Source organism: Amycolatopsis rubida (assembly GCF_900115345.1).
GTDB classification, from domain to species: domain Bacteria; phylum Actinomycetota; class Actinomycetes; order Mycobacteriales; family Pseudonocardiaceae; genus Amycolatopsis; species Amycolatopsis rubida.
Genome location: NZ_FOWC01000002.1, coordinates 281,434 through 511,382, shown reverse-complemented (window position 1 = coordinate 511,382; position 229,949 = coordinate 281,434). Strand labels below are relative to the sequence as shown.

The 229,949-nt window shown below is 69.9% G+C and carries 203 protein-coding genes, 2 tRNA genes and 3 pseudogenes (2 of these 208 only partly in view); 127 read left to right on the top strand and 81 right to left on the bottom strand.

Annotated features, from left to right (window positions below):
- The 40 genes from BM362_RS11225 to BM362_RS11040 form a co-directional block, all read left to right on the top strand.
- Positions 1-915 carry the 3' portion of a hypothetical protein gene (locus tag BM362_RS11225; RefSeq protein ID WP_093573063.1) on the top strand. Its footprint begins 3 nt before the window's first position, so only the last 915 of its 918 coding nucleotides appear in the window; its start codon lies beyond the left edge, outside the window; the stop codon is at positions 913-915.
- Positions 912-1,136, top strand: a complete 225-nt coding sequence (locus tag BM362_RS11220) for a hypothetical protein (protein WP_093573062.1) — start codon at positions 912-914, stop codon at positions 1,134-1,136. Before BM362_RS11225 ends, BM362_RS11220 begins: the two co-directional genes overlap by 4 nt.
- Positions 1,129-1,365 carry a hypothetical protein gene (locus BM362_RS47365; protein WP_167545266.1) on the top strand — a complete coding sequence of 79 codons (237 nt, stop codon included), beginning with the start codon at positions 1,129-1,131 and terminating at the stop codon, positions 1,363-1,365. Before BM362_RS11220 ends, BM362_RS47365 begins: the two co-directional genes overlap by 8 nt.
- A gap of 11 nt (positions 1,366-1,376) precedes the next feature.
- Entirely contained in the window at positions 1,377-1,655 is a 279-nt protein-coding gene (locus BM362_RS47360) for a hypothetical protein (protein WP_167545265.1), read from the top strand.
- A complete protein-coding gene (locus BM362_RS47355) occupies positions 1,652-1,858 on the top strand; it encodes a helix-turn-helix domain-containing protein (RefSeq protein WP_167545264.1) in 207 nt (68 codons plus the stop codon). Before BM362_RS47360 ends, BM362_RS47355 begins: the two co-directional genes overlap by 4 nt.
- The gene (locus BM362_RS11210) at positions 1,855-2,535 is read left to right on the top strand and encodes a hypothetical protein (RefSeq protein ID WP_093573060.1); all 681 of its coding nucleotides are present in this window, start codon (positions 1,855-1,857) and stop codon (positions 2,533-2,535) included. Before BM362_RS47355 ends, BM362_RS11210 begins: the two co-directional genes overlap by 4 nt.
- Positions 2,532-2,933, top strand: coding sequence for a hypothetical protein (locus BM362_RS11205; protein ID WP_093573059.1), 402 nt, complete (start codon positions 2,532-2,534; stop codon positions 2,931-2,933). The genes BM362_RS11210 and BM362_RS11205 overlap by 4 nt, the downstream gene beginning before the upstream one ends.
- Positions 2,930-3,448: a hypothetical protein gene (locus BM362_RS11200; protein WP_093573058.1), complete on the top strand. Its 519-nt coding sequence runs from the start codon at positions 2,930-2,932 to the stop codon at positions 3,446-3,448. The genes BM362_RS11205 and BM362_RS11200 overlap by 4 nt, the downstream gene beginning before the upstream one ends.
- The gene (locus tag BM362_RS11195; protein ID WP_143132404.1) at positions 3,445-3,948 is read left to right on the top strand and encodes a DUF6221 family protein; all 504 of its coding nucleotides are present in this window, start codon (positions 3,445-3,447) and stop codon (positions 3,946-3,948) included. The genes BM362_RS11200 and BM362_RS11195 overlap by 4 nt, the downstream gene beginning before the upstream one ends.
- Positions 3,945-4,229: a hypothetical protein gene (locus BM362_RS11190; protein ID WP_143132403.1), complete on the top strand. Its 285-nt coding sequence runs from the start codon at positions 3,945-3,947 to the stop codon at positions 4,227-4,229. The genes BM362_RS11195 and BM362_RS11190 overlap by 4 nt, the downstream gene beginning before the upstream one ends.
- Positions 4,230-4,261: 32 nt before the next feature.
- Positions 4,262-4,576 carry a hypothetical protein gene (locus tag BM362_RS11185; protein WP_093573055.1) on the top strand — a complete coding sequence of 105 codons (315 nt, stop codon included), beginning with the start codon at positions 4,262-4,264 and terminating at the stop codon, positions 4,574-4,576.
- On the top strand, positions 4,573-4,776 hold the full coding sequence (locus BM362_RS11180) for a hypothetical protein (RefSeq protein ID WP_093573054.1): 204 nt from the start codon (positions 4,573-4,575) through the stop codon (positions 4,774-4,776). Before BM362_RS11185 ends, BM362_RS11180 begins: the two co-directional genes overlap by 4 nt.
- Positions 4,777-4,979: 203 nt before the next feature.
- Positions 4,980-5,085: transfer RNA gene (locus BM362_RS47350), tRNA-OTHER, on the top strand.
- 725 nt (positions 5,086-5,810) lie between these two features.
- Positions 5,811-6,284 carry a phage terminase small subunit gene (locus tag BM362_RS11170; protein ID WP_093573052.1) on the top strand — a complete coding sequence of 158 codons (474 nt, stop codon included), beginning with the start codon at positions 5,811-5,813 and terminating at the stop codon, positions 6,282-6,284.
- Positions 6,268-7,881, top strand: coding sequence for a hypothetical protein (locus BM362_RS11165; RefSeq protein WP_093573051.1), 1,614 nt, complete (start codon positions 6,268-6,270; stop codon positions 7,879-7,881). Before BM362_RS11170 ends, BM362_RS11165 begins: the two co-directional genes overlap by 17 nt.
- The gene (locus BM362_RS11160; protein WP_143132402.1) at positions 7,878-9,371 is read left to right on the top strand and encodes a phage portal protein; all 1,494 of its coding nucleotides are present in this window, start codon (positions 7,878-7,880) and stop codon (positions 9,369-9,371) included. The genes BM362_RS11165 and BM362_RS11160 overlap by 4 nt, the downstream gene beginning before the upstream one ends.
- Positions 9,355-10,263: a VG15 protein gene (locus BM362_RS11155; RefSeq protein WP_093573049.1), complete on the top strand. Its 909-nt coding sequence runs from the start codon at positions 9,355-9,357 to the stop codon at positions 10,261-10,263. The genes BM362_RS11160 and BM362_RS11155 overlap by 17 nt, the downstream gene beginning before the upstream one ends.
- Before the next feature lie 54 nt (positions 10,264-10,317).
- The gene (locus BM362_RS11150) at positions 10,318-11,034 is read left to right on the top strand and encodes a hypothetical protein (protein WP_093573048.1); all 717 of its coding nucleotides are present in this window, start codon (positions 10,318-10,320) and stop codon (positions 11,032-11,034) included.
- Positions 11,035-11,078: 44 nt separating this feature from the next.
- Positions 11,079-12,272, top strand: a complete 1,194-nt coding sequence (locus BM362_RS11145; protein ID WP_093573047.1) for an SU10 major capsid protein — start codon at positions 11,079-11,081, stop codon at positions 12,270-12,272.
- A 7-nt stretch (positions 12,273-12,279) separates the two neighbouring features.
- The gene (locus BM362_RS11140) at positions 12,280-12,648 is read left to right on the top strand and encodes a hypothetical protein (protein WP_093573046.1); all 369 of its coding nucleotides are present in this window, start codon (positions 12,280-12,282) and stop codon (positions 12,646-12,648) included.
- A 19-nt stretch (positions 12,649-12,667) separates the two neighbouring features.
- Positions 12,668-13,246: a hypothetical protein gene (locus tag BM362_RS11135; RefSeq protein WP_093573045.1), complete on the top strand. Its 579-nt coding sequence runs from the start codon at positions 12,668-12,670 to the stop codon at positions 13,244-13,246.
- The gene (locus tag BM362_RS11130; protein WP_093573044.1) at positions 13,243-13,644 is read left to right on the top strand and encodes a DUF6093 family protein; all 402 of its coding nucleotides are present in this window, start codon (positions 13,243-13,245) and stop codon (positions 13,642-13,644) included. Before BM362_RS11135 ends, BM362_RS11130 begins: the two co-directional genes overlap by 4 nt.
- 15 nt (positions 13,645-13,659) lie before the next feature.
- Positions 13,660-14,031 carry a hypothetical protein gene (locus BM362_RS11125; RefSeq protein ID WP_093573043.1) on the top strand — a complete coding sequence of 124 codons (372 nt, stop codon included), beginning with the start codon at positions 13,660-13,662 and terminating at the stop codon, positions 14,029-14,031.
- Complete coding sequence (locus BM362_RS11120) at positions 14,028-14,447, top strand: gp17 family tail completion protein (protein WP_093573042.1); 420 nt, start codon at positions 14,028-14,030, stop codon at positions 14,445-14,447. The genes BM362_RS11125 and BM362_RS11120 overlap by 4 nt, the downstream gene beginning before the upstream one ends.
- A 3-nt stretch (positions 14,448-14,450) precedes the next feature.
- Positions 14,451-14,789 (top strand): hypothetical protein, encoded by a 339-nt coding sequence (locus BM362_RS11115; RefSeq protein WP_093573041.1) that lies wholly within the window; start codon positions 14,451-14,453, stop codon positions 14,787-14,789.
- A gap of 6 nt (positions 14,790-14,795) precedes the next feature.
- Positions 14,796-15,038: a hypothetical protein gene (locus BM362_RS11110; RefSeq protein ID WP_093573040.1), complete on the top strand. Its 243-nt coding sequence runs from the start codon at positions 14,796-14,798 to the stop codon at positions 15,036-15,038.
- 4 nt (positions 15,039-15,042) lie between these two features.
- Positions 15,043-15,525, top strand: a complete 483-nt coding sequence (locus tag BM362_RS11105) for a phage tail tube protein (protein WP_093573039.1) — start codon at positions 15,043-15,045, stop codon at positions 15,523-15,525.
- An 86-nt stretch (positions 15,526-15,611) separates the two neighbouring features.
- Complete coding sequence (locus BM362_RS11100; protein ID WP_093573038.1) at positions 15,612-16,199, top strand: hypothetical protein; 588 nt, start codon at positions 15,612-15,614, stop codon at positions 16,197-16,199.
- Between the two features lie 29 nt (positions 16,200-16,228).
- Positions 16,229-16,507, top strand: a complete 279-nt coding sequence (locus BM362_RS11095) for a hypothetical protein (protein WP_093573037.1) — start codon at positions 16,229-16,231, stop codon at positions 16,505-16,507.
- Positions 16,500-20,252 (top strand): hypothetical protein, encoded by a 3,753-nt coding sequence (locus BM362_RS11090; RefSeq protein ID WP_093573036.1) that lies wholly within the window; start codon positions 16,500-16,502, stop codon positions 20,250-20,252. The genes BM362_RS11095 and BM362_RS11090 overlap by 8 nt, the downstream gene beginning before the upstream one ends.
- Before the next feature lie 10 nt (positions 20,253-20,262).
- Positions 20,263-21,156 (top strand): phage distal tail protein, encoded by an 894-nt coding sequence (locus tag BM362_RS11085; protein WP_093573035.1) that lies wholly within the window; start codon positions 20,263-20,265, stop codon positions 21,154-21,156.
- An 18-nt stretch (positions 21,157-21,174) separates the two neighbouring features.
- On the top strand, positions 21,175-22,365 hold the full coding sequence (locus tag BM362_RS47345; RefSeq protein WP_093573034.1) for a hypothetical protein: 1,191 nt from the start codon (positions 21,175-21,177) through the stop codon (positions 22,363-22,365).
- Positions 22,362-23,513 (top strand): hypothetical protein, encoded by a 1,152-nt coding sequence (locus BM362_RS11075; protein WP_093573033.1) that lies wholly within the window; start codon positions 22,362-22,364, stop codon positions 23,511-23,513. Before BM362_RS47345 ends, BM362_RS11075 begins: the two co-directional genes overlap by 4 nt.
- 9 nt (positions 23,514-23,522) lie before the next feature.
- Entirely contained in the window at positions 23,523-24,251 is a 729-nt protein-coding gene (locus tag BM362_RS11070; RefSeq protein ID WP_093573032.1) for a hypothetical protein, read from the top strand.
- Positions 24,252-24,290: 39 nt separating this feature from the next.
- Positions 24,291-24,545, top strand: a complete 255-nt coding sequence (locus BM362_RS11065; protein WP_093573031.1) for a hypothetical protein — start codon at positions 24,291-24,293, stop codon at positions 24,543-24,545.
- A gap of 36 nt (positions 24,546-24,581) precedes the next feature.
- A complete protein-coding gene (locus BM362_RS11060; protein WP_093573030.1) occupies positions 24,582-24,827 on the top strand; it encodes a hypothetical protein in 246 nt (81 codons plus the stop codon).
- Positions 24,824-25,555 (top strand): hypothetical protein, encoded by a 732-nt coding sequence (locus BM362_RS11055; protein ID WP_093573029.1) that lies wholly within the window; start codon positions 24,824-24,826, stop codon positions 25,553-25,555. The genes BM362_RS11060 and BM362_RS11055 overlap by 4 nt, the downstream gene beginning before the upstream one ends.
- Before the next feature lie 3 nt (positions 25,556-25,558).
- The gene (locus BM362_RS11050; RefSeq protein ID WP_093573028.1) at positions 25,559-26,485 is read left to right on the top strand and encodes a glycoside hydrolase domain-containing protein; all 927 of its coding nucleotides are present in this window, start codon (positions 25,559-25,561) and stop codon (positions 26,483-26,485) included.
- Positions 26,482-26,793, top strand: coding sequence for a hypothetical protein (locus BM362_RS11045; RefSeq protein ID WP_093573027.1), 312 nt, complete (start codon positions 26,482-26,484; stop codon positions 26,791-26,793). The genes BM362_RS11050 and BM362_RS11045 overlap by 4 nt, the downstream gene beginning before the upstream one ends.
- A 122-nt stretch (positions 26,794-26,915) precedes the next feature.
- Complete coding sequence (locus BM362_RS11040) at positions 26,916-27,590, top strand: BRO-N domain-containing protein (RefSeq protein ID WP_093573026.1); 675 nt, start codon at positions 26,916-26,918, stop codon at positions 27,588-27,590.
- Between the two features lie 74 nt (positions 27,591-27,664).
- Here BM362_RS11040 and BM362_RS11035 read toward each other — a convergent pair whose 3' ends face one another.
- The 5 genes from BM362_RS11035 to BM362_RS46805 all read right to left on the bottom strand — a co-directional run bounded on the left by BM362_RS11035 (position 27,665) and on the right by BM362_RS46805 (position 29,441).
- Positions 27,665-27,916, bottom strand: coding sequence for a hypothetical protein (locus BM362_RS11035; protein ID WP_093573025.1), 252 nt, complete (start codon positions 27,914-27,916; stop codon positions 27,665-27,667).
- Between the two features lie 201 nt (positions 27,917-28,117).
- Positions 28,118-28,507: a helix-turn-helix domain-containing protein gene (locus tag BM362_RS11030; protein WP_093573024.1), complete on the bottom strand. Its 390-nt coding sequence runs from the start codon at positions 28,505-28,507 to the stop codon at positions 28,118-28,120.
- A 135-nt stretch (positions 28,508-28,642) separates the two neighbouring features.
- A complete protein-coding gene (locus BM362_RS11025; protein WP_093573023.1) occupies positions 28,643-28,894 on the bottom strand; it encodes a hypothetical protein in 252 nt (83 codons plus the stop codon).
- Positions 28,891-29,205, bottom strand: a complete 315-nt coding sequence (locus BM362_RS11020) for a hypothetical protein (protein ID WP_093573022.1) — start codon at positions 29,203-29,205, stop codon at positions 28,891-28,893. The genes BM362_RS11025 and BM362_RS11020 overlap by 4 nt, the downstream gene beginning before the upstream one ends.
- The gene (locus BM362_RS46805; RefSeq protein ID WP_143132401.1) at positions 29,205-29,441 is read right to left on the bottom strand and encodes a hypothetical protein; all 237 of its coding nucleotides are present in this window, start codon (positions 29,439-29,441) and stop codon (positions 29,205-29,207) included. The genes BM362_RS11020 and BM362_RS46805 overlap by 1 nt, the downstream gene beginning before the upstream one ends.
- Before the next feature lie 115 nt (positions 29,442-29,556).
- Between BM362_RS46805 and BM362_RS11015 the strand changes: the two genes are divergently transcribed.
- Positions 29,557-30,786: an NsdA family TPR-like regulatory protein gene (locus BM362_RS11015; protein WP_483073382.1), complete on the top strand. Its 1,230-nt coding sequence runs from the start codon at positions 29,557-29,559 to the stop codon at positions 30,784-30,786.
- A gap of 1 nt (position 30,787) precedes the next feature.
- On the opposite strand, the gene cutA is transcribed toward BM362_RS11015, so the two are convergent.
- Together cutA and BM362_RS11005 are read right to left on the bottom strand one after the other, a co-directional pair.
- On the bottom strand, positions 30,788-31,114 hold the full coding sequence (gene cutA, locus BM362_RS11010) for a divalent-cation tolerance protein CutA (RefSeq protein WP_093573020.1): 327 nt from the start codon (positions 31,112-31,114) through the stop codon (positions 30,788-30,790).
- A gap of 117 nt (positions 31,115-31,231) precedes the next feature.
- Positions 31,232-31,305, bottom strand: a tRNA-Leu gene (locus BM362_RS11005).
- Positions 31,306-31,429: 124 nt separating this feature from the next.
- Between BM362_RS11005 and BM362_RS11000 the strand changes: the two genes are divergently transcribed.
- Positions 31,430-31,651: a DUF3618 domain-containing protein gene (locus BM362_RS11000; protein ID WP_037358573.1), complete on the top strand. Its 222-nt coding sequence runs from the start codon at positions 31,430-31,432 to the stop codon at positions 31,649-31,651.
- A gap of 388 nt (positions 31,652-32,039) precedes the next feature.
- Here BM362_RS11000 and BM362_RS10995 read toward each other — a convergent pair whose 3' ends face one another.
- Both BM362_RS10995 and BM362_RS10990 read right to left on the bottom strand, forming a co-directional pair.
- A complete protein-coding gene (locus BM362_RS10995; RefSeq protein ID WP_093573019.1) occupies positions 32,040-32,576 on the bottom strand; it encodes a hypothetical protein in 537 nt (178 codons plus the stop codon).
- 220 nt (positions 32,577-32,796) lie between these two features.
- Positions 32,797-33,396, bottom strand: a complete 600-nt coding sequence (locus BM362_RS10990; protein WP_067580315.1) for a TetR/AcrR family transcriptional regulator — start codon at positions 33,394-33,396, stop codon at positions 32,797-32,799.
- 71 nt (positions 33,397-33,467) lie between these two features.
- Here BM362_RS10990 and BM362_RS10985 point away from each other — a divergent pair, with 71 nt between their 5' ends.
- The gene (locus BM362_RS10985) at positions 33,468-34,928 is read left to right on the top strand and encodes a flavin-containing monooxygenase (protein WP_093573018.1); all 1,461 of its coding nucleotides are present in this window, start codon (positions 33,468-33,470) and stop codon (positions 34,926-34,928) included.
- A 307-nt stretch (positions 34,929-35,235) separates the two neighbouring features.
- On the opposite strand, the gene BM362_RS10980 is transcribed toward BM362_RS10985, so the two are convergent.
- The 5 genes from BM362_RS10980 to BM362_RS10960 all read right to left on the bottom strand — a co-directional run bounded on the left by BM362_RS10980 (position 35,236) and on the right by BM362_RS10960 (position 43,643).
- Entirely contained in the window at positions 35,236-35,817 is a 582-nt protein-coding gene (locus BM362_RS10980) for a helix-turn-helix domain-containing protein (protein ID WP_093573017.1), read from the bottom strand.
- Positions 35,818-35,941: 124 nt separating this feature from the next.
- Positions 35,942-37,615 (bottom strand): LCP family protein, encoded by a 1,674-nt coding sequence (locus BM362_RS10975; RefSeq protein WP_093573016.1) that lies wholly within the window; start codon positions 37,613-37,615, stop codon positions 35,942-35,944.
- Positions 37,616-37,778: 163 nt separating this feature from the next.
- Complete coding sequence (locus tag BM362_RS10970) at positions 37,779-39,950, bottom strand: phospholipase A2 (protein ID WP_093573015.1); 2,172 nt, start codon at positions 39,948-39,950, stop codon at positions 37,779-37,781.
- A 655-nt stretch (positions 39,951-40,605) separates the two neighbouring features.
- Positions 40,606-41,970: a GGDEF domain-containing protein gene (locus BM362_RS10965; RefSeq protein ID WP_093573014.1), complete on the bottom strand. Its 1,365-nt coding sequence runs from the start codon at positions 41,968-41,970 to the stop codon at positions 40,606-40,608.
- 464 nt (positions 41,971-42,434) lie between these two features.
- Positions 42,435-43,643, bottom strand: coding sequence for an MFS transporter (locus tag BM362_RS10960; RefSeq protein WP_093573013.1), 1,209 nt, complete (start codon positions 43,641-43,643; stop codon positions 42,435-42,437).
- Positions 43,644-43,995: 352 nt separating this feature from the next.
- Here BM362_RS10960 and BM362_RS10955 point away from each other — a divergent pair, with 352 nt between their 5' ends.
- Positions 43,996-44,883: an SDR family NAD(P)-dependent oxidoreductase gene (locus BM362_RS10955; protein WP_067581206.1), complete on the top strand. Its 888-nt coding sequence runs from the start codon at positions 43,996-43,998 to the stop codon at positions 44,881-44,883.
- 3 nt (positions 44,884-44,886) lie between these two features.
- Here the strand turns inward: BM362_RS10955 and BM362_RS10950 are convergent, their stop codons facing one another.
- Complete coding sequence (locus BM362_RS10950; protein ID WP_093573012.1) at positions 44,887-46,713, bottom strand: AMP-dependent synthetase/ligase; 1,827 nt, start codon at positions 46,711-46,713, stop codon at positions 44,887-44,889.
- A 145-nt stretch (positions 46,714-46,858) separates the two neighbouring features.
- Between BM362_RS10950 and kynU the strand changes: the two genes are divergently transcribed.
- The 6 genes from kynU to BM362_RS10920 all read left to right on the top strand — a co-directional run bounded on the left by kynU (position 46,859) and on the right by BM362_RS10920 (position 52,779).
- On the top strand, positions 46,859-48,049 hold the full coding sequence (kynU, locus tag BM362_RS10945; protein ID WP_067580327.1) for a kynureninase: 1,191 nt from the start codon (positions 46,859-46,861) through the stop codon (positions 48,047-48,049).
- Positions 48,050-48,260: 211 nt separating this feature from the next.
- A complete protein-coding gene (locus BM362_RS10940; protein ID WP_143132400.1) occupies positions 48,261-48,551 on the top strand; it encodes a hypothetical protein in 291 nt (96 codons plus the stop codon).
- 377 nt (positions 48,552-48,928) lie between these two features.
- A complete protein-coding gene (locus tag BM362_RS10935) occupies positions 48,929-51,412 on the top strand; it encodes a sensor histidine kinase (protein ID WP_093573415.1) in 2,484 nt (827 codons plus the stop codon).
- Positions 51,412-51,828, top strand: a complete 417-nt coding sequence (locus BM362_RS10930) for a roadblock/LC7 domain-containing protein (protein ID WP_067580331.1) — start codon at positions 51,412-51,414, stop codon at positions 51,826-51,828. The genes BM362_RS10935 and BM362_RS10930 overlap by 1 nt, the downstream gene beginning before the upstream one ends.
- The gene (locus tag BM362_RS10925) at positions 51,825-52,199 is read left to right on the top strand and encodes a DUF742 domain-containing protein (protein WP_093573010.1); all 375 of its coding nucleotides are present in this window, start codon (positions 51,825-51,827) and stop codon (positions 52,197-52,199) included. Before BM362_RS10930 ends, BM362_RS10925 begins: the two co-directional genes overlap by 4 nt.
- Positions 52,180-52,779, top strand: coding sequence for a GTP-binding protein (locus BM362_RS10920; RefSeq protein ID WP_093573009.1), 600 nt, complete (start codon positions 52,180-52,182; stop codon positions 52,777-52,779). Before BM362_RS10925 ends, BM362_RS10920 begins: the two co-directional genes overlap by 20 nt.
- A 27-nt stretch (positions 52,780-52,806) precedes the next feature.
- Here the strand turns inward: BM362_RS10920 and BM362_RS10915 are convergent, their stop codons facing one another.
- Positions 52,807-53,253 carry a DoxX family protein gene (locus BM362_RS10915; RefSeq protein ID WP_067580336.1) on the bottom strand — a complete coding sequence of 149 codons (447 nt, stop codon included), beginning with the start codon at positions 53,251-53,253 and terminating at the stop codon, positions 52,807-52,809.
- A 133-nt stretch (positions 53,254-53,386) separates the two neighbouring features.
- Between BM362_RS10915 and BM362_RS10910 the strand changes: the two genes are divergently transcribed.
- Positions 53,387-53,842: an NUDIX hydrolase gene (locus BM362_RS10910; RefSeq protein ID WP_093573008.1), complete on the top strand. Its 456-nt coding sequence runs from the start codon at positions 53,387-53,389 to the stop codon at positions 53,840-53,842.
- Between the two features lie 243 nt (positions 53,843-54,085).
- On the opposite strand, the gene BM362_RS10905 is transcribed toward BM362_RS10910, so the two are convergent.
- The 4 genes from BM362_RS10905 to BM362_RS10890 form a co-directional block, all read right to left on the bottom strand.
- The gene (locus BM362_RS10905; RefSeq protein ID WP_093573007.1) at positions 54,086-54,742 is read right to left on the bottom strand and encodes an HAD family hydrolase; all 657 of its coding nucleotides are present in this window, start codon (positions 54,740-54,742) and stop codon (positions 54,086-54,088) included.
- A 35-nt stretch (positions 54,743-54,777) separates the two neighbouring features.
- Positions 54,778-55,578, bottom strand: coding sequence for an alpha/beta fold hydrolase (locus BM362_RS10900; RefSeq protein ID WP_093573006.1), 801 nt, complete (start codon positions 55,576-55,578; stop codon positions 54,778-54,780).
- Positions 55,579-55,695: 117 nt separating this feature from the next.
- On the bottom strand, positions 55,696-56,826 hold the full coding sequence (locus tag BM362_RS10895) for a metallophosphoesterase (RefSeq protein ID WP_067580344.1): 1,131 nt from the start codon (positions 56,824-56,826) through the stop codon (positions 55,696-55,698).
- 325 nt (positions 56,827-57,151) lie between these two features.
- A complete protein-coding gene (locus BM362_RS10890) occupies positions 57,152-57,568 on the bottom strand; it encodes a DnaJ family domain-containing protein (RefSeq protein ID WP_093573005.1) in 417 nt (138 codons plus the stop codon).
- 118 nt (positions 57,569-57,686) lie between these two features.
- Here BM362_RS10890 and BM362_RS10885 point away from each other — a divergent pair, with 118 nt between their 5' ends.
- A complete protein-coding gene (locus BM362_RS10885) occupies positions 57,687-58,490 on the top strand; it encodes a TetR/AcrR family transcriptional regulator (RefSeq protein WP_067580346.1) in 804 nt (267 codons plus the stop codon).
- A gap of 209 nt (positions 58,491-58,699) precedes the next feature.
- On the opposite strand, the gene BM362_RS10880 is transcribed toward BM362_RS10885, so the two are convergent.
- From BM362_RS10880 to BM362_RS10870, 3 genes are all read right to left on the bottom strand, one after another.
- On the bottom strand, positions 58,700-59,614 hold the full coding sequence (locus BM362_RS10880; RefSeq protein WP_093573003.1) for an SDR family NAD(P)-dependent oxidoreductase: 915 nt from the start codon (positions 59,612-59,614) through the stop codon (positions 58,700-58,702).
- A 50-nt stretch (positions 59,615-59,664) separates the two neighbouring features.
- A complete protein-coding gene (locus tag BM362_RS10875) occupies positions 59,665-60,837 on the bottom strand; it encodes a lytic transglycosylase domain-containing protein (RefSeq protein ID WP_093573002.1) in 1,173 nt (390 codons plus the stop codon).
- 217 nt (positions 60,838-61,054) lie between these two features.
- Positions 61,055-62,020 carry a helix-turn-helix domain-containing protein gene (locus BM362_RS10870; protein ID WP_093573001.1) on the bottom strand — a complete coding sequence of 322 codons (966 nt, stop codon included), beginning with the start codon at positions 62,018-62,020 and terminating at the stop codon, positions 61,055-61,057.
- A 51-nt stretch (positions 62,021-62,071) separates the two neighbouring features.
- Here BM362_RS10870 and BM362_RS10865 point away from each other — a divergent pair, with 51 nt between their 5' ends.
- The 5 genes from BM362_RS10865 to BM362_RS10845 all read left to right on the top strand — a co-directional run bounded on the left by BM362_RS10865 (position 62,072) and on the right by BM362_RS10845 (position 65,272).
- Positions 62,072-62,461, top strand: coding sequence for a cupin domain-containing protein (locus BM362_RS10865; RefSeq protein ID WP_093573000.1), 390 nt, complete (start codon positions 62,072-62,074; stop codon positions 62,459-62,461).
- A 40-nt stretch (positions 62,462-62,501) separates the two neighbouring features.
- On the top strand, positions 62,502-63,005 hold the full coding sequence (locus tag BM362_RS10860; RefSeq protein WP_093573414.1) for a winged helix-turn-helix transcriptional regulator: 504 nt from the start codon (positions 62,502-62,504) through the stop codon (positions 63,003-63,005).
- Positions 63,006-63,090: 85 nt separating this feature from the next.
- Positions 63,091-63,603 (top strand): SRPBCC family protein, encoded by a 513-nt coding sequence (locus BM362_RS10855; protein WP_067580358.1) that lies wholly within the window; start codon positions 63,091-63,093, stop codon positions 63,601-63,603.
- The gene (locus tag BM362_RS10850) at positions 63,603-64,640 is read left to right on the top strand and encodes an LLM class flavin-dependent oxidoreductase (protein ID WP_093573413.1); all 1,038 of its coding nucleotides are present in this window, start codon (positions 63,603-63,605) and stop codon (positions 64,638-64,640) included. The genes BM362_RS10855 and BM362_RS10850 overlap by 1 nt, the downstream gene beginning before the upstream one ends.
- An 86-nt stretch (positions 64,641-64,726) precedes the next feature.
- Complete coding sequence (locus BM362_RS10845; protein ID WP_067580360.1) at positions 64,727-65,272, top strand: dihydrofolate reductase family protein; 546 nt, start codon at positions 64,727-64,729, stop codon at positions 65,270-65,272.
- Between the two features lie 18 nt (positions 65,273-65,290).
- On the opposite strand, the gene BM362_RS10840 is transcribed toward BM362_RS10845, so the two are convergent.
- On the bottom strand, positions 65,291-65,719 hold the full coding sequence (locus BM362_RS10840) for a MarR family winged helix-turn-helix transcriptional regulator (protein WP_093572999.1): 429 nt from the start codon (positions 65,717-65,719) through the stop codon (positions 65,291-65,293).
- A 219-nt stretch (positions 65,720-65,938) separates the two neighbouring features.
- Between BM362_RS10840 and BM362_RS48810 the strand changes: the two are divergent.
- Positions 65,939-66,142: pseudogene (locus BM362_RS48810) on the top strand (SDR family NAD(P)-dependent oxidoreductase); the annotation flags it as partial.
- Positions 66,143-66,315: 173 nt separating this feature from the next.
- Here the strand turns inward: BM362_RS48810 and BM362_RS10830 are convergent.
- From BM362_RS10830 to BM362_RS10820, 3 genes are all read right to left on the bottom strand, one after another.
- Positions 66,316-67,842, bottom strand: a complete 1,527-nt coding sequence (locus BM362_RS10830; RefSeq protein ID WP_093572998.1) for an AMP-binding protein — start codon at positions 67,840-67,842, stop codon at positions 66,316-66,318.
- 106 nt (positions 67,843-67,948) lie between these two features.
- Positions 67,949-68,164 carry a VOC family protein gene (locus BM362_RS10825; RefSeq protein WP_198545292.1) on the bottom strand — a complete coding sequence of 72 codons (216 nt, stop codon included), beginning with the start codon at positions 68,162-68,164 and terminating at the stop codon, positions 67,949-67,951.
- A gap of 25 nt (positions 68,165-68,189) precedes the next feature.
- Entirely contained in the window at positions 68,190-69,014 is an 825-nt protein-coding gene (locus BM362_RS10820) for a response regulator transcription factor (protein ID WP_067580366.1), read from the bottom strand.
- Positions 69,015-69,107: 93 nt separating this feature from the next.
- Between BM362_RS10820 and BM362_RS10815 the strand changes: the two genes are divergently transcribed.
- Both BM362_RS10815 and BM362_RS10810 read left to right on the top strand, forming a co-directional pair.
- Positions 69,108-69,863: a hypothetical protein gene (locus BM362_RS10815; protein ID WP_067580368.1), complete on the top strand. Its 756-nt coding sequence runs from the start codon at positions 69,108-69,110 to the stop codon at positions 69,861-69,863.
- A complete protein-coding gene (locus BM362_RS10810; RefSeq protein WP_067580370.1) occupies positions 69,844-70,347 on the top strand; it encodes a GNAT family N-acetyltransferase in 504 nt (167 codons plus the stop codon). Before BM362_RS10815 ends, BM362_RS10810 begins: the two co-directional genes overlap by 20 nt.
- Here BM362_RS10810 and BM362_RS10805 read toward each other — a convergent pair.
- The 5 genes from BM362_RS10805 to BM362_RS10785 all read right to left on the bottom strand — a co-directional run bounded on the left by BM362_RS10805 (position 70,344) and on the right by BM362_RS10785 (position 75,222).
- Positions 70,344-71,399 carry an amidohydrolase family protein gene (locus BM362_RS10805; protein ID WP_244287118.1) on the bottom strand — a complete coding sequence of 352 codons (1,056 nt, stop codon included), beginning with the start codon at positions 71,397-71,399 and terminating at the stop codon, positions 70,344-70,346. The genes BM362_RS10810 and BM362_RS10805 overlap by 4 nt on opposite strands.
- Before the next feature lie 14 nt (positions 71,400-71,413).
- Complete coding sequence (locus BM362_RS10800; RefSeq protein ID WP_093572996.1) at positions 71,414-72,226, bottom strand: pyrimidine reductase family protein; 813 nt, start codon at positions 72,224-72,226, stop codon at positions 71,414-71,416.
- Positions 72,226-73,095, bottom strand: a complete 870-nt coding sequence (folP, locus tag BM362_RS10795) for a dihydropteroate synthase (protein ID WP_067580373.1) — start codon at positions 73,093-73,095, stop codon at positions 72,226-72,228. Before folP ends, BM362_RS10800 begins: the two co-directional genes overlap by 1 nt.
- A 126-nt stretch (positions 73,096-73,221) precedes the next feature.
- Positions 73,222-73,521 carry a YciI family protein gene (locus BM362_RS10790; protein ID WP_067580375.1) on the bottom strand — a complete coding sequence of 100 codons (300 nt, stop codon included), beginning with the start codon at positions 73,519-73,521 and terminating at the stop codon, positions 73,222-73,224.
- 180 nt (positions 73,522-73,701) lie between these two features.
- Positions 73,702-75,222, bottom strand: a complete 1,521-nt coding sequence (locus BM362_RS10785; protein ID WP_067580377.1) for a PucR family transcriptional regulator — start codon at positions 75,220-75,222, stop codon at positions 73,702-73,704.
- 160 nt (positions 75,223-75,382) lie between these two features.
- On the opposite strand from BM362_RS10785, the gene pucL reads away from it, so the two are divergent.
- The 5 genes from pucL (at position 75,383) to BM362_RS10760 (ending at position 79,901) form a co-directional block, all read left to right on the top strand.
- A complete protein-coding gene (pucL, locus tag BM362_RS10780; RefSeq protein ID WP_067580379.1) occupies positions 75,383-76,264 on the top strand; it encodes a factor-independent urate hydroxylase in 882 nt (293 codons plus the stop codon).
- Positions 76,265-76,301: 37 nt separating this feature from the next.
- Complete coding sequence (locus BM362_RS10775) at positions 76,302-76,790, top strand: nucleoside deaminase (protein ID WP_067580381.1); 489 nt, start codon at positions 76,302-76,304, stop codon at positions 76,788-76,790.
- Between the two features lie 177 nt (positions 76,791-76,967).
- On the top strand, positions 76,968-78,410 hold the full coding sequence (locus BM362_RS10770; protein WP_093572995.1) for an NCS2 family permease: 1,443 nt from the start codon (positions 76,968-76,970) through the stop codon (positions 78,408-78,410).
- Positions 78,411-78,426: 16 nt separating this feature from the next.
- Positions 78,427-78,804, top strand: coding sequence for an allophanate hydrolase-related protein (locus BM362_RS10765; RefSeq protein WP_067580385.1), 378 nt, complete (start codon positions 78,427-78,429; stop codon positions 78,802-78,804).
- Entirely contained in the window at positions 78,801-79,901 is a 1,101-nt protein-coding gene (locus BM362_RS10760; protein ID WP_093572994.1) for a glycerate kinase, read from the top strand. The genes BM362_RS10765 and BM362_RS10760 overlap by 4 nt, the downstream gene beginning before the upstream one ends.
- Here the strand turns inward: BM362_RS10760 and BM362_RS10755 are convergent.
- Genes BM362_RS10755 through BM362_RS10745 form a run of 3 tightly spaced genes read right to left on the bottom strand, consistent with a single transcriptional unit; the run spans position 79,879 to position 81,666 of the window.
- Positions 79,879-80,271: an NUDIX hydrolase gene (locus BM362_RS10755; protein ID WP_093572993.1), complete on the bottom strand. Its 393-nt coding sequence runs from the start codon at positions 80,269-80,271 to the stop codon at positions 79,879-79,881. The genes BM362_RS10760 and BM362_RS10755 overlap by 23 nt on opposite strands.
- Positions 80,268-80,969, bottom strand: coding sequence for an SDR family oxidoreductase (locus BM362_RS10750; RefSeq protein ID WP_067580390.1), 702 nt, complete (start codon positions 80,967-80,969; stop codon positions 80,268-80,270). Before BM362_RS10750 ends, BM362_RS10755 begins: the two co-directional genes overlap by 4 nt.
- Complete coding sequence (locus BM362_RS10745; protein ID WP_093572992.1) at positions 80,959-81,666, bottom strand: RraA family protein; 708 nt, start codon at positions 81,664-81,666, stop codon at positions 80,959-80,961. Before BM362_RS10745 ends, BM362_RS10750 begins: the two co-directional genes overlap by 11 nt.
- 663 nt (positions 81,667-82,329) lie before the next feature.
- Here BM362_RS10745 and BM362_RS10740 point away from each other — a divergent pair.
- The 4 genes from BM362_RS10740 (at position 82,330) to BM362_RS10725 (ending at position 87,052) form a co-directional block, all read left to right on the top strand.
- Entirely contained in the window at positions 82,330-83,487 is a 1,158-nt protein-coding gene (locus BM362_RS10740; protein ID WP_167545263.1) for an EfeM/EfeO family lipoprotein, read from the top strand.
- Positions 83,484-84,680: a Dyp-type peroxidase gene (locus BM362_RS10735; RefSeq protein ID WP_067580394.1), complete on the top strand. Its 1,197-nt coding sequence runs from the start codon at positions 83,484-83,486 to the stop codon at positions 84,678-84,680. Before BM362_RS10740 ends, BM362_RS10735 begins: the two co-directional genes overlap by 4 nt.
- Positions 84,681-84,724: 44 nt before the next feature.
- A complete protein-coding gene (locus tag BM362_RS10730) occupies positions 84,725-86,350 on the top strand; it encodes a phospholipase C (protein ID WP_067580396.1) in 1,626 nt (541 codons plus the stop codon).
- A gap of 300 nt (positions 86,351-86,650) precedes the next feature.
- Complete coding sequence (locus BM362_RS10725; protein ID WP_093572990.1) at positions 86,651-87,052, top strand: histone-like nucleoid-structuring protein Lsr2; 402 nt, start codon at positions 86,651-86,653, stop codon at positions 87,050-87,052.
- A 256-nt stretch (positions 87,053-87,308) separates the two neighbouring features.
- On the opposite strand, the gene BM362_RS10720 is transcribed toward BM362_RS10725, so the two are convergent.
- From BM362_RS10720 to BM362_RS10695, 6 genes are all read right to left on the bottom strand, one after another.
- A complete protein-coding gene (locus BM362_RS10720) occupies positions 87,309-88,253 on the bottom strand; it encodes an MBL fold metallo-hydrolase (protein WP_067580401.1) in 945 nt (314 codons plus the stop codon).
- 226 nt (positions 88,254-88,479) lie between these two features.
- Positions 88,480-89,397 (bottom strand): ROK family protein, encoded by a 918-nt coding sequence (locus tag BM362_RS10715; protein ID WP_093572989.1) that lies wholly within the window; start codon positions 89,395-89,397, stop codon positions 88,480-88,482.
- Positions 89,394-91,019: a dipeptide ABC transporter ATP-binding protein gene (locus tag BM362_RS10710; RefSeq protein ID WP_093572988.1), complete on the bottom strand. Its 1,626-nt coding sequence runs from the start codon at positions 91,017-91,019 to the stop codon at positions 89,394-89,396. Before BM362_RS10710 ends, BM362_RS10715 begins: the two co-directional genes overlap by 4 nt.
- A complete protein-coding gene (locus BM362_RS10705) occupies positions 91,016-91,846 on the bottom strand; it encodes an ABC transporter permease (protein ID WP_093572987.1) in 831 nt (276 codons plus the stop codon). The genes BM362_RS10710 and BM362_RS10705 overlap by 4 nt, the downstream gene beginning before the upstream one ends.
- Positions 91,843-92,802 carry an ABC transporter permease gene (locus tag BM362_RS10700; protein WP_067580410.1) on the bottom strand — a complete coding sequence of 320 codons (960 nt, stop codon included), beginning with the start codon at positions 92,800-92,802 and terminating at the stop codon, positions 91,843-91,845. Before BM362_RS10700 ends, BM362_RS10705 begins: the two co-directional genes overlap by 4 nt.
- Positions 92,803-92,806: 4 nt before the next feature.
- Positions 92,807-94,603: a peptide ABC transporter substrate-binding protein gene (locus BM362_RS10695; protein ID WP_067580412.1), complete on the bottom strand. Its 1,797-nt coding sequence runs from the start codon at positions 94,601-94,603 to the stop codon at positions 92,807-92,809.
- A gap of 150 nt (positions 94,604-94,753) precedes the next feature.
- Between BM362_RS10695 and BM362_RS10690 the strand changes: the two genes are divergently transcribed.
- The 6 genes from BM362_RS10690 (at position 94,754) to BM362_RS10670 (ending at position 100,155) form a co-directional block, all read left to right on the top strand.
- Positions 94,754-95,899: an ROK family transcriptional regulator gene (locus BM362_RS10690; protein ID WP_244287117.1), complete on the top strand. Its 1,146-nt coding sequence runs from the start codon at positions 94,754-94,756 to the stop codon at positions 95,897-95,899.
- Complete coding sequence (locus tag BM362_RS10685; protein WP_093572985.1) at positions 95,896-97,350, top strand: M81 family metallopeptidase; 1,455 nt, start codon at positions 95,896-95,898, stop codon at positions 97,348-97,350. Before BM362_RS10690 ends, BM362_RS10685 begins: the two co-directional genes overlap by 4 nt.
- Before the next feature lie 107 nt (positions 97,351-97,457).
- Positions 97,458-98,222 carry an ArsR/SmtB family transcription factor gene (locus tag BM362_RS10680; RefSeq protein ID WP_093572984.1) on the top strand — a complete coding sequence of 255 codons (765 nt, stop codon included), beginning with the start codon at positions 97,458-97,460 and terminating at the stop codon, positions 98,220-98,222.
- A 309-nt stretch (positions 98,223-98,531) separates the two neighbouring features.
- Complete coding sequence (gene rho, locus BM362_RS10675) at positions 98,532-99,599, top strand: transcription termination factor Rho (protein ID WP_093572983.1); 1,068 nt, start codon at positions 98,532-98,534, stop codon at positions 99,597-99,599.
- Between the two features lie 132 nt (positions 99,600-99,731).
- Complete coding sequence (locus tag BM362_RS48165; RefSeq protein WP_208865167.1) at positions 99,732-99,962, top strand: GNAT family N-acetyltransferase; 231 nt, start codon at positions 99,732-99,734, stop codon at positions 99,960-99,962.
- Positions 99,907-100,155, top strand: coding sequence for a class I SAM-dependent methyltransferase (locus BM362_RS10670; RefSeq protein ID WP_107309529.1), 249 nt, complete (start codon positions 99,907-99,909; stop codon positions 100,153-100,155). The genes BM362_RS48165 and BM362_RS10670 overlap by 56 nt, the downstream gene beginning before the upstream one ends.
- A gap of 204 nt (positions 100,156-100,359) precedes the next feature.
- On the opposite strand, the gene BM362_RS10665 is transcribed toward BM362_RS10670, so the two are convergent.
- Positions 100,360-101,745: an APC family permease gene (locus BM362_RS10665; protein ID WP_093572982.1), complete on the bottom strand. Its 1,386-nt coding sequence runs from the start codon at positions 101,743-101,745 to the stop codon at positions 100,360-100,362.
- A 185-nt stretch (positions 101,746-101,930) separates the two neighbouring features.
- Here BM362_RS10665 and BM362_RS10660 point away from each other — a divergent pair, with 185 nt between their 5' ends.
- The 3 genes from BM362_RS10660 (at position 101,931) to BM362_RS10650 (ending at position 104,446) form a co-directional block, all read left to right on the top strand.
- Positions 101,931-102,416, top strand: coding sequence for an Lrp/AsnC family transcriptional regulator (locus BM362_RS10660; RefSeq protein WP_067580425.1), 486 nt, complete (start codon positions 101,931-101,933; stop codon positions 102,414-102,416).
- A 168-nt stretch (positions 102,417-102,584) separates the two neighbouring features.
- Positions 102,585-103,973 carry an aspartate aminotransferase family protein gene (locus tag BM362_RS10655; protein ID WP_093572981.1) on the top strand — a complete coding sequence of 463 codons (1,389 nt, stop codon included), beginning with the start codon at positions 102,585-102,587 and terminating at the stop codon, positions 103,971-103,973.
- A gap of 65 nt (positions 103,974-104,038) precedes the next feature.
- Positions 104,039-104,446, top strand: coding sequence for a hypothetical protein (locus BM362_RS10650; RefSeq protein WP_067580428.1), 408 nt, complete (start codon positions 104,039-104,041; stop codon positions 104,444-104,446).
- Positions 104,447-104,506: 60 nt separating this feature from the next.
- Here the strand turns inward: BM362_RS10650 and BM362_RS10645 are convergent, their stop codons facing one another.
- Positions 104,507-105,991 (bottom strand): alpha/beta hydrolase, encoded by a 1,485-nt coding sequence (locus BM362_RS10645; RefSeq protein ID WP_093572980.1) that lies wholly within the window; start codon positions 105,989-105,991, stop codon positions 104,507-104,509.
- Between the two features lie 80 nt (positions 105,992-106,071).
- Positions 106,072-106,830 (bottom strand): class I SAM-dependent methyltransferase, encoded by a 759-nt coding sequence (locus BM362_RS10640; RefSeq protein ID WP_244287116.1) that lies wholly within the window; start codon positions 106,828-106,830, stop codon positions 106,072-106,074.
- Between the two features lie 112 nt (positions 106,831-106,942).
- On the opposite strand from BM362_RS10640, the gene BM362_RS10635 reads away from it, so the two are divergent.
- From BM362_RS10635 to BM362_RS10615, 5 genes are all read left to right on the top strand, one after another.
- Complete coding sequence (locus BM362_RS10635) at positions 106,943-107,398, top strand: MarR family winged helix-turn-helix transcriptional regulator (RefSeq protein WP_067580432.1); 456 nt, start codon at positions 106,943-106,945, stop codon at positions 107,396-107,398.
- 84 nt (positions 107,399-107,482) lie between these two features.
- The gene (locus BM362_RS10630) at positions 107,483-108,682 is read left to right on the top strand and encodes an FAD-dependent monooxygenase (protein ID WP_093572979.1); all 1,200 of its coding nucleotides are present in this window, start codon (positions 107,483-107,485) and stop codon (positions 108,680-108,682) included.
- 29 nt (positions 108,683-108,711) lie between these two features.
- On the top strand, positions 108,712-109,104 hold the full coding sequence (locus tag BM362_RS10625) for a MerR family transcriptional regulator (RefSeq protein WP_067580434.1): 393 nt from the start codon (positions 108,712-108,714) through the stop codon (positions 109,102-109,104).
- Positions 109,101-109,409 (top strand): thioredoxin, encoded by a 309-nt coding sequence (gene trxA / locus BM362_RS10620; protein WP_067580436.1) that lies wholly within the window; start codon positions 109,101-109,103, stop codon positions 109,407-109,409. Before BM362_RS10625 ends, trxA begins: the two co-directional genes overlap by 4 nt.
- An 81-nt stretch (positions 109,410-109,490) precedes the next feature.
- Positions 109,491-110,123 (top strand): DUF998 domain-containing protein, encoded by a 633-nt coding sequence (locus BM362_RS10615; RefSeq protein WP_093572978.1) that lies wholly within the window; start codon positions 109,491-109,493, stop codon positions 110,121-110,123.
- On the opposite strand, the gene BM362_RS10610 is transcribed toward BM362_RS10615, so the two are convergent.
- Complete coding sequence (locus BM362_RS10610; protein ID WP_244287115.1) at positions 110,105-111,157, bottom strand: MAB_1171c family putative transporter; 1,053 nt, start codon at positions 111,155-111,157, stop codon at positions 110,105-110,107. The two genes, BM362_RS10615 and BM362_RS10610, sit on opposite strands and share 19 nt — an antisense overlap.
- Before the next feature lie 342 nt (positions 111,158-111,499).
- Here BM362_RS10610 and BM362_RS10605 point away from each other — a divergent pair, with 342 nt between their 5' ends.
- The gene (locus BM362_RS10605; RefSeq protein ID WP_093572976.1) at positions 111,500-112,441 is read left to right on the top strand and encodes an NAD-dependent epimerase/dehydratase family protein; all 942 of its coding nucleotides are present in this window, start codon (positions 111,500-111,502) and stop codon (positions 112,439-112,441) included.
- A 107-nt stretch (positions 112,442-112,548) separates the two neighbouring features.
- A complete protein-coding gene (locus tag BM362_RS10600) occupies positions 112,549-115,938 on the top strand; it encodes an aminotransferase class I/II-fold pyridoxal phosphate-dependent enzyme (RefSeq protein WP_093572975.1) in 3,390 nt (1,129 codons plus the stop codon).
- A 219-nt stretch (positions 115,939-116,157) separates the two neighbouring features.
- On the opposite strand, the gene BM362_RS10595 is transcribed toward BM362_RS10600, so the two are convergent.
- The 4 genes from BM362_RS10595 to BM362_RS10580 all read right to left on the bottom strand — a co-directional run bounded on the left by BM362_RS10595 (position 116,158) and on the right by BM362_RS10580 (position 119,151).
- Positions 116,158-116,700: a toxin gene (locus BM362_RS10595; RefSeq protein WP_208865166.1), complete on the bottom strand. Its 543-nt coding sequence runs from the start codon at positions 116,698-116,700 to the stop codon at positions 116,158-116,160.
- Positions 116,697-117,146: a helix-turn-helix domain-containing protein gene (locus BM362_RS10590; protein ID WP_093572974.1), complete on the bottom strand. Its 450-nt coding sequence runs from the start codon at positions 117,144-117,146 to the stop codon at positions 116,697-116,699. The genes BM362_RS10595 and BM362_RS10590 overlap by 4 nt, the downstream gene beginning before the upstream one ends.
- A gap of 442 nt (positions 117,147-117,588) precedes the next feature.
- Positions 117,589-118,143 carry an Rv1733c family protein gene (locus tag BM362_RS10585; RefSeq protein WP_244287113.1) on the bottom strand — a complete coding sequence of 185 codons (555 nt, stop codon included), beginning with the start codon at positions 118,141-118,143 and terminating at the stop codon, positions 117,589-117,591.
- A gap of 585 nt (positions 118,144-118,728) precedes the next feature.
- On the bottom strand, positions 118,729-119,151 hold the full coding sequence (locus BM362_RS10580) for a hypothetical protein (protein ID WP_093572972.1): 423 nt from the start codon (positions 119,149-119,151) through the stop codon (positions 118,729-118,731).
- A 318-nt stretch (positions 119,152-119,469) separates the two neighbouring features.
- Here BM362_RS10580 and BM362_RS10575 point away from each other — a divergent pair, with 318 nt between their 5' ends.
- Positions 119,470-120,063, top strand: coding sequence for a GNAT family N-acetyltransferase (locus BM362_RS10575; RefSeq protein ID WP_244287112.1), 594 nt, complete (start codon positions 119,470-119,472; stop codon positions 120,061-120,063).
- On the top strand, positions 119,996-120,511 hold the full coding sequence (locus tag BM362_RS10570; RefSeq protein WP_244287111.1) for a TetR/AcrR family transcriptional regulator: 516 nt from the start codon (positions 119,996-119,998) through the stop codon (positions 120,509-120,511). The genes BM362_RS10575 and BM362_RS10570 overlap by 68 nt, the downstream gene beginning before the upstream one ends.
- On the opposite strand, the gene BM362_RS10565 is transcribed toward BM362_RS10570, so the two are convergent.
- Both BM362_RS10565 and BM362_RS10560 read right to left on the bottom strand, forming a co-directional pair.
- Entirely contained in the window at positions 120,508-121,242 is a 735-nt protein-coding gene (locus tag BM362_RS10565; protein ID WP_067580453.1) for an enoyl-CoA hydratase-related protein, read from the bottom strand. The genes BM362_RS10570 and BM362_RS10565 overlap by 4 nt on opposite strands.
- Positions 121,243-122,439: a cysteine desulfurase-like protein gene (locus BM362_RS10560; RefSeq protein ID WP_093573410.1), complete on the bottom strand. Its 1,197-nt coding sequence runs from the start codon at positions 122,437-122,439 to the stop codon at positions 121,243-121,245.
- Between the two features lie 93 nt (positions 122,440-122,532).
- Between BM362_RS10560 and BM362_RS10555 the strand changes: the two genes are divergently transcribed.
- Positions 122,533-123,165: a peptide deformylase gene (locus BM362_RS10555; protein ID WP_198545294.1), complete on the top strand. Its 633-nt coding sequence runs from the start codon at positions 122,533-122,535 to the stop codon at positions 123,163-123,165.
- Positions 123,166-123,252: 87 nt separating this feature from the next.
- Positions 123,253-124,074: an isocitrate lyase/PEP mutase family protein gene (locus tag BM362_RS10550; RefSeq protein ID WP_093572970.1), complete on the top strand. Its 822-nt coding sequence runs from the start codon at positions 123,253-123,255 to the stop codon at positions 124,072-124,074.
- Positions 124,075-124,943: 869 nt separating this feature from the next.
- On the opposite strand, the gene BM362_RS10545 is transcribed toward BM362_RS10550, so the two are convergent.
- The 3 genes from BM362_RS10545 to BM362_RS10535 are packed head-to-tail and all read right to left on the bottom strand — an operon-like array spanning position 124,944 to position 128,037.
- Entirely contained in the window at positions 124,944-125,435 is a 492-nt protein-coding gene (locus BM362_RS10545) for a methylated-DNA--[protein]-cysteine S-methyltransferase (RefSeq protein ID WP_093572969.1), read from the bottom strand.
- The gene (locus tag BM362_RS10540; RefSeq protein ID WP_093573409.1) at positions 125,432-126,913 is read right to left on the bottom strand and encodes an AlkA N-terminal domain-containing protein; all 1,482 of its coding nucleotides are present in this window, start codon (positions 126,911-126,913) and stop codon (positions 125,432-125,434) included. The genes BM362_RS10545 and BM362_RS10540 overlap by 4 nt, the downstream gene beginning before the upstream one ends.
- Before the next feature lie 50 nt (positions 126,914-126,963).
- On the bottom strand, positions 126,964-128,037 hold the full coding sequence (locus tag BM362_RS10535; RefSeq protein WP_093572968.1) for a VanZ family protein: 1,074 nt from the start codon (positions 128,035-128,037) through the stop codon (positions 126,964-126,966).
- Between the two features lie 71 nt (positions 128,038-128,108).
- Between BM362_RS10535 and BM362_RS10530 the strand changes: the two genes are divergently transcribed.
- Positions 128,109-128,528: a DUF5709 domain-containing protein gene (locus BM362_RS10530; protein ID WP_093572967.1), complete on the top strand. Its 420-nt coding sequence runs from the start codon at positions 128,109-128,111 to the stop codon at positions 128,526-128,528.
- A gap of 34 nt (positions 128,529-128,562) precedes the next feature.
- On the opposite strand, the gene BM362_RS10525 is transcribed toward BM362_RS10530, so the two are convergent.
- On the bottom strand, positions 128,563-129,447 hold the full coding sequence (locus BM362_RS10525) for a DUF3800 domain-containing protein (RefSeq protein WP_093572966.1): 885 nt from the start codon (positions 129,445-129,447) through the stop codon (positions 128,563-128,565).
- A gap of 127 nt (positions 129,448-129,574) precedes the next feature.
- On the opposite strand from BM362_RS10525, the gene BM362_RS10520 reads away from it, so the two are divergent.
- The 3 genes from BM362_RS10520 to BM362_RS10510 all read left to right on the top strand — a co-directional run bounded on the left by BM362_RS10520 (position 129,575) and on the right by BM362_RS10510 (position 132,008).
- Positions 129,575-129,811 (top strand): hypothetical protein, encoded by a 237-nt coding sequence (locus BM362_RS10520; RefSeq protein WP_067580462.1) that lies wholly within the window; start codon positions 129,575-129,577, stop codon positions 129,809-129,811.
- Positions 129,812-130,767: 956 nt separating this feature from the next.
- Positions 130,768-131,307, top strand: coding sequence for a sigma-70 family RNA polymerase sigma factor (locus BM362_RS10515; RefSeq protein ID WP_067580464.1), 540 nt, complete (start codon positions 130,768-130,770; stop codon positions 131,305-131,307).
- Positions 131,304-132,008: an anti-sigma factor family protein gene (locus BM362_RS10510; protein WP_093572965.1), complete on the top strand. Its 705-nt coding sequence runs from the start codon at positions 131,304-131,306 to the stop codon at positions 132,006-132,008. The genes BM362_RS10515 and BM362_RS10510 overlap by 4 nt, the downstream gene beginning before the upstream one ends.
- Here the strand turns inward: BM362_RS10510 and BM362_RS10505 are convergent.
- Positions 132,001-132,672 (bottom strand): alpha/beta hydrolase family protein, encoded by a 672-nt coding sequence (locus tag BM362_RS10505; protein WP_244287110.1) that lies wholly within the window; start codon positions 132,670-132,672, stop codon positions 132,001-132,003. The genes BM362_RS10510 and BM362_RS10505 overlap by 8 nt on opposite strands.
- 13 nt (positions 132,673-132,685) lie before the next feature.
- Positions 132,686-134,116, bottom strand: coding sequence for a xylulokinase (locus tag BM362_RS10500; protein WP_093572963.1), 1,431 nt, complete (start codon positions 134,114-134,116; stop codon positions 132,686-132,688).
- 36 nt (positions 134,117-134,152) lie between these two features.
- Here BM362_RS10500 and BM362_RS10495 point away from each other — a divergent pair, with 36 nt between their 5' ends.
- Together BM362_RS10495 and BM362_RS10490 are read left to right on the top strand one after the other, a co-directional pair.
- Entirely contained in the window at positions 134,153-134,974 is an 822-nt protein-coding gene (locus BM362_RS10495) for a class I SAM-dependent methyltransferase (protein WP_067580474.1), read from the top strand.
- A gap of 23 nt (positions 134,975-134,997) precedes the next feature.
- Entirely contained in the window at positions 134,998-135,807 is an 810-nt protein-coding gene (locus BM362_RS10490) for a class I SAM-dependent methyltransferase (RefSeq protein ID WP_093573408.1), read from the top strand.
- Here the strand turns inward: BM362_RS10490 and BM362_RS10485 are convergent.
- From BM362_RS10485 to BM362_RS10475, 3 genes are all read right to left on the bottom strand, one after another.
- A complete protein-coding gene (locus tag BM362_RS10485) occupies positions 135,779-137,314 on the bottom strand; it encodes an FAD-dependent monooxygenase (protein ID WP_093572962.1) in 1,536 nt (511 codons plus the stop codon). The two genes, BM362_RS10490 and BM362_RS10485, sit on opposite strands and share 29 nt — an antisense overlap.
- A gap of 18 nt (positions 137,315-137,332) precedes the next feature.
- On the bottom strand, positions 137,333-137,941 hold the full coding sequence (locus BM362_RS10480) for a TetR/AcrR family transcriptional regulator (RefSeq protein WP_067580478.1): 609 nt from the start codon (positions 137,939-137,941) through the stop codon (positions 137,333-137,335).
- Between the two features lie 111 nt (positions 137,942-138,052).
- Entirely contained in the window at positions 138,053-138,229 is a 177-nt protein-coding gene (locus tag BM362_RS10475) for a CsbD family protein (protein WP_067580480.1), read from the bottom strand.
- A 229-nt stretch (positions 138,230-138,458) separates the two neighbouring features.
- Here BM362_RS10475 and BM362_RS10470 point away from each other — a divergent pair, with 229 nt between their 5' ends.
- Positions 138,459-138,668, top strand: coding sequence for a TOBE domain-containing protein (locus tag BM362_RS10470; RefSeq protein WP_067580482.1), 210 nt, complete (start codon positions 138,459-138,461; stop codon positions 138,666-138,668).
- 1 nt (position 138,669) lies between these two features.
- On the opposite strand, the gene pdxR is transcribed toward BM362_RS10470, so the two are convergent.
- On the bottom strand, positions 138,670-140,067 hold the full coding sequence (gene pdxR, locus BM362_RS10465) for a MocR-like pyridoxine biosynthesis transcription factor PdxR (protein ID WP_093572961.1): 1,398 nt from the start codon (positions 140,065-140,067) through the stop codon (positions 138,670-138,672).
- A gap of 46 nt (positions 140,068-140,113) precedes the next feature.
- Here pdxR and BM362_RS10460 point away from each other — a divergent pair, with 46 nt between their 5' ends.
- The 5 genes from BM362_RS10460 to BM362_RS10445 all read left to right on the top strand — a co-directional run bounded on the left by BM362_RS10460 (position 140,114) and on the right by BM362_RS10445 (position 145,302).
- Positions 140,114-140,599 carry a carboxymuconolactone decarboxylase family protein gene (locus BM362_RS10460; protein WP_067580485.1) on the top strand — a complete coding sequence of 162 codons (486 nt, stop codon included), beginning with the start codon at positions 140,114-140,116 and terminating at the stop codon, positions 140,597-140,599.
- A gap of 369 nt (positions 140,600-140,968) precedes the next feature.
- On the top strand, positions 140,969-142,162 hold the full coding sequence (gene wecB, locus BM362_RS10455; protein WP_167545295.1) for a non-hydrolyzing UDP-N-acetylglucosamine 2-epimerase: 1,194 nt from the start codon (positions 140,969-140,971) through the stop codon (positions 142,160-142,162).
- The gene (locus BM362_RS10450) at positions 142,159-143,841 is read left to right on the top strand and encodes a DUF2334 domain-containing protein (RefSeq protein ID WP_244287109.1); all 1,683 of its coding nucleotides are present in this window, start codon (positions 142,159-142,161) and stop codon (positions 143,839-143,841) included. Before wecB ends, BM362_RS10450 begins: the two co-directional genes overlap by 4 nt.
- A gap of 22 nt (positions 143,842-143,863) precedes the next feature.
- Positions 143,864-144,037: a hypothetical protein gene (locus BM362_RS47340; RefSeq protein WP_157904878.1), complete on the top strand. Its 174-nt coding sequence runs from the start codon at positions 143,864-143,866 to the stop codon at positions 144,035-144,037.
- Positions 144,034-145,302: a glycosyltransferase family 2 protein gene (locus BM362_RS10445; RefSeq protein ID WP_093572960.1), complete on the top strand. Its 1,269-nt coding sequence runs from the start codon at positions 144,034-144,036 to the stop codon at positions 145,300-145,302. The genes BM362_RS47340 and BM362_RS10445 overlap by 4 nt, the downstream gene beginning before the upstream one ends.
- Positions 145,303-145,308: 6 nt before the next feature.
- Here BM362_RS10445 and BM362_RS10440 read toward each other — a convergent pair whose 3' ends face one another.
- The 3 genes from BM362_RS10440 to pdhA are packed head-to-tail and all read right to left on the bottom strand — an operon-like array spanning position 145,309 to position 148,657.
- Entirely contained in the window at positions 145,309-146,544 is a 1,236-nt protein-coding gene (locus BM362_RS10440; RefSeq protein WP_093572959.1) for a dihydrolipoamide acetyltransferase family protein, read from the bottom strand.
- Positions 146,544-147,560 carry an alpha-ketoacid dehydrogenase subunit beta gene (locus tag BM362_RS10435; protein WP_067580492.1) on the bottom strand — a complete coding sequence of 339 codons (1,017 nt, stop codon included), beginning with the start codon at positions 147,558-147,560 and terminating at the stop codon, positions 146,544-146,546. The genes BM362_RS10440 and BM362_RS10435 overlap by 1 nt, the downstream gene beginning before the upstream one ends.
- Positions 147,557-148,657 carry a pyruvate dehydrogenase (acetyl-transferring) E1 component subunit alpha gene (gene pdhA / locus BM362_RS10430; protein ID WP_093572958.1) on the bottom strand — a complete coding sequence of 367 codons (1,101 nt, stop codon included), beginning with the start codon at positions 148,655-148,657 and terminating at the stop codon, positions 147,557-147,559. Before pdhA ends, BM362_RS10435 begins: the two co-directional genes overlap by 4 nt.
- Positions 148,658-148,818: 161 nt before the next feature.
- On the opposite strand from pdhA, the gene BM362_RS10425 reads away from it, so the two are divergent.
- Positions 148,819-149,250: an Lrp/AsnC family transcriptional regulator gene (locus BM362_RS10425; RefSeq protein WP_037715277.1), complete on the top strand. Its 432-nt coding sequence runs from the start codon at positions 148,819-148,821 to the stop codon at positions 149,248-149,250.
- A gap of 7 nt (positions 149,251-149,257) precedes the next feature.
- Here BM362_RS10425 and BM362_RS10420 read toward each other — a convergent pair whose 3' ends face one another.
- Both BM362_RS10420 and BM362_RS10415 read right to left on the bottom strand, forming a co-directional pair.
- Positions 149,258-149,746, bottom strand: a complete 489-nt coding sequence (locus BM362_RS10420) for a GNAT family N-acetyltransferase (RefSeq protein WP_093572957.1) — start codon at positions 149,744-149,746, stop codon at positions 149,258-149,260.
- A gap of 36 nt (positions 149,747-149,782) precedes the next feature.
- Positions 149,783-150,505 (bottom strand): VOC family protein, encoded by a 723-nt coding sequence (locus BM362_RS10415; RefSeq protein WP_093572956.1) that lies wholly within the window; start codon positions 150,503-150,505, stop codon positions 149,783-149,785.
- Positions 150,506-150,655: 150 nt separating this feature from the next.
- On the opposite strand from BM362_RS10415, the gene BM362_RS10410 reads away from it, so the two are divergent.
- Positions 150,656-151,342 (top strand): GNAT family N-acetyltransferase, encoded by a 687-nt coding sequence (locus BM362_RS10410; RefSeq protein WP_067580500.1) that lies wholly within the window; start codon positions 150,656-150,658, stop codon positions 151,340-151,342.
- On the opposite strand, the gene BM362_RS10405 is transcribed toward BM362_RS10410, so the two are convergent.
- On the bottom strand, positions 151,321-152,163 hold the full coding sequence (locus BM362_RS10405; RefSeq protein ID WP_093572955.1) for an alpha/beta hydrolase: 843 nt from the start codon (positions 152,161-152,163) through the stop codon (positions 151,321-151,323). The genes BM362_RS10410 and BM362_RS10405 overlap by 22 nt on opposite strands.
- 163 nt (positions 152,164-152,326) lie before the next feature.
- Here BM362_RS10405 and BM362_RS10400 point away from each other — a divergent pair, with 163 nt between their 5' ends.
- From BM362_RS10400 to BM362_RS49905, 3 genes are read left to right on the top strand one after another with little or no spacing between them, the layout of a single operon-like run.
- On the top strand, positions 152,327-153,097 hold the full coding sequence (locus BM362_RS10400) for a thioesterase II family protein (RefSeq protein ID WP_067580504.1): 771 nt from the start codon (positions 152,327-152,329) through the stop codon (positions 153,095-153,097).
- Positions 153,090-154,658, top strand: coding sequence for an acyl-CoA carboxylase subunit beta (locus BM362_RS10395; protein WP_093572954.1), 1,569 nt, complete (start codon positions 153,090-153,092; stop codon positions 154,656-154,658). Before BM362_RS10400 ends, BM362_RS10395 begins: the two co-directional genes overlap by 8 nt.
- On the top strand, positions 154,658-155,377 hold the full coding sequence (locus tag BM362_RS49905) for an acyl-CoA carboxylase epsilon subunit (RefSeq protein ID WP_342029797.1): 720 nt from the start codon (positions 154,658-154,660) through the stop codon (positions 155,375-155,377). Before BM362_RS10395 ends, BM362_RS49905 begins: the two co-directional genes overlap by 1 nt.
- 327 nt (positions 155,378-155,704) lie before the next feature.
- Here BM362_RS49905 and BM362_RS10385 read toward each other — a convergent pair whose 3' ends face one another.
- Genes BM362_RS10385 through BM362_RS10375 form a run of 3 tightly spaced genes read right to left on the bottom strand, consistent with a single transcriptional unit; the run spans position 155,705 to position 158,750 of the window.
- On the bottom strand, positions 155,705-156,358 hold the full coding sequence (locus BM362_RS10385; protein WP_067580506.1) for a response regulator transcription factor: 654 nt from the start codon (positions 156,356-156,358) through the stop codon (positions 155,705-155,707).
- A gap of 23 nt (positions 156,359-156,381) precedes the next feature.
- Positions 156,382-157,497, bottom strand: coding sequence for a sensor histidine kinase (locus BM362_RS10380; protein WP_067580509.1), 1,116 nt, complete (start codon positions 157,495-157,497; stop codon positions 156,382-156,384).
- Positions 157,488-158,750, bottom strand: a complete 1,263-nt coding sequence (locus BM362_RS10375; RefSeq protein WP_093572951.1) for a nucleotide disphospho-sugar-binding domain-containing protein — start codon at positions 158,748-158,750, stop codon at positions 157,488-157,490. Before BM362_RS10375 ends, BM362_RS10380 begins: the two co-directional genes overlap by 10 nt.
- Before the next feature lie 234 nt (positions 158,751-158,984).
- Between BM362_RS10375 and BM362_RS10370 the strand changes: the two genes are divergently transcribed.
- Both BM362_RS10370 and BM362_RS10365 read left to right on the top strand, forming a co-directional pair.
- On the top strand, positions 158,985-159,917 hold the full coding sequence (locus BM362_RS10370) for a proline iminopeptidase-family hydrolase (RefSeq protein WP_067581231.1): 933 nt from the start codon (positions 158,985-158,987) through the stop codon (positions 159,915-159,917).
- A complete protein-coding gene (locus BM362_RS10365; protein ID WP_093572950.1) occupies positions 159,910-160,869 on the top strand; it encodes an ACP S-malonyltransferase in 960 nt (319 codons plus the stop codon). Before BM362_RS10370 ends, BM362_RS10365 begins: the two co-directional genes overlap by 8 nt.
- Here BM362_RS10365 and BM362_RS10360 read toward each other — a convergent pair.
- A complete protein-coding gene (locus tag BM362_RS10360) occupies positions 160,862-161,107 on the bottom strand; it encodes a phosphopantetheine-binding protein (RefSeq protein WP_037810574.1) in 246 nt (81 codons plus the stop codon). The genes BM362_RS10365 and BM362_RS10360 overlap by 8 nt on opposite strands.
- A 233-nt stretch (positions 161,108-161,340) precedes the next feature.
- Between BM362_RS10360 and BM362_RS10355 the strand changes: the two genes are divergently transcribed.
- From BM362_RS10355 to BM362_RS10320, 8 genes are all read left to right on the top strand, one after another.
- Entirely contained in the window at positions 161,341-162,840 is a 1,500-nt protein-coding gene (locus BM362_RS10355) for an AMP-binding protein (protein ID WP_067580513.1), read from the top strand.
- Positions 162,841-163,030: 190 nt separating this feature from the next.
- Entirely contained in the window at positions 163,031-164,500 is a 1,470-nt protein-coding gene (locus BM362_RS10350; RefSeq protein WP_232791613.1) for an AMP-binding protein, read from the top strand.
- On the top strand, positions 164,497-165,711 hold the full coding sequence (locus BM362_RS10345; protein ID WP_067580516.1) for an alanine racemase: 1,215 nt from the start codon (positions 164,497-164,499) through the stop codon (positions 165,709-165,711). The genes BM362_RS10350 and BM362_RS10345 overlap by 4 nt, the downstream gene beginning before the upstream one ends.
- Entirely contained in the window at positions 165,708-166,184 is a 477-nt protein-coding gene (locus BM362_RS10340) for a cobalamin B12-binding domain-containing protein (protein ID WP_067580518.1), read from the top strand. The genes BM362_RS10345 and BM362_RS10340 overlap by 4 nt, the downstream gene beginning before the upstream one ends.
- Entirely contained in the window at positions 166,181-167,446 is a 1,266-nt protein-coding gene (locus tag BM362_RS10335) for a methylaspartate mutase (RefSeq protein ID WP_093572948.1), read from the top strand. Before BM362_RS10340 ends, BM362_RS10335 begins: the two co-directional genes overlap by 4 nt.
- Entirely contained in the window at positions 167,446-168,642 is a 1,197-nt protein-coding gene (locus tag BM362_RS10330) for a cytochrome P450 (RefSeq protein WP_093572939.1), read from the top strand. The genes BM362_RS10335 and BM362_RS10330 overlap by 1 nt, the downstream gene beginning before the upstream one ends.
- Before the next feature lie 96 nt (positions 168,643-168,738).
- Positions 168,739-184,533, top strand: coding sequence for a type I polyketide synthase (locus BM362_RS10325; protein WP_093572947.1), 15,795 nt, complete (start codon positions 168,739-168,741; stop codon positions 184,531-184,533).
- A gap of 291 nt (positions 184,534-184,824) precedes the next feature.
- Complete coding sequence (locus BM362_RS10320) at positions 184,825-185,100, top strand: TetR/AcrR family transcriptional regulator (RefSeq protein WP_244287108.1); 276 nt, start codon at positions 184,825-184,827, stop codon at positions 185,098-185,100.
- A 164-nt stretch (positions 185,101-185,264) separates the two neighbouring features.
- On the opposite strand, the gene BM362_RS10315 is transcribed toward BM362_RS10320, so the two are convergent.
- Positions 185,265-185,534, bottom strand: a complete 270-nt coding sequence (locus BM362_RS10315; RefSeq protein WP_093572946.1) for a hypothetical protein — start codon at positions 185,532-185,534, stop codon at positions 185,265-185,267.
- Between the two features lie 217 nt (positions 185,535-185,751).
- Positions 185,752-187,071 carry an HNH endonuclease signature motif containing protein gene (locus BM362_RS10310; RefSeq protein ID WP_093572945.1) on the bottom strand — a complete coding sequence of 440 codons (1,320 nt, stop codon included), beginning with the start codon at positions 187,069-187,071 and terminating at the stop codon, positions 185,752-185,754.
- A gap of 287 nt (positions 187,072-187,358) precedes the next feature.
- Here BM362_RS10310 and BM362_RS10305 point away from each other — a divergent pair, with 287 nt between their 5' ends.
- Complete coding sequence (locus BM362_RS10305; protein ID WP_093572944.1) at positions 187,359-189,947, top strand: helix-turn-helix transcriptional regulator; 2,589 nt, start codon at positions 187,359-187,361, stop codon at positions 189,945-189,947.
- Entirely contained in the window at positions 189,944-190,132 is a 189-nt protein-coding gene (locus tag BM362_RS10300; protein ID WP_093572943.1) for a LuxR C-terminal-related transcriptional regulator, read from the top strand. The genes BM362_RS10305 and BM362_RS10300 overlap by 4 nt, the downstream gene beginning before the upstream one ends.
- 53 nt (positions 190,133-190,185) lie before the next feature.
- On the opposite strand, the gene BM362_RS10295 is transcribed toward BM362_RS10300, so the two are convergent.
- The 5 genes from BM362_RS10295 to BM362_RS10275 form a co-directional block, all read right to left on the bottom strand.
- Entirely contained in the window at positions 190,186-191,145 is a 960-nt protein-coding gene (locus BM362_RS10295) for an NAD-dependent epimerase/dehydratase family protein (RefSeq protein ID WP_093572942.1), read from the bottom strand.
- Positions 191,146-191,160: 15 nt separating this feature from the next.
- Positions 191,161-192,453 carry a nucleotide sugar dehydrogenase gene (locus BM362_RS10290; protein ID WP_093572941.1) on the bottom strand — a complete coding sequence of 431 codons (1,293 nt, stop codon included), beginning with the start codon at positions 192,451-192,453 and terminating at the stop codon, positions 191,161-191,163.
- A 64-nt stretch (positions 192,454-192,517) separates the two neighbouring features.
- Entirely contained in the window at positions 192,518-193,201 is a 684-nt protein-coding gene (locus BM362_RS10285; RefSeq protein WP_208865162.1) for a PIG-L deacetylase family protein, read from the bottom strand.
- 261 nt (positions 193,202-193,462) lie between these two features.
- Positions 193,463-194,596 (bottom strand): sensor histidine kinase, encoded by a 1,134-nt coding sequence (locus BM362_RS10280; protein WP_093572940.1) that lies wholly within the window; start codon positions 194,594-194,596, stop codon positions 193,463-193,465.
- A complete protein-coding gene (locus tag BM362_RS10275; protein ID WP_244287146.1) occupies positions 194,587-195,840 on the bottom strand; it encodes a nucleotide disphospho-sugar-binding domain-containing protein in 1,254 nt (417 codons plus the stop codon). The genes BM362_RS10280 and BM362_RS10275 overlap by 10 nt, the downstream gene beginning before the upstream one ends.
- 284 nt (positions 195,841-196,124) lie before the next feature.
- On the opposite strand from BM362_RS10275, the gene BM362_RS10270 reads away from it, so the two are divergent.
- Together BM362_RS10270 and BM362_RS10265 are read left to right on the top strand one after the other, a co-directional pair.
- Complete coding sequence (locus BM362_RS10270; RefSeq protein ID WP_093572939.1) at positions 196,125-197,321, top strand: cytochrome P450; 1,197 nt, start codon at positions 196,125-196,127, stop codon at positions 197,319-197,321.
- Positions 197,322-197,474: 153 nt separating this feature from the next.
- Positions 197,475-202,811 (top strand): type I polyketide synthase, encoded by a 5,337-nt coding sequence (locus BM362_RS10265; protein WP_244287107.1) that lies wholly within the window; start codon positions 197,475-197,477, stop codon positions 202,809-202,811.
- Between the two features lie 65 nt (positions 202,812-202,876).
- On the opposite strand, the gene BM362_RS10260 is transcribed toward BM362_RS10265, so the two are convergent.
- Together BM362_RS10260 and BM362_RS10255 are read right to left on the bottom strand one after the other, a co-directional pair.
- Positions 202,877-203,137 carry a hypothetical protein gene (locus BM362_RS10260; protein ID WP_067581235.1) on the bottom strand — a complete coding sequence of 87 codons (261 nt, stop codon included), beginning with the start codon at positions 203,135-203,137 and terminating at the stop codon, positions 202,877-202,879.
- A 109-nt stretch (positions 203,138-203,246) separates the two neighbouring features.
- On the bottom strand, positions 203,247-204,062 hold the full coding sequence (locus tag BM362_RS10255; protein ID WP_093572936.1) for a thioesterase II family protein: 816 nt from the start codon (positions 204,060-204,062) through the stop codon (positions 203,247-203,249).
- A gap of 302 nt (positions 204,063-204,364) precedes the next feature.
- Between BM362_RS10255 and BM362_RS10250 the strand changes: the two are divergent.
- Both BM362_RS10250 and BM362_RS48805 read left to right on the top strand, forming a co-directional pair.
- Positions 204,365-212,791: pseudogene (locus BM362_RS10250) on the top strand (beta-ketoacyl synthase N-terminal-like domain-containing protein); the annotation flags it as partial.
- Between the two features lie 185 nt (positions 212,792-212,976).
- Positions 212,977-213,159, top strand: a complete 183-nt coding sequence (locus BM362_RS48805) for a hypothetical protein (RefSeq protein ID WP_244287106.1) — start codon at positions 212,977-212,979, stop codon at positions 213,157-213,159.
- 135 nt (positions 213,160-213,294) lie between these two features.
- Here BM362_RS48805 and BM362_RS48800 read toward each other — a convergent pair whose 3' ends face one another.
- Positions 213,295-213,483, bottom strand: coding sequence for a hypothetical protein (locus BM362_RS48800; protein ID WP_067580524.1), 189 nt, complete (start codon positions 213,481-213,483; stop codon positions 213,295-213,297).
- 349 nt (positions 213,484-213,832) lie between these two features.
- Between BM362_RS48800 and BM362_RS10240 the strand changes: the two genes are divergently transcribed.
- The 5 genes and pseudogenes from BM362_RS10240 to BM362_RS10220 all read left to right on the top strand — a co-directional run.
- Complete coding sequence (locus BM362_RS10240; protein WP_067580526.1) at positions 213,833-214,249, top strand: hypothetical protein; 417 nt, start codon at positions 213,833-213,835, stop codon at positions 214,247-214,249.
- Between the two features lie 222 nt (positions 214,250-214,471).
- Positions 214,472-215,368, top strand: a complete 897-nt coding sequence (locus BM362_RS10235; RefSeq protein ID WP_093572934.1) for a nucleotide disphospho-sugar-binding domain-containing protein — start codon at positions 214,472-214,474, stop codon at positions 215,366-215,368.
- A 279-nt stretch (positions 215,369-215,647) separates the two neighbouring features.
- Positions 215,648-220,885: pseudogene (locus BM362_RS10230) on the top strand (type I polyketide synthase); the annotation flags it as partial.
- A complete protein-coding gene (locus BM362_RS10225) occupies positions 220,870-225,645 on the top strand; it encodes a type I polyketide synthase (protein WP_483073383.1) in 4,776 nt (1,591 codons plus the stop codon). The pseudogene BM362_RS10230 and the gene BM362_RS10225, both read left to right, overlap by 16 nt.
- Positions 225,646-225,678: 33 nt before the next feature.
- On the top strand, positions 225,679-229,949 hold the 5' end (the start) of the coding sequence (locus BM362_RS10220; protein ID WP_093572932.1) for a type I polyketide synthase. Its footprint extends 6,106 nt past the window's final position; only the first 4,271 of its 10,377 coding nucleotides appear in the window; its start codon is at positions 225,679-225,681; the stop codon falls past the right edge of the window.

The following is a 229,949-nucleotide window of genomic DNA, read 5'->3' as shown; positions in this document are numbered from 1 at the left end:
ACCGACGCCGACACCCCGCGCGTGCCAGACCTGTGCGGCTTCACGATCGTTCTACCCGACGGTGCCGAGGCCCCGTGCGGCAAAGAGACCACCGGCTGGCGCTGGTATCAGGACGTCGGTCACGAGGACGCGCTGGAGCCCGCCTGCGACTGGCACGCCAACGAAGGCGGCCGTCGCATGCACGAGATGGCCGTGAAGCTCGGGGAGGTCGAGGCCGCGCGCGACGATCTCGCCGCTGCGGAACGGTTCATGAACCTGGATCGTGCTCAAGCAGCGCGGGCGACTGCTGATCGCGACAAGCTGCGCGAGCAACTGCGAGAAGCCGTGGCGCACCACGGGGTCGAGCTGGGCAAGGCATGGCGGCGGACCGAACAGCTGCGCGCGGACATCCGCAATTCGATTAACCGGGTCCGCTGGGGCCGGATCGACGAGCGTGAAGCGTTGGAGGAGATCGGCGAGTTCCTCGACCGCGAGCCGGGCCGCGAGGAGCCGGGCAAGCCTGCTGAACCTGATCACCGCACGTCGCTTCACGAACGGCAGGTCGGCAACGGAATCGAGTTCTGGTGGGCGTGCAGCTGCGATCCGTCATGGTCCAGCGAAAGCTATGACCGCACCACGCGTGCCCAGGTCGACATGCAAGACCATCGGCGCGACCCGGCGGAGTTCCCGCTGGAGCCCGGCCCTGCGCCGCGCGCCCTGTACGACATCGTGTTCCCGGACCACATCGAGGTCGACCAGCTGAACAATCCGCAGACCACGATCGTCCGGCTTCGGTGCCTGCCTCACACTTTCGGCCCGGTGTCGTCCGGCTGGGTCAACCGTGGCGACACGCACCTCATCAAAGAGTTCGTCGAGGCACACGCCGCTCACGGCAACGTGGTGGAGCACCACCCGGACACCGAGGAGCCCAAGTGATCCTCGGCAAGCGCACCGCGAAGCTCGTTCGCGAAGCCATCGTGCTCGGACACGTCCACGGCGTGTTGTGGGGGCAGGCGTTCCCGCGCAACTCCGGCGAGCCATACCCGGGGGACTCCGCTGTCGTGGCCGGTGTTCTCCGCGCCGCGAAGTCCCACCGCGACCTGTACCCGACGCTGGCACAAGTCCAGCCGGACACCGAGGAGGCCGACCGTGGCTGACGACTGGCGAGACGACATCGACGACGAATGGTTCGAGGACTGGGACGACGACCGGCCGCCGCCGAAGCTGGAGCCGGATTGCTATGCCTGCAACGACCACGGCTGCCGCTCGTGTGATCCGCCCCGCTGGCTCGTGTGGTGGTGGCAGAACGTCAGCCGCCGCGTCTCCAACGTCAAGTTCCGCCGCGCTGCCCGCCGCGGCGTCAACCCTGACGAACCGCCGTTTTGAGGAGGCTCACCATGCAGCAACCCTTGTGCGCCAACACCGACGACGGCCCATGCCCGAACTTCGCGCTCAACGGCATCGAGGTCTGCCTCGTGCACACCCCGATCGCCCAGGACAGCTCCGGGTTCACGGTAGACATCGGCTACCGGCCCGGCGGGCTGGCACCCGCCCCGACACCGCTCCAGATGTTCGCCACCGCGCTTGTCGGCTTCCAGCAAGCGGTCCAGTCCGCAACCGAAGCGGTCCGTCAGTTCGATGCCGTCGCGGCACCCCCAGAGGAACAGCAACCGTGAGCCTCGGCAACCATCTCCGCGGTCTGCGGGAGCAGGCCGGGCTCACGCAGCGGGACGTCGCCCGCCGCATGGGCTGCGCCGACAGCACGGTCTCGATGATCGAAACCGACACGCGTGAACCCCGGTTGAAGATGCTCCGCCGCTACTGCGACGCCCTCGGTGCCCGCGTCTACATCGGATTCCCCACGAAGGAGGCCCCGTGACGACCGAACCTGTCGCGCTCGGCAAGTGCCGGGTGTGCCGCCGCGCCGACACGAGCAGTGTCGCCTACTCGTGCAACGACTGCGTGAACCGGCTGATCCGTCTGCTCCGTGAGATCGTCGTGTACGGCACGCTCGTCCTGCCGACGATGGTGGCACCGGTCCGCGGGCAAACCGGCCGCATGTCGCCCGGCTACGGTTCCGCGTCGCCGGCGCGGGACGACGTGATCGCCGCCCTCGACCCTCGATCCCTGCCCGGGGATGTGGACGAGCACGGCGACGCGGTGATGCGCCGCCCGGACGACGCGGGCAGCTGGGTCGCGTCGATCCCCGGCCGTCTCGCGTACCTCGCGAACGCGATCGCCGAGGAACGCGACGAATCTCGACCCGGCGGCACCATCACTGCGGACGCCGATTACATCCGCGCGAACGCGTGGTGGCTCGGCGGGCAGGAATGGGTCGACGACGCCGTCAACGACCTCGCCGAGCTGCACCGCGAGGCACAGGACCTCGCCCACGACAAGCCCGGTAAACCCATCGCGGCCTGTCTCACCGTCACCTGCGACGGCCAGGTGTTCTGGGGCGGTGTCGGCAAAGCCGCTCAATGCCGGGACTGCCGCCGCACTTACGACGGGCTCGACTTGGTCCGTCTCGAAGCAGCGCAAGGAGCAACAGCGTGACCGACTACAAGATCGACTTTCCTGATCGCAGCATCGCCACCGACGTCTTCATGGTCACCACCGTCACCCCGGTGCCGCGCGAAACCATGCTGGCCTTCGTCCAGGCGCACGGCATCGACCCGAACGACGTCCCCGTACCGTCCACGGTCACCGTGGATGACGGGCAGATCACATTCGAGAGGTTCGTCTTCGACGACAACCGCAAGATCCTCTTCGAGGGCGACGAAGGCATCCGGGAGCGCAAGACTGTTCCGCTGCAAGCACCGTGGCCGCCGCGGGTGGACGAGTGCGCGGAACACGGCCACGACTGGCACCGGATCACCCCCGGGACGCCTGGCCTGCCCGAAGCGTTCCGTTGCACACGCTGCCCCGAGCAGGAAGTGCGGGACGCCTCGTGAACGACTACCAGCAGTGGGTGCGCGACGGCCAGCGGGTCGAGGCCCGCTACGCCACCGGAAGCGGCGTGCACGCCACCGGCTTCGTGTACTCCTATGCCGACCGGCCCACCGTCCACATCGTCCAGCCCGACGGGCGAGACCTGTCCTGGATCGCCGACCTGTGCGTCCCGGTCGACGGCGGCTCGAACGACGCCCGCAACGCCGCACTCGCACTGCGCGGCCGCGGCGGTACTTCGACAGTCGCGGCCAGCCAGCTGGAGCAGGAGGCCGCGTACTGGCGCAGCCGCGCCGAAGCCGCCGAGCAGCGGCTCAAGGACGCCGCCGAGTTCTTCCCGGACACCCCGCCGGAGCCGCCAGTCGGCACGCGCTACTTCCATCGAGACGGCACTATCGCCTGGGAACGCCGCGACGACGGCTGGCACTGCGGGCGCACCGGCTGCCGCAACTGCCCGGCCGAGTGGATCGAGGCTTTGGACTTCGGCATCATCGGGCTCCCGGAGAGGAAGCTGCCATGATGGATGACCCGATCGCGTTCCTCCGCGCACGCCTCGACGACGAACAGGCCGAGGTCGAGCAGCGCCTGCGGAACCCGTACCTCGACCCGACTGACGACGAGCTGCACCAACGCAACGCACACCCGGCCTACGAGTACAAGACCCTGGAGGGCCAGCGGAAGGCGTGGCGCGAGGTGGACGACCCGCCGGAGGGCGAGGGCTGGGAGCTGAACACCACCAGCGCCGACCCGGACGCGTTCGAGCGGTTCGACTACACCGAGGAACGCTACTGGCGACGTCGCCGCCCGGACGGCAGCCTTCGGGAGTGGACGCCAGCCGCAGCGGATCGCCGCCGTGCGGCCGAGATCGACGCCAAGCGGCAGATCATCGAGCTCTACAGCGACGGTGCCGAGTTCCCCGACTTCGACGGCGGCTACCAGTCGGCGATGGAGGATGTCCTCGAACTGCTCGCCCTTCCGTACGCCGAGCACCCGGACTACCGCGAGGAGTGGCGGCCGTGAGCAAGTTCGTGAAGCGGCTCGGTCTCCGACCGCCTGCCGCGCCGATCCGGCTGGCGAGGGTCGTCCACCTCAGCGAAGACGGGGTCGGCGACTACTACGCCGTCGCATCCGTCAACGGACGCACCTGGATCATGGATCCGAACGGCCGCGCTGTGGATGACCTGCATGCACGGGTGACCATCGCCTCGGGAGTGATCAAGGATCTGCGCGGGGCAGTCGCCCCGTCGCGTCCGACATGGATCCGCGTCCGGCCATACGGTGCCACCCCGCACCGGGTTTGACCTCGGCTGTCACGCTACCTACAGTCGAACACGTGAGCGAAGAGGTGGACGATGACGATTTCGGAGTGCCGCGCTGGCGCACCCATGCGCCGGAGTATTGGCGGATCAACCTCCGCGACGACATCCTCGTCACGATGATCGGCACCACGAACCCCATGCCGGACTGGGCTGTCGGCGAGGCCGAGCGCGACTGGTACCTCGCCCGCACCCACCGCCCGCGCGAGGACTACGTCGCCGAGCGAGTGCCCGGCCCGTTCACCCGGGCACTCGCCGACGAACAAGCCCGCCGCCAACGCCTCTTAGCCGACCATCAGGCGACGCTCCGCGCCGCGCGAGGCGAGTCGTGACCGGCCGAGCCCGCGCCGCCGACGTCGTCCTCCTCCTCGCCCAAGAGGCCGACCGCACCGGCGACGACCGCTACCGCGTCACCCCGGCCACGCTCCGCCAGTGGGTGCGCCGCGGCCACATCACCCGAGGTGACGGCGGCTACAACCTCCGGGAGATCGTCGCCTACCTCGATCGTCGGGATGCGAAGATCCCGGCATGAGCGAAGACACCCCGACCCCGACATGCTCGAAGTGCGGCACCGCAACGGCCGGTCCCGGCGGCATCCTCTGCCCCGACTGCAGGACCGCGATCGAGGCGCTCATCGTCAAGTAGCAGGGCGACACGGCCACGGTGGACCCCCGGTGATTGCCCAAGGTCAACTGGTGTGTCACGCTTTACCCGGGCGTGAGCTATGCCCACCGTGGTTCGGTAGCTCAGGTGGCAGAGCATGGTGACGGGTGCGGCGAGTGCGCATCAGCCAATCCCAACTGATCCGAGGTCGCTGGTTCGAGTCCAGCCCGATCCTCCACGAACACCACGGCCCCGCCAGGCACAGACCGGCGGGGCCGTTCTCGTACCCGGGGCTGCTCGGCAGAGCCGGGTAGAGCCATCGGCCCACAGCTCGTCCACGAGCACGGACGCGGGTGGCACTTAACCGAGTACTCCCTGCAGATCGGCGGCACTCCGATGCCCCGTGCCATGAAGGTGTGCTCCGTACCCCAGTGCCCCGAGCTGGTACCTCCAGGCACGGGCCGGTGTGTCGAGCACCAGCGCGCAGCAGAGCAGCGTCGAGGCAGCGCACGACAGCGGGGCTACGACCACCGACACGAGACCCGCTTCCGTCGGCAGGTGCTGGCACGCGACCCGATCTGCACGCGGTGCGGCAAGGCGTGGTCGGTGCACGCTGACCATCACCCGCTCGACAGGCGGACGCTGGTACTGCGAGGCATGGACCCGAACGACCCGGCTCACGGTCGCGGCCTGTGCCACAGCTGCCACTCGATCGAGACAGCGAAGCATCAGCCGGGCGGCTGGAACGCACGCTGACGGGCACGCAGGCGATCGCCGTCGATCGGCACCGCGACCCGAAGACGATCACCGCGAGCGCATACCCCCTGGGGGGTACCCCCGGCAGTGGATCGCACCCGGACCGCTGGGGAGGCGTCTGGGAAGTGCGCCAGGTTCAAAAGGTCGTCCGCGCGATGCGGGCGGTCGTCTCTCGACGTCGCGCGATGCGGCTGAGGAGTGATCAACATGCCGAGTGGTGGCGCGCGCAACCGGTCCGGCCCGGCACCGGATCCGAATGCGCTGAACCGGGATCGCCCGTCGGACAAGGCGGGTTGGACGGTGCTGCCCGCGGAGGGGCGGACGGCACCGGCACCGCGGTGGCCGCTGGTCGACCGGAACGGGCGTGAGGCCGAGGTCTGGGAGAGCTTCTGGCGGAAGCCGCAAGCGCTGCTGTGGGAACGGGACGGGCTGGTCGAGTACGTCGCGTTGTTCGTGCGGCAACTTGTCGAGGCCGAGCAGGAGCGGGCGAGCGCGGAGAACCGCAAGACTGTCCGGATGATGTTCGCGGACCTGTACCTGACGCCGGACTCGATGGCGCGGGCCAGGATCCGCATCGTGGCCGACGAGGCTGTCGAGCCGAAGAAGACGCCGGCGAAGGCCGCGCCGCGGAAGTCGGCGCGCAGTCGGTTGACGGTCGTGCCCGATGGCGGCGGGGCCTGACCCGTTCGTCGTCGACTTCCCGACGCTGTGGGTGGTTCCGGACTGGATCGAGGCGCACTGCCCGATCCCGGACGGATTCCGCCAAGGCGCGCCGATGCAGCTGTACCGCTGGCAGCTGTGGTGCACGGTCAACCACTACCGGGTGCGGCCGGAGGCTGAGGTCGGGCAGAAATCGACGGCGTTCCACTACCGCCGGTCGCAGGTGGTGGCTCCGCAGAAGACCGGGAAAGGCCCGTGGTCGGCGACGATCGTCTCGAACGAGGCGGCCGGACCTGCGTTGTTCGCGGGGTGGGCGGGGAAAGACGACGGCTATGCGTGTGCGGATCACGGGTGCGGCTGCGGGTGGGAGTACCCGTACGAGCAGGGCGAGCCGATGGGTATGCCGTGGCCGACACCGCTGATCCAGCTGCTCGCGACGTCCGAGGACCAGGTCGACAACGTGTACCGGCCGCTGCAGTCGATGGTCCGGCTGGGGCCGCTCGGCGACATCATGCGGGTCGGCGAGGCGTTCATCCGGGTCGGCAACAGCGGCCGGATCGACGTGGTCACGTCGTCGGCGCAGTCCCGGTTGGGCAACCCGATCACGTATGCGGGGCAGGACGAAACGGGGCTGTTCACCGCGCAGAACAGGATGATCCGCACCGCGGAAACGCAGCGTCGCGGCCTGGCGGGCATGTCGGGCCGGTCGATGGAGACGACGAACCCGCCGGATCCGTCGGAGGACACGACCGCGAAGCGGACGATGGACAGCCAGCGGCCGGACATCTTCAAGTACTTCCCGCAGGCGCCGGCGAATCTCTCGTACCGGAACAAGGCGGAGCGGCGGAAGATCCACCGCATCGTCTACGCCGGTTCGGACCATGTCGACCTCGACGCGATCGAGGCCGAGGCCGCCGAGCTGATGGAGAAGGACCCCGCGCAGGCGGAACGGTTCTTCGGCAACCGGATGGTGTCCGGTTCGGACGCCTGGATGGGCGTCGCTCCGTGGGCGAAACGGAAGGCTCCTCGCGAGGTGCCGGACGGTACGCGGATCGTGCTCGGTTTCGACGGGTCCGATGTGGACGACTGGACGTTCATCCGCGCAGAGGTGCCGGAGTGGGGATACCAGTTCACGCCGCGCACCACCGGCGGCAAGACGATCTGGAACCCGGCCGACCACGGCGGCCAGGTGCCGCGGCTCGAAGTGAAAGCGGCGATGACGGAGCTGTTCGACCGCTTCGACGTGATCCGCGGCTACTACGACCCGCCGTACTGGGACACCGAGGTCGACGAATGGGCCGACGAGTTCGGCGAGAAACGCGTGATCCGTTGGTACACGCGGCGTCCGGTGCAGATGCACGATGCGTGCGAACGGCTCAAGGGCGACGTCACGAAGGCGGACAGCACGTTCACGCACGACGGGTGCGAGGTGACCGAGGCCCACGTCGGCCACGCCCGCGCGGCCGTGCGGCCGGCCAATCGCTACGTGCTGGTTAAGCCCAGCGCGAACCAGAAGATCGACGGTTGCGTGACGAGCGTGATCACGCACGAGGCCGCTGGAGACGTGATCGCGGCCGGGCTGGCGAAGAAGAAGCGCCGCAAGGTGATCGCGATGTGAGTGCGGAGGGGGTGTTCGCGTTGGCGCTGCCGGACACGCCTGAGGAGTGGGTGCAGTTCCTGTCGGTGCGGCATGATGCCGAGCTGCCGGAGCTGGAGATGCTCAACCGCTACTACGAGGGCACGCAGCCGCTGGCGTACATGCACCCGGAGATTTTCCGCGAGGTCGGCGAGCACATCCGGCCGGTCATCATCGGGTGGCCGCAGCTGGTGGTCGACGCGATCGAGGAACGGTTGGAGCCGGAGGGGTTCCGGCTGCCGGACGAGGACGGCGAAGACACCGACCTGTGGCGGGTGTGGCAGGCCAACGACATGGACGAGCAGTCGCAGATGGGGCGCGTGGACGCCCTGGTGATGAAGCGCTCGTACATCACAGTCGGCACGAACGAGGACGACGAGGACACGCCGCTGGTGACCGCGGAGTCGCCGCTGGAGATGTTCGCCTACGTCGATCCGCGCACCCGCAAGGTGCTGGCCGCGCTGCGGCGGGTGAACGAGGGCGGCACGTACGCGCACGAGCCGGAGCGGTCGGCGGCGCTGTACCTGCCGAACTCGACGATCTGGTACGGGAATGGGGACAACGGCTGGAAGGAAGACCAGCGGGACAACCACGGCCTCGGCATGCCCCCGGTCGTGTCGCTGACCAACGGCGAACGGCTTTCGGGCGCGCGCACGATCACCAGCCAGACGCCGATCTCGCCGCGGTACGGGCGTTCGGAGCTGGCTCCGATCATCCCGATCTCGGACGCAGCGAACAAGATCGCGACGGACATGATGCTCGGCGCGGAGTCCGCGGCGCTGCCTGTGCGCGGGTTCTTCGGCGTGTCCCCGGAGGATCTGGAGGACGCGCAGGGCAACAAGCTGACCGCGATCCAGATGCTGGTGCGGAAGTTCCTCACGGTCCCGAACGGTGTGGACGAGGGGGCGCGGGAGTTCGCGTTCCCGGCGGCGAACCTGGCCGGGTTCCACGAATCGATCAACGCGCTCGCGCGGATCGCATCGTCGCTGTCCGGCCTGCCGCCGGACTACTTCGGATTGACGACGGACAACCCGCCGTCGGCGGAATCCCGGCTCGCCGCCGAGGTCCGGCTGATCAAACGGTCGGAGCGCAAGCACACGCCGTTCGGCGGGAGCTACGAACGCACCGGCCGGTTGATCAAACGGTTCCAGACCGGCGAATGGGACCCGCGGTACCGGATGCTGGAGACCCGGTGGCGGGACCCGTCGACCCCGACGCAGGCGCAGAGCGCGGACGCGGCGATCAAGAAGTACACCGCGCCTCCGGGGCAGAAGCCGATCGTGACGCTTCGACAGACGCGGGAAGACCTCCGCTATAGCGACGCACAGATCCGGCGCATGGAACAGGAAGACGACGAGGCGGACCGCAAGGCGGCGGAACTGGACCCGGTGAGCGTGCTTGCCGGCCGCATCCCGCCGCCGGAGCAGCCGCCGGCGACGGCCCCGGGGTCGGCCGGTGTCGTCGGCACTTGAGCTGGCGCGGCGGCACTACCGCGACCGGCGTTCGCTCGCCGACGCGACGGTCGACGCCGGGCTCGGCATGTGGCGCAGTGTCGACCCGGGCGATCTCTCCCGGTCGTGGGGCCGGTATCTCGCCCGGATGTTGCTGGTGGTGCGCGGCGCGCAGACGGCGGCGGCGTCCACCGCGGACCGTTTCGCCGATGCAGTGCTCGACGCGCAGGGCAGCGCACCGGCCGCGGCGGGCCGGGTGTCGGCGACCGCGCTGGCCGGGATCGCATCCGATGGACGGGACCTGCTCGGGCTGCTGCTGAACCCGGTGATCGCGGCGAAGGTCGCGATCCGGGACGGCGCGACGATCGACCGTGCGCTCGCGACCGGACAGGCGTCGCTGGAGATGGTGCTGCGGACCCAGGTCGCCGACGCGGGCCGGGTCGCGGACGGGGTCGCGGTGGCGGCCCGGCCGCGGACGTCGTGGACGCGGATGGTGGTGGGGGACTCGTGCCCGCGGTGCATCCTCCTCGCGGGCCGGGTCTACCGGTTCAGCGCGGGGTTTCTCCGGCACCCGAACTGCGACTGCGTGCACATCCCGACCGCCGATGCGACGGGGGACGACTTCACCACCGACCCGCGGCGCGCGTTCGAGGAAGGCCGTGTGCGCGGACTGTCCAAAGCGGACGAGCAAGCGGTCCGCGACGGCGCGGACCTCGCGCAGGTCGTCAACGCCCACCGCGGCATGTACACCGCCGCCGGCCAGAAGCTGACCCGCGAAGGAACCACGCGTTCCGGGTTCGCGGGCAGGCGGCTGGGCGGCCAGAGGCGGCTCATGCCGGAACAGATCTACCGCGACGCGACGTCGCGGGACGAAGCCGTGCGGATGCTCCGGCTCCACGGCTACCTGATTTGACTCCCGACCGCGCGATGCGGCCCGGGCAACCCCTCTGCGATGGAGGAAACCCCTGTGAACACCGACCTTCCCGTCCACCCGCGCACCGGGCTCCGCGCCGTCGGAATCGGCAAACGCGGACCGATCTGGCCGATCGCCGGAGCCGAGGACAACCCGCCAGCCCCACCGAATCCGGCCGTACCGGAGCCGCCGAAGCCCGGCCCGACTTCCGGGCCGACTCCGACCCCGACCCCACCCGAACCGCCGGCGGGCGATCCGCCGAAGGAGGCGGCCAAGGAAGAACCGCTCGGCGAGGGCGGCATCAAGGCGTTGCAGGCCGAGCGCGACGCTCGCAAGGCGCTGGAGAAGAAGCTGGAAGGGCTGGCACCGCTGGAGAAACTCGCTGCCGCGCTCGGCGCGACCGGCGGGGCTGAGCAGGGGAAAACGGAGATCGAGCAGATCACCGAACGCCTCGCCAACCACGAGAAGCAGCTGGCCGAGGCCAATGAGGCACGGTGGCGCGCCGAGGTCGCGAACGCGAAGAAGCTCACGCCTGAGCAGGCGGCGGAGCTTCGCGGCTCGACCGCCGAGGAACTGGCCGCGCACGCGGACCGGCTGCTCGCGCTGTTCCCGACTGCCCCGGCGTCGTCCGGCACGCCGCGGCCCGATCCGAGCCAGGGCGGGCAGGGCGGCGCTCCGCCGAACCTCGACGCGTTGATCGCCGAGGCCACCAAAAAGGGCGACATCAAAGCCGTTCTGCGCCTGCAGAACCAGAAGCTCGTCACCTCGTAACCCGGGCGCTCCGTGCGCCCCAGACCTGAGAAGGAGAACCCCAGATGTCTGGGATCACCGCACTGGGCACCACGTACAACCTGCCGAACTACTCCGGGATCCTGTACCAGCTGACCCCGGCCGACGTGCCGTTCTTCTCCGCCATCGGCGGTTTGAGCGGCGGCGGCGGGCAGGCGGCGGACTACGAGTTCGAGTGGGAGACCTTCGACCTCCGCGACGCCGCGCAGAACACGGTTCTGGAGGGCGCGGACGCGCCGACCGAGCAGAACCGGGTCCGCGCGAACGCCACGAACATCCTGCAGATCCACCAGGAAACCGTCGGTGTCTCCTACACCAAGCAGGCTGCGAACCAGCGCAAGTCCGGGCTGAACAACGACCAGTCCAACCCGGTCGCCAACGAGCTGGACTGGCAGACCGAGCAGATGCTCAAGCAGATGGTGCGCGACATCAACTGGTCGTTCATCAACGGCGTCTACCAGAAGCCGTCGGACAACACGACCGCGCGCAAGACCCGCGGCCTGCTGTCCGCGATCGCCAGCAACGTCACCGACGCGGCGGGCGGCGTCACCGCGACCGGCACGGCTGCGGCGTCCACGGACCTGATCACCCTGACCACGCACGGGCTGGCCGCGGGCGACACGGTCACGTTCTCCAGCGTCGGCACCGCCACTCCGCTGATCGCCGGCCAGGCGTACTACGTCCTCGCCGCCGGCCTGACCGCGAACGACTTCAAGGTGTCGCGCACCAAGGGCGGCGTCCCGGTCGACATCACCGCCAACGGCACCGTGATCTGGTCCAAGGGTGTGGCGCTGACCAAGACGATGGTCGACGACACACTGCAGATGGCCTACGACAACGGCGGCCTGACCGAGCAGGCCACCGCGACGCTGCTGTGCGGTTCGGCGCAGAAGCGGGCGATCACCAACGCCTACGTGACCGCCGGGAACTACGTGCGCAAGGAGTTGGTCGGCAACGTCGGCGGCGTCACCGTCGACCGGATCGACACCGATTTCGGGACGCTGAACGTGATGCTGGACCGCGCGATGTCGCAGTCCACCGTCGCGGTCGTGTCGATGGAGCAGTGCTCCCCGGTGTACCTGGACATCCCGGGCAAGGGGCATTTCTTCCAGGAGCCGCTGGCGAAGACCGGCGCGAAGGACCGCAACCAGATCTACGGCGAGGTCGGGCTCAAGTACGGCAACGAGCGCGCCCACGCCAAGATCCTCAACCTGAAGTGAGGCTGGCGTGGCGTACCGAGTGACCGCGGGCCGGGTGTCCGCGGAGACGAAGGTGAACGAGAAGGGCGGTCGCGCGACGGTGGACTTCCACCGCGGCGCGGTCCTCCCGGACGACGTGCCCGACGAGCATCTGCAGTCGCTGCTGCGGCTCGGCCACGTCGAGGACGCCGAGGCCGAATCGACGGTCGACGACAGCGAGCCCGACGAGGAACTCGACCTCGAAGAGCACGTGCCGCTGGACGAGGGGGAGAAGCAGCCGGATCTGTCCGCGATGGACAAGGACGAGCTGCTCGCCTACGCCGACGAGCACGAGATCGCCGTCGACAAGCGGCTCGGCGTGGACAACCTCCGCGCCGCGATCGAAGCCGCCGAATAGCAGGGGGAGGCGGAGGTCCATGACGGACATGCTCGCGACGGCCGCGGACCTCCGCGCCCTGCTCGACGAAGACGACACCTCGCTGCCCGACGCGAAAGCCGAGCTGCTGCTGCAGCTCGCGACCGGTGCCGTGCAGACCGCGGCCGGGCAGCAACTCGTGTTCGTGGCCGACGACACCGTGCAGCTGCTCGGCGACACCGATGCGTGGTTCACGCTGCCGCAACGGCCGGTCACCGCGGTCGCGTCGGTGACGGTCGACGGCGGCACCGCGACGGACTACAAACGGTTCGGCGACAGGCTGTGGCGGCGGTGCGGGTGGGCGGTCCGCGCCTGCGAACCGTCGGTCGTCGAGGTCACCTACTCGCACGGGTACGCCGACGGCGACGGCCATCTCACCCTGGCCCGCTCGGCGGTGCTCGCGCTGGCCGCGCAAATGTTCACCAACCCGGTCGGCGCGGTCGGTATGAGCATCGACGACTACCGGCTGCAGTTCACGCAGACCTCGCAATCGGATCTGGCCGGGCTCGTCCCGGGCAACCTCCGCAAAGCCCTGCGCCGCACCTACGGCGCGCGGGCACGGCTGGTGAAGATCGGATGAAACCGCTGCGCCTGGTCCGCGCCGGCCGCCGCCAGGCCGAGGCGCTGATGCTCGACACCTGCCGGATCCGGGCCGTCACCGGCGACACCACCGACCCCGACACCGGCCAGGTCACCCCGGCGTACGGGGACCCGGTCTACACCGGGAAATGCAAGATCCAGAACCAGAAAGCCGCGTACCCCGGCAACCCGGACGCGGGCGAGCACCAGTGGACGGTGACGCCGGTCGAGCTGCACCTGCCCGTCACCGGCACCGGGTCGGTCGGGTCGGGGCTGGTCGCGGAGATCACCGCGTCCGTCGACCCCGCGAACGTCGGCCGAACCTTCCGGATCCGCTCCGGCGACCGGAAAACGCTGCAGACCGCGTTGCGTTGCCAGGTGGAGGAAATCACCGGCTGAACCAGGAGGTGCCCCGTGGCTGACGTGGACATGTCGCAGGTCGACCAGCTCGCGCGGGACCTCGAAGCGATCCCGGAGAAGACGCTGCCGAAGTTCCGGAAGGTCGTCGAAAAAGGCGCGGTGAACATCAAGAACGGGATGCGGCGCGACGCGCAAGGGCATCCGACGTTCGCGCATTTCCCGCGGTCGATCACCTACGACACCAAAGACGACGGCCTCGCCGCGGAAATCGGGCCAGACAAGGCCCTGATCCAGGGCGCACTGGGCAACATCGTGTACTTCGGGACCAGCAAGAACGCGCCCGTGCTCGACATCAACGGCCCGCTGCGCAAGGAAGAACCCCGGTTCGCCGACGCGATCGCCGACGTCGCCGAGGACATCCTGTGACGGGCGTCGTCACCGCGCACCACGCGGCGATCCTCGGGCTGCTGCAAGCAGGTTCGCCGTCGTTCACCGTCTACGACGGCCAGGTCCCCGACCAACCGAGCTTCCCGTACGCCGTGCTCTACGGCGACACCGGGATCGACGACGGCACGAAACTCTGCGGGAACCCGGATCTCGCGACGTTCCGGTTCCAGGTCACCTCCGTCGGGCTGACCGCCGCCTCCGCGCTCGTGGTGGTCGACCAGACCCGGGAGCGGGTCCTCGGGATCCGGCCCGCAGTGGCCGGCTGGTCGCTCAACCGGATCCGGAAAGAAACCAGCCTCCCGGTCCGGGAGGACCGCGACGTCACCGACACGGCCACCCATCGGCACCCGCTGTACGGCGTCGACACCTACGTATTCGAGTCCCGGAAGGACTGACCCATGGCAACCATCGTGCAGGTGCAGGCGAAGCTCGCCGGGACCGTGCTCACCTCGACCGCCGCCACAGCCGGGCCGGACAAGGTGAAACCGGGCGACGGCGGCGCACCCGTGTACGTGCTCGTCGACAACGCGGGCGCGTCCCCGGTCACCGTCACCGTCGCCGACCCCGGGAAAACCAAGTACGGGCAGGCGAACCCGTCGATCCCGTCCGTGTCCGTGCCCGCCGGCGGCAAAGCGGTCCTCGGGCCGATCCAGCCGGATCTCAAGCAGTCCGACGGGAACGTGAACCTCACCGCGTCGAGCACGACGTCGGTGTCCTTCTACGCATTCCGGGGCTGATCGCCGATGCCCGCAGAGTTCGTGCGCGCCCGCAACGACGACACCGGCGCGGTCGCCGCCCTCCCGAAACCCGCTCTTGAGGCCGGGATGTGCCCCGGCTGGGCCGAAACCGCCGGCCCCGCCCCGGACAAGCCGAAACCCGCCGCGTTCCTCCGCACCACCGACGAGTCGAGCACCGACACCGCGGACGACGACTCCGCGGGAACCGAACAGTCCGCCGACGCCCCGTCGGCCAAGAAAAAGGAGTAACCCGATGGGCGACATGCTCTCCGACGGCCGGAACAAGGTCAGTTTCGTGCCGAGCATCGCGGACATCTCGGCGCCGACCGCGTCCGAACTGGCCGGCGGCACCTCGCTGGAGTGCCTGATCATGGCCGACGGGCTGGACATCTCCACCGACGAGTCCGCGGTGTCGGCGTCGAAGCTCTGCGACACGGTGGACGCGGAACAGCCGGGCCGGTCGAAGACCACGATCCAGCTGACCTGCGTCCGCAAGGACGTCCCGGCCGAGGACGTCGCGTGGACGCTGCTGCAGCGCGACCTCACCGGCTACCTCGTGGTCCGCCGCGGCATCGCGCACGACACCGCGTTCGCGTCCGGCGACAAGGTCGAGGTGTACCCGGTGAAGTTCGGCGCCCGCCGACCGCAGAAACCCGAAGCCAACGGCGTCGAAAAGTTCATGAGCCAGGGCTACAACACCGGCGCACCCGAACTCGACGCCGCCGTCGCCGCCTGAGACCCCGGGCCGCCCGGTCCTCGACTCCCGGGCGGCCCGGCCTACTTCCCGAGTCGAGAAACCCCCTTGAGTCGAGGAGAGCCACTGTGGACATCGACGCCCTGATCGCCAAAGCGACCCTGCCGGAGGAGGTTGTGCCGCTCTGCCTGCGGCCGGACCTTCGGAAAAAGTTTGAGCGCCTCGATGCCGAGCTGGCGGCAGCTCGGCTTGGCCGGGCGACTCTCGCGGCGTCCGCAGAAGAGAAGAAGCTCGCCGATGAGCTGCAGGCCCTGGAATCGGAGATTGCCGAACACACTCTGCAGGTTCGGTTGCGTGGGCTCACGCACGAACCATGGATGAAACTCGTCGCCGAGCATCCGCCACGGGCGGACACTCCCGGAGACCTGGCCATGGGGATGAACCTGGAGACGTTCGTCCCCGCGCTGATTCTCGCGGAGATGGTCGAACCGGAGATGACCGTCGAGCAGTTCGACAAGCTGGTCGAGGTCATCACCGACAACCAGTACGAGAACCTGCAGAACGCCGCGTGGTCACTTAGCCGCGTGGACCGGGACGGCGCGGTTTTCAGCCGAGCCGCATCGCAGGTGACGCCCGGCACCGGCGAGAAGTCGCGGCAGCAATCCGGCTCGGGGTCTCCCCGTCGCGCTTCGCGGGCGAAGAAGCCCAAGAGCTAACGGAATACGAGTACGACAGCACTGGGCGGTTGGCCCGCGCTGTCACCACCCGCACCCCGGAGTGGACGGACACCGATCGGTCGTTGGTGCTGGCGTACCTCGATTACGAGCGTCTCGTCTGCCGCGGTTGCGGCGGCTACCTGCCGGAAACCACGAGCCCGGACAACGAGGGCTCTTACCACGCTGAGCCGCCGCACCGGTGCCATCGCTGCACTGCGATCGAGAAGCAGCGCAAGGACTACGAGGACGCGCCGCAACCATCTGCATTGGTGGTGTGGCCGGCTGATCTGAGGAGGCGGAATGGCTGACCGGACCGTCTCGGTGAAGCTGCGCGCGGACATCGCCGACTATGCGGCGAAGATGCAGGCGGCGGGCAAGAGCACGCGCGAGCTTGAAGCCGCAGGCCGAGACCTCCGGAAAGCCATCGACGAGGAAGCTGCCGCCGCCGGCCGCGCCAAGGTATCCGAGGCGAAGCTCGCCGAGGTCCGCAAAGCCAGCACAGCCAGCGCCGCGCAGCTCACCGCTGCGGAGGAAGAGCACGCCGCGAACCTGCTCAAGGTCGAGGACGCGGCTGGCCGCGCACGAGCGTCCGAGGCGAAGCTGGAAGAAATCCGCAACAACGGCAAGGCCACAGCTGCGCAACTGGCCGCCGCTGAGGAACAGCACGCCGCGAACCTCCGGAAGATCGAGGCTGCGGTCGGTCGTGTGCGGGTATCGGAAGCGAAGCTGGAGGAACTCCGCAAGGGCGGCACCGCCAGCATCGCGCAGATCGCTGCCGCGGAGGAAGAGCATGCCTCGAATCTCCGCAAAGCCGAAGCCGCGACGGACCGAGCGAAGGAAGCCACCAAGCGGTACGCGAAGGCGCAGCGGGACGCCGAGAACGACGTCGACCGGTCCGGGAAGCGTGTCGAGGAAACTGTCTCCCGCGTGGCGGCGCGCGCGAACGCAGCCTTCGATGCCAAACTCTTCCTCGGCCTGTCGGTCGGTTTGCCCGCCGCCGCGGCGATCGGCGCGGCGGGTGTCGCCGTGTCGCTGGCAGCCCTCCCCGCGCTCGTCGCGGGTGTCGGTGCACGATTGCTGTCTGGCAACGAAGACATCAGCGAGTCGTACCGGCGTCTCGCCAACGACGTCCTATCCGACTCGACCAAGATGGCCGCAGTCCTCGAAGGCCCCGTCCTCGGTGCGTCGGATCAGCTGCGGGCGTCGTGGCAGAAGCTGCGCCCGGAAGTCGAAGGCCTATTCAAAGCGAGTGCGCCGGCGGTCAAGGATCTGGTCGGCGCGGTCACGGACTTCGCCGAGAACGCGATGCCTGGCGTCGCGATCTCCGTCGCGCGCTCGTCGTCGGCGATCACCGGATTCCGTTCCCTGATTGGGCAGACCGGCGCCGGACTCTCCGACTTCCTGATCAACGCGTCGTCCGAGTCCGATGCCGCGGGCACCAGCATGGTGAAGCTCGGCGGCATCGTCCGCGACCTGGAAGGGTTCCTGGGTCAGCTGCTCGCCAACCTGGCGGCCGGATCATCCGGGCCGCTGGACCAGTTCCGCGGCGCGCTGAACCAGGTCGAGGGCATCCTGCTCACGCTGACATCGTCCGGGATGCCGTTGCTGCAGAGCACGACCTCCGGGTTCCTCGGCACTGTCTCCGGCGGCCTCGCGATCGTGCAAGGCTTCGCCAGTGCGCTCGGGTCTTGGAGCGCGCCGATCGGCCAGGTCGGAGGGTCGCTGCTGGCCACTAACTCGATCGCGAAAATATTCGGCTCATCGTTGTCGGACACCGGGTTCGGGCTGAAGGCGTTGACTCCGCAACTGGACGCGAGCGGCCAGCGGACGAACGCGCTGAAGCAGGCCATGGCCGACGCGGAAGCCAGCGGCACATCGAAGTTCAAGGCTGGCGTGGGTGCGCTGGTGACGGGCGGGTTCAACCCGCTCGGTGTCGCGCTCGGCCTCGGCGGCCTCCTGCTGTCCGTATGGGGCAAGAAAGCCCAGGACGCCGCGACCCGCGCCGCGGAGCAGAAGCAGGCCGTCACCGACCTGACTAAGGCGTACCTGGAAGACAACAACGCGATCGGCGCGAACGTCCGCGCATCGACTCAGAAAGCACTGACCGACAGCAACGCGTTCCGCAACTCGCAGGTGTTCGGCGCGGGCGTGAAACAGACCAGTGAAGCAGTGCTCAGCGGTGGTGCCGCGCTCGACACCTACAACCAGCAGGCCAAGACTCATATCTCCGCGCTGCTGTCGACGTCCAAGACGAACCGGGACATGATCCCTACCGTTCTGGAAGCGGCGGACACGTTCGCCAAGCAGGGCGGCAACGCGTCGGACCTGGTCAACCAGCTTTCCGCGGTCCGGCTGCACAGCCTGAACCTCACCGACGCGCAGAAGGCGAACCTGATCCAGACGTTGGACGCGATCACCTCGACCAACCAGGAAGCCCGCGCGCTGCAGGACGCAGCGCAGAAGGCAGAAGAGTTCGCCAAGGCACAGAAGGCAGTCGAGTCCGCGGTCGCGCGCGGCACGACGCCGGCGATGTACGCGGCGAACGTCGCGGTCGCCAGCCTTGAGACTGCGTTCGAGACGCTCAATTCAACAGCCGGGGACACGGCGGCCAAGGGGCAGAAGATCATCGAGATTCTGCGGGTCATGGCCGGGCAGACTCCCTCGGTCGAGGAAGCCACGCAGGCGTGGAACGACCAGTTGCGGGACCTCAAGAAGAACTTCGAGGGCTTGAACCTGCGGGGTCACACCAAGGATCTGATCGACAATTCCGGCGCGGTCAACACCACCTCCGAGGCCGGGTCCAAGCTGCAGGACGTTTTGCAGCAGAGCGCTGCGAACATGGCCTCGGTCGCGCAGGCGATGAAGGACGGCGGCGCGTCGGCGGACGACATCACCGGCAAGCTCGGCCCGATGCGCGAAGAGTTCGCCAAGCAGCTGAAGCAGTTGGGGCTCAACGACTCCCAGATACAGAAGCTGCTGCAGCACTACGGGCTGGTCCCGGCGGACATCGTGACCACGCTCGGACTGGAGGGCGACAGCGAGACGCAGGACAAGATCAAGCGGGTCGTGTCGGACCTGACGAAGCTGGGGGCCGGCGCGTCGGTGAAGCTGACCGCGGACGACAAGCAAGCGGTCGATGCGCTCGGAAAGCTGGGCTATCAGATCGTCAGCTTGCCGGACGGCACGTTCCAAGTGTTCGCCAACACTGCCGAGGGCAAGCACTCGGCAGAGGTTTTGGTCTCTCAGATCAACCAGACCAAGGGCACCGTCACGGTCTACGGCGACACGACACCGGCCGGTTCGTCTGTGGCGAACTGGAAAACCGTTACGAACAGCACTGAGGGCAAGACCCGGACTACGACCGACATCGACCCTGCGACAGGGAAGGTGCGGCAGTGGAAGCAGACGACCGACTCGACCGGCGCAGTGACGACCACGTTCGCGACGACCGACCCGGCCACCGGAGCGGTACGGCTGTGGAAGATGAACACCGACGGCACATGGGCCGAGGTGCACGCCAAGGCCGACGTGGCGGCGGCCGAGGCCGCGCTGAACGAGGCAGCCCGCAACCGGTCGATGAGGATCACGGCCACCTACAGCATCCCGGTGCTTCCCCGCGGCGCGAACCACGCCGATTTCGCCAGCGGCGGCGTCGCACGGCCGATGGCAGCGGGCGGGATTCTCGGGATGGCTGCGGGCGGCGGCCTGAGTCCGATGCAGCCGATTGCGGCGAAGATCCCCCCGAACACCTGGCGCGTTGTCGGCGACCGGATGTTCGGTGACGAGTACTACATCCCAGCGAACAACTCGACACGGTCCAAGGCGATCCTCGGCCAAGCCATGACCGATCCGAACCTCGGGAACATGGCGCAGCAGATCCTCGCCGGATCGGCGTCGGTGCAGCAGTTCGCGCCGCGGATCGTGATCCAGCAACCGGCAGCGCCCGCGCGGCGCGGCGGAGCACAGCCGAACGTCACGATCCACACCGCCGAATCGGATCCGCAGCGGATCGCGGCGGCGGTGTCGAGTCAGCTCGCGTGGATGTTGCGGTGAGGGGGCTCGCGTGGCGTTGACCGACACGATGCAGGAGACCTACACGATCGGCGCGTGGGCGGTCGGCGGCACCGACGAGTTCGGGTGCCGCTGGTCGGTTCCGGCCACGGATCTGCGCAACGGCACCGGCCGCAAAACCCATGTCACCGAGCGGCCGTTCGGGGCGGGGGCGTACCGCTCCCGGTCGTACCTGTCCGGGCGGTCGCTGTCGTTGCAGGGCTGGTGCATGCCGACGCTCGCCCCCGGCTGGCCGCTGCTGATCGCCGCGCGCCGCCGGTTCATGGGGCTGTTCCCGGAGGGATCGCAGCAGCTGCTCGTGGTCGACGACGGCGTGCTGCCGCGGCAGATCACGGTCGAGCTGGCCGAGGCGGGGCGGAAATGGGCGTGGTGGGACGCCAACTCGGGCGCTGACTGGCAGCTCGACCTGTACGCGGCGGATCCGCGGTGGCTGTCCACGGTGGAGCGGTCGGCGCAGGCGTCGCTCGCGGCGACAGCCACCGACGGCCTGGACTGGGGCAGCGGCGGCCTGGACTGGGGCAGCGGCGGTCTGGACTGGGGTGCGAGCGCGGCGAACAACGTGCTCGCGCTGCAGAACGACGGCACGGCCACCACCTGGCCGCGGCTGACCATCACCAGCCCGTCGAGTTGCCAGAACCCGACGTTCACCGACCCGTCCACCGGCGGGGTCCTCTCCTACATCGGGTCGATCACGGCCGGGCAGACGCTGCGGATCGACTGCAGCCCGTTCTCGGCGACACCGGTGACGCTCGACGGCATCGACCGCACCGGAGCGCTCGGCTCCGCCCGGTTCATCAGCATTCCGCCCGGCGCGTCCCGGGCGATCCAGTTCACCGGCATCGGCGCGGCGACGGTCACGGCCGTCTGGCGCGACGCCGACGAATAGCGAGAAGGGGGCTGCGACATGGCGGTTGTCAACGCGGACGCGGACGGTTTCTGGAGCGCGATGCCGCGGCAGAACAGCGCCCGCCAAGGCCGGGCACTGGTCCAGTCGCTGTACCTCGGCGGGTCGCAGTCCTCGCCGATGTCGGCGGTGCGGTCCGGCGTGATCCCCACGACGGGGGACGCGTTGATGGCCTACGACCTGCGGGTGACCGTCCAGTCCGGGCGGACGCTGCTGGTGCAGCCGGGCTCGGCGGTCGTGGGACGTACCGGGCAGGGCGGCTACCTCTCGTGGAAGCTGCCCGCGGCGACGACCGTGACCTGCGACAGCCCGCCGGCGACGAACCCGCGCAACGACATCGTGGTCCTGCGCGTGTACGACACGGTGCTGTCGGACACCGTCCAGGGCGGCGGCAGCATCCCGGCCCGCATCGAGATCGTCACCGGCACCCCGGGCGCGACCCCGGTCGACCCGGTCACCTGGGACAGCCTCGGCCTGATCACCTCCGGCCTCGGCGCGGGCGGCGGCACCGCGATCCCGCTCGCCCGCGCGCAGGTCTCCACCGGCGGGGTCGTGACCCTGACCGACCTGCGCCGCTCGACCGGCCTGATCGGCGGCGTCCGCGTGCTCCTGCCGGGCGACTCGCTGTCGGATCCGTCGTGCATGCCCGGGGACATCGCCTGGTACAACGGCCACCGCTACTGGGACGGCACTGCCTGGCAGGAGCTGTCCTCGTCGCTCGGCTACGCCAAAGGGCTGCTGGCCAAGAACGTCTACGCCGGCGAGGGCGTGTTCGGCACGCAGACCGAGATCGTGGGCGACAAGGCCAGCTTCACGTTCGACCCGGCGCGCAGCTACCAGTTCGAGTGGCAGGGCACGATTTCCTCCAGCGCCGACCGGCCGTACATGACCATCGGGTGGCGGGCGGCGAACGGCGCGACGGTGACGTCCTCCTCGCCGCTGGTGTACAGCACGCTGCTCCCGTTGCAGGGCAACGGGAAGTTCCACGGCGCGCACCTGACCTGCCCGGTCAGCGGAGCGGCGCTGGCCGCGCTCGGCCTCTCCGCGGGCACGGTGACCGCGGCGATCACCCACTACATCACCGCGGGCAACGGCGGCAGCGGCTGGCAGGCGCGCGGCGACAACGGGGCGCCGGGAGCCCTGCCGAACAAACGGCACTTCGCCGTGTTCGACACCGGGCTGAGCCGGTGACGAGCGTCGAGCGCGACTACGCGGCCCTCGCCTACGACACGGTCACCGGCCGGGTCGCGCGGGATCTGAAGCTCGCGGCCGAGCCGGAGTGGGCGGCGGTGATCAACGACGCGGGATCGTGGAAGATCACGGTGCCGTTGGACGGCGGCGAGCTGACCCGCCAAGTCCGGGAATGGTGCGTCCCGGACAAGATCAGCGTGGCGGTGCTGCGCGGCGCCGAGGTCCTGCAGGCCGGGCCGATCACCCCCTACCAGCCCGCACAGGACACGACGGACTTCACGGTGTCCGGCAAAGGGATCTGGGACATCTTCGACCGCCGGACGTTGCACAACGCCGCGTTCCGCCCGCAGATCGGGCAGCGGCTGACCGACCCGGTCGCGGACGTGAACCTGCAAGGGACGCTGCCGCTCATCGCCCGCGAGATCGTCAACCACCAGATCAACATGTCCTGGATCTCCGGGTCGAACCTGCCGATCGACCTGCCGGACATCCCGGCCGGGGGCACGAACGTCCGCAACTACCACGGCTACGACATCGTCCCGGGCGGGCAGCGGCTGCGCGAGCTGACCCAGGTCGACGGCGGCCCCGACGTCCTGTTCCAGCCCTACCTCGCCACGGTCGGCGGCGTGCGCTACATCCGGCACCGGATGCTGATCGGCAACCCCTGGCTCACCCAGCCCGGCGTGGACCTCAAATTCTTCTACCGGCGCACGCTGACGAGCCTGGACATCTCCGGCGGCGTCCGGCCCACCGCGACCCGCTCGTTCGTGAAAGGCAGCGGCAACGAGGCCGGGCAGCTGTACGGGACCGCGACCGCGGACCCGCTGATCGCGGCCGGGTGGCCGCTGACCGACGACATCAACACCAACCACACCGACGCCAGCGTGCAATCCACTCTGGACAGCTGGGCGTCCGCGAGCCTCGCGCTCGCCTCGGGCCAGGCCGAGCAGTGGCAGGCGACCGTCCTCGCCGACGCCGACCCCAAGATCGGCAGCTACGTCCCCGGCCATTTCGTCACCTACTCGGTGACCGACCACCACTGGCTCCCGGACGGCGGCTACCGGTGGCGGCTGATCGGCATGTCCCGCGGCGGCAGCACGCCGCGCGACCGCGTCGACCACCAGCTGCAGGCCGTCCGGGCCGGATAGGAGACGCCCGTGGTCGCGAACGACCGGGTCGAACGACCCGACTCGCCGGACTTCCTCAGGAACAAGATCCGCGAACTAGAAGAGAAGATCGACGCGCTCACCCGTCAGAGCAAGTTCCCGTTCTCCATCGGCCACAACGGAATCCCGGATTTCGAGGTGCTGCCGGACCCGGCCGACCCGTCCGGCGGCGCGAAGGTCCGGATCCTCAACGGCAACGGCGTGCCGGTGTTCGAGACGTTCTATTCGACGGTCTACAACGGCAAGACCGCGCGCTTGAACGACCTCGCCGGAAACGCGGTGTGGGGCCAGGACGAAGCGGCCGGGTACGGGATGTCGCATCCCTCCATCACCTATCCCGCCGGTGTCACGTTCCAGGGCACGCCGAGCGCCACGCTCACCGGCGGCACCGCGTACACCATCGCCAAGGGCGGCTTCATGTTCTACCACCCGGTGCTGTGGTTCAAAGGGCTGGTCACCACGCCGCTGAACTGGACGCTGCGCTGCCGGGTGCTCGACGGGAGCGGCACCGAAGCGGCGACGTCCACCTCGACGCCGACGCAATCGGGAAGCCAGTATTTCGAGCGGATGGTGCTGCTGCCCCCGTCGGTCGTGGGCGCGCAGAACTGCTCGGCCGAGATCGTGCTCACCCCGGCTTCCAGCGGGTCGGTGCAACTGTGGCCGCAACCGTTCATGGGCACCACCCTCGGCTACTACAACGTGCGCACCGACGTCCACTGAGCCACAACCCCGTTCGTCCTCAGACAGGAGCGTTCCCGCGTGTCCGCCTTTGCATTCCTGAAGTACCAGTACGCCGTCTGGGACGGCTCGAACGTCGCCGAGATCCGGGAGTTCGTCACCGGCGCGTTCGTCGCCGACGACGGGACGCTCCGGTACCCCACGCCAGGAGGCGACAGCCCGCTCGCCACCCGAACCGGCATCTGCCTCGTCGGCCAGCCAGGCGGGGCCTGGCCATCCAGGATCTTCGAGAGCGAAGCCGCTTTCCTGGCCGCGTACTCGCCGGTCTCCAGCTGACGGCCTGTCCGTCCACTGTGCTCGAAAGGGGGCGGAGTGAGTGATCTCGGGTCGCTGTTTCAGGGGATCGCGGCCGTCATCACCTCGATCGGCGGCATCGTCATCGGCTTCTACGCCATCAAGCGCGGCTCCAAGCGGGAACGTCGCGACGCGGCGGAGAAGGTCATCGACCGTGTCCTCGGCGCCGACGAGGACGCCGACGAAGACGAGGACGACCGGAGCGAGGCGATCGCCGAGCTGCTCGAACAACTGCTCAAGCGCCGAGAAGGTGACGACTCATGACGGGTGAGATCGACCGCACCATCGTGCAGCCCGCCGCCGACAAGAGCCGGGACCGGCGCGCGCACCGGCTGCTGTGGCTCGGCGCGCTGCTCGCGCTCGGCGGGGTCGCGTGGCTGGCGGTGCAGTTGTTCGGCCAGGGCAGCGAGATCGCGTCCCTGCAGCGCACCAGCGATGCGCGCGGTGCGGATGTCTCGCGGCTGGCCGAGCAGGTGAAGGGCCTCGGCGGCACGCCGGTGGTGCAGCCGCCCGCCGCTCCGACTCCGGCCCCGGCGGCTGTTGACGCGACGACGTTGCGCCAGACGGCGCGGCAGGCGGTCGAGGACTATTGCGCCACCCGCAACCAGTGCCGCGGCACGGACGGCGCGAGCCCGGATTTCGATGCGTTGACGAACGCGGTGCTGGCGAAGATCCCGGTCCCGAAGGACGGCACCGACGGGCAGAACGGCCAGAACGGGCGGGATGCGCCGCTGCCGGACTATCCCGCGCTGGTCGCCTCGGCGGTGGCGTCCTACTGCGACGCGCACGACCAGTGCCGCGGCGAGCAGGGAACTCCGGGCGTCAACGGCGCGAACGGCAAGGACGGCCCGGCGTGCCCGGACGGGTTCGAGCTGCGCGACGCCGTGATCACCAGCCCGGACGGCACCACCTACCAAGGGAAGGCGTGCGTCGACCCGAACAGCGGGAGCACGCCGCCTTCCACCGACCCGCCGCCGACGACTGGAGGCTGACTGATGGCTCGATGGGCCGACTATTCCGCCGGGCGACCGTCCGGTGCCGCGTTGCGCAAGGCCGGGTTCTCCGGCGTGATCCGCTACATCGGGCTCGGCAGCGAGGGCAAGCAGCTGGCCGCCGCCGAGTACCGCGACCTGGCCGGCGAGTTCGGCGCGGCGAACGTGCTGCTCGTCGCCGAAGCGGGCACCGGCGACGCGTGGGGCAGCGAGACCGACGACGACTACGCGCGCGGCCTCGCCAACGGCCGGGTCGCGGTGGCCGACGCGCGCGCCACCGGCGTGCCCGACTGGGTGCCGCTGGCCTGCGCGGCCGACGCGCACGCGCAGGCGTTCCAGCTCGACGACGTGGTCCGCTACGCAAGCGGGTTCCGCGACGCGGTCGGGCAGAGCCGCTGCGGGTTCTACGGCTTCTCCGAAACCCTCGCCGCCGTGCACGACGCCGGGATCGGCTCCTGGTACTGGCGGTGCGGATCCGAACCCACGACCGCCGAGAAGCAGTGGGTCAACTTCTGGCAGCGCAACCGCGATCCCCAGCGGATCACCGTCGCCGGAACCCCGTGCGACATCAACGAGGTCTACCGCATTCCCACCACGGAGGACGACATGCCCAGTATCGACGATCTGCTCACCGCGTCCGTCGGCAAGCGCGCCAACGGGACGGATGTGTCGCTGAAGGACGCGATCGTCAACACCTACCTCGCGCAGTTCCAGGGCGGCGGCGACGGCGGCGCGCTCGCGGTCAAGGCCGGTATCAACGCGCTGAACGCGAAGCTGGACGCGCTGACCCAGGCCGTGGCCAAGCTGGCCGCGGACCCGGAGATCACCCCGGACGCGCTCAAGGCGATGCTGAACGACGCCATCGCCAACAACGTCAAGATCACCGGGTCGGTGGCGATCACCGGCACCGGCGGCGAGGCCGGCCAGTGACCGGCCAGCACGCCGACCCGATCGGCGCACCCAGCATCGGCCAGCGGCTCGCCGACTGGGCCGCCCGGTTCCGCAAAGCCCTCGCCGCGGTCCTCGCCGTCGCGGCCGTCCCCGGCGTCCTCGGCCTGATCAACCTGATCCCGGGCGTGCACCTCGACGCCGCCACGTTCGCCACGATCGTGGCCGTCGTCGGCGCGCTCGCCGGCGGCGGCGTCGTCGCCGCGGTGCCGAACAAACCGGCGGCACCCACACCGGTCGTGGACCCGCTGTACGCCGAGGACGTGCCCCGCACACCGCCCGCGGCCTAGCCCGCAACCCCCTCAAGCAGCCCCGGGACCTCTAGAACCCGGGGCTTTGTCGTGCCCGGACCTCGCCGTGGGGACGAGGCCCGGGCACGCCTGTCTCCCCACATCCCCACTGGAGAACACCAATGTCATCGATCCAACTATTCGACAACGGCGAATTCGAGCTGCGCGTCACGCCAGAGGGCGACTCCTTCACCGTGGAGGCTCCCGGTTTGGCTTCCGCGCTGGGCCACCGGTCCGCGTACGAGCTGCTGCGATCCCTGCCTGAGGACGAGAAAGGGTACGCGCCAGTGCGGACCCCTGGTGGCGAGCAGCGGTCGGGCTACGTCACCGAGCCCGGTTTCTACCGAGTGCTGGGGCAGCGACAGCTCGGCCGGATCAAAGCCCCCGCGGTACGGGGCCAGGTGGAGCGGTTCCAGAACTGGATCTACCGCGAGGTGCTTCCGTCGCTCCGTCGCACGGGCCGTTACGAGCGCGCGGTGGACGAGCCGGTCACCTACACCTGGGACGAGGTCACCACGATCATCCGGCAACGTTACGGCGTGGTCGTGTCCGTGCCGGCGTTGACGAGGATGCTTCGGACGGCGGGGATCCTGCGCCAGACCGGGGTGCCGAAGAAAGCCCACCAGCATTTCTTCTGGTTCACCGGCACTGCGTGGGAGATCCACCCGCACGCGATCCCGTTCCTGACCCGTTCGTTCGAGGACACCGCCCGCCAGCTGCAGGAGTTCCGTTTCATCCAGGGACGTCTCGAACTCGACGGGGTCGGTGTCAGCGATCCACCCAGACTCGCGTCCTGACACTTTCCCCCACCACGACACGGGCCCCCGCGCATACCTACGCGCGGGGGCCCGTGATTCGCGTCTGCGATCAGCTACTCGGACGGCGCGTCAGTGATACTGCGATACAACGCGACCAGCTGGGTGACGACGAACGCGATCGCGACGACCGTGGCGATGATGTCGAAGATCGCCCACAGGATCGTGCCGGCGCTGAGGCCCTGGCCATCGGCGTACCAGCTTGCGTGCAGCGCCCAGTAGGTGAGCGTGACAGCGATGGCGATCACGAGCCGAAGCACGATGATCGAGATGGGCGCGGACTTCCTACGCGGCATCGCCTCGGTCATAGGTCCCCTCCTCCGCTCGGTCTGCCTGGTTTGTTCGCGTTGATCACCTCTGGTGTTACAAGGTGCCGGGGTCACCGATAAACGCAGGTGTCCCGGCCGAGGTGCTCGCCGCCCGGCCCGCAGTCCGGCCACGGTTGCCGGAACACGGTCAACGCCAAAACCAGTACCGCGTCGCCCCCTGAAGACGGGCGGCCGGGAGCTTCACTGTTTCCCGCGGGATCGGGGAGTCAGCAGGGGTGAGATCTCGATGGCGTTCTGGCCTCCGTGAGGCCGGATCCGCACCTTGTTCTTGATCAGCAGCCGGCGGACGGTGCCGTAGGACGTAGCGTTCTCGTCCGCCAACGCCTGCATCGACGCCCCCTGCTCGTACTTGCGGATGATCTCCGCGACAGGCAAGTCGTCACGCCTGACGCCCTGACGGATCGGCAGCAGCACCGCGCCTTCCTGCCGCAACAGCCGCCCGGTCCAGCTCAGCGACAGCCCGTGCTCCCGCGCGATCTCGGTGAGCGACACGCCGGCACGCCAGGATTCGAGCATTCGGCGATTCCGCTCGATCCGGTTCGCGCGCGCCTCTTCCGGCGTGTCGGCCATTCGCTGTCCCGTCGTCGCAAGTCTGTGGATGGGGCGGCGGCCTTCGGGAGAGGCCACCGCCCCTGCGCCCCGGCCCGGCGGGGCGCACCCGGTGCCGCGGCGTGTCGGGGGATTACCGTCGCGGCACTCGGGGGGCTATTTGCCGCAGGCCCAGAAGGACTCGCCGCATTCGCCGCACCGGTGATCTTCCAGTGCCGCTGGTGCCCGGCAGGATTTGCAGACGAGCCGTATCCGGATCGGCCGACGGGGCGGCCCGGGACGGGCGAAGCCCGGTTCCCGGCGCAGCCAGTCGGCGAACAGGTAGAGGGGGTTGACGCCGTTTTCGTCGCCGACGTTGTGGCGGCGGGTGTAGCCGCAGCTCCGGCGCGGATGCGCGGCCGCCGTCATCGCGCGTCCAGCCCGGTGCAGCCAGGACACCAGTCGGCATCGGCGAACCCGGTCAGATCGATCTCGCCGCGCTCGTGCCGCTCCGGGTAAGGGGCGTCGCCCGTGCACCAGGGAATCAGCCACCGCACAGACGGGTCGGCCAGCTCCCGCTTCCAGTAGCGATGCACTGTCCGCCGCTTCGCGGCGGTCGGGTCGGAGTGCACCCGCAACGCCAGATCCGACGTGCGCGTCGGCCTCAGGTGGTGGCCCTCGGTCGCCGCGGCCACGTCCTCGGCGGGCAGTTCGCCGGACAGCGTGCCCATCACGCCCATCACGCGCCTCCTGGATGACTCTGCAGATCAGTCAATGCGGCCCGAATGTTCTTGATCAGGGCGTTGCCCTCAGGGCGGGGAAGCGTGCCTGTCGGACCATGCCCGATTGCGAGCGCGACCACTTCCTTGCCGTTGGCGTCGCGCGTGATCCCGGTCGTCACCTCGACTCGACGGCCAGCGGTGTCAGTGGTGGTGATCGTGCGTTGTTGGCGCCAGCCTCGCCCCCGTTCTGTCATAGTGGTCAGGAAAACAACAGAAGATGGTCACTGGGAGTAGCCACAGGGAGTGGCCATTTTCGGAGGTGGCCAGAAACGGGGGCCACAAACAGGTGGCCGGGCGAGGGAGCTGTTGATGGAGCCGACGATCGGCGCATTGCTCCTTCGTCTGCGCGAAGAGTCGGGCCGATCCCAAGGGGATCAAGCTCGTGTCTTGTCCGAGCTGGCCGGTCGCGCGGTCACCCGCAATGAGGTCTCCCGTTGGGAACGCGAGGTGCGAATTGTCACCCCGTTCTGGCAGCACCACTACGCAAAGAGCCATGATGTCGATCTCGGCGATATCCAGGCGGCCGTAGCGGAGGCGCGGGCCGCGCGCCGTCGAGCGGCCAAAGGAGGCGAGGCGGTGCGGAGACGGGACTTCATCGTCGGAGCCGCCTCCCTGGCGGTGCCGCTCGGCGTCGCGGAGGAACCTCGGTCAGGTCAGGTGGGGCATTCGGATCTGGACCGGCTCCGCCGCCGCACGGCAAGGCTCCGGCGGCTCGACGACGTCTTGGGCGGTGGTGACACGGCACCCGTTTACGCCGCCGAGGTCGAGTCGACGGAGCGGCTGCTCCGGGACAGCAGCTACACGACCGAGGTCGGTCGCGGACTGCATGTGCTGCTCGCCGAGCAGATGCAGCAAGCCGGGTGGGCGGCGTTCGACCACGGAGACCACCGACAGGCGCGCAGTTTCTACGACGACAGCCGTCGTGCCGCCGAGGAAGCGGGTGCACGAGACCTAGCCGGGAACGCGCTGGCTTACTCCGCGTATCAGCAGACCACGACAACAAAACGAGGCACCGCTGACGCGGACGCGTCATACGAGGTTGCCCGCGAAGCCGCGTCGCCGCGAGTGTCAGCGCTGCTACTGTCGCGCAAGGCATGGGCGCATGCCGTCGCAGGCGACGCCAAGCAGGCGGACGCAGCGCTAGCGATGGCCCGCGAGGCTATCGAGCAGCCGAACGACCGGGCCGATCCGGACTGGGTGTTCTGGGTCGACGCTGCCGAGATCGACATCATGGCCGGCCGCTGCTGGACCGAACTGGCCCGACCACTCCGCGCGGTCCCGGTCCTGGAGCGAGTGCTCGGCGACTTCGATGACACGTGCGCCCGGGATAAGTCGCTGTACCTGACTTGGTTGGCGACGTCGTACCTGCAGGCGCGCGAAGTCGAGCAGTCCGCCGCCACGCTGACCCGCGCGCACGACCTCGCCGCGGGCGTTGCCTCAACGCGCCCGGCTGCTCGGATCTGCGCGGTCGCCCGCAATCTCGACCGACACCGGGACTTGCCGGAGGTCGCGGCGGTGCTGGATCTGGTTCGCGCTTGACTCAGTTCTCCGGAGCGGTCGCGGTCTCCATCCACCGCAGGTAGTCCGCAGATCCTCGCACCAGTTCGATGCCGGTCACCTCCGGCTTGTCCCACGGATGCTCGGCGCGGATGTGCGCCTCAAGCTCGTCGTACCGGGCACCGGTGGTCTTGAACGTGACGATCCACTCCTCTCCCTCACCGGCCTCGTCGAGGTGCCAGAAGTACGACGCGACAGGACCGCGGACCTGAGCGGTGGCGGCGAGCCTGCTGGCTACGGCGGTCGAGGCGATTCGGGCTGCGGATTCCCTGTCGGGAGTGGTCGTCATGACGAGCAGATGATCAGCCATGCCGTCACCGTAGAGGCGGGGGTGCCTCTACGGTGACAGGATTGTGGCATTCCTGTGGCACGCGGTGGATGCGGATCTTCAACCGCTCTCGCTGCACTGCTGGTCAGACCGTGAGGGTGGGGCCGGAGAGACTCGAACTCTCACTGGCACGGACCTAAACCGTGTGCCTCTGCCAATTGGGCTACGGCCCCCAGGAACCAGGTGTGATCGTAGCGCGCACCACGTTCGGGTTCGCTCGGCGTGGCCAGTCGCCGTCGCGCGGGGGTTGTCCTCTACCGTGGACCGCCTACAGTCCGACTGCGGCGAGGAGGGCACGTGGCTCGCGATCCCGAGACCATCGAGCGTGAGATCGAGCAGGCGAGGACCGCTTTGGCGGCGACCCTCGACCAGCTGGGCACGAAAGCCAATCCGCAGAAACTCGCTGAGCAGGCGAAGGACGGCGTGCGCGCGAAGCTCGACAACCCGAAGGTCAAGTACCCGCTGATCGGGGCCGGCGTGCTGGTGGCCGTGCTGCTGGTGCGGAAACTGTTCCGCTGACGGGCGGGCCTCGGTTACGCGGGGTGCTGATGCACTAGCGCGCGGCGGGGTTTGCCGGAGACTGGCTGTTCCGACCTGGATGGCGGATGGACAGCGGTGATCGCTACGCCGGGTGAACTTCGTGAGAAGTGCCACTGAACCAGGGGTCACCTGTTTGGCGGTCGCTCACCTGGGTCGGTTGGCGGCAGGACGTTCGCCGAATTGGGCTACCCCTTGGGGGTGACGGGGCGGTTTTGCCCCGTTGCGCTGGACGTCGCCCACTGTTTGCGGGTGTGAACAGGCGAGCCTGCTCGGTGGACGGGCACCGCCCTCAAGACGCGGGCCAACGTGGAGACGCGCGCAGGCGAATCAGCCCGCGAAAACGCGAGCTGAAGAACCGGCCGCGGGATCAGGCGCGTGCGACCGGAGGCGTGGCCGACGCGCCCGCTGTCACGCCGGGGCGGCTCGCCTCGTCCGGCTTGCGGTCTTCGACCTCTTTCGGGAGCTGCTTGCTCGGCGGCAGCGCCGGCTTGGCGGCCTTGTCCTTCTCGGCGGCCGCCGGTGGAGGCGGTGCGGGAGCCTCGGCCTTGTCGGCGGCCGCCGGGGCAGCCGGTGCGGGAGCCTCAGCCGTGTCGGAGCCGGAAGGCGCCGCAGCGTCCTTGGCCGCCTTGGCACCGCCCGACGGCGGGATTTCCAGCGGCTCGATCTCCGGCAGCGTCAGGCGGGCGGCCATGTACGCGCTGGTGAACTCCAGCGCGTTGCCGTTCAGCAGGTGCACGACCGTGGGACGCTCGTTCGGGGCGAGCTGCTCCACGAGCTGGTCGGCCCGGTCGCGGGCGGCGATGATGCCGGGCGCCTTGCCGGTCAGCTCCTTGCCGCGGCCGCTGACGGTGATCGTCCAGTCGTCGTTGTCGTGCTTGTACGTCGCCGTGATCGTTTCCACCACTGCCTCACCCCTCTCGTCATCAGCATGCGTCACAGGTCGAGACCCGGCCACCGCAAACTCATGACGCGATTCCTGCTTGCCGGCCGCTGGCGCGACACTCAGTGTGTCTTTCTACCGTGTTATCGATACCGCAAGAAAACTCTGTGTCACAAGTAACGGGACGAGATGTGCGCTGAGTGACGACCGAATGGCCTAATGCACGGTCATCTTCACGTGCACATCAGATCGCTCGCTGTGACAACCCGGCCCACAGCAGATCCATGGCGTACTCGGTGGCCTTCTCCGGGGTCACCTCCGGGAAGCGCTCGCACCAGATGGCCAGCCGCTCGCAGGCTCCGACGACGAACTCGGCCGAGGCTTCGGCGCGCAGGGTGTCCTCGCTGTCGAAGTAACCGCTCATCAACGCGGTGATCAGGTCGGTCTGCTGCCGGCGGGTCTCTTCGATCTCGTCCGCGGCGGGCGTGCCGATCAGGGCCATCTCGTGCCGCAGCAGCGACCAGGCCTGGCGGCGCTCGCGGATGAAGACGAAGAACGCCAGCAGTCCGCGCCGCAGCGCCTCCTGTGCCGAATCCGCGCCGATGATCGACTGCTCGGTGGCCTCTTGCAGGGCTGATCGCGACTGCCGGATGCACGCCAGCAGCAGGCCCTCTTTCGAGTTGAAGTACTCGTACAGCATCGGCTTGGACACACCGACCAGCTCGGCGATCTCGTCCATCGACGCCATCGCGTAGCCGCGCTCGCCGAAGACCTGCTCGGCGACCTCGATCATCTGCCGTTCCCGCTCGGCTCGGGGCATGCGCTTGCGCTTGGCGGTGGTCATGGCGCACACTCTACCGCCAGTAACCTACTCCGAGTAAGCTGGACTTCGGGTAACAGTTAACGGGAGGACGCATGGGCAACCGCACCGAGACCGGCGTGATCGTGGTCGGCACCGGGTTCTCCGGGCTCGGCATGGCGATTCAGCTGCGCAAGGACGGCCGAGACGACTTCGTGGTGCTTGAGAAGGCCCAGGATGTCGGCGGAACCTGGCGGGACAACAGCTACCCCGGTTGCGCGTGCGACATCCCGTCGCACATGTACTCCTTCTCCTTCGAGCAGAACCCCGGCTGGTCGCGCGCGTATTCGCCGCAGCCGGAGATCTACGAGTACATGCGCGGGGTCGCGGACAAGTACGACCTGCGCCGCTTCATCCGCTTCGGCCAGGAGATGACCGGCGCGCGCTGGGACGCCGAGGAGAACCGCTGGCACGTCAGCACCCGCGGCGGCGACGAGTTCGTGGCGCCGGCGCTGGTCGCGGGCGTCGGCGCGCTGCACCGGCCGATGATCCCCGACCTGCCCGGCATCGAGCGGTTCAAGGGCCGCGCGTTCCATTCCGCCGAGTGGGAGCACGACTTCGACTTCTCCGGCAAACGCGTCGCCGTCGTCGGCACCGGGGCCAGTGCGGTCCAGTTCGTGCCGAAGATAGCGCCGGAGGTCGCCGAGCTGACGCTGTTCCAGCGCACGCCGCCGTGGGTGATGCCGAAGGCCGACCGCGACATGCCGGGCTGGCTGCGCGGGCTGTTCCGCGCGGTGCCGCCGGTGCAGCGGCTGTACCGGAATGTCCTTTACTGGACCCTGGAAGCGCGCGCGATCGGCTTCAACGGCCAGCCGTGGATCATGAAGATCGGGCAGCGGCTCGCGAAGAGCAACATCGACCGCGCGGTGTCGGATCCGGAGCTGCGCGCGAAGCTGACCCCGGACTACACCATGGGCTGCAAACGCGTGCTCATCTCGAACGACTACTACCCGGCGCTGGCCCGCGACAACGTCGACGTGGTCACCGACGGCGTCGCCGAGGTGCGCGAGCACAGCATCGTCGACCAGGCGGGCGTCGAGCACGAGGTGGACGCGATCGTCTACGGCACCGGATTCCATGTCACCGACGCGTTCGACAGCCTGGAGATCGTCGGCCGGGACGGGCGGAACCTCGCGAAGGAGTGGGCGAGCGAAGGGATGCGGACGCATCTCGGGATCACGGTCAACGGCTTCCCGAACCTGTTCTTCCTTCTCGGGCCGAACACCGGGCTTGGCCACAACTCGGTGGTCTTCATGATCGAGGCGCAGATTTCCTATATCGCGCAGGCGTTGCGGCTGGCCGGCGACCGGGCGCTGGACCCGCGCGAGGACGTGCAGGAGCGGTTCAACGCGCAGGTGCAGCACAAACTCGAGAAGGGCATCTGGACCAAGGGCGGCTGCAAGAGCTGGTATCTCGACGCGAAGGGCGTGAACCGGACGCTGTGGCCGGGCTTCACCTGGCGGTACTGGCTCGACACCCGGACGGTCCGGCGGGAGGACTACGAACTGCTCGGCTGAGGGGGCACGAAGGGGACGTTCGCGGCGGGGGATGGAGCCGCGAAGGTCCCCCTCGTGGTCTCTGTGGTAGTCCACAGTGGACTGCGGAGTACGAGGGGAAGCTTTCGCGGCAGGGGAGGAGTCGCGAAAGTTCCCCTCGTAGTAGGTGGGCCCCAGCGGGCAGCGTTCAGCAGGGAGCGGACGCTCCACAGTGGACTCTGGCCGGACGCGGGCAGCATTGTCGGCGAGCGGAAAAGGAAAGCTGAGGAGTACGAGGGGGACGTTCGCGGCAGGGGAGGAGTCGCGAAGGCCCCCTCGCGGTCTGTGGTCAGGCGGGAGCGAGCTTGCGCAGGTGCGAAACCAGCTCGGCCGTCGGAAGGCCGCACAGTTCGGCCATCCGCTCCAGCGCGGCGAAATCGAACGACACCTCGTCGGTCGAGGCGCTCGCCGAAGCGGGCTGGCCCGAGGCCGCGGGAGCGGAAGGGCTTGGCGCGGCGGGAGATCCGGATACGGGAACGGAGGGCCGGGCGGCGGCGCCCGCGCGGGCAGGCAACGCGACTCCGTTCTGCCGCAACCGTCCTTCGGCCCAACGTCGCAACGGAGTCAGCTCCGGACCGGCCTCCGCGACGACCCGGCGCAGGTCCACGCGGACCCGGCCCGGTTCCTCGGTGAAGACCCGGCTGTGCACCTTCGCCAGCAAATCCTGCGGAAGCTCGTCCATCGCCACGCACAGTTCGACCAGGCGCACCACGGAACACTGCCGCGTGCCCAGTTCGTATGTCGCCAGCGTCTGCAGCGAGATTTCGCTCTGCAGATGCGCGTTCAGCTCCTTGCGCGTCCATCCCCGGCCACGCCTGAGCTTGCGCAGCTCGTCTCCCAGCACTCGCTGGTAGTGCTCAGCGTCGATCACGGCCCCTGCCCCTCAACCAACTTCACGGACGCGGGCTTGCGTCCCGATGGTGAAAGTGCCGAAGCGGCCGCTCATTACGCGGGTTTCGGGAGAAATTTCTACTTGCCCCGAATGGAGCAACGCGTCAGTTGACGCAGGGCACGCCGTCGGCGGTGATCGGCTGGTCGTCGCTTCCCGGACCGGTGGGCGTCGACGGAGGTGCGGCCTGCTGCTGCGCCGGAGGCGCTTGCGCCGCACCGGTTCCGCTCGACGCGCCGGCGGAGGGCTCGTAGTCCGAACCGAGGAACACCTTCACGTGGCCCTTGGGCACACTCTTGTCTTCCTGCACCGTCGCCTTGGTGCCCAGCGTGTCGGCGACCGTTTGCCCGGCCGCTTCGCCGCCGGTGGGGACCCAGATCACAGTCGTCTTGCGCGAGGACGCGTTGTCCGTGTCGCCCGCGGTGAATCCCTTGTCCACCAGCTGCTTGGACACGCTCGCCGCGAGACCGGTGCGGCCCGAGGCATTGCGCACGTCGACCGTCGTGTCCTTATGCGACTCGTCCGGCTTCTGCGGTTGCTGCTGCGCCGGGGCGCCGTCGGCTCCGGCCTGCGGACCGGCGAGGCCCTGTACGAACGTCTTCACCTTCTCCGGGTCGACCTTCACCGCGACGCCGTCGTCCGGCGTGCGGTACTCGACGTTGTCGACCGGGATGGTGCGGAACTCCAATTGCCCGCCGGTGAGGCCCTTCATCTGCTGGGCGAAGTTGAAGATGTCCCAGTTCTGGTTCAGCACCACGGACTTCTTGATGGCGTCGACCAGTGCGTTGAGCTTGCCTGGGTCGGTCAGCGTCCCCGCGGACAGCACCTTGCGCGCCATGCCCGCCATGAACACCTGCTGGCGTACCACGCGGTCGAGGTCGCCGCGCGGCAGTCCGTGCCGCTGCCGGACGAACTCCAGCGCCTCCACCCCGGAGATGGTGTGCTGGCCCTTGGTGAACTTCGCGCCGGAGTATTCGTCGTCGACGTTGTTCTTCAGGCAGACGTCCACGCCGCCGATGGCCTTCGTGATGTCGCTGAAGCCGAGCAGGTTGATCGCCGCGTAGTTGTCGATGGTGGACCCGGTCAGCTCCTGGATCGTCGAGATCAGCAGCCGCGCCCCGGCCTGGTTGGCCTTGACGTCGAGTTCCTTCGGATCGGTGACGCCTTGGGCCTGCAGGTCCTTGCGCGCCTGCAGCATCGCCCTGGCGTACGCCGAGTTGATCTTGTGCTTGCCGTAGCCGGGGATGTTCACGTACGAGTCGCGCGGCAGCGAGAGCGCGACGGCTTTGCTGCCGTCGTTCGGGATGTGGACCAGGATCAGCGTGTCGGTGTTCAGCTCGCCGTCCGATTCGCCCGCGCGCAGCTGGGCGAGCAGTTCCGGGGAGAGCGGGTTGCCCTGCATGTCGGTGCGGCTGTCGAGGCCGACCAGGAGGATGTCGCGGGCGCCGTCGGCGGGCTTGTCACCGCCGCCGCCGTTGCCGATGACGTCGGAGTAGTTCAGCCCGTTGACCAGCCCCTGCAGCGACGCCCACGCGTACCCGGTGAGCCCCATGACCAGCAACGACACCACGGTGAGGGCGATTTTCACCCCGCGCAGCCCGTTGCGGCGGGAACCCCGGTACGGACGGCGCGGGGGCGGTCCGGGACGCCGGGACGGGCCGGAGTCCCGCGGTTCGCGTCGCGGTGGCCCGGACCGCCGTGCCGGTCCCCGGCCGGGCTGGTCCTGCCACGAGCGGGCGGGGCGGCGATCGCCTTGCCCGTTCCGAGGCGGGTCGTCCACGGGCCGGCTCCTTCTCGTCGTTCTGGTCGTCCGCTTCTGGAGACGCATGGTGCCGGGCGGGGGTTGCGACGGATTCGCACCTCCCCCGGGCGGTGTGGTGTGCACCACCTATGTTCCGGTATCCGAAGCATTTTCGCCCGGTCGGCGGTACGCGTGTCGCGGGTCAGGGCGCCGCGGGAGCCGTCCGTCTCGTCGGCACCAGGCACGAACCCGCTCCGACCAGCGCGAACACCGCGGTCAGGAGGTGCAGGACGACGACCGTCGAGCCGTGCGTTTCGCCGCCGGCGGCCGCCACGAGCGACGGCACACAGGTCAGTGCGGCGGCGAACCACGTCGCGGGGGAGGTCGCCGCCCCGCCGGTCCGGACGGCGTGCAGCAGCAGGACGCCGAGGAGAAGGTGCACGAGGCTCTGGACCGGGTCCAGCCGCAAGCCGAGTACATCGGCGTCGGCGGCCTCGGCTCCGAAGCGGGCCAGTGCGAGACCGAACACGCCGAGCATCGCGTAGCCGATGCCCAGCGCGGCGGCCGCGCGAGTGAGCAGCACCGGACGGCGGCCGGTCGGCGTGTACGAACGCGGTGCGACGGGTGCCTCGGTACCGGGTTTGCCGGAGTGGCGTTCGAACCACCAGAAGACCAGGGCTGCGGGGACGAGCAGCAGAGCCACCGCGGCGAGCATGCGTGGCTGCAGGAGCCAGTTCAGGCCGTTCGCGATCGGGCCGGGCAGGTAGACGACGGCGACGAGCAGCAGCATCGCGGCAAGGAACGCCAGGTACAGGCTCATCGGGGCACGCAGCATCAGCGCGGCGGTGCGGGAGACGCGGTCGCGCGCGGCCCAGCGACGCAGTGGTGTCGCGAGGAGCCCGACGAGGCCGAGCTGCGACACACCCAGCAGCAGCACGGTCCACGGTCGCGCGGACAACGCGGCAGGCGCGCCCGGGTTGCCGAGCAGTACCGGCGAAGCGTCGAAGGCGAACACTGCGACCGCGAGAGCCGCGACGCCGCTTATGGCCGCGACGGCGAGCACTGGGCGGCGAAGCCGGACACCATCCGCGTACGCGAACGCCACCTGCTGCGCGAGGAGCGCTAAGGCGAGCGTGGCGGCGTAACGCGGCCAGGACACGTCCGTCCAGCTAGCGGCGAGTTCTCCGGCCACGACGACAGCCGTCAGCAACGCGACCGACCACAGCCGCGTACGGCGGTAGAGCGCGAGCAGCATCGGCGCGCCTACGACGGTCAGCAGGTAGACGCCCAGTAGCCACAGCGGGTGCAGCGCGATCCGCATGACGGTGGCGTTGGTTCCGGCCGGGATGCCGAGCAGTTCCAAGGCCAGCGGCACGATCAAGGCGACCACGGCGAAGATCAACGCCGGGCGCAGCAGCGGACTGGACCGTTCGGCGAGGTAATGCCGGTAGCCGCGGTCGCGTTCGGCTCGCCAGCCCGCCGCGTTGGCGAGCCCGCCCGCGAAGAAGAGCAGCGGCGTGAGCTGCGCGAGCCAGGTCAGCGGCCACCAGGTGGCCTGCGGCGCGCCCGCCCAGCCGGCCAGCGCGGTCGCCGACTCGCCGACCATCAGCCCCACGGCCCCGGCGATGCCGAGCACCGCCCACGGCCGGGGGATGCCGCGGGGCGGGCGCGGCCGCGGGGTCGTGCGGCGGGCGGTGTGCCAGCCGCGCAGGCGCATCACGAGCAGGCAGCCGATCACCAGCACGCCGGCGACCATCGGGCCGATCGGGTCGCCGACCGGCGGGCCCCAGCGCTGATGCCACGAGTTGACCACCAGCCCGCCGGTGAACACCGACGCGACCAGCTGGCAGGTGCGCTCGGAGTTCATCGGGTTCAGCTCGCAGGTGCGGTGCATGTCCTGCTCAAGCCGGTCGTCGAGCGCGGCGCGGGCGGACTGGCCGAGCGGGTGGCCCTTGTCGTTGGCGTAGCGGAGCAGGTCGTAGCCGAGGTCATGCGCCTTGCACGGGACGGAGAAGTCCCACTTCGTGTTGTCGTCGCCCCACGGGGCCGAGCAGCCGCCGTCGAGGTGCGCCGCGCGGACGGTGCCGTCGCGGGCGGGCAGCGCGCCGGGCCGCACGCCGGTGACCGCGGTGAAGTCCTTGGGCAGGAGAGCCAGGGCTGTGGCCTCCCCGCCGGGGTGGGCGAGCGCGGCGACCGCGTTCTGCGCCGCGAGCACGCCGCCGGTCGGCGGTCCCTGGTCGGGCGGGGACGCGGGTCGCGAGGCGATCAGGCCGAACCCGAACACCACGAGCAGGACGAGCAGCAGCCAGCCGGACGTCGCCCAAGGTCGGCGAACACGAACGGCGGCCGGGGCACGGTCGTCGGTGGCTGGCATGCGCACCAGGGTGCCAGCCCGGCGCGCGCCGCGGGAGGCGGCTGTCCCCCTCACCCGAGTGGGGGCAGCCCCCGGGCCGGGCCGAGGCGGCGTTGGTCGCGCTGGGCGCATCGGGAGCTACCTGGGGTGCTCCACCCTGTCTCGGTTGCCGCTCTCGGCGGAGGTGCGGTGCGCCGCTGGCCCTGCTCAACGCACCCAATGTGGCGGTGGGGGTTTCTCCGCGGCGGGCGAAGCCCTGGCGGTCCGGCGGGCGCTTGGGGATGTCCGTGAGGGAATCAGATTCCCTCAGGTTCCCCTCACGGACCTCTGCTGGAGCAGGGTGCCCAAGCGGCCCGGCGGGGTGCTCCGCGTCGCCGTGGCACGGGGGCGTGGGCCGGGAGGGTTCGGTCCGGGATGGACGGAACGCGGTCGAGCCTGGCCGAGCCGTCGTCGAGGCCGGGGGAGCCGCGGCGGATTTCCGGTCTCGGCCATCCGGGTCAGGCAATCCCGGGCGATCCGATCCGGCCCGAAAAACCGGCCGGCGCGGTGAGCGGTCCCGCCGACAATTAACCCGGCGGTTCAATCCGGCGGAGGAACGGGGCGCGGGCCGTCGCGGACAGTTGCTGAATCGGTTTCGCGATTAATCGCAAACGGTGCCGGTGAGCGGAATTGTGGATCACTCGGACGGCAGATTCGCATCCGCGAAGCGCACCTGGTTCCGGCCGCCTTCCTTCGCGGTGTAGACGGCCGCGTCGGCGGCTTGCAGCAACTGTTCCAGTGTCGTTCCGTTCACCCCGAGCAATGCGACGCCGATCGACGCGGTGCGGCCGCTGATCAATGCGGAACCGCCGCGTTTGTCGGTCGTCACGATGCGCTGATCGGCGATTGCGGTACGGATGCGTTCCGCGGTCACCTTCGCCGCCGTGGTGTCCGCATCGGGCAGCAGGATGAGGAACTCCTCGCCGCCGAAGCGGCCGATGATGTCCTTGGGGCGCGTTATCTCGTCGAGAGTTTGCGCGACCGTGCGGAGCACGTCGTCGCCCGCCGGATGGCCGTACGTGTCGTTGATCCACTTGAAGTGATCGAGGTCGATCATCAGCAGCGCCAGGGTTTCCCCGCCGCGCGCGGCCCTCGCCAGCGCGCGCTCCGCGGACTCCGACCACCCGCGCACGTTGAAGATCCCGGTTTTCGGATCGGTGCGCGCTTCGGACTGCAGTTGGTTGATTTCCGCCAGCCGGTTGCCCAGCACCGTGATGAGCACGAGGATCACGATCGCGGGCGGGATGTTCACGAGCAGGATCGTCGCGATGGTGCCGAGGCTGATCGTCGACAGCTCCAGCAGGTTGTCGTCCTTGGTGCCCAATACGTTGCGCAGCGTGGGCGCGGACGTGCCGCCGAGGGCGAGCAGGCCGCCGATCACGATGGCCTGCAAAGCCGCGTAGCTGAAGCCGACGAGCATCAGGATCCCGAAGACCTGCAACGAGTTCGCGGGCGAAAGCCGGGCCAGTTCGGCGGACGCGAAGGTCTGGTACAGCAGATGCGCCAGCAATGCCGACACCGCATGCGTGAACGAGGTGAACACGAACTTGTGCGGCGGTCGCCGGGAGTTGAACCACCGCTGGATTCGCAGGAGCGCGATCAGCAGCAGGGTCAGCGGGATCGGCAGCAGCAGCGCGGCCGGGAACACCCAGATGCCGGTCAGGTCGATGTGGACCGCGGTGACCCGGTTGCGCCGCCGTTCCTCCTGCCGCCGGGTGAGCTGGATGTGCACGGTCGCGCAGCCGGCGAGGATCGCGAACCGGCCCCAGTCCACGAAGTCCGGGCTCGGCGACGCGACCACTCCGACGGTCAGCAGCGCCACCGCGATCGCGTCCCAGGCGAGCAGGAACGCGACCATCCGGCGCGGTTTCGTCCAGAGATCCCAGGAGGAAACGGGATTCGCGGCGATCAGCGCGCGCAGCCGTCCCGCGAAGCCCGTCGCGGCGGGCGGTTCCTCCCCGGGGCCGCGGCGGTCACCGCGCGCCGGTTCGGTTCCGGGCATCGGGCCGTGCCTCCTCCGGTGTCGGATGCGGTTGCCGGACGGTTCCCGGTTCTGCGCCGTTATCAGTTGCCGGTATCATCTCACTCACCGACTTCGAACGCTGTATTCGGTCGTAGTCTCCGAACCCGGAGATGCCTTCCGCGACAACTGCTGTATCCATGAAGTAAATTGCGGAGGAGCGTCCCCGCCGTCCCCCCGAGTGAGGTGTTTTCCCGTGCGTGACCGCGAAGCGTGAATCGAGCTGTTGTCATTTTCCGGTGAATTGTCAGCGAGTGGAGGTGGACAGCTGTGCGTGACCGTGAAGCGTGAGTTCCGTGACCGATCCACGACGGATTCGTGACCATGCGAACGGAGGTGTGTTCCGTGCGTGACCGTGAAGCGTGAATCGACTTCCCGTCCGGCGTATCCGGACCCATTCGGCCGGTGCCTCGGCCCCGGCCGCGGTTTCGTCCCGTAGCCCACGATCAGGCCCCGGCCGCGACCGCGTGCCGCACCCGGGTCCACGAGAACGCGGTGGGGATCGCCAGAGCCACGCCGGCCAGCCCGGCCAGCGCGATGGCGGTCATGGCGGACCCGGTCGCCTGTGCGACCACCCCGCCGAGAGCCACCCCGATGCCCTGCGCCACGCGCAGCCCCGTGCGGTAGAGCCCGCCGGCGCCGCCGCGCAGTTCGTTCGGCACCCAGGTGGAGAACGTCGCGGTCACGGTGATGATGTAGGCGCCCATCGCACCGGCGAGCGCGAGCAGTACCAGCGCGATCACCAGATTCGGCCGCAGCAGGAACAGCGCTAGCAGAGCCAGCGACGTCGTCGCCAGCACGCCGAGCAGCCGCTGCCGGACCTCGGCGGACGCGAATTTCGACAGCAGATAGGCCCCGGCGACGAAGCCGAGCGGGTCGGCGGCGAGCAGCCAGCCGACCGCCGCGGACGGCGCGTTCAGCTGCTGGGCCAGCGGCGCGGCCAGCCCTTCGGGCACCACGGCCAGCCCCACGAGCCACGACAACGCGATCAGCACGCGCAGTTTGCGCTGCCCGAAGACCCAGCGTGTCGCGGAGAACCAGGTGCTGTGGTCGCCTCCGGCGGCGGGCCGGTCGCGCACCCACACCCGCACGATCACCGCGGCCACCGCGAAACTCACCGCGTCGATCGCCAGCGCCCACGACGTGCCCACCGCCGTCACCAGCACGCCGCCGCCGGCCAGGCCGAGCAACTGCACCGTGTTGGTGGTGATCCCGCGCAGGTCTTGGCTGCGCAGGTACAACTGGTCGTCGGTGAAGACCTCTCGGGTGATCGCGTTCTGCGCCGCGTTCGCCGGCGACGCGGCCAGCTGCACCGCGACGAGCAGCAAACACAGCGCGACCAGCGGCATCCCGGGCAGGCTCATCAGCCCGACCAGCACCGCCTGCGCCGCGGCGCTCGCGCTCAGCACGGCGCGGCGCGGGTAGCGGTCGGCGAGGAAGGACAACCCGAGCCCGCCGGCGAGCGCGGGCAGGAAGGTCAGCGCGTAGACGACGGCAGCCCAGAGCGCGGAACCGGTGCGGTGGTAGACGAGGATGGACAACGCCACCTTCGCCAGCTGGTCGCCCGCGCTTGAGATGGCCTCGGCCGCCCAGAGCACGCGGTATTCGACATTCCGCAGCGGTGCCGTCAGCCGAGAGGTCGCTTCGGTCGTCACGAGATGACCACTGCCCCCTCCCCGATCGAGTGAATGCCGGTTGCTCGCATTCTGCCTTTGCCGATGACACTCCTGGCCAGGAGTGTCACTGCTCCGGCCAGGGCGTGCACCCTCAGTATGCCGCCGATCACACCAGGGTGAACAGCCGGGAAGAATCCGGTGGCCGGCAGGCGGAGCTGTTCCGACTGACCTGCCGCGGGGTATCCGTGGCACTGATCAGCTTTCCTCGTTCGGCGCAGCGCGACCACCGTTCGTCGCCATCGACCGGTGCGACTGGGCCGAACGGTCCAACACTGGGAGAGACCCGGCGGAGCGGCCGTCCTCGCGCCGGGCGCACCAGCGGGGAGTGAGCGTGGACAGACTGTTGCAGGACAAGGCCGTGGTCGTGACCGGGGCCGGACGCGGGCTCGGGGAGGCGTTCGCCGTGCACGTCGCCAGGGCGGGCGGCGCGGTGGTGGTCAACGACGTGGACGCCGACCTGGCCGAGCGCACTGCAGAGACCATCCGCGGCCACGGCGGGCGCGCGGTCGCGAACGGGTACAGCGTGGCCGACCCGGCGCAGGCGCAGGCGATCGTCGACCAGTGCGTCGCCGAGTTCGGCCGGATCGACGGGCTGGTCAACAACGCGGGGCTCAACTACGAGGCGCTGCCCTGGGAGGACGACGCGGAGCAGGCCCGCCAGCTGGTCGAGGTGAACGTGCTCGGCGTGATGTACACCGGGCTGGCCGCGATCCGGGCGATGGTCGGCGCGGGCGGCGGCGGGTCGATCGTGAACATCTCCTCCGGCGCGTCGCTCGGGCAGCGCAAGCTCGGGGTGTACTCGGCGAGCAAGGGCGCGGTCGCGTCGCTGACCTATTCGTGGGCACTGGACCTCGACGACTCCGGGATCCGGGTGAACGCGGTGTGCCCGGTGGCGCACACCCGGATGGTCTGGAAATCCGAACGCGCGCTGCGGGCCTGCCCGCCGGAGCGCACGCCGGCGAAGATCGCGCCCCTCGTGCTTTTCCTGCTCGGCGAGGGATCGCACGGCATCACCGGGCAGATGATCCGGTGCAACGGGCCGCAGCTGCACGTGATGGGACAGCCGTATTTGAAGCAGCCGATCCTGGAACGGCCGGACTGGGACACCGAGACCGTGCAGCAGGCGTTCGACGAGGTGTTTTCCGCTCACCTGGAGAACTACGGACTGGAGAAGCGCGTGCCGCCGCGGCTGCGCAAGTGGTCCCGGCAGGCCTCGTGAACCTTACGAGGAATAGAGCGCGGCGATGTCGGTGCCGTAGCGGTCGTTGATCACCCGGCGCTTGAGCTTGAGCGTCGGGGTCAGCTCGCCCGTCTCCGGCGTCCACGCGGTGGTGATGACGTGGTAGCGCTTGATCTGCTCGGCCCGCGCGAGCCTGCTGTTGGCGGACTCGACGGCCCGCGCGATCTCCGCCTGGACCGCCTCGTGCGCGGCGAGCGCGTCGATCCCGGCCGCTTCGACGCCGTTGGCCGCTGCCCAGCCGGGCGCGATCTCGTCGTCGAGCACGATCAGCGCGGTCAGGTACGGCCGCGCGTCGCCGATCGCGACCGCCTGGCCGATCAGCGGATGTTCCTTCAGCAAGCCCTCGATCCGGGTCGGCGCGATGTTCTTGCCGCTTGAGGTGATGATCAGTTCCTTCTTGCGGTCGGTGATCGTGACGTAGCCGTCGTCGTCGATCGTGCCGATGTCGCCGGTGGCGAACCAGCCGTCGGCGTCGGTGGCCGGTTCGATCGTGCCGTCCGGCTGAAGGTAGCCGAGGAACACGATCGGACCGCGGACGAGCAGTTCGCCGTCCTCGCCGGTCTTCACCTCGACGCCGTCGATCGGACGGCCGACGGTGCCCGCACGGAACGCGTCGGCGCTGTTCGCGGTCGCCGCGCCGGTGGTCTCCGACAGGCCCCAGACCTCGCGGATCTCGACGCCCAGCCCGGCGAGGAAGTACAGCACTTCCAGCGGCAACGCGGCCGCGCCGCTGGACGCGACGTGCAGCTGGTCGAGTCCGAGCAGCCCGCGCACCGGGGCGAGCACGGTCTCGTCGGTCTTCGCGATGCGCTCGGCGAGGTCAGCGGGCAGTTCCTCGCCCGCGCTGCGCAGTTTGTAGCCCTCTTGCAGGAGTTCGTTCGCCGAAATGAGCGCCTCGCGCCGGTCCTCGGGCACGCCGGCGAGCATGTTCTTCAAGCCCGCCACCATCTTCTCCCACACCCGCGGCACGCCGAAGAAGCTCTGCGGATGCACCTGGCCGAGCGCCGCGACCACACCGGAGGGATCGCCGACCGTGTGCACGTGGCCCGCCGCGACGATCGGCAGGTAGATCGACAGCTCGCGTTCGGCGATGTGCGCCAGCGGCAGGTACGCGATGTTCGTGGGGTGCATCGGGGCCTTGTGCAGCGTGTGCACGGCGATGCCCTCGTGGATCGCGTTGCGGTGGGAGAGCACGACGCCCTTGGGGTCGCCGGTGGTGCCGGAGGTGTAGATCATCGCGAGCGGGTCGTCCGGGCGGATCGCCTGCCACGCTTGGTCGAACGCTTCGGGGTCGGCGGCGAGCGCGGCGCGGCCGGTTTCGCGCACCGCGGAGTACGCGACGAACCGGTCGTCGCCGTCCGGGATCGCGGATTCGTCCATGACCACCACGCGGCGCAGCGCGGGCAGGTCGTCGAGCACCGGCAGCCAGCGGGACAGCTCGTCGGCGCCGGCGAGGACGACGACCGGGGCGGCGCTGTGCCGGGCGACGTAGCGGATCTGCTCCGGGCTGAGCGTCGCGTACGCCGTGCACGGGATGGCCGCCAGGTGCACCGCGGCGAGGTCGGCGACCAGGTGGTCCGGCGAACTCGGGGCCATGATCAGCATCCGGTCGCCCGCGGCGAGGCCGAGCCCGGCGAGCCCTCGGGACACCTCGGCGACCGCGGTCCGGAACTCGCTCCAGGTGAGCGTCGGACGGCCTTCGAGATCGAGCGAGGTGAGCGCGGGCCGGTCCCCGTACTCGACGGCATTGCGCCGCAGCAGCGACGGAATGGTGCGGCCCTCGGCTTGTTCGGCGATCGACTGGGTCAACGCTGACCTCCTCCGGTGGTGCCTGGTCAGGTCACTGTAGGTCGTCGGCGCGGCGGCCGATAGAGAATCCCGGCCAGCCTCGGCGCTCGATAGACAGGGCCTGCTCCTGTTATGAATGGGGCGAACCGGAGCCTGAGGAGCGTCGATGACCGAATCCGCCGTGCGCGGCGAGAGCCTTGCCGACGAGGCCGCCGCACTCGACGCCGCCGACCCGCTCGCCGCGAAACGCGCGGAGTTCGACCTTGACCCGGAAGTCGCCTACTTTGACGGGAATTCCCTTGGCGCACCGCCGAAACACGTCGCGGAGCGGGTGCGCCAGGTGGTGCGCGAGCAGTGGGGGCGGCGGCTGATCCGGTCGTGGACCGAGGGCTGGTGGGAAGCCCCGCAGCGGGTCGGGGAGCGGATCGCGCCGCTGGTCGGGGCCGCTGCCGGACAGGTCGTGGTGGCGGACTCGACGAGTGTGGACCTGTTCAAGGTGCTCGTCGCGGCGGTGCGGGCGAACCCCGGTCGCGACGAGGTCCTGGTCGACGCGGCGACCTTCCCGACCGATGGCTACGTGGCCGACCAGGCGGCTCGGCTCACCGGGCACACCGTGCGACGCGTGCCGGTGGCGGAACTGCCGGGCGCGGTGAGCGAGCGGACCGCCGCGGTGCTCGTCAATCACGTCGATTACGTCAGCGGGCGGCTGCACGACATGCCGTCGGTCACTGACGCCGTACACGCGGTGGGCGCACTCGCGGTGTGGGATCTCTGCCACAGCGTCGGCGCGATTCCGGTTCAGCTGGACGCGTGCGACGTCGACTTCGCGGTGGGCTGTACGTACAAATTCCTCAACGGCGGACCTGGTTCGCCCGCGTTCGTCTATGTGGCACGGCGGCATCAGGCGGACTTCGATCAGCCGCTCGCCGGATGGGCCGGGCACGCGGATCCGTTCGGAATGGAACCGGGATACCGCGGCGGCGCGGGGATCGCACGCGCCCGGGCAGGCACGCCGGACATCCTGTCGATGCTGGCGCTCGACGCCGCGCTGGACGTCTGGGAGGGCGTCGACCTTTCCGTGCTGCGCGCGAAAGGCTTGGCGCTGGGCGATTTCTTTTTCCGGTGCGCGGACGAACTGCTGCCGGGAGCCGACATTCCGACGCCGCGCGAGCACGCGCGCGGGCACCAGGTTTCGGTGCGGGACGCGGGCGGGCAGCAGACGATGAACGCGCTGCACGAACACGGGGTGCTCGGGGATTTCCGGCCGCCGGACGTGCTGCGGTTCGGGCTGGCCCCGCTGTACACGACCTACGCCGAGGTGCTGCGGGCGGTGACTGTGCTGCGCGAGGTGCGCTGAAAAGAATTCGCGCGATATCCGCGCGGATTCGCGCGGATCCGGCCGGATTCGCGGGTCCTGGGTGAACAATCGGTGTCGTGCTCGCCCCTTTGGGTGATCGACGGGGGTGCCGCGCGCCGCCCGGCGGGTATGCTTGGTGCTTGTTTTTTCGTGGGCGGAAGCTGATCGGGAAGCGATGCCGCCGCGCGGATCCGGGGCGGAAGGGGCCGAAATGATCGAGACCCGCGGTCGGGAAGTGCCGCTCTCGTATGTCGTGACCCTGCTCGTCGGCGTGGCTCTCGGCTTCCTGCTCGCGCGTTTCGGCGACTTCATCGGGCGTTATCCGGTCGAATCGACGCTGGTAGCGGTGCTGATCGCGGCGGTGGCGGTGCTGGCGTGGGCGTGCCGCGAGATGCTGCAGGATCTGCTCCGCCGCGATCGCCCGGACGGGGCGGAGGAAGCCGACCCGGCACCGGTGCCGCGGCTTTCCGCGCACCGGCCGCCGAATGGTGTCCGGCGCTGAATTCCGGAAATCGATCTCGGTTTTCCGTTCTATTCCGCTGTTGCTGCGAAAATGCGCGTAAGTTTCCGGTTGGTTTTCGCGGGCGAGTGGTCGTGACGGACCTCACGCGCCGGAGCCCGGCGGGCGGGCGGCGGAGCCGATGCGACCAAGGTCACGTCCGGTGGTGATCAGTTTTCCAAGCACCACAGCGGGTTACTAGCAGGTAACAAGAGGATGACGGCAACGCGGGCCCGGACTTGACTCGCCCGTCCGGGTTGCTTACCGTCGTCGCGGGCAACGCAGACCACGGTGAACTGTGATCCGGCTGGTCGGACCGGTGCAAGGAAAACACCGCGGACCCGAATACCATGGCAGGGCCGGAAGGAAAACGGATCACGGTGAAGCAGAATTCCGGGCGAAACGGCCGCGGGTCGTCTATTCGCTCTCGTGTGCTGGCGATCGCGTTGATTCCGAGCGTGGCGTTGCTGGTGGTCGGTATCGCGCTCGCCGGGTACCTGATTTTCGACGCGGCGCAGGCGCGTGGTTACGCGCGGAAGATTCGCGGTTCGGAAGGCCCCGGAATTCCGTTCCTGCTCGCCGCGGAACAGGAACGGCAGCTGTCGATGAGCGTGCTCGCCGGACAGGACGCCGCGCGCGCCGCCCTGCTGGCGACCCGGCCGAAGACGGACGCGTCCGTCGCGCAGATCACCTCCGTGCTGCAGGGCAACTTCGCGAGCGACTCGAACGTGCCCGCGAGCGTCAAGCAGAACATCGCCACGTTCGCCGGGCTGGAAGCGAAACTGCCGCAGCTGCGCCAGCGGGTCGACTCCGGGCAGGTGCCGCGGCTGGAGGTTTTTTCCTTCTACAACCAGATCATCGACCAGTTCACCCAGGGCGTCGCGGGCCTCGCGCAGGCCGCGCGCGGCGCGGACAACGCCTACGCCCGGCTGTCCGCCATCCCGATTTTCACCGCGGCCGAGGAAATGCAGCGCAGCGACGCACTGGCCTCGGCCGGGCTCGCCGCGGGCGGACTGTCCGGCGACGAGCAGCGCGCGTACCTCGGCCAGATCGGCGCGTACCACGCGCAGCTCGAACAGTCGGTGCCGCAGATGGTGCCCGAAGTGCGGGCGAACTACGACAAGCTCGTCTCCAGTCCCGCGTGGACGACCGTGACGCAGGTCGAGAACGCCTTGCTGTCCGGCGCGAAACAGCTTCCGGTGCCGATCGAGCAGTGGCGCACCGACGCCAAGCAGGTCGCCACCACGCTGATGACGATGTTCGCCGCGCAGAGCGCGCACGCGACCAACGCGGCGATCACCGACGCGGACGGCACGCTGCGGAACTCGATCATCGCGGGCGCGGCGGCGGTGCTCTTCGCGCTCGCCGTGGTGCTGGTCGCGCTGCGGCTGTCGAAGCGCTTCATCTCCCGGCTCGCCCGGCTGCGCGAGGACACCCTCGACGCGGCCGAGGTGCGGCTGCCGGAACTCGTCGGCCGCGTGCGCGCGGGCGAACCGGTCGACCTCGACGAGGGCGGGCATCTGCTCGACCACGGCACGGACGAGATCGGCGAGGTGGCCGAGGCATTCAACCTGGCGCAGCAGTCCGCGCTCGCCGCCGCGGTCGAAGAGGCCAAGACCCGGCAGGGCACGAAGGCGGTGTTCCTCAACATCGCGCACCGCAGCCAGGTCATCGTGCACCGGCAGCTGAAAGTGCTGGACGCCGCCGAGCGCAAGCAGGAGGACCCGGACCAGCTCGACACGCTGTTCCGCCTCGACCACCTCTCCACTCGCGCGCGGCGCAACGCGGAGAACCTGATCATCCTCGGCGGCGGTCAGCCCGGACGGCAGTGGCGCAATCCGGTGTCGCTGGTGGAACTCGTCCGCGGCGCGGCGGCGGAAACCGAGCACTTCGCGCGCGTGAAGACGGCGAAGCTGCCGGAGGTCGCGGTGCGCGGGCCGGTCGTCGGCGACCTCGTGCACCTGCTCGCCGAGCTGATCGACAACGCGACGTCGTTCTCGCCGCCGGAAGCGCGCGTCGAACTGCGCGGCAACGTGGTCGGCAAGGGCGTCGTGATCGAGGTCGAGGACCAGGGGCTGGGCATCGAGCAGGAACAGGCCGACGAGTTCAACGCGATGCTCGCCGACCCGCCGGACTTCGGGATCATGGCGCTGTCCGACGAACCGCGGCTGGGCCTGTTCGTGGTCGCGCGGCTGGCGTCGCGGCACGGGATCTCGGTGCACCTGCGCGAATCCGCGTACGGCGGGACCCGGGCGATCGTGTTGGTGCGCAAGGATTTGCTCGCGCCGATCAGCGAAACGGAGCCTTCGGCCGCCGAGACGGAATCCGCCGCGGACTCGGACGGGGTGCCGGAGCTTTCCCGGCTCGCGGCGGAGCCGTCGCGGGCTGACCCGCGGCGACCGGAATCGCCGCAACGGAAGCAGGCGCCTCCGGAACCGCAGCAGGCGGAACTGCCGCAGCCGTCGCGGGTCGCACCGGAACCGCGGGTCGCGCCGGAGCAGCAGCGGCCGGAGTTGCCGACCCGCCGCGCGATGCGTCCGGCCGCCGAGGCGCCGCCGGTCCGTCCGCCGCAAAACCGCGAGCAGCGCCCGCCCGCGGACAACGGCCGGGTGCCGCGTCCGGCGGCCGAAAACGGCCGGGCCGCGCCGCCGCGTCCGCCCGGACGTCCTCCGCTGCCGCAGCGGCGCCGGCAGCAGAACCTCGTTCCGCAGCTGCGCAGTGACCGGCCGGCGGCGGAATCCGACGACGTCCGCGAGGATTCGCCGGAGCAGGCCCGCGCCCGGCTCAGCGCCTTCCAACAGGGCACCCGGCGGGCCCGCGAGGCCGATCCCGGGCACGACAACAGGTACGGAGATCGCGACTGATGGCGAACAACGGCGTCAACGAGCTCGACTGGCTGCTCGACGACCTCGTGCAGCGGGTCGCCGGCGCGGACCGCGCGGTGGTGCTGTCCGCGGACGGGTTGCTGATCGGCCGGTCGGGCACTTTGTCCGAGGCGGACGCGGAGCACCTGTCCGCGGTCGCGTCGGCGTTCCAGAGCCTCGCCCGCGGCACCGGACGGCACTTCGGCGGCGGCAACGTGCGCCAGACGATGGTCGAGATGGACCACGCGTTCCTGTTCGTGACCGCGGCCGGCCGGGGCGCCTGCCTCGCGCTGCTGGCCGGGGTCGACGCGGACATGGGGCTCGTGGCCTACGAGATGAACCTGATGGTCAAGCGGGTCGGCGCGGTGCTCACCGCGGCGCCGCGGGCCGGAGCGGTCCAGCGGACCTCGCCATGACGGCGAAGGGCCGCGAGTCCTGGTACGAGGACGAGGCCGGTCCGCTGGTGCGGTCCTACGCCGTCACCGGCGGGCGGACCCGGTCCGACACCCGCGGGCTCGACCTCATCACGCTCGTCGTCGCGCTGCGCGCCGCGAGCGAGACGCCCGGCCTCGAACCGGAGTACTCGCGCATTCTTTCCCTGTGCCAGCGCCCGGTTTCGGTCGCCGAGGTGGCCGCGCGGGTCGGCCTCCCGCTGCCGGTGGTGAAGGTGCTGCTGAGCGATTTGATAGAACGCAACCTCGTGCTGTTCCGCACCGCGACGCCGGTGACCGACGCCCCCAGCCCCCACGTACTCCAGGCGGTTCTCGATGGCATCCGGAAACTCTGAGCCCCGCCGGTCGCTCACCGCGCAAGCGGTGAAGGTGCTCGTCGCGGGCGGGTTCGGGGTCGGCAAGACGACCCTGGTCGGCTCGGTCAGCGAGGTGCCGCCGCTGCGCACCGAAGAGGTGATCACCGCCGCGTCCGAGGGCGTGGACGACCTGTCCGGCGTCGAAGGCAAAACCACCACGACGGTCGCGCTCGACTTCGGCCGGATCACCATCAGCCCCGAACTGATCCTGTACCTGTTCGGCACGCCGGGGCAGGACCGGTTCTGGTTCATGTGGGACGAACTGGCCGACGGCGCGCTCGGCGCGGTGGTGCTGGCGGATACGCGACGGCTTGAATCCTGTTTCCCCGCAGTGGATTTCTTCGAGCAACGCGGGTTGCCGTTCGTGGTCGGGGTGAACTGCTTCGACGACGCTTACCGGTACGGGACCGAGGAAGTCCGCGGGGCGTTGGATCTGGATCCGCAGGTGCCGTTGCTGCTGTGTGACGCGCGGGAGCGGGATTCGACCAAGCAGGTGCTGACTGTGGTGATGGAGCATGCGCTCGGGCGGGCGATGCTCGTGAGTGGCAATCCCGGTTAGCACCGGGATTGCCACTCACGACGTCTTTCAGCGCCGCCGCAGCCCGTCCAGCGCTGCCGCCCCCGGCCCCACCACCGCGATGACCAGGAACACCCACGCGTAGAGCGCGGCGGGTTCGCCCATGTTGTGCAGGGGGAGCAGGCCTTCCGGGGCGTGGACGGTGAAGTAGGCGTAGGCCATGACGCCGGAGAGCACGGTCGCGAAGACGCGGGTGAAGAGGCCGGCGAAGACGAAGAGCGCGCCGACGACCTCGATCAGGGTGGCCCAGTAGCCGGGCCATTGACCGAAGGGAACCGCGCCGCCCGCGTTGTCGATGCCGCCGAAGAGGCCGAAGCCCATCAGGCCGTGACAGAGGAAGAGGAACGACACGACGGCGCGGAAGAGGGCCAGGACGATCGGGCGGGCTCGGTCTGCCAGGGACTTCGTGGCCTCGGTCGTGGTGGCGGCCGCGGTCTTGGGGGCGGTGGTGGTCATTTCGGGTCCCTCCCGGGTGGCTGTGGGGTGCCTTCTGCCTACGCGTCGAACGCGGCCGGCTGGGATCGACACCTCGCCGGGAATTTTCTGAGGCGGTGTTTGGGCTGGTCAGTGCGGCTGGCAGGGTGGGGGGATGGTGGTCAGGCGTAGTGCTGGGGTGTTGGTTTATCGGCGGGGCGCGGGCGGGATCGAGGTGCTGCTCGCGCATATGGGCGGGCCGTTCTGGGCCAAGAAGGATGCGGCCGCTTGGTCGTTGCCCAAAGGGGAGATCGAGGAGGGGGAGGCGGCTGAGGTCGCTGCCCGGCGGGAGTTTGCCGAGGAGCTGGGGGTCTCGGTGCCTCCCGGAGAATGGGTTGCGCTGGGGGAGATTCGGCAGTCCGGGAAGGTCGTGACCGCTTGGGCGGTGGAGGGGGAGCTTGATCCTGAGGCGGTGGTTCCCGGGGTGTTCGAGATGGAGTGGCCGCCTCGGTCCGGGGTGCTGCGGGAGTTTCCCGAGGTGGATCGGGTGGAGTGGTTTTCGCTGGAGGTGGCTCGGGAGAAGCTGGTCAAGGGGCAGCGGGGGTTTGTGGATCGGCTTGCTGAGTGGTGAGTCGGCTCGTCGCCTGGGGGCGACATTGCCTTTGGGGGGTGCGTGGGGCACCCCGAAGGTTGAGTGTGCTGACAGTTCGGGGGTGCTTGTCAAGGCGGGAAAGATGCCTTGACAAGCACCCCCGAACCGCAGGGAGGCTTCGGATCGGGGTGCGGGGGAGGGGCTGGGTGCCTCGATGGTGGGGTGCAGCGGCTGCGGTTCGGTTGTTGGTCGTGAGGGAATCTGAGTCTGTGAGGGTTCCCCTCACGTACCGAACTGCTGCAGCAGGGTGCTGAGGGGGGTGGTGGTGAAGGAGGGGAGGACCAGGTCTGCTTTGGCGAAGTCCAGCGTTGCCGTGATGGGGTTTGGTACTGCGATGATGGTGATTCCGGCTGCTTTCGCCGCGCTGACGCCGTGGGGCGAGTCTTCGAAGGCGAGCGCTTCTTCTGCGGTTACCCCTAGGGTGCGCAGGGCTGCCAGGTAGGTGTCCGGGTCGGGTTTTGGTTTGTGGCGGTCGCCGGTTTCTACTGCGGTGAAGCGGGCGGCTAGGCCTAGCCGCGCCAATTGGCCGTGTACCCAGGTGCCGGAGGAGCTTGAGGCGACGCCCAGGGACAGGCCTCTGGTGGCGGCCTCGTCCAGGTAGTCGAGTACGCCTTCGCGTGGGCCGTCTTCGGCTAGGAGTTCGTGTACTCGTGCGCACATTGCCGGGTGCAGGGTTTCCGGGTCGACGTCTTCTGCTTGTTCGGCCAGGAGTTTGACCATCGTCGCCGCGGTGTTCTGGGTGCCGATGACTGTGTGCCAGACGTCCAGGGGCAGTTCGAGCCCGTGTCCGGTGAACATTTCCTGCCAGGATCGCAGTACTGCTGCCTCGGTGTCGGCGAGAGTGCCGTCGAAGTCGAAGATCAATGCTCGCGTGGCCACGTCTCGCAGCTTGCCTCACCAGGGCTGGCGGCGGGTCAGGTCGTGGCGAAAAACTCCGCCAGCACCGGGGCCAGCGCGGCGGTTTTCACCAGGTGGGTCTGACCGGGCAGGGTGCGGTAGGCGGCGTGGGGCAGTTGGGCCGCCGCTGCGGCGACGCCGTTGCGCATCCAGGCGGGGCTCTTGCCGCCGTCGAGGATCAGAGCGGGGGCGGTGATCCCGGACCAGCGTCGGTCGGGGAGTGGGCGGCCGGCCTGGTTGTCGTCCATCACCTGGGCGTCGTAGGCCAGGGTGTGGGCTACTCGCTTCATCCGCGGCCACGCGGGCATCAAGCGCATCATCAGGACCATCAGGGCGGGCAGCCCGACGCCTTCGACCATGAACGTCTTGATCGCGCCGCCCGGTTTTCCGGCGGCGATGGCTGCTTCGAGCTTCGCCTGGTAGCCGGCCGGGACGCGCTTGCGGGTGCTGTCGACGACGAACGGCGGTTCGTACACCGCGAGCTTCTTGACTGGCACGCCGCGATGGACCGCTTCCAGGACCAGGGCGGCGCCGGACGAGATGCCGTACACGCTGATCTCTCCGCCTGCTTCCTTGGCCAGCGCGGCGATGTCTTCGATCTCACGTTCCACTTCGTACGGGCCGGTGTCGCCGCTTTCGCCTCTGCCTCGGCGGTCGAACGTGTAGACGGTGAAGCGGTCCGACAGGGCTTTGGCGAGATCGTCGTTGGGGGTCGAGGTGCGATAGCAGAGCGCGCCGTCGACGAGGACGAGTGCGGGGCCGGAGCCGGTGCGGGAGTAGGCGATCTGGGTGCCGTCGGCGGACGTGACGGTGGGCATGGGGTTCCTCCTCGGTGGTGCCGTGGGGAGAACCCTCGCATCCGATTGTTTGAGTTGTCAAGACAAAAAAATTAGTCGGTTGGATCTGGGGTGCCGCGAGGGCGGAGGGGCGGGGGGTCAGGCGCTGCGCAGGGTCAGCAGGGCGATCTCGTTCGGCGCGAAGACCCGGAACGGCGGGCCCCAGAAGCCGGAGCCGCGGCTGTTGTACAGCTGGGTCGGGCCGTGCCGGGTGAGGCCGGACAGGGTGGGCTGGTCGAGGCGGACGAGGAGGTGGAACGGCCAGATCTGGCCGCCGTGGGTGTGGCCGGAGATCTGCAGGTCGACGTTTTCCTCGCGGGCCTGGGCGACCTGTTTCGGCTGGTGGGCGAGCAGGACGACGGGGACGTCGGGATCGGAGCCGTCGAGGGCGGCGGCCAGGTCGGGACCGTGGCCGGGCAGGCCGGAGGCGGCTCCGGTGGGGTCGTCGATGCCGGCGAAGAGCAGACGGGCTCCGTCGCGTTCGATGAGGGTCGAGCGGTTGTGCAGGGTGTCCCAGCCGAGGCTCGCCATGTGGTCCAGCCAGGCTTGGGCCTCGCCGAAGTACTCGTGGTTGCCGGTGATGTAGAACCGGCCGAGCGGGGCTTGCACGCCGCCGAGCGGGTCGACCTGCTTGCGCCGCTTGGCGACCGATCCGTCGGCGAGGTCCCCCGCGTGGCAGACGACGTCGGGCCGCAGCCGGTTCAGTTCCGCGACCAGGCGTTCGGACCAGCGGGTGCGGTCGAGCGGGCCGTAATGGGTGTCGGTGACGACCGCGACGCGCAACCCGTCGAGCCCGGGACCGAGCTTCGGCAGCACGACGTCGACCGCCTTCACCGGCGGCACCCGCATGGCGATCCGGTTCCCGCTGACGAGCAGCACCGCCGCGACCGCGAGCGTGACCGCGGCTACGATCCGTGGCCGCGCGGGATCGTCCACTCCGGACACCAGCAGGATCAGCCGCAGCACGTGCGTGAGGACGCTCCAGGTGAACAGCACCCACACCGTGCCGAGCGTGACGTCCCCGATCCGCGCGGCGGCGTCGTTCTGCTTCGGACCGTGCCCGAGCACCATGAGCACCGGAAAACTCAGCGCGGCGACGGCGAAAACGACCGTGCCGGAGACGGTGGCCGCGACCGGCCAATCCGGCAGCAGCACGAGCACCGACCACGGCTCGCCGAACAACAAGAGCACCGCGGCGACCACGAAGGCAGCCCGACGAACTCCAACCACGGTTCTCTTCCCTTCGCCCGCGTACTACCCAGCGTAGCCGCACCTTGTGGGCGGGGTTCGCCGAGACGGGCGCGCGGGGTGACCTCGGGCTGTAGAGAAACGCGGCTGCTGGTCCGAATCAATGGCAGCGGGGCGGTGACCAAGCGGGCGTCTCCGGCGCGCGACCTGGAATCACGTCGCGCAGACCGGAACGTCCGCTGTTTCACGCGCTGGTCAGCCGCTTGCGGGTAGGGAACTCCCGCGTGCGGCGGTGGCCGGGCGAGGCGGGTTTGGCTTGCGCGTCCTGGGGCCGCCTTCGGAGAAACGGCGGCCGGGCGAAGCGGGGTCAGCTCGCGTCTTCCCGGCCCGCGCGCCAGCTGGCCACCGTTTCCTCCACGTCCAGCGGCCGGGCTCGCAGCACGGGACCGTCCTGCGGCATCGCGTGCGCCCTGCGGATGCGGGCGTTCAGATCCTCGACGATTTCCCGCACCTTGCCCTCGGCGTGGACTTTCGCCAGTTTCCGCGGCAGGTCTTGGATTTCGCGCGGCAAGGCGAGTGCCGGCGGCAGGAACGCGGCTACGTCGAGGTCGCCTTCGCGGGCGCGCCGGATCGCCCAGTCGGTCGCGGCGTCGCGGCCGGTCGGGGGCGGCAGCGGTTTTCCCGCTCCGGGAAGGTCTTCGAAGTCGCCGCGAGCTTCGGCGGCGGCGATTTGCCGGTCGACCCAGGAACCGTACGACACGCCCGGCGGTTTGCGTTCCGTCACCGGAACCACCTCCCTCGCTGCCCAGCGTAGCGGCCAAGGCGCCGTCGCGGAGGGGACGAAGGTCCTGAAACGGCAGGTAAGATCCCACGCTGACCGTACGAGGCCGGGAGGGGACGCGATGATCGTCGAGCACGAGGGCGACGGTCCCGGGGCCGCGCGCGAGGAGGTCGCGCGCACGCTCGCGCTGCTGTGGCGCGACTGCGCGGGAGCCCCGGAACCCTCGGCCCGCGGCAGGCGGCCGACGCTCACCATCGAACGGATCATCGTGGCGGCCATCGCGGTCGCCGACGCCGAGGGACTCGTCGCGACGTCCATGCACCGCGTCGCGAAGGAACTCGGGGCGGGCACGATGACGCTCTATACCTACGTTCCCGGCAAAACCGAGCTGATCGATCTCATGGTCGACACCGTTCTCCTCGAACGAAATCTCCCCGGACCCGGCGAGTCGCGGCCGGAGGACTGGCGTGCGCGGGTGCGCGTTTACGCGGACCGCACGCGCGAGATCTACCGTCGGCATCCGTGGCTGCGGGAGCGGTCCAGGGTCCGGCCCGCGCTCGGTCCAGGGCAGCTGGCCGGTCAGGAATACCTGCTGTCCATTATGGAGAGTCTGGGCCTGCCCGCGCGCGAAATCGTGGCGGCGGCCAATTCGGTCGCGGGCTATGTGGACGCGAACGCGGCGGCCGAGGCGGAGAGTGTCCACTTGGAACGGACCACGGGGCAGTCCAATGACGCGTGGTGGGGACAGCGTTCTTCGTTCTGGCGCACGTATTTCGACGTCGAGTCCCATCCGGCGATGAACCGGACCTGGCTTTCCGGTGGTTTCGACAAGCCGTCGGCGGAGCAGGCGTCGGACGCGTCGGAGTTCGGTTTGGACCGGCTTCTCGACGGGATCGCCGCCCGGATCGACCGGGCTGGCGAATAGGCTCATCCGCCTGCGATGGGTGCCGGGAATGGCGTCGGCGGTCGCTCGGCCGGTGCTGCCCGGGGCCGGCCAGCGCCGGGCTCCGGGTCTCGCGGCCGTTTCCGGTGCACTGCGGCGAGTTTGACGAGTGTGCGGACCTCCATCGCTGGCGGTGGTCCGGCGCGGAGGACAACGAGGTGCGGCTCGGGACGCGGTCCGCTGCGGGCGGGTCAGGAATCCCCGAGCGAGAACCGAACCCCGGTCGCTTCCTCGGAAAGCTCCCACAACCGACGGCCCCGCTCTGGATCCCGAGACGCGCCCAGCACCTTGCCCAACCGGGGCCGGCCCACCCCGCCGAACGCCGGACCGTAGTAAGCACCGCCGGTTACGGCGGGGTCGGCGGCGGCCCGAACCGCTGGCCAGGCACCGTGGTCCTTCCCGTGCGTATAGGGCGCGAGCAGCCGCATCACCGGCACTGGCTGGGTGATTCCCGGCCGCGCGGGGCTGGTCCGCTCCAGGCTGAACCCCGGATGCGCGAGGATCGCCCGCACCGGCGAACCGGCCGCACGGAGGCGTCGGTCGAGTTCCATCGCGAACGACTGCACCGCATGCTTCGACAGCGCATACGCGCGGAAGTCCGAATACTTGCGCGAACTCTGCAGGTCATCGATGTCGTACGGATACATCCGGGTGATCAGGCTGCCCGCCAGCACTACGCGCGCGGACGACGCGGTCAGCACCGGCATCGCCAGCGCGGTGAGGGCGAAGTGGCCGAAATGGTTGGTGCCGACCGCCAGTTCCAGGCCCTGTTTCGTGGTCCGGCGCACCGGTCCGGGGGCGGTGCTGCCAGCGTTCTCGATCAACGCGTCCAAGCGGTCCAGCCTGCCCAGCGCTTCGACAGCGGCCGGGACGGAGTCGAGGTCCGCGAGGTCCAGCGGGATTGTGCTCAGCGAAGCCGAACCGACCCGGGTGCGCACCATCTCGACTGCCGCGCGCAGGCGTGAAGGGTCACGGCCCAGCAGGGCGACGCGGGCTCCGGCGGCGGCCAGCTGCTCGGTGATGAAGTAGCCGATCCCGGCGTTGCCGCCGGTCACCGCGTAGACCCGGCCAGTCAGGTCAGGCAGGTTCCGAGGATTCCACGCCACGATCGCTCCCCCGTAGTCCGGTTTCGGCCCGGACTATACGAACGCCGCGGTCAGTGCGTCGGCGCGGCCTCGGTGGTCGTGCTGGAAGTCGTGGTGCTGGACGTCGTCGGGTTCGCCGGGGCGGAGCTGGACGGCGTCGTGCTCGTCGTCGGCGTGGTGCTGGTGGGCGTAGTGCTGGTGGGGGTCGAGGGCGTGGTCGGCGTCGTGCTGGTCGGCTTCGCCGGGGAGGAGCTGCTGCTCGGCGCGGTGCTGCTGCCGGGAAGCTGCGTCGGGGTGCCGGGCTGCTGGCTCGGCGGGGCCGGGGTCACCGGTGGCGGGGCGGGCGGGGCGACGTCGCCTGCCGGGCTGCCCGCGGCGGCTTCGACCGCTCCGGGGCCGGGCGGGGCTCCGATCGGGACCTGGCTGTCCGGCAGCTTCGAGACGCCGTTGCGGTAGCCGTACGCGTACGCCATTACGGTGTCCACGTAGGACTGCGAATTGTTGTACCGGCGCACCGCGAGGCGCTGGTTGGCGTCGCTGGAGAGATCCAGGCCTCCCGAGCACAGGTAGCGCGCCGTGGCGAGGGTCTCGTCGTAGATGTTGTTCGGGTCGGAGACGCCGTCGCCGTTGCCGTCGGAGGCGTAGGACGCCCAGGTCGACGGGATGAACTGGGTCGCGCCGACCGCACGGTCCCAGACCGGGTCGCCGTCGTAGCGGCCGTGGTCGGTGTCGCGGATCGCGGCGAACCCGCCGGAACCGTCGAGTACCGGGCCGAGGATGCGTTCGAGGGTGTTGCCGCGCGCGTCGACGTAACCGCCGCGGGCGTGGTTCGACTCGACCCGTCCGATGGCCGCGATCAGCGCCCAGTCGACGTGGCAGCCGGGCTGTTCGCGGGCCATGATGTCGGCCGCGTTGCGGTAGGCGCGCAGCATGCTGTCCGGGATGCCCAGAGGGCCTGCGGTGGTCGCCGAGCCGGGGCCGTTCGGGTAGCCAGGGACGCCGAGTGCCTGCGGGACCGGCGGCTGCGGGAGGCTGCCGTCGACGCCGATCGGCGGGAGCGTGACGCCCGGCGGCATCCCGGGGACGCTCGGCGCGGCCTGGGTGGCCGGCGGCGGTTCAGCGGCGCGCAACGCCACCGGGATGCCGGACGAGGTCACCGTCGGCAGCACCACGAGCGCGCCGCCGGCGAGGGCGGCGAAAGCCCGGCTCCGGGCGTTCCGACCCTGCGGGCGGCGTCTGGCCATGCGCGTCTCCCCGTTCGTTCTGCCGTGTGCGGCCAAGCTAGCGGATCTGTCCGCGATCCGGTGAGGGGTCGACGGAATTCTGTCCGTTCCGGCCAACTTTCGTTCGTCTGGCATAAAACCTTTGGCGGGTTCCGGTCACCGGGGCTTAACCGGAATTTCACTGAATAGGCCGAATGGAGCAATCCGTTCGGCGGATCCACTGTGGACCCCGGGTGGATCAGGCCGCCGGGCCGAATCGTTTGCGGTATTCCGACGGCGACAGGCCGGTGTGCCTGCGCAGTTGCAGCCGGAGATTCGCGCCGGTGCCGAGCCCGGTGCGGGCGGCGATGGGATCCAGGCCGTGCTCGCCGCGTTCGAGGAGCCGGCGGGCCAGCGTCACGCGTTCGGCGGTGAGCCAGGCGAGCGGCGTCGTGCCGAGTTCGGCGCGGAACCGGCGGTGCAGCGTGGCGGCGCTGGTCGACGCGCGGGCGGCGAGGTCGGTGACCGCGAGCGGCTGGTCGAGATGCCGGCGAGCCCATTCCAGCACCGGGGCGAGCGAGGCGTCCGGAATCTCCGGCATCGGACGTTCCACGAACTGTTGCTGGCCGCCTTCGCGATGTCCGGTGAAAACGAGGCGGCGGCTCACCGTGGTGGCGATTTCCGCGCCGTGGTCGCGTTGGATCACGTACAGCGACAAGTCGAGTGCGGCCGCGCTTCCGGCGGCGGTAAGAATGGTCCCGTCGTCGACGAAGAGGACGTCCGGCTCCAGCCGGACTCGCGGGTAGCGCGCGGTGAACGCTTCGGCCCACTTCCAGTGTGTGGTGGCTCGGCGATCGTCCAGTACCCCGGCCTCGGCCAGGGTGAACGCGCCGGTGCAGAAGCTCATCAACCGTGCGCCGCGGGCGTTCGCCCGCTGGATCGCGGCGAGGATTTCCGGGTCGGCGGGGGTGTCTGGATCCGGCCGGTTCGGGACGATCACCGTGTCCGCGCTCTCGACCGCATCGAGGCCCGCGACGTCGGCGAGGGTGAAGAAGCCGAGGTGCATCCGGGCTTGCCCGCCGGGAGCCGCGAGCGCGAAGTCGTACCACGGCCGGCGCAGTTCCGGCCGGCGCAGGCCGAACAGTTCCGTCGCGACGCCCATCTCGAACGGGTTCGAGCCGTCGCCGACGACCATCACGACGCGGTGCGAGGATCCTTTCGACATTTGCGATTCCTAGCACTCCCGGTCGCGCGAGGCCAGGCCCAGGATCGAACTATGCCAACCCAGCCCCTCGATCTGCGGGCCGTGCTCGCCGGATTCGACGCCCCGTGGAGCCCTCGGATCGTCGCCAACGTCAACGACTACGACATCCGCCTCGCCCGGTTCGCCGGCGAGCATGTGTGGCACAAGCACGACGACACCGACGAGTTCTTTCTCGTTCTCGACGGCAGCATCGAGATCGGCCTGCGCGAAGCGGGCGTCGAACGCACCGTGATTTTGACCCGCGAACAGGCGTTCGTGGTCCCGCGCGGCACGTTCCACAAGCCGTCGTCGAAGGGGGGCGCGGTGGTGCTGCTCGTCGAGCCGTCCGGGACGCTTTCGGTCGGCGACGAGCACGAAGAAGTGCCCGGCACGGTTGACGTGACCGTTGGGCATCGCGTCTGACCTGCTGGGTTGCACTGTGGGACGGCGTATCCTCGCCGTCATGAAACGCACTTCCTTCGCGCAGTGGCCGTGCTCGATCGCCCGGACCATGGACCTGCTCGGGGACTGGTGGACGCCGCTGGTGCTGCGGGACGCCTTCTACGGCGTCCGCCGCTTCGACGAGTTCCAGCAGGCGCTCGGCATCGCACGCAACACCCTCGCCGACCGGCTGCGCAGGCTGGTCGACGAGGGCTTGCTGGAAAAGCGGGCCTACCAGGCCGAACCGGTGCGCTACGACTACGTGCTCACCGAGAAGGGACGCGATTTCTGGAGCGTGCTGGCCGCGATGACGGCCTGGGGCGACCGGTGGCTGGCCACCGAAGCGGGCCCGCCGATCGTGCTGCACCACGACGCCTGCGGGCACGACACGACCGCGACCGTCGTCTGCGCGGATTGCGGCGAGCCGTTGTCCGCTGACGACACCCGGATGCGGCGCGGGCCCGGCTTCCCGGAGCGCCTCTCGCAGCGGCCGGACGTCCAGGCGAGGTTCGCGCCGCAGGAGTAGCGGCTGCCGGCCTCCGGTGCGATTGACAGGGTCAGTCTAGTTGCGCAACTATGCTGGTCGAGACGTCAATGGAGGAGGACTCGGCATGGAGTGGACCGGCGCGCGGTACGCGGACGCCCCGACTGTGCAGGTGGACGCGTGGATCGACGGCTCGCCCGAGCAGGTGTGGCGGTTCGCCTCGGACGTCGCGCTGATGCCGGAGCTGAGCGGCGAACTGCAGTCGGTCCAGTGGCGCGACGAGGGTTCGGCGCCGGCGCTCGGACGGTCCTTCGTCGGGCGCAACCACCACAAGATGCGCGGCGACTGGGAAACCACGTCCTACATCGTCGAATGCGAGCCGCCGCGCGTCTTCGCCTGGGCGGTCAGCGATCCGGCCAATCCGACCGCGGTCTGGCGGTTCACCCTCGCCCCGGAGAACGGCGGCACGCGGCTCACGCAGTGGGCGCAGATGGGGCCGGGGCCCTCCGGGGTGACCGAGGTGATCGCGCGGATGCCGGAGAAGGAGCAGAAGATCGTGCACGTCCGGCTGAGCGAGTTCGAGGCCTCGATGACCGCCACGCTCGGCGCGATCAAGGACCGCGTGGAAGCCGCCGGATGATGCGCACGGCCACCACCGTCGAGGCGTCGTCCGGTTGGCCGGAAACCCGGGATTTCGTGCTGGAGGCGGAAAAACTGGGTCTCGGCGAATGCTGGGTGGCCGAGGCCTGGGGTTCGGACGGGCCGTCGGTGCTCGGCTACCTCGCCGCGCGCACGGACCGGATCCGGCTCGGCTCCGGGATCATGCAGCTCGGCGTGCGCACGCCGGTCGCGCTCGCGCAGGCCGCGCTCACCCTGGCCGAGATGTCCGGCGGGCGGTTCGCGCTGGGGCTCGGGCCGTCGGGTCCGCAGGTGATCGAGGGGTTGCACGGGGTGCCGTTCGCGCGGCCGCTGACCCGGATGCGCGAGACGGTGCAGATCATCCGCAGTGCCTTCGCCGGGGAGAAGATCTCCTTCGCGGGCAGGGCTTTTCAGATCCCGCTGCCGGGAGAGTCCCGCCCGATGCGGCTGTCGACGACGCCGAACGAGGACATCCCGATCTACCTGGCCACGCTGTCCCCGCGAATGCTGGAGCTCACCGGCGAACTCGCCGACGGCTGGCTGGGCACGAGCTTCGTCCCCGAGGGTGCCGACGCCTACTTCCGCTACCTCGACGCCGGGCTCGCGAAAGCAGGTCGGAGCCGAGGCGATCTCGTGGTGTGCCAAGGCGCGGAGGTCGCGTTCGCGTCCGATGAGGACGAACTGCGCACCATGGTCGCCGGGCGCAAGAAGGAACTGGCCTTTTCGCTGGGCGGCATGGGTTCGGCGAGCACGAACTTCTACCACGACGCCTACAGCAGGCAGGGCTGGGCCGAGGTCGCCGCTGAAGTGCGGGAACGCTGGCAGTCCGGCGATCGCGACGGCGCGGCCGAGCTGGTGACCGACGAGATGGTGCTCGCGACGACCCTGATCGGCACCGAGGACATGGTCCGCGCGCGGCTGAAGGTGTGGCGCGCCGCCGGTGTCGACACGGTCCGGCTGTATCCGGCCGGCGACACCCTGGAAAACCGGCTGGCGACGCTGGGCCGGGCACTCGAGTTGGTAACGGAAGTGCCCTGACAGACCAAGCATTGAGCCAATCGGCTGCGTCGGCGGGTCCGGCTGCGCCATAGTGTCGGCGATCCCGGACCCCAAGGAGCCGCTCGATGCGCAAGATCGTGTCCACCCTGTTCGTCTCGCTCGACGGCGTGGTCGAGGCGCCGGACCAGTGGTCGCTCTCGTACTGGAACGACGAGCTCGAACACGCGGTGGGCGACGGCATGGCGGACGCCGACGCGATGTTGCTCGGCCGCGTGACCTACGAGGGCTTCGCCGAGGCGTGGCCCGGCCGCACGGACGACCCGGGCGCGGAGTTCATGAACAGCGTGCCGAAGTACGTCGCGTCCACCACCCTGACCGCGGCGGACTGGAACAACACGACCCTCCTGCGCGGCGACCTCGGCGAGGCGATCGCGGACCTCAAGTCCGGCGCGGGCGGCGACATCATGACCAGCGGAAGCACGACACTCGTGCGCTGGCTCCTGTCGCACGGGCTGGTGGACGAGCTGACCCTGCTGCAGTACCCGGTGGTGGTCGGCAAGGGGCGGCGGTTGTTCCCCGCGGAGGGGCCGCGGCTGGACTTCCGGCTGGAGGACACGACGGCTTTCCGCAACGGGGTGCTGCGGCTGGTTTACCGGCCGTCCGACGACTAGGTCTCGCGGGCCGCGCCGTCATCCCTTTCGGACTTCCGGTTCGGCCGGTTCCGCGAGCGTCTCCAGCGCGGAAAGCAGGCGCGGGCGGTCCTTTGCCGGAATCTTGGCGAGGAGATGCCGCCTGACCGCTGCGGCGTGGACCGGACGGGCGGCGCTGATCGCGGCACGTCCGGCGCCGGTTGTTTCCACCAGGACGCCGGATCGTGTCGTGTCCGTCCCGCGCACGAGCGGGCCGCGTTCCGGCATCCGCGTGAGCTGATGCGACATCCGGCTCCGATGCCAGCCCATCGATTCGGCGAGCAGACTCTGGCGCAGCCCGCCGCCGAGGTCTTCGAGGGCCGAACTCGGGGTCGGACAATCCGGCCGCGTCGGCGATCTCGTCGCCGATCCGCGCGCACCACTTCGGCGGCGGCCTTCCACGCCGTCGATCTCCGGGCAGCCCCGCATCGCAATGGTGACCGGCGGTACCAAGGGAATCGGGCTCGCGGCTGAGGGTTTTACTGCCCTGCTCGGCGCACGCGACCTCGAAGCCGGACGCCGCGTCGATCGGCGGCGACGTGCGCGCGCTGCGGCTGGACGTCCTGGTCAACAACGCCGGGGTGAACACGATGACGTTTCGTGCTCTCGACCGGCTGCCTCGTCCCACCGAGGAAAACCGTTGACAACATGCGCCGGGTTTACGAGGTGAACGTGTACGCGGTCGTGCGCATGATGCGTGCGTTCCTGCCGCTGCTGCACGAGTCGGACGCGCCCCGCGTGGTCAACGTGACCAGCAAACGAGGCTCGCTCGGCGAGGAAGGCGCCTACGTCGGCCAACTGTCGATGGTCTATTCGAGTTCCAAGACCGCCTTGAATGCCGTCACCGTCCACTACGCGCGCGAGTTCGCCGGTGCGGCGGTGAAGATCAACGGAGCGGCACCCGCAGTCCTGACGAAGGGGCCGCCGTCGTCATTCGCCTCGCCACGCTCGGGCCGGGCGGGCCGACCGGGAGGTCTGCGAGGACGACGTGCGCCTCGCCTGGTGAACACGCATCGCCGCGCGGTTCAGTTCACCTGCCGCCCGCGCCCGTCCCAGAACGGCTGGCGCAGCTTGAACTTCTGGATCTTCCCGGTAGCCGTCCGCGGCAGCTCCGCGAGGAATTCCACCCGCTTGGGGCATTTGTATCCGGCCAGGTGCTGGCGGCAGTGCGTGATCAGTTCGGCCGCGGTCACCTCGGCCCCGTCCGGCACCACCAGCGCCGTGACCAGTTCGCCCCATTTTTCGTCCGGGATGCCGATCACCGCGACCTCCCGGACGGCCGGGTGCGAGTTCAGCGCGTCCTCCACCTCGATCGACGACACGTTCTCGCCGCCGGTGATGATGACGTCCTTCTTGCGGTCGGCGATGGTCAGGTAGCCGTCGGTGAAGGTGCCGCCGTCGCCGGTGTGGAACCAGTTGCCTTCTTGCACTCGGGCAGTCTCGTCCGGGTTTTCCCAGTAGCCGTCGAGGTTGTGGTTGCTTTGGGTGAGGACCTCGCCGTCGGCGTCGATCGCGACGCGGACGCCCAGTGCCGGCGCGCCTGCCCGGCCGAGGAGCTTCGCCTGCTCGTGCGAGTCAAGGCCGGCCCATTCGCTGCGGAAGCGGTTGACGGTGACCAGCGGCGACGTCTCGGTCAGGCCGTAGATCTGGATGAACTCCCAGCCGAGTTCGGCGCGCACGCGTTCGATGGTGCGGGTCGGTGGCGGCGCGCCGGCCACGACGATGCGGACTCGGTCGCGGCCGGGGATTTCGCCGTCCCAGGCGGCGGCGCCGTCCAGGGCCGCGGTGACGACGGCGGGGGCGGCGCACATGATCGTCACGCCATGTTCCTGCACGCGGCGCAGGATTTCGGTTCCGTCCACCTTGCGCAGCACGATGTGCCGCCCGCCGACACCGGTGACCGCGTACGGCATGCCCCAGCCGTTCGCGTGGAACATCGGCAGCGTGTGCAGCAGGACGTCGTTGTCGCTGAGCGTGGTGTGCAGGCCGAAAGTCGTTGCGTTGAGCCACAAATTGCGGTGCGTGAGCTGGACGCCCTTCGGTCGCGCGGTGGTGCCCGAGGTGTAGTTGATCGTCGCGGTCGCGGATTCGTCGGCGGACCACGGCCGCGGTTCGCCGTCGCCGCCCCAGATCTTGTCGTCGTCCTCGCCGAGGACGAACACGTGTTTCGCGGTTACGCTGTCCAGCAACGGTTTCAGCTCGGGGTCGATCATCAGGACCTCGGCACCGGAATGCTCGACGATGTAGCGCACCTCGGCGGGCGCGAGGCGGAAGTTCACCGGCACCAGGACGCGGCCCCAGCCGGAGACGCCGAAGAACGACGTCAGCAGCCGCGCGGAGTTGTGCGAGACGACGGCGACCCGGCCGCCAGCGGGAACGCCGAGCGCGTCGAGGTTCGCCGCCTGCGCGCGGGCGCGGCGGGCGAGCTCGCGGTAGGTCACCGAGCCCCAGGACGGCGCGGGCTGCGCCGGTTCGTCCACCACCGCGACCCGGTCCGGATACACCGTTTCGGCGCGGTCGAGGAAATCGCGGACACTCAGGCTGTAGAACACGTGCCGATCCCTTCGCGTCAGCGGGCCGCACTGCCCGCGCGGGTGATTTTCGCTCGCCGCACTGAATCCGGCCACCCCACATGGAGGGTGTCCGGCCAACGGGACTTCAGAGGTAGCCGACGATGCAGAATTCGTGCCCCTCGGGGTCGGTCAGCACCAGCGCGACGTCCTCTCCGGGGTAGTCGTGGCGCACGCCGGTCCACTGCCCGCCCAGCTGTTCGATCCGCGCTCGCGCTTGCTGTCCACCTTGCCGCGCTTCGGTTCGGGGACGCGCTGGAACGTCGGGCGAGAAGCGCGTTGCAGAAGCCGGCCAGCGGCGCAATCGATCGTGACGCCGCTCAGTCGACTCACGGGGCCCGCAGCAGCCCGGCGGCACGTGCCCGGTTCACCGCCTGCACCCGGTTGGACACAGCCAGCTTCCGCATCGCGTGCTTCAGATACGACTTGACCGTGTTGGGCAGCAGGCCGAGCCGGTCGGAGATCTCGTCGTTCGTGCAGCCCTCGCTGACCAGCCGCAGTACGTCGACCTCGCGCGGGGTCAGCGCGACGCCCGGCAGGTCCAGCTCCGGACGCAGCCGTTCGCAGACCGCCAGCAGCCGCTGCCGGGCGGTTTCGTCGGTGATCGACCCGGCGATCGCGGTGAGTTCGGCATGCAGGTCGCCGCGTTCGGCAGCGGGAACGGCCGTCGGCGTGGCCAGCCGGCGCTGCACTTCCTCTTCGACCTCGATGTCGCGTCCCAGCCGCGTCGCCACCGCGGTCGCCGCGTGCAGCAACCGATCGCCGAACGTGATCGAGTCCCGGGAGGCCGCGTACAGCACCGCGCGCGTGGTCTCGCCGACACGCACCGGCAGCGCCACCATCGCGCGCAGCCGTTCGGGTTCCACCGCGTGGTCGTATTTGTGCGTGATGCCCTGTGCGCTGAGGTAGTCGACCACCGTCGACGGCCGGGCCAGTGCCACCGCCTTGCCGCCGAGCCCGGCTCCGGTGTCCACCTGCACGTGCTGCAACGACCGGGTCGTGGTGCCGCGCAGCTGGTCGATGACATGCGAACGGGAAGCCGCCGACACCGGCCCGCCCATCGCGACCGGCAGTTCGGTGGCGATTTGCAGTGCTTTGAGCGCACCGGCGACCAGGGGGCTGGCCGTCAGCGCGAGCCGGCCCGGAGGCGTCATGGGCACCGTCCCGCTTCACTCGACCTTGCTGGGTGGACGTCCACGTTACGCGTTGCGTCGCGTTCGGACTACTCGTGTGGTTCGGTGGCACACGTGGCAACCTCGGATTTCGATACCGTCGCCGACCGGCTCTACGCGGGTGAACCGGCCGACTTCGTCGCGGAGCGCACCGCGGCCGCCCGCGCGGCGAAGGAAGCGGGCGACGTCGAGCTGGCGCGCCGGATCCGCGCGCTGCGCAAGCCGACCGCGGCGGCGGCGTACGTCAACCGCCTGGCGCGCGACGGTTCCGCTCCGCTGTCCGAGCTGGCGTCGCTTGGCGACAAGCTGCGCGACGCGCACGAGCAGCTCGACGGCTCCCGGCTGCGCGAGCTGGCGCACCAGCGCGCGGAGCTGGTGCAGCGGATCGTGCGGGACGCGACCGGTCTGAGCGATTCCGTCGAACGCGAGGTGGAGGAAACGCTGGAGGCGATCGTCGCGGACGCCGACGTGGCCCGGCTGGCCCTGGCCGGACGGCTGACGTCGAAGGCCCGCCAGGACGCCGACCGCTGGCTGTCGCTGCCGACGAATCCCGCGCCCGCCAAGAAGACCCGGCAGTCCGAAAAGGACCGGAAGGCCGAGGAGGAAGCCCGCGTCCGCGCCTTGGAACGGCGGCAGGCGGTGCGGGCGCGAGCGGAAGCCGAGCGGAATCTGCAGCGCGCGGAGCGGACCGCGGAACAGGCCGACGACCGGGTGACCGAATTGCGGGAACGGCTCGCCGAGGCGGAGCAACGCGCCGCCCGGGCGGCCGGCGAACTGGCCAAGGCGCAGAAGACCTTCGAGGAAGCCGACGATGCCGTTCAGCGGTCTTGACGGCGAACTCGCGTTGTCGCCGCTGCGTCCCGACGACGCCGAGGCGCATTTCGCGGGCGAGGACCCGGAGCTGATCCGCTGGCTCAACGGCGGGCCGGGGACGCTGGCCGGGACCCGGGAGTACTTCCGGCACTGCCAGCAGGAGTGGGCTACCGGCGGGTCGTTGCGGGCGTTCGGCATCCGGGTGCACGGTGTGCTTGCCGGGACGGCCGACCTGCGGTTCTCCGGCGAGTATCTCGCGCCGGGCGAGGTGAATGCGGCGTATGGCTTGTATCCGGAGTGGCGAGGTCGCGGGTTCGCGACGCGGGCGGTGCTGCTGGCCCTCCGGTACGCGGCTGGCGAGGGGGCGAGACGGGCGGTGATCAAGGCGGAGCCGGAGAACGCGAACTCCGCTGCGGTGGCGCGGCGGGCCGGATTCGAGCTGAGCGGCCGGGTCACCGAGGGCGGCGAAGTGTTCGAGAGGTACTTCCTGGACCTCGGCTAGCGGTCGATTTCCTTCCCGGCGCACCACACCGCGCGAATCGATCGCGTCGCCGACAGGTCCGCCAGCGGGTCGCCTTCGACGAGGACCAGGTCGGCTCGCAACCCGGGCCGGATTTCGCCGCGATCGGTCAGCCCGAACGCTTGTGCCGTGGCCACGGTGGCGGCCCGCAGGATCTCCAGCGTGCTCAACCCCGCTTCGGCCAGCAGTTCGAACTCGTGGTGCAGGCTCGGCCCGTGCGCGATCTCGGCCGGGGCTCCGGGATTCCCGTTGGCGTCGGTACCAGCGAGGATCTCGATTCGGGCAGCGTGCAAGGCGGCCGCGTTGGCGACGAAATCCCCCGTGGTGCCAGCGAAACGGGGGAGTGCCGCTTCCATCATGGTGAGCGTCGGGATCGCCGTCTGCCCGGCGGCTTTCATCGCTGCGACGTCCCCGGCGGCGATCCGGCCGGCCAGGGGCACATGTGTCACGAATCGCGCGCCGGTCGCCACGGCCAGGTGGTAAGCGCCCGGGGTCGCCGCGTGCACCACTGTGGCCAACCCCCGCCGCCGCGCCGTATCGACCAGCGCCTGCAGAGCTTCCGCGGGCGGTCCGCCGTCACCGGGAGCTTCGGCGACGCCTTTGACGTAGTCGACGCCTTCGGCCACCCGCGCTTCGACGAACTCGGCAGCGGCTTCCGCGGTCGTCACGATCGAGGAATCGGGCATCCCCGGGATCCGGACGTGCATGCCGCCGGGGCCGATCGCGGGAGGACCGGCGCTGCGGAATTCCGCCGGGCCCGCCGCGCGCAAGGCAGCCACGCGATCGGCTGGCCAGCACGCCATGTCCAGCCCGGTCGTGACGCCCCACGCCGCGAGATCGGCCAGCTGCTCCGGCCGCTCCAGGTGGACGTGCGCGTCGATGAACCCGGGCAGCAGCGTCGCCCCGGCGACGTCGATTTCCCGTGCCCCAGCGGGATCCGTGCCCAGCACCGGCCCGTCGATCACCACGGTGCGCGGTTCGGTGAGCCCTAGGCCGTCGAAGACGCGCGCGTTGCGCAGAGCGGTTTTGGCCACAGTCCCTCCCCGGGTCAGTGCACGCGATACCGCAAGAGTACTGAGTTGTCGTCCACCAGGGCAGAAAGAAGTTCGAGCTGCTGTGGGTCGATGGCCGCGCCCATCGCGACGCGCGGTGCGTCCCCGGCGATCAGCATCGGCGCGACGGTCAGGCGCAGTTCGTCCACGGCGCCCGCGGCCAGCAGCGACGCGAACAGGTGCGGTCCGCCCTCGCAGTCGATGCGGCGGAGTCCTCGGCGGGCCAGTTCGTCCACCGCGGCCCGCAGATCGACGTCACCGTGCCGGGGGCGCGGGCGCTGGTCGTCCGGGTCCGCTCGCAGGGCCGGGTCGCCGGTGGCCTCGTGCAGGGTTGGGTCGCCTGTCCCAGCGACCAGGACGTCCGCCCCAGCCGACGCCCAGGCCGCGCGCAGGTCCGGATCGGTCGCCGCGCTCGTGATGACGATCGTCGGCACCAGTGCCCTGGTGAGCACCGGGGCGTCCGGCGGCAGCGAACGGCCGGTGCTGACCACGGCGATCGGCGCGATCGGAGCCAGCCCGTGCCTGCGCCGCCGTTCCGCGGTCTTCTCGTCCGGGCGCAGGCCCTCGAACCCCTCGGCCTGTGCGGTGCCCGCGCCGACCAGCACGACGTCGGCGAGGTCGTTGCCCAGCCGGTAGACGATCCGGTCCGCGGGCGTCGACAGCCCGCCCGAGCGGCCGTCGATGGTGATCCCGCCGTCGGCGCTCGACACGAAGTTCACCGCGAGCCATTTCGGCACGTCCGGATAGACGTACAGCCGCTCGACGTCAGCCTCGGTGCGGTCCTGGTTGCCGGGAAAGATCTCGCGCATCAGACCGACCGTACAACGTTCGCCGGCGGCCGGGTGCCGATGATGCTCGCCACCATTTCCGCGACCTGCCGCGTCTCGCGGACCTGGTGCGCGCGGAACATCGCCGCGCCGTGCAGCGCGGACACCGCCGTGGCGGCGAGCGTGCCGATGACCCGTTCGCCGACCGGGAGGTCGAGCGTTTCGCCGATCACGTCCTTGTTCGACAGCGCCATCAGCACCGGCCAGCCGGTCGCGACCAGCGCGTCGACGTGCCGCAGCAGTTCGAGCGATTGGTAGGAGTTCTTCCCGAAGTCGATGCAGGGGTCGATCATGATGCCCTCGCGCGGCACGCCCGCGGCGAGCGCGCGTTCGGCCAGCGCGGTGGTGCCTTCGACCACCGCGGCCACCACGTCGTCGTACACCGGCCGGAGCGCTTCGGTGCGCGGCACCAGACCGTTGGTGTGCGAGCAGATGTAGCCCGCACCGTGTTCGGCGGCGACGTCGAGGATTTCCGGCTCGATCGCGGCCCAGTTGTCGTTGACCAGGTCCGCGCCCGCGCGGCAGACGGCGTCGGCGACCTCGGCGCGGTAGGTGTCCACGCTGATGACCAGGTCGGGGAAGTGCTCGCGGGCCCATTCGACGGTCGGCACGACCCGGCGGATCTCCTCGGCCGCGCTGACCTCGGGGCCCTTGCCCGCGGGCACGCCGCCGATGTCGATCAGGTCGGCGCCTTCGGCGTGCGCGCGGCGGATGGCAGCCTGCGCGGGTGCTTCTTCGAAGGTCGCACCGTTGTCGTAGAAGGAGTCGGGAGTGCGGTTGATGATGGCCATCACCAGGGCGCGGTCACTGGTGAGGCGGCGGCCTCGGAACACGAGGTCGGGCGTGTGCATGCGGTCTCCCGGGCCGGAACGAAAGATCTCGCGTGATCATAGGCGAGTTCGCGGCGGGAGTACGTCCGGCAGGTGGCGGGCGGAGCGGTCCGGAGGCCACCTGCGTCCGGGCGTTCAGCGGTGCGATCAGGAGGCGAGCGCCTCGTTGACGGTCAGGAACTCGCCCGCGGTGCGGGTGGCGGAGAATTCGATCACGCGGTAATGCGCGAGCCGTTGCAGCACGAGCGGATCGGTGGCGAGCACGGCGTCCAGCTTGCCGCGCTGGCACGGGCGGGAGATGATGACCTGGTCCGCGTCCTCGTTTCCTTTTCCGGAAACGAGGAACAATCCGTGCGCGAAGTGGCTTCGCAGCCACTCGGCGTGTTCTGCCAGCGCGTAGTCGACTTCGTTTCGAGGTGCTGTGTAGGACAGCAATGCGATGTACATGACCTCAGCGTAGGACGCTTCCCCGGATGGTGCATCCTCCTCCCGAGTGCCGTCGTGTGTCATCGAATGGTCAAGTATTCCCAATAACTCTTTACGGATGCGCGTACTGTTTGGATTCCCGTTACGGAGTAAGGAAAATTCCGCGTCCCGGCGTTTCCGCTGGACAATTCGGACGGATGGTCAAGACCACCCCCAGTTCTGTGTGAAGCAGCCCGCCAGATAAAGATCCACGCGGTCGGCGAAGCGGCTCGGATCGCGTCCGGTGAGTTCGCCGATCCGGGTGATCCGGTATCGCAGGGTGTTCACGTGCAAGTGCAGAGTGGCCGACGTCTGTGTCCAAGATCCCGAATGTTCCAGGAACGTCTTGAGCGTCGTTATCAATTCGGAACCGTGTGCGGCGTCGTACGCGAGTACCGGCCCCAGTACTTTTTCGCCGAATGTCCGCCGCAAGTCCTCCGGCACAGCCGCGAGCAGCAGCAGATGCGACGCCACTTCGTCGCCGGACAACACCGTCGCGCGGCCCGGCGTCAGGGCGGCCAGCGTGCGCGCGTGCCGGGCCTCCTGCACCCCGGCACGGAGACCGGCGGCGTCCGCGGCCCGGCTGAGGCCGAGCGTCAGCCGCGCGGACCCGAGCGCGGGTTCGATCGTGTGCACCGCCTCCCGCACCGTCTCGGTGTCGCGCGAGGAGCAAAGTCCGAACGTCTCGCCGTCGACGGTCGCCACCAGCACCGGCTGTCCGGTGGTCGAAAGCAGTTCCTCCACCAGCACCTGCGCCAGACCCGGCCCGCCGCCGCGGACCTCGGCCGACAGCGTCGTCACCGGTTCCTGCGGCGCGAATCCGGCGGCGGACAGCCGGGAGGTCAGCTCGCCAGGCGCGGCGTCGTCCGAGAGCACCAGCCGCAGCAGCGGTTCGGCCGCCCGGTTCTCGATCCGCCTGGCCTCGTCCACCCGGGACCGTTCGAGCCCGACCAGCGCCGCCAGTTCCAGCGCCAGCTCCCGGCGGGCGGGCGGCCACTGCGCCGGATCGCCGTCCACCACGAGGAACCAGCTCGCGATCCGATGGCCCGAGCGCCCGGCCGCGCCGAGCAGCGTGACCGGACCGTCCTGGCACGGCAGCCGTTCGGCGCGCAAGAACCGGCGGGCCAGCGCCGTGCGGCGCGCGGCGGGCAACTCGGGGCCGCCCGCCAGCTGCCGCCCGGTCGCGCTCAGCACCACACAGCCGGTGCCCAGCTCCTCCGCACCGGCCTTGACCAGCGCGGGCAGCCCATGGCCGGAGGTCACCGCGGCCACCAGCCGCCGGTGCGAATCGCGAGCTGGCGCCGAGCGTTCCGCCGCCAGGCCCAGGATCACCCGCTCGGCCACGGTCGCGAACGAAACCGACACCGGCACCTCGAACAACGGCAGGCCGACGCGCTCGCAGGCGGTCACGAGGTAGTCCGGCACCGGGCCGCCGACCTCCGCGGTGCCCGCCCCGAGCGCGGTCACCCCCGCGGCGGCGAGTTTGCCGACGAACGCGTCCGCGTCCGAGGGCCCCGGCAGCCAGCGCATTCCGCACAGCACGATCTCGCCGCCGTCGAGGTAGCGCGTCGGATCTTGCAGGGTCGCCTGGAAGACGCGGCCGAACTCGCGGTCGCGCGCCTTCTCGCCCGCCAGCAGCCGCAACCCCAGCTCCGGGGTGTCGAGCAATGCACCCAGCCGCATGCGCGCCTCCTTCCGCCCATCAGTACCGCACACCAGAGGGGTTTGGCGGAAACTACGAAAAACCGGCCGCCGCATGTCCCCGCTTTCGGCGGATCTGCCGTGGCCCGGGCCACGCCGCGGCAGGTGTACTCACTCGGCGAGCGAAGGAGAGGGATGACCAATGGCGATCGTTCTTGGCGACAACCGCTACGGGAAGGCCGAAAACCGGCTGGTCCGCATCGACCGTGAAGGCAGTGCCGGCGGTGAACACCGGATCACCGACCTCACCGTCAGCGTGTCGTTGTCGGGCGACATGAGCGACACCCACCTGACCGGGGCCAACGACAAGGTGCTGGCCACCGACACGCAGAAGAACACCGTGTTCGCCTTCGCCCGCGACGGCATCGGCGAGATCGAGGACTTCGCGCTGCGGCTGGCGCGGCATTTCGTGTCCACGCAGGAGAGCATCCACGCGGCCCGGGTCGGGGTCGTGGCTCACCCGTGGGAACGGCTGCGGGTCGGCGGCCGGCCGGCGCATCACTCGTTCGCCCGTTCCGGGGCGGGCACCCGCACCACGCGCGTCACCTACGACGGCGAGCGGGCCTGGGTGCTCGGCGGGGTCGAAGACCTGACCGTGCTCAACTCGACCGGATCCGAATTCTGGGGCTTCCCGCGCGACGAATACACCACGCTGGCCGAGGTCAAGGACCGGATTCTCGCCACCGCGGTGTCCGCGACCTGGCGGTACTCGGTCGAGGAGACCGACTGGGCGCACGCGCACGAGACCGCGCTCGCCACCCTGCTCGACGCGTTCGGCGGCACGCACAGCCAGTCCCTCCAGCAGACGCTGTACGCGATGGGCCAGGCGGTGCTGGAGGCCGTTCCGGAGATCGCGGAGATCCGGTTCGCGCTGCCGAACAAACACCACTTCCTCGTCGACCTCCAGCCGTTCGGCCTCGACAACCCCGGCGAGGTGTTCTACGCCGCCGACCGGCCCTACGGCCTGATCGAGGGCACCGTCCTGCGCGACGACGCCCCGCCCGCCGGTCCGGCCTGGTCCTGAGCACACCGAAACGCGAGCTGTTGGGAGCAGTACTGTCATGACCGTGTCCATCGATGCCGACGTCGAACGCGCCTGGCTCGCCGAATGCGTGCGGATCGCCGAGAAGAACGTCGCCGACGGCGGCGGCCCGTTCGGCGCGCTCGTGGTGAAGGACGGCGAGATCGTCGCGACCGGCGTCAACCGCGTCACCCCGTCGCTCGACCCGACCGCGCACGCCGAGGTGGTCGCGATCCGCGCGGCCTGCCAGGCGCTCGGCACGTTCACCCTGGCCGGCTGCGTGCTCGTCTCCTCGTGCGAGCCGTGCCCGATGTGCCTCGCGTCGTCGCTGTGGGCGCGCGTGGACCGCGTGCTGTACACGGCCGACCGCGACGACGCCGCCCGCGCCGGTTTCGACGACCGGGCCTTCTACGAGCTGTTCGAGCACCCGCGCGAAACTTGGCAGACCCCGGTTTCGCGAGTGTCCACACCGGAGGCTTTCGCCCCGTTCTCCGCCTGGCTCAACCGTTCCGACCGGATCGAGTACTGAGCCGTCGTGAGGCCGATCCCGGTGAGAACCGGGATCGGCACTCACGAGCCCCCACCCCACCGGGCCACCCTCCCGGTGCTGACCGGAGCACCAGAAAAACGCAACCGTCCCGCCGCCCCGCCCCTTGCCTGCTGCCAGGGGCGTCGTTCGGCACACCCACCGGCAAGGGGAGGACGCATGACCCAGGTACGCCTCGACGAAGCGGTGACCTCGGCTCCCGGACCGCACCGCAAGTCCATTGTGGAGCGTCTCTTTGAACTACGCGCCCGCGAAACCACGGTAGGCCGGGAAGTACGCGGTGGCTTGACCACCTTCGTCGCGATGGCCTACATCGTTTTGCTCAACCCGCTCATCCTCGGCGCTTCCGCCGACATCACCGGCGCGAAACTCAGCGCCACGCAAGTGACCACGGCGACCGCACTCGCCGCCGCCGTGATGACTGTCCTCATGGGACTCGTCGGCAACGCGCCGCTCGCGCTCGCCGCCGGTCTCGGCATCAACGGCATCGTCGCCTTCCAGATGGCCCCGGCGATGACGTGGCCACAGGCTTTCGGGCTGGTAGTGCTCGAAGGTGTCTGCATTGTGCTGTTGGCGGTCAGCGGGCTCCGGGAACGCATTATGAACGCGATTCCCGGGCCGCTGAAAACCGCGATCACCGTCGGCATCGGCTTGTACATCGCGCTGGTCGGCCTGGTGAGCGCCGGGTTCGTGACGCGGACCCCGGACGCGGCGCATTCGACCGTCCCGGTGCGGCTCGGGCTCGACGGGCATCTCGACGGCTGGCCGATCGCGGTGTTCTGCTTCGGCCTGCTGCTGATGACCGTGCTGATGTCGCGGAAGGTGCCTGGCGCGGTGCTGATCAGCATCGCCGCCGCCACCGTGCTCGCGGTGGTGCTGCACGACGGATTCGGTGTCGGCGAATGGGGTTTGACGACTCCGACGCTGCCGCATTCCGTCGTCGCCGCTCCCGACTTCGGCCTGCTCGGGCACGTCGACCTGTTCGGCGGATTCGCCAAGGCGGGCGCGCTGACCGCGACGATTTTCCTGTTCACCCTGGTGCTGTCCGGCTTCTTCGACGCGATGGGCACCATCACCAGCGTGTCGGCCGAGGCCGGGCTGTCGAAGAACGGCCGGGTGCCGCGGATGGGCCGGATCCTGTTCGTGGACGGGGCCGGGGCGATCGCGGGCGGGATGTCCGGCTCGTCGCCGAACACCGTGTTCCTGGAGTCCGCGGCCGGTGTCGGGGAGGGCGCGCGGACCGGGTTGGCGAGTGTCGTGACCGGACTCTTGTTCGGGGCGACGCTGCTGTTCACGCCGATCGCGGGCATCGTCCCGGCGCAGGCCGCCGCGCCCGCGCTCGTGGTGATCGGCGGGATGATGGTGGCGCAGTGCCGCACTATCCCGTGGCACGACCCGGACTACACGATCCCGGTGTTCCTGACGGTCGCACTCATTCCGTTCACCTACTCCATCACCAACGGCATCGGCGCGGGGCTCATCGCGTTCGTGCTGATCAAGACCTTCCGCGGGAAGTGGCGTGAAGCGGGGTGGATCCTCACTGTGCTCGCGCTCGTGTTCACCGTCTATTTCGGAATCGACGTGGTGAAGGCGATCCTCTAACCAGAAAGGGACCACCATGCCTCTGATGTTCCTCAACGGCGGCGCGATGCGCGGCGAACCTCTGCACCATTTGCTCGACGGCGCGCCGCTGGTGGCCGAAACGACGACGGCCGCGAAGTACCGGTTCTATTCGGTAGGCGGGCAATGCCCGGCGCTGGTCCCGGTAGCGCACGGCGGCGCGGCGATCTCCGGCGAGGTTTACGACCTGACGCTGGACCAGCTGCGCGACCGCGTGCTCCCGTCCGAACCGCCGGAGCTGGAACTGGGCGTGATCGAGCTGGCCGACGGCAGTTCGGCGTTCGCGATGCTGCTGCGGCGGCCGCAGACCTCGCACGTGCAGCTGCGGGACATCACGGAAATCGGCGACTGGCGAGCGTTCAAGGCCACGGCGTGACTGTTCTGGTCGCTCCGGACAAGTTCAAGGGCTCGCTCACCGCGGCGGAGGTCGCGGAGGTGGTGGCCTCCGCGTTCGCTGAAGTCGCACCGGGCGAGCCAGTACGGCAGCTGCCGGTGGCGGACGGCGGCGACGGGACAGTCGCCGCTGCGGTCGCCGCCGGGTTCCAGCGGATTCCGGTGCGGGTTTCCGGCCCGACCGGCCGCCGGACCACCGCGTACTACGCGCTGCGCGAGACGGTCGCCGTGATCGAGCTGGCGGAGGCATCCGGGCTGCACCGGCTGCCCGGCGGCAGGCTGGAACCGCTGAGCGCGTCCAGCTACGGCACGGGCGAGCTGATCGCGGCCGCCTGTGCTGCCGGGGCGACGCAGATCGTGCTCGGGGCCGGCGGCAGTGCCTGCACCGACGGCGGAGCCGGATTGCTGACCGCCTTGGGTGCGCGATTGCTCGACGCTTCCGGTGCGCCGCTTGCCCCGGGCGGTGCGGCGTTGACGGAGTTGTCCACAGTGGATCTGTCTGGACTGCCCGAAGTGGACATGGTTCTGGCGTCCGATGTGGACAACCCGCTGCTGGGTGTGGATGGCGCCGCCGCGGTTTACGGACCGCAGAAGGGTGCTGGTCCTGCCGAGATCGCGGCGCTGGAACGCGGGCTGACTCGGTGGGCCGAAGTTGTGGGCTCCGCGCACGCCACCACCCCGGGCGCTGGCGCGGCAGGCGGCGTCGGGTTCGGTGTGCTCACCGGACTCGGCGCTCGCATCCGGCCCGGGATCGAGTTGCTGCTGGAGCTGCTGGGTTTCCCGGCCGCGGCCCGCGATGCCCGGCTCGTCGTCACCGGCGAAGGATCGCTGGACACCCAGTCGCTGCATGGAAAAGCGCCAGTGGGCGTTCTCCGGGCAGCGGGCGGCACACCGGTCGTCGCCGTGGCCGGGCGGTGTCTGCTGTCCGCGCCGGAATGGCGGGAAGCGGGCTTCGCCGGGGTTTACGCGCTGACGGACGTGGAGCCGGACGAGTACCGGTGTGTGGCCGAGGCCCGGTCGTTGCTGGCCGACCGGGCCGCACAGCTGGCTCGGGATTTCAGCCGAGCAATACCTGCCTGACGTGGTCGGACAGGGGGAGTCCGGCCGCGTCGGCGGGGGTCAGCCAGCGGTGGTCGTCGTGTTCGGCCGGGTTGAGCTGAAGGTCGCCGAGGAACTCCGGGTGCGCGTCGTAGTAGGCGGCGTGCACGGTGAACGGTTTGCCGGTGCGGCCCGGCCAGGATTGGCGGGCCCGTTCGCCCGCGAGCCGTACGCGCAGCCCGGTTTCCTCGGCGGCTTCCCGCACCGCGGTCGTCTCCGAGGCTTCGCCGGGTTCGACGGTCCCGCCGGGGAATTCCCAGTGCCCGCCCAGGAAAGTCCCTGGCGCGCGGCGGATCAGCAGCACGGTTTCGCCGCGGGGGAGCAGGACGTACGCGAGATGTTTGTCGTTCACTGCGCACCTCCGTTGGAGACGAGGACCTGACCGTTCACCCAGCCGCCTTCCGGACCGCACAGGAACGCGACGAGACTCGCGCAGTCGCGTGGGGTGCCGATCCGGCCCAGCGGGTTGTGCTGTGCGAACGCGTCGCGGTGGGCTTCGGGGATCCAGCCGGTGTCGGTCGGGCCGGGGTTTACCGCGTTCGCTGTGATGCCGAGGTGGCCGAGTTCCCCGGCCGCGGCGAGAGTAATCCGGTCGAGCGCGCCCTTGCTTGCCCCGTACGGCAGGTTGTGCACCACGTGATCGCTGGTCAGCGTGACGATCCGGCCCGCGCCGTGCGGTCCGCGGTAGCGTTGGGCGAACTCTCGGATCAACAGCCAGCTTGCGCGGGCGTTCACCGCGAAGTGCCGGTCGAAACTGTCCACTGTGGTGTCGAGCAGGCTGGAATTCACCGACTCGCAGTGGGCCAGCACCAGTGCTTGGACGTCGTCGTCGATCTGGTCGAACAGCCTCGCCGGGGTTGCCGGATCGGCTAGGTCGGCTTCGATGCCCTGGACGTTTTCGTCGGCACCCCAGGGCATCCGGCGGTCGTAGCCGGACCAGTAGGTGGTGATGACGGTCCAGCCGTCCTCCCGCAGCCGGCTGGCGATTGCGGCGCCGATTCCGGCTTTCCTGCCGACTCCGGTGACCAGGGCGGTTTTCTTATTCTTCAATGGCGCTGTCTTTCACGCGGAGGTGCCGACGGAACGTGTAGGACGGGTCGGTTTCCCGGTGGGACAGGAATTCGCTGAAGCGGACCTGTTCGCGGAGGGTGACGCCGTCGCGGATCTTCGCCGCTTGCCGGTGTTCGGTGTCGCGGATGGATTCGGCTAGCCGGAATACGTCGTCGGCTTGGGCCGCCGGGACGAAGAGGACGCCGTCGTCGTCGCCGAACACCAGGTCGTCGGTGGTCACGGTCCATTCGCCGACGGTGGCGGACTCGAGCGCGCTGGCGGCGCGGTCGTGGAGGTGCAGAGGGCCGGTGGGGAGCGATCCGAGGCTGTAGACGGGGAGACCGATTTCGCGGAGTTCGGCGGTGTCCCGGTGCAGGCCCCAGATGACGATGCCGCTGAGTCCGGCTGACGCGACTTCGGCGGTGATGAGGTCGCCTACGCAGCTCTCGTCCTGGCGGCCTTGGTTGTCCGCTACCAGGACGTCGCCTGGGCGGGCTGCGGTGATCGCTTCCAGGAAGACGTCGACGCTGCCGGAGTGTCTGGCTGGGCGGACTCTTCCGCCTAGCTTGAGTCCTGGGATAACGCCCCTGGTCCCGGCCGGTGCGCATCGCACGGTCAGGCGGGCGCGCAGGCAGGCATCGGCCAGGTGGGCGGTGGTCAGGGTGGCGAAACGCTTCGTTAGTTCGGTGTGGTCCATGGTACCCGCCCTTCTTGCGTAGTTGGTTCACGCTAGCGGGGATTCGGGGGGTTGGTCGCCGGTTTTTGGTGGTTGCGTGGGGCACCCCGAAGCTTGAGTGTGTTGACGGGCGGTGAGTGCTTGTCAAGGCGGGAAAGATGCCTTGACAAGCACTCGCCGCCCGCAGGGAGGCTTCGTATCGGGGTGCGGGGGAGGGGCTGGGTGCCTCGATCGTTGGGTGCGTTGGCGGGTGGGTGCGTCGGTGGGTGGGTGCCTCGATGGGTGGGTGCCTCGATGGGTGGGTGCCTCGATGGGTGGATGCGTCTGCTGCGGTGGGTGTTGGGGTGCGCGGGTTCTCGCACGCGGAGCGTGCTTGGGGCTGGCGGCGGTGGGTTCGCGGCGTGGGCTTGCGGGCAGCGGCGGGGCGCGGTGGCGGGTCGCGAGGGGAACCCTGAGGGAATCAGATTTCCCCTCACGTACTGCGGAAAGTGTCATATGCGGCGAAACGGGCGAGGGGTTACTGCGCGCTTTGGCGGCTATATCCGGTTTCTTCCGTTGCCTGGTTGAAGTCCTGGTGAATTCCCGGCTAGGCGATGTTCTCGACCAGGGTTTCTTCACTTTCCGCACGCATAATTCCCTCCCGGTAGCCCGAACGTGTGAGTGGAGGAAAGAGTGCCGGGGTCTGTGCGTGCCCGCTGGATGGGCGGCGGGGTCGCGATTGCGGTCGTGGCGGCGGGCATCGTGGTCGCGGTGTGGCCGGAGCGGGCTTCTGCGCGGGATCCGGAGATTCAGATCTCGCGGTCTGCCTGCGGGCAGGGCTGGGCGGATCCGCGGGCTGGGGTCCAGACCTTTCATCTGCACAACACCGGATCCGTGACCGCCGAGGTGGATTTGATCGACCCGGCCACCGGTGTGGTTTACGGCGAGGTCGAGGGGCTCGGCAGTGGGACTGTCCGGCCGATGCAGGTGACGCTTGGCAACGGGGCTTACGCATTCCGTTGTCTCCCTGAGGATTCGTCGGCGATTGTCGGGCCGGTCGTCACCGTGAGCGGCGGTGCGGAACGCGGTCCGGGCGTCGCGCCGGTGACGCAGAACGATCTGCTCGGTCCGTTGAAGGCCTATCAGGCGCAGGTGACGCAAGGGCTCGACCAGTTGGCGGCCGATGTCGGCAAGGTGGAGGACGCCATTCGCGGCAACGATCGCGGTGCGAGCCAGGCTGCTTGGCTGGTGGCACATCTCGACTACGAACGGCTCGGTGCGGCTTACAACGCCTTTGGCGACTCGGACAAGGCCATCAACGGCACGGCTGACGGTGTGCCGGACGGAGTCAAGAGTCCGGACTTCACTGGGTTCCATCGGCTCGAATCCGGTTTGTGGCACAACGAAGACCTCGCCGGCCTTGTTCCGGTGGCTGAGCAGTTGGACAGCGACGTGCAGAAGCTCCGCAAGTCCTTTGCGGACAGCCAGGTCGACCCGAACGACCTCGGTCTGCGCGCGCACGAGATCGTGGAGAATACCCTGCAATTCGAACTGACTGCCCGCACCGATTACGGCAGCGGCACCAACCTTGCCACCGCTCGGGCGAATCTTGACGGGACGCAAGCTGTCCTCGATGTACTGCGTCCGGTTCTCGCTCCGCGCTATCCAGCACTGTCCAAGGTGGACAACTGGATGAAGCGCACCAAAGCCACGCTCGACAGCGCCAGGAAGCCGGACGGTTCGTGGACGCCGGTGAGTCAGTTGTCCGCGTCGCAGCGGCGAAAACTCAATGCCGACGTGAGTGAGTTGACTGAGTTGCTCGCTCCGATCGCTGCGATCGCGGAGCCGAGGAGGATCTCGTGACGACGGAATCCTCTCGCCGGTCCTTCCTGCGTCGTACCGTCGTGGGCGCGGGAATCACTGCGGCAGCCGGAATAGGGGTAACAGCCAGTGCGAGTGAAGGGACGAACACCGTTTCCTTCCATGGTCCCAGGCAGGCGGCGATTCTCCGCCAGCCGCCGGCTCAGAGTGTGATCGCTTCCTTCGACGTGGTCGCTGAGAATCGCGCCGAATTGACTCAGCTGTTTCAGGAAATAACCGGACGCGCGCGGTTTCTCACGAACGGCGGTGCTCCGGCTGCGCTCGGGATTACCGCCCCGCCCGCTGACTCCGGGGTGCTCGGTCCGGTCGTTCCGCAGAGCGACCTTGGCGTGATCGTCGGTGTCGGATCGTCTCTTTTCGACGGACGGTACGGGTTGGCCGATCGCAAGCCCAAAAAGCTCAAGCCGATGACCATGTTCCCCAACGACGCGCTCGACACGCCGCAATGCCACGGCGACCTGTCGCTCACGCTGTCCGCGAGCGAGACCGACACCGTGCTGCACGCGCTGCGCGACCTGACCCGCGCGACGCGTGGCGGAATGCAGTTGCGCTGGAAGATCAACGGGTTCAGTTCGCCGTCCAGGCCGGCTGGCACGCCGCGCAATCTGATGGGGTTCAAGGACGGCACCGCGAATCCGGGAGAGTCCGAAATGGACCGGCTGGTGTGGGTGTCGGGGGCGGGCGAGCCCGGGTGGACGGCTGGCGGCAGTTACCAGGTGATCCGGCTGATCCGGATGCTGGTCGAGTTCTGGGACCGGGTCTCGATCACCGAGCAGGAGAACATGTTCGGCCGCCGCCGGGACACCGGCGCGCCGCTGGACGGGGCGTCCGAACAGGACGAACCACGCTACGCCGACGATCCGATCGGTACCGTCATCCCGCTGACCAGCCACATCCGCAAGGCGAATCCGCGCACGCCGCAGACCGACGGGCAGCGGATCCTGCGCCGCGCGGTCAACTACGACCGCGGTGTCGACGCCAACGGAAACCTCGACATGGGCCTCGTCTTCACCTGCTACCAGCAGGATCTTGAGCGTCAGTTCGAGGCGGTGCAGAAGCGGCTGATCGACGAACCGCTGGTCGACTACATCTCCCCGTTCGGCGGCGGCTATTTCTTCGCGCTGCCCGGCGTCACCGGTCCCAGCGACCACTTCGGCCGGGCGCTCCTCGCCTGAGGCGCGCCCCGATCCCCACCCCGCGAAACCAGGAGGAATCCTCAGTGGACACAGCATTCGGCAGGCGGCGCCGTCGCCTGCTCGGTGCGGGCGCGCTCGTCTCGGCGGCCGTGCTCGCGATCGTCACCGGGTCCGCGGCGTCGTCCGCGCAGGCCCAGCCGCTGCACCCGCTGCCGGCGTCGTGGCTGCCCACGCTCACCCCGATCAAGCACGTCGTGGTGATCTTCGGCGAGAACATTTCGTTCGACCACTACTTCGGCACCTACCCGGAGGCCACCAACGAGAACGGCACCCCGTTCCAGGCCGCGAAGCACACGCCGAAGGTCAACGGCCTCGACGACAAGCTGCTCACCCGGAACCCGAACGCCTACAACCCGAAGCGGCTCGGGCCGGACCAGGCGCTCACCTGCGACCAGAACCACAGCTACGGCGCCGAGCAGGCCGCGTTCAACGGCGGCAAGATGGACAAGTTCGTCGAGAAGACCGAGACCGACAAGTGCACCGGCCAGCCGGTCCTGTTCGGCGAGCCGGGTCTGGTGATGGACTACTACGACGGCAACACCGTCACCGGCATGTGGAACTACGCGCAGCACTACTCGCTGAGCGACAACTCGTTCAACACCGTCTTCGGCCCGTCCACCCCCGGTGCGATCAACCTGATCTCCGGGCAGACGCACGGGATCCAGGCGGTCGACCCGGTGACGCACGAGCCGAAGAGCGACCCGTACGTCACCGCGTCGCCGGACGGCGACGGTGTCGGCACCGTGATCAACGACCCGGACCCGGCGTGGGACGACTGTTCGGACAAGAACCACACCGCGAAGGACAACCTCGGCGCGATGCGGGGCCGCAACGTCGGCGACCTGCTGAACGACCGGCACGTCACGTGGGGCTGGTTCCAGGGCGGCTTCAAGCCGACCGGCACGCAGAACGGCTACGCGGTCTGCGGACAGAAGCACGCGAACGTCGGCAATCAGTCCTCCGTGGACTACAGCCCGCACCACCAGCCGTTCCAGTACTACAAGTCCACTTCGAACCCGCACCACCTGCCGCCGTCCTCGGTGCAGGCGATCGGGCAGACCGACCAGGCCAACCACCAGTACGACACGAGCGACTTCAACGACGCGCTCAAGGCCGGTTCGATGCCCGCGGTGAGCTTCCTGAAGGCGCCGGAGTACCAGGACGGGCACGCGGGCTATTCCGACCCGCTCGACGAACAGCATTTCGTCGTGGACGAGATCAACAAGATCCAGCAGTCGCCGGAGTGGCGTTCGACCGCGGTCGTGCTCGCCTATGACGACTCCGACGGCTGGTACGACCACGAGAACTCGAAGATCGTCAACGGTTCGCAGGACGCTTCGCAGGACCAGGCCGTGTGCACCGGGAAGCCGTCCGGTCTCGGCGGGCACGCCGACCGCTGCGGCTACGGTCCGCGCCTGCCGCTGCTGGTCATCTCGCCCTACAGCAAGGTGAACTACGTCGACCACACCCGGACCGACCAGACCTCGGTGCTGAAGTTCATCGAGGACAACTGGTTCTCCGGCCGGGTCGGGAACGGCTCGTTCGACACTCGCGCGGGCGGACTCTGGAACATGTTCAACTTCTGGTGGCCGCAGGCGGGCAAGCTCCCGCTCGACCCGGAGACGGGTGCGCCCGCCGGGGCGAACTAGCTCGCGTTTCTCCGCACCGCACCGAAGGCCATCGGGTTTCGACCCGGTGGCCTTCGGCCGTTTCGAGGCCGGTCTCCCAGTCCGCTCAGCGGGAAACCGCGTGCGAATACCGCCGCACTGGAAAATTTCCAGTGCGGCGGAACTGTGCGCGCAGTCGCGGATTGGGCGCCGAAGGTGTTCGGGAACCGGCCGGGAAAGCGCGGGCGGCGCAACCGGAATGGAGTCGCGCTGCGCGCACCGTCACTCGACACGATAGGGTAATCGCAGGCACATCCTGTAGAAGGTGAAGGAACGCGAATCATGGCGCAAAAAGTCCATGTCGAGATGGTGGACGACATCGACGGCAGCATCGCCGAACAGACCGTCCCGTTCAGTCTTGACGGCGTGAGCTACGAGATCGATCTGTCCGAAGACAACGCTGCCGCACTTCGGGACGAGCTGGCCCGTTACGTCGCCGCCTCGCGCCGGGTCGGCGGCCGCAAGGTCCGGATGGCCGCCGGGCAGTCCCCGCGGCCCGCTTCGACCGCCGCGGACCGCGAGCGCAACAAGGCGATGCGCGAGTGGGCCGAGAACAACGGTTTCACCGTTTCCGACCGGGGCCGGCTCCCGGCGGAGATCGTGAAGGCGTACGAAGAGCGCGACACCGAGGCTCCGGCCAAGCCGGCTCGCAAGCGCGCGACGCGCAAGAAGACCAGCGCCTGACGTTTTCTTCGGCAGCTGTGCCGCGGGGGCCGCGGCTAGTGATCAGCGGTAAGGGCGCCGCCGGGAATCCCGGCGGCGCCCTTCTGGCTGTCCGGGGGAAATAGCGCCTTCCCGCATCGAGGCGATGTGGACGTCCGTGAAGGGCTCCTCGCGGGAACCGGATTCCCGCAAGGAGCCCTTCACGGACCTCTTCGGGAGCGGAGCCGATGCCGGGAAAGATCCGTGTCCGCCGTTTCGGGGAATCGATTTCCCGGTGTTAAGACTTGCCGAGTCCGAGCAGCGTGTCCAGGTCGATCTTGCCGCCCGCGGCATCGCGGATCGCGCGCATCGCTTCGGCGGACGCGAGCTGCTCCCCGTGCTGGTCGGCGTGCGCGCGCAGCAGATTCCCGATGTGCCGTTCCGGGACTGTCCACGTGGGCCAGCGGCGGCGGGCGATCGTGGCGAGTTCGGAAAAGTCCGGCGTGCCCGCGCCCGCGGTCGCGTCGAGCAGCCAGTGCAGATAAGTGCGCAGCACCGCGACCGGGAAACTGCCCGGATGGCTGAGCCCGCCGTGCCCTGGCACGAAGGTGCGGACGTCCGGGAACATTTTGTCGAGCCAGTCCAATGCGGTCAGCCAGCCAGGGATCGAACCGTGCACGGCGAACGGCGTCGACCCGACCGACAGCAGATCGCCGGTGAAGAGCGTCCCGGTGCGCGGTTCGAACAGCACCAGGTCGCCGTCGGTGTGCGCGGTCCCGGGAAACGGGACGACCTCCACGACCACGCCGCCGAGGTCCACCTCGACCGGTTCGATCACCGCGTGCACCGCCTCGGGCCGCGGCGCTTCGAGCTTGCCCCAGTTCGCGCAGGCGAAGATTTCCTCGTGGCACTGCGGGCCGGACCGGATGATCGGCACCGCGGTGGGCGCGGCGAGGATCCGGCCGCCGTTGCGCAGCGCGACCCCGGCCCCGTTGTGGTGGGTGCCGTGCGCGTGGGTCAGCACGAGCGTGAGCGGCATTTCGACGGTCGAGTACTTGCGGACGTCGCTGACCAGGTCGAGCGTGTCGCGTTCGGTGCCGCAGGTGTCGACGAGCAGAACGCCTTCCCGGCCCCGGATCCAGCCGCAGTTGGACACCATCCAGTCGCTCGGGCTGCGCACGTACGCGACGACGCTCGGGTCGGAGTACCGGAGCGGGACGATGTTGCGCCTGATGACGGGCATGGGATCCCCTCGTTGGCCACCGGACGGGAATTGATCACCGGGATGGTATAGACCAAGTCACCTGCTGTCAGCGGGGTCGAGACCACGCTCACGCGCATGGCCCGCCGCAGTTCTCGCCCGTCCCGTTCCGCCCAGTTTCGCGCGCATCGTTGCCCCCGGCTCCGTCGGTGCCCGACAGCGTATACCCCGAGGCCACGGTTTTCTCGATGGTCCACAGAGGACTGGTTCAGGGGTTGCTCACGTCCGGTGATCGCTGAATACCGGCAGTGAGACTGGCCGCGCCGAGCGCCACGGATTTCGCCCCGTGCCGGGAGAGCCGGATCGACACCGGTTCCCCGGACAGCAGCGGCCGTTCCGCCAGCGCTTCCCGCACCGGTTTCTCCAGCAGTGCCCAGGACCGGACCACCGAGCCGCCGAGCACGCAGGTCGCGAGGCCGAGCAGTCCGGCCGCGTGCGCGACCGCCTGGCCGAGGAACCGGCCCGCGTCCGTGAACACCGCCTGAGCGGCTCGGTCCCCGGCGAGCGCTTCCTCGGCGACCGCCTCCGCGGTGCGGGTCCGGCCGGTCGCTTCGGCATAACGGCGGGCCAGGGCGCGTCCGGCCGCGTACGCCTCAAGATGTCCGATCTGCCCGCAACTGCAGCGTTCCTCCCCGTAGCGGCCGACGTGCCCGATCTCGCCGGCCCCGGTCGCACCGCCGTAGAGCAGCCGCCCGTCGACGAACAGCGCACCGCCGACCCCGGTCCCGACCGCGACGCCGAGCACGTTCCGCTCGCCCGGCAGCAGTTCGCCGAGCAGGAATCCGTCCACGTCGTTGACGGTGCGCACCGGCACTCCGCCCAGCCGTGCGGACAGCTCGGCGTTGACCGGCGTGCCCGCCCATCCGGTGAACGAATCCCCGGTGACCAGCACTGTTCCGGTCACCGGATCAACGACGCCCGCCGCCCCGACGCCGACGCCGGCGAGCGCCGCGTGGTCCGGCACCAGTGAGCTGACCAGCTCGGCCGCGCGGTCGAGGATCGCCGCGCCGCCCCGGTGCGACTGCGACGGCGCGGACGCCGAGCCCAGCTCCCTGCCTTCCTCGTCGCACACCACCACCAGGGTTTTCGTCCCGCCGATGTCGACTCCGGCCCGCAACCCCGTCACGCCGCGGGGTCCGCGCCGGCCAGCGCCTCGCGCCGGCTCCGCTGCAACTGCGGATCCGGCACCGGCGAGGACAGCAGCAACGCTTGGGTGTAGGAGTGTTCCGGAGTGCGCAACACCGTTTCCGCCGGGCCTTCCTCCACGAGTTCGCCCGCGCGCAGCACGGCCACCCGGTCGCACAGGCTGTCCACCACCGCGAGGTCGTGGCTCACGAACAGGCAGCCGAAACCGAACTGGCGATGCAGTCGCCGGAACACCTCCAGCACCGCTGCCTGCACGGATACGTCCAGTGCGCTCGTCGGTTCGTCGGCGATCAGCAGCTTCGGGCCCAGCACCAGCGCGCGGGCGAGGCTCACTCGCTGCCGTTGCCCGCCGGACAGCTCGTGCCCGTACCGGTCCAGCACGCTTTTCGGCAGCTCCACCGCGTCGAGGAGTTCCCGCACCCGCCGCTGCCGCTCGCCGCGGCCGGTCGAGGTGTGGACGACCAGCGGTTCGGCGACAGTCTGCGCGACCGTCATCCGCGGGTCGAGTGACGACGCCGGGTCCTGGAACACCGCGCCGATCTGCCGCCGGACCGCCCGCGCCGAGCGGCCGGTGCCGTTCGGCAGCGGCCCGCCGAGCACTTCGACGGTGCCGGATTTCGGCGTGACCAGGCCCAGCGCACAGTTCCCGAGCGTCGTTTTCCCGGAACCGGATTCGCCGACCAGCCCGACGATCTCACCGGGTGAGACGGAGAGGGAAACGTCGTTGACCACCTGTCGCCCGCCGTACTCGACCACCACATTCGACAGCGCGAGCACCGGCTTCCGGGTTTCCCCGGCGGCCGCTTCGTGCGCGAACGAACCCAGTCGCGGAACCGCGGCCAGCAGTTCCCGGGTGTAATCCGCCTTCGGCGACGCGAACAGTTCCGCCGCCGGAGCTTGTTCGACGAGCCTGCCGTTCCGCAGCACCGCGACGCGATCCGCGACATCCGCGACGACACCCATGTTATGCGTGATCAGCAGTGTCGCGGTGCCCTCGTGTTCGCGGATGTCGCGAAGCAGGTCGAGAATCTGCTGCTGCACCGTGACGTCGAGCGCGGTGGTCGGCTCGTCCGCGATGATCAGCTTGGGTCCGGCCGCGATCGCGATCGCGATCATCACGCGCTGCCGCAGCCCGCCGGACAGCTCGTGCGGATACTGCTTCAGCCGTGCCGCCGGTTCCGGAACGCCGACGCGGTCGAGCAGTTCGGCGCAGCGGTCGTAGTAGCGGCGGTGGCGCAGTTTCTCCGGGTCGTGGTTGCGGATCGCCTCGGCGAGCTGGAAACCGATGGTCCGCAACGGGTTCAGCGCGGTCATCGGTTCCTGGAACACCATCCCGGCGGCCGGGCCGCGCAGCTTCCGCAGGTCCTCGCCGCGCAGGTCGAGGATGTTCTGCCCGGCCAGCTCGATCGACCCGGTGACCCGCGCGGAGCCCGGCAGCAGCCCCAGCACCGCGAGCGCGGCCGTGCTCTTGCCGGAGCCGGACTCGCCGACCACCGCCACGATCTCGCCGGGCGCGACCGACAGGCTCAGCCCGTCGACGGCCGCCGAACCGTCCGTATAGGACACCCGCAGGTCGCGGATGTCCAGCACTGCTTCGCTCATCGTCGCCCCTTCACCGCGAACGCGTCGCGCAGCCCGTCGCCGAGGAAGTTGATCGCGCACACCACCAGGACGATCGCGATGCCCGGCGGCAGGATCAGCCACCACGCGCCGTCGAAGGTGTAGGTAATTCCTTTGGAGAGCATCGCGCCCCAGTCGGTGTCGGGCGCGGGCACACCGAGGCCGAGGAAGCTGACGTACGCCACGAGCAGGATCGCGTCGGCGATCTGGAACGTCGCGTTCACCACCACGGTGCCGATCGCGTTCGGGATGATGTGCCGGAACACCACGCGCGTGCGGCTCGCGCCGAGCACGGTGATCGCGCGGATGTAGTCGCGTTCGCGCAGGCTCACCGTCTCCGCGCGCATCAGCCGCGCGGGCACCAGCCACGACACCGCGCCGATCAGCAGCGCCAGCACGCCGACGCTCGGCGTCACCAGCGTAGCCGCCACCAGCAGCAGGAACAGCGCGGGGATCGCGACGCCGGTGTCGACGATCCGCATCAGCACAGTGTCCAGCCAGCCGCCGGTGTACCCGGCGACCGCGCCCCACACCGCGCCGATCGCGGTCGCGATGAGCCCGGCGAGCACGCCGATGATCAGCGACGTCCGGCCGGCGACCATGAGCCTGCCGAGCACGTCGTAGCCGAGGTCGTCGGTGCCGAGCGGATGCCCGCCGCCCGGCCCGAGGCGGGCCGAGGCGAGGTCGGTGTGCGATTGGTCGGTGCCGTAGAACACCGGCCCGAGGAAACAGAACGCCACGACCAGCAGCAGCAGGACCGCGCCCGCGACCGCGGATTTGCGGGCAACCAGCCGCGAAAGGACAGTCACGACCGTGCTCCCTTCACCCGCACCCGCGGGTCGATCGCCAGCTGGACCAGGTCCGCGAGCAGGGAGCCGAGCACGGTCGCCACGGCGATCACGAGCACGACGCCCAGCAGCACCGGGAAATCGGCGGTGCGGGTCGCGGTCCAGAACAGCAGGCCGATGCCGGGGTAGTTGAACATCGATTCGACGACCAGCGAACCGCCGAACACCACCGGCACGTAGTAGCCGAGCATGGAGACCACCGAGGTCAGCGAGTTCGGCCAGACGTGCCGCCAGATGATCGTGCGCTCCGGCGTTCCCTTCGCGCGCGCGGTGCGCACGAAATCCTCGGACAGGCTGTCCAGAGTGGACGCCCGCATGTACCGGCTGAACGCGGCGAGCGCGGCTCCGGTCCCGGCGAGCACCGGCAGCACCAGCGCACCCGGTTGGGACAGCAGTTCGCCGATCGTTTCGCCCTGCGCGGCTTGCGCTGGGAACCACGGCAGGACCTGCGCGAACAGGATGATCAGCACCAGCGACAGGAAGAACACCGGCGTCGCGTAGAGCACGAAGGTGATCGCTGTGGTGAGCACGTCCGCGGTACGGCCGCGGCGGACCGCTTGCCACACGCCGAGCGGCAGCGCGACGAGGATCGCGAGCGCCGTGGACACCACGGTGAGCAGCAAGGTCTTCGGCATCCGCTCGGCCAGCAGGGTGCTCACCGGCGAGTTCTGGGTGTAGGAGTCGCCGAGGTCGCCTTGGAGCAGCCGCAGCAGGTAATCCCAGTACTGCACCGGAAGCGGCTGGTCGAAACCCTGCGCGTGGTTGAACGCGGCGATCTGTGCCTCGGTGGCCTTCACGCCGAGGACGCCGCGAGCCGGTCCGCCGGGCAGCAAATGCAGCAGCACGAACGTCACCACGGTGACCAGCAGCACGACCACCACGGCCAGCACGATCCGGCGAAGGATGTAGCGCGTCATGTCCTCACCTCGTCCAGAACCAGCGTTGCGGAAGCAGCCCGGCCATCGGGTCCTGGGTCACGCCGTGCAGCGCGGTGTCGATCGCCGACACCTGGTACGGCGGATTCGGCAGCCACAGCACCGGAAGCTGCTCGGCCAGATAGGCGCTGTACTCGAGCATCGCCCGGTTGTCCGACGCCAGGTTGGTGGCGGCGATCAGCTTGTCCGCCTTCGGATCGGTGTAGCCGCCGAAGTTCGTGCCCGCCCCGGTCGCGAACAGTTCCTCGCCGCTCGGGTTCGCCGAGAAGTACCAGCTGCCTTGCGTGCCGAAGTAGGACAGCTGCCAGCCGCACGCGGGGTCCCGCGGTTCGCACGTGGTTCCGTTGGCCAGCACGGTGTTCAGCGGCTGCGCGTTGATCTTCATCTCAATGCCGACCCTCGACAGCTCCGAGCGCAGCTCCTGCATCGTGCCGTCGGTCTCGTCGGAACCGGATTCGGTCAGCATGGTCAGCGACAGGCGGGTGCCTTCGGCGATGCCCTCGCCGCATTTCGCCGGGTCCGCGCAGAGGAGGACGCCGTCGGAGCCGGGCTTCCAGCCGTGGTCGGCGAGCAGCTGCTTCGATTTGTTCAGGTCGAACGGGTACGGATTGGTCTTTTGCTCAGGCGACAGGTACTTCGTGTCGTTGTCCTGCGGGACCGGGCCGTAGCCGACACGCGCGGCGCCGCGCCAGATCACCGAGGTGATGGCGTCCTGGTCGACCGCGTGCTGGATCGCCTGCCGCACGTACAGCTGGGAGAACACCTTGCCCAGCTTGGGATTGTTGAAGTTGTACGGCGAATACGTGATGGACCAGCCGTTCCACGGTTCGACCCGGTAGCCCTGCTCCGCCAGCTTCGAGCGCTGGCCGAGGTTCGACGTCGGCAGGTAGCCGTAGTCGACGCCGCCCGCGCGCAGCACGTTGTACTCCGCCGACGACCCGGTGAAGGTCAGGAACCGGACGGTGTCGAGCTTTGCCGGGTCCGGTCCGGTGTACTTCGGGTTCTTCCGCAGCGTCACCTCGCCGGACGTGGTGAACCCGGCCAGTGTGAACGGTCCGTTCACGACTTTCCACAGTGGATTAGTCGCGTACGTGCCGAGCTGTTTCCCTTGGCTGACCAGGAAGTCGAAGACCTGTTTCGCGCCGTCCGGAGTGCGGTCGTGGTCGCCGACCGGGCCTGCGGCGCTCGTGCGGTCCCACACGTGCGGCATCGGGACGATCAGGCTGAGCTGGTTGGCGGTGAACCAGTCCGGGTTGTACGCCTTGTCCAGGGTGAAGGTGAAGGTGCGGTCGTCCACGGCGTGGAACCCGGTGATGCTGTCCGGGATCAGGCCCTTCGAGTACTTGCCCCAGTTGTCCTTGCCCGCGCGGGCGAGGTTGAGCCAGAACTCGACGTCGCGGCTGGTCAGCGGCTCGCCGGTGGACCAGGTCAGCGGCTTGAGCGTGATCGTCACGGTCTTGCCGTCGGGGGAGTAGCTCGGCAGGTTCGCGGCGCTCGCGGCGTCGTCGAGGTTGACCGAACCGGAACTGCCGTCGTAGCTGTAGAGCGGCACGTACATGGTCGACCGGATCATGCCGTTGTACGACCCGCCGTAGCCGGGGATCGAGAACGGCATGATCCAGTTCGGCGTCGCCGACGGGGGCATCGCGAACCGCACGGTCCCGCCGGTTTTCGGGGTGCCGGAACCGCCGCCGTGCTGTTCCCGGCTCGCCGCGCAGCCGGACAGCGCCAGCGCGGCGGCGAGCGTGACCCCGAGCGCGGTGCGCCACGGGCGTCGAGCCATTCGCATCACTTCCAACAACTCTGATGAAAGACCAGTGCCAGGTGGTATGCCGCGTCCCGGCTGTCGGGTAATCTTGCACGCGAGACGGGAATTGCCAAGAGTCCTTTCGAACAGTTTAGTTACATCAGCTTTGATGAAAGAGGTGACGCGGTGGATCCGGCCGGACCGCTGCGGCTGTTGTGGCTGGTCGCGCACGGCCACGCGACGTCGCGCATGGACCTGGCGCGAGCACTCGGGCTGCCGCAGTCGACGGTGTCGGTGCGCACGCAGGCGCTGATGTCCGCCGGGGTGCTGAGCGAGTCCGGCGAGGGCCGGTCCGCGGGCGGGCGGCGGCCGAAGCTGCTGTCGGTCAACGCGGAGTTCGGCCACGTCTGGGCCGCCGACGTCGGCTCCCGGCACGTGCGGATCGGCGCGCTCGACATCGCGGGCAACCTGCTGGAAGCGCACGAGCGGCCGCTGGACATCAGCCAGGAGCCTCGCGAACTGGTCGCCGGGCTCGCGGCGGCGGTGCGCGATGTGATGGCAGGCGCGGATTGTCCCGGCCGCGCGCTCGGTCTCGGCGTCGCTTTCCCGGGCCCGGTGGACGTCAACGCGGGCACCATCACGCTGCCGTCGCGGATGCCCGGCTGGCGCGGTTTCGCGGTGCGGGAAGCGCTGGCGGAGCACTTCGAGCTGCCGGTCGTCGTGGACAACGACGCGAACATGCTGGCGTTGGGCGAATCCGTGGCCGGCGCGCCCGGCCGGACGTTGCTGGTGGTGAAGGCCGGTACCGGCATCGGGTCCGGAATCGTGCTGGGCGGCGAGCTTTATCGCGGCCGGGCCGGAGTCGCGGGCGATATCAGCCACGTGCGCGTGCCTGCCGCCGAGGATCAGCCGTGCACCTGCGGGAACCGTGGCTGCCTGGAAGTGGTGGCCAGCGGCGCGGCGCTCGTCGGACAGCTGCGGGCGCAGGGGCTGAAGCTGGAGACGACCGCACAGGTGATGGCCACTGCGGAAGACGGACACCCCGAAGCGACCACGGCCGTCCGGCGCGCCGGGCTGCGGCTCGGCGAGGTGCTGGCCACGGTGGTCAACTTCAGCAACCCGGACGAGGTGCTGCTCGGCGGCGCACTGTCCGGTTCGGAGGCGTTCGTCGCGGCCGTGCGCGGTGCGCTGTACGAACGGTGCCTTCCCTTGGCTACCAGGGAACTGCGGATCGACCGGGTGCGCTTCGGTGCGGACGCGGGACTTTACGGCGCGGGCGCGCTCGCGCTGGACGCGGTGTTCGAGCAAGCGATCAAACGGAGTGGACGATGAAGAAGCTGCGGGTCGGGATCACCGGAATCGCCATCGAATCGAGTACCTTCTCGCCGCATCGGTCCACAGTGGACGACTTCCGGGTGCTGCGCGGGGACGAGCTGCTTGGCCGCTACGACTTTCTCGACGCGGACTGGGCCGCCGAGGTGGAATGGGTTCCGCTGGTCGACGCGCGATCGCTCCCCGGCGGCGCGGTCACCGAAGAGGCGTACGCGGAGCTGTCCGGGGAAATCCTGGACCGGTTGCGTTCGGCGGGCGAGCTGGACGGGCTGTTCTTCGACATCCACGGCGCGATGAGTGTCGTCGGACGGTCCGATGTGGAGGCTTCGCTCGCGCAGGAGATCCGTTCGATCGTCGGTCCGGAGGTCCTGGTGTCGGCATCGATGGACTTGCACGGCAACGTTTCCCGGGAACTGGTCACCGCGCTGGACCTGATCACCTGCTATCGGATGGCCCCGCACGAGGACGCGTGGGAGACCCGTGAGCGGGCCGCGCGGAATCTGGTGTCGCGGTTGCGGTCCGGCGGTCGGCCGAAGAAGGCGTGGGTGCAGGTTCCGGTCCTGTTGCCGGGGGAGAAGACCAGCACCCGGCTCGAACCGGCGAAGAGCGTTTACGCGGCAGTGGATTCCGTCGAAGCGCTGGACGGAGTTCTGGACGCGGCGATGTGGGTCGGTTACGCCTGGGCGGACGAACCGCGCTGCCAGGCCGCGGTGGTAGTGATGGGTGACGACGTTTCGCTGATCACCAAGGAAGCCGAGCGGCTGGCCCAGTCCTATTGGGACGCTCGCCACGACTTCGCTTTCGTTGCCCCGACCGGCACCCTCCCGGAATGCCTTGAGCAGGCGTTCGCTTCTCCGTCGCGACCGTTCTTCATCAGCGATTCCGGCGACAACCCGACCGCTGGCGGTGCTGGGGACACATCGTGGAGTCTCGACGTCCTGCTGAACACTCCGGCCATTGTGGATTCTTCGCTGACCACTTTGTACGCGGCCATTGTGGACCCGGAAGCCGTCGCAATGGCGGTCGCGGCTGGCGTCGGCGCGAAGATTTCGGTTGAACTGGGCGGGAAAGTCGATTCCGGCCCGCACGGCCCGGTCGCACTCACCGCACAGGTCGCCGCGATCGACGCCGACGACCCGGTGGCCGGAACCGCGGTGGCGCTCGCCGCCGGCGGCCTGCGGGTGATCGTGACCGCACGCCGCAAGCCGTATCACCTCGAATCCGACTTCCGCGCGCTCGGCCTGCACCCGCGCGAGGCGGACGTGGTGATCGTGAAGATCGGTTACCTCGAACCGGAGCTGTACGACATGGCCGCGGACTGGCTGCTGGCCCTCACCCCCGGCGGCGTCGACCAGGACCTGCTCCGGCTCGGCCACTCCGGCATCGTCCGCCCGATGTTCCCGTTCGACGCCGACATGGCGGCTCCTTCGCTCACCCCGGAGGTCTTCTAAGCACTCTCAGTAGTCAGCGCCGAGGCGGTCACCAACTCGCCTCGGCGCTGACCTGTTTCTATCCCGGCCGCCTTGACAGGCAGCCATTTGCCTGCCTTACTGTAAGTGTGTCACCTGACCTGGACAAAGTGTTCAAGGCGCTGGCGGATCCGACTCGCCGGTACCTGCTCGACCAGTTGCGCGAGGACAACGGGCAAACGCTGGGCGAACTGTGCCGCCGGCTGGAGATGACGCGGCAGTCCGCGACCCAGCACCTCGCCGTGCTGGAGGCGGCGAACCTGGTGAGCAGCGTGCGCCGCGGCCGGGAAAAGCTGCACTACCTCAATCCGGTGCCGCTGCACGAGATGCGGGAGCGGTGGGTGAACCGGTTCGAGCAGCCGCGGCTGCGGATGCTCAGTGCCGTCAAACGTCGAGCAGAGGAAGCCATGAAGCCGAGTTTCGTGTATGTGACCTACATCCATGCCACGCCGGAGCAGGTGTGGCACGCGCTCACCGACCCCGAGCTGACCGGGCAGTACTGGGGCCACCGCAACGAATCCGACTGGAACAAGGGTTCGCGCTGGGCGCACGTGCGGACCGACGGGTCCGGGATCGCCGACGTCGAGGGCGAGGTGATCGAGGCGGTCCCGCCGAAACGCCTGGTCACCACCTGGTTCGACCCGAACGGTCCGAAGGATCAGGAGCCGTCCCGCGCGACGTTCGACATCGAAGCGCACGAGGGCATCGTCCGGCTGACGGTGACGCACGAGGACCTGCCCGACGAGAAGGCGCACCAGGACGTGTCCGGCGGCTGGGCGGCTGTGCTGTCGAATCTCAAGTCGTTGCTGGAGACCGGGCACGTGCTGCCGCGGGCTCCGTGGGAGATGCCGTGACCGGCGCGGGCCGCCGGGAATAAATCAGCGACCGGGTGCGTTGGGGCCTGGTGAGTGGCGATGCCGGTTCTCACCGGCGTAACCACTCACCAGGCCCCTCTCGCTTGTGCGGCCGGAACCGATGCGTTACTCTCGCCGCATACCCCAGGAAGTCGGCCCCGCCGCCCAGGGGTTCCGCCCTCTCGGCCAGCGTGAGTCAACGCGACGAGGATCGGCGTCTTTCCCGAAGCCCGTCACCTGACCCGCTTCGTCTCATCCGGCGGTCCGTGTTTTTCGCGTCGACTGTCACTGCTCAAGGAGCCACAAACCATGACACAGCAAGGAATTCTCGATATCCACGGCAAGACCGCCACACTGGGCTACACCCCCGGCGGCCCGCCCGTTCCGCTATCCCTGGTCCGCGCCCACGGCCTGCGCCGCGGCGACGAACTCGTCCTCGGCAACGGCGAACTCGTCTCGGTCAACGGCCGCCCGCCCGGGCAACGGCGTCCCGATTTCGACAAACTCACCCCCATTCACCCCAACCAGCGACTGGTCCTCGAAACCAGCAGGCACCAGCTCACCACGCGCGTCCTGGATCTGGTCGCGCCGCTGGGCAAAGGCCAGCGCGCGTTGATCGTCGCGCCGCCGCGCACCGGCAAAACCACTGTGCTGCAAGCGATCGCGCAAGCGGTGGCGGTCAACCATCCCGAGGCGCACCTCATGGTACTACTCGCCGACGAACGCCCCGAAGAAGTCACGGACATGACCCGCTCGGTGCACGGCGAGGTCGTAGCGTCCACTTTCGACCGCAAACCAGCCGAGCACACCGCCGTCGCCGAACTGGCGCTGGAACGCGCGAAACGCCTGGTCGAAACCGGCCGCGACGTCGTACTGCTGCTGGATTCCCTGACCCGCCTCGGCCGCGCGTACAACCTGGCGGCCCGCACCTCGGGCCGGATCCTGTCCGGCGGTGTCGACGCCAGCGCACTGCACCCGATGAAGAAAATCCTAGGCGCGGCAAGGAACATCGAGGAAGGCGGCTCGCTCACCATCATCGCCACCGCACTGGTCGGCACGGGTTCGCTGGCGGACACGGTATTCTTCGAGGAACTGAAAAGCACCGGCAACTCGGAACTCCGCCTGGACCGAGTGCTCGCCGACCACCGCGTTTTCCCCGCGGTAGATTTCTTCGGCTCCGGCACCCGCCGCGACGAGCTGATCGTCCCGCCACAGGAACTCGCCGTGCTGAACGAGGTCCGCCGCGCGCTGTCCACGCAGGATCCGAAGCGGGCCGCGGAACAGTTTCTGGAACAGGTCCGCACGACGAAGTCCAATGCGGAATTCATCGCCCGGGTAAACGCCTCGCTGGCAGTTCCGACCGCTGCGGCCGCCTGAGTTGGAAACCGAACGCCTGCGCCTCACCCCGATCGGTCCGGACCTCGCCGACGAGTTGTACCGGCTGCATCTGGACCCCGGCATCGCCCGCTGGTACGGCGAATGGACCCGCGCCGACGCGGAAGCTCGACCGTGTCGGCAAATGGCTGGCCCGGCACCGGGAATCCGGAGAACTCCTCGCCACCGAAATCGGCCTCGCTGGCCCGGGCACGAGAACTCGGCGCGGCGGAAGTCGTCGCCTTCACCGAGGTGCACAACGTCCGTTCCCGTGCGGTGATGGAGCGGCTCGGCTTCACCTACCGCGACGATGTCCCGCACCGAGGCGAACCGTTCGCTCTCTACACAATCGCCCTCGCCAGTTGATCCCTCCGTTGCCGAAGCGGAACCGCTGAGCTACACGGAAATGGGCGTCGAGCAATACGTGATTCTCGGCGCAGAACTCGATTTCTACGCCTACCGCGGAGCCAGCCACGCCCGCGTGTTCGAAGTGGACAAACCCGCCACCCGGCGCTGCAAGCAAAGACTGCTAGCCGATACCGGCAAGAGCAGTCGCTGACCGGCCACCTCGGCCAAGGCGGATTCGACCCCGACCGCCCGGCGCTGGTCAGCTGGCTCGGCGTCACGATGGACCGCACCGAGGAAACGATCAGCCAAACTCGCCACGCGATCAGCGGGTAAGCCCCCGGAACTTATCGATGGCCGCCCTCCTGCGCGCCAGAGGGGATCGCGGCGGCACTGCGCCCGACCGAGCTGTCCGTCCTCACCCGGGTACGGGTGAGGGAATCGTCACCAGCCACCGATCCGGCCGCCGCCGCAGGTAGCCCCACCAGTACCCGGCCGAAACCACCAGCACCCCGGCGGTAATCGCCAGGTCCAGCAGGCTCTGCGACACCAGTACGTAGCCGAGCGCCAGCACCGCCGCAACGGGCACCACCGGCCATCCCGGCATCCGCCATACCTGCGGACGCCGGTGTGCTGGCCGCCGCGCCCACAGCACGCTCACCGAAATCGCCAGGTACAGCGCGACCACGGCCACCCCGGTCACACCGCTCAGCGTTTCCACCGGCACAAAGCACAGCACCGCTTCCGAGACGCCGACTACGAGCGTCGCCACCCAGGGCGCGCCAAACCGCGGACTCACCACGCTCAACGCGCGATTCACCGGCTCCGGCCAAGCGCGATCCCGCCCCGACGCGTACAGCACGCGCGAGTTCTGGATCACCATCACGATCACCGCGTTCACGATCGCCGCCGCGATGCACAGGCTCACGACGGTGCCGAAGGCCGAACTGCTCCAGCTCACCACGAGCGCGGTCAGGTCGAGGTTCTGCAGGATCGCGAGGTCCGGCACGCCCAGCGTGATCGCGACGACCGGCACCAGGATCACGACCGCGCTGATACCGAGCGTCCAGAACACGGTCCGCGAGACCGTCTTGTGCGGCTCGCGCATCTCCTCCGCCAGGTACACCGCGGTCGAGAACCCCTGCACCACGAACAACGCGACCGCCAGCCCGGCGACCACCGAGACCAGCGCGATCGGATGCACGCCGTCCATGCTGGGTCGCCCGAGCACCGCGGCCGGGCGGTCGGTGTGGGCGAACCCGAGCACGGACACCACGACGATCGCGAGGATCTCGATCACCAGGAAGATCCCGGTCAGCCACGCATTCGACCGCAGGTTCACCAGGCCCATCCCGGTGGCCGCCAGCATCACCAGCGCACCCGCCACGGACGGATCGACGTGCCCGAGCACCGCCAGGTAGCCGGCGACTCCGAGCGCGATGATCGGCGGCACCACCAGGATCACGATGAACGACAGCATGAACGTGATCCACCCGGCGAACCGGCTGACCACGGTGGACACCATGGCGTACTCGCCGCCCGAGCTCGGCACCAGCGTGCCGAGCTCGGAATAGCAGAACGCGATCCCCACGCACAGCAGCACGGCGAGCCCGATGGCCAGCGCGGTGCCGGTGCCGAGCGAACCGAACAGCGGCGGGACGAGAACGAACAACGACGACGCGGGAGTCACACAGCTCAGCGTCAGCAGGGTGCCGCCGCCGACCCCGATCGATCTGGTCAGCGAGCGGGGCGCGGGCGAACCGACGGCAGGGTCGGTCTGGACGGGGACTGGATGAGGCGGCATGGGGCTCCCTCCGTCGGCGCTGGAATTCGACGGAGGGAACAGGACGGGTTTGCCGTTGTCAACGCCGGAAAGACGACGAAATCCGTTGCTCGGAACCCCGGCAGACGGTCCATCTGGACACTCAGGGCGACCGCTTGCCACGCCCACGGTTGCCTGCGACAGGGTCGACCCGCGATGATCCCGGGATGCAGAGCCAGGACCCGAACCGGCCGGCGCCGCCGGTGGTCGACGACATTTCGAAGCAGATCATCGCGCAGTTGCAAGAGGACGGACGGCGGCCGTACGCCACGATCGGCAAGGCGGTCGGATTGTCCGAGGCGGCGGTCCGCCAGCGGGTGCAGCGACTGTCCGATTCGGGCGTCATCCAGATCGTCGCGGTGTCGGATCCCTTGCAGGTCGGGCTTTTCCGCCAGGCGATGGTCGCGATCACCGTCGACGGCCCGCTCGATCCGGTCGCCGACGCACTGGCCGAAATGGACGAGATCGACTACGTCGTGCTCTGCGCCGGCCGCTTCGACGTGCTGTGCGAGGTGCTCTGCGCCGACGATGAGGCACTGCTCGACGTGATCTCCAACCGCATCCGGACGCTGCCCGGAGTGCGCACCGCGGAGACGCTCGTGTACCTCAAGCTGCGGAAGCAGTCGTACGAGTGGGGCACGCACCGCCGGTGACGACGAAATCCGAAGGTCTGTCCGGATGAGACAGCCTAAATTAGTCGTTGTGTGTGGTATCAACGACTGATCCGCTTGCCAATCGGCGTCGGCTCGTGCGATAACCGAGAGGTCCGGCCGGTGCGCCACAGTGCGCGCCGGCAGCTTCGAGGCCCGTTTCGAGGAGCCATGACCACGACCGCCGAACCCGCCGGGATCACCACCGGCTCGGGCACTGCCGCACGCGACAACCTCTGGCTGCACTTCACGCGCCACAGCCGCGCCGACACCGCCGACATCCCGGTGATCGTGCGCGGCGAGGGCACCTACATCTGGGACGACACCGGCAAGCGCTACCTCGACGGCCTCGCGGGGCTGTTCGCGGTGCAGGTCGGCCACGGTCGCGAGGAACTGGCCGAAGCCGCTGCGCGCCAAACGAAGCAGCTCGCGTACTTCCCGCTTTGGGGCCACGCGCATCCACCCGCGCTCGAACTGGCCGAACGCCTTGCCGCCGCGTCGCCGGGCGACCTTAACCGCGTTTTCTTCACCGTGAGCGGCGGCGAATCCGTGGAAACGGCGTGGAAGCTCGCGAAGCAGTATTTCAAGCTGACCGGAAAACCCGCCAAACACAAGGTGATCAGCCGCGCGCTGGCGTATCACGGCACGTCGCAGGGCGCACTTTCGATCACCGGAATTCCTGGGGCGAAGGCAGATTTCGAGCCGCTCGTGCCGAGTACGCTGCGCGTGCCGAACACGAACTTCTATCGGGCACCCGAACATGCCGACGATTACCAGGCTTACGGCCGGTGGGCTGCTGACCAAATCGAGCAAGCGATCGAATTCGAGGGCGCGGACACTGTCGCCGCGGTATTCCTCGAACCCGTGCAAAACACCGGTGGCTGCTTTGTCCCGCCGCCGGGTTATTTCGAGCGGGTTCGCGAGATTTGCGACAAACACGACGTGCTGCTGGTGTCCGACGAGGTGATTTGCGCCTTCGGCCGGGTCGGCTACGACTTCGCGGCCAAACGGTACGGCTACCAGCCGGACATCATCACCACCGCCAAGGGGCTGACCTCGGGCTACGCCCCGCTCGGCGCGGTGCTCGCGAGCGACCGGCTGATGGAGCCGTTCGCCGGCGGCGAGGCGACCTTCATGCACGGCTCGACCTACGGCGGGCACCCGGTTTCGTGCGCGGTCGCGCTGGCCAACCTCGACCTCATCGAGCGCGAGAACCTTTACGGCCATGTACTGGACAAGGAAACCGCCTTCCGGGCGACCCTCGACCGGCTGACCGATCTGCCGATCGTCGGCGACGTGCGCGGCACCGGTTTCTTCTACGGCATCGAACTCGTCAAGGACAAAGCGACCAAGGAGACCTTCACCGCCGGGGAATCGGAACGCATTTTGCGCGGTTATCTCTCGAACGCACTGTTCGAAGGCGGTCTCTACTGCCGCGCCGACGACCGCGCCGAGCCGGTGGTCCAGCTGTCGCCGCCGCTGATCTGCGACCAGCCGCAGTTCGACGAGATGGAGCAGATCCTGCGCGAGGCGCTCACCGGAGCGTGGAAGTTGCTCTGACGCCCGCTGCCGCACTGGTTGTCCCGCTACGCTGATCTTCGTTGCCTACCAACGGGAGGAAGCGCGTGGCGCAGTGGAATGACCTGGTCGCCTACATCAGGCAGACCTACCGGGTGATCCGGGACGACCCGGGCGAGATCCGGATCCGGGTCCTGTTCGGCGACGACGCGGAGACGACCGGGCGGGCGCAGGTCGTGGTGATCGCCAGGGAGATCTTCGACCAGCGCGAGGACTGGGTGCAGATCGCGACCCCGTTCGCCCGCGTGGACGAGGTCGATCTGCTCACCGTGCTGAGCGAGGTAGGCCAGACGCTGGTGGTCGGCGGGCTCGTGGTGATGGGCGAGCACCTCGTGCTGCGCCATTCGCTGCCGCTGCTGAACCTCGACCTCAACGAGTTCACCGATCCGCTCGAACTCGTCGCCGGTTCGGCCGAGCTGCTGGAACAGCAGTTCACCGGGCGTGACGACTACTGAGCGGCCGCAGCCACGAAAAAGCGGGGCACTGATCCGATCAGGGCCCCGCTTTTTCGTTGCTCAGTACAGCTGGGTAGCCGGTGGCCGCACACCGTCCATCCTGGACTGAACACTCGGCTCGACCGCCGGGCAGTGCTTGCCGCGACCCGGGCTCGTGCCGTCGATCAGGAAGGCGTCCGCGGCGTCGGTGACGCACTGGCTCTTCTTGAAGTACGCGCCGTGGCCCCAGCCCTCGTAGGTGAGCAGCGGAGCACCGGACTGCTGCGACGCGCGCACCGCCCAGCCGTACGGCGTGGCCGGGTCGTAACGGCTGTTCAGCATCAACATCGGCACGCCCGGCCGGACCGACAGCGGATGCTGCGGGTTGCGCACCGGGCTCGGCCAGCCGGCGCAGCCCGCCGCCGCGCTCCAGCCCAGCGGCGAGAAGTGCAGGTCAGGCGACACCCTGGCGAGCGCGCGCCGGTAGCTGTCGAGTTGCGGATAGCTGGTGACCGGCAGCCGCCAGTCGGAGCAGAAGATGCTGTTGAACGGGTTCGGAATGGGGATGTCGTCCTTGCCGAAGGACGCCTCGGCCGGTTTCCCGTCGCGCAGGTCGACCAGGCTCTTCGCGAGCTTGCCCCAGGTGGGGCCGTAGAAGTTCTGCGAGATCAGGCCGACGAACGCCATCGGGTCGAGCCGGTCGTCCGGGGTGCCGAGTTCGCCGCGTTCGGCGCGGGCGTACAGGCCGGCCACCACCGCGCTGACGTCCTGGTCGTGCAGCGCGCACGACGGCGTCCGGTCGCACCAGCCGGTGAACTGCTCGAACAGCTCCTGCGTGGCCTGGGTTTCCGTCTTCAGGAACTCCCAGGTGCTGCGGATCGAGTGGTCCATGTTGCTGTCCAGCACGAGCGCGCGCACCCGGTCCGGGTACGCCTCGGCGTACTGCTGGCCCATCAGCGTGCCGTAGGAAACGCCGTAGTAGGTGAGCTTCTTGTCGCCGAGCGCGGCACGGATCGCGTCCATGTCGCGCACGACGCCGCGGGTGTCCGAACGGCTGGCGAGCGGCCCGGTGATCCGGTCGCAGCTGCGCCCGAGCGCGCGGTTGTACGCGAGCAGCTGCCGGAATTCGCCGGAATCCTTCGGCAGCACCGGGTTTTTCGCGGTGAGCTCGTCGAGCCCGCACTTGATCGCGGTGCTTTCCCCGACCCCGCGCGGATCGAACCCGACCGTGTCGAACCGCGCGGCGACCTTCGGCGACAGCGTCCAGCCGCTCTGCACCTCGCCCGCGCCCGCACCACCCGGCCCGCCGGGATCCATGAGCACCGAGCCGATCCGGTGCGCGGGATCGGTGGCCTTGCGCCGCGCGAGCGCGAGCTGAATCGTGCCGTCGCCGGGACGGTCCCAGTCGAGCGGCACGGTGAGCTTGCCGCATTCGGCTCCCTGCCCGGTAGGACACGGTTTCCAGTCGATGGCCGCGGGAGCGGCGTTCGCCGGTGCCGCGGTGAACAACGCCGTCGCCGCGGTGACCGCGGTGGCGGCGACGGCCAGTTTCCTGCCCAGACCCAATGCCCTGCCCCTTCGGCGTGAACTGGAGACGTCAGAGCCTTCGATCTTGCCAGAAGGTGCCGGGTGCCACTAGTGCGGGTTTACTGTCCTTTGTGGACAGTGTGGGTGCTGGCCAGCTGTACTGGGAAGACAAGCGGAATCAGCCCGTCGGGCCGGGTCAGTGCCGGAGCCTGGGAGAGAAAAGCGGTTTTCAGCGCCTGGCAAGCGGGTTCGCCGAGAGGGAAGAGGTTGTAGAAGGTCGACACGAACTCCCAGACCTGATCGAGCGGACCGCTGACGTCGATCGTCTCGACGCGCCACTGAACGGGAGCGAATCCGGCCGGAACGAGAATTTCGTCCAGCCCGGCCCGGGTCCGGGTGCGCTTGTCGCCGAGCGGAGGCAACCGCTGTTCGGCCGGGACGTCGGCGAGGATTTCCCGCAGCAGCTTGCCGAACAGGGCACGAGCCCCGTCTCCGGCCGCCCCGCCGCCGAGGACGAGAGAGAGCTGCCCGCCCGTCCGGAGCACGCGGGCCAGCTCCGCGGACACCTCGTCGATGTCAGTCATCAGCATGAACGCCATGTGCGACACGCAGGCATCGAACGCGTGGTCCGCGAACGGCAGTCGCTGTGCCCGGCCTTCCGCCACTGTCGTCGAACGCTTCTTGGCCAGAGCCAGATCCGTGCTCGACACATCGACCCCGACCGCCTGATGTCCCGCCGAGGAAAGGAGTTCGAGCAGAAATCCGTCGCCGCAGGCCAGATCGAGCACACGTCCCGGAGCGGTGATCTCGTCCCGGAGAAGCTCGTAACTCGACCGTCCGTCGGCGCTTCGGCCGTCGCCGAACGCGCGCGACGTCACCGCCGGATGGCTTGCGTGGAAGGCACGAAAGAAGGTTTCTTGCGCGGACCTGGTCACTCTCCCCACTTACGCACCGGCGCGAAATCCCGCCTTGTCTTTGTAGAATCACCGGATGGCGGACGTGGCGACCGACCGGCGCGAGGCCGAGGTCTGGTGTTCCTACCAGCGCGTGCAGCGGGCGCTCGGCAGCGCGCTCGACCGGCAGCTGGAGCGCGACGCCGGGATCTCCGGAGCCGACTACGCCCTCCTCGTCCCGCTCGCGAACGAACCGGACGGCGTGCTGCGGATGCGCGAACTCGGCGCGACCGTCGAATGGGACCGCAGCCGGCTGTCGCATCACGTGAGCCGGATGTGCAAGCGCGGGCTGGTCACGCGGGAGAACTGCACCGAGGACGCGCGCGGGGCGAACGTCCGGCTCACCGAAGCCGGGCGCGCGGCGGTCGCGGCGGCCAGGCAGCAGCACGGCGAACTCGTGCGCCGGTATTTCTTCGACCAGGTCAGCGGCCCCGAGCTGGAGCTGCTCGGCCGCGTTTTCTCCCGGATGCTCACCCGGCTGGCGCAGGACTGACCAAGATCGTCAGCGCTCCGTGCGGGCGCGGTAAGCGGTGCGCCGCAGTCTTGCCGCATCGCCTACCGACCCAGGGGAGCAGAGATGACCAGCAAGACCGTTCTCGTGTCCGGTGCCAGCGTCGCGGGTCCGTCCGCCGCCTACTGGCTGCACCGTTACGGCTATTCGGTGACCGTCGTCGAGGCCGCGCCGCGGCTGCGGCCGGGCGGGCAGGCCGTCGACTTCCGCGGCGAGCAGATGAAACTCGTCGAAGCGATGGGCCTGCTCGACGACCTGCGGGAGCACGAGACCGCGCTGCGCGAGCAGGTGCAGCTCGACCCGGCCGGACAACCCGCGTTCACCTTGCCGAGCGGGTTCACCAACGGCGAGCTGGAGGTCCTGCGCGGCGACCTCGCCCGCGTCCTCTACGACCACACCAAGGACTACACCGAGTACGTCTTCGGCGACCGTGTCACCTCGCTCGCCGAGACCTCCGACGGCGTCGACGTCACCTTCCGCCACGGCGCCCCGCGGCGGTTCGACCTGGTGGCCGGCGCGGACGGGATCCACTCCGGCGTGCGCACGGCAGCCTTCGGTCCGGAGGCGAAATTCCGCACCGACCTCGGTTACCACGTCGCCGGGTTCACCGCGCCCAACCACCTCCGCCTCGACCGCGCGGGCCTGCTTTACAACGAACCCGGCCTCGGCGCGATCGTCACCAGCCACCGAGACCCGGAGACAGTCACCGTCGGCCTCACCTTCCGCGGCGACACGGACGGGTACGGCCGTCCCGGCCTGGCCCGGCAGAAGGACATTGTCACCGAGGTCTTCGCCAACGCCGGATGGGAACTCCCGCAGCTGCTCACCGCCGTCGCCGACGCGCCTGACCTGTACTTCGACACCGTCGGCCAGATCAAGCTCGACAGCTGGTCGCGCGGCCGGATCGTGCTGCTGGGCGACGCCGCCTGGTGCGCCGGGCCGGGCGGATCCGGCACCGGCCTCGCGATGATGGGGGCGCAGGTCCTGGCCGGGGAACTCGCCGCGGCCGGCGGCGACCACGTGACCGCGTTCGCCCGCTACGAGCAGCGGCTGCGCAAACCCGCCCGCGTCGGGCAGCGCAACGGAGCCGGTTCGGGCGGCTTCCTGGTCCCGGCCACCGAGGAGAAGCTGCGCAAGCGCAACCGGATGTACCGCTCGCTGACCGGTCCGCTCGGCCGCCGCGTCTTCGAGTACATGGGCAGCCGCGCGGCGAACTCGGTCAAGTTCCGCGAATATCCGCAGCCTCGCGTGCAGGCCTTGCCTTGACGCTGAGGGCAAGGTTTAGCGTCGGAAAAATGCGGATCGGCGAACTGGCCCAGCGGACCGGGACCACCACGCGGGCGCTGCGCTTCTACGAGGCACAGGGTCTGCTCCCGGCGGCGCGCGCGGCGAACGGCTATCGCGAGTACGACGAGGACCACCTGCGGCTCGTCAAGGAAATCCAGACCCTGCGCACGGTCGGGTTCAGCCTCGACGACACCCGCCCGTTCGTCGACTGCCTCCGCACCGGCCACGACGCGGGCGACGCGTGCCCGGCGTCGGTCGAGGTGTACCGGCGGAAGCTGGACGAGGTCGAGGCCTGCATGCGCGACCTCGCGGCGGTCCGCTCCGCGCTGCTCGACAAGCTCGCCGCCGCCACCGGGCACGCGGTTGACCCGTGCACTGCCGAACCCGAGGAGTCCCGATGACCACCGACGCCACCTTCGCCGCCGACGTCCTGGACCACGACCAGCCCGTCCTGGTCGACTTCACCGCAGGCTGGTGCCCGCCGTGCCGGATGCTCGCCCCGGTGCTCGCCGAGATCTCCGCGGAACGGCCCGGCCTCACCGTGCGCGAACTCAACACCGACGAGAACCCCGAAACCATGCGCGCCTACCAGGTGATGGCGCTGCCGACGCTGATGCTGTTTCGCGACGGAGCCCCGGTCGCGTCGTTCGTCGGTGCCCGGCCGAAGGCGAAACTGCTCGCGGAACTGGACGGTCTGCTGGGCTGAACCGGTGGCCTTCCCGGTCTGCCCGGTGGGCGGGTGACGAAGCAGGTACAAAGAGTGCACGACTTTCGGGGAGGCCGTGCCATGACCGCTTTCGTGCGCTCTTACCTGTTCCTTCGCCGCGCCATCGGGGTGCTCGGGATCCTGCTGCCGATCGTGGTGATCATCGGCAAGGAACTGCTCGAAGGCGGTGGCTTGCTCGGTTCGCTGAGCGGCTATTACTACAGCGATCTCCGGAACGTCTTCGTCGGCACGTTGTGCGCGATCGGCGTCTTCCTGATCGCCTATCGCGGTTACGGACGCGTCGACGACATCGCGGCCAATGTCGCGGCGATCGCCGGCATCGGCGTCGCGCTGTTCCCGGCCCAGCCGGTAACGCCGACCCCGACCGAACACACGATCGGCGTCGCGCACCTGGTGTTCGCCGCGATCTTCTTCCTCACCCTCGCGTTCTTCTGCCTCTTCCTGTTCACCAAGGACGACGGGGCGCCGACCAAGCGCAAACGTTCGCGCAATGCCGTCTACCGGACGTGCGGCATCGTGATGCTCGCGTGCCTGGTGCTGATCGTGGTCAACGGCCTGTTCTTCAGCGCCGCCACCGCGGACCTGCATCCGACGCTCTGGCTGGAGTCGCTCGCGGTGTTCGCGTTCGGTTTCGCGTGGCTGACGAAAGGCGAGACGTTGCTGGGCGACCAGCCTCAGACCAGCTTGCCGTAAGCCGCCGACACCTGGGTGAGCCAGGCGACCTCGGCCTCGAACGTCTTCGCGTCGTGGTCGTCGAACGCGCCGTTGTCCTGGCTTTCCGCCGGGGTCAGCCCGGAGGTCTTCGCCTCCAGCGCCTGGCGGATCTTGCGAGCCTCGGCCATCGCCTGGTCGCCGTCCGGGGTGTCGGCGCGGTCCATGTACGGCCGCAGCGCGCGCCAGCCGTCACGGATCTCGATCACCCGGCGATGCAGCCGGTAGTGCAGGTCCGACCAGCGCCGATCGGTGTCTCCCTCGGCAGGCGGTTCCAGCGCGATGCCCGGCGAGGATTCGTACAGCGAATGCCACAGCGGGTAGAGCGCGCGGTAGGAACGGTAATTGCGCTGCCAGCGCGCGACCGACGAGACGTGCTCGCCCCACGACGGCATGGTCAGCCCGAACGACACGATCACGATGCCCAGCGCACTGAACACAGAGGGCACGATCGCCCACGCGCCGAGGCGCCAGCCGAGTGCCGGGCTCACGATGTTCACCGCGCGCGTGGCGCAGTAGCAGAACAGCACGACCGCACCGACCGCGAGCGTCTTCAGGGTCCGGCGCAGCCACACCCGCGACGTGCTTCGCGCGTACGGCAGGCATTGCAGGTAGATCGTCACGCACGGCACGGCCTGCGAAACGATGAACAGCAGCAGGTAGGTGAGGATCACCGGGTCGCCGCTGCCCACCGCGAAGGCGGTGCCCGGGGTGCCCGGTTTGTTGCCGATGAAGAACAGCACGGTCAGCACGACGAACAGCACCGCGCCGGAGACGATCCACGCCCGGATCCGCGTGCGGATTTCCGCCGGGGGATTCGCCCACAGCATCAGCAGGAGCTGCGCGCTGATGCAGTACGCGACCGCGGCCAGGTGCAAGATCAAGATCGCCAGATTGGGGATCCCGAACAGCGAGCCGATGCTGAGCGAGAGGGCGCCGAGGGTGAAGGTGACGCACTGCAGGATCAGCGTCGTCATCAGCACGATGTAGGCCGGGTCGCGCCACGAGCGGCGCATCGAGAAAAGCTTGTACAGCAAGGCCGCGTACGAGGATACCGCCGACAGAGAGAATAAGATGATCTTCAGAGTGTTCACTCGCGCCCCCGGAACGGCCTCAGCGCCCGGCGGGCGGAACGGTGTGCGCGGCAACCTTGGCGGAATTGTTCACGATCGGCGACCATACACCACCGCAAGTGCCGGAACTAGGGCCGGAAAACTGGTTCTGGCCTGGGCGAATTCCGAGTGGATGCCAGGTGTCGGCGGCCTGCTCGAGAACCGCTGGGGTGATCTTCCGGTGAACGGCGGGCGACCGGCTCGTGCACGGCCGCGACGGGATGCGCCCGTCGCTAGGGTGTCGCCATGAGTCTTCAGGTGGTGATCGGGCACGGACCGGCGGGGGCGGCCACCGCCGCGCTGCTGGCTGAACAAGGAGAGCGGGTCCGGGTGATCGGCCGTTCGCCCCGGGAACCCGAGCCGGGGCTGGAGCACGTCTCGCTCGACGCCGCCGACCAGGCCGCGCTCGTCGAAGCGACCGAGGGGGCGACAGCGATCTACAGCTGCGCCAGCCCGCCATATCATCGGTGGGCGACCGATTGGCCGCCGTTGCAGGCCTCGATGTGCGCCGCGGCCGAAGCGAACGGCGCGCTGCTGGTGTCGCTGGGGAATTTGTACGGCTACGGCCCGGTCGATGGTCCGCTCACTGAGAATCTGCCGCTCGCGGCCACCGGGACAAAGGGCCGGATCCGGGCTTTGCTGTCCGAACAACTGCACGCATTGCACGACGAGGGCCGCATCCGCGTGGTCGAGGTGCGTGCCTCCGATTTCTTCGGTCCCGGAGTGACCGACGGCGGCCATCTCGCCGCCCGAGTGGTGCCGAACGTGCTGCACGGGCGGAAGGTCCAGGTACTCGGCGATCCGGACGCCGCGCACAGCTGGACCTACATTTCCGATGTCGCGCGCACGCTGGTCGCGGCCGCGCGGGAAGAAAAGGCGTGGGGCAGGACGTGGCATGTGCCGACTGGTCCGCCGCGGTCCGCTCGGGTGATGGTCGCGCTGTTGTGCGAGGCGGCCGGAGTGGCCCCGGTGCCGGTGCAACGCCTTTCCCCGATGTTACTGAAGGCGGGCGCACTCGTTTCGCCGATGTTGCGCGAGCTGCGGGAGGTCCGCTACCAGTTTGACCGTCCGTACGTGCTCGATTCCCATGCGGCACAGGAATTCTTCGATATTACGCCGACGGGAGAGAAAGATCAATTTGCCAGTACCGTGGCCTGGTGGCGTGATCGCTTGGCTACCGTGAGTTGAGTTGCCTGTGCATTCCTCCGCACCTTGCCCAATGCCCTTGAAAAACTGGGTAAGAACGGGCAATCTCGGTGTCGACTGGGTGGGGATCGGCACGAGGAAGTCATGCCATGGGGTCTGCAAGATCTGAGTGGGAAGAATCCGAAAATAGCCAGGACATCGCCGTTGTCGGAATGGGATGCCGTTTTCCGGGGGCGCGCAACGTCAACGAGTACTGGGATCTGCTGAGCGAGCCCAAGCCGCAGTTTCGGCGAGTGCCGGATTCGCGGTGGCGGCGCGAAGCGTTCTACAACGACGATTTCCGGGACAGCGGAGCGGTCTACTCCGACCGCATGGCGCTGCTGGAGGACGTCGGCGACTTCGACGCCGGGCACTACAAGATCCCGCCGCGGCGGGCCAAATCGCTCGACCCGCAGCACCGGCTGCTGGTCGACCTGACCCGCGAAGCGCTGCAGGACGCGGGATGGGAGGCCGAGGGCTTCGACCGCGACGACACATCGGTGATCATGTCGCTCAGCGACAGCGGCTACCGCGACATGAGCACACTGCACCTGCGGCTGAAACAGCTGATCGGCGGCGAATTCGGCCGGGCGGGCGATCCGGCGATGGCCGAGGCGGCATCCGCGGTCAGCGGCCTGCACGCCACCGCGATGGCCGGGCTGCTGCTCAACATGGGGCCGAGTTCGATCAGCAGCGTCTTCGACCTGCACGGAGAGAGCTACGCGCTCGATTCGGCCTGCTCCGGCGGGCTGACCGCGGTGGCGAACGCGGTGTTCGCCCTGCGGGCGGGCCGCTGCCGGATCGCCGTCGCCGGCGGCGCACAGCTCGTGCTGTCTCCGGACCTGTTCGTGGGCCTGTGCCGGATCGGCGCGATCTCGCGCACCGGCGAATGCCGGCCGTTCGACCGCCGGGCCGACGGGTTCGTGCTCGGCGAGGGGGCCGGCGTCCTGGTGCTGCGCCCGCTCGCGGACGCACGGGCGGCGGGCGACCGGGTGTACGCGGTGATCCGCGGCGTCGGGCTGTCCAACGACGGCACGGTCAAGGGCGGCATGATGCCGCAGGAGTCCGGTCAGCTGCGAGCGTTGCGGCGGGCGTACCGGGACGCGGGGGTCGACCCGGCGTCGGTCGGGTTCCTGGAAGCGCACGGCACCGCGACCGCGGTCGGCGACGACGTGGAGATCAGCGCGCTGACCGAGCTGCGTCGCGGCGCGGAGAACCCGGCGTATCTCGGCGCGGCGAAGTCGGTGGTCGGGCATTCCCTTGGCACCGCGGGAATCGCCGGGCTGATCAAGTCCATTTTGTCTGTCCACAAGGGACAAATTCTGCCGCAGCCGGATTTCGAACCGGCCGAGCAGCTGCCGCTGCGGGACGCCGGGCTTCAGATAGCGGGCCAGGTCACGCCGTGGAACAGCGACGGGCCGCGCCGGGCCGGGGTGAGCGCGTTCGGCTTCGGCGGCTCGAACGTGCACGTGGTGGTCGAGGAAACGGCGCAGGAAACGCCGCCAGCCGAGACGCCGCGGTTGCTGCTGCTCACCGCACGGGACCGGGCCGGGCTGGCCAGGCACGCCCGCGAAGTGGCCGAGGCGCTCGGCAGCGAGAACCCGCCGCTGGCCGCCGTCGCGGGCACACTCGCCCGCCGAACGCTCTTCCCGGAGCGGCTCGCGGTGGCCGCGAACGACATCGCTGACGCGGTTTCCAAGCTCGTCGCCGCGTCGGTCGCGCTCGAATCCGGCCAAGGCGGCGAGCTTGGTCCTGGCGTCTTCGCTGGTGTTGTGTCACCGGGAGAGGAGCCGGTCGAGGACGGTCTGCCAGCCGAGCTGGCTCCGCGCGCGGTGACCGGGTCCGGGCTGCGCCCGGTGGCGGACGGCCTGCCGCGCTGCACGCTGCCGCCGAGCCCGCTCAGCCCGCGTCGGCACTGGGTGGTCGACGACGCGAAGCTCGCCAAGGCACACACGCTGGAGCCGCTCGGGGCTGCTGCGGCATCGGTCGAGGAGGCGGAGGAGACGACTTCCGCGCGGGACGTGTTGGCGGTCGTGCTCGAAGAAGTCGCGCGGACGACGGCGTTTCCGGTCAGCGAGTTGTATGCCGGGCAGTTGCTGGTGGACGACCTCGGGTTCGATTCGTTGATGCTCACCGAGTTGGAGGGGCGGCTGCGTAAGCGGTTCCCGGGGTCGCCGGTGGAGGTCGAGCAGTCAGCGGCGCTGACAGTCGGGGCGGTGGCCGGGATGCTCGCTCCGGCAACGGCTTTGGTCCCGGCTGCTCCGGCCCAGCCTGCTCCGGCTCCGTCGTGGGATCCGGCCAGTGCGGCGATCGAGGAGTTTCCGGAGGCGGCGGCCATCGAGGCGCGGCTGAAGGAGTTTGACGATCTTGGCGTGCCCAATCCGTACTTCCGCAAGCATCAGGGACGGATGGACGCCACGACGTCGGTCTCCGGGCGGGAGTACCTGTCCTTTTCCAGCTACAACTATCTTGGGCTGGCTGGGCATCCGGCGGTGACCGCGGCGGTGCACGATGCCGTCGAGCGGTACGGGACTTCCGTGTCCGGCAGCCGATTGCTCGCTGGGGACCGGGATCTGTCGCGTGACCTGGAGACGGAGCTCGCGGCGTTCCTGGGGGTCGAGGACAGTCTCGTCCTGGTGAGCGGGCACGCGACGAATGTGGGCGCGATCGGCCATCTGGTCGGGCCCGGTGACCTGATCGTGCACGATTCGCTGGCGCACGACAGCATTCTGCAAGGGTGTGCGCTGTCCGGGGCTACGCGGCAGCCGTTTCCGCACAACGACACGGCACGGCTGGAGGACGTGCTGCGCCGGTCGCGGTCCCGGTTCCGGCGGGTGCTGATCGTGGTCGAAGGCGTGTACAGCATGGACGGTGATGTCGCCGATCTGCCTGCGTTGATTGAGCTCAAGCGGCGCTATGGGGCGTTGCTGATGGTTGACGAGGCGCACAGTATCGGGACGATGGGGCCTCGGGGAGCTGGGATCGGCGACCACTTCGCGGTGGATCGGTCCGGGGTTGATCTTTGGATGGGGACCCTGTCGAAGTCGTTGGCCGGGTGCGGGGGGTATCTGGCCGGGTCGGCCCGGACGGTGCGGTGGTTGCGGTATTCGCTGCCTGGGTTTGTTTACAGCGTGGGGATTACTCCGGCTAATGCCGCTGCTTCGCTTGCGGCGTTGAAGATTGTGCAGGAGGAGCCGGAGAGGTTGGTACGGCTGCGGGAGAACTCCCGGTTGTTCCTGGAACTGGCTACTTCGGCGGGGTTGCCGACGGGGTCGGCTGGGGATACGCCGATTGTGCCTTGCGTGGTGGGGAGTTCGGATGTCGCGCTGAGACTGGCGACGACGCTGTACGAGCGGGGGGTGGTGGTGGATCCGATTCTGTACCCGGCGGTGGATGAGGAGTTGGCTCGGTTGCGGTTCTTCATCACCAGTGAGCATCGGGAGGATCAGTTGCGGTATGCGGTGGGGGTGGTGGGGGCTGAGTTGGGCGGGTTGAGGTAGGGGTGGCTCGTCGCCTGGGGGCGACCTTGCCTTTGGGCTGGCGTGGGGCACCCCGAAGGTTGAGTGTGCTGACGGGCAGGGGGGCGCGGAGGAGGGGCTGGGTGCCTCGACTGTGGGTGCATCGGCGGCGGTTGGGTGCGTCGCATGCACCCGGTGCCACATTGGGGAACCCTGAGGGAATCAGAGTCCATGAGGGTGGCCCTCACGGACTTGGTGGGGCTAGAGGAGCGAGCGCTCGATTCGGTCCATCGGTTTCTCCCCTGCTTTGGGGGTTTGGGCGATGGGTTTCGCTGGCGTGCCCATGCGTTCCGAGAGCAGGAAGGCGATGATCTCCGCTTCCTGCTCCTGTGCGTCGTCGTAGGTGGCACGCATCAGCATGTCCCGGACGATGTCCGGGTCCAGGTTGGGGAACAGCGAGCGGGCGCTCTCGTCGTCCAGGAGACCCGAGCCGCGATGACAGCAGATGATGTGACCCAGCTCGTGCAAGATGATGTGCTCCTGGTGCGCCCCGGTGGTGTTGGCGTCGAAGAAGATCAGGTCCTCGCCCCGTGCGGCTACCCACATGCCGCACGGGTGCGACGCGGGCATCGGCAGCGGCACGAGGGTGATCGGCCGTTCGCGAATCTCGCCAAGGCGGGCGCAAAGGGTGGCCAGGTCGTACTTCGGCGGAAGATCGAGTTCGCCGATCCGCTGGGCGCCTTCGTCGCGCATCCGCCGCAGCTGCTCGCGCCGCTGCGGGGCTTCGGACGGGGTGCCGGTCACCGCGCCGCTTCGTCCGTGATCGGGGGCAGCCCCTGCATTTTGCGGTACTGGTCCATGATCGTGGTGATCGCCTGGAGGTTCTCCTCGCGCATGCCCGCCGCGCGCATGGCGACCGCGCGGACGCCTGCCTGGCGCATCGCCTCCACGGCCGCCAGCTCCGACAGTACCGACCCGGCGACCTCGTCGTCGAAGAAATAGGCGACCGAGACCCCGAAGAACTTCGCCAGTGCGGCCAGCAGCTCCTGAGACGGATTGGTCCGTTTGCCCGTGCGTAGCTGAGAGAGGTATACCGCGCCGACCTTCAGCTCCGGCGTGGCCCGCTTCAGTTCGGCTGCCACCTCGGCGTTCGTCCAGTGCCTCCCCTGCGGGCGCACTGTGCGGAACAGATCGTCGAGTCTGGAGGCCAGGGTGGGCCGGTCATCCGCCGGCTGGGTGTCTTCGGACATGCTGCTACGCCCCTCCAGTTGCAGCTGATTGCTCTCAGCTAAGGCGACTATCTCAGATTAGCTCACAGTTGACAATCGCCGGAGGGCTCCACAAGACTGTCCCTCAACGAGATAGCTGGTGGCTAACTCGCCACATATTCCGGGCAGGGCGGCAGGCGTAGTACCGGCCCGGGGCGACGCTGGGGGTGTCGCCCCGCTCGGTCCGCCGAGGCCGGGTCCGGAGGCAGCAGACGTGTCAGCGAACTGCCTCCGGACCCGGCGCACCACGCTGCTGGCCGGGCTGTCGAGAACGCGTGTACCAGTGCCAGGGGACTTGCTGCGCGGAACTTCGGTGGGCACCAAGCCCGTGCACGGCGTGCCTAGGTGCCAGCGATCGGCCGCCGGATTGGCGGATCGCACCCGTCCGGCAGCCGAGAGGGGAGCACCACGGCTGGCGGGGCTGTCAGCGAACCGCTTCCGGGCCGGCGAACTGCGCCCATTCGTCAGCCCACCGCGCCGCACGCCGGTGGTCGAGCACTCGCCGCGCGATCCAGAACGCGCCGCCCAGCACGCCGACCGCGCACAGCCAGCAGAAGGCCGCGACGAGCACGCCGTTGGTGACCGCGTCCGCGTGCGTCAGCGGGGCGGTGGTCTGCTTGCCGCTGTCGTCCAGCCAGATGTCGGTGGTCGAGCCCTCGGTCGCGGAAGCGGCGGGCACCGTGATGACGCCGGTGCGCTGCACGCCGTGCGGCGGCTTCCAGACCGCGTTCACGCGCGCGGTGTTGGCGATCGGCGCGCTGTCGCCGACGGAAGCGGCCGGCTGCGCGGCCGTCGTCAGCACCGTGGCGGTGACCTGATGCCGCGACTGCAGTTGCGCGTCCGACGCGGCGGTCTCCGCGGCGACGTCCTCGCTGCCGATCATCATGGCGAAGGGAATCGCGATGAGCGCCAGCAGTGTGACGATGCCGGCGAGCACGCCTTCGATCCGGTCCGACCGTCGCACGAGCGGGTTGCGCACGGCGCCGAGCCGTCGGAGCAATCGTTTACCAGGGTGTGGTGGTCTGCCTGCCCGAGTCCTGTTCCGCATGCCTCTCATGGTCCTCTTTCGCGCGCGCGAGCGCTGTGTCCCGCACAACGTTTTTCGTGTTTTTCCTGGGGATCCGGTGTGTTTTCGCTTACCTCCAGGCCAGCGATTACCCGTGTGGGTGACGACGAGCGGAGGTTGCGGCTGCGCGGGCACGGGTTCGCGGTGTGCGCCGAGTGGTCCAGGCCAATGTCTCGCGGGTTCAGTGCGTTGCCCGGGTTGACCTTTCGCCGGGTTCGGCCCTGGATGGGTTGCGGCACCGGCGGTTCGGCGCCGCGGTCGCTCGGCGGATCGTCTGATTCGCGCGGTTCGCGTTGGCGGGCAAGCGATCTTGCGGCAGCGGTGGGCACGACTGTGCGCCGGAAGTTCGCCGGCGGGCAACCGGGGGTTTCCGTCGCGGACAGCCCGGGCGGACGCGTCTGCCCGGGGCCGCTCGCGAAAAGTTCACTGCCGTCCGGCCTGGAATCGGGTCATTGCCGAGCGCAAACCGAGGGTGCGCTCCCGATATCCGGGAACCATTCAGTCAACCAGGCGAATGGTCGCCGTCGGGCTGTGCGAACGACGCCGGATGACCCCGTGTTCGGCGACGATTCCGAGTTGGATACTGCGATCGGCGGGTGCCCAGTAGCCCGTCCGCACGAAATAACCGTCCATTGTGCAGAGCCGGTTCGCGCTCTTGCGGGAACTGATCGCTTCCCAGCCCCATTGCCGTCCGGTCTCCTCGACGCCGTTGCGCCGCACGTGCAGCCGCGGGTTCCCGATCTCCCGGCAGTACGCGCTGCCGTCGGCGATGTACAGCACGCCGTCGACCTTGTAGAACCGCTTGCCGTCCAACAGGCTCACCTGGCCGGACAGGGTGAAGTGCACCCTGCCGCCATTGGCCCCGTCCATCGTCCAGTCGAGACAGAATTCCTTCGTCGGAACCTCGAGCGACTGGGTCATGGCCGTGTCTCCTTTGCTCGCCTGCCGGAGCGTCCAGGAAAATATAAGGAAGAAACGCGTTCCCGGCAGGTATCGGGAACCGTTTTCACCCGAAGAGGCCCAGCGGACACGCATCGTGGTCAAGTCCCGATTAATCGGTGGAATTACCGCCGATGGGGTATCGCGGATACGATCAGTGAATTCTCCTTGCCCGAAACCGGTGGCGGCCCGCCGGTCCCGGTACCGGCGGGCCGCGCGGGTCGTGTCGGCAGCGTGACATCTCCCATGACGCTTGTCATAGCCGCAGCCGCGTGCCACCCTCGGGTTATGACGACTGTCATGACCGCCGTGCGACCGGCCACCGCCGGTTCCGTGGCCGATCTCGTCCGCGCCTGCTCGCCGGCATCGCTGAGCCGCCGGTTCACCCTCGGCGGCCCGATCGAGCCGGCCGCGGTCCTGTCCAGGTATCAGCGATTCCTCCTGGTCGGCACGGCCCTTGTCGCCGAGGTTTCGGAGGTGCCCGCCGGGCTGCTGAACGCGGTCCCGGAGGACGATCGCCGCGTCGAACTGGGGCTGCTCGTCGCCGACCGATGGCAGCGGCTGGGCATCGGCAGCGGCTTGGTCCGGCTGGCCGCGGAGCGGTGGCGCGGCTGGAAGCTGCACGCCACCGTGCAGGAGGGCAATGTCGCTGCGGAAGGATTGCTGCGGGCGTGCGGGTTCCGCTTCGTGCCCGGGTACGGCGGCGAGAACGAGTACGAGCTGACGGTCACGGAGGAGACGCTCGATGACGGAACGGCCGGCGCGCGAGCGGATGGTCTTCAGCGCTGCGCAGTTGCTGCGTACGCAGGGTTTGAGCGGAACCGGAATGCGCGAGGTGGTAGCGCATGCCGAGGCACCGCGGGGGTCGCTGCAGCACTACTTCCCGGGCGGTAAGGAACAGCTGTTCGGCGAAGCGATCGACTGGGCGGGCCGCTACGCCGCACGTCGCGTGACGCGCGCGATGGACTCTCTGACAGACCCGACGCCGTCCGCGCTCTTCGCTGAGGTAGTCGAGTACTGGCGCGCAGAGTTCCTAGAGATCGGCTACGACTACGGCTGTCCGTTGGTGGCCACCGTCACCGACACGGCGGCGTCGAGCGAGCCGTTGCGTGAGCGCGCAAACGACGCTTTCGCGCAGTGGCGAAAGCCCATCGTGTCCGCGCTGCAGCAGATGGGCGTACCGGCGGCGCGCGCTGCTTCGTTGGCAGTGTTGATGATCAGCGCGCTTGAAGGAGCCTTAGTGCTGGCCCGGGTCGAGCACGCGGTGACGGCGCTCGACAGCGTTGTCGAGGAGCTAGGTCCAGTTCTCGACGCCGCCGTGGACAAGCGCCGCCGTCGCTAACGCCTGTCGAGCTTCGCGCGCAACGTGGCGACTGTGACCGGGTCGTGCAGCAGTTCGGCGAAGTGCTTGGACTCCGAGTCCATTCGCTCTTCGACGCTCTCGTCGGTGCGGTCATGCAACAGTGCGCGCGTCGTCGTCACCGCGCGTACCGACCGTTCGGCGAGTGTCGCGACGCGTTCTGAGACGCGCTTACCGAGCGCTGTCTCGTCAGGGAGCACTTCATTGACCAACCCGAGTTGCGCCGCTTCGACCGCAGGCAGGCGTTCTCCGAACAGCAGCAGCTCCGTCGCGCGTTGCGGACCGACTCGACGCGGCAGCGCGTAACTGCTGCCGAACTCCGGCACCAGTCCCAACGGTACGAACGGGAACTGCAGGTAGCTGCGTTCGGTGGCGTAGACGAGGTCGCAGTGCAGCAGCAGAGTTGCGCCGATGCCGACAGCGGGGCCGTCGACTGATGCGACGACTACTGCCTGCGTCGCGAGTAGCGCCTCCTGGAAGACCCGTGCGGGCGTCTTCGCGCTGTCACCGGCTTCGTGCGCGAGGAAGTCGCCGAGGTCGTTACCCGCAGTGAACGCACCGCTGGCTCCGCTCAATACAGCGATAGGCGTGCGGACAGCGTCGAAGGCGTCCGCGAGGGCGACGTACATCGCCTTCGTGAGCGCGTTCCGCTTCTCCGGCCGGTTGATGGTGATGGTGGTGACCTGTCCGTCGACAGTCGTCTCAATGCTCATTCACAGCTCCGCAACAGCAGCGAGCAGCAGATCGACTTCCGCTGGAGTCGTGTACGGCGCGATGCCAGCGCGTACGGCACCAGTGTCGCCAAGACCGAGGTGCCGCGCGCACTCGATGGCGTAGAACGTCGAAGCAGGCGCGTTGACCCCGCGCGCGCCGAGACGCTCGTACACCGCTTGCGGCGTCAGCCCGGCGACCGAGAACAACACTGTCGGCGTACGGCGACGCGTCGGCGAGCCATACCGAACGACGCGCGGCAGAGCGGCGAGCCCGTCTTCCAATCGCTGTAACAGCGCGTCTTCGTGCTCTTCAAGCGCCGTCATCGACGTACGCAAACGTTCCCGACGGCTGCCTTCACTTGGCACGAGTTCGGCGAGGAAGTCGATAGCTGCGGTAGTGCCCGCGAGAAGCTCGTACGGCAACGTACCCAGCTCGAAACGCTCCGGAACCGCGTTGCTCGACGGCAACAGCTTGTCCGGCTGCAACGTCTCCAGAAGACCCGGTGCGGCGGCGAGAAGGCCGAGGTGCGGTCCGAGGAACTTGTACGGCGAGCAGGCGTAGAAGTCCGCGCCCAGTGCGGCGATGTCGACCAGCGCGTGCGGCGTCAGGTGCACGCCGTCCACGTAACTCAGCGCACCTGCTTCGCGGACCGCGTCGGCAATCGCGGGAATGTCCGGACGCGTGCCCAGCAGGTTTGAAGCAGCAGTGACCGCTACCAGCCGCGTCCGGTCAGTAAGCAGTTCCGCGACCGATGACGTCGGCAACTCGCCCGTCTCGGGATCGAAGTCCGCCCAGCGAACAGTCGCGCCGCGCGCTTCGGCCGCCTGCACCCACGGCCGGACGTTGGCGTCGTGGTCCAGGCGGGTGACCACGACCTCGTCGCCTAGGCCCCAGTTCTTCGCGAGCGTGCGGGAGAAGTCGTAGGTCACCTGGGTCATGCTGCGCCCGAACACGACGCCCTCCGCACGCGCGCCGAGCAGGTCAGCGACCGCTTGCCGGGCTTCGCGCACGACGCCGTCCGCGCGGCGCTCCGCCGCCGTGACGGTGCCGCGGTTCGCGATGGCGGCGCAGAGGGTCGAGGACACTGCTTCGCCGACCATGTCCGGGACCTGGGAGCCACCGGGACCGTCGAAGTGGGCAGCGCCGTTCTCGAGCGCGGGGAAGTGCTTGCGGATCGCGTTCACGTCGTAGGCCACGGCTGCCAGCTTGCCTGATCCCCGGGCGAGTGTCGTGCTCCGCGCGGGTGCGATCATGCCGCTGTCCCGTTGCCCTTGGAGAGGGGTTCGCTGGTGCTTGCCGAACAGGTCGAGAAACTGCTCGCCCAGCCGTTGCCGTGGCCGATCGTGCAGGCAGGCGACCCCGTGCTGCGCGCTGCCGCCCGCCCGTACGAGGGCGAACTGAGCGACGAACTGCTTTCCGCGCTGATCGAGGGCATGAAGGAGACCATGCACGCGGCACCCGGCGTCGGCCTCGCCGCGCCGCAGATCGGCTTGTCGGTCCGGATCGCGGTCGTCGAGGACGGTGCCCGAGAACGCCCCGGCGTCGCCGAATCCACCCTCGCCACCCGCGGGATCGTCCCGTTGCCGTTCCGCGTGCTGGTGAACCCCGAGTACACCCGAGTGGGCGACGAAACCGCCGCGTTCTTCGAGGGCTGCCTCAGCGTGCGCGGATGGCAGGCCGTCGTCGCGCGGCCCCTGCGGATCCGGCTTCGCGGCACCAGCGAAACCGGCGCGGCGCTGGACGCGGAATTGTCCGGCTGGCCAGCACGAATCGTCCAGCACGAGACGGACCATCTGCACGGCGTCCTGTACCTGGACCGAGCCGAACCGCGCTCGCTGTCCACCCACGAAGCCGTCGCCCGCCGCTGGACCCAGCCGACCCCCGCCGAGGCCGCTCGCGAACTGGGCTTCGACCTCCCCTGATTCTTTCCGCACCGGTTTTTGTCGGTGCCCGCTGATACGTTCCTCCGCAGTTGCCCCGCCTGGGGCTCGCCACTGGGGAGGAACCTCGTGAACTCGTTGCAAGACAAGGCAAATCTCTTCCGCGAACTGCACGCGACTGATGTCCTGGTGCTGCCGAACGCGTGGGACGCAGGCAGTGCGGTCGCTATCGAACGCGCAGGCGCCCCCGCGATCGCCACCACCAGCGGAGGCGTCTCCTGGGCCCTGGCCCGAGGCGACGGCCAGCATCTTTCTCGCGCGGAAATGCTGACGGTGATCGCCCAAATCGCCGCAGCCGTAGAAGTCCCGGTAACCGCCGACGTAGAAGGCGGCTACGGCCTAGCCCCTTCAGCCGTCGCCGAAACCGTGCGAGGCGTCATCGAGGCGGGCGCAGTAGGCGTGAACCTGGAAGACTCCCGTGCCGGAACTGCCACTCTCTTCACTCCCGACGAACAGGCAGAACGCTTCACCGCGGCCCGCGCCGCCGCGACAGCCGGTCTCTCGGAGTTGTGGATCAACGCCCGGACGGACGTGTACCTCTTCGGAGTCGGCGAACCCGCCGGTCGCTTCGACGATGTACTGACCCGAGCCCGTGTCTACGCCGACGCCGGAGCGGACAGCATCTTCGTCCCGGGCCTGGTGGACGTCGAGGTACTGGCGGAACTGGCAACGTCCTCGCCGATCCCGGTAAGCGCCATGGCTGGACCCGGCGCACCCCCGGTGTCAGACCTGGCCGCGGCTGGCGTGCGCCGGGTGAGTGTCGGCACGTCGATCGCCCAGGCGGCCTACTCCCTGGCCCACCACGCGGCGGCAGAGGTGCTGAAGCAAGGGACTTATGGGGAGGTGACCGGCGCCCTGGACTTCGGAACGGTGAACGGCTGGTTCAGCTGAGCCTCGGTCACGGCTGGCGCGAAACGGCCGAACCCCATGGTGGAAGACGAGCCGGAACCGCACCGCATGAGCGGTGAAGGCAAGCGGCCGAGACAACCTGAAACGGGCCCATACCCGAGCCGGGCCCGACCTTCGGGCGAGCTGAGCGAAGCGAACCGCGCAGGTGGGACGAAATCAGGTGACGGCTCGGTCCAATCCCAGCCATCCTCGCTCCGTCCGGCCAGAGTCAAGCGAGTCCGGCTTGAGCCATGCCAGCCCGGTTCGTCGCACCGATCCGAGCCAGTCTGGCCCCGGCTCGATAGTGGACGCGAAGCTGCGCCACGCGCGCGCCGATTCGGCGAGCCGTGCCCGGCCCCGCGGTGCCGGCCGCCAGCCGCGGAACCCGCCGCGGGTTGGCGAGTGCTGCGCCGAGCCGCGCCAGTGCTGCGCCGAGCTGGAGGGAGTGTTGCACCGAGCTGAGCCAGCCCTGCGCCGAGCTGAGCGAGTGCTGCGCCGAATCGAGCCAGTCCTGTGCCGAGCTGAGCGAGCGCTGTGCCGAATCGAGCGAGCGCTGTGCCGAGCTGAGCGAGCGCTGTGCCGAGCCGAGCCAGCGCTGTGCCGAATCGAGCGAGCGCTGTGCCGAGCCGAGCGAGCGCTGCGCCGAATCGAGCCAGTCCTGTGCCGAGCCGAGCCAGCGCTGTGCCGAATCGAGCGAGCGCTGCGCCGAATCGAGCCAGTCCTGCGCCGAGCCGAGCCAGTCCTGCGCCGAGCCGAGTCAGCCTCGCGCCGAACCGAGCGAGCCCCGCTCGGACCCAAGCCAATCCGGTGCCGCCCTGAGCCGACCCGAACCAACTCACCCGAGCCACGGCCAGCCGCTCGGCCCCCCGAACTCACCCCGCAACCACCCGCCCGCCCCGCTCCAGTTCCAGCAACCTCCGCTTGCACTCCACCCCAGCCGCGTAGCCGGTCAGCGATCCGTTGCTGCCCAGCACCCGGTGGCACGGCACCACGATGCCGATGGGGTTCCGGCCGTTCGCCAGGCCGACCGCACGGGACGCCGTCGGGCGGCCGATCGACTCCGCCAGCTCTCGGTAGGTCGTCGTCGCGCCGTACGGGATCTGCAGGAGCGCCCGCCACACCGTCTCTTGGAAAGGAGTGCCGCTGAAAGCTAACGGAAGGTCGAACTCAACCCGGTCACCGGCGAAGTACTCGTTCAGCTGACGGGCCGCCGCGGCGAACGGGCGGTCGTCCCGGTCGCCGAAGGCGGCGCGTGGTGGGCGGTACTGCTCGTCGCCGATGTACAGGCCGGCCAGTCCGCCGTCGCGGGCCATGAGGGTCAGCGGGCCCTCAGGGCTGTCGATGACGGTGTGCACCACGGTCATGCCGATTCCTCCGCGGGGATACGGTTGATCGGGTGGTCACCGGTCGCCCAGAGGTGCTGGACCGCGTACGCGCGCCACGGCTGCCACCGGCTGGCGTGCGCGATCAAGGCGGCTGGACTTGGTGGCAGGCCTAGGGTTTCGGCGGCGACTTTCACACCCAAGTCACTCGCGACGAAGGCGTCCGGGTCGCCGAGGGCGCGCATGGCGATGCTCTCCACCGTCCACGGGCCGAAGCCGGGCAGCGCGGCCAACTGCGCGCGGGCGTGGACCCAATCGCCGCCTGCGGTCAGATCGACGTCGCCGGAGACCAGGGCTGACACGAGACCCAGCAGGGTCGCTCGGCGGGACTTCGGCATGGCCAGCGTTTCCGGGTCCAGTTCCGCCAGCGACTCGGGCGACGGGAACAGGTGCGTCAGGCCGCCTTCGCGGTCCTCGATCGGGGCGCCGTGTGCCAGGACCAGGCGCGCGGCGTGGGTGCGGGCGGCCGCGGTCGAGACCTGCTGGCCGAGGACGGCACGCACGGCGAACTCGGCCGAGTCGGTCGTGCGCGGGACGCGTCTGCCGGGTGCGGCGGCCACCAGGGGAGCGAGGGTCGGGTCCGTGGCGAGTTGTTCGTCGACGGCGACCGGGTCGGCGTCCAGATCCAGGAGCCAGCGGCAACGGCTGATCGCGGCGGCCAGGTCGCGCTGGTCGGTCAGGCTCAGGCGGCATGCGACGTGGTCCGGCTCCGGGCGGAGCGACACCACGCCGTGGCCGTGCGGCAGTCGCAGGGTGCGGCGGTACGCGCCGTCGCGCCATTCCTCGACGCCCGGGACCGCGGTGGCGATCAGGTGCCCGAACAGGTTGTCCGGGCACAGCGGCCGGCGGAACGGGAGCCGCACCGACAGCACTCCCTGCGACTTGGTCCGCTTGCCGCCGCGGACTCGGGAGCGCAGTTCGCTCGGCGTCAGGGCGAAGACCGCACGCACGGTTTCGTTGAACGTCCGGATGCTCGAAAACCCCGCCGCGTGCGCGATATCGCTCATCGGCATCGTCGTGGTTTCGATCAGCAACCGGGCGGTCTCGGCGCGCTGGGCCCGAGCCAGCGCGAGCGGGCCCGCGCCCAGTTCGGCCCGCACCTGGCGTTCCACCTGCCGGACGCTGTACCCCAGTCGCGTAGCCAACCCCTGCACTCCTTCGCGGTCGACGACGCCGTCGCCGATCAGGCGCATCGCGCGTGCCACGACGTCGGCGCGTTCGTTCCACAGCGGCGAACCGGGCGACGCGTCGGGCCGGCAGCGTTTGCAGGCGCGGAATCCGGCGGCCTGCGCGGCTGCTGCGCTCGGGTAGAAGCGCATGTTCTCGACCTTGGGCGGCACCACCGGACAACTCGGCCGACAGTAAATCCCCGTGGTCAGCACCGCGGTGAAAAACCACCCGTCGAACCGGTCGTCCTTCGACTGCACCGCGCGGATACAGCGTTCGGTCTCCTCGTACACGCCGACCAGTCTGCCCCGCCCCGCGCACGAAACCTCGCGAAAAAACGACATCACCCTGGCGGGGCGACCGGCTCCCGGTCCACCGCCCGCGTGTCGACGACGGACAGCCCGCACACCAGCCCGGTCAGGCCACGATGTCCCCGGGTGAAGATCATGAACACCAGATGCGCCAGCAGCCACAGCGAGGTCCACCCGGAGTCCAAGCCGACCAGGATGAAGTAGCCGCCTGAACCGATCAGGAACCGGACGATCGACTGCAGCATCGACGGTGGCCGTCCGTCCGCGCGCACCACCGTCAGCAGAACCGCGCGCTGACCAGGCGTCGCGCCGTTGCCCGCCAGTGGCACGAGCAGCAACAGGACCGCGGTGGGCACCCAGCGGCCGAGGACGTCGTCGATCAGCGTGTTGTTCTGCAGCGTGCCCTTGGTGACGTACTGCACGGCGAGCGCGATCATGCTCAGCACGACGCCCGCCAGCGTCACCGAAATCAGGTCGAGCACCATGCCCAGCAGTCGTCGCCGGGCAAGGACCGGGCGTGGTTCGTCGGCGGGACGCAGCCGTCCGGAGCGCCGCAGCACGGGCGCGAGAAGCGCGCCGGCCCCCGCGCCGACGGTGTTGGACAGCAGGTCGCCGGTGTCGAACAGCCGGTACGGGCACTCCATCAGGAACCACACGCCGGTCAGCTGGGTCGTCTCGATGGCAAGCGACACGAAGAACCCGCTGACGACGGCGAAACCGATGCTCCGCACGAACAATCGCCGCACGAACACGCCCCACGGCACGAAGAACGCGACGTTGAACAACACCTGGCGCAGCGCGGGATTGTCCAGCAATCCGGTGTTGAACTGCCGCATGTCTTCGAGGAACTGGAGCGGGTTCCACACCGGGTGCCGCAGCGCTTCGTGCGTCGCGCAGTACGCCGCGTCGACGTCCGGCAGCGGCAGCAGCGTGTAGGTGACCAGCGCGAAGCAATACACGAGGAAAGTCGGCGCGGCGATCGCGCGCAGCAGGCCGAGTTCACCGCGTTTGCGATAGCTGATCGCGACATACGGGACCACCAAAACTAACGCCAGCCCGAATCCGGCGAACACGGCGATCAGCGTGGGACCGCTCCACTGAGTCATCGTTCCTCCACCCGGCGTGAGCGCACAGGCTAGCGGGCGGCAGTAGCCTGGGCACGCGGAAAGGAGGAGCAGTGGACGACGACATCGAAGACAACGCCGACACCGGCGTGCTGGATCCCGAAGACACCCTGGAGGACGGCGACCCCTACGACGAGGGTTATTCGCCGCCGGAACGTCCGCTCGCGACTCGCGACTGGGGCACTACCGCCGCCGAAGAAGCCGCCGGGGAGAGCTGGGCGGGCAGGCTGGCCCGCGAACTCCCGGAGATCCGCGCGACCGGCGGCGACGGCCTTGGCGACACCGACGACACCGACGGCGAGCTCGTCGACGACGAGGTCGGCGACTTCCGCGCGGGCCGCCTGGTGGCCGCCAACGCGGGCTTCGGCCCAGACGCCGAGGCCGAGCTGTACGCCTCGGACATCGGCATCGACGGCGGCGCGGCCTCGGCGGAGGAAGCCGCGGTGCACGTCGTCAACCCGCGGGATTTGTGACCGCGTCAAGCCACCGCTGCGATGGCGCGGGCAGCTAGTCCGCCGGATCCCCGATCCAGACCGATGCCGGAAGCACATACGGCCGCAGTAGCTTGACCAGCTCCGGGTCCCCGTCGCCGTGCAGGGTGTCCTCGGTCAGCCGCCGCGCGACTCCCGCCAGGAAATCAGCTATCTGGACCCGCGGTTCGGCCCTCGAGTCGACGAATCGCCATCGCGGCACCGGATCGAGCAGCTGGGCGAGCCGGGCCGAGGTGAGAGACGGCTGCTCGTCGTGGATGACCTCTTCCGGCCGCCAGAACGCGATCGTGTCGGCGAGTGCGGGCATCAACGGGTCGATCGGCGAGACGAGACCGGGGCCGGCGAGGAGTTCGGCGCGCAACGCGGTCACCCGCGGGCGAGCCGCGGCCAGTTCGCCGAGGACGTCCGTCTGGGCGAAGAACTCGGCCGGAGTGGTCGCGGGGAGGCGGCGGTTCGAGGTACGCAGCAGCCCGGTGAACGAGCGCAGGAATTCGTTCCAGCGCTGGGTGCCGTGCAGGCGCGGGCCGTCTTGGTGCAAGGCGCGGGCGCGGGCGTCCGGACGGTGTCGCAGGCATTCCGGGTAGGGGGCCTGGTCGACGAGCAGGTCGACGATTTTGCCGGCGAGGAACAGGGCTTTGTCGACGAGCAGCACGCTGGCGGCATCGGCGAGGGGCTCGGTGAGCAGCCACTCCAGGGCAGCGCGGTTTTTGGCGCGCAGGAGGTGGTTGGCTTTGTACTCGAGCGCGGGCGAACCGATGAGTTCCCGCAGCCGCGCAACGCATTCCGCGGCGGCCGCGGGTTCCATCCGGACGGCGGCGTGCGCGAATACCGCGGTGTTCGCGCCGATCAGGTTCACGCCTTCGGAGCCGGACTCGTCGCACGCGATCGTCGGCGGCCGCACAATGCCCGATCCTGCCAGGTCCGCGAGGCGAGGGCGACCCCATTTCTCCAGGGACCCCTGAGGTGGATTCCCGGATGTGCCGGCGGCCCCGGACGTTTCACCATGAAGGGGACGGAGGGAGCCGGTCATGGTGCTCGTCGCGGAGGACGTACACGCACTGGACGACGTCCGGCGCGGGCTGGTGGTGGTCCACAACGGATTCGCCGGGGAGTGTTACCTGTGGTCGGTCGGCGGACGGGTTCCGCTGTGGGAGACGCAGGCGATGGACCGCCTGCGCCGCCGGGGCCTGGTGCGAATCGCCCGCCGCCGAGGAGCGCCGGCGAGCCCGGTTGTGCTGACGGACCTCGGCGCGGCTGCCGCTTGAGTCCTTTGTGGACCGACAGGCTCGCGGGCGATGGGCCGGCGTGGCTGGACGTTGAACGGCGGCCTGCGGAGAAGCTGGCAAGCCGAGGATGACCGCCCGCGTTCGTGGGCGGCCGGCGGACGTTTGCTGGGGGCATCGCTACGTTCCGGTGTGGCCGCAGCACAGCCTTGCCGGAGTTTCGGGGATGCGAGGGTACCGGATCGCGGGGTTGGCGAGGGCTGCTCGGACGCGATGGTTGCTTGCTGCGGTGCCAGTGAGAGTTGCCCGTTCCGGATCGCGGTGGTGACGAGAGTTGCTCGGCCGCGATGGGGATGGGCCGCTCTTTCCGCGAGCGTTGCTGTGGTCGGGCAGTCTCGAATGTGCTGGAGCGGGCGGCGGTGAGCGTTGCCGTGGCCGGGCAGTCTCGAATGTGCTGGAGCGAGCGGCGGGGAGAGTTGCCGTGGTGGCGCAACCCCGAACTCCCCCGGAACGAACTGCAGCAGAGCCCGCCCGGACGCGGAAACTCGGTGCCGTCGGAGCCGAAAACAGCCGCGAAGGCCGGGAGCGGAACAGGCCCAAGATTCCCCGGAGCCGCCGGGAGGGCGGTGTGCGCAGCGCTCCCGGCGGCTCCAGGGCGGTCGGGCGGCCGGGACGGTGATCCCAGTGCACGGCACCGGCGTGCGCCGACCTGGTGAGCAAGCCTTCCGGCTGGATCAGGTGCGAACTTAGCCCACGTCCGGGGCCCGCAGGCGGTGTGTTCCCCGATCGTGTCGGCGGAACCACGCTGGTGGGCGGGTATCGATCGGGGAGCCGCCGCCCGGTCCGGAACAGGTCCGGCGTCCGGCCGGGGAACTGCACCAGCGATCACCGGAGGTGAACCGTCCGGAGCGCCCGGACAAAGAGCCAGCGGTACCGGGCGGGAAGCAACACCCGTCGGCCGCGCGACAATCGGCCCTGCCCGGGAGGATGATCGGGGCATGGCCGGGTTCAGGGCCCGTCACCGGCGGGCGGTTGCGGACGAGGCGCTGGTCCGCACGCTTTTCGAGGAGCACGGGCGGGCGATGCTCGCCTACGCCGCCCGGCTGCTCGGCGACCGCGCGGCGGCGGAGGACGTGGTGCAGGAGGCGCTCGTCCGCGCGTGGCGGAGTCCGGACAGCCTGGTCAACGGGCGTGGGTCGGTGCGCGGGTGGTTGCTCACTGTCGTGCGGAACCTGGTGATCGACCGGGTCCGGGCGAAGGAGGCGCGGCCGCAGGAGGTGGCCGAGTCGCCGTCGGGCGGGCCGGTCGAGCGGGATCATGCCGATCAGGTCGTGGACTCGATGGTGGTGCTCGCCGCGCTCGACGGGCTTTCTCCGGAGCATCGCGAGGTGCTTGAGCAGATGTATCTGCAGGGGCGCAGTGTCGCGGAAGCGGCGGAGCGGCTCGGGATTCCGCCGGGCACGGTCAAGTCCCGCTCGTATTACGGGTTGCGGGCGTTGCGGGAAGAGTTCCGGCGAGCGGAAGGGGTGGCCGGATGAACACCGCCGACGAACACGTCGACCTGGCGGGATACCTGTCCGGTCAGCTCGCGGCGGGCGAGCAGCGCGAGGTCGAGGCGCATCTGGACGGCTGCGAGCGGTGCCGCGCGGAGGCCGCGTCTCTGCGGGAGGTGCAGAGTTTCCTCGGCGAGCTGCCGCCGGAGGCGTTGCTGGAAGGTCCGCCGGTGGGGGCGGACCTGGTGATGCAGCGGACCGTGGACCGGGTTCGCGCGGAGTCGCGCGCGCGGGCTGGACGGGGACGGGCGATGGCGATCCTGGCCGCGGTCGTGGTGGCCGCGGTCGCGTTGGGGGCCGGGGTGATGGTGGGGCGCAGTTCTTCCGGGCCCGCGGTGGCGGTGCCGACTACGCCGCCGCTGACCAGCGCGGTTCCTGGCACGAAGGTCGTTTCCGGCGCGGATGCCAGCGGGAGGACCCGGCTCACCGCGAACATCGTGCCGCAACCCGGCTGGGTGCGCGTGGACGGCTCGGTGACGGGGATTCCGGCCGGGGAGAAATGCCTGCTCGTCGTCCTCGGCAAGGACGGCCAGCGCCAGGTCGCGGGCGGCTGGATGGTCTCGGAGCGGGCGGCCCGGGACGGTGCGTACCTCTACGGCACGGCGGTCGTCGACCCGGCGCAGGTGGTGGCGGTGGTCGTCGAGAACACCGCCGGGCGCCGGTTCGTCGAGGCGGACGTCAGCTGAACCGCCGGTCGAGCCATGCGCGGGCGGGCTGCCACGGCTGGTCCGCCGGGTCGATCAGGCGGAAGTGGTCGACGCCGGGAAGTTCGACGTAGTCCACGTCGTCGCCGGCCGCCTTCGCCGCGGCCGCGTAGTCGCGGCTGTGCGCCGCCGGGACCCGGACGTCGGCGTCGCCCTGCACGACGAGCTGCGGGCACCCGATCGGGAGGCGCCGGATCGGCGAGGCCGCGGGGTCGTCGCCGGTCAGGAACAGCCCGGCGGCGCCTTCGCCCAGTTCCTCGGCCCGGGCGCGCGGGACGTCGGTGATCGGGGCCAACGCGACGACCCCGGAAAGTCCGCCAGCCAGCAGCGCCAGATGCCCGCCCGCGGAGTGTCCGATCGCGACCGTCGGCAGCGCGGCCGGACGTTCGACGGCGGCGATCGCGGCTCGTACGTCGTCCAGGGTTTGCGGCCAGCCGCCGGTGTCGCCGTCGATGCGGCGGTACTCGACGTTCGCCACGTACCAGCCCGCGGCGACCAGGTCGGCCGCCATCGGGTCGAGCTGGTGCAGGTCATGCCGGGCGCGCCACCATCCGCCGTGCAGCAGGATCGCGGTGCCCCGCCCGCCAGGGTCCCCGTGGAGTTCGACGAACTGGCTGGGCTCGCTGCCGTAGCGGAGGGTCTCCATGCCGGCCATTAGATCACCATCGCGCCAGCCGTTCGTGCACTCTTGCGAGCCCTTCGTGCGCCGCGCGATACGCCTCGTACAGGCCGGTCAGGTCTGTCTCGGGGGTGAAGGTGCGCTCGACGGCGACGGTCGCGGCCGCGGCGGTTTCGACGTCCGGGTACCGGCCTGCGCCGACTGCGCCGAGCAGGGCGGCTCCGAGCGCGGCGCTGTCGTGCACGCGGAGGCGTTCGACGGGGAGGGACAGCACGTCGGCGTGGAGTTGGGTCCAGAGGTCGCTGCGTGCGCCGCCGCCGGAGAACGTCACTGACGGAAGGGGTTCGCCGCAGGCTTCCTCGACGGTTTCCAGCACGTGCCGCGCGGAGAACGCGACTCCGGTGAGGACGGCTCGCGACAGGTCCGCGGTGGTGGTGGACGAGGTCAGCCCGAGGAAACTGCCGCGAAGATCCGGATCCCATAGCGGAGCGCGTTCGCCTTGCAGGTGCGGCAGGAATACGACACCGGACGTGCCTTCCGCGGCGGAAGCGAACACGTCCGGTACGGACAGTCCGGACGCTCGGCTCCACCAGCGCACCGCGTCGCCCGCGGCTTGAGTGGGTCCGGCGTGCACGACGAGTTCGCCGCGGGGCGGGAAGGTGACCAGGCCGCGGACCGATTCGTGCCGGTGCGAGGCGGCCGCGACGACCAGCGACGTCCCGCAGGCGACCATCGCGCGGCCCGGTTCTGTTGTGCGGGTACCGAAAACGGTGCCGAACGCGTCCATGGTCCCTACGACGACCGGAGCGTCGCCCAGTACGGCAGCGTGACCGAGGGGTTCCTCGGGCGCGAGCAGTTCCGGCAGCCGGTCGCCGAGTCCGTCCACGAGCGCGACCGCTTCGGGCAGATAGCCGGACGCACCCGCGATGCGCACGCCGGACAGCAGGTCGGTCGCGACGCGTCCGGTGAGCCGCGCGCCGATGAAGTCCTTGGGGCTCAGCATCCATCGCGCACGGGACCACAGCTCCGGATGCTCGCGTGCGAACCACGCTGCTCGGGCCCCGGCGAACGACGCATCGAGCACGATCGGCCCGCCCCAGATGCGTTTTTTGTCGTCGTCAGTGAAGCGTGCGTCGAGTTCCGCGGCGAGCTCCGCGCAACGCTGGTCCTGCCAGATCACCGCCGGGGTGAGCGGCCGCAGGTCTCGGCCGGCGAGGAGATGGGTGTTGACCTGGCTGACGATCCCGGCCGCGCGCACCGCGCCGGCGGGGAGTCCGGAAAGGACCGCGTGCAGCGCGGTTTCCGTTGCGTGCCACCAGTCTTCCGGGTCCTGTTCGGCCCAGCCGGGACGCGGCCGCGCGATCGGGCAGGGCACCGAGTGCGCCGCGAGCTCCCGGCCGTCCGGCGCGAACGCCGCGACTTTCACCGCGGTCGTGCCGACATCGATGCCGAGCAGAGCTTCTTCGTCCATGCCACAGGGGTACCAGGAATTCGCTACCGTCGGAGCATGACCTCTGCCGCGGAGAGTTACCTGCGCGAGTACCACGATCGCAAACCGGACGCGATGTCCGTGCTGATCGAGTCCGGCCGGGTGACCGGGGACGGCCGGACGAGTTACGAGGTGCTGGCCGATCGGGTCGCGCCCGCGCGGCGGGTGCTCGATCTCGGTTGCGGCGACGGTGCGCTGCTGGCCGTTTTAGCCCGCCGTGGTGCGGAAAAGCTCGCTGGCGTCGATCTGTCTTCCGGCCAGCTCGACCTTGCCCGGCAACGGCCCGAGCTGGCCGGTGCGGAGCTGCATCACGGACGGGCGCAGGAACTGCCGTTCGAGGACGACAGCTACGACGCGGTCGTGTCGCACATGGCCTTCATGCTCATGGACAATCCGGAGGCGGTCGCTGCCGAGATCGCGCGGGTGCTGGTTGCGCGCGGGGCCTTCGCGGCCGTCGTCGGTGGTCCCGAATCGACTGGTGCGACGCCGGTGTTTCTCGAATTGGCCCGGCCGCTGTTCCGCGAGGTGCCGGAAGAACGGCAGGCCACCTACACCGCCGAGCGGCGCACGTCGAACCGCGAGGGGATTGACGAGGTGCTCGCTCCTGCCGGGTTCGCGCCGGTTTCCTGGGAGCCGTACGAGATCGACCTGACCGGCGAGCCGGAAGAGGTGTGGACGTTGTGCTGTGAATCGTATTACTCGACCGACACCCTCGACGACGCTCAGCTGGCCCGGCTGCGCTCGGCCTTCCTCGCCGAAACCGAGCACCTGCGCACCGCGGACGGACGGCTTCCGGCGGGGCTGTGCGTCGACCTGGCCCAAACCGAACTGCTGAAGTGATGGTTCGCGCTACCGTCTCGGGCATGATGACGCCCGCCGAAGAGTTCCTCCGCGATTTTCACGACCGGAACCCGGCAGCCGCGTCCGAACTGGCCGGGCGGGGCCGGGTCGACGGCCGCTCGGTGTACGAGGCGTTCGCCGACCACGTCGGCCGTCCCGGCAGCGTGCTCGACCTCGGCTGCGGGGACGGCGCGCTGCTGGCGGTGCTCGCCGGTCGCGGTACCGGGAAGCTCGCCGGCATCGACCTTTCCGCCAAGCAACTGGAGCTCGCGCGCGGCCGGGCCGGGCTCGCCGACGCAGACCTTCGGCCAGGCCGTGCGCAGGAGCTGCCGTTCGAGGACGACAGCTACGACACGGTCGTGTCGCACATGGCGCTGATGCTCATGTCCGACGTCGAGAAGGTGATCGCCGAAACCGCCCGCGTGCTGCGGCCCGGCGGCGCCTTCGTGATCGGTGTGGGCGGTGGCGGGACCGACGCCCTTGAGGTGTTCCTGAAGGTCGCCCGGCCGCTTTTCGCGGTGGTGGCCGAGGACCGGCAGGTACCGGTCTCCGGCGATCCGCGCAGCCGTACCCGCGAAGGCCTCGACGCGCTGCTCGGCCCGGCCGGGTTCGCACCGGTCGGATGGCACCAGCTGCTGGTGGACCTCTCCGGTGCGCCGGATTCGGTCTGGCAGGTCTGCCACGACACCTACTACCAGGTCGAAGCCCTGGACGAGACGCAGCTGATGGGGCTGCGGACCGCGTTCAAGGTGGCGTCCCGGTCGCTGGTGGCCCCGGACGGCACGCTCCCGGCCGGGGCGCTCGTCAACGTGGCGACGACACGGCTGACCTGACCGGTGCGCCGAACCACTGCGTGAGCGCGGCCCGAAGCGCTTCGACGTCTGGCTCGGCGTCGGTGGAGGACCAGGCGACGTACCCGTCCGGGCGGATGAGCAGCGCGCTGGGTGCCTCGTCAGTTGCCGCGGCGGACACGGTGGTCACGCGGTCGTCCCATGGCGCGGCCACGTCGGCGAGCACAGCGCCCGGCGTCAGATCCAGCAGCACCGGGCGCGCCGCTTGGTAGGCGGCGGTGAGCGGGCCCGGGTCGGCAAGCGGCAAGTCGGGAGCCCAGCGGCCGCTGTTCGGGTCGGTGCCGTAGTGGATGTCCGCGCCGGACATCAGGTCGGCGATGTGCTGCCGCGTGTCCGGAGAGGCGAGCAGTTCGACGAAGAACTCGCGCAGCGCGGTGACTTCCGGGCCGGGCGCGACGAGTGCGCTCTGTGCCTGGGTGTGCATCACGACGCGCTCGCTCACCGGGCGGCGTTCGGCCTGGTAGCTGTCGAGCAGCCCAGGCGGAGCCCAGCCCCGCACCTCCGCGGCGAGCTTCCACGCGAGGTTCGCCGCGTCCTGGAGACCGAGGTTGAGCCCGGGGCCGCCGAGCGCGGAGTGCACGTGGGCCGCGTCGCCGACCAGCAGCACCCGGCCCCGCCGGTACGTCTCGGCGATCCGGGTGTTGCCGCCGGACAGCCTGCGCAGCAGGAACGGGCCGGGACCGGACGGCGGTTCGAGCGGCAGCTCGACCCCGAGCACCCGCCGCACGCTCCCGCGCAGTTCTTCCATGGTCAGCGGATCGTCCTCGGCGAAATCGGCGGCACCGCTGTGTTCGGTGACCGACAGCACCGGGTTCGCCGGGTCGAACGGCGCGAACACGAACAACCCGGTTTCCATCCGGTGGTGCTGGAACGGCGGGAGGACGCCGGTCGCCAGCTTCAGCCCGCCGGTCACCGGATCGGCGAAGGATCGCGGGAGCCGGACATTCGCGCTGCGGGACACGGTTTCGTCCCAGGTGACGCCGGGGAAATCGATTCCGGCGAGCTTGCGCACCGTGCTGCGTCCACCGTCCGCGCCGACCAGGTACTCGGCGGCGATCTCGTAGGGCCCGTCCGGTCCCCGCACCTGCGCGGTCACCGAGTTCTCGTCTTGGGTGAAGCCGGTGATTTCGTGGCCGCGGCGGATTTCGGCGCCGAGCGAGGCGGCGTGTCCGGCCAGGATCTGCTCCATCTCGTGCTGCGGCCGCGACACGAGATACATCGGATTTCTGGGCAGGTCGGCGAATTCGATCGGGAAAGCGCCGAAGACGAACCGCGGCGCCGGCGTGGGTTCGCCGGCCCCGGCGAGCTTCTCGAACAGCCCGCGACGGTGCAGCAGCGGCACCACCTGGCCGACGAGACCGTTGGCGCGGCGGAGCCCGTCAGGTTCGGCGAGCCGCTCCAGGACGACGGGGCGGACCCCGGCGAGGCAGAGTTCGGCGGCGAGCATCAGGCCGTTCGGCCCGGCGCCCGCGATGACGATGTCGGACATGGAGATCTCCTTGCGGGATCAGGGAAGCACCTCGGCGAGCGCGTCGAACGCCCGGTGCACGATGGCGGTCAAGTCCGCGGACGGGGCGGTGCGCAGCCACTCCTGGATGACTGCCCGCAGCACGCCGCCCGCGGTGGTGGCGATGAGCTGGACGCGGAGATCGTGGACGTCCGCGCCGAGGCGTTCCGCGATCGCCTCGGCCAGTGCTTCTTCGGCCGCGACATTGGCTTTGAGGAATTCGCCCGCCAGTGCGGGTTCGGCGATCATGACCTGGACCCCGGCTGTCCATTGCGGATCGTTCCCGCCGCCGGGGGAGGTGCCGCGGTCGGCGTCGAGCTGCGCTAGCGACGCTTCCCGCAGCGCGGTCCACAGCGGCTCCGACGCCGGGCGCGCGCGGAGGTGATCAGCGATCCCGCGAGCCCGGTCCTGGTGCCGCGCGACGATCGCTTCGGCTTTGCTGGAGAAGTAGTTGTTGACGGTGCGCGGCGAAACACCCGCTTCGCGGGCGATGTCCTCGATTGTCACGTTCGACAGACCGCGCTCGACGGTGAGCCGGACTGCCGCCCAGGAGATGTCGACCCGGGTCTCTTGGCGGCGGCGGTCTCGCAGGCTCGGTCGCTCGGTCATGGGGCCACTGTAGCGCGTTACTTGCGTATCGCGCAAAGTTTGCCTGTCACGCAAGTTTGCGGGCAAGAAGAAGCCCGGGGCATGGATGCCCCGGGCTTCGCTGGCGTCGCGTCAGTCCTTGCTGCTCTTGAACGCGTCCTTCACCTTCTCGGCGGCCTGCTTCAGGTTGCTCTTGCCCTGCTCCGCCTTGCCTTCGGCCTGCCATTGCTCGTTGTCCGTGGCGTTGCCCACGGCTTCCTTGGCGCGACCCTTGAGTTCTTCGGCCTTGTTCTCGGCTTTGTCGTTCACGACGGGTCCTCCCTTTCGTGCCCCTCGCACTTCGGCTACCCGCTCCGCGGCGCGGCAAACTTGTGAAAACGCGGAATCGGCACGCCCCCGGCAGGCGGGCAGCACCTGCGGGCACGGTCGGGTGACTGCCTCCGCACCTGCTGCGGACCGCCAGGGACGGTGCCAGCGAAACCGGATATTTCCCTTTACTGTGGCCGTGTTCTGTCCAGTTTCGAAGGAGTTCCCAGCCATGCGTCTGTCCACACGCAACCAGCTCACCGGCACCGTGTCCGCGGTCCAGCCCGGTGCGGTCATGACCGTGGTCACAGTTCAGCTCGACGGCGGACAGTCCGTCGTCGCGTCGATCACCAAGGACGCCGCCGAGGAACTCGAACTCGAAGTCGGCAAGCCGGTCACCGCGCTGGTGAAGTCGACCGAGGTCATGCTCGGCGTCGAGTGAGCTAAGGCAGCACCCGGCACAACGCGGCCAGCGCGCCCGCCCACGCGCTGGCCGACGGGGTGCTGTAGCCGATCACCAGCGCGTCGCGGTCCGCGGGCGCGTCGGGGTGGCGGAACGCGCCGAGCCCGTGCATGGCCAGCCCCTGCCATGCGGACCCCTGCACCACCGCGTCCTCCTCGCCGGACGGGACGTTCAGCAGTACCTGCAAACCGGCGGCCAGCCCGGTCACCCGGGTGTTTGGTGCCTGCTCGGCCAGCGCCGCGACGAGCTGGTCGCGTCGGCGGCGGTAGTGCAGCCGCATCGCCCGGATGTGCCGGTCGTAGCTGCCCGAAGTGATGAATTCGGCCATGGCGAGCTGGTCGAGCACGCCGGAGAACGGGTCGCGTTCGCCCTTGATCTCAGCGGCGGCGCTGGCGATCCGCGGCGGCAGCGCCATCCAGCCCAGCCGCAGCCCCGGGGCGAGCGCTTTGCTTGTGGTGCCCAGGTAAATCACGTGCTCCGGATCGAGTCCCTGCATCGCGCCGACCGGGCCGCGGTCGTAGCGGAACTCGCCGTCGTAGTCGTCCTCCAGCACCAGGCCGCCAGTCCGGCGCGCCCAGTCCACCACTGCGGCGCGGCGGTCCGGATGCAGGGCGACGCCAGTGGGGAACTGGTGCGACGGCGTCAGCAGAACCGCGCCGACGCCGGGCAGGTCGTTGAGGCGTTCGACCATCGCACCGTCGGCGTCCACCGGCAACTGCGGAGTGTCGAGGCCGACCTTGGCGAGATGCGCGCGATGTACCTGCAGGCCGTACGACTCTACGGCGACCGCTTGAGTTTCACGTTGCTTCAGTACTTCGGCGAGCACGATGAGACTGTGCGACGTACCTGTGCAGATCATGATCTGGTCCGGGTGCGCGCGTACGCCACGCGTACGGGCGAGGTACGCGGCTACGGCTTCGCGTAGCTCTGGACGGCCATACGGACCGCCGTAGCCGAATGCGTCGTCTGGCGCGTCGGCCAGTGCGCGGCGCGCGGCTTTAAGCCAGTCTGCGCGGGGAAACGCGGACAGGTCGGGTTGGCCGGGGCGTAGATCGTGCTCGATGCGGTGTCGCGACGCGGGCTTCGGCACAGTCGGTGCGGGCGCGATCTCGGCGCGCGGGGCAACCCGGGTTGCGGCGCCTTGCCGAGCGGTGAGCCAGCCTTCGGCGACGAGTTCCGCATACGCTTGCGCCACGGTGTTCCGGGCGATGCCGAGATCCGTGCCGAGCGTGCGGCTGGACGGCAGTTTCGCTCCTGGGGCCAGTCGTCCGGTGCGGATGGCGTCGCGCAGGGCCTCCATCAGACCGTCGCGCAGGCGAGGCCCGCGCAGGTCGAGATGGAGGTCTTCACTCAGCGAACTGGCCCACTCCGCACGCACGGAAATGGACCATAACAGAGTGCCAATCGCTCGTAGGGTCGAAGCTATGACGACTACAGAACGACTTCCGGTGCCACCGCCCCGCCTCAAGATGGCGGAACTGGCGCCCGAGGCCTACAAGGCGATGATCCGGCTCGACGCCGCGACCCGCCACGGCCTCGACCCGGCGTTGCGGCAGCTGGTGCTGATCCGAGCCTCGCAGATCAACCACTGCGCCTTCTGCATCGACATGCACTCGAAGGACGCGTTGGCCGCCGGCGAAACGAGCGAGCGCGTCATCCAGCTCTCCGCCTGGCAGGAGTCGAAGCACTTCTACACGGCGAAGGAGGTCGCCGCGCTGGAGCTGACCGAAGCGGTCACCGTGCTCACCGACGGCTTCGTGCCTGATGACGTCTTCGCCCGCGCCGCCGAGCATTTCGAAGAGGCCGAGCTGGCTCAGCTGATCGCGACGATCACGGTGATCAACGCGTGGAACCGGTTCGCGGTCACGACGCGGATGGTGCCCGGTGAATACGTTCCGGGGAAGCACTGACCTGGTGGTCTGGACCACTAGGTGAGCAGGATCGCGGGTCGGGCATACCGCCGGTTTGACCGCGGAACAGAAAAGGGCATCCGAGGACTCGGGTGCCCTTTTCCGGGACTGGTTGCTTAACCGATCCAGCAAGATTACGGAGTGTGCTTGCCGTGTCTGGTGCGACCGTGTTCGGCTAAGTAAGCAGATGCTTAGAAGCAAGGTGAGCAGTGTTCTGGTGTCTTCTTGACGACTTGTGACGGCGACTACTGACGGTGATTTTGACCCGCGCGGGTGAGGTCGATTCCGGATGCCGCAATTAGCGTGGTCGGCGCGATCCAGGGACTGTTTCCCGGATCGCGTCCGCTCTCGCTGAAATGGAGTTCCGTGATGACCCGGGGTGACGCACCGGTGGTCTGGCTGATTGCCGGGACCCGGCCGGAGGCCATCAAAATGGCGCCGGTCGTGCAGGAGATGCGCCGGTCCGGACGGCTGGACCCGGTGCTCGTCGCGACCGGGCAGCATCCCGAACTGGTCGATCAGGTGCTCGCCGCGTTCTCGCTGACCCCGGACCTGCGGCTCACCCTGAACCGGGTCGAGGGCGGTCAGCCCGAGTTGTTCTCGCAGCTGGTGACCGGTCTCGACGCGCTCGCCGCGCAGCGCCCGCCCGCGGCGGTGCTCGTGCAGGGCGACACGACGTCCACAGTGGCCGGTGCGCTGGTCGCGTTCTGGCGCAAGATTCCTGTGGTGCACCTGGAAGCCGGGCTGCGCTCGTTCGATCTGCGGTCGCCGTTCCCGGAGGAGCTGAACCGGCGGCTGGTCACGCAGACCGCGAGCCTGCACCTGGCCCCGACCCCGGCGGCCGCGCGGAACCTGCGTACCGAGAGCATTGACGACAGCGTTCTCCTGGTCACGGGAAACACTGTGGTGGACGCGATTTCCCGGGTCACGGATCGGGGAGTGTCCTTTGCCGACAGTGCGGTTTCCGAGGTGGTCGAGTCGGCGACGCGGGGCGAGTGCCGGTTGGTTCTGGTGACTGCACATCGCCGGGAGTCGTGGGGCGCGCCGCTGACGCGCATTCTGTCCGCTGTGGACACTCTGCTGGCGCGGCATCCGGACGTTCGCGTGTTGCTGCCGGTACATCCGAACCCGGCTGTGCAAGAGGCAGTGCTTGAGGCGCTGGCTGGTCACCCGCGCGTGGTGCTTACCCCGGCGTTGCCGTATGAACAGACCGCGGCGGCGATCGCGGCGAGTTCGCTCGTGCTGTCGGATTCCGGTGGTATTCAAGAGGAAGCGCCGACATTCAAGGTGCCGGTGCTGGTGCTGAGGGACACGACGGAACGGATGGAAGCAGTCAACGCCGGTTGTGTGATACTCGTCGGTACGGATGCCGAGCTGATCGTGGACACCGCGTCGAGGCTGTTGGCCGATCCGGCGCAGCGGGCGGCGATGAGCACGCGCGCCAATCCGTTCGGCGACGGCCGGGCCGCGGAGCGCACTGAGCAGGCGGTGGCCTGGCTGCTCGGCCTGACCGCTGAAGCGCCGGAACCGTTCGTCCCGGAGCAGGCTGAGGTCGTGCAGTGAGCCAACGGTTCCCGGCGTGGTTACGGCTCGGGATCATGGTCGTCGCGGTGGCGAGCTTGGTGGGCGGGATCGTCGTGGTGGTCTCGGACGACGGTTCCGGTTCGGAAGCGGCCTCGCCGATCGACCCGGTTCTGCGGCAGCCGAAAATCGGCCTGGCCGGTCCCGGCGGGCGCGCCGACCGGCGCACGTTGGTGCTCTTCGACGACGGGCGGCGGTTGCGGCCGAGTCCGCCCGCGACGCAGGTCGCCGAGGAGGCGCAGGCCAACGCGATTCAGACGGCGAACCTGGTTTCCCGTTCTACTGCTTGGCGAATGCTGCCTGCGGCTGACTACCGCCGCGGCGAGCTGAACGAGTACCAGGCGGTCGTCTACGTCGGCACGGTCTACGACGCGCAGCTCCCGCCCGCGTTGCTGGACGACCTGAGCCGGACCCGGCTGCCGGTGGTGTGGATGGGCAGCAACATCTGGCAGTTGTTCGAGCACGCGCCCGCACTCGCCGAAAAGTGGGGTTGGACGTGGGCTCCGTTCCGGGAGGACAAAGTCACGACCGTGTCCTATCGGGACACTGACCTGCGGCGTGACCCCAATGCCGGCGTCGATGTCGTGGGAGTGCGGGTGACCTCGCCAAAGGCGAACGTGCTGGCGCGGGCGAAGTCTGCGGAGAGAGTGGTGTCGCCGTGGGCGGTCCACAGTGGATCCTTCACCTATCTCGCCGAAGTGCCGTATTCGTACGTCAGCGCGGGCGATCGTTATCTGGCGGCTGCGGACATCCTCCTTGGCGTGCTCGCGCCGGAGGCTCCGGCACGTCGACGTGCGCTCGTGCGGATCGAGGACATCGGTCCGCGTACGCCGCCTGCCGAAGTCCGGGCGATCACCGACTACCTCAGCGGGCGCGGTGTGCCGTTCTCGTTGGCGGTGTACCCGTACTACGCGGATCCGCGTGGTGCGGCGAATGGCGGTAAGCCGACGTTCACGCGTCTGGTGGACAGTCCGGAACTCGTTGCGGCACTGCGTGATGCGCTCGCGCGGGGCGGAACCTTGGTGATGCACGGCTACAGTCACCAGTACGACGAGACGGACAACCCGTACTCAGGGACCAGCGCCGCGGACTACGAGTTCTATCGTGCGACGGTCGACCACCGGGACAACGTGCGCCTCAGCGGACCGGTCCCGGAGGATTCGCCGGAGTGGTTCCGCGGTCGCGTCGCGACCGGGCTCGCCGAGTTCGACCGGGTCGGGCTGCCGCGGCCGGACGCGTTCGAGTTCCCGCATTACGGCGGGTCCGTTGTGGACTATCAGGAGGCGGGCCGGGTCTTCCCGATGCGGTACGACCGGGGCAGTTACTACGCCGGTCAGTGCGACGGCGGCCAATGTGGACGGACCGACGTGTCCTATCGCGAGGTATACGGCCAGTTCTTCCCGTATCCGGTCCGCGACGTATACGGGACTGTCGTGGTGCCGGAGAACGTCGGGAACGTGGCTCCGGCCAAGTTCAACCAGCATGCCGCCCGCACCGCCGACGACATCCTGGCCGACGCGAAAACCCATCGCGTGGTGACCGACAGCGTCGTCGGTTTTTACTATCACCCGTTTCTCGGCATCGGCGACCTTCGGAAGGTGGTCGAAGGGATCGAGGGGCTCGGCTATCGCTTCGTTTCCCCGGCCGCTGCCGCTGCTTGAGTTTCTTCTGGAAGGAAAAGAAATGTCTGTCACCCGGGTCGCTCCCGCGGTCGTGTCCGCCGCCGCGATCGGTTTCGTGCCGTTCCACGGGGTGCTGTGGGTGGTCCTGTCAGTGGCCGGATTCGTCGCGATGGCGTTCACGGTCCGTTCGGTCCGGCTGCATGCCAGCAGTTCCCGGGGGCGGCACGCGGCATGACGCAGCCGTGGTGGTTCGTGCTGTTGCTGTGCTGGTGGCCGGTCCACAACCTGGTACTGGCGGCTTTCGCCTGGCGCGCGCCCCGGCCCGCGACTGAACGTGCTTCGCGTCCATTGTTGTTCTGGATTGTCATTCCGGCGCTGAACGAAGAACGCGTTATCGCCAACACAGTGCGGAACGCGTTGCGCCTGGGCAGTCCGGAAACTCCGGTGCGAGTGCTGGTGATCGATGATGGATCTGATGACGCCACGCCGGAGATTGTCGCGGGCATCGCTGATGATCGGCTGCATGTGCTGCGGCGTGACCTGCCCCAGGCACGACAGGGAAAGGGCGAGGCGCTCAACGCGGGTTACCGCTACGTCGACGCTATCGCTGAGCGGGAGGGCACTGGTTCCCAGACGGTCGTGGGCATCATCGACGGTGACGGGCGCGGTAGCACGGGATTGCTCACGGAGGTGGCGGCGATGCTGCGCAGCCGCGGCGTTGGTGCGGTGCAGTGCCGGGTGCGGATCCACAATAGACACCGGTTGCTGGCGTTGTTGCAGGACTTGGAGTTCGGCGCGATCGCGGACGCTGCGCAGTCGTTGCGGGACGTGCTCGGCAGCGTCGGGATGGGCGGCAACGGGCAGTTCACGCGACTGTCGGTGTTGCGGAAGTTCGGGCCGTCGCCGTGGAGCGACTGCCTGGTCGAGGATCTTGAACTGGGCCTGCGGTTGCATCTGGCCGGGGTGCGGATCCGGTACACGCAACGGGCTTGGGTGACTCAGCAGGGACTGGAGGACGCGCGCCGCCTGCTGCGGCAGCGGACCCGGTGGGCACAGGGAAACCTCCAGTGCTCACGGCATTTGCGCAGTCTCGCGACCTCTCGATTCATTGCCGGGACCGGCTTGTTCGACTTCCTGGTCTACTTGGTCGTGCCGTGGCTGACTGTTCCGCTGTCGTTGATCGCCGCGGCGCTGCTGGTGATTGTGCCGGCGGCATTGCTGACCGGGAACACACTCGGCGGTCTGGTCGCGGAGACCGGAAACCTGGCACAGGCAGTGGCATGGTGGCTGGCCGCGTTGCTGCTGCCCGGTATCATGTGGGCGATCGTCTACTTTGCCCGGTTGCGCGACGAACCCCCGCACCGGGCGTTGCTGGCCGGATTGTGTTACCCGGCGTTCCTGTTGCTCGGCGTGCTGGCGACGTGGCGGGCGGTGTTCCGGATCGTCTTGAAGCGGAATGTGTGGGCGAAAACGGAAAGGCTGGCAGAGCTGCCAGCCTGACCGTCCTCAGAGAGTGCGCAGCAGCCGTACGGGGTTTTCGATGCAGTCGGCGACGAAACGGAGGAATCCACCCGCGGTGGCGCCATCGCAGACGCGGTGGTCGAACGCCAGCGTCAGCTCGGTGATCTTGCGGGCGGTGACCTGACTGTCCACAATCCACGGCCGGTCGATGATCCGGCCGACGCCGAGGATCGCCACCTCGGGGTAATTGATGATGGCGGCCGAACCGTCCACTCCGAACACGCCGTAGTTGTTCACGGTGAACGTGCCGCCGGTGAGATCGGCCGGAGCGAGGCGTCCGGCGCGGGCCTGTTCGGTGCGATCGGCGAGCGCGGCGGAAAGGTCTTCCAGGGTGTGCTGGTGCGCGTTCTGGACCACCGGGACGACCAGGCCGCGGTCGGTCTGCGCGGCGAAGCCGAGGTGCACGGCGGACGGGATGACGATCTCGTCGCCTTCCAGATGCGCGTTCAGTTCGGGGAACCGGCGCAGGCCCGCGACGGCGAATCGGCCGACGAGCGCGAGCAGGCTGATCTTCGAGGCGTGCGGATCGCTGTTGAGCGCGGTGCGCAGCTGCAGCAGTTCGGTCGCGTCGACGTCCACCCAGACGGTCGCCTCGGGGATCTCGCGACGGGAGCGGGCGAGCTTGTCGGCGACGGTTTTGCGCAGGCCGCGCAGGGGGATTCGCTGCTCGTCCGATGCCGGGACCGCTGGGGTCTCGGCAGCGGCGATCGCGCGCTCGACGTCGGCGCGGCTCACGATGCCGCCGGTGCCGGTTCCGGTGAGCGCGTGAAGGTCTACTCCGGACTCGCGGGCGAGACGGCGGACCAGCGGGGACACTACGCGGATGCGGTCCGAAGCGGACTTCGGCGCTGGAGCGGGGGCGGTCGCTGGCGCCTTGCTGCCGCGCGACCGCCGCGCGCGCCGAGTGCGGGTTTGGCTGGTGCCGTATCCGATCAGGACGTTCCCGCTGCCCTCCGGCGTCACGACGCCGGGTTCCGTGAAGTCCGCGGCACTGTCCACAGTGATCAACGGACTGCCGACGGCCAGCACTTCGCCCGCTGCTCCGTGCAGCGTCGCGACTCGGCCCGCGAACGGTACTGGGACCTCGACGCTCGCCTTCGCGGTCTCGACCTCCACGACGGTCTGGTCCACGGTCACGGTGTCTCCGACCGCGACGTGCCACGCGACGATTTCCGCCTCGGTGAGGCCTTCGCCGAGGTCCGGCAGCTTGAAGACGGCCATCACTTCTCCCCGTCGAGCGGTGCCGCGTCGTCCCACTGGAGGCGTTCGATCGCGTCCAGGATCCGGTCGACACCCGGCAGGTGGTGCTGTTCCAGATTCGGTGCGGGATAAGGAATGTCGAATCCGGCGACGCGCAAGACCGGCGCTTCCAGGTAATGGAAGCAGTGCTCGGACAGCTGTGCGGCGACCTCGGCGCCGTAACCGCAGAATCGGCTCGCCTCGTGCACGACGACCGCGCGACCGGTGCGCCGCACCGACGCGGCGACCGTTTCCAGGTCGAATGGCGCGAGGCTGCGCAGATCGATCACTTCGGCGCGGTAGCCCTCTTCGGCGGCCGCTTCGGCAGCTTCGAGAGTTGTGCCGAGAGCGCCGCCATAGGAAATGAGGGTGACGTCGCTGCCTTCGCGTCGAACTACCGCTTTGTCGAGACCGGGTGAACGGCGTTGCGGGTCAACGGTGCCCTTTTCCCAATACCGGCGCTTGGGTTCCAGGAAAATGACCGGGTCCGGGCTGTCGATCGCTTCGCGCAGCAGGGTGTAGGCGTCATCCGGTGTGGCCGGGGTGACGACGCGCAGGCCGGCCGTGTGCGTGTAGTAGACCTCGGACGAGTCGCAGTGGTGCTCGACGCCGCCGATGCCGCCGCCGTAGGGCACGCGGATCACCACGGGCAGTTCGACCTGGCCCTTGGTGCGGTTGCGGAGTTTGGCGAGGTGGCTGGTGATCTGCTCGAACGCGGGGTAGGCGAACGCGTCGAACTGCATCTCGATCACCGGGCGGAGGCCGTTCATCGCCATCCCGATCGCGGTGCCGACGATGCCCGATTCGGCGAGCGGCGAGTCGAAGACGCGAGCGTCGCCGAAACGCGCGGCGAGCCCGTCGGTGACGCGGAAAACGCCGCCGAGCGTGCCGACGTCTTCGCCGAAGACGAGCACGCGCTCGTCCTCGGCGAGTGCGTCGGCGAGAGCGCGGTTGAGCGCCCCGGCGAGGGACAGCGTCGTGTCCAGAGTGGCGGTCATGCCTGGTCCTCGGTGCTCTCGTGCGCCAGTTCGGCGGCCTGCTGGCGCAACGCGGCGGTCGGTTCGGCGTAGACGTGCCGGAAGAGATCCGCCGGGTCGAGCTTGGTGTCGACGTTCATCCGCTCGCGCAACGCCGCTGCTTCCTCTTCGGCGCGCGCGTCGATCTCCTGCTGCGCCTTGTCGTCGAGGAGGCCACGGTCGGTGAGGTACTGCTTGAGGCGGCTGATCGGGTCGCGCGTGCGCCACTGCTCCACTTCGGCCTTTTCGCGGTAGCGCGTCGCGTCGTCGGCATTGGTGTGCGACTCCATACGGTAGGTGACAGCTTCGATGAGTGTCGGCCCTTCGCCAGCTGCAGCGCGTGCGACAGCCTGCTCAACGACAGCGTGTACGGCGGCAGCGTCGTTGCCGTCAACGAGTACGGAGGGCATGCCGTAGCCGACGCCCTTGTACGCGAGCGAAGGTGCAGCGGTCTGCTTCGCGAGCGGGACGCTGATGGCGTAGCCGTTGTTCTGCACGAGGAAGACCACCGGTGCCTTCCAGACGGCGGCGAAGTTCAGCGCTTCGTGCGTGTCGCCTTCACTGGTGGCGCCGTCACCGACGAGAACGAGCGAGACCGTGTCCTCGCCCTTCACACGCGCAGCGTGCGCGAAGCCGACCGCGTGCAGCGTGTTGGTCGCGAGCGGCGTGCACTGCGGGGCGACGTTGGCGCGGTACGGGTCGTAGCCGCAGTGCCAGTCGCCGCGCAACAGCGTGAGGACCTCGACCGGGTCGACGCCGCGCGCGACGACGGCCATGGAGTCGCGGTAGGTGGGGAAGAGCCAGTCCTGCGGGCGAAGCGCGAGGATCGAGCCGATCTCGGCGGCCTCCTGCCCGCGCGCCGACGGGTACACCGCGAGCCGGCCCTGTTTGGTGAGCGCGGTGGCTTGGGTGTCGAAGCGGCGTCCGGAAACCATGCCGCGGTACAGGCGGAGGAGGACGTCGTCCGCGGGCATCGCGAGCGCCGGGTCGGGCGCAGGCGTGCCGTCTGCGGTCACGAGGCCGAGCGGCTCGTCGCTGGGCAGGAAACAGGACGCGGCAGTGCGTTCCGTAGTGGTCACCGACAGCTCCCATCGACGAAGACGAGTAGGCCCTGATACTCGCTGTCGGGCGATCAAGGATCCAGACTTGACGGATAACTGTGGAATGATGGCCTGGTTGACGGGCTATGGTTGGACGATTGGCTTGCGAGGTGACGCGGATGTCCCAGCCGGGTGGACAAATGGCAGCGGCGCTGGACGAGGTCGATCTGAAACTGATCGCCGAGCTGAAGAAAGACGGCCGTGCCTCGATGCGCGCCCTCGCCGAACGCGCGCACATTTCGCGGGCCGGTTGCTACACGCGGGTGGAGCGGCTGCACCGCGAGGGAGTGATCACGGGATACGCGGCGGTCACCGATCCACGCCGGATGGGGCAGGGCCTGGCGGCGTACGTGTACTTGAAGGTCACGCAGAACTCGTGGCGCACGGTGAGCGCGGAACTCAAGCACATCCCGGAAATCGAACACGGCGGGCTGGTGTCCGGGGACAACGACCTGATCCTGTTCGTGCGGACCCGCGACGCGGACAGCCTGCGGGACTTGGTGTTCGAGCGGCTGCAGAACATGCCGGACGTGCTCTCGACGCACACCGTCCTGGTCTTCGACGAGCTGTGAGCCTCCGTCAGGCCGCTTTGACCAGGTAGACCGCGAGCTGGTAGACCCCGGTCGCTTCGAACGGCAGCGGCGCGCGGCGGTACCCGGCCCGTTCGTAGAGGGCGATGTTGCGTTCGCTGGACGCACCGGTGAAGAGGACGAACTGCTTCGTCTCCGGCGGCGCGTGCCGCTCGGCGTGCGCCAGCAGGAGCCGCCCGAGGCCGTGTCCCGCCAGATCCGGCGCGACCATCAAGCGGCCGATTTCCCAGCCGCCGTCCTCGACTGTGCGGGCGCGGACCGCGCCGACGAGCCGGTGTCCTTGCCGGACGACCCAGCTGCGCCAGGTCGTGATCGCCTCGCGGACCTCGGCGAGGTCTTCGGTCAGTGCGGGATGCTCCAGGGTGTTGTTGAGCAGGGCTTCCTGTACCCAGCAACACCGCTGGAGCACCATCAGTTCGGCGGCGTCGTCGGGGGTCGCGGGGAGCAGCGTCGCGCCGGGGAGGGTTTCGAGGTCCACCTGTCCTGTTCTAGCACCGGTTCAGCAGGGCCGGGTTCAGGAGCCAAGGACGAACTCCGCGCCGAACGGATCTTTGATAGTCACCATGCGTCCGTACGGGCTGTCCTGTGCCTCGACGATCTCACCGCCGTGCTCGACCGCCCGCGCGCCTGCCGCGTCGGCATCGGTGGCGAGGAACAGGGTGCCCCACGCCGGTGCCGCGGCCGACGGGTCGCCGATGATGCCGCCGATTTCGTGGCCGTCCGGGCGACGGAGGAAGGTGAAGTCGACGCCGGACAGGTCGTCGTTGCCGTCGAGGGCGAAGGCGAAGACCTCGCAGTAGAAGTCACGTGCTGGCTTGGGCGCTGGGGTGACGAGGTCGTTGCGCAGCAGGGTGCTGGGTTCGTTGACGAGCCGGGCACCGGGGAGCTTGCGGCCTTGCCAGAGCCCGAACCGCGCGCCGGTCGGGTCTTCCGCGACGGCGACGCGGGCGTGCTCTCCGTCGTCGTGCGGCTGGTCGAGGAGCTTGCCGCCCGCGGCGGCGACGGCTTTCGCGGTGCCGTCGCAATCGTCGGTCGCGAAGCAGACGGTCCAGGCTGGCCGGGGGTCGGCTGCTGGGCGCAGGCCCGCGACGGGGAGGTCGCGCAGCAGGCAGTGGCCGCCGTCGAAGGTCCAGCCGAGGACGGCGCCGTAGAAGCGCTGCGCGCGGTCCAGATCCGGCACGGCGAGGTCGATCCAGGTCGGGGTGCCGAGCGGCTGGTTGCGGTCGACGGTGCTCATCGAGGTCCCTTCGTCGGTGATGGCGGTGACGTTATGGCGGATTGCGGACAGCTGCGGTCCTCGGCCGCTCACCATGTGGGAGGCAGTGGCCGGGCCCCGGCCGGGGCACGCATTCTGGTTGAGCACCCCGGATTGGAATGGCAGGCGAGAATGAGCACGTCCCCGCTCGAAAACCCCGCTTGGGCCGCGCTGAGCGGCCCGCACGCGTCGTTCGCGGAGCAGAAGGGCCAGGTGCTGCGGTATCCGGTGGATGTCTCTCCGTTCCTCGCCGTGCCGGACCAGCCGGACGAACACGTGTGGCACGACATCGCCGACCTCGCCGGGCCGGGCGCGTCGACAGTCGTGGTCGGCCGCGTCGGGACGCCGCCGCCCGCGGACTGGACGGTGGAGGCCGAGCTCGCCGGTGTGCAGATGGACGGTTCGGCCGCCCCGGCTGCCGCCGATCCGAAAGCGGTGCGGCTGACCGACGCGGATGTGCCGGAGATGCTCGATCTGGTGTCGCGGACGAAGCCTGGCCCGTTCCTGCCCCGGACGATCGCTCTGGGCGCCTACTTGGGCATCCGCCGCGACGGAGCGCTGGTGGCGATGGCAGGCGAGCGGATGCACCTGCCGGGATGGACGGAGATCAGCGCGGTGTGCACGGACCCGGCGTTCCAAGGGCAGGGCCTGGCGGCCCGGCTGGTCCTGGCGGTGGCCGCGGGGATCCGGGAGCGCGGGGAGCGGCCGTTTCTCCACGCGGCCGAGACGAACACCGGCGCGATCCGGCTGTACGAGAAGCTGGGGTTCCGGCTCGCCCGCGAGATGCAGTTCGGTGTCTACCGGGCCCCCTCGCTGTAGTCGGCGGTTCCGGCGAGGATTTCGGCGAGGCCCGTCGAGCGGAGCAGCGGGTCGATGTGGCCGACCGGCAGCGAGTGGACGTCGAAGGGGTTGTCGGAGGTCAGAGCGTCGGCTTCTTCGATGAAGTGGTCCTGCAGCGCGAGGGGCATGCTCGCGTCCTCGGTCAGCCGGACGTAGGTGTGCGGGACCCTGCCCCAGGCAGCTGGGTCGACGAGGTCGGTACCGGCGTCCCGCGATTCGTCGGGGTCGAGGGCCGAGGTGAAAGCGACGACCTCTGCGTCGGTGCCGTCGGCGGTCCAGTCCCGGTTGAGCGCGGTCAGGTGCGCGGGATCGGTGGTGCGCCAGTTCATCCGGACGGCGCCCAGGCGTTCCGGGCCGACGACGGGGACCAGCCCGGTGTCGGGTGCGCTGAAGGCTGGGGTGGCGAGGTAGTCGGCCGCGGTGCCGGTGACGCAACACCAGGCAGCGATATAGACGGTTCGGGCCAGCAGATCTGGCACCGCGTTGGCGACGCTCGTGACGGTGAAGCCGCCCCGGCTGTGGCCGACGAGGACGACGGGACCGTGTTCGCGTACGCGGCGGACGAGGTCGATGACGTGCGCGACGTTGTCGGCGTGCGTGATGCCAGCCATCGGTGACGGTTCTTCGGCGAAGGCTGCGTGGTCTTGCGCCTGGTAGGCGACGGAGAAGCCAGCACTGCCGTGGCCGGGGAGGTCGACGGCCAGGCTGCGGTGGCCGCGCAGGGCCAGTTCGCGCTGGAGCGCGGTGAAGCAGCGTCCGGTGGCGTGGGAGCCGGGGACGAGGACGAACGTCGGCTGCATCGAAAGGATCCTTCCGGGCTGGGGAGCGGGTGGGACTGTCCATTGTGGATCTAGGGGGAGCTAGGGGTCGTTGCGCGCGGTGGGCGCGGTTACCGTGGGTCGGCGAAGAAGGATCCGTGGCCGGGTCGTCCCGGCGCAGACGTCGGAAAGGCGGTGGGACGACATGACGGGTAGTGCGAATTCTGACGAGGACAGCTGGTTTCGCCGCTTCCACACGTCGCCCGAGGCGAAGGCAAGGCTGGTGTGCCTGCCGCACGCCGGAGGTTCGGCTCCGTTCTACTTCCCGGTTTCGCGGGCGCTGACGCCGGACATCGAGGTACTGGCGGTGCAGTACCCGGGGCGCCAGGACCGGCGGCACGAACCGTTCCTGACCACCATCGATGCGCTGGCCGACCGGATCGCCGAGCTGCTGCGCGGCCGCGACGACCGGCCGCTCGCGCTCTTCGGGCACAGCATGGGCGGAATGATCGCCTTCGAGGTGACCCGGCGGCTGGAGGCCGCGGGCACCGAAGTGCACACGCTCTTCGTCTCCGGCCGCCGGGCCCCGTCGCGGCATCGCAACGAGAACGTGCACACCCGCACCGACGACGGCGTGATCGACGAACTGCGCCGGTTGAGCGGCACCGAAATGGACCTGCTCGGCGACGACGACGTCGTGCGGATGATCCTTCCCGTGGTGCGCAACGACTATCGTGCCGTGGAGACCTACCGGTATCAGCCGGGCCCGCCGCTGGCCGCCCCGGTGGTCGCGTTCACCGGTACCGCCGACCCGGTCGCCTCGGTCGACGAGGTCCGGTCGTGGAGCGAGCACACCTCGGCGGGCTTCGAGCTGGTTCCGCTCGCCGGCGGGCATTTCTTCCTGACCCGCCACCAGGACGTGATTCTCCGGCACTTGACCGATCGGCTTGTCGACAAGGGGCGCGCGCATGTCTGAGGCACTGGCGGTCGGATTCGACAGCAAACTCGAGGAACTGCGGGAGATCAAGGAAGCCGCACGCCGCGGTCCCGACGACGCCGCGACCGCCCGGCAGCACGATCGCGGCAAGCTGACCGCGCACGAGCGCGTCGAACTGCTTCTCGACCCGGGTTCGTTCACCGAGATCGAGTCCTTGCGTCGGCATCGCGCGACGGGTTTCGGCCTCGAACACCGCAAGCCGTACTCGGACGGCGTGGTGTGCGGCTGGGGAACGGTGTACGGACGCACGGTTTTCGTGTACGCCCACGACTTCCGCATTTTCGGCGGCGCGCTCGGCGAGGCGCACGCACAGAAGATCCACAAGGTGATGGATCTCGCCGCGGCGGCCGGTGCTCCGCTGGTGTCGCTCAACGACGGTGCCGGTGCGCGGATTCAAGAGGGCGTGACGGCGCTCGCCGGGTACGGCGGCATTTTCCAGCGCAACACCCGGTCTTCGGGGGTCATTCCGCAGATCTCGGTGATGCTCGGCCCGTGCGCGGGCGGCGCCGCCTATTCGCCCGCGTTGACGGATTTCGTGTTCATGGTGCGCGAAACCTCGCAGATGTTCATCACCGGCCCGGACGTGGTGCACGCGGTGACCGGCGAGGAGATCACCCAGAACGGTCTTGGCGGCGCGGACGTGCACGCCTCGACATCGGGGGTCGCCGCGTTCGTCTATGACGACGAACCCAGCTGTCTTGAGGATGTGCGGTACCTGATTTCGTTGCTGCCGTCCAACAACAACGAGGTGCCGCCGGTGGAGCCGACGGCCGATCCGGCGGACCGCCGCACGGACGAACTGCTTGAGGTGGTGCCGACCGACGCGGCCCGCGCGTACGACATGTGTGCGGTGATCGAGAAAATCGTCGATGACGGCGAGTTTCTTCAGGTACACGCCGGGTGGGCGACGAACGTGGTGTGCGCACTGGCCCGGCTCGACGGGCACGTGGCCGGGATCGTGGCGAACCAGCCTGCGACGCTCGCCGGCGTGCTCGACATCGAGGCGAGCGAGAAGGCCGCGCGGTTCGTGCAAACCTGCGACGCGTTCAACATCCCGCTGGTGACGCTGGTCGACGTGCCCGGCTTCCTGCCCGGGGTGGACCAGGAACACGGCGGTATCATCCGGCACGGTGCGAAGCTGCTGTACTCCTACTGCAACGCGACAGTGCCGCGGGTGCAGGTGATCCTGCGGAAGGCCTACGGCGGCGCGTACATCGTGATGGATTCGCGGTCGATCGGCGCGGACGTTTCGCTCGCCTGGCCGACGAACGAGATCGCGGTGATGGGTGCCGAGGGTGCGGCGAATGTGATCTTCCGTCGCGAGATCAACGCGGCCGACGACCCGGAGGCGGTGCGGCGGCAGAAGATCAAGGAGTACAAGACCGAGCTGATGCATCCGTACTACGCGGCTGAACGCGGACTGGTCGACGACGTGATCGAGCCCGGCCGGACGCGGGAGATGCTGATCCGGTCGCTGGCGATGTTGCGGGCCAAGCACGCCGAGGTTCCGGCGCGCAAGCACGGGAACCCGCCGATGTGATGGGGGTCCGGGTCGCGCGTCTAGGTACGGGGGATGTGATGGAGGCGGCGGATCTGGGGGCGGGATCGGAGGTTCTTGCCTCGGTTGGCGAGTCGGGTGCGCGGGGCGAGCCCGGCGGGGTGCCGGGTGGTTTGGGCCGGGCTGCCGGGACGCGCGGTGACCGGTGCGAGGCGGCAAGGGGCGCAGGTGCGGCCAGGACGAAGCTTCCTGCGGCGTCGCGGGAAGCTGTTGGCCTGGAGGTTGCTTCTGCGCGTGAGGAACGGTGTGATTCGCTGGCGGCGTCTGTGGGTGTGGCTGGTGGGGAAGCTGTTGGGGTGCGTGGCGAACGGGGTGATTCGCTGGCGGCGTCTGCGGGTGTGGCTGGTGGGGAAGCTGTTGGGGGGCGAGGCGAGCGGGGTGATTCGCTGGCGGCGTCTGCGGGTGTGGCTGGTGGGGAAGCTGTTGGGGGGCGAGGTGAACGGCGTGACGCGGTGACAGCGTCTGCGGGTGTGGTTGGTGCGGAAGCTGTTGGGGCGTGCGGTGAACAGCGCGCTGCAGTGGTAGCGCCCGCAGTACGTGTGGTGCGCGGGAACCCGGACGACGTTGAAGTGGCTGCGCTGCTGGTGGCATTGGCGGCTGTCGGTCAGGCAGCGGGGGCTGGGCGCGAGGAAACTGCTGTGCCGTCACCTCGGCAACCGTTGGCAAGGTTTGTTCCGGCGACGAGCTGGCGGGCGCGGTAGCTTGCCCCGTCCATAGTGTGAGGGAGCGGGGCCCGCATCGACGCAGTGCGATGCGGGCTTTTCGCAGCACCGCGGTTCCGGTTTCGGCAGCTGCGCGGAATGCGCGTCTTCGGAACAGCCGGCTCGGGCGAAGGGCTGAGCTGGAAGGCAGGAGCGATCGGCGGCGGGTGGCAGAGGTGCGAGTGGCGGCAGCGCGAGTGACAGAAGTCTTGCGCCACAAGAGAACGACTACTTCGTCCACAACGGACGACAGGGGAACAGGTCCAAGATCCATATCCCCAAGCTACCGCCGCCGCTCGAACATTTGCACGGTATCGATCCGGTGAATCAGGCGTGGACCGCGGTGCTGTCCAGGTAGGTCAGGACGGCGCGGATGCGGCGGTTCTGGTCCCGGCTGGCCTCCAGGCCCAGCTTCGCGAAGATGTTGCTGATGTGGTTTTCCACCGCTCCCTGCGTCACCACCAAAGCCTTGGCGATGGCCGTGTTCGACAGGCCTTGCGCCATCTGGGCGAGCACCTCGGTTTCCCGTGCGGTCAACGCCTCCAGCGGATCCCGGCTGCGGGACAGCATCTGTGCCACGACGTCCGGGTCGATGGCTGAACCGCCGCCGGCGACGCGGCGGACTGCTTCCAGGAAGTCGGCGACGTCGGCGACTCGTTCCTTCAGCAGATAGCCGACGCCGGACGTGCCTTCCGCGATCAGGTCCACCGCATAGCTTCCTTCGACGTACTGCGACACCACCAGCACCGGCAGGCCGGGGATTTCCTTGCGGGCGGCCAAAGCCGCGCGCAGGCCCTCGTCGGTGAACGTCGGCGGCATGCGGACGTCGGCGATGACCAGGTCGGGGCGGTGGTCTCGGATGGCCACCAGCAGATCGTCGCCGTTGTCGACCGCGGCGGCGGTTTCGATGCCGACGTCCGCGAGCAGGCTTTGCACCCCGGCGCGCAACAGCACCGAGTCTTCCGCGATCACGACGCGCATTTCTCTTGCCTCCACAACAGGATTCACCAGCGGACGGGCAGATCGGCCCGCACGACGGTGGGGCCGCCGGCGGGGCTGACGACGGTGAGCACGCCGTCGATCGTGGCGGCGCGGTCGGCCAATCCGGCCAGGCCGCCGCCGGGGCGCATCGAGGCGCCGCCGTGGCCGTTGTCGGTGATCTCGACGACTACGGTGTCGTCGTCACGGGTCACTCGCACGGACGCGCGGTCGGCGCCGGAATGTTTGGTCACGTTGGTGAGCGTTTCGCTCACGATGAAATAAGTCGTCGTCTCGACAGGTGCGGGCGGCCGGGGTTGTACGGTAACCTCGACCTCAACAGGGATAGGCATTCTTGCGGTAAGAGAAGACAACGCTGCGTCCAGGCCGCGATCCTGGAGCACCGGCGGGTAGATGCCGCGCGCGAGGTCACGCAACTCCGAGACAGCGAGTTTGGCGTCAGCGTGCGCGGCTCCGATGAGTTCGCGGACCGCGGTCGGGTCGTCGAGATCGAGTTTGAGCTGGGCGCGGCCCAGGCTCATCGCGACGGACACCAGCCGCTGCTGCGCGCCGTCGTGCAGGTCTCGTTCGATCCGGCGCCGTTCGGCCTCCACCGCGTCGACTCCGCGTGCTCGGGAGTTCCGCAGCTGCTGCGTGCGCGCTTCCAGTTGCGCGGTGCGGTTCGGGCCGAGGAACGACGTCGCCAGCTCGCCGTGCACCGCCCCGATGCGCGGTGCCACGAAAATCCCGAAAGGAGGTGCTGCGATGGACACGACGCCCGCCACGAATTCCACGATGCCCAACGGAAAAGCGATGAGCACGAAGGCGAACTCGTGCCACGTGGCGGCGTCGAGCAACCGCGCCTGCCACACCGCGAGCATGCCCGGTCCGGCCGGTGGCCGGCGGGCCGGTTCGGCGATCGCGACGCCGAGCATCTGGCGTGCCCAGCGTCGTTCGAAGGCGCAATACGAACGCATCAGCGAGGTCGCGACCAGCAGGACCGGGATGCCGATCCACAGCATCGTCGTCGCGACGCCGACCAGCATGGTCACCAGGATCAGCACGAACGCGACGAGCCGGATCGGGAGGCTCAGCACGAGAAACCCGATCGCCCGCATGGTCGGCGGCCGCGTCACGGGCATCGCGCCATCCGTTCCAGTTCCGGTACGAGGTCGTCGAGTGTGGGCGTCGCCAGCATTTCGTCGCGCACTTCGAGCGCGCATTCGCGAAAGGACGGTTCTTCCAGCAAGCGGCACACTCCCGCGCGGACCCTGGAGGGCGTCACGTCCCCGAGGTCCACCAGCAAACCGTTGCCGCGCTTCGCCTGAGCCACCGCCGAGCAGCGTTCGCTCCACGTGGCGTCCGGGATGACCAGCTGCGGGACGCCGTGCACGACCGCGCTGCCGATCGTCGCGCCGTCGCCCTGGTGCACGATCGCGGAGCACGAGGCGAGGAGTTCGTTCATCGGCACGGGATCGACCGCGCGGACGTTGTCCGGGATCGCGCGCACGGACGCGAGCCGGCTCGCGTCCGCCGTGGCGATCACCTCGATGTCGAGGCCGGCGAGGCCGTCCAGCAGGTCCCCGGCGGCGGTCTCCGCGATGCCGGGCACCTGCCGGTCCGAGCTGCCGAGGGCGAGCATCACCCGCGGCCGCTCCGGCTGCTCCAGCACCCACGAGGGGATCGCCGCCGGCTTGTCCTGCGGCACGAACCGGGCCGGGACGTAGTCGACGTCCACGCCGTCGTACCGCAGATACGACGGATGGCAGTCGATGGTCCGCACGCCGTAGCGCAGGGTTTCGTCGTAGTCGGCGCCGAACCGGCCGACCGCGGCGGACATCCACGTCACGAACGGGTCCGGCGAGGTGTCCTCAGGACGGCTGGCTCTGCGGTCGCGGTACTGCGCGCCGATGCGGGCGGTCTGGTCGGCGGCGTCGATCATCCGCAGGTGCGGCACCCCGAGGGCGTGCGCGACGATCGGCGCGGCGTAGATCACCGGGTCCCACACCACGAGGTCCGGCTGCCATTGGCGGGCGAAGACGACGAGTTCGTCGAGCAGCGAATCCGGAGTGGTCCAGCGGAACACGTCGACCCAGTGCTCGTACACGTTGCGCACGTACTCGTCGGTGTAGCGCTCGGGACGGCTTTCGGAGATCCGGAAGTCGCCCTGCCTCGCGTTGTTGCGATCGACCTGGAGCCTGCGGTGCCGGGCGAGGTCGAGTTCGTCGCCGAACCACATGGCGTCCAGCCCGGTCTCGGCGAACGACGCGACCTCGCGCGGGTTGCGTTGCCCGACGAAGCGCACCTCGTGCCCTGCCGCGGCCAGCGCCCAGCCCACCGGAGCCATGCTGTAAACGTGCGTCCTCGTCGGGAGGACCATCAGCATCACGCGCATCGCGGCAGCTCCGGGATTCGTAGGTGCGGCGGGACAACGGAAACGGTAGGGCCGGGCCACCGCCTCGCCCACCCGGTAGGGGACCCCTGAATCGGTCGCGGGGAAAGTTGATTTGGCTCGGCTTTAGACGCCCCTTAGGGGCTGGTGGCGCGCGGGCGCCGACGGATAGACAGGTAACCGGATCCGGCCGCGCTGCGCCGGAGAAGGACGAGGGAGGCGAACGAGGTGATGAGCATGGCCGTGGCGCCCACCGCGAAAGGCTGGGTCCCGTTCGGCGAGCACCGCACCTGGTACCGGGTCACCGGGCAACCGGGAGGGGCGGCGCCCGCCGTGGTCGTGGTGCACGGCGGGCCGGGCAGCACGCACGACTACCTGCTGAGCCTGACCGAACTCGCCGAGCACGGATTCCCGGTCGTGCACTACGACCAGCTCGGCAGCGGCGGATCGAGCAGGCTGCCGGACGCCGGCCCCGGGTTCTGGAACCCGGAGCTGTTCGGCGACGAGCTGGACAACCTGGTGCACCGGCTCGGCATCGAGGACAACTACGTCCTTTATGGACAATCCTGGGGCGGGCTGGTCGTCGCGCGGCACGCCGCCGAACGCCCGGACGGCCTGCGCGGGCTGGTGATCGCCAACTCGCCCGCCTCGTACGAGCTGTGGCGCAGCGAGATGGACCGGCTGCGCGCGCTGCTCCCGCCCGGCGTCGACGAGGGACTGCGGGCGCACGAAGCCGCCGGCACGACGGACACGCAGGAGTACTTCGACCTCATGCGCGTCTTCTACGACCGGCACGTCTGCCGGGTGCTGCCGTGGCCCGCCGACTATCTCGCGTCGTTCATGGAGATGGCCGACAACAACACCGTCTACTCGGTGATGAACGGGCCCAGCGAGTTCACCGTCTCCGGCACGCTCGCGGACTACTCGGTGATCGACCGTCTCGACGACATCGAGGTGCCGACCCTGCTCATTTCCGGCGCGCACGACGAGGCCACCCCGGCCACTGTGCAGCCGTACTACGACCGGATCCACGACGTGCGCTGGGAGATCCTCCCGGAATCGAGCCACGTTCCCCATCTCGAGGAACCGCAGCGGTTCCGCGAAATCCTGCTGGGATTCCTGCAGGAAGTCCATTCTCCCGCCGAAAGAGAGGTCGCCAGTCATGGATGAGGCCAGCCAGGCCGGATCGGCGGTCGTGTTCCCCGGGATGAGCCCGTGCCGGTTCGCCGACTTCGGCAAGTTCCTGCTCATCAACCCGTTCGCGCGCAGGCTCATCAAGGACGCCGACGACCGGCTGGGCTACTCGCTGGTCGACCGCTTCCGCGAGGCCGAGGGCGACTACTCCGAGTACGCCCAGGTCGGGTTCATGCTCACCTGCGTCGCGCTCGCCGAGTGGGCCGAACAGGAGTACGGGATGAGCCCGGACTACTGCACCGGCCCGAGTTTCGGCGAGAAGCCGGCCAGTGTGTACGCCGGTTCGCTGACTTTCCCGGACGCGGTGTGGATGACCGCGAAGCTCGCGCAGTGCCTCGACGAGTTCTTCGCGACCGAGCACACCGACGTCGTCACGCACTCGTTCGTCCGCACGCCGGAGGAGAAACTGCGCGACGCGCTGGCCGAACTGGACGGGCGCGGCGAATGGTCGGACATCTCCTGCTATATCGACCACGACTTCTACATGGTCTCGGTGCGGGAGCGGAACCTCGACTGGCTCAAGCAGACCGTGCGGAGCATGGGCGGGCTGTCGCTGTACACGATGCGTCCTCCGCTGCACTCGCGCGCGTTCGGCGCGTTGCGGCGCAAGGCCGAGGACGAGGTGCTCGGCGGCCTCGACTTCCATGATCCCCTCCTTCCGATCATCGCTGACCAGGACGGTTCGGTGCTGCGGTCCGGCGAGCAGGTCCGCACGATGCTGCTGGACAGCATCGTCGAGCCGCTGCGCTGGCCGGACGTCGTCTCGTCGCTCGAACAGCTCGGCGTGCGCAAGCTGTGGGTGGCCGGGCCGGACACGCTGTTCGGCCGCGTCCGAGCCACCACCAGCCGGTTCGAGGTGACCACGGTGAACCCGCGGCTCGCGCTGCAGCCGCGGCGGCGCGGCGCGGGTCCCTCGCGGGTCAGCTAGCCGGCTGCAGCTTCGACAGCGTCGTCCAGAGGCGTCCGGGGTTCTCGAACGTCTCCAGGTTCAGCGCGTCGTCGGAGAACCGGACGTTGTACTTCTCCTCCAGCACGGCCAGCAGTTCCACCGTGGCGAGCGAGTCGAGGCCGTACTCCTTGAGCGGGGTCTCGGCGGTCAGCGCCTCGTCGGCGGGCAGGAACGGAAGGTACGGGCGGAGGGCTTCGTCGAAAGAGCTGTCCCACATGGCTACTCCGGTGGCTGGGTCGGGCACTTCACCGGGCAGGGAAACCGACCGCCCGGTTCGGTTTTGAACCTTACCCCGGGCCGCCGCTTCCGAGCGACGCGCCGGCACCCCTATTGCTGATCCGGCCAAATGCAGGCCGACCCCGACCCGGCAGGTAACCGTTGCCACGAAGCCACTAGGCCGTGACTGTGGTCGGGTCAGCAGCGATCGGCACAGTAACGCGGAGGACCACGATGGACACGACGACCACCTCGGGACTGCACGCGCGGTTTCTGCGCGGGCTGGCCCGTTCCGAGTCCCGGCCGGCGGTCAGCGTCGGCGGGCAGACGCTGACCTACGGCGAACTGCACGAGCGGGCGTTGCTGTGGGGCGGCGCGCTGGCGGAGTCCGGCGCCCGCACGGTAGGGGTGCTGGCCGGCAAGGGCGTGACCGCCTACGCCGGGATTCTGGCCGGGTTGTACGCGGGGGCGACGGTCGTCCCGCTGCGGCCGGACTTCCCGGCGGCCCGGACTGCGCAGATGGTCGAGGCGGCGGAGGCGGACGCGATCATCGCCGACGAACGCGGCCTGACCGTGGCTCCGCCGGTCAAGACCCTCCTGGCCCCGGAGGTTGGCCAGCCAGGGCTGTGGCAACCGAAAACCGCGCTCAGCGAGCCCGTGGACGTGCGACCTGAGGACTCCGCGTACATCCTGTTCACCTCGGGCTCCACGGGACGGCCGAAGGGAGTCCGGATCGGCCACGGCTCCACCGAGCACTACTTCGGCCTGCTCGACGCGCGGTACGACTTCACCCCGGACGACGTCTTCTCCCAGACGTTCGACCTGAACTTCGACTGCGCGATGTTCGACCTCTTCTGCGCGTGGGGCGCGGGTGCGGAAGCGGTGGTCCTGCCGGGAGCGGCCTACCGGAACGTGCCGGCGTTCGTGGAGGAGCGCGGCCTCACCGTGTGGTTTTCCACGCCGAGCGCGATCGACCTGGTGCGCCGCACCGGACGGCTCACCCCAGATGCGATGCCCGGCCTGCGGTGGAGCTTCTTCGCCGGGGAAGCACTGACTGTCCGCGACACCGCGGACTGGCGGGCGGCGGCGGGCAATTCCGTGACTGAGAACCTCTACGGCCCGACGGAGCTGACCATCACCGTTGCCGGGTACCGCTGGGACGACGAGGAAACCCCGCGGATCGCGGTGAACGGCGTGGTGCCGATCGGCGCGGTGCACCAGGGACACGAGTACCTGCTCATCGACGAGAACGAGGCGGGAGAGGGCGAACTCGCCATCGCCGGACCGCAGCTGACGCCGGGGTATCTCGACCCGGCTGACGAGAAGGGCCGGTTCCTGGACCGCGACGGTCGGCGGTTCTACCGCACGGGCGACCGGGTGCGGCGGCTCGGCGGCGACGACCTCGCGTACCTGGGGCGGCTCGATTCGCAGGTGCAGGTGCTCGGCTGGCGTGTGGAGCTCACCGAGGTGGAGCACGCGTTGCAGGCGTGCGGGGTGCAGGCGGTAGCGCTCGGTGTCCAAGGGGACGGCGGCACTGAGCTGTTCGTCTTCTACACCGGGCCGCGGCGGCCGGTGATCGAGCTGGTGCGGGCGTTGCGGGCGGTGCTGCCCGAGGGCGTGATCCCGCGGCGGTACGAGCACGTCGAGGAGTTCCCGCTGAATTCGAACCGCAAGATCGACCGGAAAACGCTGGCGGCGCGGGCCGTGGAGCTGCTGAGCCCGGTCCCCGCCTAGTCGTCGGTGAAGGGCTCCTTGCGGGAATCTGATTCCCGCAAGGAGCCCTTCACGGTGTTCGGGCCGGACCGGCAGAGTGCCAGCTAGGGGCCGTTAGGGGTGTGGATCACCGGCTGCGCGCGGATAGCTTTTCTCCGACGTCGGGGAGCTATCCCGCGCAGGCACGGTGATTCTACGAATCCTTTCGGGAGTGGCAGTCGTGAACGAATCCGGTTCTCTCGTCCATGCCCTGCTCGACGCGGCGGCGGCCGGTGCGCCGGACGCCGCCGCGGTGCGCGACCGGGCGGGGGTGTGGACGTATGCCGAGCTGGCCGCTTGGAGTCACGCGGTGGAGGCGGTCCTCGCGCGGCGCGGGATCGGGCGCGGCGATCGCGTAGTAGTGCAGTTGCCGACGGACCGGGCGCTGGTCGCGCTCTTCCACGGCACTTCCCGCCGGGGCGCGGTGTTCGTGCCGATCAACCCGGCGATGAAGCAGTTCCACTTCGATTCCGTCGTCGAGAACGCCGAACCGGTGCTGATCGTGCAACCCGGAGAGTTTGCTCCACTGTGGACGGAAGTCGAGGAAGCCTACCGCGATGGCACTCGCGCAGAGCCGGCCGAAGTCGAGCTGGACGACGTCGCCGTTCTCGTTTACACCTCCGGCAGCACGGCCGCGCCCAAGGGCGTCATCGGGCCGCACCGGCAGGTCACCTTCGCCGCGAGCGCGATCCAGGCGGTGCTCGGCTACCGCCAGGACGACGTCGTTTTCTGCCGGTTCCCGATGTCCTGGGACTACGGTCTGTACAAAGTCCTCCTCTCGACGCTCGGCCGCAGCGAGATTGTGCTCGCCGACGCCGAATCCGATCTTCGCCTGCTGCGGCGGATGCGCGAGGTCGGCGCGACGGTCGTTCCGATCGTGCCTTCGCTCGCGACGATGATCGCGACCCTTGCCGAGCGGGAACAGGGCGAACCGGCTCCGGTGCGGCTGTTCACCAACACCGGCGCGGCGCTGCCGGATTCGACCATCGCGAAGCTCCGCGACGCTTTCCCCGGCGTCCGCGTCGTCCGCCAGTTCGGGCAGACCGAGTGCAAGCGGATCACCGTCATGCCGCCCGAGGAGGACACCGAGCGTCCGGGTTCGTCGGGGCTTCCGCTGCCCGGCACGACCGTGCACATCCTCGCCGCCGACGGAACTCCGTTGCCCGCTGGGGAAATCGGCGAGATCGTGGCCGCCGGACCGCACGTGATGCCCGGCTACTGGCGTGCCCCGGAGCTGTCCGCGCGAGCGTTCCGCCGGGACGAGGCCACCGGCGAGCTTCGCCTGCACACCGGTGACTACGGCCGGCTCGACGAGGACGGCTACCTCTACTTCGAGGGCCGTCGCGACGACATGTTCAAGCGCAAGGGAATCCGGATGTCCACTTTGGAGATCGAGGCGGCCGCGATGGACATCCCCGGCGTGCGCGCGGCGGGGGCGATCCCGCCGAGCGAGACTCGTGACCTGGCGATCTGCGTGGAAAGCGACTTGCCGCCGACCACGGTGCTCAAGGAACTGGCGCAGCGGCTGGAGCCGCAGAAAGTGCCCGCGCTGTGCCACGTCGTGGACGAGTTCCCGCTCACCGCGCACGGCAAGAACGCGACGAAGGAACTCGCCCTGCTGGTGGAAGGTGCCCGCAAATGAGCAAGTACGACGAGCTGGCCGCACGGTTCGGCACGCCGGCTTACGTGTACGACCTTGACGTGACCGCCCAGTCGCGCGATCAGCTGTTCGGCCTGCTCCCGGAGGGGTTCGCGGTCTACTACGCGCTGAAGGCCAACCCGCATCCGGAGATCGCCCGCGAACTCCGCGAAGGCGGATGCCGCGCGGAGATCAGCTCGACCGGTGAGCTGGCCAACGCGCTGACCGCCGGGTTCGCGCCCGGGGACATCCTCTACACCGGCCCGGGCAAAACCGACGGCGAGCTGGCCGCGGCGATCACCGCCGGCGTCCGGTTGTTCTCCGTGGAATCGCTGACTGACCTGCAACACGTTGGTGCCGCGGCGGAACGGCAGGACACCGTCGCACGCTGCCTGCTGCGGGTGAACACCACACAGGGCAGCGCGTCGACCGGGATCCGGATGATGGGCCGGCCGTCGCAGTTCGGCGTCGACGCTGAGACGCTGCCCGAGCTGATGCCGTTGTTCAAGGCGGTGCCCGGGGCGAAGATCGTCGGCGCGCACTTCTTCACCATGAGCAACGCGCAGGACGAGGACGCGCTGCTCGGCGAATACGAGTTCGTGCTGCAGTCGGCCGCGCAGCTGCGTCAGGAGACGGGGCTGCCGCTGGAACTGCTCGACATCGGCGGCGGATTCTCGTCGCCGTACGCGGTTCCCGGCGAGCGCACCGACTATCCGAAGCTGCGCAACGGTTTGGAGCAGCTTCTCGACCTGTACCTGCCCGAATGGCGCAGCGGCGAGGTCGAGCTGGCCTGCGAATCCGGCCGCTACCTGTCCGGCACGTGCGGGACGTTGCTGGCCGGTGTCGTGAACGTGAAGGAGAGCCGGGGTCACCGGTTCGTCATTCTCGACGCCGGGATCAACGTGGTCGGCGGCCTTTCCGGGATCGGACGGCTGCTGCCCGCCGCGGTCGGTGTCGAGCAGATCGGGGACAACCCGGGACAGCTCGTCGGTCCACTGTGTACTCCCGGTGACTCGCTTTCGAAGGCGGCGAAGCTGCCTGAGCTGTCCGCTGGAGACCTGCTGACCGTGCCGAACGTCGGTGCGTACGGCGTCACCGCGAGTCTGATCAGCTTTCTCGGCCGCCCGGCGCCCACCGAAGTCGTGGTCCGCGGCGATGAGGTCATCTCAGTGTCGCGATTGGACTATCAGCGAGCTTATGAGGTGTCGCCATGAGCGAGGAGGTCCGCGCGTACGGCAGCAGCATCGTCGAAGAGCCCAGCGGACGCACGGTGATCGTCAGCAGCATGGCGTCCGACTCGCACACCTGGAACCTCGTCTACCTCGAACTTCTGGTGGGAGAACTCGGTTTCGACGTGGTGAACCTGGGTGCGTGCGTGCCGGACGAGCTGCTGGAGTCCGAATGCGTCAGCCGCCGTCCGGCGATGCTGGTGCTGAGCAGCGTCAACGGGCACGGCTACCAAGACGGGCTCCGGGTCGTGCAGCGGCTGCGGGGAATCCCGGAGCTGCGTCGGCTGCCGATGGTGATCGGCGGCAAGCTCGGCACTGGCGGACCGCTGTCGGACGAGCAGACCGCGGAGCTGCTGTTCGCCGGGTTCGACGGGGTGTTCGACGAGAAGAACGCCGCCGCCTTCCGGCATTTCGCGGCCACGCTTCCCGGCGGGGTCAGCCAGCTGGAGGAGGCGTGAGCTTCGAGCGGTTCGTCGCGCAGCGGCACGCGGCCGGGGAACTGGTCGTGCAACCGCGCATGGGCTTCGACAGTCCGGCCGCGATGCGCGCCGGTCTGGTCGCGACCAAACACGCGAACGCCGCGACCGTCGGCACGCTTACGCTCGACAGCTACACCCGGGTCCGCGACACCGAATCCGCGGCACATGCGTTGCGCAACGGGATTCCGCTCAACGGCTACCCGATCGTCAACCATCCGCCCGAGGTGACCCGGGCCATGCTCGACGGCCTCGAAGGCCCGGACTTCCCGGTGCAGGTCCGGCACGGTTCGGCGCGGCCGGTGGACATCTTCCGCGCGATGATCGCCGCCGGTCTGCACGCCACTGAGGGCGGCCCGGTTTCCTACTGCCTGCCCTACAGCCGCACGCCGCTCGACGAAGCCGTGCGGAATTGGGCGTCCTGCTGCGATCTGCTCGTCGAGGCCGAACATCCGGGCGGCCGTCCGCATCTGGAGACGTTCGGCGGCTGCATGCTGGGGCAGCTGTGCCCGCCGAGCGAGCTGGTCGCGATCAGCTTTCTGGAGGCGTTGTTCTTCTACCGCAAAGGCGTACGCAGTATCTCGGTGAGCTATGCGCAGCAGACGAACCTTCAGCAGGATCGCGAAGCGGTTGCCGCGCTGCGCCGGTTGTGCGCCGAGTTCCTGCCGGAAGCGACCTGGCACGTGGTGATCTACGCCTATATGGGCCTCTTCCCGCGCACGCCCGACGGCGCGATGTTGTTGCTGGGCAAGGCCGCTGAACTGGCGATGAGCACAGATTCGGAGCGGTTGATCGTCAAGACCGCCGCCGAAGCGCACCGCATCCCGACCGTCGCGGAGAACGTGACCGCGCTCGAACACGCGGCGGCGTCGGCTAAGGGCATCAAGGCCGTTGTGGACTCCGACAACCAGGTTTACCGCGAGGCCCACGCCCTGGTCGACGCGGTCCTCAACAGCCACGCCGATCTCGACCGCGCGCTCGTGGTCGCCTTCAAACGCGGTCTGCTCGACGTGCCGTACTGCCTGCATCCGGACAACGCGGGCCAGGCGCGCAGCACGCTCGACGCGGACGGCAGGCTCGGCTGGTCCGAGCTCGGTTCGCTGCCGTTGCGCGGGATCGCCGAGCGCGCGCCGAGCGGCCGGATCACCTCGTCGACGCTGATGTCGGCGCTTTCCTATGTCCAGCACACCCATGACACCCAGGCATTGGAGCAGCCGATGGCTGTGATCGGAGGGGAATTGTGATGAGCATTCGTCGGACTGTGCGGGCGTATCCGTTCGATATGTGTGAGACGTCTGTTTCTGAGACGTATCGTCGGTTGCAGTGTGACGAGCCGGTGAGTCGGGTGCAGTTGCCGTTTGGTGAGCCGGCGTGGTTGGCGACGAGGTATGCCGACGTCAAGTTGGTGTTGACTGATTCGCGGTTCAGTCGTGAGTTGGCGCAGGGGCTTGATCAGCCGAGGATGCGTCGTCAGCAGATGGGTGATGGCATTATGGGGATGGATCCGCCGGATCACTCCCGGTTGCGTCGTTTGGTGAGCAAGGCGTTTACCGCGCGTCGGCTGGAGGCGATGCGGGAGAGTGTCCGTGTGTTGGTGCATGAGCTGATCGACGGGATGGTCGAGAGCGGCGGGCCTGGCGATCTCGTGGAGGGGCTTGCGCGGCCGTTGCCGGTGACGGTGATCTGTGAGTTGCTTGGTGTGCCGGAGGAGGATCACAGGATTTTCAGCGAGTGGACTCAGGCCCTCGTCAGCGACGCGACGGCGAAGGGTGATGTGCTGGATGTCTACGGCGATCGGTTGGATGGGTATGTGGCGGGGTTGGTTGCGCGGCGTCGTGAGGAGCCGACTGATGATTTGCTTGGTGCGCTTGTTTATGCGCGTGATGCTGGTGAGAAGCTGAGTGAGAGCGAGTTGATCGCGATCGCTGGTGCGGGGTTGTTGACTGGTGGGGTGGAGACGGTTTCGTCGGCGTTGCCGAGTTTTGTTTTCACGTTGTTGACGCGGCCGGACCTGGTGGCGCAGTTGCGGGAGAACCTGGAGTTGGTGCCGGCGGCGGTGGAGGAGTTGTTGCGGTGGGTGCCGGTCAACACGGCGGCGATGTTCGCGCGTTATGCGGTCGAGGATGTTCGCTTGGGTGATGTGGTGGTGCGGGCGGGTGATCCGGTGTTGCCTGCGTTGCATGCGGCTAACCGTGATCCGGAGGTGTTCGCGGATCCGGATGTGGTGGACTTGACGCGGAGTCCGAATCCGCATGTGGCGTTCGGGCATGGGCCGCATCATTGCATTGGTGCGCAGTTGGCCCGTCTTGAGTTGCAGGAGGCGTTGAAGGCGATCCTGGTGCGGTTTCCGGAATTGCGGTTCGCGGACGGCCGCGATGGCGTGAAGTGGGAGTACGGCGTCATCGTGCGGGGTCCGTCGCTCCTGCGCATCGCCTGGTGATTTCCCGCCCCTAACGACGTTTTCTGGGGATCCGGCGCGGCCCGAGTCCGCCCTACGATCCGATCGACGACCCATGAATGCTGCCTGGCTACCGCGGTGGAGTGCGCAATGCGTGAGAGTGAGAAGAATCGGGAATCCGGCTTCGCGGAGCGGCTGACGCTTCTGCCGCCGGCGGACCGCGCGGGGTTCCTCGCCGGCGTGGTCCACGACGCGACGCGGGCGGCGCTGCAGGCCGCGCTGCCCGAGGTTCCGGCCGTCCTCGACCCGGAGAAAGCGTTCTCCGACCACGGTTTCGACTCGCTCGCGGCGGTGGAGCTGCACGCGCAGCTGACCGACGCGACCGGGCTGGAGCTGCCGGTGACGCTGGCCTTCGACTATCCGACCCCGGCCGCGGTCACCCGCTTCCTGCACGCCGAGGTGTTCGGCGTCCAGGAGTCCGTCGCGGCGCTGGCCGCCGGTGCGGCGAACGACGAGCCGGTCGCCATCGTCGGCATCGGCTGCCGCTACCCGGGCGGCGCGGTGTCGCCGGAAGCGTTGTGGCAGCTGGTCGCCGAGGGGGTGCACACCATCTCCGGTTTCCCGGAGGACCGCGGCTGGGACCTCGACAGCCTGTATGACCCGGACCCCGACAAGCCGGGCAGCAGCTACGTGACCTCGGGCGGATTCCTGCCCGGCGCCGGGGAATTCGATGCCGGGTTCTTCGGCATCGCGCCGCGCGAAGCGTCCGCGATGGACCCGCAGCAGCGGCTCGTGCTGGAGACCGCGTGGGAAGCGTTGGAGCGGGCCAAGATCGACCCGTCCACGCTGCGCGGCACTCCGGCAGGCGTGTACATCGGCGCGGAGGCGCAGGAGTACGGCCCGCGGCTGCACGAAGCTCCCGACGGTCTCGACGGGTACATGCTCACCGGCAACGCGCCCAGCGTCGTCTCCGGTCGCGTCGCTTACGCGCTCGGTCTGGAGGGGCCGACGCTGACCGTCGACACCGCTTGCTCCGGTTCGCTGGTCGCGCTGCACTTGGCGGTGCAGGCGTTGCGGCGCGGCGAAACTCAGCTCGCGCTGGCCGGTGGCGTCGCGGTGATGGGTGCGCCGGGCACGTTCACCGCTTTCAGCCGTCAGCGTGGTCTGGCGGAAGACGGCCGGTGCAAGGCTTTCGCGGCCGCCGCGGACGGCACTGGCTTCGCTGAGGGTGTTGGCGTGCTGGTGTTGGAACGGCTTTCCGACGCAGTCGCGAATGGACACGCGGTGCTAGCCGTGGTCCGCGGCTCGGCGATCAACTCCGATGGCGCGTCGAACGGCCTTACCGCGCCAAACGGCCCGTCGCAGCAGCGTGTGATCAAGCGTGCGCTGGCCGACGCTGGCTTGGAAGCGTCCGATGTGGACGCCGTCGAGGCACACGGCACCGGCACCCGGCTTGGCGACCCGATCGAGGCGCAGGCGCTGCTGTCCGCCTACGGGCAGGACCGCGAGACGCCGTTGCTGCTCGGGTCGATCAAGTCGAACATCGGCCACACGCAGGCCGCGGCAGGTGTCGCGGGTGTGATCAAGATGGTCGAGGCGATGCGGCACGGCGTGCTGCCGAAGACGCTGCACGTGGACGAGCCGACGCCGCACGTCGACTGGACCACGGGCTCCGTCGAGCTGCTGACCGAGCAGCGGGAATGGCCGGCGATCGAACGTCCGCGCCGCGCTGGCGTTTCGTCGTTCGGCGTCAGCGGGACCAACGCGCACGTCATCATCGAGCAGGCTCCGGCCGTCGAGACCGTGGAAACCACCAGTGCCGAGCTGCCGGTCGTGCCGCTCGTTGTCTCGGCGCGCAGTGCGGAAGCGCTGAAGGCGCAGGCCGCCGCACTGGTGTCCACTGTGGAAAGCGGCAACCTGACTGACCTCGGCTTCTCGCTCGCCACCACCCGTGCCGCGCACGACCAGCGCGCCGTGGTGGTCGCGGAGAACGTCGCCGACGCCGCGCGCGGGTTGCAGGCGCTGGCGGCGGGGGAGCAGGACCCGAATGTCGTCATCGGCGAGCGCACCCCGGGCAAGCTCGCGATGCTGTTCACCGGACAGGGTTCGCAGCGCCTCGCGATGGGGCGCGAGCTGTACCTGGAATACCCGAAGTTCGCCGAGGTCTTCGACGAGGCCGTCGACCACCTCGACGTGCAGATGGAGACCCCGCTGCGCGACGTCCTCTTCGGCGACAACGCCGAGGAACTGAACGAGACGCAGTACACGCAGTGCGCGCTGTTCGCGGTCGAGGTCGCGCTGGCGCGGCTGCTCGAATCGTGGGGCGTGCGGCCGGACATCCTGCTCGGCCACTCGATCGGCGAACTGGCCGCCGCGCACGTCGCGGGCGTGTGGTCGCTCGCCGACGCGTGCCTGGTCGTCGCTGCTCGCGGACGGCTCATGCAGGCGCTTCCGGAAGGAGGTTCGATGGTCGCCATCGCGGCGACCGAGGACGAGGTCCAGCCGCTGCTGGGCGACCAGGTCAGCCTGGCCGCGGTGAACGGCCCGACGTCGGTCGTCGTCTCCGGCGAGCGCGAGGCGGTGGAAGCCGTCGTGTCGGTGTTCCGCATGCAGGGCCGCAAGATCAGCGAGCTGCGTGTGTCGCACGCGTTCCACTCGCCGCTGATGGAGCCGATGCTGACCGAGTTCCGCGAGATCCTCGAGGTGGTCGACTACGCGGCCCCGGCGATCCCGGTCGTCTCCAACGTGACCGGCCGGATCGCGACCGCCGAAGAACTGTGCTCGCCGGGGTACTGGCTGTGGCACGTCCGTCGCGCGGTGCGGTTCGCCGACGGGGTCCAGGCCCTGGTCGACGCTGGTGTGACCACCGCGATCGAGGTCGGCCCGGACGCCGTGCTCTCGGCGATGGCCGCCGGCACGAGCGACGCCATCGCGTTCACCCCCGCGCAGCGCCGCGATCGGCCCGAGGCCACCACCCTCGCGACCGCACTCGGCCGCCTGCACACCCGCGGCGTGGCGATCGACTGGGCGGCCGTCTTCGGCTCGGCGCGGATTGTCGACTTGCCGACGTATGCCTTCCAGCACCAGCACTACTGGCTCACCGCGCCGACCGGCCACGGCGACGCGGCGGACCTCGGCCAGCTGGCTTCCGGGCACCCGTTGCTTGCCGCTGAAATCGGTCTGGCAGGCGACGACGGTCTGGTCCTCACCGGTCGCGTCGCGCTCCGGACGCACCCGTGGCTGGCTGACCACGCGATCGCGGGCAGCCCGGTCCTGCCGGGCACCGCGTTCGTCGAGATGGCGTTGCACGCCGCCGCGCAGGTCGGCTTTGGCGTGGTCGACGAGCTGACGCTGCAGGCCCCGCTCGCGCTGCCGGAGACCGGTGGTGTCGCGCTGCAGACGCTGGTCGGCCCGGACGTCGACGGCCGCCGCACGATCGAGTTCCACTCCCGTCCCGACCACGACGCCGACGCGGCCTGGACCCGGCACGCCGTCGGCGTCCTCGCCGCCGGCCCGGTGGTCGAGCCCGCGCCGCGCGGCGAATGGCCGCCCGCTGGTGCGGAGGTCGTGGCCACGTCGGAGCTGTACTCCGAACTGGCCGAGCAGGGTTACGGCTACGGCCCGCTGTTCCAGGGCCTGCGCACCGCGTGGAAGCGTGACGACGTAGCCGGCACTGTGTTCGCCGAGGTCGCGTTGCCCGCGACCGGTCGCGACGCGGCGTTCGGCGTCCACCCGGCGCTGCTGGACGCGGTCCTGCACGCCACCGACTTCGCGCCGGGCGAGGCACGCGAGCCGGACGAGATCCGGCTGCCGTTCGCGTGGACCGGCGTGCGGCTGCATGCTTCCGGCGCGACCGAGGTCCGGGTGCGGATCACGTCCCCTGCCACCGGCGGCGTCTCGATCGACGTGACGGACGTGGCCGGTATGCCGGTGCTGTCAGTCGAGTCGTTCCGCTCGCGGCCGGTCCGCGAGGCCGACCTCGGCACCCAGGCGCGTGACCTGCTGTACACCGTCGAATGGACGCCGGTCACCGGCTCGGCCGAGCTGCCGACGCTGGCTTCGCTGGGCTCGATCAGCGGTTTCGACGTTCCGGTGGTCGACTCGCTGGTGTCGCTGGTCGAAGTGCCCGACGTCGTGCTGCTGCCGGTTTCCGTGCCGGGCAATAACATCGCCGCCGCTGCCAAGCAGACCGCGCACCGCGTGCGGACTGTGCTGCAGCAGTGGCTGGAAGGCGACCGCTACGCCGGCGCGCGCCTGGTCGTGCTGACGCGCGGCTCGCTGGCCGACTCCGCGGTCCGCGGGCTGGTGCGTTCGGCGCAGGCCGAACACCCTGGTCGCGTGGTCCTGGTCGAGGGCACGGTCACGGCGGCGACCCTGGCCACCGCGCTCGGCTCGGGCGAACCGGAGCTGCGCATCGACGGTGACACGGTCTCGACCGGCCGGATGGTCCGGTTGGCCGCCGAAGGCGGGGAGCCGACCTGGCGCGCCGACGGCACCGTGCTGATCACCGGCGGCACCGGCGGTCTCGGTGCCCAGGTCGCGAAGCACCTCGTCACGAAACACGGCGTCCGCAGCCTGTTGCTGCTCAGCCGTCGCGGCCTCAACGCACCGGGCGCGGCCGAACTGGTCGAAGAGCTGGCGGAGCTGGGTGCGACCGCGAAGGTGGTCGCCTCGGACGTCAGCAAGAAGCGTTCGCTGGCGGCGGCGATCAAGAAGGCCGAGCACCCGCTGTCCGCCGTCGTGCACACCGCTGGCGTGCTCGACAACGCGATGATCGGCTCGCTGACCGCCGAGCAGCTCGACGCGGTGCTGGCCCCGAAGCTCGACGCGGCGTGGGCGCTGCACGAGCTGACCGCGGAGCTGGACTTGTCGGCGTTCGTGCTGTTCTCCTCCTCGGCGGGGCTCGCCGACGGTGCCGGACAGGCGAACTACGCCGCAGGCAACACCTTCCTCGACGCACTGGCCGAGCACCGGCACGCCGCCGGCTTGCCCGCGACGTCGCTGGCCTGGGGGCTGTGGGCACCCGACGCCGGTCAAGCGATCGGCATGGGCGCGACACTGTCCGAAGTGGACCGAAATCGGATCACGCGGCTGGGGCTGGCTCCGCTCACCGTGCCGGAAAGCCTTGCCGCTCTTGACGCTGCGCTCGGCACCGGTGTTCCGACGGTCGTCCCGACCCGCGTTGACCGCGCTGCCCTGCGGTCGCGCGGCGAGGATGTCCCGGCGGTGCTGCGCGGGCTCATTCCCGCAGGCCGTCGCCGGATCGCCGTCGCCAGCGGGGAAGTGACGCCCGAGCGGCAGTTCGCCGAGCGGTTCGCGCACCTCGCCGAGGCCGACCGGGACCGAGCGTTGCTCGACCTGGTGCGCACGCACGTCGCGGCCGTTCTCGGCCACGACAGCGCGGACGCGATCAGCCCGGCCCGCCCGTTCGGCGAGATCGGGTTCGACTCGCTGGCCGCGGTGGAACTGCGCAACATCCTCGATTCGGTCACCGGCATGCGGTTGCCCGCGACGCTGGTGTTCGACTACCCGACGCCGCGTGCGCTCGCCGAGTACCTGGCGTCGCGGCTGGCTGGTCTCACTCCGGTGCAGACGGTCACTCCGGTGACCACTGTGGACCCGGAGGAACCGATCGCCATCGTCGGCATCGCCTGCCGCTACCCGGGTGGCGTCGAGACGCCGGAAGACCTGTGGCGGCTCGTTTCCGAGGGCGAGGAAGCGCTGTCCGGCTTCCCGGTCGACCGTGGCTGGAACGTCGACTCCCTCTACGACCCGGAGCCCGGCAAGCCCGGCCGCTCCTACGTCAAGCACGGTGCCTTCCTGCACGACGCGGCCGAGTTCGACGCGGACTTCTTCGAGATCAGCCCGCGCGAGGCGGCGGCGATGGACCCGCAGCAGCGGCTGCTGCTGGAGGTCTCCTGGGAAGCCTTCGAGCGGGCCGGAATCGACCCGGTCGGCCTGCGCGGCAGCGCGACCGGGGTGTTCGCCGGCGTGATGTACCACGACTGGGGGACCCGCCTCGGCACGGTTTCCGACGACATCGCGGGCTACCTCGGCAACGGCAGCCTCGCCAGCGTCGTGTCCGGCCGGGTGTCGTACGCGCTCGGGCTGGAAGGCCCGACCGTCACGGTGGACACCGCGTGCTCGTCGTCGCTGGTCGCACTGCACTGGGCGGTGCAGGCACTGCGTCGCGGCGAGTGCACGCTGGCGCTGGCCGGCGGTGTCACCGTGATGTCCACTCCGGACACTTTCATCGACTTCAGCCGTCAGCGCGGGCTTTCCGCCGACGGCCGGTGCAAGGCGTTCGCCGAAGCGGCGGACGGCACCGGCTGGGGCGAGGGCGCGGGCATGCTGCTCGTCGAGCGGCTGTCTGACGCACGTCGCAACGGCCACCCGGTGCTCGCGGTCCTCCGGGGCTCCGCGGTGAACCACGACGGCGCGTCGAACGGCCTTACCGCGCCGAATGGTCCTTCGCAGCAGCGGGTGATCGCCAAGGCGCTGGCTGATGCTGGTCTGCAGCCGTCCGAAGTGGACGCTGTGGAGGGCCACGGCACCGGCACCACGCTGGGCGACCCGATCGAGGCACAGGCACTGCTGGCCACCTACGGCCAGGGCCGAGAAGAGCCGTTGTGGCTCGGGTCGATCAAGTCCAACATCGGGCACACACAGGCCGCAGCGGGTGTCGCGGGCATCATCAAGATGGTCATGGCGATGCAGCACGGCCAGTTGCCGCAGACGCTGCACGTGGACCGTCCGTCCACTGTGGTCGATTGGGAGACTGGTGCGGTCCGGCTGCTGACCGAGTCGCGGGAGTGGCAGGTCGGCCGGCCGCGGCGCGCCGCGGTGTCGTCGTTCGGCATCAGCGGCACGAACGCGCACGTGATCCTGGAGCAGGCACCGGCGATTCCGGTCGAGCGGCCGTCGGAGACGCAGACGATCGCGCCGGTCGCGCTGTCCGGCCGGTCCGCCGCAGCGGTGCGGGGACAGGCGGCGCGACTGCGTTCTTGGCTCGCTGAAGGTGTTTCCGTCGCGGAGGTCGCGCGTTCGCTGGCTGCGACGCGTGCCTCGCTGGAACACCGCGCGGTGGTTGTCGCCGAGACCGCGGGAGAACTCGCTGACGGACTCGACGCGCTGGCTGGCGGAGACGCGCCGACCGGGCAGGTCGTGGACGGGAAGCTCGCCTTCCTGTTCTCCGGTCAGGGCGCGCAGCGGGTCGGCATGGGACGCCAGCTGTACGACGCGTACCCGGCCTTCGCGACCGCGTTCGACGCGGTGTGTGCGGCGATCGACCCGCTCGTCGACGTTCCGTTGCGAGACGTCGTGTTCGGCACCACCGAACTCGCCGACCGCGGTCTGCTGGACCAGACTCAGTACACCCAGACCGGGCTTTTCGCGGTCGAGGTCGCGCTGTTCCGGCTCGCCGAGTCGTGGGGCTTCCGGCCCGACGCGCTCGCCGGGCACTCGATCGGCGAGCTGGCCGCGGCCCACGTCGCGGGTGTGCTTTCCCTTGAGGACGCGGCAAAACTGGTCGCCGCGCGCGGCCGGCTGATGGGCGCGCTGAACGACCGTCGCGGCGCGATGGTCTCGCTCGCCGCGACCGAAGACGCGGTCCGGGAACTGCTGCGAGGCCACGAGGACGCGGTCAGCATCGCAGCGGTGAACGGCCCGGCCGCCGTGGTCGTCTCGGGCGAGGCGGACGTGGTCGCCGAGATCGAGCGGGCTGCCGGCGATGTCCAAACGCGACGGTTGCGCGTGAGCCACGCGTTCCATTCGCCGCTGATGACGCCGATGCTCGACGAGTTCCGCGAGATCGCCTCGGGGCTGACATACGAGGCGCCGAGGATCCCGATTGTCTCGACGGTCACTGGGAAACTCGCCACCGACGACGAACTGCGGTCCCCGGAGTACTGGGTCACCCATGTCCGCGAGACCGTCCGATTCGGCGCTGCGGTCACGACCCTGGCGGAGAGCGGCGTCCGGACTTTCCTGGAGATCGGGCCGGACAGCGTGCTGTCCGCGCTCGGCCAGCAGAGCGCCGAAGCCGAGTTCGTTCCGTTCGGACGGCGCGACCAGGACGAGGTGCGCACCGCGCTCACCGCGGCCGGCCGCCTGCACATCCGCGGCGCGGTGAAGCTCGGCCCGCTGCTCGGCGACGGTCCGGTCCGGCTGGACCTGCCGACGTATGCCTTCCAGCACAAGCGTTACTGGCTCGACGCGACTCCGTCCGGCGACGTCACTTCAGTCGGTCAGCAGCCGCTGGCGCACCCGATGCTGGGCGCGGTCGTGGCACTGTCCGGTTCGGACACCACTGTCCTCACCGGACGGTTGTCCGCGGCTTCGGTGCCGTGGGTCGCCGACCACGTGGTGAAGGGCGCGATCCTGGTGCCCGGCACCGGGTTCGTCGAACTGGCCGTCGCCGCCGGTGACCAGGTGGGCCACCCGACGGTGGAGGAGCTGACGCTGCAAGCGCCGCTCGTCCTGCCGCCGGACGGCGCGGTCGCGCTGCAGGTCGTGGTTGGCCCCGCGAACGGCGAGCGTCGCCCAGTCACCGTGTTCTCGCGCCCGGTCGAATCGGACGGCGACTGGACCCAGCACGCGCTGGGCACGCTGTCCGCGACTGCCCGGCCGGAACCCGCTGGCCTCACCGAATGGCCGCCGGCGGGCGCGACCCCGATCCCGGTCGAGGGTGCGTACGAGCGGCTCAACGAGCGTGGCTACGGCTACGGCCCGGCATTCCAGGGGCTCACGGCCGCGTGGCGACGGGGCAACGAGGTGTTCGCCGAGGTCGCGCTGCCGGAACCGGCCGCGTCCACGGCGGGCTCGTACGGCCTGCACCCGGCGCTGCTCGACACCGCGATGCACGCCGACCTCCTCGGCGACCCGAGCGGTTCGACGCTGCTTCCGTTCGTCTGGAACGGCGTCACCCTGCACGCGGTCGGCGCTTCGGTGCTGCGGGTGCGGATCGTGCGGCTGGACGGCGACGAGCTGTCCTCGATCGAGGTCGCCGACAGCGAAGGCAACCCGGTCGCGTCGGTCGAGTCGCTGGTCTCGCGGCCGGTGCGGACCGAACTGGCCGCACCGGCGGAGACCACCGACGGTTCACTGCTCAAGATCGGCTGGCAGTCCGTGCCGGTCCCGGCCGCGGAGCCGGGCGACGTCGTCGCGATCGGCCGTGGCCGGGTCGGCGTGGCCGCGACCTACAGCGGGTTCGCGGACCTGCTCGGGGCCGTCGATCGCGGCGAGCCGGTGCCCGGTCTCGTGACGCTCTCGGTGCCTGCCTCGGCGGGCGCGGTGCCGGAAGCGGCTCGGGCGAACGCGACGTGGCTGCTCGCCGAGATCCAGGCGTGGCTGGCCGAAACGCGGCTGACCGACACGAAACTCGCGATCGTCACGCAGGCGGCGGTTCCGGCGGGCGAGTCCACGGCGTCGACGGCGTCCACGGTGGACGTCACGCAGGGTCTGCTGTGGGGCCTCGCCCGGGCGGCGCAAGCCGAACACCCCGGACGCGTGTTCCTGATCGACGCGGACGCGGACACGAAGGTCGAGACGATCGCCGCGGTGGTCGCTTCGGGCGAGCCGGAAGCCGCGATCCGCGCCGGTTCGGTGCTCGCTCCGCGCTACACCCGCACCGAATCGACCGGCACCGCGTCGTGGGACGGCACGGTCCTGATCACCGGTGGCACCGGCGGTCTCGGCAGTCTGCTGGCGCGTTACCTGGTGGCCGAGCACGGCGTGCGGAGTCTCGTGCTCACCAGCCGTCGCGGGCTTGCCGCACCGGGTGCCGCGCAGCTGGCCGAAGAGCTGACTGACCTGGGCGCGACGGTCCAGGTGGCGGCCTGCGACGTTGCTGACCGCGCGGCGGTCGAGCAGCTGATCAACGGCCTGCCGGACCTCGGCGCGGTCGTGCACGCCGCCGGTACCGCCGACAGCGGCGTCTTCGATTCGCTCACCGCTGAGCAGCTAGCCGCAGTGCTGCGGCCGAAGGCCGACGCGGCCTGGCACTTGCACGAGCTGACCGCCGACCGGCAGCTGTCGGCGTTCGTCATGTTCTCCTCGGCGGGCGGCCAGGTACTTCCGGCCGGGCAGGCGAACTACGCGGCGGCCAACGCCTTCCTTGACGGGCTCGCCGAACACCGGCGTGCGGCCGGGCTTCCGGCTACCGCGCTGGCCTGGGGTCTGTGGGCGGAGAACACCGGACTCGGCGGCGACCTCGCCGAAGCCGACCTCGCCCGGATGGCCCGCCTCGGCCTGCCCGCGGTGACCGCCGAGCAGGGTCTCGCCCTGTTCGACGCCGCCGTGGCCACCGAAGACGCGGTCATCGCGCCGCTTCGCGTGGACGTCCCGGCACTGCGGGCGCGCACCGACGAACTGCCCGCGCTGCTGCGTGGTTTCGTGCCGCCGAAGGCACGTCGCGTGGCGAAGGCGGCCAAGGCGGCGGACAACGCGCTCGCCGGCGAACTGGCCGCGCTGGTCGAAAGCGAACGGGACCGGGTGCTGCTCGACCTCGTCCGCACGCAGGTGGCCACCGTGCTCGGCTATGCCGACAAGTCCGAAGTGGACGGAACCCGGGCGTTCAAGGAACTGGGCTTCGACTCGCTCGCCGCGGTCGAACTCCGCAACCTCCTCGGCACCGCGACCGGCCTCACCCTGCCCGCGACGCTGATCTTCGACCACCCGACCGCCAAGGCCGTCGCGGACTTCGTCAAGGGCAAGCTGCTCGGCGCGGTCGCGAAGACCCCGGCGACGACGGCCCGGACGAACGCGTCGATGCAGGAACCGATCGCGATCGTCGGCATGGCGTGTCGCTACCCCGGCGGCGTCCGGTCGCCGGAGGACCTGTGGCAGCTGCTGGTCGGCGAGGTCGACGCGGTCTCCGGCTTCCCGACCAACCGCGGCTGGGACACCGAAGGCATCTACGACCCGGAGCGGGGCAAGCGCGGCAAGACCTATGCCAACGAGGGCGGCTTCCTGCACGACGCGGCGGAGTTCGACCCGGCGTTCTTCGGCATCGGCCCGCGCGAGGCGATGGCGATGGACCCGCAGCAGCGGCTCCTGCTGGAAACCGCGTGGGAGGCCATCGAACGCGCCGGGATCGACCCGACCGCGTTGCGTGGCAGCCTGACCGGTGTCTTCACCGGCGCGATGTACGACGACTACGGCAGCCGCGCCCCGGGCGCTCCGCTCGACGTCGCCGCCTACATCCCGAACGGCAGCTCGGGCGCGGTCGTCTCCGGCCGCATCTCCTACCTGCTCGGTCTTGAGGGCCCGTGCATGACGGTCGACACCGCGTGCTCGTCCTCCCTGGTCACGCTGCACCTCGCGGTGCAGGCGCTGCGGGCGGGCGAGTGCGGACTGGCGCTCGCCGGCGGTGTCACGGTGCTGTCGCAGTCGGACCTGTTCGTCGACTCCAGCCGTCAGGGCGTGCTTTCGCCCAACGGCCGGTCGAAGTCGTTCTCCGCGGCTTCCGACGGCGTCGGCTGGGCCGAGGGTGCGGGTCTGCTCCTGCTGGAACGGTTGTCCGACGCGCAGCGCAACGGGCACGAAGTGCTCGCGGTGGTCCGCTCCAGCGCGGTCAACCAGGACGGTGCGTCCAACGGCCTGACCGCCCCGAACGGCCCCTCGCAGGAACGCGTGATCCACGCAGCGCTCGCCGCTGGTGGATTGAATCCGTCCGATGTGGACGCTGTCGAGGCACACGGCTCGGGTACCAAGCTGGGCGACCCGATCGAGGCGCAGGCGCTGCTGGCCACCTACGGCCAGGACCGCGACCGGCCGCTCTACCTGGGTTCGGTGAAGTCGAACATCGGGCACGCACAGGCCTCCGGTGGCGCGGCCGGCGTGATGAAGGTCGTGCAAGCGTTGCGGCACAACATGTTGCCGAAGACGATGCACGTCGACGCGCCGTCGCCGGTCGTCGACTGGACCACGGGCAACATCGAGCTGCTCACCGAACCTCGGCCGTGGGTGCGCAACGGTCACCCGCGTCGTGCTGGCGTCTCGTCGTTCGGCATCAGCGGCACCAACGCGCACATCATCATCGAGGAGGCCCCGCCCGCTCCGGCCAAGGAAACCCGGCGCACCGCACCGGAACTCCCGGCGATCCCGTTGCCGCTGGCCGGTTCGGTCGCCCCGGCGCTCGCCGACCAGGCCGCCCGGCTGGCCGCACACCTGCGGGCCAACCCGGACGTCAGCCTGACCGACATCGGCTACTCGCTGGCCACCGGACGCGCCGCGCTCGACCACCGCGCGGTGGTCCTGGCGGCCGACCGCGAAGCGGCGCTGAAGGCGCTCGACGGACTGGCCGACGGCAGGACCCCGGCGGGCACCGTGGCCGGCACGGTCAGCGCGGCCGACCTGACGGCGTTCCTGTTCACCGGACAGGGCGCGCAGCAGCCGGGCATGGGACGCGGGCTGTACGAGGCGTTCCCGGCCTTCGCCGGAGCGTTCGACGAGATCTGCGGACTCTTCGACGTCGAGCTGGACACCCCGCTCAAGCAGGTGATCTGGGAAGACTCGCCGCTGCTCAACCAGACCGCGTACACGCAATGCGCGCTGTTCGCGATCGAGGTCGCGCTGTACCGGCTGGTCGAATCGTGGGGCGTCAGGCCGGATTACCTCGCCGGGCACTCGATCGGCGAACTCGCCGCGGCGCACGTCTCCGGAGTGTTCTCGCTGGCCGACGCCTGCTCGCTGGTCGCCGCTCGCGGCCGGCTCATGCAGGCGCTGCCGGCCGGAGGCGCGATGGCGGCGATCGCGGCCACCGAGGACGAGGTGCGAGCCTCGCTGCCTTCCGGCGTCGACGTCGCGGCGGTGAACGGGCCGCGGTCGGTGGTCATCTCCGGTCCGGAAGAGAACGTGAAGGCCGCGATGGCGACCTTCTCCGACGCCGGCCGCCGCACGAAGCAGCTGGTCGTGTCGCACGCGTTCCACTCGTCGCTGATGGAGCCGATGCTGGCCGAGTTCTCGGTGGTGGCGGAGAAGCTCACCTACTCCGCGCCGTCGATCCCGGTGGTGTCGAACGTGACCGGCAAGATCGCGACCGCCGCCGAGCTGTGCTCGCCGCAGTACTGGGTGGGCCACGTGCGGGAGGCCGTCCGGTTCGCCGACGGGGTCAGCACTTTGCTGGCCGCTGGGGTGACCCGGTTCGTGGAGCTGGGTCCGGACGCGGTGCTCACCGGGATGGCTCGCGAATGCGACACCGCGGTCGCCGACCGGCCGGACCGGGTTGTCCAGGTGCCCGCGATGCGCCGAGGCCGGGCCGAGGTGCCGACCGTGTTCACCGCACTGGCCACGCTGTACTCCCGGGGCGCGAAGATCGACTGGAAGGCGCTGTTCGCCGGCCAAGGTGCGTCCACTGTGGACCTGCCGACCTACGCGTTCCAGAACAAGTCGTACTGGCTCGACGCGACGAAGCCGACCGGCGACGTCAGCACTTTGGGCGCACAGTCCGCCGGACACCCGCTGCTGGGCGCCCTGGTGGAACTGCCGGACGGCGGCGTGGTGCTGACCGGACGGCTGTCGGTCGCGACGCAGCCGTGGCTCGCTGACCACGTGGTGATGGGGCGGACGATGCTGCCCGGCACCGCGTACGTCGAGCTGGCGGTGCACGCCGGGGAGCAGGTCGGTTGCCATCTCCTGGAGGAGCTGACCCAGCAGGCGCCCTTGCTGCTGGCCGACGACGGGGTCGACCTGCGCGTAGTCATCAGCGCGCCGGACGGCAGCGGTCGCCGGGAACTGTCGGTGCACTCGCGGACGGAGGCGGGCTGGGTTCAGCACGCCGCGGGCACGCTGGCCAATGGCGCGGCCGCGGAATTCTCGCTGAGCGAGTGGCCGCCGTCCGGTGCCGAATCGGTTGACCTGACCGGGTTGTACGACGACCTGGCCGGCCTCGGCTTCGGCTACGGGCCGACGTTCCGCAACCTGCGGGCGATCTGGCTGCGCGAAGGCGAGGTGTACGCCGAGGTCGCGCTGCCGGAAGGCACCGCGGCGAACGAATTCGGCCTGCACCCGGGCCTGCTCGACTCGGCACTCGGCGCGACGGATTTCCTGATCCCGGGCGGTCCGAAGGCGCTGACCGAAACGACGATCCCGTTCGCGTGGAACTCGGTGTCGCTGCAGGCCAGCGGTGCGACCGCGCTGCGAGTGCGGGTCCGCGAGACCGAGAGCGGTTCGTCGCTCGACCTGGCGGACGCTGCTGGTGCTCCGGTGGCCCAGATCGCTTCGCTGGTCACGCGGCCGGTGTCGGAAGGCCAGCTCGGCACGAAGGTGCCGGACTCGCTGTACCGGATCGAATGGCAGCCCGCTTCGGGCGTCCGGCTGGTGCCTTCGCTGGACGGCTGGGCGGTGCTCGGCACCGATGACCTCGGTCTCGGGGTGCCGCTGAAGGCCGAGCCGGTCGATGCGGATGTCCTGGTGCTGCCGGTCGGTTCCGGCACCGGAGCGGTGCCTTCGCAGGTGCACCAGGTGGTGCAGGAAACATTGCGGCACTTGCAGAATTGGCTGTCGGCCGGGGACGGAAAGCTGGTCGTGGTCACTCGCGGCGAGCTGGCGCAGGCTCCGGTCTGGGGTCTGGTGCGGGCCGCGCAGGCGGAGAACCCCGGCCGGATCCAGGTCGTGGACCTCGACGCCGCGGCGGAGTCGGCTCGAGCGCTGCCCGCGGTCGTCGCGTCCGGCGAGCCGGAGGCCCGAGTGCGGAACGGCGAGGTGCGCGTGCCGCGGCTGACCCGGGTCACCGAGGTCGGCGAGACGGTCGAATGGGACCCGGACGGCACGGTGCTGATCACCGGCGGCGCGGGCTTGCTCGGCGGGCTGCTGGCCCGGCACCTGGTCGCTCGCGGTGCCCGTGACCTGGTCCTGACCAGCCGTCGCGGTCTCGACGCGGCGGGGGCGCGGGAACTGGTCGACGAACTGGCCGGCGAGGGCGCGAAGGTGACGGTGGCCGCGTGCGACGTCACCGACCGGGACGCGCTGGCGAAGCTGCTCGACACGCTGCCGCGGCTGACCGCCGTGGTGCACGCGGCCGGGCAGATGGACAGTGCGGTGCTGAGTGCCTTGACACCGGAGCAGGTCGAGAACGTGTTGCAGCCCAAGGTCGACGCGGCCTGGAACCTGCACGAGCTGACGGCTGGCCGGGATCTCGCGGCGTTCGTCCTTTACTCCTCGGCGGGCGGCCTGCTGCTCGCCGCGGGACAGGCGAACTACGCGGCTGGCAACGTGTTCCTGGACGCGCTGGCCGAGCACCGCTCTTCTCTCGGCCTCCCCGCGACCTCGCTCGCGTGGGGTCCGTGGGAAGGCACCGACGGCGAGGTGGACCTGGCGCATATCGCCCGGTCCGGGGTCGCGGAACTGTCCGCGGCTGAGGGGCTGGAGCTGTTCGACGCCGCGCTGGCTGCTTCGTCGGCGGCGTTGGTGCCGGTGAAGCTCCACCTCAAGGACGCCGACCGGGCATCGGCACTGCTGAAGGGCCTCGTCACTGTCGCACCGCGGCGGGCGGCCGTCGCCTCGTCGGCAGAGCCGGAAGCCGGGTTCGCCGACAAGCTCGCCACTCTCCCGGCGGACGAGCGGGACTCGGCCGCGCTGAACCTGGTGCGCGAGCACACGGCGGCAGTCCTCGGATACGACGACGCATCAGCGGTCGGGGTCGAAAAGGGCTTCACCGACCTGGGCATCGACTCACTCGCCGCGCTGGAGCTGCGCAACCGGCTCGGCGCCGCGACCGGGCTGCGGCTGCCCGCGACGCTGATCTTCGACTACCCGAGCCCGCTGCCGCTGGCCCGGCACCTGCTGGCCGAACTGGCTCCTGCTGCTTCGGAGGAGACGGTCGAGGAATTGAACGGCACCGACGACGCGGCGGCCGCGGTCGCCTCGATGGACCTGGCCGACCTGGTCCGCTCCGCGATGGGCGGCACCGACGAACGGGACGAATCCGAGTGACCGAGTCCGCTCTTTCGACCGAGCAGATCGTCGCCGCGCTGCGGCAGTCCAGGACGGACAACGAACGGCTCGGTGCGGACAACTAGCGCTGGTCATCTGGCAGCCCGTGCCGATCACGATCATCGGCACGGGCTGCTGGTGTCTCCGGCGGGGTGCGCAACGGTGGTATCTGGTGGTGATCGGCGAGTTCCCGGGCGACTGCGGCTGGGGCACTGGAAAACGTGTTGTCCATCGGCCTCGACCGCCCAGTTCGGCTGCGGGTCGCCCAATCTGTCGACCGCGGGGACCGCGGTGACCCGGAATGGTCCGGTTTCGCGGGTCGACCGGGCGTCCACGACCTCGGCGGCCAGCCGGGGCGAGGTCACCTCCGAAGAGGGGCTGGACGGCGTCACGATCGGACGGCTCGCCGACGAGCTGGAGATGAGCAAGTCCGGGGTGCACAAGCACTTCGGCACCAAGGAGACCTTGCGGATCTCCACACTGGACAAGGCGTGGACTTCTGGCATCGGGTGGTCGGGCCGGCGCTGCCGGAGCCGTCCGGATTGCGGCGGCTGCGCGCGGACCTGACTGCGGCGGTGGCGGGCGGGGCGCGCCGCGCGATCGAGCGGACTCTCGACCAGTCCTGACGCCTGGGGCTGGGCAGGCAGGTTGTTGTGTCCGGGGGCGTGCTGGGGCGCTTCGGCCGAGTGCGTCGCGTGGTGCGTTGTGCAGGCGGGCTCAGGCGGTGCCGGTCACGACTCGGTGGCCATGCCCAAGGAGCACAGGGAACCGGCCAGGGCGATCAGGTCGTAGCGGGTGTCGTCTTCGTTCGTGTGCCACAGGGCGGACAGGGTGCTTGCGGCCCGGTCGACGTCGCCGTTGTGCTGCTTCAGGGCGATCCACATCGCGGCGGCCACTGGTTCGCACTCGATGTGCCGGTTGGACGTGCGGCAGGTCAGCTCCAGGTGGCCGTTCGAGAGCATCCGCTGGGTGACGCCGGGGGCGGTGGTGATCGTCATCATGATGGCCTCCTGGTTGAGGGGGTGTTTCGTTGATGTACCTAGTTTCTCGGAATGGGGCCGCCGGAGCCATGGGGTGTGCTCCTGAAGCTTCCCTGGGGTTTACCCACCCTTATCCCCGGTGGATCCCTGGTTGTCAGCGGCTCAGGGTTGTGGTGAGTGTGCTCGCAAAACCACCACCGCGGTCGCGAAAGCAGGAGTGCGCGGCGCTGGACGACCCCTAGCTGCCTTGGCGCGGCGGGGGAGGGGTGCTCATGGTCGCGGTTCGCAAGGGGGTGGGCGGTGGGTTGTGGGCGGTGTTGCGCAGCGGTTTCCGCTCCGGATCGAGGATGGAAGGCGGGATCCAGTGCACGGCACCTTCGCGGATGACGATCTTCCAGCCGCTGTGGTGCAGCAGGCGGTGGTGGCGTTCGCAGCAGGAGGCGAGGTTGTCCAGGTCGGTGGGACCGCCATGGGCCCAGTGGATGATGTGGTGCGGGGTGGTCCACTTTGGACTGCGGTCGCAGCCGGGGAAGGTGCAGCCGCGGTCGCGGATCGCCAGGGCCCGGCGCTGGGCGTTCGTGGCGGTGCGGGTGGAGCGGCCCAGGTCAAGGACCTGGCCCTCGGTGCCCAGGACCGCGGGGTAGACCTTGGCGTCGCACAGGATTCGGCGCAGATCAGCCGCGGTCAGCACGGATTCGTCTTCTGTGACGAGGGTTTTCGCCGTGCCTCGCAGGGTCTCCAAGTCGACCGTCACCGTCGCGACTGCTCGTTCGCCGGCTTTGGCGGGCAGGTCCGGGGTGCGGGCGGCCAGGTCGACGATCGCGGCGATGGCGTCGCCGTGGCGTTCGGCCGGGGTGCGGGGGTCGGGGGTGCCGGGCGTGATCGCGGGGTCCGGTGCGGCCAGGGGGACCAGCAGTTGTTCGATCAGGGTGCCGGTTTCGTGGTCTACGTTGCCGCTGAAGCGGAAACGGCCGCCCTGGGTCCACTGCCAGCGGAACTCCCGCCGGGGGCGGGCGGCTTCCTCGGGACGCGAGCCCGAGTCCGAGCCGGGAACCGAGTCGGGGTCCAAGCCGTGGTCCAGGTCGGGCGAGCCGGGTGCGTCGGCGGGATCGCTGTCCCAGTAGATCTTCAGCCGGGTCGCGGCGCGGCGGACGATGCTGGGGTTGGCCTGCGCCGCGAGGGTCACCAGGGTGTCTTCGGCGACGGTGTAGTCCTCGGGAGTCAGCCACCGCGGGGCGGCAGCGAGGAATTCGGCGATCACCGCTGCGTGCTGGGCGGTGATTTCGCCCGCGGACAGGGCTTTCCAGGTCAGCGGCAGCGTGCCGGTGGCCTGGGCGAGCCGGGAGCGGGCCTCGCGCAGGGTCACGTGCAGGATCGTCGCCAGGTAGGCCGAGGTCGAGGTGTAGCCCTCCGGCAAGGCGCCGCGCGATTCCAGTTCCCGGATGGTCTCCAGTTGTGCGGCGTAAGCGACGTTCTGCTGTCGTTGAGTGGTCAGGAGTCTGGTGGTCAGGTCCCGGTCTGGCAATTGCCAGGCGGGGAGCGTCGTAGTCGTGCTCACGCCTTCATTGAATCGAACGGGCGTTCGATTACGCTATAGCTCGAAGTGGTCAACCCGTACTGTCGAAGCGAGGCAGCCAAGATCACTTTCCGGAGCCAAAACCCGTCCCCGTGGAGGAAATCTGCCTCTCGCCCTCAGGCGGCCGCCGGTGAAAGCCGGGGCAGCCGCGACGCTTGGTAATCGTGATCACCAGATTGAGTGACTTTAGATCGCGGTTGGCTGGGCTTAGGGGGCGGCTGCGACTGTGGCACACGCAGGAAGATGACCGTTGGGTCGAGGAGCTTGCGATGGGCGTGAACTGGGGGCAGAACCGCCGCACCGAGCCGAACGAAGCAGTGTCCCTCCTGGAGGGCCTGCTGATCGAATGCGATGCGGGGGCAGGAGACACGGTATTGGTCGGCGGAGGACCGGCCAGCGGGAAAACGCAGGTACAGAACCAAGTGGTGGCGCGAGCCCGCGAGCTGGGCGTTCTGACGCTCACCGCGGCGGGAGCGGCCGACGAGTGCGACGTCGACGGAGGTGTGCTGGACCAGTTGCTGGCGAGCCCGGCGTTGCCGCGCGAAATGCTGGCCGCGGCGGACGGCGAGGACCGGATCGCCGCCTTGTGCAGCGCGTTGCACCGGTTGGCGCGGGAGCGGTCGCTGCTGATCGCGGTCGACGATGTGCAGCACGTTGACGAGACGTCGGCGCGGTTGTTGCTGCGGTTGCAGCGGCGGGCGCGGTCGGCGGGGATGCTGCTGGTGCTGACGCAGCCGGACGGGTGGTATTCCGGCGAGGGCATGAACTTCGCCGCGCAGCCGCACCGGTACGTGCATCTCACGCCGTTCACGGTGGAGGCGATCGCGCAGCTGGTCCCGGACCACGGCGAAGCCGAGCGGATCCACGGGCTGAGCGCGGGAAATCCGTTGCTGGTCAGCGCTTTGGTCGACGCACGTCGCAGCTCGGTTGACGACGGACCGGTATATTCCGACGCGGTGCAACGGCTTCTGCATCGCTACGGTTCGCCGTTGCGGGAAGTGGCGACGGCGATCGCGGTGCTGGACACCGACGTGACGACGGACGCGGTCGCGGCAGTCGCGGGCGTGGACCCGGTCGAGGCGGAGGCGTCCGCGGGGTTGCTTGTGGAGACTGGGCTGGTCGACGGCGTGCGGTTCCGCCAGCAGCCGGCCGCGGCGGCGGTCGTCGGCGGGTTGCGCGGGTCCGAGAAAGTGCAGTTGCACATCCGGGCTGCTGAGGTGAAGCACGCACGAGGGTTGCCGGCACCGGAGGTCGCCCGGCATCTCGTGGCGGCGGGCGAAGCTCAGGCGGAGTGGGCGTTGCCGGTGCTGGTCGCGGCGGCGGAGCAGGTGATGCTCGGCGACGACGTCGACTTCGCTACCCGTTGCCTGCAGCTGGCGGCGTCGACGACTGCCGCGTCGTGGGAGCAGCAGATGATTTCGCAGCTGCTGGCCAAGATCACGTGGCGGGTCAATCCGGCGGCGGCCGCTCCGCATCTCGCGGCGTTGCGCGAAGCCGAATCGCTCGACCAGTCCGACCGGATCGCGGTGGTGCGCCAGTCGTTGTGGTTCGGCGACCGGGAAACCTTCGAGTCCGCGCTGGTCAGGCTGGGCGACGACCTCGAGCCGCTGCACCCGCGGACGGCTGCCGAGCTGACGCTTGCCGCGCATTGGCATTACGGCACGGTACCGGCGTTGTCGGTCGACGCATCGGATCCCTGGATGCGCACGGCGACCACGCTCGCGTCCGTCTGGCAGGTCGGTGGCAGCGAAGAGACTTCGGTGTGTGCGGAACGGATTCTCCAGAACTGCCGGCTGTCCGACACGTCGCTGGAAGCGCTGGCCACCGCGATTCTCGCACTGGCTTACGACGGCAAGGCGGACCGCGCGGAAGGCTGGTGCACGTCGCTGGCCGAGGAAGCGGAGTATCGCGGTGCGGTGACGTGGAAGGCGATGCTCGACGCTATCGGCGCGAGTCTCCTGCTGCGTCGCGGCGAGCCGGCCACCGCGGCGGAGGCGGCGAGCCGAGCGCTCGCGCTGCTTGACGAACCGAACTGGGGCGTCGCGATCACGTATCCGCTCGCCACGATGCTGACCGCGTACACCGCGGCAGGAGCGTTCAAGGCCGCGGCTGGGGTATTGCGCCACGCACTGCCGGAATCGGTGTTCACGACGCTCGGCGGGGTGCGGTTCCTCCGCGCGCGCGGACAGTTCCATCTCGCCACGAACCGAGGGCTCTCCGCGGTGAGCGATTTTCAGCAATGCCAGCGGATTCTCCGGGACAGCGACCTCGACCTGCCCGCCGTGGCGCCGTGGCGGACCGACCTCGCCGAGGCGAACCTCCGGCTGCGCAACCCGACCTTGGCGGTCGAGCTGGCGAAACAGCAGCTGGCGGACACGACGGACTCGTTCTCTCAGGCGGTGGCGCTGCGGGTGCTGGCGTTCGCGGGAGACACCGGCGCGCGGTCCGGTTTGCTGAACCGGGCGGCGGAGGCGTTCAAGGAATCCGGCGACCGGCTCGAACTGGCTCGCACCGTCCGCGCGATCAACCAGCTCGGCCAGCGCGCGGAACGCTCGGCAGGCCTGGTGAAGCCGGTTCAGGTACCACGACAGCCGTTGCGTCCGCTCACGCCTCGTCCGGTGGCATCGAGACCGGAGCCGCCGCGCGCGGATCCGGACGGGCCGGCCGCGATCGCGCTGAGCGACGCCGAACTGCGGGTCGCGGAACTCGCGGCACACGGGCGGACCAACCGCCAGATCGCGGAGACGCTGTACATCACAGTGTCCACTGTGGAACAACATCTGACCAGAGTGTACCGGAAACTCGGCGTGGCCGGACGGAGCGCGCTGGCGGGCGAACTGGCCGGTGCCGGGCAGTGACGGAGAAGCTGACGGAAAGCCTGACCGAATGCGGGGCGAGAGTGCTGACCGACGTAGAGCTGCGGGTCGCGGAACTCGCCGCGCAGGGCACGCCGGTCGCGGTGATCGCGGAGGTACTGGGAGTGTCCGCGAACACCGCCGCCAGCCACCTTGCCGCCGTTTACGTCAAGCTCCGGAACGCGTGAAGGGCCTCTCGCGCGAGATCCGCGAGAGGCCCTTCACCGGAACCGGGAACAGGTCAGGATCGGCGGTCGGCGACGACCGCGGCGATGATGTCGTCCAGCGAGCGCGTCGGCACGAAGCCGATCTGGTTGTACGCGCGGGTGCAGTCGGGGATGCGGCGCTGCATGTCCTCGTACCCGTCGCCGTATGCCTCTTCGTAGGGCACCTTCGCGATGGTGCTGCTTGAACCGGTCGCGCCGATCACGCGCTCGGCGAGCTGGGAGATGGTGGTCTGTTCGTTGCTGCCGAGGTTGAAGACCTTGCCGTAGGCGGTGTCGTCGGCGAGCAGCTCCGCCAGTGCGGGTACGACGTCGTGCACGTGGCAGAAGCAGCGCGTCTGTTGCCCGTCGCCGAAGACGGTGATGGGTTCGCCTGCCAGGGCTTGGGTGACGAACCGGGGGATGACCATGCCGTAGCGTCCGGTTTGGCGGGGGCCGACGGTGTTGAACGGCCGCACGATCACCGTGCGCAGGCCGTGCTCTACCGCGTACAGGTGGGCGAACGTCTCGTCCAGCGCCTTCGCCTCGGCGTAGGACCAGCGGTTCTTCAACGGCGAGCCGATGATCCGGTCGTCGTCTTCGCGCAGGCCGTCCGCGGTGTTCTTGCCGTAGATTTCGCTGGTGGACGCGACGAGGATCGGCACGTCGTGCCGCAGCGCCGCGTCGAGCATGTTTTCGGTGCCGTGCAGGTTGGTGCGGAGGCTGTCCATGGTCTTGTCGAGGATGGTGAACACGCCGACCGCGGCGGCGAGGTGGAAGATCGCGTCGATGCCCGCCATGCACGATTCGACTGCGTTCGGGTCGGTGATGGAGCCGCGCACGAAGCGGAAACCCGGGTGCCCGGCGACGCTGGCGAGGTTGTCGAGGGTGCCGGTGCTGAGGTTGTCGAGTGCGACGACCTCGTCGCCGCGGGCCAGGAGGTGCTCGGTGAGGTGGGAGCCGATGAACCCGGCGCCTCCGGTGATGAGGTAACGCACGTTAGTGTCCCTTTCTCAGTTCGCGAAGAGTGCGCGGTCGAGGCGGTAGGTGGCGTCGATGACGGTCGGGCAGTCGGCGAGCCAGTCGTAGTCGTGGCCGGGTTGGACGGTGTGGATGAGCGCGACGTCCCAGTCCTGGCCCTCCGGCTCAGAGGCGGTGTCGAGGGAACCGCCGGTCACTCGGACGTTCGGGACCAGCGGGTCGTAGTAGCCGACCTTCGCGCCCTTCGCGGCGAGCAAGTCGATGATGTCGAGCGCGGACGACGAACGCACGTCCTGGACACCGGGCTTGTAAGTCACGCCGACCACCAGCACGCGCGTACCCGCCATGCCCTTGCCTTCGCGGGACAGTGTGTTCAGTACGCGGTCGACAACCTGCTTCGGGCGCTCCGCGATGGCGTGCATCGCCTGGGTCACCAATGGCGCGTTGCTCTGCGTCGCGCGCAGCTGCCAGAGCAGGTAGTGCGGGTCGCAGGGGATGCAGTGGCCGCCGACGCCGGGGCCGGGATGGAACGCCATGAAGCCGTATGGCTTGCTGGCTGCCGCGTCGATGACTTCGATGGGGTCGATCGCGAAGCCGTCGCTGATTTCGGCGAACTCGTTGGCCAGTGCGATGTTCACGGCGCGAAAGGTGTTCTCATACAGTTTGGTCATCTCGGCTGCTTCCGGCGAGCTGACGCAGTGCACGGCCGGGGTGAGCACGTTGATCACGCGCTGCGCCATCGCCGTGCACACCGGGGTCACGCCGCCGAGCACCCGCGGCGTCTCCGCCTGGGTGTGCGTGACGTTGCCCGGGTCGATCCGCTCTGGGCTGGACGCCACGAACAGGTCGCGTCCGATGGTGAATCCCTTGGCCACCAGCGGTTTCACCAGCAGCCGGTTCGAGGTGCCGACGTAGCTGGTCGAGGTGAGGATGAACGTCTGGCCGCGGCGGGCGTTCGCGACCAGCGCCGCGCACGCCGCCTCCAGCGGGCCGAGGTCGGGCATGAGGTATTCGTCGAGCCCGGTCGGGACGCACACCAGCACCGCGTCCGCTTCGGCCATCCGCGCCGAGTCCGCGGTGAGCTGGAAGTCCTCTTGGTGCACGGCTTTCTCAAGCCGGCGGTGGTCGGCTTCGATGAGGTCGACCTCGCCCGAGCGGATCGAGTCGAGGCGGTTCTGCGACAGGTCGATGCCGATCACGCCCACGCCGCCGGCGTGCAGGCCGAGCGCGGTCGGCAGGCCGACGTAGCCCATCCCGATCACCGCGACCGACGTCAGCTCGTTCCGTTCGGCGATGGTCTCGAATTCAGCGACAGTACTGGTCATTCCTGGTCACCCGTTTCTGGATGGGCAGTGGAAAAAGCGAGCGGAAAAGCGGAGGAAAAGCCGGTCATCGGACCGAACGGACGATTTCGAAGGCCTCGGCGAGTCCGGCGCTGACCTGGGAGCCGCGGTATTCGGCGAGGGCGCGGACGCCGCGTTCGCTGCGTGGGTTCGGCCACGGTTCGAGTTCCTTGCCGTAGGCGCGCAGGGCTTCGATTTTGCGTTCGACGTGTGATTCGTCGAGAATCTGCCAGCAGTTCGGCCGGAAGGTGACGGGCAGTCCGGAGGCCTCTCCGACGTCGGTGGCGGAGCGGATCTCGAAGGTGCGCACTTCGCGGACCGGGCCTTTGCCGGGCCGTCCCGCGACTCGTGCGGCGCGGCTGACGAGCGCGTGGTCGGTGCTGAGGTCGCACATGCTGGTGGCGAAGATGGTGTCGGGTTCGAATTCGCGGACTTCGTGTTCGACGACCTGGTTGAGTGCGAGGTGGCTGACGGTGTCGAGGCGGTTGTCGCCGAATTCGTGTACTCGGACGCGTTCGATGCCGAGTGTTTTGGCGGCGAGTTCGATCGCGTCGGTGCGGTTGGTGACTTCGGTGCCGGCGGCCGAGCGCGAACCGTCGTCGTTGGTGAGGATGCAAAGCGAAATGGTGACGCCTTCGTCGGCGAGCCGGGCGATGGTGCCGCCCGCGCCGAGCGTTTCGTCGTCGCCGTGGGCTCCCACCACCAGCAGCCTGCGTGTCAACGTGTGCATACGATTCCCCAGTCCTTGTCCGGGCGGTGAAACCCCCAGCGGAAACGAGCCGTGCGAAATGGCTTGGAACGCAAGAAAAATTTGACATCCGCCGAGGTCTGCGACAACCCCTAAAGACCGTCTAAAGCGGACCTTGGCCGAGCGGGCGGGCCGGTGCGCAGGGCCATTAGGGGGTCGGTTCGCGCTCGTGCCGTCCGGACGCCGGACGGGCATGCGACGCGGAAGGAACCCGGGCAGCTCCGACGAGCAGCTGGTCGCGCTTCACCAGCGGACGGGAAGGTCGGCGCGCACGACCGTCGGCCCGCCCGCCGGGCTGACCACGGTGAGCACGCCGTCGATGGTGCCTGCCCGGTCGGCGAGGCCGGCCAGCCCGCCTCCGGGACGCACGGACGCGCCGCCGTGACCGTTGTCGATGATCTCGACGACCACCGTGTCGTCGTCGCGGGTCACGCGCACCGACGCGCGGTCCGCGCCCGCGTGCTTGGCGATATTGGCGAGGGTTTCGCTGACGATGAAGTACGTCGTGGTCTCCACGGGCGCGGGCGGCCGCGGTTCCACCGTCACCTTGACGTCCACGTGAATCGGCATCCGCGCGGTCAGCGCCGACAGCGCGGCGTCAAGACCGCGGTCCTGCAGCACCGGGGAGTAGATCCCCCGGGCGAGGTCGCGCAGCTCGGACACGGCGAGTTTCGCGTCGGCGTGGGCCGCGCCGACCAGTTCGCGCACGGCGGCGGTGGCGGCGGGATCGGCAGGATCGTCGACGTCAAGCTTCAGCTGCGCCCGGCCCAGGCTCATCGCCACGGCGACCAGCCGCTGCTGCGCCCCGTCGTGCAGGTCGCGTTCGATGCGTTTGCGCTCGCTCTCCACGGCGTCGACGCCGCGGGCACGCGAATCCTTGAGCTGCCGGGTGCGGGCCTCCAGCCGCGCCGTCCGGTCCGGCCCGAGCATCGACAGCGCCAACGCGCCGTGCATCGCCCCGATCCGCGGTGCCACGAAGATGCCGAACGGCGGCACGGCCGCGGACACGATCCCGGCCACGAATTCCACGATGCCCAGCGGGAACGCGAGCAAGGCGTAGATCAGTTCGCGCCACGTGGCCGGGTCCACGAGCCGGGTCTGCCACGTCAGCAGCAGCCCGGCGCCGTGCGGCAGCCTGCGGGGCGGCGGGACGTCGACGCCGAGCATGGTGCGCACCCAGCGGCGTTCCACGCCGGCCAAGCCGCGGGCCGTCGAAGTCGCGGTGATCAGGATCGGGATGCCGATCCACAGCATGGTGGTGGCGATGCCGAGCACGGTCGTGGCGAGCACGAGCACGAACGCGACGATCCGGAGGGGAAAGCTCGCGAGGAGGAAGCCGATGGTGCGGACGACGCGGGGCGGCTGCGTCACCGGCATCGAGCGATCCGCTCCAGTTCCGGTACGAGGTCGTTAAGGGTCGGCGCGGCCAGCATCTCGTCCCGGACTTCCAGCGAGCACTCCCGGAAGGACGGTTCCTCCAGCAACCGCTGAAGTCCGCTTCGGACGGTGCTCGGAGTGACGTCCTCGAGGTCCACCATCAGGCCGTTGCCGCGCTTCACCTGTGCGAGCGCGGAGATCCGCTCGCTCCACGTGGTGCCGGGGATCACCAGCTGAGGGACCCCGTTGACCACCGCGTTGCCGATCGTCGCGCCGCCGCCCTGGTGCACGATGGCCGAGCAGCTCGCGAGAAGCTCGTACATCGGCACGAAGTCCACCGCGCGCACGTTGTCCGGGACCTTGTCCACCGACGCGAGCTGCTCCGCGTTGAGCGTCGCGATCACTTCGACGTCGAGGTCGGAAAGGCCGTCGAGCAGCGCAGAGACCGAGGTCTCCTCTTCGCCGAGCGTCTGCCGGTTGGAAATGCCGAGGGTCAGCATGACGCGCGGGCGCGACGGGGGTTCGACCACCCAGCGCGGCAGCGCCATCGGTTTGTTCAACGGCACGAACCGCGCCGGGAGGTAGTCGACGTCGACGCCGTCGTACCGGAGGTAGGACGGGTGGCAGTCGATGGTTTTGACGCCGTAGCGCAGGTTCTCGTCGTAGTCCGCGCCGTAGCGGCCCACCGCGGCAGACATCCATTCCACGAACGGGTCCGGGCTGGTGTCCTCGGGCTTGCTCGCGCGCAGGTCCCGGTACTGCGCGCCGATTCGCGCCGTCTGGTCGGCCGCGTACATCATCCGCAGGTGCGGGACGCCGACCGCCTGCGCGACGATCGGCGCGGTGTAGACCAGCGGGTCCCATACGACGAGGTCCGGCTGCCAGTGCCGGGCGAACCGGACGAGTTCGTTGAGCAGCGGTTCCGGCGTGTTCCAGCGGAAAACGTCGACCCAGCCGTCGTAGACGGTGCGCACGTACTCCTCGGTGTAGCGCTCCGGGCGGCTTTCCGAAAGCTGGTGCTCGCTGTGCGCGGTGTCGTCGCCGCCGGCGCTGAGCCGCCGGTGCTCCGCGATGTCGAGGTCCTCGCCGAACCACATCGCGTCGAGGCCGGTCTCGGCGAAGGGCAGGACCTCGCGGGGATTGCGCTGGCCGACGAACCGCACCTCGTGCCCGGCGGCGGCCAGCGCCCAGCCGACCGGGGCCATGCTGTAGACGTGCGTCCTCGTCGGGAAGACCATCAACATGACTCGCACAACGCACTCTCCGATGCCGGGGTCCGGGAAACACTGCTGGGGAAACGGTAATCGCGGCGGGCCCCGCGGCAGACCCGGCAATACGGCGTAGGGGTCCCGAACCCCTGTCCCCGCGCGGAAATCTTCCTCGCTCGCCCCGGTGCGGACCGGGGTTAGGGGCCGTTAGGGGTGGGGATCCGGGGGCCGGCGCGCATAGCTTTTCGTCGGCATTCCGGGGACTCGCTCGCCAAGGCGGCGCTGGAGCAGCCGATGGCTGTGATCGGAGGGGAATTGTGATGAGCATTCGTCGGACTGTGCGGGCGTATCCGTTCGATATGTGTGAGACGTCTGTTTCTGAGACGTATCGTCGGTTGCAGTGTGACGAGCCGGTGAGTCGGGTGCAGTTGCCGTTTGGTGAGCCGGCGTGGTTGGCGACGAGGTATGCCGACGTCAAGTTGGTGTTGACTGATTCGCGGTTCAGTCGTGAGTTGGCGCAGGGGCTTGATCAGCCGAGGATGCGTCGTCAGCAGATGGGTGATGGCATTATGGGGATGGATCCGCCGGATCACTCCCGGTTGCGTCGTTTGGTGAGCAAGGCGTTTACCGCGCGTCGGCTGGAGGCGATGCGGGAGAGTGTCCGTGTGCTGGTGCATGAGCTGATCGACGGGATGGTCGAGAGCGGCGGGCCTGGCGATCTCGTGGAGGGGCTTGCGCGGCCGTTGCCGGTGACGGTGATCTGTGAGTTGCTTGGTGTGCCGGAGGAGGATCACAGGATTTTCAGCGAGTGGACTCAGGCCCTCGTCAGCGACGCGACGGCGAAGGGTGATGTGCTGGATGTCTACGGCGATCGGTTGGATGGGTATGTGGCGGGGTTGGTTGCGCGGCGTCGTGAGGAGCCGACTGATGATTTGCTTGGTGCGCTTGTTTATGCGCGTGATGCTGGTGAGAAGCTGAGTGAGAGCGAGTTGATCGCGATCGCTGGTGCGGGGTTGTTGACTGGTGGGGTGGAGACGGTTTCGTCGGCGTTGCCGAGTTTTGTTTTCACGTTGTTGACGCGGCCGGACCTGGTGGCGCAGTTGCGGGAGAACCTGGAGTTGGTGCCGGCGGCGGTGGAGGAGTTGTTGCGGTGGGTGCCGGTCAACACGGCGGCGATGTTCGCGCGTTATGCGGTCGAGGATGTTCGCTTGGGTGATGTGGTGGTGCGGGCGGGTGATCCGGTGTTGCCTGCGTTGCATGCGGCTAACCGTGATCCGGAGGTGTTCGCGGATCCGGATGTGGTGGACTTGACGCGGAGTCCGAATCCGCATGTGGCGTTCGGGCATGGGCCGCATCATTGCATTGGTGCGCAGTTGGCCCGTCTTGAGTTGCAGGAGGCGTTGAAGGCGATCCTGGTGCGGTTTCCGGAATTGCGGTTCGCGGACGGCCGCGATGGCGTGAAGTGGGAGTACGGCGTCATCGTGCGGGGTCCGTCGCTCCTGCGCATCGCCTGGTGACGGAGCACCGATTTTCCTTCCCCTAGAAGGGTTTTCAGGGGATCCGGCTGTGCTGCGCGCCGACCTACCATCCGGACAAGACGACCATGAGTGCTGGTTTGCTTCACGCCCGCGATGGCAGGCAGAGAGACCGACGAACGAGGGGACTTCCCAGTGACCGGCCACGAGCAGAACACCGCACCGTCCACCGAACAGATCGTCGCCGCGCTGCGTCAGTCCATGGTGGACAATGAGCGGCTCAAGGCGGACAACCAGAAGCTCGTCGCGGCGATGAGCGAGCCGATCGCCGTCATCGGGATGGGCTGCCGGTACCCCGGCGGGGTCGCCACGCCCGCACAGCTCTGGGATCTCGTCGCGGGCGGTGTCGACGCAGTCGGCGAGTTCCCCGGGGACCGCGGCTGGGACACCGAGTCGATCTTCGACCCCACGGGCCGCCCCGGCACGACGTACTCGAAGGAAGGCGGCTTCCTCTACGACGCCGCCGACTTCGAGCCGGAGTTCTTCGGCATCTCCCCGCGGGAGGCCCGCACGCTCGACCCGCAGCAGCGGGTCGTGCTGGAGACCGCGTGGGAGGCCGTGGAGCGCGCCGGGATCGTGCCGTCGACGTTGCGGGGCAGCAAGACCGGCGTCTTCGCCGGCGTGATGTACCACGACTACGGCGCGGGCAGCAGCGACGGCAGCCTGATTTCCGGCCGCATCTCCTACACCCTCGGGCTGGAAGGCCCGTCGGTGTCGGTCGACACGGCGTGCTCGTCGTCACTGGTCGCCCTGCACTGGGCAGCCCAGGCGCTGCGCCGCGGCGAGTGCTCGCTGGCACTGGCCGGCGGGGTCACCGTGATGGTTACTCCGGACATGTTCGTCTACTTCAGCGAACAGCAGGGCCTCTCCCCGGACGGCCGCTGCAAGGCGTTCGGCAGCGGTGCCGACGGTGTCGGCTGCTCCGAAGGTGCCGGAATGCTTCTGCTGGAACGGCTTTCCGACGCGCGCCGCAACGGCCATCACGTCCTCGCGGTGCTGCGCGGCAGCGCGGTCAACTCCGACGGCGCGTCCAGCGGCATCACGGTTCCGAACGGGCCCGCGCAGCAGCGCGTGATCCGCGCGGCGCTGGCCGACGCCGGACTGAAACTGTCCGATGTGGACGCCGTTGAAGCGCACGGCACCGGCACGAAGCTCGGCGACCCGATCGAGGCGCAGGCGCTGATCGCCACCTACGGCAAGGCGGCGACGGCCGACCGGCCGCTGCACGTCGGGTCGTTCAAGTCGAACGTCGGCCACACGCAGGCCGCGGCGGGCGTCGGCGGCGTGATCAAGATGGTGGAGGCGCTGCGGCGCGGCGTGCTCCCGCGCACGCTGCACGCCGACGAGCCGTCGCCGCACGTCGAATGGACCGACACCGTCTCGCTGCTGAACGAGCCGAAGCCGTGGCCGGAGACCGGGCGGCCGCGTCGCGCGGGCGTGTCGTCGTTCGGCATCAGCGGGACCAACGCGCACGTGATCGTCGAGCAGGGCGACCCGGTGACTCGTTCTTCGGACGACGGGCCGGTGACCTGGCTGCTGTCGGCCAACGACTCCGGCGCCCTTCGGGCCCAGGCGGGCAAGCTCGCGTCCTCCGCCGCCGAAGCGTCCACTATGGACATCGGATTCTCGCTGGCGACCACCCGGACCCATTCCGAGTACCGCGCCGGGATCGTCGTGGCCGACCGGGCCGCCGCGATCCGGGCGCTGACCGAGTACGCGGCGGGCCGCACGCCGGCGGGTGTGGTTGAAGGCGTGGCGGGCACCGGGCGCACAGCGTTCCTGTTCACCGGCCAGGGCGCCCAGCGTGCCGGGATGGGCCTGGAGCTGGCCGCGGCCCACCCGGCGTTCGCCGAGGCCTTCGACGCGGTGGCCACCGAACTGGACAAACACCTCGACGTGCCGGTGCGGTCCGTGCTGGGTTCCGACGAGACCGGGTACACGCAGCCGGCGTTGTTCGCCGTCGAGGTCGCGGTGTTCCGGCTGCTTGAGTCGTGGGGCGTCAGCCCGGACTACCTGCTGGGGCATTCGATCGGCGAGCTGGCCGCGGCGCACGTCGCCGGGGTGCTCTCGCTCGAAGACGCGTGCACGCTCGTGACGGCCCGGGCGCGGCTGATGCAGGCCCTTCCCGCCGGCGGGGCGATGGTCGCCGTCGCGGCCGCCGAAGCCGATGTCGTGCCGCTGCTGACCGAGGGCGTGTCGATCGCCGCCGTCAACGGACCGGCGTCGGTGGTGCTCTCCGGCGACGAGGACGCGGTCCTCGCCGTGGCATCGAACTTCGAGAAGACTTCGCGACTGAAGGTGTCGCACGCGTTCCACTCGGCGCTGATGGAGCCGATGCTCGCCGATTTCGCTCTCATCGCCAGGAACCTGACCTATTCCGAGCCGGTGATCCCGATCGTCTCCACGGTTTCGCCGGACGCCGATCTGACTTCGCCGCAGTACTGGGTGAACCAGGTGCGCGACGCCGTCCGGTTCGCCGACGGTGTCCGCACGTTGCTCGACGCCGGCGTCACGACGTTCGTCGAGGTCGGCCCGTCGGCCGTGCTCACCGCGATGGGTCAGCTGTGCCTTGGCGCCGACGACCGGGCGACGTTCGTTCCGGTGCTGCGCAAGGACCGGAACGAAGGCGAGTCGGCGGCCGCCGCCGTGGCCGCGCTGTTCACCACCGGGTCCACTGTGGACTTTTCCGCGTTCTACGCCGGCGGGGCACCGGTCGAGCTGCCGACGTACGCCTTCCAGCGCAAGCGTTACTGGCTGGAGAACCCGACCGGGGCCCGCGGCCGCGGGGTCGCCGAGGTCGGACAGGTCGACGCCGGGCACCCGCTGCTGGGCGCGGTCGTGACGACCGCCGACACTGGCGGCGTCGTGCTCACCGGGCAGCTCTCGCTGCGCGCACAGCCGTGGCTCGGCGACCACGTCGTACAGGGGGTGCCGCTGTTCCCCGGCACGGCTTTCGTCGAACTGGCCGTGCGGGCGGGCGACGAGGTGAACTGCGCGAGGCTCGACGAGCTGACGCTCGCGGTCCCGCTGATCCTGCCCGAACACGGAGCCGTCCCGGTTCAGGTGACGGTGGGTGCGGAGGACGAGTCGGGCACCCGCGCGGTGGGCATCTACTCGCGGGCCGCGGACACCGGGGAGTGGACGCACCACGCCAGCGGGAGGGTGTCGCCGACGGTGGATCCGCCCGTGGCCGCCGCGGAGTGGCCCCCGGCCGGTGCGGTCGAGATCGACGTGACCGGCCGTTACGACGAACTCGCCGCCCAGGGCTTCGATTACGGGCCGGTTTTCGCCGGGCTGCGCCGGGTCTGGCGCGACGGGAACACTCTGGCCGCCGAAGTCGCGTTGCCGGAGCACACCGACGGTTCGGCGTTCGCGTTGCATCCCGCCCTGCTGGATGCCGCGTTGCACACCATCGGCCTGGCCGGGCTGACCGAGGACAAGCCGGCGTTGCCGTTCGCCTGGAGCGGGGTTTCGCTGCATGCCGGCGGGGCGTCGAGCTTGCGCGTGCTGCTCTCCTCGGACGTCGAGAACAGCATCTCGCTCACCGCCACCGATCCCGCCGGGGCTCCGATCGTGACCGTGGGGTCGCTCGCGCTGCGGCCGATCGCCGACGACGCGTTCGCCGCTTCGGCGGCAGGCGACTCGCTGTTCCGGGTGGAATGGCTGCCCTACTCCGGCGACGCTGCTTCCGGCGTTTCGCACGCGGTGCTCGGCGCGGATCCCTTCGCCCTCGGCGGAGAGTCGTATGTGGACATTGCCGCGCTGATCGATGCGGTGGGGGCGGGGAAGGCTGCCCCGGACGTGGTGTCCGTATCGTTCGCGGCACCCGAGACGGCCTCGCCCGCGCTGGCGCGCGAGGCTGCCAACCGGCTGCTGGATCTGGTACGGGCGTGGGTCAGTGAACCGGCGCTGGCCGCGTCTCGGCTCGTCGTGGTCGCCTCCCACGCCATCGCGACGCGTGCCGAGGAGGACGTCACCGACCTGGCCCACGCCGCGCTGTGGGGCGTCGTCCGGTCGGCCGAGCTGGAATACCCGGACCGGTTCGCCGCGGTCGACCTCGACGGCAGTGAGGCGCCGCTGGCCACGGTGCTCGGTGCGATCCAAGCCGGTGAGCCCGGGGTCGCCGTCCGGGACGGGGCGGTGCTGGTGCACCGGCTGGCGAAGTTCGCCCCCGAGACTTCGGCGCCGTCGCTGAACCCGGACGGAACCGTGCTGGTCACGGGCGGCACCGGTGCGCTGGGCGCGTTGATCGCGCGGCACCTGGTGACCGAACACGACGTGCGCCACCTGCTGCTCACCAGCCGTCGTGGCGAGGCTGCTCCGGGAGCGGCGGAGCTCAAGGCGGAGCTGGAGGGGCTGGGCGCTTCGGTTTCGCTGGCGGCCTGCGATCTGGCGGACCGGACCGCGGCGGCCGCGCTGGTGGCCGGCGTGTCTTCCCGACACCCGCTGACCGCGGTCGTGCACACGGCGGGCGTCCTGGACGACGGGGTGTTGCTCGCGCTGACTCCGGAGCGGATGGACGCGGTGCTGCGGCCGAAGCTGGACGCGGCCTGGCACCTGCACGAGCTGACCGCGGAGCTCGACCTGGCCGCGTTCGTGCTGTTCTCCTCCGTCGCGGGCACGCTCGGTTCGGCCGGGCAGGCGAACTACTCGGCCGGGAACGTGTTCCTCGACGCGCTGGCCCACCACCGTGCGGTACTCGGGTTGCCCGCGGTGTCGCTGTCGTGGGGCCTGTGGTCCGGCGGCATGGCGGGCGCGCTCGGCGACACCGACCTGGTCCGGATGGCGCGGTCCGGCGTGGCCGGGCTGTCCTTCGCCGACGGGCTTGAGCTGTTCGACGCGACCTTCGGCACCTCGCAGCCGGCGCTGGTGCCGGTCCGGCTCGATATGGCCGGGCTGCGGTCCGACGCGCACCGCGTGCCGCCGATGCTGCGGGGCCTGGTGCGCGGGGGCACGCGGCGGCGAGCCGCGGCCGCCGACGACTCGTGGGCCCGGATCGCGGCCCTGCCCGCCGCGGAACAGGAGCGGGCGCTGCTCGGTCTCGTGTGCGGCACGGCAGCGGTGGTGCTCGGGCACGATCGCCCGGACGCGATCGACCCGCGCAAGGGGTTCATCGAGCTGGGCTTCGATTCCCTGACGGCGATCGAGCTGCGGAACCGGCTGGACGAGCTGTCCGGACAGCGCCTGCCCGCGACCCTGATCTTCGACTATCCGTCCCCGAGCGCCGTGGCGGGGCTGCTCGGAACGGGACTGGCGGACCAGCCGTCCATTGTGGACTCCCGGCTGGCCGCTCTCGAAGCCGCGTTGCGGGACAACGCCTTGGCCGAGGCCGACCGCGAGAAGCTGGTCAGCCGCTTGACCGCGGTGCTGGCGGCGTACTCGGCTCCCGAGAAGCCCGCCGACATCGAGAACGCCAGCGCCGAGGACCTCTTCGCGCTCCTGGACGAGGAATTGGACACCAAACCGGTGTGATCCCGCGAGTCCTCGCTGACGCCAAGCCAACGGCGCGGCGGGGACTCGCGTCGCGCTGTGGGGACTCACACCTCGGTGAGCAGCCCGAGGGAGCAGAGGGAACCGGCCAGGGCGATCATGTCGTAGCGGAGGTCTTCGACGTCGGTCTCCCACAGCTCGGCGAGGACGGCACTGGCTCCGTCGATGTCGCCGTTGTGCTGCTTGAGGGCGATCCACATGGCCGCGGCTACCGGTTCGCAGTCCACCCGGCGGCTGCTGCTGACCAGTTCGAGATGCCCGTCCGGGAGCATCCGCTGCGCGACACCGTGAGCGGGTCGAATGGCCATCATGGCTGCCTCCGAGGGGCGGTGGTCCGGTCTGTTTCCTTGCTGTGCCCAGTTTCGCGGACCCGGGCCCGTCGGACCATGGGGGCGGCACCTGAAGGCGGCCTGGGGTTTACTCCCCTGTCAGGCGCCCGAGATCAGGGGTTGCCGAAGCGAGCGCCTCCCCGCGCCAGTCGCGCAAGCACGCGGCGACGGTCGTCAGCACGTCCGCAAGCTGGGCGTTCAGGTAGAAGTGCCCGCCCTGCAGCACTTTCACCGCGCAGCTTCCGTTGGTGTGGCCACGCCACGCTTCGGCCTCGGCGAGGTCGACGACCGGGTCGTCCGCGCCGAGCAGCACCTGAATCGGGCAGTCCAGCGCGAGCCCGGGCTCGTGGCGGTAGGTCTCGACCGCGGTGTAGTCCCCGCGGACGGCGGGGAGCACCATGCGCAGCAGCTCGTCGTCACCGAAAACGGCGCTGCCGGTTCCGCTGATCTCCTTGAGGGCGGCGATCAGACCGTCGTCGCCGAGCTCGTGGACGTCCTCGGGCCGCGGCACGGAGGGTGCCGGGCACGCGGACGCGAACAGGCCGAGCGGCCGGGTGCCCCGCGCCTCCAGCCGGCACGCGACCTCGTACCCGAGCGTCGCGCCCATGCTGTGGCCGAACAGGGCCACCGGCCGGTCGATCCACGGACCGAGGTCGTCGGCGATGACCTCGGCCATCGCGGCGAGTTCGTCGAAGCACGGCTCGTCCCGCCGGTCCTGCCTGCCCGGGTACTGCACGGCGATGACATCGGCATCCAGTCCGCCTTCGGCGACCGCCCGCGAGAACGGGAAGTACGCGGTCGCCGACCCGCCCGCGTGCGGCAGGCACACCAGTCGCACCGCGGCGGCGTCGGCCGCGTGGAATCGCCGGAGCCATCGGCTCGATTTCTCGTTCAGGGCAGTCACAGTTCAGGAAGTCTCCGGTCCCTTCGCGGGACCGGCAACCCCTAGGCCGGTGCCGTCGAGCCGCTCTGCGGGCAGGGGGCGGCGATCCAGGCCCGCTCTGGGGGCCGGGCGGCCGGTTAGGGGTGGGTATGCCCTGCTCACCGCTCGTAACGTACGGCGTCAGGTGGGTGCATTGGGCGATAACGGAAAACCCCGCCGAAGCCGTTCCCGGGGACCTCCCGGCAGCCGTGCCCGGGCGACCCGGCCCGCACCGCGCCGACGACCACGCGACTCAGGAGAAGGTCTGAATGAACAAGTCCGACGACAAGCTGGTTCACGCCCTCCGTGCGTCCCTGAAGGAGACCGAGCGTCTTCGCGCGCAGAACAAGAAGCTCAGCGGGGCCGGCCACGAGCCGATCGCGATCGTCGGCATGGCCTGCCGGTTTCCGGGCGGGGTGAGCACGCCGGAGGACCTGTGGCGGCTGCTGGCCGACGGCTCCGACGTCGTCGGCGAGTTCCCCGCGGACCGCGGCTGGGACACCGACCGGCTCTACGACCCGACCGGCGAGCGGCCGGGAGCCAGCCGGACCCGCCGCGGCGGGTTCCTGTACGAGGCGGCTGAGTTCGACGCCGGGTTCTTCGGGTTCGGCGAGCGGGAGGCGCTCACGATGGACCCGCAGCAGCGCCTGCTGCTGGAGACCACCTGGGAGTCGTTCGAGCGGGCCGGGATCCTGCCCGCGTCGGTGAAGGGCAGCCCGGTCGGGGTGTTCACCGGGGTGATGTACCACAACTACCCGGGCCACTACGGTTCCTCGGCGGTGGTGTCCGGACGGCTCGCCTACGCGTTCGGTCTCGAAGGGCCCACGGTGACCGTGGACACCGCTTGCTCGTCCTCGCTGGTGACCCTGCACATGGCGGTGCAGGCGCTACGCCAGGGCGAGTGCTCGCTCGCGCTGTCCGGCGGGGTCACGGTGATGGCCTCCCCACAGACCTTCGCCGAGTTCAGCGTCGACGACACGCTGTCGGTCGACGGCCGGTGCCGGTCGTTCGCGGAGTCCGCGGACGGCATCGGCTGGTCCGAGGGCGCCGGGATGCTGCTGCTGGAACGGCTTTCGGACGCGCGCCGCAACGGCCACCCGGTGTTCGCGGTCGTCCGCGGCAGCGCGGTCAACCAGAACGGCGCCTCGAACGGGATGATGTCGCCGCGGGGCCCGGCCCAGCAGCGGGTGATCCGCCAGGCGCTGGCGAACGCCCAGGTATCGGGCGACCAGGTCGACCTCGTGGAGGCGCACGGCACGGCGACCCCGCTCGGCGATTCGGTGGAGGCGCAGGCGCTGCTGGCCACCTACGGCAGGGAACGGCCGGACGGACGGCCGCTGCGGCTCGGCTCGATCAAGTCGAACCTCGGGCACACCCAAGCGGCGGCCGGGGTCGCTTCGCTGCTCAAGGTCGTGCTCGCGCTGCGCAACGATCTGCTGCCCAAGACGCTGCACGTGGACGAGCCGAACCACCGGGTGGACTGGGCCTCCGGCGGCGTCGAGCTGCTCACCGAACCGGTGGCCTGGCCGCGCGACGACCGGCCTCGCCTGGCCGCGGTGTCCGGGTTCGGCATGAGCGGAACCAACGCGCACATCATCCTGGAGGAGGCCCCCCAAGACAACGCAGTCACCGCGGTGCTTCCGGAACAGGAAACCCTCGCGGGCGGCGCGATCCCGTGGGTGCTGTCCGGCCGGAACCCCGAGTCGCTGCGGGCGCAGGCCACGCGGCTGCTGGAGCACGTTCGCGGCAACCCGGGTCTCGACCCGCTCGACATCGGCTACTCCCTCGCCACCGGCCGGTCGGCGTTCCCGCACCGGGCCGTGGTCACCGGCACTGGTCGCGAGGAACTGGTTCGCGGCCTGGCCGCCGTCGCCGAGGGCGAGACCTCCGCCGAGGTCGTGCACGGGGTGGCCCGTGGCGAGACGTCGACGGCGTTCCTGTTCTCCGGCACCGCGTCCGGCGGCCTCGGCCAAGAGCTGAGCGGCGCGTTCCCCACGTTCGCCACGGCGTACGAAGAAGCGCACGCGAAGCTGGCCGAGTACGGCGACGCTGAGAACGACACCGCGTTCGCCGTCGAGGTGGCGTTGTTCCGGCTGCTGGAGTCGTGGGGGATCACCCCGGATTTCGTTACCGGGCAGGGGATCGGCGAGCTGAGCGCGGCGCACGTTTCCGGCGTGCTGTCGCTGGCGGACGCGGCCGCGCTGGTGGCGGCCGCCGGTGCCGGGCCTGACGCGCTCCGGAAGGCGGCCGAGCCGTTGAGCTACGCGGAGCCGGAGATCCCGGTGCTGCCGGGTGGCGGCACGGAGCTGGCGACCGACGAACAGCTGTGCTCGCCCGCGTACTGGGTCCGGCGGCTCGGCGCGAAGGCCCGCTTCGCGAACGGGATCCGGCACCTGGAAGCCCAGGGCGTGAACCGGTTCGTCGAGTTCGGGCCAGCGGGCGCGCGGGAAAGCCTGACGGGGAACGCCCTCGTCGTGTCCGCGCCGAGCGGGGACCGGCCCGCCGAGGCCGTGACCGCCATGATCGGCGAGCTGCACGCGCACGGGGTATCTCCGGACTGGCGGGCCTGCTTCACCGGCCGTGGCGCGCATTCTGCCGAACTGCCCACGTACGCCTTCCAGCGGCAGCGGTACTGGATGCAGTCGGCCAAGATCTACGGCGACCCGGTTTCCCTCGGCCTGGAACCGGTGGACCACCCGCTGCTGGGCGCGGCCACCGTGCTCGCGGACTCGGAGGGCGTCGTGCTGTCCGGGCGGGTCTCGGTCGGCACCCATCCCTGGCTGGCCGACCACGCCGTGGGCGGCTCGATCCTCTTCCCCGGAACGGGTTTCGTGGAACTCGCGATCCGGGCGGGGGACCGGGTGGAGTGCTCCCGGCTGCGGGAGCTGACCCTGCAGGCGCCGCTGGCGCTGCCCGCCGAAGGCGGCGTCCGGATCCAGGTGAGCGTCAACGCCCCGGACTCGTCCGGCGCGCGCTCGTTCGCGATCAGCTCGCGCACCGACGACCTGACCGGCGAAGGAACGTGGACCCGGCACGCCAGCGGGGTGCTGGCCGCCGCGAACGGCGCGGCGTCCTTAGCGCCGGATTCCTGGCCGCCCGCCCAGGCCGAGCAGCTGGAACTCGCGGACCTGTACGAGGAAATGGCCGAACGCGGCCTGGACTACGGACCGGTGTTCCGCGGCTTGCGGGCCGCGTGGCGCGGTGCGGACGAGATCTTCGCCGAGGTGAGCTTGCCCGAACGGGCCAGGCGGGACGCGGCAGGCTTCGGGCTGCACCCCGCCGTGCTCGACGCGGCGCTGCACGCGATCGGCCTCGCGAGCGACGGAGAAGGCGTTTCGTTCCCGTACACCTGGTCTGGTGTGGAGCTGTTCGCCTCGGGCGCAGCGGCGGCGCGGGTCCGGTTGCGGCGCACCGAACCGGACACGGTGGCGCTGGAACTCGCCGACGTGGCGGGGAATCCGGTCGCCTCGGTCGAATCACTGACGCTGCGGCAGATCTCCGGGGAACAGCTCGCCGCCGTCCGCGCCGCCGCGCCGCGCCGCGAGCCCGGCCGCACGCCGGAACCGGTCGCGCGGCGCGCCGCCAGCGCACCGGAGACCGCCGCGCAGGCCGGTGCCGGGGCCGACCCGGATTCCTTGCGGGGCAAGCTGCTCGCGCTTCCCGCCACCGAGCGGCTCAAAGCTGTGCGCGGGGTCGTCCTCGCCAACGTCGCCGCGGTGCTCGACCAGGACTCGGCGGACCTCATCGACGTCGACCGCGCGTTCAACGACCTCGGCTTCACCTCGCTGCTGGCCGTCGAGCTGCGCAACCAGCTCGGCGCGGCCACCGGGCTGTCCCTGCCGCCCACCCTGGTGTTCGACTTCCCGACCGCGGCGGAGCTGGCCGAGCACCTGTACCAGTCGCTGCTCGGCGAGCTGGACGGCAAGCCGGAGACGGTCACGCTGACCTCCGTGGCCGGCGACGAGCCGATCGCGATCATCGGGATGGCCTGCCGGTACCCCGGGGAGGTCGCCAGCCCGGAAGACCTGTGGCGGCTCGCGTCCTCCGGCGGGGACGGGATCTCCGCCTTCCCGGTCAACCGGTCCTGGGACATGGACTACTGGCTCGGCCTGGTCGAGGAGAGCGGGCGGCTGCCGCAAGGCGGGTTCGTGCACGACATCACCGACTTCGACGCGGCCTTCTTCGGGATCGGCCCCCACGAGGCCCCGATGATCGAGCCGCAGCAGCGGATGCTGATGGAGACCTGCTGGGAGGCGCTGGAGCGGGCCGGGATCGACCCGGTTTCGCTCAAGGGCAGCGACACCGGCGTGTTCGCCGGGGTCATGAAATCCGACTACGACCCCGGACCGGCCGGCGACCTGGAGACCACCGGCCTGTTCCGCAGCACCGGCGTGCTCGGCAGCGTGGTCTCCGGCCGGGTGTCCTACGCGCTCGGCCTGGAGGGGCCGTCGGTCTCGATCGACACCGCCTGCTCGTCGTCCCTGGTGGCGCTGCACTCCGCGAGCCAGGCGCTGAACCAGGGCGACTGCTCGCTCGCGCTGATCGGCGGCGTTTCGGCGCTCACCTCGCCGAGCCCGTTCGCCCACTTCGATTCCGGCGGCACCGCCGCCGACGGCCGGTCCAAGTCGTTCTCCGCGGACGCGGACGGCATCGGCTGGTCCGAAGGCGCCGGCGTCCTCGTGGTCGCGCGGCTTTCGGACGCCGTGCGCGACGGCCGCGAGATCCTCGCGGTGATCCGGTCGAGCGCGGTGGGCCAGGACGGCGCGTCCAACGGGCTGACCGCGCCGAGCGGATCCTCGCAGGAACGCGTGATCCGCAAGGCACTCGCGCTCGGCGGGCTGAAACCGTCCGATGTGGACATTGTCGAGGCGTCCGCGACCGGCTCCACCCTCGGCGACCCGATCGAGGCGCGCGCACTGCTGTCGGTCTACGGGCAGGACCGGCCCGGCGACAGCCCGCTGTGGCTGGGCTCGGTCAAGTCGAACATCGGCCACAGCCAGGCCGCTTCCGGGGTCGCTGGCGTCATCAAGATGGTGATGGCGCTGCGGCACGAGCGACTGCCGATGACCCGGTACGCGGACAACCCGACCACACAGGTCGACTGGTCGGCGGGGCAGGTCCGGCTGCTGGCGGAGACCGTCCCGTGGCCGGACGCCGGACGTCCGCGCCGCGCCGGGGTCTCCTCGTTCGGGTACAGCGGGACCAACGCGCACGTGATCATCGAGCAGGCACCGGCGCAGGAGACGGACGAGACTGTGCCCTCGGTGGCGCCCGAGTCGCACGGGCCGCTGCCGCTGCTGCTTTCCGCGCGCAGCAAGGAGGCCGTGCCGCTGCAGGCACAGCGATTGCTGTCCTGGCTGACCGCCGGTGACGAACCCCGCCTGCCCGACCTCGCGTACTCGCTGGCCACCTTCCGTGCCCCGGCCCCGCACCGCGCCGTCGTGGTCGGCGCGGACCGGCAGGAACTGCTCGCGGGGCTCGCCGCGCTGGCGAAGGACGAGCCCGCCGGCACGGTGCTGCGCGGCAGTGTCCAGACGGGCGCGAAGACGGCGTTCCTGTTCGCGGGCCACGCCGCCGTCCGGCCGGGCAGCGGCAAGGACCTCTGCGCGGCCTTCCCCGCGTTCGCCCGGGAATTCACCGACGTGAGCGAGAAGTTCGGGGCGTACCTGGACCGGCCGCTGCTGGACGTCCTGTTCGCCGAGGAGGGCTCGGTGGACGCGCAGCTGCTCGCGCGGACGTCGTTCACGCAAGCGGCGCTGTTCACCGTGCAGGTCGCCCTGTTCCGGCTGCTCGAATTCTGGGGGCAGCGGCCCGACTACGTACTGGGCCGTTCCGGCGGCGAGGTGGCCGCCGCGCACGTCGCGGGCGTGCTTTCGCTGCCCGACGCGGTCAAACTGGTCGCCAGCCGCGCGCAGCTGCTCGAAGAAATGACCGGCGGCGCGATGGTCGAGGTCGAAGCGAGCGAGGAGGAAGTCCGCCCGCTGCTGACCGCGCGCGCGGCGATCGCCGAGGTCGGCGGACCGGCCTCGGTCGTTCTTTCCGGCGACGAGGAATCGGTGCTTGAGATCGCCGCCCACTGGGAAGAACGCGGACGCCGGACCCGGCGGCTGCCGGTGCCGCAGGCGGCGCACTCGCCGCGGATGGACGAGGTACTGGAGGAGCTGGCCGAGATCGCCGGGGAGCTGTCGTACGGCGCCCCGCGCGTCCCGGTGGTCTCCACGGTCACCGGAGCCCTCGCCGGGGACGAACTGTCCGAGCCGGCGCACTGGGTCGCCACCCTGCGGCAGCCGGTCCGCTTCCTCGACGCGGTCCGCGGCCTCGAAGCGGCGGGGGTGCACCGGTTCGTGGACCTCGGCCCCGGCGGCGGGCTCGCGCACGACGTGCGGCCGTGCCTGACCGGACCGGGCGAGGACGTCGCCGAACTGCCCGTGCTGCCCGGCGATCTCGCCGAGACCGCCGCGGTGCTGCGCGCGGCCGGACAGCTGCACGTCGGCGGACTCGCCCTCGACGGCACGCGGCTGTTCGCCGGGCTGCAGGTGCGGCGGGTGCCGGTGCCGCCCTACGCGTTCCACCGCAAGCGGTACTGGCCGGACGTCGACATGGAGGCGATCCGGTCGAGCGGCGACCTGGGCGCCACCGGGCTCGAATCGACCGGGCACCCGCTCGTCGGCGCGGCGATGTGGCTGGCGGACTCGGACGGCATCGTGCTCAGCGGCAGGCTCTCCGCCGGCACCCACCCCTGGCTGGCCGAACACACCGTGGGCGGCGAGATCATGCTGCCCGGCGCGGCCTTCGTCGAGATCGCCGTCCGCGCCGGCGACGAAGCGGGCTGTTCGCGGGTCGAGGAGCTGGTCGTGCACACGCCGCTGGTGCTGCCGGAGCGCGGGAAGGTGCAGGTGCAGGCGGTGGTCGGTGCTCGGGACGAGGCCGGCGCGCGGTCGCTGACGGTGTATTCGCGCCCGGACGACCCGGTCGCCGGATGGACCCGGCACGCGACCGGATCGCTGGCCGGCGGGAAGGTCAGGCCGGAAGGGCTCGAAGAGTGGCCGCCCGCCGAAGCCGAGCCTGTGCCGGTGCGCGGCCGGTACCAGGCGCGGGCAGGCGGAGGGCTCGGCCACGGCCCCGCGTTCCAGGGCCTGCGCGCGGGCTGGCTCCGGGGCGACGAGGTGTTCGCCGAGGTGAGCCTCGGTCAGGAGACGAGCTTGCAGGCGGGCCGGTTCGGGCTGCACCCGGCCGCACTGGACGCCGCGATCCAGGCGTTCGGCCTGCGTCCCGGCGGCGAGCCGGGACTCGGCCTCGCCTGGGCGGGCGTCGAACTGCATGCCGCCGCGGCGGCGAAGCTGCGCGTGCGGATGACCCCGGTCGGCGCGAACACGGTCGCGGTGACGCTGGCCGACCAGGCGGGCAAGCCGGTGGCCTCGATCGAGGCCGTGACGGTTCGGCCCGTCGCCGAGGTGCGGGAAACCGTTGCCGCGCCCGCGGAAACCGTCAAGGCCGGGCCGGTCCGGGTGCGCCGCACGGCGAGCACCGCCGTCGCGGCCGACCCGGACGTGCTGCGCGAGCGGCTGGCCGGGCAGACCCAGGCGCAGCGCGAGAAGATCCTCTTGGAGGTCGTGCTCGAGCACACCGCGGCCGTGCTCGGTTACGCCGACTCCGACGCGGTCGACCCGAACCGGCACTTCCTCGAATCGGGCTTCGACTCGGTGACCGCGGTCGGCCTGCGCAACGGCCTCAACGAGGCCACCGGGCTGAGCGTGTCCCCGACGGTCATCTTCGACCACCAGAACCCGGTGGCGCTGACCGCCCACCTGCTGTCCGAATTGGACAGTGCGGGCACCGCTTCGCCGGAGGACCCGGCCTCCGACGGGCTCAAGCAGATGTTCGCCGAGGCCGTCCGTTCGGGACAGACGGAGGACGGGATCGGCCTGCTGAGCGCGGCGGCCCGGTTGCGGAAGGCCTTCCGGTCGGCGGCTGACATCGACCAGCTCCCAGCACCGGTCCGGATGGCCGGCGGACCGCGGCAGCCGCACCTGCTGTGCCTGTCCACCCCGGCGGCCATGGGCGGCGCGTACCAGTACGCGCGGTTCGCCGCGCACTTCCGCGGCGTGCGCACGCTGTCGGCGTTGCCGATGCCGGGGTTCCTGGCGGGCGAGCTGCTGCCCGAGTCGGCCGAGGCCATCCTGGACGTGCTGACCGAGAGCGTCCGCGAGGCCGTGGGCGACGAGCCGTTCGCGTTGCTGGGCTACTCGTCGGCGGGGATCTTCGCGCACGCCATCGCGGGCAGGCTGGAGGAGTCGGGCACCGGCCCGGCCGCGGTCGTCCTGCTGGACACGTACGCGGCCGGCGGCGAGGACATGCGGCGCAGCGACCAGGAGGAGCGGGACAAGGCCACCCTCGGCCTGGTCTCGGGGCTGCTCGCGAACGAGGACCGGTACGGGCCCTACGACCGGACCAAGCTGACCGCGCTCGCCAAGTACCTGGAGGTGCTCCCCGAGGTCGTCCTGCCCGAGATCAAGGCCCCGAGTCTGCTGGTGCGCCCGCAGGACCGGTTCGACGCGGGCGAGGCCGGAAACGGGGACTCGGAGGCGTGGCGGACGGCGTGGAGCCTGGCTGATGAGACCGCGGTGGTCCCCGGCGACCACTTCAGTCTGGTCGAGGGCAGTTCGGTGACGACGGCGCGGGCAGTCGAGGAGTGGCTCGGCTCCCGGTAGCCGCGGACCTCAGGCGGCCGTGCCAGCGCGCTGACCGTGTCGCCAGGTCTGTGAAGGGCTCCTTGAGGGAATCAGATTCCCTCAAGGAGCCCTTCACAGACGACAGGCTCCGTTTTGCAGCCTGCTCGCGGGGATCGGCCGGGGAAAGAAAGCCAGCGTGGGCGAACACGGCCGGGGTCAGGAGGTTGATCACGCGCTGTGCCATCGTGGTGCACGTCGGCGTCACGCGCGGGGTCTCCTGTTGCGTGTGCGTCTCGTTGCCGGGGTCGATGCGCTCGGGGCTGGACGCGATGAAGATGTCGTGCCCGACCCGGAAACCCCGGGCAGTCAACGGCTTCACCAGCAGGCACCCGGACGTGCCGACGTAGCTGGTCGAGGTCGGGCATCAGGTACTCGTCGAGCCCGGTCTGGACGCACACCAGCACCGCATCGGCGCCGAGTCCGCGGTGAGCTGGAAGTCCCCTGGTGCACGGCCTTGTCCAGCCGGCGGTGGCCGGCCTCGATCAGGTCGACCTCGCCCGAGCGGATCGAGCCGAGGCGGCTTGTGACAGGTCGATGCCGATCACCCCGACGCCGCTCTCGCGCAGTCCGAGCGCGGTCGGCAGGCCGACGTGCCCCATCCCGATTGCCGCGACCGAGGTCAAGCGGTTCAGCTCGGCGATGGCTTCGTGTTCAGCGGCAGTAGTCGTCATTGCGATTCACCCGTCTCTCGCGCGGCGGAATGGCGGCGGGACGAAGTCAATGCGCGGACCCGTCCCATGGGCTCCGGCGTGCCGGAAATCTGTCATTCGCCGGCGAGAACCGACAACCCCTGAAGACCGTCTGAAGCAGACCTTGGGCGCGGCGGGCGAAGACCGTCCGCTCGTGGCCGGTGAGTGTCCACATCGGACAGAACGGCTCCCCGGGCGGGCCCTTTCGCTCCGCGGTGTCCTTCGAGTAAACTGTGCAAGCCCTACACTAATCAAGCTGAGAGGCTACCGGAATGGTCGTGGCGGCATCCAAGCCCGCGCCAGAACGCGTCCTGGCCGAAGGTCCGCTGTCGTGAACGCGACCCGCCGGTTCGCGGGCCGGGTCACCGAGCTGGACCGGAAGCTGGCGGCCACCGAGATCGAGCACGCCCGCTCGCAAGGCGAGTACGACGTCGCCGAGGCGGCCCGGCGGCTGGCGCGCGTCCAAACCGCGACCACGCAGGCCGCGCTGCGCGTCGCGGTCGCCGGCCGGGCCGGGGACGTCATCCCGCCCGCGCTCGAGGCGGCGCCGCGGGTCGCGATCGCACTGTGGCTGCTCGTCAGCGTCGTCCACATCGTCATCTGGCTGCTGGACGGCGTGCTCAACGGGGACTGGGACCCGTCGTGGCTGCTCTGGGTGCTGCTCGGCGGCGGGGTGCTCGCGGGCGGCGTGTGGGCCGCGCGCGAGTGGGATCGCCGCCTGCGCGCGGTGTCCGGGGCGGGCGGATAAGGCCGGAGCGGCTGTCCGCTGCCGCTGGCGAATCGCGGCCGGGATCGATCCGGGGGGTTCCCGGTCGCCCGGCCGATCGCCGTGCGGCGGCAGCCGATCGAGGCGGCGACCCCGCCCGGGGCAGTGCGCAATAGGGGTACTGGGGCATCTCCGGCGCGGTTAATCTCGGATCACCCATCCGCGCCGGGCGTGCCCCGGTTTCCTTTTCCTGGAGTGGATTCCATGCGTGTGCTCATGGCCGCCCCTTCCTCGCCCGCCCGGCTGCACAATCTCGCGCCACTCGCGTGGGCATTGCGGACGGCGGGCCATGACGTGAAAATCGCCGGACGCCCTTCGTTCGCCGAGGAGATCCTCCGCACCAGTTGCGTGGCGGTAGAGCTGGAAAGCGGTGCCGAAGAGGGGCTCGCCGAATCCGCGGCCCTGGCCGAGTTCGCCGAGCTGTGGCGTCCTCAGGTCGTGGTCTCCGACGCCCTCGCCCCGGCGGGAACGGCCGCCGCGCGAGCGGTCGGCGCCGTCGCCGTCCGCGTCCTCGGCGCCCTGGACGAGCCGGACGCGGAGGACGCCGCGGACATCACCTTGGACACCGTGCCGCCGTCGCTGCGGGCCGGGAGCGGTGCCGCCCGCGCGGTGCGGCACGTGCCCTACTTCGGTCCCGTGGTGGTGCCGAACTGGTTGCGCCGCAAGGCACGGCGCAGCCGCGTGCTGCTCTCCCTCACCGACGAGACGCTGTTCGGCCCGCTTTTCGACGCGGTCGCGGGAGCGGACTTCGAACTCGTGTGCTCGGCCCGCGTACCGGCGGGGGTCACGCTGCCGGCCAATGTCCGGCTCGTCGACTCCGTGCCGCCGGCCGCGTTGCTGCCGACGTGCGCCGCGGTCGTCCACGACGGCGACGCGGCCCTCGCGCTCGCGGCGGCGGCACACGGCCTGCCCCAGCTTTCCCTTGCCGAAACGGCGATCACCGCGCGCATCGCGGCGGCAGGCGCCGGGAAGACCGGCTCCGGCGAAGCGGCCCGCACGCTGACGGCCGACGAGGAGCTGGGCCGCGCCGCGAAGGCGTTGCGGGAAGAGATCGCCGCGCTGCCCGCTCCGCGCACCGTTGTGGCCGAACTGATTCGCTGACCGCGCCTGCCGAAGTCCGTGAGGGCCGCCTTGAGGGAATCTCATTCCCTCAAGGCGGCCCTCACGGATGTCTGCCGAGCAGAGCCGCGGCGGGAGCCGCTCACCCACCCCGGACTCCGCCGGTTAGGGGTGGGACAGGGCAAAACATCTGGATAGCGTTTTTCCCGGAATCACCTGGAAATCGCGGCAACTTCCCGAGGCGGTCGATTACGTGAGTGCCAATTTCTGCTTCGCCGGCGCCGAACTGGGGGCAATGACGTGAGCACGGAAAACGAGGGCAAGCTGCTCGGTTACCTCAAGCGCGCCACCGCGGAACTGCGCGAGGCGAAGCAGGCCCTGCGGGACGCGCGCGACGCCGAGACCGAGCCGATCGCGATCGTCGGCATGGACTGCCGGTATCCCGGCGGCGTCGGCTCCCCGGAGGACCTGTGGGAGCTGGTGGCGACCGGCACCGACGCGATCGGCCCGTTCCCGGCCGATCGCGGCTGGGCGCTGGACGCGCTCTACGACCCTTCGGGCGAGCGGCCCGGCACCACGAACACCCGCGAAGCGGGATTCCTCTATGACGCCGCCGAGTTCGACCCGGAGTTCTTCGGCATCTCGCCGCGCGAGGCACGCGCGATGGACGCCCAGCAGCGGCTGCTGCTGCAGACGTCCTGGACCGCGCTGGAGCGGGCCGGCATCGTGCCGGAGACGCTGCGCGGCAGCAGCACCGGCGTGTTCGCCGGGGTGATGTACCACGACTACCTCGGCCACGAGGCCGCCGGCAGCGTCGTCTCCGGCCGGGTCGCGTACGCGCTCGGGCTGGAGGGCCCGGCGGTGACGGTGGACACCGCGTGCTCGTCCTCGCTCGTCGCGTTGCACTGGGCCGCCCAGGCGCTGCGCCGCGGCGACTGCGCGCTGGCCCTCGTCGGCGGGGTCACGGTGATGGCCACGCCCGGAACGTTCGTGGACTTCGCCGAGCAGCGCGGCCTGTCGGACGACGGACGCTGCAAGGCGTTCGCCGCGGGCGCCGACGGCACCGGCTGGGGCGAGGGCGTCGGTGTGCTCGTCGTCGAGCGGCTGTCCGACGCCCGCAGGCTCGGCCACGACGTGCTCGCCCTCGTGCGCGGCAGCGCGGTGAACTCGGACGGGGCCTCCAGCGGGCTCACCGTGCCCAATGGGCCGGCGCAGCAGCGGGTCATCCAGCAGGCGCTCGAATCGGCCGGACTGTCCACATCGGACGTGGACCTCGTCGAAGGGCACGGCACCGGGACGAAGCTGGGCGACCCGATCGAAGCGCAGGCCCTGCTGGCGACCTACGGTCAGCGCTCCGACGCGGCCGGAGAGCCGCTGTGGCTGGGCTCGCTCAAGTCGAACATCGGGCACGCGCAGGCCGCCGCGGGCGTCGGCGGCGTGATCAAGGTCGTGCAGGCCATCCGCCACGGCGTGCTGCCGAAGACCTTGCACGTGGACGCGCCTTCGCCGCATGTCGACTGGTCGGCAGGCAAGGTCGAACTGCTCACCGAGTCCCGTGCGTGGCCCGCGGTGTCCCGGCCGCGGCGCGGCGCGGTGTCGTCGTTCGGCATCAGCGGCACGAACGCGCACGTGATCGTCGAGCAAGCGGAGGCGGTCCCGGAGGAGCCGGTGACCCCGCTCGCGCTGCCCGTCGTCGCGTGGCCGGTGTCGGCCGACTCGGCGGACACTCTGGCCGCGCAGGCGCGGCGGCTCGCCGAGCACGTCGATGCCGCCGGTTCGCCTGCCGACATCGGTTTCTCGCTCGCCACGACCCGTTCGGCGCTGGACCACCGGGCCGTCGTCGTCGGTGCCGACCACCCGGAGCTGCTCGCCGGGCTGAACGCGCTCGCCGAGGGCACCGCCGCGCCCGGCGTGGTGCGCGACCGGCGGGGCAGCGGCCGGACGGCGTTCCTGTTCACCGGTCAGGGCGCCCAGCGCGCCGGGATGGGCCTGGCGCTCGCCGAGCAGTACCCGGCCTTCGCCGAGGCGCTCGACGCCGTGGCCGCCGAACTGGACCCGCACCTAGACCGTCCACTGAGGACAGTGCTCGGCGACGAGGAAACACTGGAGCGGACCGGCTTTACGCAGCCGGCGCTGTTCGCCGTCGAGGTCGCGCTGTTCCAGCTGCTGGAGACCTGGGGCGTGCGGCCGGACTTCCTCCTCGGGCACTCGATCGGCGAGCTGGCCGCGGCGCACGTCGCAGGCGTCCTGTCGCTGCGCGACGCCTGCACGCTGGTCGTCGCGCGGGCGAAACTCATGCAGGCCCTGCCCTCCGGTGGCGCGATGGTCGCGATCCAGGCCACTGAAGCCGAGGTGACGCCGCTGCTCACGGACGAGGTGAGCATCGCCGCGATCAACGGACCGGACGCGCTCGTGGTTTCCGGTACCGAAGAAGGAACAGCCGCCGTCGCCGCTCGGTTCGACGGCCGCAAGACCTCGAAGCTGCGCGTCTCGCACGCTTTCCACTCGCCGCTGATGGAGCCGATGCTCGCCGAGTTCGCCGCAGTCGCGAAGAAGCTCTCCTATGCCGCGCCCGCGATCCCCGTCGTCTCGACGGTCTCGGCCGATGCCGACCTCGCGACGCCGGAGTACTGGGTGCACCAGGTCCGCGCGACCGTCCGGTTCCACGCCGGGGTTCAGTCGCTAGCGGACGAAGGCGTCCGGACGTTTGTCGAGATCGGACCGGCCGCGGTGCTCACCGCCGCCGCCCAGAACGGATTCGACGACGACACACTCGCCTTCGTCCCGGCCCAGCGCAAGGACCGCGCCGAAGCCCACACCGTCGTCACCGCGCTCGCGACCCTGCACGCTCGGGGGATTCCCGTGGACTGGGCCGCGTTCTACGCCGGTGCCCGGCGGGTCGCGCTGCCCACCTACTCGTTCCGCCGGACTCGCTACTGGACACCCGCCGCCACCACAGCCGGGGACGTCGCGGACCACGGTCAGCAGGCCGCCGGGCACCCTGTGCTCAGCGCCGTCGTGCGGGTCCCGGACTCCGACACGCTCGTGCTGACCGGCCGGCTGTCCACCAGCACCGTGCCGTGGCTGGCCGGCCACGTCGTACTCGGCACGATCCTGTTGCCCGGCACAGCTTTCCTTGAGCTGGCGCAGCGCGCCGCGGACGAAGCGGGCTGCGCCCGGATCGAGGAGCTGACGCTGCACGCCCCGCTGACTCTCGCCGAGGGCGCGGGCGCGGCGATCCAGGTTTCGGTGGACGCCGAGGACGACGGCCGCCGCCGGATCGCTGTCCACTCGCGACCCGACGGCCAGGACGCCTGGATCCGGCACGCCGAGGGGTTCGCCGGAACCGAGGCGGAGCCGCCGTCGTTCGACTTGGCCGAATGGCCGCCGGCGGGTGCCGTCGAAGTCGAGCTGGCCGACCCGTACGCGCGGCTCGCCGAGCTGGGCTACGACTACGGCACCGCGTTCCAGGGCCTGCGGGCGATGTGGCGCGACGGCGACGACGTGTACGCCGACGTCGTCCTGCCCGACGCCGCCGACGCTGTCGGCTATGGTCTGCACCCGGCGCTGCTCGACGCCGCCATGCACGCCCAGCTGCTCGGCCCGGAGCCCGAGGACGGCGAAGCGAAGCCGATGCTGCCGTTCGCTTTCACTGGCACCACCCTGCACCGCGCGGGAGCGGCGGCGCTGCGGGTGCACGTCTCGCCGACCAGTCCGGACACCATCACGCTGCGGATCGCCGACGACACCGGCGCGCCCGTGCTGTCCGTCGAATCCCTGGCCGCGCGGCCGATCTCGCTGGACAAGCTGGCGTCGACCCGGGACTCGCTGTTCCGGGTGGAGTGGGAACCCGCTTCGCCCGCCGGGAGCACCGGGAACGCCGATGGCGCCAAGGTGCTGGAAGTGTCCATTCCGGACGGTTCGCCGCCCGCCGCGGCCCGCGCGGTCACGCGGCAGGTGCTCGCCGCGGTGCGGGAACTGCTCGCCGGGGACGGCGAGACCCGCTTGGCCGTGATCACGCGCGGCGCGGTGGCGGTCGGCGGTGAGGACCTCGACCCGGTCCTCGCGCCGCTCTGGGGCCTGGTGCGGGCGGCTGAAGCCGAGAACCCGGGCCGGTTCGCGCTCGTCGACCTTGACGGGAACGGCGCCGCCGAGCCCGCCTTGGCCACCGGCGAACCCGAGACAGCCGTCCGCGGCGGCAAGGTTTTCGTGCCGCGCCTGACCCCCGCGACCGCGCGGGCCGGGGACCTGAACTGGAACCCGGACGGGACCGTCCTCATCACCGGGGGCACCGGCGGGCTCGGCGCGGTCGTCGCGAAGCACCTGGTGACGCGGCACGGCGTGCGCCGTCTGCTGCTCACCAGCCGCCGGGGCGCCGACGCGCCCGGCGCGGCCGAACTGCGCGAAGAACTCCGGCAGCTGGGCAGCGAGGTGACGATCGCGAGCTGCGACGTCACCGACGCGGCGTCCGTGCGGTCGCTGCTCGACGCGATCCCGGCCGAAGCGCCGCTGACCGCCGTCCTGCACGCCGCGGGCGTTCCCGCCGCCGGCCGGGTCGAGACCCTCGCCGACGACGAGCTGGACCGTGTCTTCGCCCCCAAGGTCGACGGCGCGTGGCACCTGCACGAGCTGACCCGCGACCTGGCCGCGTTCGTCCTGTTCTCCTCGGCCGCGAGCACCGTCCTCGCGGCAGGCCAGGCCGGGTACGCCGCCGCCAACGCCTACCTCGACGAGCTGGCTCGCCACCGCCGGGCCCACGGGCTCGCGGCGACGGCACTGACCTGGGGCGCCTGGGCCGAGGACGGCGGCATGGCAGGCGAACTCGACGAGGCCGACTTCCGCCGGCTGCGCCGCCTCGGCACGCCGCCGATGGCCACCGAGGAGGCGCTCGCCCTGCTCGACGCGTGTCTCACCGCCGAGGACGCCGTGCTCGCGCCGGTGAAGCTCGACCTCGCGGCGTTGCGCGCCCGCAGCGACGCTCTTCCGCCGGTCCTGCGCGGGCTCGTCCGGCCCGCGCCGAGCCGCCGCCCGGCCGCCCGGTCCGGTGCCGCGGTCGCCGCCCGGCTGAGCACGCTGCCCGAGGCCGAGCGCGAGGCGCACCTCCTGAACGTGGTGGCCGAGCAGGTCGCGGCGGTGCTGGGATTCGCCTCGGCCGCGTCGGTCGAGTCCGAGCGGGCCTTCCAGGAAATGGGTTTCGACTCGCTCACCTCGGTCGAGCTGCGCAACCAGCTCGGAGCGCTGACCGGCTTGAAGCTGACCGCGACCGTCGTGTTCGACCACCCGACGCCCGCCGCGCTCGCCCGGTGCCTGCACGAGCTGCTCGGCCCCGGCCGCGGCGCCGCGGAGCCGCTGCTGACCGAGATCGACCGGCTGGAAACGCTGCTCGGCGGCGCGGCCGGAACGCTGAACGGGTCGACCGCGAAGGTCACCGCGCGCCTGGACGCCCTGGTGCGCAAGTGGGCTGACGCGCACGCGGGAGCCGAAACCGAAGCCGGTCTGGACGAGGCGACCGACGACGAGCTGTTTGCCGTGCTGGACGACGAATTGGGCATCTCATGAACGGGCAGACCATGAGCAACGAGGACAAGCTCCGCGACTACCTGAAGCGTGCGACGGCCGATCTCAAGCAGGCCCGCCGCCGGCTGCACGAGCTGGAGGCGCGCGACACCGAGCCGATCGCGATCATCGGCATGAGCTGCCGCTACCCCGGGGGCATCGCGACGCCGGACGACCTGTGGGACGTGGTCGACGAGGGCCGCGACGTGATCGGGGAGTTCCCGGCCGACCGCGGCTGGGACATCGAGGGCGTCTACGACCCGACACCCGAACGGCCCGGCAAGACCTACACGCGCCACGGCGGTTTCCTTTACGACGCGGCGAACTTCGACGCGGAGTTCTTCGGCATCAGCCCGCGCGACGCGCGTCGTGCCGACCCGCAGCAGCGGATCCTGCTCGAAGCGTCCTGGGAGGCCATCGAGCGCGCCGGGCTCGACCCGCACGCGCTGAAGGGCAGCCCCACCGGCGTCTTCGCCGGCGTGATGTACCACGATTACAGCGGCGGCAGCCCCGAGGGCAGTCTCGTGTCCGGTCAGGTTTCCTACACGCTCGGCCTCGAAGGACCGTCGGTGTCGGTGGACACCGCGTGCTCGTCTTCGCTGGTGGCACTGCACATGGCCGCCCAGGGCCTGCGCCGCGGCGACTGCACGCTCGCGCTGGTCAGCGGCGTCGCCGTGATGGGCACGCCGGAGATGTTCGTCGACTTCTCCGGCCGCCGCGGGCTGGCCGCGGACGGCCGCAGCAAGTCGTTCTCCGACGACGCGAACGGCACGTCGTGGGCCGAGGGTGTCGGCGTGCTGGTGCTGGAGCGCGTTTCGGAGGCGCGCCGCAACGGTCACCAGATCCTCGCGGTGCTGCGCGGATCCGCGGTGAACCAGGACGGCGCGAGCAACGGTTTCTCCGCTCCGAATGGTCCCTCGCAGGTCCGGGTGATTGAGGCGGCGCTGGCCGACGCCGGGCTTTCAGTGTCCGATGTGGACGCTGTCGAGGCGCACGGCACTGGAACCGCTTTGGGCGACCCGATCGAAGCGCAGTCGCTGATGGAGACCTACGGGCAGCGCACGACGGGGGAGCCGCTGCTGCTCGGCTCGATCAAGTCCAACATGGGCCACCCGCAGGCCGCCGCCGGCGTCGCCGGGGTGATCAAAATGGTGCAGGCGCTGCGGCACGCCCGGCTGCCGAAGACGCTGCACGTCGGCACCCCGTCGCGGCACGTCGACTGGACCGCCGGAGCGGTGGAACTGCTGACGGAACCGCGCGCATGGCCCGAAGTGAATCGACCCCGCCGCGCGGCCGTGTCCTCGTTCGGCGTCAGCGGCACCAACGCGCACGTGATTCTGGAGCAGGCACCGGTCACCGAGACGGCCGAGCCCGCCGCGGCTCCCGTCTATCCGCTCGTGCTGTCGGCGAAGACCCCGGCCGCGCTGGCTGCGGCCGCGGGCCGGATTGCGTCCCATGTGGACGGTCAAGCTGGCGAACTCGCCGACATCGCGCACACCCTCGCCACCGGACGGGCCCGGCTCGACCACCGCGCGGTAGTCGTCGCGCAAGACCGCGAGCAGGCTGCGGAAGCCCTGCGCGCGTTGGCTTCCGGCGCGTCTCGCCCGGACGTCGTCACCGGCGCCGCCGACGCACGTGGCAAGACCGTGTTCGTGTTCCCTGGCCAGGGTTCGCAGTGGACCGGCATGGCGACCGCGTTGCTGGAGCAGTCGCCGGTGTTCGCCGAGCGGATGGCCGAGTGCGACGCGGAGCTGCGGAAGTTCGCGGACTGGTCGGTGCTCGCGGTGCTGCGCGGCGAAAGCGGCACCCCGCCTGCCGACCGCGTGGACGTGGTGCAGCCGATGCTGTGGGCGGTGATGGTCTCGCTGGCCGCACTGTGGCGGGCGCACGGCGTGGAACCGGACATGGTGATCGGCCACTCGCAGGGCGAAATCGCCGCCGCGAGCGTCTCGGGCGCACTGTCCCTTGAGGACGGTGCCCGGGTGGTCGCGTTGCGCAGCAAGGCGATCGGGGACGTCCTCGGCGGCCGGGGCGGCGGGATGCTCGCCGTCGGCCTGCCCGCCTCCGGCCTTGGCTCCCGGCTCGATGCCTGGGACGGCCGGATCTCGGTGGCCGCGGACAACGGGGCCACCTCGGCCGTGCTGTCCGGTGACGGTGCCGCCCTCGACGAGCTGCGCGACCAGCTCGTCGCCGAGGGATTCCGCGCCAAGCGGGTGCCGGTGGACTACGCGTCGCATTCCGCGCACGTCGAGCACCTCGCCGACCGTCTGCTGGCCGACCTCGCCCCGATCGCCCCCGGAGCCGGGACGGTCGCGATGACCTCCACGGTGACCGGGGAGCCGGTGGCCGAGTCCACTGTGGACTCCCGGTACTGGTTCACCAACCTGCGCACGACGGTCCGGTTCGCGCCGGTGGTCGCGAAGCTCGCCGACGCGGGTTACCCGCGGTTCATCGAGATCAGCCCGCACCCGGTGCTGGCCATGAGCATCCAGGAGACCCTCGACGAGGGCGGCCACAACGGTTCCGTCACCGGGACCCTGCGCCGCGACGAAGGCGGCCTGACCCGGTTCGCGACCTCGCTGGCCGAGCACTCGGTCCGCGGCGGCGCGGCGGACTGGGCCTCGCTGGTGCCCGGCGCGCGGCTCGTCGAACTGCCGACGTATCCGTTCCAGCACAAGCGCTTCTGGCACGAAGAGGAGGCCGCGGCGGTGCCCGCGACCGGAGCTCAGGTCGCCGACCAGGACTTCTGGCAGGACATCGCCGCGGGCGACGTCGACGCGCTCGCCGCCCGGCTCGGCGTCGAAGCCGCCCCGCTGGCCGAGGTCGTCCCGGCGCTGGCCGCCTGGCACCGCCGTCGCACCGATCTGTCCACAATAGAATCGTGGCGCTACCGCGTCTCGTGGGCTCCGGTGAGCGTCGCGGGCGAGCTGGCCGGCACCTGGCTGGTCGTCGTCCCCGCCGACGTTCCCGAGGCGGCCGAACTGGCCGACGCGCTGGCCGCGCACGGCGACGTCGTGCGGGTGATCGCGACGGCGGACCGCGAAGAACTGGCCGGGCTGCTCACCGAGGCGACAGCGCTGCGGCCGTTCGACGGCGTGCTGTCGCTCCTCGCGCTCGACACCCGCGAACACCCGGAGCACCCCGCGCTCAGCACCGCGGTCGCCGCCACCGTCGCGCTGCTGCAAGCCTTGCGCGACATCGAGGTCGACGTCCCGGCGTGGGTGGTCACCCGTGGTGCGGTCGCGGTGGACGCCTTCTCCGACGCCGACCCGGCCGCCGCAGCGGTGTGGGGACTCGGCACGGTCGTCGCGCTCGACCAGCCCTCCACCTGGGGCGGCCTGGTCGACGTCGACGGCCCCGCGGACGCCGCGCGGCTGGCCGCGGTGGTATCCGGGGCGGACAACGAGGACCAGGTCGCGATCCGGCCGTCCGGAGTGTTCGCCCGGCGCATGGTCCGCGCTCCACTGCCCGCGACCGAAGCAGAGTGGCAGCCTCGGGGGACGGTGCTGGTCACCGGCGGTACGGGCGCGGTCGGCGCGCACGTCGCCCGCTGGCTGGCCGGACGCGGCGCCGAGCACCTCGTGCTCACCAGCCGCCGCGGCCTCGACGCCGAAGGCGCGCGTGAACTGGTCGACGAGCTGGCTGGCACCCGCGTCACGGTGGCGGCCTGCGACGTCACCGACAGGCAGGCGCTCGCGGCGCTGCTGGCCGAGCACCCGCCGGCAGCCGTGGTGCACGCAGCGGGCGTGCTGACCGACGAGCCGGCCCTTGCCGAAGTCACGACCGCGGAGTTCGCCGCTGCCACCCGCGCCAAGATCACCGGCGCGGCTCTGCTCGACGAACTGCTGGGCGACACCGAGCTGGACGCGTTCGTGCTGATGTCCTCCGGCGCCGCGGTGTGGGGCACCTCCGGCCAGCCCGCCTACGCCGCGGGCAACGCCTACCTCGACGCGCTCGCCCGCCGTCGCCGCGCCGCGGGACGCACCGCGACCGCGGTCGCGTGGGGCTCGTGGGGCGGCGGGGGCATGGTCGGTGCCGAAGCGAGCGACCTGCTGCGGCGCATCGGCCTGGCCGAGATGGCCCCGGAACTCGCGGCCGAGGCGCTGGGCCAGGCCCTGGACCGCGACGAGACCCACCTGGTGGTCGCCGACATCGACTGGGCCACGTTCGCCCCGGTGTACCAGCTCGCCCGGCCGCGGCCGCTGCTGCGCGCACTGGCCGAGGTCGCCGAGGACGAGACCGGCCCGGTCGAGGACACCGGCGACCTGAAGGGGAAGCTCGCCTCGCTGACGCCCGCCGAACAGCGGCGGACGCTGCTGGAGCTGGTCCGCGGCCAGGTCGCCGTGGTCGCCGGCTACGACAACGGCTCGGCGGTCGAACCGGCCCGCGCGTTCAAGGAGCTCGGGTTCGACTCGGTCACCGCGGTCGACCTGCGCAACCGGCTCGGGGCCGCCACCGGCCTCAAGCTCCCGGCCACCGTCGCGTTCGACCACGTCAACCCGCGGGCGCTCGCCGAGCATCTGTGGACGCGCCTGGGCGGCGGCGAAGCGGCGGTCCCGCTGGAGGCGGAACTGGACCGGCTCGAAGCGGTCGCGTCCGCTCTGGACGCCGCGGAGATCGACCGGTCCCGGATCGTCGTCCGCCTGCAGGCGATGGTGACCGCCCTGCACCAGACCCAGGCCGGCACCAAGGCCGCCGACGTCCTGCACACCGCGACCACGGACGAGCTGTTCGCCCTCATCGACAACGAGCTCGGCGCCTGAGCGCACCCACCCAGCGACAAGAGGATTCTGGCGATGACTGACGAAAGCAAGCTGGTCGACTACCTGAAGCGGGTGACCGCCAACCTGCAGGAGACGCGTGAGCGGCTTCGTGCGGTCGAGGCGGCGGAAGCCGAGCCGATCGCGATCGTGGCGATGGGCTGCCGGTACCCGGGCGACGTGCGCTCGCCGGAGGACCTCTGGGAACTGGTGGCCGGCGGCCGGGACGCGGTCGGCGCGTTCCCGGCCGACCGCGGCTGGAACCTGGACACCCTGTTCGACGCCGACCCCGACAGCCCCGGCACGAGCTACGTCTCCGAGGGCGGGTTCGTCCACGACGCGGGCGAGTTCGACGCGCCGTTCTTCGGCGTCTCCCCGCGCGAGGCGCTCGCCATGGACCCGCAGCAGCGGCTCGTGCTGGAGCTGGCGTGGGAGACGTTCGAGCGGGCGGGCATCGCGCCGCACTCGCTCGCCAAGCAGCAGGTGGGCGTGTTCGTCGGCAGCGGCGATCAGGACTACTACGACGAGCTGCCGCCGTCGGTGCTGGCGGGCGAGGTCGCGGACTACCTGAGCACCGGCAACGCCGCGTCGGTCATTTCCGGCCGGGTCGCCTACGCGCTCGGGCTGGAAGGACCGGCCGTCACGGTCGACACGGCGTGCTCGTCGTCGCTGGTCGCCCTGCACCTCGCCGTGCAGGCGCTGCGGCAGCGCGACTGCTCGCTGGCGCTGGCCGGTGGTGTGATGGTGATGTCGCGGCCGGGTCCGTTCCTGGCGTTCAGCCGGCAGCGCGGGCTCGCCGCGGACGGCCGGTGCAAGGCGTTCTCCGACAGCGCGGACGGCACGGGTTGGGCCGAGGGTGCGGGGACCCTTTTGCTGGAACGGCTTTCCGACGCGCGCCGCAACGGCCACCCGGTCCTCGCGGTCGTGCGCGGCTCCGCGGTGAACTCCGACGGCGCGTCCAACGGTCTCACCGCGCCGAACGGCCCTTCGCAGCAGCGGGTGATCCGGCAGGCGCTGGCCAACGCGCGGCTCTCGGCGTCCGATGTGGACGCTGTCGAGGGCCACGGCACCGGCACCACGCTCGGCGATCCCATTGAGGCACAAGCGCTTCTGGCCACCTACGGCCAGGACCGCACCGAGCCGCTGTGGCTGGGGTCGATCAAGTCGAACATCGGGCACGCGCAGGGCGCGGCAGGCGTCGGCGGTGTGATCAAGATGGTGCAGGCGCTGCGGCACGGTCTGCTGCCTCGCACGCTGCATGTCACCGAACCGTCCACCGAGGTCGATTGGACCTCCGGCGCGGTCGAACTGCTGACGGAGGAGCGTCCGTGGGCGGCTGGGGAACGCCCCCGGCGCGCGGGCGTGTCGTCGTTCGGCGTCAGCGGCACCAACGCACACGTGATCGTCGAAGAAGCCCCCGCCGTCGAAGCGGAAGAAGCGACGCCGAGCTGGCCCGAAGGCGTCCCGGTCCCGTGGCCGCTCGCCGGGCACGGCACCGCGGCGCTGAAGGCGCAGGCGGCCCAGCTGCTGTCCGTTGTGGACGGTGCCACCCCGCTCGACCTCGGTTTCTCGCTGGCGACATCCCGGTCGCCGCTCAGCCACCGCGCCGTCGTGCTCGACGGGAAGGCCGGGGTCGCCGCACTCGCCGAGGGCTCGGCGTCGCCCGCGCTCGTCACCGGCACTGCCGTCGAGGGGCTGACCGCGTTCCTCTTCTCCGGCCAGGGCGCTCAGCGCGCGGGCATGGGGGCCGAGCTGGCCGCCGCGTTCCCGGTCTTCCGCGAGGCGCTGGACGAGGTCTTCGCCGCGCTCGACCCGCACCTCGACCGTCCGCTCAAGACGGTCGTCTTCGAGAACCCGCGGCTGATCGACCAGACCGGTTACACCCAGCCCGCCCTGTTCGCGATCGAGGTGGCGCTGTTCCGGCTGCTGTCTTCGTGGGGCATCAAGCCCGACTTCCTGCTCGGCCACTCGGTCGGCGAGCTGGCCGCCGCGCACGTCGCGGGTGTGCTGTCGCTGACCGGCGCCTGCGCTCTCGTCGCGGCACGGGCGAAGCTCATGCAGGCTCTCCCGGCCGGCGGTTCGATGGCCGCCTTGCAGGCGACCGAGGACGAGGTCGCCCCGCACCTGGCTGACGCCGTCAGCATCGCCGCGATCAACGGCCCGGACTCAGTGGTGCTTTCCGGCGCCGAGGACGCGGTCGCCGCGGTGGTGGCGAAGTTCGAGGGCCGCAAGTCCTCGAAGCTCAAGGTTTCGCACGCGTTCCACTCGCCGCTGATGGAGCCGATGCTGGCGGAGTTCGCCGCCGTCGCCCGCACGCTCGCCTACTCCCGGCCCGAGATCCCGTTGATCTCCAACGTTTCCGGCGCGCTCGCCGGGGCCGAGATCGCCACGCCGGAGTACTGGGTCTCGCACGTCCGCGCCGCGGTCCGGTTCCACGACGGGCTGACCGCGCTGAGCGCCCAGGGCGTTTCCCGGTTCGTCGAGGTCGGGCCGGACGGGGTGCTCTCCGCGCTCGCCCGGCAGAGCCTCGACGCGGTGGTCGTGCCGGTCCTGCGCAAGGACCGGCCGGAGCCGCGGGCAGCGCTCACGGCACTGGCCGAACTGTTCGTCAGCGGGCTCGTCCCGGACTGGGCCGCGGTCTTCGCCGGCCGTGGCGCCCAGCGTGTCGACTTGCCGCCATATGCCTTCCAGCGCAAGCGCTACTGGATCGACGCCCGCGCCAACCGCGACGAGGTGACCGCGGCCGGCCTCGCCTCGGCCGGGCACCCGCTGCTCGGTGCCGCCGTTTCGCTCGCCGACACCGACGGCGTGGTGCTTACCGGGCGGCTTTCGGCGGAGACGCACGCGTGGCTGGCCGAGCACCGGCTCGGCGAGGTCATCACCGTGCCCGGCACGGCGTTCCTGGAGCTGGTGGTCCGCGCCGGCGACCAGGTCGGCAGCGGCCGGATCGAGGAACTCACGCTCAGCAGCCCGCTGGTGGTGCCGGAGCGCGGCGGCGTGCAGGTCCAGGTGACCGTCGGCGCAGCGGGGGAGCACGGCGTCCGCGCCGTGACGGTCCACTCGCGCGCGGAAGGCGCCGACGGCGAACCGTGGACGCTGCACGCGAGCGGCACGGTCACGCCACCGTCGTACCGCGGCGGGGTGGAGCTGGCCGAGTGGCCGCCCGCCGGTGCCGAGCCGGTCGGGATCGAGGGCGTGTACGACGACTTCGCCGACACCGGCCTGACCTACGGCCCGCTTTTCCGTTCGCTGCGAGCAGTATGGCAACGCGACGGCGAGATCTTCGCCGAAGTCGCGCTTCCGGAGGACAGCGACGCTGACCGCTTCGGCCTGCATCCGGCCGCGCTCGACGCCTGCACCCACGCCCTGCGCGTCGCGGGCGGCGGGGACGGCGGCGTCGGCCTGGTTCCGTTCTGCTGGACCGGAGTCGAGCTGCACGCCACCGGTGCGTCCGCGCTGCGGGTGCGGTTCACGCCGACCACCGAGGACGGCTACGAGATCGCCCTCGCCGACCCGACCGGAGCGCCGGTCGCGACGGTCGCCGAGACGGTGTTCCGCGCCTTCGCCGCGCCAGTCGCCGAGCAGGCCGCTCCGCTGTACCGGATCGAATGGCAGCGGCCTGCGGAGACAGAATCCACTGCAGACACTTCGGACGTGCAGGTCCTGGAGTGCGCCGGCGAGTCCGGCACCGCGGCCGAGACGCACGAACTCACGCACCGCGTCCTGGCCGCCCTCCAGACGTGGCTGGCCGAGGAACACCCGGAGCAAGCCAGGCTCGTGGTGGTCACGCGCGGCGCGGTTCCGGCCGCCGGGGACGTCACCGACCTCGCCGCCTCGGCGGTCTGGGGCCTGGTCCGCTCGGCGCAGGAAGAGAACCCGGACGCCTTCGTCCTGCTCGACCTCGATGCCGAAACCACGCCGGAAGCGGTGTTGCCGCAGGTGCTGGCCTCCGGCGAAACGCAGGCTGCGGTCCGGCTCGGCACGGTCCTCGTGCCCCGGCTGGTCCGCACGACGCCGGAGCTGGACCGGCCGTACTTCTGCCCGCACGGCACGGTGCTGGTCACCGGCGCGTCCGGCGCGCTCGGCGGAAAGCTCGCCCGGCACCTGGTCGCCGAGCACGGCGTGCGCAGGCTGCTGCTGCTCAGCCGCCGCATCACGCCCGCGCTCGGCCAGCTGGCCGCCGAACTGCGGGAAAGCGAGGTCGACGTCCGGCTGGAGCGCTGCGACGTCGCCGACCGCGAGGCACTGGCCGGCGTGCTGGCGTCGCTGCCGGAGGAGAACCCGCTCACGGCGGTCGTGCACGCCGC

What these genes read in the sequence shown, in the direction of transcription:
- BM362_RS47360 (WP_167545265.1), top strand. Translation starts at nt 1,377, where the DNA reads ATGCAGCAACCCTTGTGCGCCAACACCGACGACGGCCCATGCCCGAAC.
- BM362_RS11195 (WP_143132404.1), top strand. Translation starts at nt 3,445, where the DNA reads ATGATGGATGACCCGATCGCGTTCCTCCGCGCACGCCTCGACGACGAA.
- BM362_RS11170 (WP_093573052.1), top strand. Translation starts at nt 5,811, where the DNA reads ATGCCGAGTGGTGGCGCGCGCAACCGGTCCGGCCCGGCACCGGATCCG.
- BM362_RS11165 (WP_093573051.1), top strand. Translation starts at nt 6,268, where the DNA reads ATGGCGGCGGGGCCTGACCCGTTCGTCGTCGACTTCCCGACGCTGTGG.
- BM362_RS11145 (WP_093573047.1), top strand. Translation starts at nt 11,079, where the DNA reads ATGTCTGGGATCACCGCACTGGGCACCACGTACAACCTGCCGAACTAC.
- BM362_RS11135 (WP_093573045.1), top strand. Translation starts at nt 12,668, where the DNA reads ATGACGGACATGCTCGCGACGGCCGCGGACCTCCGCGCCCTGCTCGAC.
- BM362_RS11130 (WP_093573044.1), top strand. Translation starts at nt 13,243, where the DNA reads ATGAAACCGCTGCGCCTGGTCCGCGCCGGCCGCCGCCAGGCCGAGGCG.
- BM362_RS11115 (WP_093573041.1), top strand. Translation starts at nt 14,451, where the DNA reads ATGGCAACCATCGTGCAGGTGCAGGCGAAGCTCGCCGGGACCGTGCTC.
- BM362_RS11110 (WP_093573040.1), top strand. Translation starts at nt 14,796, where the DNA reads ATGCCCGCAGAGTTCGTGCGCGCCCGCAACGACGACACCGGCGCGGTC.
- BM362_RS11105 (WP_093573039.1), top strand. Translation starts at nt 15,043, where the DNA reads ATGGGCGACATGCTCTCCGACGGCCGGAACAAGGTCAGTTTCGTGCCG.
- BM362_RS11090 (WP_093573036.1), top strand. Translation starts at nt 16,500, where the DNA reads ATGGCTGACCGGACCGTCTCGGTGAAGCTGCGCGCGGACATCGCCGAC.
- BM362_RS47345 (WP_093573034.1), top strand. Translation starts at nt 21,175, where the DNA reads ATGGCGGTTGTCAACGCGGACGCGGACGGTTTCTGGAGCGCGATGCCG.
- BM362_RS11055 (WP_093573029.1), top strand. Translation starts at nt 24,824, where the DNA reads ATGACGGGTGAGATCGACCGCACCATCGTGCAGCCCGCCGCCGACAAG.
- BM362_RS11050 (WP_093573028.1), top strand. Translation starts at nt 25,559, where the DNA reads ATGGCTCGATGGGCCGACTATTCCGCCGGGCGACCGTCCGGTGCCGCG.
- BM362_RS11040 (WP_093573026.1), top strand. Translation starts at nt 26,916, where the DNA reads ATGTCATCGATCCAACTATTCGACAACGGCGAATTCGAGCTGCGCGTC.
- BM362_RS11035 (WP_093573025.1), bottom strand. Translation starts at nt 27,916, where the DNA reads ATGACCGAGGCGATGCCGCGTAGGAAGTCCGCGCCCATCTCGATCATC.
- BM362_RS11030 (WP_093573024.1), bottom strand. Translation starts at nt 28,507, where the DNA reads ATGGCCGACACGCCGGAAGAGGCGCGCGCGAACCGGATCGAGCGGAAT.
- BM362_RS11025 (WP_093573023.1), bottom strand. Translation starts at nt 28,894, where the DNA reads ATGACGGCGGCCGCGCATCCGCGCCGGAGCTGCGGCTACACCCGCCGC.
- BM362_RS11020 (WP_093573022.1), bottom strand. Translation starts at nt 29,205, where the DNA reads ATGGGCGTGATGGGCACGCTGTCCGGCGAACTGCCCGCCGAGGACGTG.
- BM362_RS46805 (WP_143132401.1), bottom strand. Translation starts at nt 29,441, where the DNA reads ATGACAGAACGGGGGCGAGGCTGGCGCCAACAACGCACGATCACCACC.
- BM362_RS11015 (WP_483073382.1), top strand. Translation starts at nt 29,557, where the DNA reads ATGGAGCCGACGATCGGCGCATTGCTCCTTCGTCTGCGCGAAGAGTCG.
- cutA (WP_093573020.1), bottom strand. Translation starts at nt 31,114, where the DNA reads ATGGCTGATCATCTGCTCGTCATGACGACCACTCCCGACAGGGAATCC.
- BM362_RS10990 (WP_067580315.1), bottom strand. Translation starts at nt 33,396, where the DNA reads ATGACCACCGCCAAGCGCAAGCGCATGCCCCGAGCCGAGCGGGAACGG.
- BM362_RS10985 (WP_093573018.1), top strand. Translation starts at nt 33,468, where the DNA reads ATGGGCAACCGCACCGAGACCGGCGTGATCGTGGTCGGCACCGGGTTC.
- BM362_RS10970 (WP_093573015.1), bottom strand. Translation starts at nt 39,950, where the DNA reads ATGCCAGCCACCGACGACCGTGCCCCGGCCGCCGTTCGTGTTCGCCGA.
- BM362_RS10965 (WP_093573014.1), bottom strand. Translation starts at nt 41,970, where the DNA reads ATGCCCGGAACCGAACCGGCGCGCGGTGACCGCCGCGGCCCCGGGGAG.
- kynU (WP_067580327.1), top strand. Translation starts at nt 46,859, where the DNA reads ATGACCGAATCCGCCGTGCGCGGCGAGAGCCTTGCCGACGAGGCCGCC.
- BM362_RS10940 (WP_143132400.1), top strand. Translation starts at nt 48,261, where the DNA reads ATGATCGAGACCCGCGGTCGGGAAGTGCCGCTCTCGTATGTCGTGACC.
- BM362_RS10930 (WP_067580331.1), top strand. Translation starts at nt 51,412, where the DNA reads ATGGCGAACAACGGCGTCAACGAGCTCGACTGGCTGCTCGACGACCTC.
- BM362_RS10925 (WP_093573010.1), top strand. Translation starts at nt 51,825, where the DNA reads ATGACGGCGAAGGGCCGCGAGTCCTGGTACGAGGACGAGGCCGGTCCG.
- BM362_RS10920 (WP_093573009.1), top strand. Translation starts at nt 52,180, where the DNA reads ATGGCATCCGGAAACTCTGAGCCCCGCCGGTCGCTCACCGCGCAAGCG.
- BM362_RS10915 (WP_067580336.1), bottom strand. Translation starts at nt 53,253, where the DNA reads ATGACCACCACCGCCCCCAAGACCGCGGCCGCCACCACGACCGAGGCC.
- BM362_RS10910 (WP_093573008.1), top strand. Translation starts at nt 53,387, where the DNA reads ATGGTGGTCAGGCGTAGTGCTGGGGTGTTGGTTTATCGGCGGGGCGCG.
- BM362_RS10900 (WP_093573006.1), bottom strand. Translation starts at nt 55,578, where the DNA reads ATGCCCACCGTCACGTCCGCCGACGGCACCCAGATCGCCTACTCCCGC.
- BM362_RS10885 (WP_067580346.1), top strand. Translation starts at nt 57,687, where the DNA reads ATGATCGTCGAGCACGAGGGCGACGGTCCCGGGGCCGCGCGCGAGGAG.
- BM362_RS10875 (WP_093573002.1), bottom strand. Translation starts at nt 60,837, where the DNA reads ATGGCCAGACGCCGCCCGCAGGGTCGGAACGCCCGGAGCCGGGCTTTC.
- BM362_RS10870 (WP_093573001.1), bottom strand. Translation starts at nt 62,020, where the DNA reads ATGTCGAAAGGATCCTCGCACCGCGTCGTGATGGTCGTCGGCGACGGC.
- BM362_RS10865 (WP_093573000.1), top strand. Translation starts at nt 62,072, where the DNA reads ATGCCAACCCAGCCCCTCGATCTGCGGGCCGTGCTCGCCGGATTCGAC.
- BM362_RS10860 (WP_093573414.1), top strand. Translation starts at nt 62,502, where the DNA reads ATGAAACGCACTTCCTTCGCGCAGTGGCCGTGCTCGATCGCCCGGACC.
- BM362_RS10855 (WP_067580358.1), top strand. Translation starts at nt 63,091, where the DNA reads ATGGAGTGGACCGGCGCGCGGTACGCGGACGCCCCGACTGTGCAGGTG.
- BM362_RS10850 (WP_093573413.1), top strand. Translation starts at nt 63,603, where the DNA reads ATGCGCACGGCCACCACCGTCGAGGCGTCGTCCGGTTGGCCGGAAACC.
- BM362_RS10845 (WP_067580360.1), top strand. Translation starts at nt 64,727, where the DNA reads ATGCGCAAGATCGTGTCCACCCTGTTCGTCTCGCTCGACGGCGTGGTC.
- BM362_RS10840 (WP_093572999.1), bottom strand. Translation starts at nt 65,719, where the DNA reads ATGCGGGGCTGCCCGGAGATCGACGGCGTGGAAGGCCGCCGCCGAAGT.
- BM362_RS10820 (WP_067580366.1), bottom strand. Translation starts at nt 69,014, where the DNA reads ATGACGCCTCCGGGCCGGCTCGCGCTGACGGCCAGCCCCCTGGTCGCC.
- BM362_RS10810 (WP_067580370.1), top strand. Translation starts at nt 69,844, where the DNA reads ATGCCGTTCAGCGGTCTTGACGGCGAACTCGCGTTGTCGCCGCTGCGT.
- BM362_RS10800 (WP_093572996.1), bottom strand. Translation starts at nt 72,226, where the DNA reads ATGCGCGAGATCTTTCCCGGCAACCAGGACCGCACCGAGGCTGACGTC.
- folP (WP_067580373.1), bottom strand. Translation starts at nt 73,095, where the DNA reads ATGCACACGCCCGACCTCGTGTTCCGAGGCCGCCGCCTCACCAGTGAC.
- BM362_RS10790 (WP_067580375.1), bottom strand. Translation starts at nt 73,521, where the DNA reads ATGTACATCGCATTGCTGTCCTACACAGCACCTCGAAACGAAGTCGAC.
- BM362_RS10785 (WP_067580377.1), bottom strand. Translation starts at nt 75,222, where the DNA reads ATGCGGCTGGGTGCATTGCTCGACACCCCGGAGCTGGGGTTGCGGCTG.
- pucL (WP_067580379.1), top strand. Translation starts at nt 75,383, where the DNA reads ATGGCGATCGTTCTTGGCGACAACCGCTACGGGAAGGCCGAAAACCGG.
- BM362_RS10775 (WP_067580381.1), top strand. Translation starts at nt 76,302, where the DNA reads ATGACCGTGTCCATCGATGCCGACGTCGAACGCGCCTGGCTCGCCGAA.
- BM362_RS10770 (WP_093572995.1), top strand. Translation starts at nt 76,968, where the DNA reads ATGACCCAGGTACGCCTCGACGAAGCGGTGACCTCGGCTCCCGGACCG.
- BM362_RS10765 (WP_067580385.1), top strand. Translation starts at nt 78,427, where the DNA reads ATGCCTCTGATGTTCCTCAACGGCGGCGCGATGCGCGGCGAACCTCTG.
- BM362_RS10745 (WP_093572992.1), bottom strand. Translation starts at nt 81,666, where the DNA reads ATGGACCACACCGAACTAACGAAGCGTTTCGCCACCCTGACCACCGCC.
- BM362_RS10725 (WP_093572990.1), top strand. Translation starts at nt 86,651, where the DNA reads ATGGCGCAAAAAGTCCATGTCGAGATGGTGGACGACATCGACGGCAGC.
- BM362_RS10720 (WP_067580401.1), bottom strand. Translation starts at nt 88,253, where the DNA reads ATGCCCGTCATCAGGCGCAACATCGTCCCGCTCCGGTACTCCGACCCG.
- BM362_RS10710 (WP_093572988.1), bottom strand. Translation starts at nt 91,019, where the DNA reads ATGAGCGAAGCAGTGCTGGACATCCGCGACCTGCGGGTGTCCTATACG.
- BM362_RS10700 (WP_067580410.1), bottom strand. Translation starts at nt 92,802, where the DNA reads ATGACGCGCTACATCCTTCGCCGGATCGTGCTGGCCGTGGTGGTCGTG.
- BM362_RS10695 (WP_067580412.1), bottom strand. Translation starts at nt 94,603, where the DNA reads ATGGCTCGACGCCCGTGGCGCACCGCGCTCGGGGTCACGCTCGCCGCC.
- BM362_RS10685 (WP_093572985.1), top strand. Translation starts at nt 95,896, where the DNA reads ATGAAGAAGCTGCGGGTCGGGATCACCGGAATCGCCATCGAATCGAGT.
- rho (WP_093572983.1), top strand. Translation starts at nt 98,532, where the DNA reads ATGACACAGCAAGGAATTCTCGATATCCACGGCAAGACCGCCACACTG.
- BM362_RS10670 (WP_107309529.1), top strand. Translation starts at nt 99,907, where the DNA reads ATGTCCCGCACCGAGGCGAACCGTTCGCTCTCTACACAATCGCCCTCG.
- BM362_RS10665 (WP_093572982.1), bottom strand. Translation starts at nt 101,745, where the DNA reads ATGCCGCCTCATCCAGTCCCCGTCCAGACCGACCCTGCCGTCGGTTCG.
- BM362_RS10660 (WP_067580425.1), top strand. Translation starts at nt 101,931, where the DNA reads ATGCAGAGCCAGGACCCGAACCGGCCGGCGCCGCCGGTGGTCGACGAC.
- BM362_RS10655 (WP_093572981.1), top strand. Translation starts at nt 102,585, where the DNA reads ATGACCACGACCGCCGAACCCGCCGGGATCACCACCGGCTCGGGCACT.
- BM362_RS10635 (WP_067580432.1), top strand. Translation starts at nt 106,943, where the DNA reads ATGGCGGACGTGGCGACCGACCGGCGCGAGGCCGAGGTCTGGTGTTCC.
- BM362_RS10630 (WP_093572979.1), top strand. Translation starts at nt 107,483, where the DNA reads ATGACCAGCAAGACCGTTCTCGTGTCCGGTGCCAGCGTCGCGGGTCCG.
- BM362_RS10625 (WP_067580434.1), top strand. Translation starts at nt 108,712, where the DNA reads ATGCGGATCGGCGAACTGGCCCAGCGGACCGGGACCACCACGCGGGCG.
- trxA (WP_067580436.1), top strand. Translation starts at nt 109,101, where the DNA reads ATGACCACCGACGCCACCTTCGCCGCCGACGTCCTGGACCACGACCAG.
- BM362_RS10615 (WP_093572978.1), top strand. Translation starts at nt 109,491, where the DNA reads ATGACCGCTTTCGTGCGCTCTTACCTGTTCCTTCGCCGCGCCATCGGG.
- BM362_RS10610 (WP_244287115.1), bottom strand. Translation starts at nt 111,157, where the DNA reads ATGCGCCGCTCGTGGCGCGACCCGGCCTACATCGTGCTGATGACGACG.
- BM362_RS10605 (WP_093572976.1), top strand. Translation starts at nt 111,500, where the DNA reads ATGAGTCTTCAGGTGGTGATCGGGCACGGACCGGCGGGGGCGGCCACC.
- BM362_RS10600 (WP_093572975.1), top strand. Translation starts at nt 112,549, where the DNA reads ATGGGGTCTGCAAGATCTGAGTGGGAAGAATCCGAAAATAGCCAGGAC.
- BM362_RS10590 (WP_093572974.1), bottom strand. Translation starts at nt 117,146, where the DNA reads ATGTCCGAAGACACCCAGCCGGCGGATGACCGGCCCACCCTGGCCTCC.
- BM362_RS10580 (WP_093572972.1), bottom strand. Translation starts at nt 119,151, where the DNA reads ATGACCCAGTCGCTCGAGGTTCCGACGAAGGAATTCTGTCTCGACTGG.
- BM362_RS10575 (WP_244287112.1), top strand. Translation starts at nt 119,470, where the DNA reads ATGACCGCCGTGCGACCGGCCACCGCCGGTTCCGTGGCCGATCTCGTC.
- BM362_RS10570 (WP_244287111.1), top strand. Translation starts at nt 119,996, where the DNA reads ATGCGCGAGGTGGTAGCGCATGCCGAGGCACCGCGGGGGTCGCTGCAG.
- BM362_RS10565 (WP_067580453.1), bottom strand. Translation starts at nt 121,242, where the DNA reads ATGAGCATTGAGACGACTGTCGACGGACAGGTCACCACCATCACCATC.
- BM362_RS10545 (WP_093572969.1), bottom strand. Translation starts at nt 125,435, where the DNA reads ATGACCGTGGTGCACACCGTCATCGACAGCCCTGAGGGCCCGCTGACC.
- BM362_RS10535 (WP_093572968.1), bottom strand. Translation starts at nt 128,037, where the DNA reads ATGACTCAGTGGAGCGGTCCCACGCTGATCGCCGTGTTCGCCGGATTC.
- BM362_RS10520 (WP_067580462.1), top strand. Translation starts at nt 129,575, where the DNA reads ATGGTGCTCGTCGCGGAGGACGTACACGCACTGGACGACGTCCGGCGC.
- BM362_RS10515 (WP_067580464.1), top strand. Translation starts at nt 130,768, where the DNA reads ATGGCCGGGTTCAGGGCCCGTCACCGGCGGGCGGTTGCGGACGAGGCG.
- BM362_RS10510 (WP_093572965.1), top strand. Translation starts at nt 131,304, where the DNA reads ATGAACACCGCCGACGAACACGTCGACCTGGCGGGATACCTGTCCGGT.
- BM362_RS10505 (WP_244287110.1), bottom strand. Translation starts at nt 132,672, where the DNA reads ATGGAGACCCTCCGCTACGGCAGCGAGCCCAGCCAGTTCGTCGAACTC.
- BM362_RS10500 (WP_093572963.1), bottom strand. Translation starts at nt 134,116, where the DNA reads ATGGACGAAGAAGCTCTGCTCGGCATCGATGTCGGCACGACCGCGGTG.
- BM362_RS10495 (WP_067580474.1), top strand. Translation starts at nt 134,153, where the DNA reads ATGACCTCTGCCGCGGAGAGTTACCTGCGCGAGTACCACGATCGCAAA.
- BM362_RS10490 (WP_093573408.1), top strand. Translation starts at nt 134,998, where the DNA reads ATGATGACGCCCGCCGAAGAGTTCCTCCGCGATTTTCACGACCGGAAC.
- BM362_RS10485 (WP_093572962.1), bottom strand. Translation starts at nt 137,314, where the DNA reads ATGTCCGACATCGTCATCGCGGGCGCCGGGCCGAACGGCCTGATGCTC.
- BM362_RS10480 (WP_067580478.1), bottom strand. Translation starts at nt 137,941, where the DNA reads ATGACCGAGCGACCGAGCCTGCGAGACCGCCGCCGCCAAGAGACCCGG.
- BM362_RS10470 (WP_067580482.1), top strand. Translation starts at nt 138,459, where the DNA reads ATGCGTCTGTCCACACGCAACCAGCTCACCGGCACCGTGTCCGCGGTC.
- BM362_RS10460 (WP_067580485.1), top strand. Translation starts at nt 140,114, where the DNA reads ATGACGACTACAGAACGACTTCCGGTGCCACCGCCCCGCCTCAAGATG.
- wecB (WP_167545295.1), top strand. Translation starts at nt 140,969, where the DNA reads ATGACCCGGGGTGACGCACCGGTGGTCTGGCTGATTGCCGGGACCCGG.
- BM362_RS47340 (WP_157904878.1), top strand. Translation starts at nt 143,864, where the DNA reads ATGTCTGTCACCCGGGTCGCTCCCGCGGTCGTGTCCGCCGCCGCGATC.
- BM362_RS10445 (WP_093572960.1), top strand. Translation starts at nt 144,034, where the DNA reads ATGACGCAGCCGTGGTGGTTCGTGCTGTTGCTGTGCTGGTGGCCGGTC.
- BM362_RS10440 (WP_093572959.1), bottom strand. Translation starts at nt 146,544, where the DNA reads ATGGCCGTCTTCAAGCTGCCGGACCTCGGCGAAGGCCTCACCGAGGCG.
- BM362_RS10435 (WP_067580492.1), bottom strand. Translation starts at nt 147,560, where the DNA reads ATGACCGCCACTCTGGACACGACGCTGTCCCTCGCCGGGGCGCTCAAC.
- BM362_RS10425 (WP_037715277.1), top strand. Translation starts at nt 148,819, where the DNA reads ATGGCAGCGGCGCTGGACGAGGTCGATCTGAAACTGATCGCCGAGCTG.
- BM362_RS10415 (WP_093572956.1), bottom strand. Translation starts at nt 150,505, where the DNA reads ATGAGCACCGTCGACCGCAACCAGCCGCTCGGCACCCCGACCTGGATC.
- BM362_RS10410 (WP_067580500.1), top strand. Translation starts at nt 150,656, where the DNA reads ATGAGCACGTCCCCGCTCGAAAACCCCGCTTGGGCCGCGCTGAGCGGC.
- BM362_RS10405 (WP_093572955.1), bottom strand. Translation starts at nt 152,163, where the DNA reads ATGCAGCCGACGTTCGTCCTCGTCCCCGGCTCCCACGCCACCGGACGC.
- BM362_RS10400 (WP_067580504.1), top strand. Translation starts at nt 152,327, where the DNA reads ATGACGGGTAGTGCGAATTCTGACGAGGACAGCTGGTTTCGCCGCTTC.
- BM362_RS10395 (WP_093572954.1), top strand. Translation starts at nt 153,090, where the DNA reads ATGTCTGAGGCACTGGCGGTCGGATTCGACAGCAAACTCGAGGAACTG.
- BM362_RS49905 (WP_342029797.1), top strand. Translation starts at nt 154,658, where the DNA reads ATGGGGGTCCGGGTCGCGCGTCTAGGTACGGGGGATGTGATGGAGGCG.
- BM362_RS10385 (WP_067580506.1), bottom strand. Translation starts at nt 156,358, where the DNA reads ATGCGCGTCGTGATCGCGGAAGACTCGGTGCTGTTGCGCGCCGGGGTG.
- BM362_RS10380 (WP_067580509.1), bottom strand. Translation starts at nt 157,497, where the DNA reads ATGCCCGTGACGCGGCCGCCGACCATGCGGGCGATCGGGTTTCTCGTG.
- BM362_RS10375 (WP_093572951.1), bottom strand. Translation starts at nt 158,750, where the DNA reads ATGCGCGTGATGCTGATGGTCCTCCCGACGAGGACGCACGTTTACAGC.
- BM362_RS10370 (WP_067581231.1), top strand. Translation starts at nt 158,985, where the DNA reads ATGGCCGTGGCGCCCACCGCGAAAGGCTGGGTCCCGTTCGGCGAGCAC.
- BM362_RS10365 (WP_093572950.1), top strand. Translation starts at nt 159,910, where the DNA reads ATGGATGAGGCCAGCCAGGCCGGATCGGCGGTCGTGTTCCCCGGGATG.
- BM362_RS10360 (WP_037810574.1), bottom strand. Translation starts at nt 161,107, where the DNA reads ATGTGGGACAGCTCTTTCGACGAAGCCCTCCGCCCGTACCTTCCGTTC.
- BM362_RS10355 (WP_067580513.1), top strand. Translation starts at nt 161,341, where the DNA reads ATGGACACGACGACCACCTCGGGACTGCACGCGCGGTTTCTGCGCGGG.
- BM362_RS10345 (WP_067580516.1), top strand. Translation starts at nt 164,497, where the DNA reads ATGAGCAAGTACGACGAGCTGGCCGCACGGTTCGGCACGCCGGCTTAC.
- BM362_RS10340 (WP_067580518.1), top strand. Translation starts at nt 165,708, where the DNA reads ATGAGCGAGGAGGTCCGCGCGTACGGCAGCAGCATCGTCGAAGAGCCC.
- BM362_RS10330 (WP_093572939.1), top strand. Translation starts at nt 167,446, where the DNA reads ATGAGCATTCGTCGGACTGTGCGGGCGTATCCGTTCGATATGTGTGAG.
- BM362_RS10315 (WP_093572946.1), bottom strand. Translation starts at nt 185,534, where the DNA reads ATGATGACGATCACCACCGCCCCCGGCGTCACCCAGCGGATGCTCTCG.
- BM362_RS10305 (WP_093572944.1), top strand. Translation starts at nt 187,359, where the DNA reads ATGGGCGTGAACTGGGGGCAGAACCGCCGCACCGAGCCGAACGAAGCA.
- BM362_RS10290 (WP_093572941.1), bottom strand. Translation starts at nt 192,453, where the DNA reads ATGACCAGTACTGTCGCTGAATTCGAGACCATCGCCGAACGGAACGAG.
- BM362_RS10285 (WP_208865162.1), bottom strand. Translation starts at nt 193,201, where the DNA reads ATGCACACGTTGACACGCAGGCTGCTGGTGGTGGGAGCCCACGGCGAC.
- BM362_RS10280 (WP_093572940.1), bottom strand. Translation starts at nt 194,596, where the DNA reads ATGCCGGTGACGCAGCCGCCCCGCGTCGTCCGCACCATCGGCTTCCTC.
- BM362_RS10275 (WP_244287146.1), bottom strand. Translation starts at nt 195,840, where the DNA reads ATGTTGATGGTCTTCCCGACGAGGACGCACGTCTACAGCATGGCCCCG.
- BM362_RS10270 (WP_093572939.1), top strand. Translation starts at nt 196,125, where the DNA reads ATGAGCATTCGTCGGACTGTGCGGGCGTATCCGTTCGATATGTGTGAG.
- BM362_RS10260 (WP_067581235.1), bottom strand. Translation starts at nt 203,137, where the DNA reads ATGGCCATTCGACCCGCTCACGGTGTCGCGCAGCGGATGCTCCCGGAC.
- BM362_RS48800 (WP_067580524.1), bottom strand. Translation starts at nt 213,483, where the DNA reads ATGACGACTACTGCCGCTGAACACGAAGCCATCGCCGAGCTGAACCGC.
- BM362_RS10235 (WP_093572934.1), top strand. Translation starts at nt 214,472, where the DNA reads ATGCGTGTGCTCATGGCCGCCCCTTCCTCGCCCGCCCGGCTGCACAAT.